Raw genomic sequence first — 207127 nt, forward strand, 5'->3', positions numbered from 1 at the left:
TTCACCAGTTTTTAGCGTTGTTTGCATTATGGTTGAGTAATGTTCTATTTTTTCTTTATATGACAATTTAGTTCAATTATTTATATTTTTATTCATTTTATACCTATCTTTGTCTCAACAATGAATCTTGAATTGTTGCAGCAACTAATTGAATTGATGTGGTTAATAGAACTAAAACTGTCGAAGGCAATAGAACATAACGAGGATATGCAGTGAAAACTTTTGAACCTTCTGAAATTAAATTACCTAGTGTTGGAATATCAATACTTAAACCAATGAATGCTAGTGAAGTTTCTGAAAGAATAACGCCAGGAATATGGAAAACTATTTCTGTAACAAGCAAAGGAATAACAACAGGTAAATAATTTAAAAGAATTTTGTATGTTGGAGTACCCAAAATACTTGAAGCAGCAACTCATTCGAATGATTTTGCTCTTAAAACTTGTGAACGCATTTGGTTTGCGATTCCAGTTCAAGAGGTAAAAGTAAGAGCAAATACCATAACTCAGAATGTTGGTCTTCAAACAATAGTAATAACAATAAGAATAATAATTGAAGGCACATTCGAAATTATTTTGATTATAAAGGTCATTATTTTGTCAAATAATCTAAAATGACCCATCATAATTCCGATCAATAAGCCAACAAAAACTTGAATAATCGCTGTTACCATTGCTAAAGACAATGAATATCTAAGCCCTCATCATAATCTAGCAAATAAATCACGCCCTAGAAAATCAGTACCAAATATTGCCGATGGTGTTTCAAAGAAGTTTTGATATCTATTGTTAATATCCAATTTTTCAGGATTCTTTGTAAAAAATGGAATTATTATTGCGCTAAATACAATTGCAAGTAGTAAAACTAGTCCAAACACACCTGCAAAACTTCTTGAAAATCTGTAGAATAATTCAACTCATTTATTTTGCTGCTTTTTAATATTATTTGATTCATAGTAATCTAATAAATTACCAATTAATTCTCATTTTTTGTAGTTTAATGGTTGTAAAAACCTGTTGGGAGCTAGGTCTTTACCAAATTCATTATTGGGTGATACACGCTTTGTTTTTGGTTTACTAAATGATTTTTTTTCATTCGATTTTTTTACTTTTTCAATTGAAGAATCAATTGAATTGGTTTTTAAAAATTTTCAATCAAACATAGCATCCCCCTATCTTCTTCTAACCCTTGGGTCTATTGCTTTATAAAGTGCATCACGACATGTATATGAAAGAATTGTAATTAATGAGAATAAGGTAACCATAAATAAAATAATGTTGTAGTCTTTAGAGGTAATAGCATTTAATAATAATCCACCACTACCTGTTATAAAGAATATTTGTTCAACGAACATACTACCAATAAAACTACCAAAAATAACTACTGGGAAGAATGTTGCAATTGGGAATAATGAAGGTTTAAGTGCATGTGTTCAAACAAAACGTGATTTTGAAAGACCTTTTAAATAACAGAATTTAGCATGTTGTGAGTTTAACTCTCTGTTTAATTCGGTTCTAATGTATTTTATATAAACAATAATTGAACCTAGCGAGAGTGCAAACCCTGGTAAAACATACGTTGCAATGTCTGTTTCTACATATAAATATGGTATGTTAAGAGTTCTACCAATAAGTAATAGTCATAAAGCAAACACTAATGAAGGAATTGATGAGAATATTGAAACAATAACAGTAGCAATATGATCAGGTAATTTATCTGGATTCATACCAACATAAACACCAACTGGTATTCCTATTAAAAGTGTTAGCATTACTGAGAAAATACCAATTAAAAATGATTTATAAAATCTAATTCAGACAAAATCGTTAATGTTTTGTCCCGGGAAAACTGAATAAGAAATCCCAAAGTCTCCGCGTAGTAGATTTTTTAAATATAATCCAAATCTTTGTACAAGCGGTAGGTCAAGGCCATATTGGGCTTCTACCGCTTGTTTTGAACTTTCATCAAGTCCAGTAGTTAAAGATGTTGAACCAGGAATAGAATTTATTAAAAAGAAGGTAATAGTTATAACTATAAATGCGATACTTAGAAATTCCGCTGCCATAATTAGGAATCTTATTAATGATTTTGCAAAAGGTGATCTAACATTGAAAAAAGATGCAATTTTTGATAATTTTGGCTTTATTTTGCCATTAAAATCAACAAATGAATCATTTTGAATGCTTTTTTTGTCGATTAGTAGCTCATGTTCAGCTACGAATTCACTTACTTTTTTATTCATTTTTTTCCTCTATTTAATAATTGTTGGCAGGGTTGGAATTGGTGGGTTTAAAACATCATAAGCATATTGCAATGAATATGAATATAAACTAGATGCTCCATTAACCCTTGAAATTTCTCAATAAGTATCAACTTCCATTAACGGAATAACTGGTGCAGCTTCCCTAACTATTTTTTCAAAACCAGAAATTACTGCAAAAGCAATAACTTCGGTTCATCCTTCTTGTTTTTCTTCTTCTGTGAATTGACTCGTTAAGAATCTCATATGACGTTTTGTATATTCATTGGTGTCTTCGTTGTTGTGCAATACTGACAAGTCAACAATTTTGTTTCAAACGTCAGGACTATTAGGTTTTGTTCCAAGTATTCTTAAACGTTGTTTTAATTCATTGATTTTCTTTTCATCTTCAGGGTTTTTGATTACTAATTTATTATTTTCATCACGTGAGTAACCTAAAGAAGTAAAGAATTTATGGTATGTTCATGATCCTGAAGGGTTGTTTCTGAAACCAGTTGTTTTTTGTTGTTCGCTAACAATACCATCAGGTTTTAGAAATACTCTAATATATGAATAAATATCACTACCAAAGGCATCAAAGTTACGATAAATTAAGTCGTATTTTCCTGTGGTTCTTCAATCTTCATATACGTTTTCTGGTAAGTTTTTAATGTCAATTTCAATAAAGTTTCCAAATGCTTTTCGCATAAAGTCTTTTAGGGCAATACCCGCATTTTTTTGTTCCTCAGATGAGTTTGAAATCATTTTTAGCGTTACTTTTGTAAGGTTTGGGTGTTGTTTTTTAAACTCTTCCATAAATCCACGAGCAACATCTAAGTGGAATCCTTTATCGGTTCTGTCTACTGTCTCAAATTTCATTGATTTAGCAATATGATCAATGTGTTTATAGTTTTGAATTGGTACTGGGATACCTCAATTATTTTCTTCAGCAGTTTTACGCGCTTCTTTGTAAATATATTCATTTAGGTAATTTTTCTTGTCATTTGTGTCAGTTGGATATGAACCATATTTTGTGTACATAAAATCGTGTTCAAAACCAGCTTCAACAGCATCACCAAAACTCGATGAAGCTTGACCAAATGCCGTTCAAGTAATAACAGGGAACGAACTTGACCAACCAACGATATTTAACATTTCATTTCTATCAATTGCGTAATAGATTGCATTTCGTAAGTTTTGGTCATTTACAATTGAATTTGAGTTAGTTTCATTGTCTAAGTTAAACGCAAAGGCAATTGTTCCATAACCATTAGACTTATTCATATATTTTCTATTTTGTATATTTGTTCAATATTTCCATTGTAAAGCGGGCGGAATTTTAGTAGCAGAAATATAACCGTCCTCAAACATAGCTGAATTAATGTTAGGTTCATTCGAGAAGTAGATTTTAATTTTGTTACTAAATGTTTTAGCAGCTGAATAGTATAGGTTATTTTTTGAAAGTAAAATAAAACCTTGTGGACCTAGAACTAAATCTTGAATATTGAATGGACCATTGGTTAAAAAGTGTTCTCTTTTTAGTCCGAATTCTTTAATTCCACCGATCGACTCGACAAAACGTCTATTAATTGGTGTAATTATTGAGTTTAAGTCTGTATAAGCATTATTGATATCAGTCGGTTGATAGTCGTCATATGCAACACGCAGAGTGTATTCATCCATTGCTAATACAACACTGCTAAAGTAATCTTTTGGTTGCAGATTTTTAACAAAATCATTATCAATTGTTGTTTGGTTATTTGGAAGTAAATTATTGTAAAGTTTGTTTACTTCTTCAGTGTAATTTTCTGGTGAAAATTCATCATAACGCACTGAACCCAGTTTGTATTTTAACTCTCTAGATCTTTGAATTAATTTTTTGAATTCTTCAGAAACGGTTTGTTTTGGATCAAAATATAAATATTTTCTAATCTTTACAGGAATACGTTGTGGAACATCGCTATTTTTTCCCGATCCAATTGATTTTAAGTATTCTGGGTTAGGAAGCATAATAACAGTTGACTCAGCTTCAAAATCAAAATCTGGCGAATAAGGTATTGAAGACAAGATTGTTTTATTGTCATAATTTCAATACATTCTCCCTGAATAAAAACCTAAATCAAGTGCAGTTTTTTTAATTTCAGCAACTTCTGCTTCGTCACCTTCGTTTTGTGAACCTCAAGGTGTATATAATGGGTCAAAAACATCATAAACTCATTGCCCATCTTTATTTTTGATAATTGGCGGATAGGCAAAAGGATTTTTGTATGCTTTTTTGTGTTTACGAATGTATTTATTTTGCGCTTCAATCATCTCACTTGAAGATTTAAATTTTCTTTGTAACATAGTTGTTACTTTTTGAGAACCAGTTTCAAGGTCGAAAATATAGTGCATTGCATCAACATAATCGTCAGCAGTTACTGTGTCGCCATTGCTTCATTTACTTTGACCATCATTTAGAAATACATTACTTGAAAGGAATTTATTACTTGGTGTAACTATTGAATGGACTGCGTGGCGAATTGATTGGTCTGTTGAAATATTGCCGGGTGCTGAACCAAAATCGTCAAGACTATAAAATCTTGGAGAATTTTCAGGATTTGGGTTTTTTTCTAAAAATTTATCAAGATTTCCTTCTTCATCGGTTTGATACAAGCCCATGTGAATTTTAGGCACATTAGCAATTCTTTTGATTGTTTCATTCGGCCCTGATTTTAATGGTGATTCAACTAGTGAAGGCAATAATTTGTTAACAGAAGGATATTTAATGTAATTTAGCGAGTTAATTGGGTCAGAAGAAAGACCTAAGTCATAATCTTTTTTGGCTTTATTTGAACAAGATGCAGCAATAAGGGGAGTGGCTAAAATTGATGTAAATAATGATAATTTAAGATATTTTTTAAAGCTCATAATTCCTCCTATTGTTTTGACCCGTTAAATTGAACACCAACTCTCATAACTGGTACTTTTTCGCCGTTAATTTCCTTAATGTATACTGCTGTTGGTGCTTGTGAGAATGTTTTTCCATTTTCTGAAACACTTTCAAATGAACCTAGATCTACATTAAGTGTTTTTGTTCCTTTTTCATCTGCTGCAAAGTAAATTTTGTATTCGTGATTTGGGGTCAATAATTTGTCTGCATAGTTTGACATAATTGCATAATCAGAAACTCAAGCAGTAAATCCTGTTCCCTTGTGTTCACCATTTGAATCACTGTAACTGTATTTTTCATCTTTTAAGTAGTGTCGTGATTCTGGTTTTTCTTCATTGTGAATATGTTGTGTTTTGTAATAGAACATATTCGATGTGTAATTTTTGTTAATTTTTAGCGTTTTAATTTCTTTAGTTTCAAGATCTTCGAACACTAAATAGTTAACTTTTTGAGCATCTTCATTATTTAAGTAACCAAATAAAGCAACCGCATCTTTTTGAGCATTTCTTCAAATATTAGATAAATTACGTTTACCGACACCTTGTGATTGAATGTAATATTGTCAGTATGCTTGAGGTCGATTTGTTACTTTATTTCCTTCTAAATCTTGAATACGAATTGTGTCGTCTTCAATTGGATTTCCGTTGTCATCGTAAAGTCTAAAGTTTAGCATATCTCTATATCAACGGTCTTTAAATCAACCATTATTGATTGACTTGAATTTGCCAAAGTAGTTTGAATTTTTGTTTTGATCATCTGAGAAAGCATCACGAGTAATAAATGATTCAGGCTTAAATTCAGTTCCTAATTTTTGTGCCCGCAATTTTGTTTCATTATTCAATCTATTTTGTGAATTCATTACACTTTGACGTACTGAAAATCTTGAATCACCGCCAAAATTAATTTGCGCTGAGCTTCATTTTTCAGTTGCTTTGCCATCAATAACATATTCAAGACCCGTGTTTGCTTCATTTACATTTGTTATAAATGATGGTAAGTTAGCAAATTCAGTATTGGCTGGTGAATAAGTTATTTGCAAGTTATCACGGTTGATAACTTCGGCAAATGAGTAAGTATAATCTGAGAAGAATTCATTGAATTTACGCTCAGTTTTTGTTTTAAAGTATTGTTCAACATCGCTTGTTGGACGAGTTTTTTTAGTGAATGCCTTAACAAAAGCAAGTAATAAGTCAACCAAGCCTCATTTGTCTTGTTGGAAACTGTAATGAACTTGAGTTGAATACATTTGAGTTTTATTGTCAAGAATTAAATGGTCGTATAAAGTAAATTGATTTAGTTTTACACTATTTTCTTGTGCAAATTTGTCATAAGTATCAAAAAGTTCTTTAACACTTATTTCTCAATTTTTGCGATCTAATTTTGATTCATCTGCTTGGGCAACAACATCATCTGATTTGTATAGCCCATAACCTAATTCTTTATCAAATATTCAACCGTATCTATACACATTTGAAGGGTTTTGGGCAATTTTATCTTTAATTTCACCTAGTGATAAATCTTTTACAAAGAATGCAAGTTTAGATTTAGTGAATCTTAGCATAATTTCGTTTGCTAATTGTTGTTTGTCTTTTGATTTAACAAGTGCACTTAATCTTTCTTTTTCTTTTGCACTAAAAATTGAATTTAGAAGAGTACTTTCAAGATTTCTTGCAAATCTGTCAATATCAAATTTTGATTCAACATAATCTAGATCTCAATTAACTACACGCTTAACTGGGTCAAGTTGCGCTTTTGTTGTATCAACACTTGCAAACTTAACAAACTCATCATATGTTTTAAAAATTATTTCTGAGCCAAACAATCTTTTTTGATCTCTTGTTATATAAAAACTATTAAATAGGGAATCTTCAACAGTTTTTACAAGCAAATTATTATTGATTTTTATACCAGTCATTTCTCAAAAAGCAGGATAATCTGCTGAACGAGGGTTTGGACTAATTACATCACCATTTGCATTAACCATCAAGTATGTGTGTGAGTCAAGTTTGTGACCAACAATTTGTTTGGTATATGGATTGTATCAATTTTGAATTGGCAACTGGTGCAATTGTTTTAAAGTGCTTTCTGAGAATGAATGGTATAAGAATGAATTTCTAAATGCTTCTTTGTGCATTATGTTAGGCAAGTATTGTTCAGTTGCTGACAATCATAATGATTGTTTTGCACCGGCCGTTGCAGCTGGATAGTTACCACCTTCTGCAAGGTATAATTGAGTTATAAAATCTCTAAAGTCTGTTTTGTCTTTGCCTTTGTTTTTAAATGGATTTAAGTAGTAGTTTTCTTGTTTAATTGTTTGATATTTAGGGTCTTTTAGTTTTTCATCATCGCTTGTCGCATCATAAACAACTTTTCCTGCATTATCATAGTATTTTGCAAATTCAGTTCCTTGATTTAACTCTGCTGTTACAACATTTCTTGATTTGATATAGTCAAGATATGGTTTAAGCATTGTTTGATTGTAATTTTTGTCTGCATTATTAAATAATTCTGCATATGTAGGATACGAAACATATGTCTTTGAGTTAGTTGAAGTATCTGTTGTAGCAAAATCTCAGCCATTTATACTGTAGTCCTTAACAATTAAAGCACTAATTGTGTTAGCAGCTTGTCTAATTCGTTCATTTATGAACTCAACATTAACATTATTACCTTCTGAATCAATTTGGTAAAAACCACTGTTTTTATCAGTAAAATCAACATTTAAAGGAACATTAATAATTGGTGAGCCATCTTTGTTGTAAACAAGAACTTTGGTAATTTTTGTGTATTTACCCGATTCATCTTTAACGCCTTCAACAATTTTAGGTGTAATATTTTCACTATTTTCTTCAAACTGAATAAAGTTGCCTTGTCCATCTTTAATAACATTTTTAAGCATTATTAATGAAGCTTTTTTAAATGATCAATTACCTTGTTCATCTTTAACCATGTATTTTACAGGGTGTTTTTCATCTGAATACTTAGTTGGGTTTAGAGTACCCGAGTTTTGGTCAAGAGTGTTCATTAGCCACAAGTCAAAAATTTCAAGTCATTTTTTGTCTTGTTCTGAATCAATGCCATTTTCTTTTCGTCTTGCTTCGGTTGCTTTTTGTAGACCTTCATATGTTTGTAAGAATCTACGTTTTGCATTTTCCATTGCTGCTTTTAAGTCTTCTTCACCAACTTTGTGACCTCAAACATCAGTAGAATTTTCAACGGTATTTTCGTTTATAACTACTTTTCCATCAACTTTTTTAGGTTGATTGAATAATAAATATTCGCCCTCGTTGTTTTCTGAAACAACATTAGGTTGGTTTAATAACGGAGAAGAGTTTAATTCTAAGTGTGTTCTGGCTTTTAAATATAATCCAATAACTTCTCTTGAATAATAGTTATTAACATTTGGAGTTGTGCCCGGAACAAGTGCAGAACCAAATAGTGGTTTTTGAGCTTTATCACCTAAATCTTGAGCTGAATTAAGTGTCATATGGTGTCCATATTCATGGGCGGCAACGAATTTTAAAAAGTCGATTGACAAGCCTTTGTAATTTTGATTATTCATTGCGATTAATGATCATAAACCAATCCGCGAATCAGGTCTAAACCCCAGATATTTTCCGTTTTCAATTGAAAATTCAATTTCCCCGTTATCATTAATTTTTTTAACAATGTGTTCACCTTCTAATCATTCGCCAGCATAAGGAACAGAAGCAAGTAATTCATCGGTAAATCCATCGTATGCTTCGGTGAATAAACTGTATGTAGAAATTGTCTTTTGTTCACCTTTTTCATTTGTGACAATTCTTGTTCCTTCTTCTTTGATATTTGATGGCTGAATAACAGTTGTATAACCTGCAGCTGAAAGCATATCTTTAAATTGACGCAATGTATGTGGGTGTTGTTTTATGTCTAATTTAGCATCAATAGTGAATTTTGCAAGCTTTCTTGTCAATAGTTTATCAATTTCATTCTGGCTATCATTTGAATTTTGACTTAAAACAAATGATAAGTTTGTACCATGTTTCTCTAAAGAAGTTAAATAAACCTCGAAAATATTGTTTTTTGAAAACTCAGCAAGGTTTGTGCTTGTTTCCTTATTGATAATTCCAAGTGAAGTCAGTTTGTCAATAAGTTCAATTTTGCTTTTTGCTGTAATTAATGATGTGTTTGCTAAATCAATTGGTTTTGCATTGATATTGGCAAATGCCATTGATTTAATTGCTTGATATTTCGCGATATTTTGTGCATGTTTTATTGCATTTTCAAATGATGAATTAAATTCATTGTCAATTGAAATGAATTTATCTGAACTATTATTTACAATATTTGTTTGCTTAATTACTTCATTTTTCAATGAATTTAATCCGGTTTCAAAACGTTTAGAATTTTCAAAATAGTGGTCTAGTGCAGCATTATATGTAGCAATATTTGAAGCATGTTTTTTTTGCAAATCTTCGCTTAAAATACTTGGACGATATTTTAATACAGGAACATCATCTCTATTAAATGCATCTTTAAGCTCTGTAATTTTTCTAATATTGTCTAAATCTTGATTAAATTCATTGTTAGTTTTAGCAATTTCAGCATAATATTTAGAATTATTTATTGCAAAATCGTATTCTTTTTGCAATAAATCTTTTGTAGATTGATCACTCGCAGAATCAATTTGTGCTTTAATTTGCTCTGCTTTTTGTTTATATGAATTAGAGTAATCTTCATTAAATTTATTGATTTTTTCAATGTAAATTAACAATGGATTGAATAATGTACCAATAAATTTAAGGTCTTGGTTATCAGTTTTACCATTAGTATCAACTTCTCTATAAATCGGGTTTTTAATGACATTAAAGTAACTTGTTGCGTACTCTGACATAAATTCAATTGGGTATTTTTCAATCAAATCTTTAACAAATTTTATTGAGTCAGCAAACTTAGATGCTAATTCACTTAATTGATCTTTATTTAAAAGATTTGATTGTTTGAATTCAACAACCCGACGAGATGAAAGTTCAAATATCGCTTGTAAGTCGCTTGTGTATTTTGTGTCTGTAATATCTGAAGATTGAATATTATTAATTAATTCAGACATTTTTTTATTGAATAATTGGTCTTTTTGTTTTAAATATTCTGCGATCTCAGAGTTTAGTGAATCATTGTACTCATTTGAAATTGCTTGTGATATTTTCAACATATTTTCAATGATTTTGGCAACTCTATACTTAAATTCATTGAATTCTTTTTGGGAAATTTCGAATATTTTTTCAATATTATCCATCACTTTTGTAAATGATGCTTCATTAGATTTTAGATGATCATTGTTTTTAATTAGACTAAGAATTTGTTCTCTATAAATGTATTTTTTATCCTCTGTCTGAGCGCTTGCAAAAGCTTTTAAAGTACCACTTTTGACTAATACATTGGCATTTATTTTGTGTTTTTCAACAACCTTATCTAACTCTTTTAATAATACTTGATATTCTAAACGTAATTTCTGAATGTTTGAATTTGATAGTTTATTGCCTATTCTATCGTGCAATGACTTAATATTTGCATCATTAACAAATGAGGAATTTAAATTGTTGAATTTTTCTTCAACTTTTTTAGATTCTGCCTCTAATTCTGCTTTTTGAGCTGTGCTTGAGCTCATTTGATTGATATAAGCAAAAAATTTGTTTGGTTTTACTTTATCGTCAACATTTGAGCGAATAAATCCATCTAGATTTGCATATTCTCTTCAATTGATTTGAGTTTTAAGCGACAGACTAGCTAATTCATCAAGTGCAATAAGTTGTGTTGGTAAATATGCAACATCAAAGCCATATAAATTAAACTCGCTTTTTTGTAGATTTAATTTAGCAAATGTTTCTCCAGATAAATGACGGTTATATAAACTGTAGTAAGATCTTTGAATATCAACAAAGTTTCTAACTTCTCTTATATATTTGGCTTTTGAGTCTAAAGAATCAAAATCTGTTTTAAAGTTTTTGTATTCGCTTTTGTTGAATAAATTATGTAATAAATGCAACTTAATTACATCATCAATAAATTCTTTGTTGATGCCCACTGAGTGTAATAAAGAAGTTATTTGGTCTTTGTTTATTGATTTTTCTAGTTTTGATTTTTCATTAACTGCTTGTGCAAGTTTTGCTCTAGCGTCTTTGATTTGTTCTTCACTAATAAGTTTTGCTTTATTTTCATCAATTAATCTTTGAGCGGTTTTAACAGCATTTTCGTATTCAAAAAGTTGCAACTCAATATCGTTTTTTTCTTTTTCTAATTTAAATAGTTCAAAAGAAATAGAATCTTTGTTTGTTTCATTTAGTTCGTTTTGTTTTTGTTGAATTTTTTGTTGTACTTCTGCAAGTTGTGTTTTTAATTCAGTAACTTTTTGTTTTGATTTTTCTTGATCTTCTTCAAGTTTTGTAATTATTTCATTGTGCTGTTTGTTTGTGTTTGAAATTATTTTATTGAATTCAATTATTTGTTTAGATAGTTCGTCAATCTTTTCAGTAATTTGAGCAAAATTATTGAATTTAGCAAATGAATCTTTTGAAAATAGAATATTTTTTGATATTCATTTTTCATAAAGTGATTCTATATCGGTAAATAAATTGTTGAATTCAATTTTTGCTTGTTCAAGGGCAAAATCAAGACTTTGAACATTGTTGTGTAGTTCGAAGTTGCCTTTAGAGTTTTGGTATTCAACATTATCAATAGCATCAAAAAGAACGAAATTAGTTGCGTCATTAAATGTAAGATTTAAATATTTTTCTTTTTGACCATTGTGTGTGTTGTTTATAAAACTAGAATCAATTATTGTTTTTTCTTCAAAAATATAATCATCAATATTAGTTAGTGATTTATATTTGTCTTTGTTTGAGTAAAAAGAGTGATGTTTGGCAAATTTTGTTTTTGCTTCTTCAATATCTTTAGCAAAAATTAAAGTTTGATAATCTGAATTAATATTTAGTCTGCTTTTTTCAACTTCGCTAAATGCATAGTTAGCAAAATTTTGTTTTGTTTTTGATTTTACGGCAAATATTTTTTTATTGATTAATGATCGATTATCTAAAAGGGTTCTAAATGAATGATTTAATAGAGTGTCACTTGTGATGTTTGCTTGTGAATTAAATAAAACGGTTTTAGATAAAAATCCTTTTAACTCGTCAATTGTTAAAAGCTTTTTATTGATTTTATATAGAAGTGAATCAGGTGCATTACCTTGTCCGCTTAATGTTGAGTGCATTGGAATTGAACCAAAGAATGCATCAGGGAAGAATTTAATTGTAGTTTGCTCTTTATCGATATTTGAGTGTGAACCAAGAGTAAGGTTGTTTCCTCTTAATTCAACCCCTTTTACAATTGAGAATTCTTTAAGTGTAATAATTTCTGGGCCTCAAGAAACATTTTTCATAAATCAATCAGTGAAGACAAAAAAGTCTTTAGCAGTAACTGCTTCAAGATATTCATTATAAAAATCAAACATTCCGTATCTAATGTTTAAAAATGGTAGTGAATGATGTTCTTGGTAATATTCATTCAAAAACGAATTGTAATCTAGATTTTTACCTTTGTATGTTACTGAACCCAATACCCCATCATTTGGATTAAATGTAGCGATATTTTTTTCTTTACTTGCATCAACAAAAGTTAATACTGGTATAGCATTTGGATCTAAAAATTCGTTTTTTAGATTTTTGGCACTTTCATTTTTTGCTAACTTAGGATTTTTTGAATTATATTTAAAAATTCCAAGTGTCGCAGCCACTGCTCCTGCAATAATTCCAAATGATATTAAATATTTTGGCCAAACTAATGTTCTTCAATTTAATTTCGTTTTAGGTTGATTTTTATTTGCCATATAAACCTCTTTATATTAAATATATAAATTAATATGTATATTTTACTCTAAATACTTAAATTTAATATTAATATACACATATTGAACAAAAATAGTGCAAATGCACTATCAATGTTTGACAAACATGTATTATTCTTCGTAGAATTTTTTGTTTGCAAAATTATCTATCATGTCAGATAGAGCATAAGCATCAGCTACAAAACCTAGAAGGGTTGATGAAACAAAACGTTCATCTTGCTCATCCGAATTGTTATATTTATCACCACTAAATCTAACTCAAGTATCAGGAAATATTTTTTTCTCCTTAAATGAATTTATATAGTTATAGTATTTTTCTCTTGACTCAACTAAAGATTTTTTAGCAGACAATTTATCTTGAGAATCAGAATTTATAAATTTAAGTAGATCTTCTGCGTATTTTGTCTCAAGATCTTTGAATTCATTATACACGATCAATGGCGTGCGAGGGTCTTTATTGAAATATTCAGTATCAAAATAGTCTTCATTCCCTTTTATTGAAGTTATTAATTTGTATTTAGAATTATTTGAAAAATCATTAAATAATTTATTTAAGAATGATGATAAAACTTTATCCGGGTGAGTATTTTTATCAGGTAAATTTGACGTTGTTTTGGCAAAGTTATTATTTTTTCAGTATCTTAGTAAAACAAAAACCTCTTGACCTGGTATGTATTTAGCAGTTTTTATTGCTCTTTTTTTTCTATTTTCAATATTTTGAATATTAGACTCTCAACTGTTTAAATCATCAAATATGATAGTCAGCAAACCTTTTTGTGGGGCACCATCACTTGCAGATCCAATTTTGTCCAAGACATTATTGATCTCAATCTTCAATGATTCATTATCATGAGGGTTGTTTTTGATGATTTCAGATACCTTATCTAATGATTGTTTCAGTTCTTCTTGGAATTTAGAACGCACTCCATCTGGAAGAGATAATCAAAATCATGGTTTACCATATTCTGTGACGGTATCTATATTTTTAAGTAATTTTTCTATTGTCGCATTATGATTTTCACTCAATTTAGAAAGTATATTATTTAAAGTGTCACGTATTTCTTCAAATATACTTATAAATCCCTTGTAATCACTATCATCTGCTTGAACAGAATATCCTTCTTTAATCAGGGTTTTATTAAATTTACCAAATATTGATTGTGTTTCATTATCGGTATTAGAAGCGGTACCAACCATTTCATTTCATAATTTTTTGGCTGATTCATTTATTTTTTTAACTTCAGAACTGTCGATAGTTTCTTTATTATTTATGTCATTAACTAATTTGAAGAATTCATGAAATTTAGTCAGCAATTGATTTTTTATTTCATCATTTTCTGCAAAATATTGAATTCAATCACCTTCCGGACTCAATTCTTTTTCTAATTTTGTCTTAAATACTAAAACCTTAGTAAATAAAGTTTTAACTTTTTCTTTATTTGCATTTTCATCAAGTGGATTGAAAATTAAACCATCAGTAATATCACTAATAAACTTTTTAGCTTTGGCATTTGTTTCTTTCTCGTTTTCAATTAGCTTATCAAATTTTTCGCTATTATCTCATTTCAATAATTCTTTTAATGATGAATCATCTATATTTTCGCCAAGATTAGCATATAAATTAATTAAATTAATTGACAGTTTAAATTGTTTTTTAAGTATTAAATACTGAGTATATCTTGCATAAGAATTAGTAAATGTTGATTTAGGCATTTTATTAATATTCTCGATTAATTTATTGTATTTAATATAAAAATCTTTTCATAAATAATCATATATGCCGTTTGTTTCATCATTGTTTTTGTTTGAGTAATTTTTGTAAAATTCAGAAGCAAATGACCCAACTTTACTACGATCAATCTCAAAATCAACAATTTTATCAATTTTATCCTTCTCATTTTTGTAATCAACACTAAATGTTTCAAACAAGGTTAATTTTGCTTCATCGACAAATTTTTTAAGATCATTCCATGTTTCGAATTCATTATAGTAATTTATATTTTCAGGGTCTTTTGCAATTGTTCTAATAGTGTCGGTTACAACTTTTGCCCTTTGATATAAATCATTGAAACGGATAGAATAAATATATCCAACACCCTCATTTTTAAGCCATTTATTGTATGAAGTATTCATTTCTAACAATTCTTTTTTAACTTCAGCTTTAAATTCCTCATCTACGATTTGACTATAAACAGGAAATAGAGAGATTTTAAATGTTGGAAGATTGAATTTAGGAAGCAACGATCTGTATTGAGGAGAAGCAAGGTTTACTATATCTCAAATTGGTCCTTTAGTTTCATCACTACTTTCTCTTTCAAGTTCAAATCATTTAGCAATTTGGTGCGCAAAAAGTGACGATTCATCTTTTGCTTTTTGGTATTTCTCCTTAGCATCTTTAACTTGTGCAATTAATTCATCTTTTTTATCATTTTTATATGAATCATAAGACAACTCTTGAATAATTCTATCTAGATCTTTAATTCTTCAATTGAATAATTCATCCATCAATTGACTTTTTGGAGTTAAAACAGTTACGGGGTTCGAAGGATCATCAATGAATTTAGCAACTAATTGTGCTCTATTTAAGTTATAGAATATAGCACTTTGTCATGCAAAAAGATGTTTAAAGTCTTCGGGTGTAGTTTTGAACTCTTCAGCTGATAATTTAACACTTTCAGATATTTGGTTAAATAAATCTTTGTTTGAATTGAATGCTTCAGGATTCTGATCTTGCATTGTTTTTGGGAAATCTTCTGCTAAAAATTTAACTAATTCACCATATAGTGTTCTAGCAGATAAATTATTCTTTTTAACTTTTTTACCCTCAGCAGTTTCTACTTGCTTTTGCAATTCTTCTAATTGTCTTTGTAAATCAGCTATTGTTGAGTCTTTTTGATCTTTATCAGAAATTTCTACACTTAGTTTTGCTTTTAATGTTTCAAGTTGTTTTTGAAGTTCTGATTTTTCTGTTGCATATTCTGAGTTTAAACGCGAAATTCTTAATTTTAATTCTGCAAGTTCTTTATCAGTTTGATCGTTTTTATTAGTACACGATGCAGCTAGCGCAACTGTTGAAGTTGCAAGTATGGGAGCTAGTATTAATAATTTTCTTTTCATCATCTCTCCTTAAAATAATATTGTTATTGTTAGTTATGTAAAAAAAGTAGATTTTTTGCAAAACCTACTTTATCATTATTACAAAATTGGTAGGCTTTGTCGCCACCTTTTATATATTTAAAAATAGTGGCACGTTATTATGAAATAACCATCATCTTATTAATGATGTTGTAAGATTTCATTGCGCGTTGACAATAATTTTTAAACATAACTATTTAATTATATACAAAAATTTTGTTTTGAATAAAAAATATGCCATGGCTAAGCATATTTATTCAAAGTTTAAATCTATATCTTCAATTGCTTGTAATTCATTCGCATCTAAAAAGTGCATTAAATCAATAAATCCTTCTTCAGTGTGTGAAAAGTATATTTTTTCGTTATTTTCAAGACATTTAGCAAGTACTAAATCATTTCCATTCACATTATCATTAAAAATAACAAATTTTGCATTTAGCCGTTTAGCTTTATCGAAGATTTTTTTACTTTTTGTAACATCCTTTAAAAACTCGATTTTTACACCATAAGCTCTAAGTTCATTTGACATCGCAAATAATGGAATACTTTGTTCATCACTTGTTGAAGCAACCAATATATCAACAACTTCAACATCATCATTCGAAACATCAAGTTCCTCATCAAGCATAAGTTCTAAAGTTCTATCAACCCCAAAACCTCAGCCACTTGATGCTAATTGAGGTCCGCCTAGTTCACTAATAAGTTTTGAATATCTTCCACCGCCAATCAATGTTGATTGAGAACCACTTTTACTTGATGTAGACACAAATTCAAACACTGTGCCATCATAATAATCAAGACCTCTAACAAGTGAGTAATCAACTATATAGTTTATATAACAATTGTCCAATATATTCAATAATGAATTGAATTCGTCTAATTCTTCTTTGCTTAAAAATTTATTAATCTTAGGTGCTTTTTTAACAAAATCTTTTTGTGAATCTACTTTATCATCAAGAATTCGCAAAACATTATTATCTAATCTATTTTGTGAATCAGCACTTAATTGATCTTTAAAGTTTTCTAGGTATTTTTTAAGTTCATTTTGGTATTTTTCTCTTGTTGTTTCACTACCAATAAAATTAATTCTTAGTTGATATTTAATGCCTAAAATATCTAAAATGGTTGAACCCATTGCTATTAATTCAGCATCACTAAAAGGATTTGAAGTGCCAACTGATTCAACACCCGCTTGATAAAATTGTCTTTGACGACCTTTTTGCGGTTGTTCATATCTAAACATTTGACCAAAATAAGCAAATTTAGGAGTTTTTAGTGTTGAATATCATTTATTTTCAACCAATGCTCGCACAAAACCGGCAGTTCCTTCTGGTCTTAGTGCAATTTCGCGGTTTCCTTTATCAACAAATTCATACATTTCTTTTTTAACAATATCGCTACCAGCAACAGAACGTTTATAAAGCTGCGAGTGTTCAATAATTGGTGTATCTATTAAACTGAAATTATAACTTTTAACTATTTTGCAAAATACATCTCGAATGAATTCGTGAACATTCATTTCAATTGGATTTAAGTCTCTTGTGCCTTTAATTTTATTGAACATAATCCTCCTATAACAATATTTATATTATACTCTATAATAAGAATATTAATTTTTTATTATTTTTACCTAAATGAATTAAAAAACATTGAAATTGGTAAAATAATGAGCATCTATTTAAAAATATAAATATGCTATAATTCTTTCTAATAATAAAGGGGTATTATGACAGAGCAAAATAGCCAATCTAATTTCAAAAATGCACCAAAACATAAGAAAATGGGGTTTTTCTCTGCAATGCTTATTGTTATGGGGAGCTCGATTGGGGCTGGTATATTTTTTAAATCCGAAGAAGTTTTAAATAATTCAAGAGGTAATTTAGTTTTGGCAATTATTTGCTGAATAATTGCGTCTTTTTCTGTAATTTCAATGGCAATGGCAATAATTGAAGTAGCTGGAGTTAAAAATGATAATTTATCATTAATTGGTTGAAATAGAATTTTTAACTCGCGTTGAGTTCATCAAGCTTCTAAAAACTTTATGGTTTATTTAACATTGCCACTTACCTTTTTTTATATGCCAGTATACACAATAATGGTTTTGCAAGATGGTCTTGGTGCTTTAGCTAACAAAGAAGCTCTAACATTTGGAACAAATAATGATTGATTAATTTGGTTGGCAATTACAACATTTATTGGCTTGTATTTTTTAACAATACCTACCTTAATTTCGAAAATTGGCAATATTCACAATATTATTGTTCTATGTATTAAATTTTTACCCTTAGTATTCATTATCATAATTGGAATTGTTTTAGCAATAACTGGTAAAGGTGGAACGGATTCTGTAAAAATTCTTGAATTTGAAAAAAATTACAATATAAGAACTGGTTCAAGCATAATTCATTATGGCGGTTTTGGCGGATTCATTGGGATTTTCTTATCAATTGGTGCAATATTTTTTGCTTATGATGGATTTTATATTGCGGCTGGAATGCAAAGCGAAATGAAAAATCCAAAAAAAACTAGTTTAGCTTTGTCATTAGGGCTAATAATAATAACAGTTATTTATTTGATGATAGCTATATCAATGTCGATAAATGGTGGCTCTTTCTCACAAATGCGCCAATTTATTGAAAATATTATGGGTAATAAGGCTGGAAGAATTATTTTTGGTTTAATAAACATTGCAATTGCAATTGGTGTAATTGGCGTAATCAATGGTTTTTCAATGTGAATGCCAAGATACATTGAATCTTTATTAGCGGAAGGTGAATTGCCATTTTGAAGATTAACAATAAAAAAATTAAATCCAAATCGTCCAGTTATCGGTGTTATATACTCACTAATTATTGGCTTGAGTGCTAACATAATTTTTACAATAATTGGAGCAAAATTATATCTGCCAACCAACGACCTTTACCTAAAATACGGAACAGATATGGCTAGTGTTTATTCATTCACTGATTTAATTGCTAACTGAATAACTGTCTTCACATTTGTTTTTATTGCTTTGGCAATCATCGGAGCGCTAAGAAATAGAAAAACTAAAAAAGTTCCTATTTCCAACCCAAAAAAATCATTCAAGTTTTTCGCGTACTGTACAATAATTTTTGTGAGTTTAGCGATGCTAGCACAAATTTTAGTTCCTATATTGGACTTTGCTTTAATTTTTGTTTTTGATGTTAAGCAATACGCGATTGAAAAAAATGTATCTTATGAGCAAGCACAAAACTTTTTCATCTCACTAGCAATAAGTCGCTCGATGCTTGTCGCGGTTTTATTAATTTTTCACTTTTTAGTCTTTTTACCAATACCAATTTTTGACAAATATAATAAGCACAAATACGGTTCTTTAGAAGCATTCGAAAAATATAAAGCCAATTTTATTAAAACGAATCTAAGAAAAAACGATGCATAGAAAACTTGCATCGTTTTATTTTCGAACTGATTTTAATTAATCATTTTCAGTTGATTTTTCAATAATCGCGCGTTCTTCATCACTCAAATTAAGATCAACATTTAAATTAACATGGCAATAACCATTAGGGTTTTTATCCAAGTAGTCTTGATGATATTCTTCGGCATGAATAAAGTGACGAAGTGGCTCAAGTTCAACATAAAAATTTCTATATTTTTTTCTTAATATATTGAAAATTGAATTGATTTGGTCAAATTCTGATTCTTCACTAAAATAAACTCCAGTTCGATATTGAGGACCAATATCATTACCTTGTTTATTGTAAGAATCAGGTTCGATTAAACGAAATAAGTGAATCACCAATTCTTTTAAACTAATAACACTTGGGTTATATTCAACCTCAACAGTTTCGGCATGCATTGTATTTTTTAAATTTTTATATGTTGCATTTGTATCAATACCATTTGCATAACCACTTATTGCATTTACAACGCCTTTAAGTCTTGAAAAATAAGCCTCAACCCCTCAAAAGCATCCGCCAGCTAAATAAATTTTTTTGTTCATGATGTCTCCTAATGCAAATAATTTTACAACGAAGACAAAAAAAGCAACAATGTTGCTTATCTTTTAAACTAGTTGATCAAAAATGTCATCACCAGTTTCTGCCACTGTTGCAACACCTCAGTTTCTTGCAACAATGTTTCCAGAAGTCCCTAAACCTTCTACATCTTTAAGAACTTTTGGATTTTTAAATGATTTAGAGAAGACTGTTAAAGGCAATAATTCTCTTGTGTGGTTAAATCCTGGATATAATGGGTCATTACCGTGGTCAGAAGTCATAATTAATAAGTCATCTTCTTTCATTGCATTGATTAATACTCCAATTTTGCTGTCCAATAAAGCAATATTTGAAGCATAACCATCAACATCACGTCTATGTCCATAGTGCGAGTCAAATTGAACTAAGTTTGTGAAAATAAATTTGTTTGAACCTTCTTTTTTAGCTTCTTCAATTGTTATATCCATTGCATGGGCATCACCATCTGAATGAATTGCTCTTGAAACACCTTGACCAACAAAAATATCATTAATTTTACCAACTGCTACAACTTCAACACCAGCTTTTTGAAGTTCATTTAAAATCATTTCACGAGGTTGGTTTGCATAGTCATGTCTATTGAATGTTCTTTTGTATTTGCCATTTTCATCAGTGATAAATGGTCTAACAATAATTCTACCAACATTTCATTCTGGTTTTGATGAACAAATTTGTCTTGCTGCTTTACCATAACGATATAGATTTTCTAAACCTATTCACTCTTCATGAGCAGCAATTTGCAACACTGAGTCCATTGATGTATAAACAATAATTGCACCAGTTTCTTTTTGCTCTTGGGCGTATTCGTCAATTATATCAGTGCCAGAACCACTTTTGTTACATACAATTTTACGGCCATCAAAAGCTTTTGAAAGTTCATCTAGTAAGTCTTGTGGAAAGCCATTTTCGGTAAATGTTGGGAATGGAACTAGTGTTTTTATCCCCATCATTTCTCAGTGGCCTGCAAGTGTATCTTTAGCATTTGAAACTTCTTGCACTCTAGCCATATAAGCCATTGGTTTTGATACATGGTAATTACCATCAAGAGTAGTTATATTACCAATACCAAGTTTTTTTCAATTATCTAGGAAAAACATAGAGCTTTTTGAAGCAGATAAAATTGTGTTTGCTCCTTTATCTCCAAATGAAGTTTGATCGCGGTCAGGTCCTATACCTAAACCATCTGTAACGATCATAAAAATACGATTAAATTTAGCCATTATTACTCCTTATTTAGCATTCTCCGCTTCTCAGCGTTCAACTTCTACATTGCAATCATCAATAACTTTTTCAACATCATCAAATGTGCTAAGCATCGACCCAGATGCGCGGTCATGACCGCCACCGCCTCATTTTATTGCAACATTACGTACAATTGGACCATTTGAACGATATTCAACACGAATACGCCCGTCCTCTTCTTCATTAAATGATACTCAGAATGGATATCCTTTAATATTCCCGATTAAATTAGGGCGTGCCATATCGCCAGGTTTTTTACCTAATCCAACTGTAGTTTTGTAATCAACTTGAATGTATGCGACTTTGCCTTTTGTTTTTAATGAACTCATTAAAGTTGACTGAACTTTTAGATCTTCAAGACTTGTTTGGGCCAGTCCTAAATAAATTTTTTCAGGATTTAAATTGTTTTTGTATAGAAATGCCGCTAACTCATGAGTTCTTGAAGATGTATCTGAATATTGGAATCTTCCTGAGTCTGTTACCATGCCCAAAAACATAAAGTTTGCAGCTTTTTCATTGATTTTTCAATTCATTTGGTAAGCTAACTCGGTTACCATTTCAGCCGCAGCGGTTCTATTTTCTTCAAGTCAAACAGTACATTTGTCAAGATCATCCTCATTTGGATGATGGTCGATTCTTAGCGTTTCTGCAAATAAGTTTTTATCCAGTACTTCTCTATTAAAAATTCTTTCTTTTTGATTAGCATCAACAACAACTCCTAATGATTTTTTTAGTATTTCATCACTTGGAATTGGGTCGAAATCTAAATCTAAGAAATGTGAAAATAAGCCATTATTGTCCCCGATTGCATAAACTTTTTTGTTTGGATAATTCAATCTAAGCAACTCTCTTAAACCAAATTGACTACCCAAGCAATCCCCATCCGGGCGAATATGATGAAAAATAACTATTGAGTCGTATTGTTCAAGTTTGTTTGCAGCGTCTTTTCAAGTTCCGGTGTCTTGCATTTTCATATTATTTTTCCTCTCATTTTTCAATTGCTTTGTTTAATTGTTCCAAAATTGATGGAATTTGTTCTTTTGATTGCAATTCACAACCCGATGCATTGGCATGGCCACCACCATTGTATAGATTTGCAACTTCGTTAACAAGTGGGCCATTCGAACGTAGTCTACAACGAATTTTTCCGTCTTCTTGCTCAATAAAAAACACTCAACAAGAATTGTTTTCAATATTAGCAAGTTCGTTTACAAACATTGCTGCAGTTAATTCGCTAAAACCAAACTCTTCTTGCACTTCTTTTGTAGCAATAAAATAAAGAACTCTACCCTCTTTTTTAAAATTCGAAAGAATGTGGCCAACATATTTAATGTCTTTTAGAGTTCTTTTTCCAAGTTCTCTATGAATTACACTTGGATCAAATTTGCCCTCTTCTTCTAAAAATGCAACTAATTTGTGAGTTCTAGGTGATGTGTTAGGGTATAAAAATCTGCCACTGTCAGTAATTATTCCTAAAAATGTATGCATAGCTGCTTTTGACGAAAGTTTTCATTTTGCATCGAAAGCAATATGTGCCACCTGTTCAGCTGCAGCAACATAATCTGCATCAACAAACAAGTAATCATATTCAATATCACTTCCGTTTGGATGGTGATCAATTCTTAATTTTGCACTGAATTTATCACTCAATAATAAATCACCATGAACAATTCTATCTGAACTTGACCCATCAACCATAATTCCTAAAGAATCGGTAAAATCAATTGATTCAATTGGATCAAAATGATAGTCCATAAATTCAAAACTGTCTAAACTATCCCCAACTGTATAAACATTTTTTTCAGGAAAATTATCTTTAATCATTTGTGCTAATCCATGTTGAGAACCTAGGCAATCCCCATCAGGACGTGTATGATGAAAAATTACTATATTTTTATGTTTTTTAATAGCATCAATTGCTACTTGTGTGCTACCTATTTTCAATATTACCTCCTTATGTTTCTTTTATGTGTGTTTATTATACTATTTATTAATTTTAAGTTTAATATTAATAGAATTTTAAAACGCAACTAATTGTTTTAAAATTTACCAATTCAATTGAAAAATGAATGTAAAATAAAACTTTTAAATAACTAAAATATATAAATTCCATTTGATCGCAAATGGTCAAGGACTTCTGCAATCAATTTATCAACTATCTCGCCATTAACCATTTTTATAAATTTTTCAAGGTCATAAAACATATAATAAATTGACTTTAATTCCTTATTTCATCTTGTTTTAGCGCTGTGAAGATTGCACAAAAAACCACCCTTGTAAAACTCAAAATCAGCTAGATTTTGAGTATTTTTGCACTCAACACATTTATTTATTATTGGTCCTATACCGAAACTAAACAAACTATTAGCCAGCACAAATAATAAAAGCCTTTTATTTATGCCTTCGCCTAAATATTTAAGGGTTTGGCAATATTTATCAAACATATCAAAACTTTTACCCAAAATCGAGTCTAAAATTTTAACTGCATGAATAACAAAATTTAAATTTGCCGAGCTTGAATAATCAATATTTTGAATTGTAGTTGCTTTTTTAAGTCTGCCCACACTACCATATTTACGCGCAGCAAAATATTCAATTTCAGCAACTGTGCCAACTAATAAATTGGCTTTATTTTTTGAAGCGGCTTTATTAATTCCTTTTGCAAGCAGCCTAAATTTGCCTTTTTTACCAAAAAAGTCTACAAATGAATCATTTTCATTTGTTGATGAATCAATGATTTTAAGCACAATTGCTTTTGAAATTTGCTCTGCCATAATTATTAATATTTTATTCTAATTTTTAATTTATAATTTCAATATCTAACTTATAATATTTATTTATTAGGAGGTATTGTGGAAAAACAACAAGCGGTAAAAATATTCATGGATATTTTAGAGACCACGCCCGGAATTTATAGTATTCAGTGCCCTTATAATTGTGAAAACAGCGACTGTGGTGATTGCATCATAGTTTGCAAAAATGAATCATCTCACTCGTGGGATTTTACAGCTTCAATAACAATTTTAAAAAATAGTAATCTTAAAAACATTGTTAACTCAATAACAACAATCGTTAGGTTTGCTTTAAGAAAACAAAAACAAAAGCTTGGCAAGCTTAATATTTTAGTCGGAGGTTTGAATAATGATTAAACAAATAGATGGGAAGATATTTTATGATTTATGTCTTTCTGGCGCCAATAACTTAATGAATAATAAAAATCGAATTGATGCATTAAATGTTTTCCCTGTCCCTGATGGTGATACAGGTACAAATATGTCTTCAACTGTAAAAGCAGCAATTCAAGGAATAGATAGAAATAATGATAATTTAACTGAAGTTGCAAATAAATTTAGTAAAAGTATGCTTTTTGGTGCTCGCGGTAACTCTGGGGTTATTTTAAGCCAAATTTTTAAAGGATTTGCAATATCATTTGAAGGCAAAAAGTCTGTTGACATCAAAGGTTTATTAGATGGATTTAAAAAAGCAACTGAAAAAGCATATGGTTCTGTTCTTAAACCAGTTGAAGGAACAATGCTAACAGTTATTAGAGAAACTACTGAGCAACTTGAAAAAATAGTCGATAATTCAACAACATTTGAAGTATTTTTTGAACTTGCTGAAAAATTCGCTCGCAAAGCTTGCGATAACACTCCAAATAAATTAAAAATTTTACGCGAAGTTGGAGTTACTGACTCAGGTGGAGAAGGTCTTTACTCAATAATTTTAGGAATGAACTCTTATGTAAAGGGTGAACCAGTTGAAATTAAAGAAGAAACAGCTGCAGACACATTTATTCAAACAAGCGAAGTTTATGATGGTGAATTTGGCTATTGTACCGAATTTATAATCGAATTAGCAAAAGTAAATGATTTCAAAAAAGATTTATTTGAAAAAGCATTAAACAAACAAGCAACAAGTTTAGTTGTTGTTCAAGACAATGAAATTGTTAAAGTTCATGGACACACACTAAAACCAGGTAATTTATTGAACTTTGGTCAAAGATTCGGTGAATTTATCAAGATTAAATCTGAAAATATGAGCTTGCAAGCTGAGGAATCAAGAAATAAAAATGTTGTTATTAATGAAAATAACGAAATTGAAAAAGAATGTGCAATTATTTCTTGCAACCTAGGATCTGGAATCATTGCTAAAATGAAAGAATTAGGTTGCGATGCAATTATTGAAAGTGGACAAACACAAAATCCTTCAGCACAAGATATTGTTGATGCCATTAGTTCAGTAAACTCAAGTAATGTTTTTGTTCTACCAAACAACTCAAATATTTTTCTAGCAGCAGAACAAGCAGCTAAGATAATAAATGATAAAAATGTTTATATTATTCAAACAAGAACGCAAATGCAAGGTATTTCAGCAATGATATTCTTCAACGGGGAATCAAGCGCAGAAGAAAACCTAGACCTGCTTAATGATGCAATTAAAAATGTTACAACCGGTGAAGTTACTACTGCTGTAAGAAACACCAAAATTGATAATGTAAAAATTAATGAAGGCGAATTTATTGGCATAATTAACGGAAAAATTACAACATGTACACCAAATTACATTGAAACAGCTAAAGAAATTGTTAAAAAAACAATTACTAACGACCATGAACTAGTAACAATTTACTATGGAAACGACATTTCTGAAGAAGATGCAAATGAATTGCAAGCATTTATTGAAAGTCGTTACGATGTAGCTGTTGAAATTGTCAATGGGGCCCAACCAAACTATCACTTCTTAATAAGTTTTGAATAAAATGGATAAAAAATTCACAATAGCATTTGACATAAATGGCAATGATAACGGCATATTTGCCGCAGTTTCTGCCTCTTATTCATTTGCAAAACAAAATCCAAATTTTAAGATTATTTTAGTTGGCCCTGAAAAGGAAATCTTAGAAACAAAAGTTGCTGGATTTGTTAAAAAACCAGAAAATATTGAAATAATTAATAATAATCTAATATCACTAAATCCTGAAAATATTCGAGGCTCTTTACACGAACCCACTTCAATGAATATTGCAATTGATTTGGTAAAAAACAAAAAAGCTCAAGCTGTTTTGAGTTCTGGCAATAGCGGACTATATTTAGCAGCAAATACTTTTAAATTAAAACGCTTGCCTAACACTTCAAGAGCTGCTTTTATGCCAATTATGCCAACCATTTTTGGTAATAAATGACTACTTTTAGATGTTGGCGCAAACATCGAAACCAAATCAGAATACCTTGTTGAATGAGCAATTATTGCCAATGTTTTTGCTAAAATCATGCTGAAAATAGAAAATCCAAGAGTTAGTTTAATAAACATTGGAACTGAAGACAATAAAGGTATTGAAACAATAAGATCCGCTCACCAAATTCTTAAATCAACCAAAGACTTAAATTACATTGGTTTTGTTGAACCAAGAGAAGCCTTAAATTCAATTTGCGACGTCGGGGTTATAGATGGTTATGGCGGAAATTTAGTGCTTAAAAGTCTAGAGGGAGCAATTTTAAGTTTTAAGGAATTATTAAAAAACAAAATTTCTAAATCAATTGTTAGAAAAATTGGTTATCTTTTAGCCAAAAATGCATTTAAAGATGTAGCGGAAACCCTTGATTATCGGAATGTTGGTGCTGCTTGAGTAATTGGTGTTGACGGCGTGGCAATTAAATCGCACGGCGGAAGCGACCAAAAAGCCTATATCGGCGCACTAAATCAAATTAAACTGGGTCTTGAAAATGATGTTTTAAACAAATTTAAATTGGCCCTTAACAAGAAAAATGAATAAAAAATACTTTGAACAATTTATTGAATTTTTGAATAAATACTCAATAAGGCCTAAAAAAATATCTGATTATGATGCCGCTTTTACTCACCCTAGTTTTGTAAAATCTAGCAAAGTAAAAAGTTTTATACCCGATTATCAAAGATTAGAATTTTTAGGTGACTCTGTTTTGCAATTTTTAACCTCAAATCATCTTTTTTTGAATAATAAAAATATTGATGCGGGTCAATTAACACTGATGCGGGCAAAATTAGTATCAACTGAAAATTTGTATGCTATTTCAAAGCAATTAAACTTAAGTAAATATCTAAAAACTGGCGATGGCCAAACAGCGTCGCAAGTAATCAATTCAAAAAAAGTAAATGCTGATATTTTTGAATCATTTATTGGTGCATTGTACTTAGATCAAGGATTGCAAAAAGTTAAAACTTTTTTAAGTGAAACACTTTTTAAAACAAAAATCGATCTCAACTCATTGAAAGATCCCAAAACTTCGTTTCAAGAATATATGCAAGCATTCTCAAAAATGTCTGTAATTTATGAAACAATTCAACAAAATTCTTCTTTTATATCAAAAGCCACACATTCTGGCAATGTCTATGGAATGGGAAAAGGCAAAAATAAACAAGAAGCTGAAGAAAACGCTGCAAAAGATGCTCTTGCAAAACTAGCAGCAAATAGAAAGGATGAACATGAAATTAATTAGAGTTCAAGCACACGGATTTAAGTCATTTGCTGATCCAATTTCACTGACTTTTGACGGTGGTGTTGCTGGTATAGTTGGACCAAATGGTTCTGGTAAATCTAATATTAATGATGCCATTCGTTGAGTTCTTGGAGAAAGAAGTGCCAAAGAGCTACGTGGTGATAAAATGGACGATGTTATATTCCAAGGTTCGCAAACCGCAAAACCAATGGATAGAGCCGAAGTCACTTTAACATTTGACAATAAAGACGGTAAAAATTCAATCCCACACGAAACATTCACTATATCTCGTGTTTTGGAAAGAGGTAGCGGAACTAATAAATATTATTTAAATGGTGAAGAGTGTCGTCAAAAAGATATTCTTGAGATAGCTATGGAATCTGGAATTGGTAAATCAAGTTTAGCAATTATTTCGCAAGGTACAGTTTCAGATATAGCACAATCAACACCTGAGCAAAGAAAGAGCATCTTTGAGGAAGCTGCCGGAGTTTCAAAATACAAGTTTAAGAAAAAAGAAGCAATTTCAAAACTAGAAAAAACTCAATCTAATTTAGATATTATTGAAGCAAAAATCAAAGAGATTGAAAGAACACTTATTCCACTTAGAAAACAAGCTGAAAAAGCAAAAATTTACATTGAAAAATCAGAAGAATTGAGAGATGTTGAAGTTGGTCTTCTTGTTGATAATATTCAGAGATTCGGCGACATATATGAAAAATTAAATATTGAACTTGAAGGTGTTGCTGAAAGCAAAAGTGATTTAGAAGAAAGAATCAAACAAACAGATTCAAAAATTGGCCAAAACCATTCATTTAAAATTGAATTGGAAAATGATATTGAGTCATTAAACAATGAATTAAAAGAAGTTGAATCAAGATTAAAAAGCATCGAAATTGCTCTAAGTCAAGAAACAGCACGCGAAAAACTTATTGAGCAAGGTGAAATCGAAGTTAACAAAGAAGAAAGAATCAAGGCATTCAAAAAACTTGCAACAACTTATACAAGCGAAATTAAAAACATAGATAACCAAATTGAAGTGTTAAAAATTAGAATTCATGAAAATGCACAAGGTTTAAAAGAAACTGAGAACGAAATTTTAAAACTTAACACAGCTAAGTCAGCAAAAGAAACCGACTTAATTAAAGTTAAATCGCGTTTAGACATTTTAAAACAACAAAAAGAAAATAACACAATGCTTTATAAAGGTACAAAAACCATTATTGAAAATAAAGCATACTTTGGAAAACCTTTAAAAGGTACTGTTTCTGACTTAATCAAAGTTGAACCTGAATACATTCGTGCTATTGATGCAGTTCTATCATCAGCTACTCAACATCTTGTTGTCGATAAATCAGAAACAGCCGTTAAAGCAGTTAACTTTTTAAAATCAAACGATGGTGGTAGAGCTACATTTATTCCACTAACCTCAATACAACCTAAATCAGTAAGAGATGACCATTTATTAGGTATTCAAGGCCATGTTGGTTTTGTTGCTGTTGCATCAGATTTAGTAAACACCGAGCCTGAATTTGATGTTCTTAAAAGATTTTTACTAGGTAATGTTATCGTTGCAAGCGACATTGACAATGCGAATAAAATTTCAAACATTTTGGAGCGCCGTTATATGATCGTTACCCTTGATGGGGATACAATTAGAGCTGGTGGTATTATTGTCGGGGGTGCTAAAGATAAATCAGAAAGCTTGCTTGGATTTGATGAAAAAATCAAAGAATTCAAAAAAATAATTCCAGGTCTAAATGCTCAAATTCAATTATTATTAACAAAAATAAACGAGGCAAAAAATAAAAGAAGTCAAGCATATGAATTTGATACAAATTTAAAAGCCAAAATTTCTGCGTTAGACAGTTCTCGTGCTGCAAAAAGATCTGACCTAGACCAATTAGAAGTTAAATTAGCTTCACTAAATGCAAAAATCGAAGAATTAGACCAAAATCAAATTGAAAAAGACGAAAAAAGCAGAAATGATTTTGCTTCTTTAAATACAAAGAAAGACACAATTGAAGCTACATTATTTGCCAAAAGACAAAGCTATAAAAAATTAATGTCAGAGATTGACCAATTACAATTAACAAAAGATGATTACTCATCAACCCTTAACAATTTAATTCGCTCATTTGCTGACAAAATCACTGAAAAAGAACGCTCACAAATGAAAGTTGAAACTTCAAGAGAACGTTTAGCGAGCCAATACAAACTAACATTTGATGCAGCTGCTGATTCATACAAACTTGAATTACCTCGCGAAACAGCTGAAGAAATTGTTAGAGAACTAAGAGAAGAAATTAGTAAACTTGGTTCAGTAAACATTGAATCACTTGAAAAACTTGTTGAAGAGGAAACTAGATTTAATGAATTAAGCCATAATTTCAATGAATCAAGTGAAGCAAAACAAATTTTGGTAAAAGCTATTGCTGATATTGATAAAGTTATTATTAATAGACTTGTTAACATTGTAAATGATGTAAATCCTTCATTTAATGAAGTTTTTGCAACAATGATGGGTGGCGGAAAAGCTGAATTATATTGAACTGACCCAAATGATATTCTTGAATCAGGTATTGAAATTAAAGCTCAGCCACCAGGGAAAAACATTGCTAACATTAAATTATTCTCAGGCGGTGAAAAATCACTTATTGCTATTTCATTACTATTCGGTATACTAAAAGCTCGTCCGCTTCCATTGTGTATTCTTGATGAAGTTGAGGCTGCACTTGATGAAGCCAATGTTGTTAGATATGCTGAATATCTACAAGAATTAAAAGCAAAAACACAATTTTTAGTTATAACTCACCGTCACGGTACAATGTCAAGAGTTGATGCTCTTTTTGGGGCGACAATGCAAAATCGTGGTGTAACCACAATGTTTAGCCTTGAACTAGCTGAAGCTAAAAAACTTGTTAAAGATGAGCAAAAAGATGTTTCAGAAGTATTAAGAGAACAATAAAAAGTGCGCAGGCACTTTTTTTGTTTTAAGATTCGTCAACATATTGAGTATTGAATTTACCAATAATTTGGTGGACAGGTTTAACACTAATTCAAACACTTGGGCAAATATTTCGTATATCTTTTATTATGTTACGAGCTTCTAAATAAAGCATTGTTGTTTTGATTTTGATTACCTCTTCATTACTGAAGCCACTTATTGATTTTTCAATTGAAAACGCATGTCAATATTGAATATCCTTAAAGTAATTTAATACAATTTCAGAATTTGAAGAGCAAGATATTTGAATTTCAACTTTTTTGTATTTTGGATACAGTAAACCAACCAACAAGTTGACGACTGCTATGTATAAAAATGATGTAACTTCTCTCATACCAACAATAACTTTAAATTTGGTTGGAGTATAAACCTTGCTGCCTTCTACTATTTGTACTGCTACTGCATTATTATGTGGTTTTGCAAATGCAAATATAAGTAAAAAGGTAATTGAAGTCATTAGTGCAATTGCACTCAATATTGAACCTACACTTTTTTGTTTTTTAGTTGAAAAATAGTAAGCAACAATATCAGTCCCCCCTGTTGAGCCGCCAAATTTTCAAGCTAGCGAGATTGATGCACCAACAAATATTGAGCCAATTGCCCCATTAACCAAAATTGGTCAGGTAGTTGGATTTTCATAAGTTTGTTCACTAATCATTATATCCCTTGACCAACCCGGAGCAACATTAAATACTTTGATTAGTCAATCTGCCGCTGATGAGTTGGATCCATTAAACTCAAAACTCAATGCAAAATTAATTATTATTTGAAAAATCATAAATTCAAGAGTGTGCAAAATAAATGTTTTCTTTATTTTAGTGGCAAAAGCACAAAATAAAGGAATATTTATACCAAGATACATCAAGGCAAAATATGGTTCAGTTTGTTTAAAAACTAAAGTTATCAACATTGGGACTCCTGAAAGTCCAGATGGTATAGTTTCAGACCTTTGCAAGAAAACAATAACACCAAAACTAAATAACAATGCCGAAACAAACATAAAGAATGTTCGTGTCAAATAAGTTAATAAATTTCTTTTTTTGATGCCTTCTTCATTGGGGTTTTGATTGCTATAAACATATGAGCCCATTTTGTAATCTTTAATTTTTTGATTCAACTTTTTAACTGAAGATGATTCAGTTTTCTTTGATGTTGATTTATTAGTATTCATGATTAAAATTGTACTAATTATTTAAAATTTTATAAATAAACTTTTGTACATAAATAACAATTTTAAATTTTAATTGTAATTCATTAAATCTGCTACGTGTGTTATTAAATTTGCGCCATTTTTTAGTAAATAATTATTACCATCCTCTAAATCAACACTTGGATAACAAAACACTTCTTTACCTAATTCAACAAAATAATTAGCTAAATTTATTATGCCCGAGGCATTCTTGGACCCGTAAATAACCAAATTGTCAGCTAAAACAGATATTAGCGCATTTCTTTCCTTAAATCTTATATATTTTGGATTTACATCTGGTGGATATTGTGAAATAAATAAATCTAAATCATTCTCCAATTCTTTTGCTAAATATTTATGCCCGCTTGCTAAAATATGAATTACACCTTTATTGACTAAATTAAACATTTTAGCAATCTTTCGGTCAAATTTAGTGAAGTCACTTGTAACCAAATTAAATTGTTTACTCATTGAATCGAATGAATTGTCCAAATATTTTTCTGTTGCCATATTTTCTACATCACCAGTCATGCAAACTAAAGGGTTATTTAATATATTTAAATCCCCTCGATAATAAATTACATATGGTGCATACTTAAGTTTTTTAAATGCTTCTGGGTATTCTTTGTCAAAGACTGTTATATATTTTAAATTAGCACTTTCTAAAATTTTTTTAATTTGAATTATTTGTGATTCTGTGACTTTTTTCTTTTTGATTAAATCTTTGAATATTTCGTAGTTGTTTCCTTTGTTTATGTATGAAAAGTACAATAATATATCGTTCATTTAGCCTCCTAATAATCAATATGAAAAAATGTAAGATCAATTAAAAAAAGGAAAAAAATATAAAAAAACCGGATTAATTCCGGCTTAAATTAGTTGTTTTTTTGTGTAACAACTCTTTGTTCATATACAGAGGCATATGTACGATTTCTACGTTTTTCAAATTTTACATATCCTGAAATTAAAGCATAAATTGTATCATCTTTACCAATACCTGCGTTTGTGCCTGGGAAAATTTTTGTTCCTCTTTGACGGAAAATAATTGACCCTGCTGTACAGTATTGTCCATCACCTAACTTAATGCCAAGTCTTTGGCCGCGACTATCACGACCGTTTCTGGTAGAACCACCGGCTTTCGTGTGTGCCATTGAATTAACCTACTATTTTTTGAACTTCAACACGTGTGTAAGGTTGACGGTGTCCAAGTTTTCTTTTGTGAGTTGATTTGGCATTGTGACGGTATACAATAATTTTTTTGCTTTTGCCTTGTTTTTGGATTACTCCTTCAACATAAGCTTTTTCAAGATATGGTTTACCAATTTTATCTCCAACTAGTAAAACCTTGTCAAATTTAACTTTTGAGCCTTCTTCACCTTCAATTTTTTCAATGAAAATGGTTTGCCCTTCTTTGACTAAAATTTGTTTGCCTCCAGTTTCAATAATAGCTAACATGTCTATTAATCTCCTGTTTTTGTGGCTCATCTTTAAGGTGGCATTTTATGCGCTTGTTAACCTGTTCAGAATGGTTACAAAAGTAACATTTGAATTATAGACCAAAAGCTTAAAAATCAAAATATATTTAGTAACTTACATAAATTGTTCTAGTTTCAATAACTGGTTTTATTTCAGCTTTAGTTGGGTCATTATTTCATTTTACAGCACTTGTGCCAATTTTATTTTCACCAGACCTGCTAGTAAACATTTTTATAATATGTGCAATCGCTGTAATTCCCGAAATAACAATTGGAGCCAGTGTGCCAATAACAGCTAATGTTGCGGCTCCACCATAAATGTTTGCTTGTTGCTTTTCAGTTAGTTTTTTCAAATTTACCTCCCAGCATAAATTAATCTCTTCAATTTAAATTACGTTGAAAAAGTAAAAAAATATTAAAAACAACGCTTTTTTGCGTTGTTATTTACTAAGTTTTTCGTTAAGTTTTTTAAGTTCTTCCAAAATCAATTCTTCAGTAGTTGGTTCAGGTAATTTTTCGGGTTCGGCTGGTTTTCTTTTGTTTTTTCAAGCAATTATAGAACCTCTAATTAAGAACACAATCATTAAAAATATGTAAATAATTGTTGCAGTTATTAGAAAGGCAATTAAAGCCCCTAAAAACTTGCCAATCAACATGCCCTGTCATTCTCATTTTTCAAAACTTTGAGTACCAATCATTTTTGCAATTGGTGGCATTATAATGTCATTTGCCAATGATTTAACTAATTCGTTAAACGCCGCCCCTAATAAAAGACCAATTGCAAGCATGAACATGTTGCCTCTTTTAACAACATTTCACGCATCTTTGCTTGCTTTTTTAAACATAATTTATTAAATTATTCCCCTTTCTTAGTTAAAACTACTAAAGCATATTTGATTACTCTGCCGTTTAATAAGTATGCATCTGAGTTTATTTTTGCAATTTTACCCGGTTCTGCATCATTATCAATCACAAAATCAATAGCTTTTTGAGTTTTAGGGTCAAAATCATCACCAATGTTTGGTTTTTCAATTACTAAACCATGTTTTGAGAAAACAGATTCAAGCATATTTAGTAACATTGTAAATCCACCTACATATGTTTTTACAGATTGGTCATTGCTTTGCGCGCCGGATTCAACTGCTAATTTAAAAGTAGAATATGGATTTGAAAAATCTTCAAAGAATTTTTGCAAAGCATACAATTTGATTTTATCGATTTCTTCTTGAGGAACAGTTATTCTTTTTCCTTCATTTAATTCATTAGTTAAATTACGAACTTTATCTTTTAATGTTTCATTGATATTTTCAAGTGCATTGAATTTTTGCTTCAATAATATTAATTCTTTTTGTGCTTCAAGATTATTTTTAATTAATTGTGCTTTTAGTTCTTGTTCTCTTAATTTTTTAATGTGATTAAAAGATTTGTTTATAACTTCAAATTTGACCTTTTTGTAATCAGGATTTATAGAAGAAAGATCTAAATGAAAGTTATATTTTTTTAGTAATCCACTTTTAATTATTTCTTGATCAAAGCCAGTAACTATTTTTTCTTCTCCAATTGTAATTTCAATTGATTTGGGAGAAAATTCACCAATAGTTTTATTGTCACAAAACGCATTTATATCTAAACGCATTATATCGCCATTTTTAACTTCTAATTTACTCATAAAACTCCTATTTTTTGTCAATTATTAAGTCTTCTAATAATTTGATAGCTGCCATTGATTTTTGATAGTCCATTCTATTTGAACCAACAAGACTAATTTCTTTAATTTTGCCCTCATCATTAATTTTTTTAGTGATAATTGAACTATGATCAGGGCGAACTGAAATTTTTAAATTTGAATCATCTTCAATGCCATTTTCAATTGTTTGTCATATTGATTGATTCTCAATCAAATAAAGTATTTTACTTAGATCTGGGCGCGATATTTCATCAGCTAAAACAATTTTATCTTTGCCATAAACAACATTTTTATTTTTAAGTTCAAAATCAAATACATTATTAACCATGCTTTCTAAAATGGTTTCATAATTTTTAATTTGTGAAGCCAATATTGGCGCTAAACTATCAGCTGTTTGGCGCAGTTTTAAAATTGGCACATCAATTAAACGTTCTTTAAATATTCTAATAGCGATTCGCAAGTCATTCATATCACATTTACTTGTGTCTAAACTAACAGTTCGATGGCTAACCTCGCCAAAAGAAGTTACCAAAACAATTGTTGCATCATTTTCTGTCAAAGGAACTAATTGAATACTTTTTAGTGTTGCCGATTCGTTGGTTTCACTTGTTACAAGTGTAATACCAACTGTGTCTGAGATAACTTGGCAAGCCTCTCTAACTGTATCTTCAACATTTGCGCGTCTTTTAGCAAAAATATCTTTAATTTTTTCCTTTAATGTTTGAGTATCATGAACAACCAAATTCGATGCATAATATTGATAACCCATAATCGAAGGAACTCTACCGCTTGATGTGTGTATTTTTTCAAGGTAGCCAAGTTGTTCTAATTCTTGCAAAATGTATCTAACTTTAGCACTTGAGCAGTCAATATTGTAGCGTTCGATTAATGTACTTGAACCAACAGGTTGGCCAGTTTCAATATAAAGTTCAATAGCTAATTTAAGAAATTTATTTTTCTCATCATTTAAAGAAAAGTCCAGACTATTTTTCATATTTGAATTATACCATAAATTAGCATTTTAATGCTTTGAGTGCTAAAACAAGTTGTTTTACATATATATTCATTTTTCAATTGAAAAAGAAAAATCCCTAATGGGATTTATTCACAAAAATACAAATTATTTTTGATTTGATTTTGCAAGACGTTGATTGAATTTGTCAATCATACCTGTTGCTTTTGTTTTAGCTCTGTCACCTGTATATGCAACGTGGCAGCCTGAGCAAACGTCAACAGAAATAGCTGTTTTAGTAGTACCAAATGAGAATTCTGTGTTGCATGTAGAGCAAACTACATTAACTCTGTTATGTTGTGGGTGAATATCTTTTTTCATTATTTCTCCTACTTTCTATTTAACTATTTTGAATAGAACTCAACAACTAAGTTTTCTTTAATTTCTGGTAATACTTCTGTTCTTTCAGGTAGACGATCTAATTTAGCAGCAAAATCTTTTAAAGTAATTCATGAAGCAGTTAGTTTTGCTTCTAAATTAGCAAGGATTTGTACATTTTTTTGTGATTTTTCTTTAAGAGCAATAACTTGACCAACTTTAATTGTCATTGATGGAATATTTGCTTTTTTGCCATCAACTGTAAAGTGGTTGTGAGCAACAAGTTGACGAGCTTGTCTTCTTGTATTAGCAAAACCAGCACGGTAAACCAAGTTATCTAAACGTGATTCAAGAAGTTGGATTAAGTTTGTACCTAAGATACCTTTAATTTTTGTAGATCTCTCAAAGAATTTTCTTAATTGTTTTTCGCTCATTCCGTAAACAAATTTAACTTTTTGTTTTTCGTATAAGTGTAGACCATAGTCAGATAATTTAACTCTTTTGTTTCCGTGTTGACCTGGAGCATAAGTTCTCTTTTTACCTTTTGAGAATTCTTTTCCAGTTTCTAATATAGAAAAACCGTAACGACGAGCTTTTTTAAATACAGGACCTGTATATCTCATAATTTTCCTCTCTTTGCATAAACATAAAAAGGGTTGTTTCCTAGTTATTGATCTAAATTTAATGATTTCAACATTCAGCTAGTTTACTATCAAATCAATATGAATATAGATTTTATTCACTATAAACAACTGCTGTAATATGCTTTTCAATTATATTGAATAAATAAAAAAAGCAAAATATTAAATTCTACTTTTATTATTATGTTTTTTAGATAAAAATTTTTTTATTAACTTAAAGATTTTGCTTGTTAAAACTTTAGCTTTGAATGTGTCAAAAAATGCAAATACTGGTTTGAATTTATAAACATAACAAAGGTTTGTGGTAACCTTGATTTTATCAGTGGTAAAATCATAATAAACGATTAATTCGTGATTTTTTGAATTTGATAATTTAAACAGGTAAAACTTACTATCTTCATAACTTAAAATCGCAGAACAATTTTGTATATTTTTCAATGGTTTATTTTTTACGAATTCTTTTGTAAATTCAATCAAATGGTCAATATTTTTAACAACTATTTTATTCTGAAAATTAACTTGTTTATACTGCCCAAAACACTCTATTATTCTATTGTGCTTAAACGACAATAAATTGTTTCGATTTAGATATGAATTTATCATTCAAATTAAACAAGTGATAAAGTAATGATTATTAAATTCATTTGAGTATTTAGGATTAGCTATGAAATTATTTTCATTGTATGCAAAAACATAGTTTGAATTTTTCAACAGATCTTTATATGTTGCTTCATCAAAATATTCTCAACCCACATTGTATTGACTCAATAATTCCTTAATGCCATTGTTGGCTGAGTGTGGAATTAAGACAATAAATTTTGAAATATCAACATGGGCCCTTTTGTATTCTTCTAAGTAAAAATCTAAATATATCATTGCCAATAAATTCGAATTAATTAGTTGGAATTTATTATTGATTCGAAGAAAAATATCTATCTTGTCAATTTCGTTTTGATGAATTATGCTTGATATTTTCTCACGAGTGAAATACGCTTCAAAAAAATATAGTAATGTTTTAATTTTTTTTATTGACAATGATTTATTTTTGGCGATAAAATCACTTGGATAATTTGTTAGTAATGATTTTGATATTTCGAAACTATTTAAATTATTTTGGTGAAACAAATAAGTTTTAGATTTATATCTTTGTCTTATGCCAATAAATGGTTTTAAAATTCCGCTTTTTGAAGTGCTTGAGTTTACAATTGTTTGATATTTTATGTTGTTAAATGACTGAGCAGTGGTGCTGTCGAATTTGAACACCATATTTTCATTGTAAGATTGAATAATTTTTTCAAGTAAATTTTTGTTTATTGATTGGAGATTTTTGTCTAATATTTTAATATAAGCATTTTGATTTTTTGAATCAATAAATATCTTAATAAGGTAATCTAATTCATTCGTTTTAAAGGCTAATTCGTCAATTCATAAAGATGAAGATACGGGTTTATCATAGGTATAAATTTGGTGTTTTTTTGTTTGCAAAAAAGCTGATAATTTGCGTATGTATTGATGTTGAGTTTTTCCTAAAATCGTAACTAAAATTTTGCTATTTTTATTAAGTGCGAGATCAATTGAGTAGGCTAAAAGCGTTAGTGATCCGTATTTAATAGGGGTTTTTTCGGTTACATTTTTGAAATATAATCTATCCGAATAAAGATGTAGCAAATCTTTCATATTTCCTCAATTAAGCTAATAAATCATTTTCATCATCATTTTCGTCAATGAATTCTTCATCATCGATTTCATCAACTTTATATTCTTGTGTTTGTTGTTTAATTAAATCTATTAGTTCAGAAGATTTTTTAGCTGATTCTTCATCTTCTTCCTCGCTCGACTTAATAACTTCAACGGCTTGAATTTTTTCTTTGTTTTTTAGGTTTATTAATTTAACACCTTTACCACTTCTGCCAATAGTTGAAATGTCTTTAATTAGCATTCTAATAGTTAGACCGCTTGTGGTAATAATTAATAATTCATCAGTTGGATTTACAAAACGAGCAAAAACAATGTTACCTGCTGATTTAGCATTAATACCTTTAACACCCTTGCCGCCACGTTTAATTAATCTAAATTCTTCATGGTGTGTTAGTTTACCAAAACCTTGTGAACCAATTGTCAATACTAATTCACCCTCAAGACTTGATGATGCAGAATTAACAATTTGTTCACTTGCTAGACTGATTCCTTTAACACCAGTTGCAACACGAGACATTGGTCTAATATCTTTTGAGTTAAATTTAACAATTCGATCTTCATTATTAGCAATCATAATTAATGATTCATCATTAACAACAAGCGCCCTAACTAATTCATCATTATCACGCAATTTAAAAGCGTATTTTCCATTAGCATTAATTGTTTGATAATTGTCAAGTGAGGTTTTTTTGATAACACCAAATTTTGTGACAGTGAATAAGAATTCTGTTTGTTTATATTCATTTATAGGTAGAATTGAAACAATTATTTCTCCATCTTTTGTGTTTAAATTTGGAACCAAGTTCACAAATGGCACGCCTTTTGATTGTTTTGATAATTCTGGAACTTCGTGAGCTCTAATTCTATAAACACGAGCGTGATTTGAGAATAATAATAAATCAGTATGAGTTGAACAAGTAATTAAAGAAGCAACATCATCGTCGTCATAGGTTTTCATTGTTGTAACACCAACACCGCCTCTTCTTTGAGTTTTATACTCCTCAAGATCAATTCTTTTTACATAACCTTTGGCCGATGTAGTAATCACAACTTCTCTTTTGTTAATTAGATCTTCATCAGTGATTTTATCACCAGCTTCAAAATCAATTTGAGTTCTTCTTGCATCACCGTATTTTTCTTTAACTAGTGTTAGCTCATCAATAATTAATTGAATTAATTTTGCATGATCAGCTAAAATTTCTTCGATTTTTGCAATTTCAGCCATCAATTCATTCATTTCTTGAATCATGTTCTCAATTGCTAAGCCAGTTAAACGTCCAAGACGCATATCAACTATTGCTTTTGTTTGTCTTTCGCTTAAAGAAAATCTTTGTGCTAAACTTTGTTGTGCTTCTGCGTCATTACGAGATTTTTTGATTATTGCAATTACTTCATCAATGTTTTCAACAGCAATTTTAAGACCTTCCAAAACGTGAAGTTTATCTTTAGCTTTTTCAAGATCAAATTTAAGTCTTCTTGTAACAACATCTTCTTGATGTTTTAAATAAACTTCGATTGCTTGTTTAATGTTAAGCAATTTAGGTTCACCGTCAACAAGTGCAACAAAGTTAACATTGTAATTGACTTGTAGGTTTGTTTGACGATAAAGTTTGTTTAATAAAATGTATGGATTAGCATTTCTTTTAACATCAATAACAATTCTAATGCCTTCTCTGTTTGATTCATCTCTTAAGTCAGAAATGCCTTCAATTGTTTTATCTTTTACTAAATCAGCAATTTTTTCAATGATTGCGGTCTTTTTAATTTCATATGGAATTTCAGTAACAATTATTCGGCTTCTACCATTTTTGAATTCTTCTACTTTTGCAACTGAACGAATTGGAATTGAACCCTTACCAGTTTTATATGCTTCTTGAATGCCTTTTGTGCCTAAAATTGTGGCTCCTGTTGGAAAATCGGGGCCAGGTAAATATTGCATTATTTCATCAATTGAAATTTCGGGATTTTTTGCGACAGCAATAGTAGCATCAATTGATTCGGTCAAATTATGAGGTGGAATATTTGTTGCCATACCAACAGCAATACCCGAACCACCTGTAACTAGTAAATTAGGAAAACGGGATGGTAAAACAACTGGTTCAATTTCGCTTGCATCATAGTTATCAACAAAATCAACGGTATTTTTCTTAATACCATCCAACATTTCAGAAGCAACCTTACTCATTCTTGCTTCTGTATAACGCATTGCAGCGGCCCCATCACCATCTATTGAACCAAAGTTACCATGACCATCAACTAAAGGATAACGCATTGAAAAATCTTGTGCCATACGCACCATTGCTTCATAAACAGATGAATCGCCGTGAGGGTGATATTTACCTAAAACATCACCAACAATACGAGCACTTTTTCTGTGTTGAGTTGAATGAGTAATGCCTAATTCACTCATATCATATAAAATACGTCTATGAACTGGTTTTAGTCCGTCTCTCGCGTCAGGAAGCGCACGTGAAACAATAACACTCATTGCGTATTCCAAGAATGAGTTTTTCATCTCTTTATTGATGTCTACTGGGAATAAACCGTCAATTGGTTGATCAATTATTTGACTTTGAACAACATAATCCTCTTTATTTTGTGGTATTTCTTCTTCATCTTCTTCAATTTCAGGGGTTGGTTCTTCTTTAAAGGCTACAAATAATTCTTCGTCAGGAATGTAATCAGGTTCTATTAAATTTTTGTCTAATTCTTTATCTTTTTCCATATGTTCTCCTATTTAATATTAATATTTAAATTATATTAAAAATGATTTTTTTTGAACTTATAATCTATGGATTAATAATGATATAATTTAAAGTGACAAGGGTGCTGTAAAAGGCTGAGATTATACCTATTAGCAGATCATGGTAATTCATGCGTGGCTAAACACTATTTATTCCTTCCCTTGTATTAAGGAGCAAAATGATTAAGAAAAAAATATTTATGCTTGGCGCAAGTTTACTTGCGAGCATTTTTGCATCAAGTTCATGCACTACAACTGCAATTTCAAGTAAAGAAAGCAAAGATGAAATTGCAAAAAAATGAGATTCAAAAATAACAATTGTTAACTCATGAATTAACCCAGGTTTCAAGGATGACAAAAATCCCAATTCAATTGAAAATCAATTCATTAAGTTATTAAAAGCAAGATTTAAAAGTTTCAAAGATTCAGATCCAATTACAAAAAATCTGCCAGATGTTGATTTTAGTTTTGATGTTGACTATGACAAAAATTCATACTTTTCTAAATTAGAAAACAACGATAAAAACAAAGACATTTATATTGCAAACTACACAACATATATTAATAATTTTTGACAAAATAATCAATTTAATAAAGAGTTTGATGTTAAACTAATTGCTCAAACAAGTACTCTAAAATTTAATTGGCAAACAAAGGACTCACTATTTTACGTTGATGGCCAAGATTCTGACCCATTACGCCAACAAGCACAAAGAAATAATATTGAATGAGTACAAAAAACTAATGTAGACTATCCAGATTGACATAAATCAGATAAATTGACTTTTGATGGGTCAAAATATTCTAATTTTTATCAACCAAATCAATTGACTTTTGTTTATAGAGGTGTAATTTTCATTTCTGGTGATAAAGCCAAAAGAAATGAAATTACAAAAGATTGAAATGATAAAAATTGAGAAAAATTTGTAAAGCATGGAATTATATTTAAAGATAAATCAAAATCTGGGTCATATAAATATCAAGTTGCCTTGCTTGCTCGCCATTTTAACAAAACAATAAAAGAAATTAATGAATATTTTGAATCAGGCGCAAAAGAAATTTTCAAGGGCACTAAAGCACAAGACCAAATTGGTAAAGAATCTAATTCATTTACACCTAGAATTGCTTTCGATGATGAGGGTGTATACAACTGAACAAAAAATAAGAAAGATAGCAATCTTTTCAAGACAAGCAAATATCAGGAAAATAAACCCTATGATGATAATAATAATGATGTTGTTAGAGTACTAATCGCAACAAACCCAGCACCATATGATGTTGCTATTGGGCGTAGTGGATTAAGCAATAAACAAGTTGAGTTATTGACCAAAACATTGAATTCTCTAAGTATTGAGGAAAATCTTTACGGAAAATATACAGGATACAATAAGTTTTATGCATTAAATTTAGATAATTTTGAAAAATTCATAAAATTACAAGTTCAAGCTGAGACTAAATTAGATTTAATTAAGGAAATTGAAGAACCGAAAAATGACTAATATTATTGATTTTAAAGATGTATCAACAAAATATTCAAAAAAGAGGCCTATATTAAATAATATAAATTTAACTATCCAAAAAGGTCAAATGGTTGCTATTATCGGGGCTAGCGGCGCAGGAAAAAGTACTTTATTCAAATTAATAGTCAATGCACTAAACTACGATGGCGATATAAAAATTTTTGACCAAGATTTATCAAAACTAAAAAAAACTAAAAAGCAAAAATTAATTCAAAAAATTGGCTTTTTAACACAAAAAGCAAACCTAATTTCATCTGAAAGTGTTTATCAAAACGTTGCTAAATCTCAAACAAATTATAAAAATTGATTTTTTAAAGTGTTTGGTTTGCTTACTAAAATGCAAAAGATTGAAATTTTCGAAAAATTAGACCAATTGGGTATCTTAGATAAGGCATTTTATCGTGTTTCGGACTTAAGTGGTGGACAGCAACAACGAGTAGAACTGGCTAAATTATTAATTAAAAAATGCGAATTAATATTAGCAGATGAACCGACATCAAACCTTGATGAAGAAACAGCAAAACTCGTTTTAAAAATCCTAAGAAATTTAGCAAACAAGGGAAAAACAGTTTTAGTGAATATACACGATTTAGACTCAATAAAGGAAAATTTTGACCGAGTAATAGCAATTAAAAATACAAGAATTTTATTTGATATGCAAACAAAGGAAATTGAAACTTGACAACTAAAACAAGCTGTGAAAATAGAAAAATAAATAAAGAGTCTAATTTTTTTAGATATCGATATATCAATAAAAATGGGGTAGCAACATCTTGAAAAATTAGACCTATTTATTGACATATAATATCAATTTTATTAATATCAATAATTTTTATAGCACTTTACAACAGTTGAAGTTCAATAAGAATTGAAAATATTAAAAATGTTGCTCGAAAATTTCAAAATTTATTTATTTTCAGTAACAAAAGTACAAGATTAACAAATTCATTAACAAATGAGTATACAAATCTATTTCTAGATACTATTAAAAGTTTATGAATAACTATTAAAGTAGCGATTGCAGGAACTTTCATTGGCTTTATTTTTGCTTTAATCACCGCCTATGGTTCATTTTCTAAGCATAATAATAAATATTTTTCGTTCTTTTTAGGTGTGCTAATGCTAGTTTTAAGGGCTTTTCCTGAATTGGTTTTTATTAATGTCATTACAAAAGTTTTTCGAAATGAATTAAGTTTACTGGCTGTTTATATATGATTTACATGACTGTGATTACATAAATATTACTTAGATATGCTTAACTCATTTGATTTAGAACCTTATTACATTGCTATTAACCAAGGACAAAGCAAACATAGAGCATTCATTAATGAAGTAATTCCACGAATCAAAAATCGACTTATTGCATTGTTTTTATATTCATTTGAGTCAAATATTAGATGAGCATCATTATTGAGCGCATTGTCACTACCAGGCATTGGAATATTAATTAATTATGCTGCAAAAACAACAAATTTTTATAGCCAATTAGGTATTCCGATGACTGTGTTAATACTATTTGTTTTATTACTAGAATTATCTAATTATTTGATTAAAAAATATCTACTTGAAACAAATTCTAAACAAATTAAATTTAATAGCAAATACAAGTTCGAAATTTATACAAAATTAGCAAAAACAATCAATATAAGAAAGATCTTTAATAATTTATTAATTTTGTTTTTTGCAATAATGAGTATTTTCACATTAGCAACAACAAAAATATGACTTTTTGACTTATCCGCAACAAAAACATTCATAAAAGTATTATTTAAACCTGATTTTTCTCACTTTAATTTTAGTGTTCTTGACCCAAGACTAAATCCAATATTGCTTGTTTGAAATTCATTGCAATTTACAATAGCTGCCTTGTCAATTTGTATCATTTTTACAATGATATTTATACGAATTCAACCTTTAAATATCAATACAAAACCTGTATCAATAATAAGCAAAAGCATAATTATCATATGCAGACAAATCCCAAGTGTTGTCTTGATATATCTATTTTTACCAATGTTCGCAAACCCAATAACAATAGTTATTTTAGTTATCGGGTTCCATGAAATGTATAGCAAGTCAAAACATTTGACTCAAGCAATTGAAAGTTTGGATAGTGAAGTAATAAATAATTTAAAAATTGCTGGTTATACTAATAATCAAATATTTTGAAAATATGTTCTTCCTTCTATAAAATATGACTTCATTAGTTTAAGTTTGTTTTATTTTGAATTAATTTTTAGAAACTCAATAACATATTCTGTATTCGCAACAGGCGAATTACATATTGGTCAAGCAATTGAAACACATTTAGATTTAAGAGCATATGAGCCAGCAAAAGCAATGTCATATATTTGGATAGCAACTTTTTCAATACTTCTTATCAATATAACTGGTGCCATAATCAATAAAAAAATAAAGAAATAAAGCTATTTATAATGGTTTTATTTTTTTACTAATATGAATATAAAACGAATGTATAAGTAAATTTTTCTGCTTAAAAATAAAGCATAAATAAAATTCTACTTAATTTATATAATTAGTTTAAAATTTAAATTTATATAGGAGGCATCAATATGACAAAAAAAGTTAGAACAAGATATGCGCCAAGTCCAACAGGATATTTACACATTGGAGGGGCTCGAACTGCATTATTTTGCTACTTATATGCAAAACATTTCAATGGTGATTTTGTTTTTAGATTAGAAGATACCGATATAAAAAGAAATGTTCCTGGTGGTGAGGCTAGTCAACTTGATAATTTAGCATGACTAGGAATAATTCCTGATGAAAGCCCTCTTAATCCAAATCCTAAATACAAAAAATATCGTCAAAGCGAAAAACTTGACAGATATCGCGAAATTGCAAATCTTTTAATCGAGAAGGGGTTTGCATATAAGGCATATGACAATGCCGAAGAACTGGAAGCACAACATAGCGAATCAGAAGCTAAGGGAATTCCATCATTTAAATATGACAAAAACTGGTTAAAAATTACAGAAGAAGAAAGAAAAAGAAGAGATGATTCTGGGGAATTTTCAATAAGATTTTCAATGCCAAAAAATCAATCTCTTAGCTGAAATGACTTAGTTAGAGGGAATATAGATTTTAATTCTAGCGACATAGGTGATTGGGTAATTTTTAAATCTGACGGTTATCCTACATATAATTTCGCTGTTGTTATCGATGACTATGATATGGAAATCACGCATGTTTTAAGAGGTGAAGAACATATAACCAACACACCTAAACAATTAGCTATTTACAATGCTTTAGGTTGAAACGCTCCTCAATTTGGACATTTAACAGTTATAACAAATATGGAAGGTAAAAAACTTTCGAAGCGCGACACATCTCTAAAACAATTTATTGAAGATTATAAAAATGAAGGTTATGTTCCTGAAGCGTTATTTAACTTCTTAACCTTGTTGGGTTGAACCGCAGAAGATTCAAGTGAAATAATGTCAAAACAACAAATAATTGAAAAATTTGACCCTTCTAGACTTTCTAAATCGCCTTCTAAATTCGATATTGTTAAAATGAATTGATTTTCAAAACAATATTTCAAAAATATTTCAACTCAAAATCTTATAAGTAAATTAGAAATCGAAAATAATGAATGGTCAACATTGTTCGTTGATACTTTTAAAGAAAGTTGCGCAACAATTGATGAACTTAAACATCATCTAAATAAATATTTAAACAAAGATATTCAACCAAGTTTTGATCTATCAAGTGAAGAAAAAATGGTTGTCTCTTGCTTTTTCAATTTGTTGAATTCAATTGAATTCACTATTGAAAACATCCAATTAGCAATCGAGCAAACTAAATCAAAATTATCAGTTACTGGCAAAAAATTATTCATGCCAATTAGAAAAGCAGCCACATATGCTGAACATGGTCCAGAGTTGGCTAAAGCAATATATTTATTTGGAAAAGATTGTGTAGTTAAGAGATTAAAATCATGAAATTAAAATTCAAATCAATTGCTCAACAAAACGGTGAACAAAATATTGTTGAATTTGAAGCAGAAACCACTGTTGAACAAACAGAATTCAAAGATTTATATGATTCAGAAGTTTATAAATACACTACTTTAACATTCATTGATCCCCAAAACAAAAAAGCAACTAGAATAGAATTTAATCCAAAAAGAATCAACATGCTAAATGATTTTGCAACCTTGGAATTTAGACTTAATGAACTAAGTGAATATTCAAAAATTAATGTTAATGGTAATAATTTCGGATTAAAAACTTTACTAACAAATTATGAATTCAACGAACAAAATCATAATTTTGAATATAAACTATTCTCAATGCATGATGATCCTATGGGGGAATTTAAAATATTCATTGAACTTTTTGAGTAATTTTGCAATAGACACACGTAGCATGTGTGTTTTTATTTTCAAAACAGCAAAATAATTTTCAAAAATTAGCTAATTAGTGTAACATTATTACAGATAATTTAGTGTTTTATTAACAACTAAAATCTACCATTAACATATAAAGATAAGCTGAAATCATAAAATTTGAAAGGATTTATGATGAAAACAACAGCTTTTAATTATTCGCGGTTTGCATTCAACATAATAATGAAGAAAAAGAGCACAATAATTATGCCTTTATTGGTATTAATTAGTTCTTTTGCACTTGGTTTAGTCATTAATTTTGCAATTAATGAAAAATACTTGAGTTTGACTTCATATTTATATGCGTTTGCAATATTAATAATTACAGTAATTTTTGCATCAATAAAAGCCTTGAATATTTTCAAGGATTTTGAGCAAGAGGGACTTGAGTTAATTACCTTATCGAAGCCACTGTCGAGAAGTAATTTAGTGCTTGGTAAATTACTAACACTAACCTATTTTGGCTTAATTTGATCAGGTGTTTTAACAGTTTCAGCATTGTTAACTCTTTATGGTGTTTATTCAATAAATTATTGAATTTTATACTCATTATTGTATCTTTTTGTTGGATTATGCACATATTTATTAATTTCATTGATTACTTCATTGATTGCAAATAAATTGAACCAAAAAATAGCAATTACATTGCCATTAGCATTCTTTATACCCCTTTCATTAGGTGGCGCATTGCTTTCAATAAATTCAACAACAAACATAAACAATGCTGCATATTTTATAAACAAAAAATATCCTTACCACTTAGCCGGTAATGAAGCCAATGTTGAACCATTTTTTATAAACAACAATAAAGATGAATTATTAATTTTACCTAATGGCATAAATAATGAACAATTCTCAAAACAACAACATCAATATCTAAACGATGTAATGAAGCTATCACAAAATTCATCTATAGAATGGCAAGTTTATTCGTGACTATCATTGCCATATCAACTTCTGGATGTATTTAACAAAGACAATAAAAATGTTTTTGAAAGCATTCAACCAAACAGTTATAGTAATTTAAGCGACTATGTTTATTACAATGATCTTGATAGAATAACATACAAATATAAACTTGATACTGAACCAAAATACACAAAATACCAAACAATTCGTCAAGGAAAAGCGACAAACAACTACATAACACCTGGCTTAATAAAATCTAATTCCGTGATAGACAATGTTGCTAATTCTGGAGTAATTTATGCTCGTGAAGGAGCATCGGAAATAAACAATGATTTTCCAGAAGATAATTCACAATTTTCTGCTCAAAACAATTTAGTCGGTAAGCTTCATTGAACAAATGTCAAAGAAGCCTTAAAAGATAAACAGTTCAATAAAATAGCCGCTGAATTTGTTGCAAAAATCAATATAAATAATGACAATTTAAATAATTTACACGATACTTTGATGAGTAAGATTTCTGAGTATGTAAATGATTCTAAAAGCACTATAAATCAATACAAAAATGCAAACATAACAATATTCAATGAATTCGCTGTTAAAGAACAAAAACTTCAATCAGAAATTGAGAGAAAAATTTATTTTGCAGCTAGTTTAATGTATTACATTTACTTCAACCACCAAGACACAAAACTTTTCAAAGCAATGATTAAAAATACCTCAATTAACAATAGTTATGGCAATAACCAAATTAAGTTAACAATTAACGGATTTGTTTATAAAATAGGCGGATTTGACTCAATAAATAAAGAACTTTACATTAAAAAGGGTGAAAATGGGAAAAATGACAAAGTTATAGTTAGATACAACTTAACAGATTCAAGCAATAATTATTTATTCACCGCTTCTCCGCAAATGTATTCAATAACTCGCAACAAATTAGTTGTGAATAAAAATCTATATTTTGCACTTTGAATTGGCACAATAGCAATCCTATTTACCTCAGTTTATTTTGTATATAAAAGAAAGGAATATAAATAATGATTAAAGCAAAAAATATACTAAAAATTGCTAACCTTCAAAAAATATTCCGCAAAACAAATAGAGGCGTAAAAAATGTAAATTTTGAAATTCCTGAAGGTAATTTTCATGCATTTATTGGCGAAAATGGCGCAGGTAAAACAACAACCATTAAAACTATAATTGGCGCTTATGTTGATTATCAAGGAGATATTTTTATCAATGATATAAATATCAAAAATGCTGAAGCTCGTTCAATAATTGGTTATGTTCCAGAGGTTGCCATATTCCCCCGTGAATTGAGTGTATTTGACTATTTATATAACTTTTCAATCTTGTCAGGTATTGATAAAAATATAGCTAAAGAAAGAATTGATTCATTTTTAAAATTATTCGCAATTGATGAATTAAAAAATGAGAAACCTTACACATTTTCATCAGGGCAAAAGAAAAAAATTCTTTTAATTCAGGCATTATTACATAATCCTAAATTATTAATTTTGGATGAACCAGCAGCAAACCTTGACCCAACTGCTCGTTATGAATTATTTACACTATTAAAAAAACTGAACAATGAAAAAATAACAATTTTAATATCATCACATGTTTTGGCAGAAATTGATAAATACGTAAACTCAGTAACATTAATTCACAAAGGCGAAATTTTATACTCTGGTGCCAAAAACCAACCATTAGAAAGCTTGTTTTATGAAAAAGTTATTTCTTCATAGTCTTACGCCAATTTTATTGTCAAGTTTTACAATAAGTTGCACTAAAAACATTGAACAAAAGCAAGAAAAAAACCTAAAAAATGAGTCAAAGTTATACGAAAATGTGCATATTGCAAAAATGTTGAAAAGTTACACTTCAAATAAAAGTGATGTAGCAAACATTTATATTTCCCAACAAGAAAATATTCCTTATTCAAAGTTTTCTGAACTTAAATATGCTTTTGTTTATGATCCAATTTTTATTTCAAAAAGCGTTCATAATGTTGGTGGAGAATATCAGTATTTAGCTAATACTTCAAAAAATGTCATCAAAAACACATTGTCAAAAGATTGGTATTGGACGCTAAATAACATTGATAAATTCAAATTTATATTTAACCCATATGGAGACAGATATCGTGCTTTCAATACAGAAGAAAAATTGTTTAAGCACGTTAAAAATGAACTTGGTTCTCTTATTTATTCAATCAAAAACATAACTCCTACGAAGTTAATATCTATTCCATTTCAAGAAATCAAGCAGGTAGCTAAATACAACAAATTTCAAGAAAAAGAAACATGATACTTGGTTTATAACAATGTTGCACTAAGAATATTTAAATATAAATACAATGGAAATGTTGTTATCCAAATTCACCCAGATTTACTTTATTTCAAAGACTCTAAAAATATCGAAAATGACTTAAAATCAATTGAAAAAGAAATTTATGAGAAACGAAAATCTAAATTTGAAAGCGCTTATAAAGAAGAAAAAGAAAGCGCAATGGCATTTGACGATGAAGAATTCAATGAAGAACAATTTATACAACAATACACTGATGATAAATTTATGGAGTTTCAAGGCATATATCAATACAATGATTATTTTGTTGATGCATTAAATGCACACAATAAAATAAACTCAAATAGCAATGATTTTCACAAAGATCAATTCAATATAATTAGATTTAGTATGAGGTTTGTAAATGAATAAGCTTAACAATTTATTGACAAAATTATCATTGCCATTAATAATTTCAACCCCAATTTTAACCGTATCTTGTGCTTCTTATGACTATTCAAAACTAAAATCTGAACGCCCTTCAGGTTTTGATTATGTGCCTAAAATCATTGACCAAAGTCAAATTAAAACAGATAAAATTATCGAGAGTATCCTAAATCAACAATTCAAAAATGATGAAGTTGGTAAAACAGAGTTTATAAAATCACAAGAGAATAATGAATTACTTTTACAAGAATTAGCTGCTATTTCTAAAGAATATTCTCGCTCTATGAAACAAGAAACTATTGCTAAATTCAATGATTTTTACACAAAAAATTGAATGTTTTTGTTAAAAAACATTGATAAATTGACTTGAAAATACACTAATTGATGAACGCTTGAACCTAAAGGAAATGCTAAGCATTCAGAAAGTTTTATTGAAAATCTTGATAATAAAGAAATTCAAAATGATTTTAAATTCACTAATAATTACCTTGACAAACTTGAAGTAGGTGACGAATCAAGAGAATCACCAGATGATGTTTTTTACTTGAAAAAGGATAAGCTAATTATTAGAATGTTTATAACTCGTCAACAAGGTACAAAAAAAGTTATTTTTGATAAATTCATCTATTTCCCTTGAGCCAGAAACAACAATATTGCTATAAAACTTATCTCCGATATTGTTCATAATGCAATTATTCACCACAACCAAGAAGGATATAATAGCTTTGAACACGATCTTGTTGTTAACTATGGATTGCCTGAACTTGGTGTGTTAATTTTAGGGGATAAAAATGAAATTTAAAAAAATTCTAAAAACACTAATTACTGGTTCATTAATTAGTTCTCCAATCTTAATAACTGCTTGCAATCAGCAAACAACAAAAATGACGCCGCACATTGAAAAAACGAATGAAAAAGAAAAAAAATGGCAACTATTTTTACAATATGAATATATTGATTCACTTCTTAAAATAGTGTTTGGAAATAATGCTGATCAAAAAGCTAAATATATTAATGAACAAAAGGCAATAGATGACAAACACTTCTCAGAAATAAAAGAATATTTAATGTATGCAAACAACGTAACCGCTTTCCAAAGGTCAGAAGATTTAGGTAAAGTACTGCCGCTTTCTAAATTTAGACCAAAATTAAGTGAGTTATTTAAACAAAATTGACTTTGATTTTTGTTTAACCTAGATCGTTTCACCTTTGCACACTACGAAACATTTGACCAATTTAAAGCCGACTTAGAAATTCATAGTCTAGATATTCAAAAAAATTCGCTTGATTTAGGAGCATTCCATCGCCCTAAAACCAATCAAGCGCTTCAACACGTAATGTTTGAAAACATTAATGAACAAAACAAAGAAATTAATTTCTTTATATTAACTGGCGAAGGCGCAATACTTGAAATAAAACTACAAAAATCAATGCTTAATAAAGAACCCAATTCACTAGAAAATAATGAACAAAAAATAAATGTAGAAATATTTACTTATTCGCACATTTATCCTAAACTATTCAAAAATACTGAAGAATTGGAAAAATTTGATCTTTCAAAATATGTTTCTGCATTGGAAATGTATAGAAATGTATCGGGTGGTAGGACTCCTAAAATCTTGTTTGATAATGAATATGGTGGAGAGCCACTTAGATTCACAATTGTTGATGTGGATGATGCACAAAATAAAAAATTGGAAAAGTAAATTCCAATTTTTTTATATTTTTATGAATCAAGAAAAATTTAAGGATTATTAATAATTATTCTGAGGCTTGAGCTCTTTGCGCTCTTCTTAAATCTCTTGCTTGTTCTTTTTGTAGTTTGTGCAATCTTTTTGCTGCACGTTCTTTGTTTTTTTGTCTAACAATTTTTCTCATATTTTCCTCATTTATTTATAAATTATAAGTTTATTTTAACATAAACAAGATATTTAGAAAATTCTTTCTTTAACATATTCTTCTATTTCTTTGACTTTGTTCAATCTCTCTCACGGAAGATCTAAATCATCTCTACCAAAGTGGCCAAAATAACTAGTTTGTTGATAAATTGGATTTCTTAATTCCAATTGTTCAATAATAGCAGCTGGTCTTAGATCAAACAAATTGTTTATAACTTCTTTAATAAGATCTCTTTCAACTTTTTCTGTTCCAAAAGTATAAACACTTACTGAAACTGGTTTAGAAATTCCTATCGCATAAGAAACTTGTATCTCAATTCGTTCCGCAAGTCTTGCGGCTACTAAATTTTTAGCTATTCAACGGCAAGCATATGCAGCAGATCTATCAACTTTTGTACAATCCTTCCCGCTAAATGCTCCGCCGCCATGTCTAGCTGCGCCTCCATATGTATCAACTATAATTTTTCTGCCTGTTAATCCAGTGTCCCCAACTGGCCCGCCAATAACAAATCTGCCGGTAGGATTAATTAAAATTTTGTCACAATTTTTGAATCCATATTTTTCCAAAACAATTGAAATAATATTGTTTTTCACAAATTTTTTGAATTCTTTTTCATCATAATTTTCATCATGTTGTATTGACATTAAAACAGTATCAATTTTTGTTTCTTCATAATCAGTATAATCAACAGTAACTTGACTCTTCATATCAGCTTTCGCTCACTTAAACTTGCCTTCAATTCTCAATTTATCAGCATATTTTACAAGGTCATGTGCAATCGAAATAGCTAGAGGCATATATGTTTTTGTTTCGGTAGTTGCATAGCCAAACATAATACCTTGGTCGCCTGCGCCAATTTCATTATTTTCTAGTGCAACACCTTGGCTAATGTCTGAACTTTGTTTTTTAATGTCTGTAATAATTTTTAATTGCTCTGAATAGTAACCTAATTTAATTAAAATATTTTTAGCAATTTCAACTGCATCTACATTGGCGCTTGCATAAACCTCACCGCCAATTAATAAAACATTACCAGTAGCAACGGTTTCAATTGCTACTCGCGCATATTTATCTTGAAAAATATATGCGTCTAAAATTGCATCAGAAATTTGATCACAAACTTTATCAGGGTGTCCTTGGCCAACACTTTCGGAAGTAAATAATTTTTTATTCATAATATAAAAAAGCTCCTTTTAGTTAAAAACAAAAGAGCTCTTTTCACAATCTTATTAGAACATGTTGGAGAAATCTCCCTAACAATCCACCTTCCTTAGAGGGGTTGGCATGCCTCAATGCTGTCAAGCTAAGCAACTCTTTATGTTTAAATAAATAATAAACTATTATCACTTTTTTGATAGTATTTTTTCGGATTTTAAATTGATTTTTCGGTTAAAAACCACCCTAATTTTTTATTTTCATTTTATCTAATTTATCTTATAATTACATTACGTTATTTAAATATAAATAATTAAGATCTTAACAAAATATTTAAGGAGGAAAATATGGCTATAGTTCCAAAACGTAAAACGTCTAAACAACGTAAACATAAAAGACGTACACACCATGCGTTAATTCCACAAAACCTTGTAGACTGCAAAAATTGTTCAAACAAAATTCAACAACACAAAGTTTGCCAATTCTGTGGCTTTTATAAAGAAAAAATCGTTGAAGGTTACAAAAGTATCAATTCACGTACCCAATAATAATCCAGTGCACTTATAATCTGCTTTGCAGATTTTTTTAATATTAAAATTAATATAATAAAATATAAATAAACTATATTTTAAAGAGGAATTATGTGATACAAATATTTTCTTCCAGTCGTTATTATTGCTTGTTTTATTGCATTAATTGCAGTAGTATTTTTAATTATAAGAAATGGCAAACTACAAAATTACAAAGATAACATAAGCAAAATAAGTGCTCAAATTGTTAAAAATAATTCAAATAACAGAGCAGCAATTGCAAGAATTAAACATCTATCAAAAGATTCAAATAGATACCAAAGTGATTTAAGTAAATTGGGAACTATATCAAAAAATATTGAAAATATCACAATAAAATTACAAGAATCTAAAAATAATTTTTTAGAATCTCTAAAAAAATATAATTTAACTATTTGCAAGAAGAATTATTTAAATTTTATTTCCGCTCATAAAGAATATATAGCCTTAAATTCTGAATTTTCTGCTATTAGCGACACAATAAATAAACACTTAAACGTGATTGAAAATGTTGTACTTAATTCCTTTGAACTTTTAAAGCAACTTGATAAAAAGTTAGATGCGAATAAAAATAATTTATCGGTTTCCCACCCTTTACTAAAAAAAGAATTAGCGGAACTTAAAGGAATAACCATTGAACTTGAAAGTCAAAAAAATTCTCGCAACTTACGCGATGTTTCATCAATTTTAACAGAGCAATCAAAACGTCTAACTGCTTTTGCAGAAAAAATAAGTCATATTGAATCTATAGAATGATTAGTATTTAAATATATGCCTAAAACTATTGAAAAAGTAAAAGAATCAGGAAAAATTAAAGACTCAATTGACAGTATTGAAAATGATCTTTTAACAATGCAATCAAACTTCAAAAATAGATTTTTTCAAGATAATTTAATGGATGCAAAGAAAATGTTAAATCAAATTAATATATTAATTAAGGAAGAAGAATTTGAGGAAGAATTCAAACAATTTGCAATAAAAACAATATCAGATTTAAAACAATCTTTAAATAATGCAAGAGAAAAATTGAGTGAAATTAGCCAAAAAGTTAAAATTGCTAAAAACAAAGATATATCACAATATTATGAGGCATTAAATAATTTTGATACACAGTTGAATGAATCAAAAGACAATGATATTTTGCAATTAACAGTCTTGGTAAGTTCAATTTACAAATTCATACTTGATATTAACAAAATAATATATATCGATACAAAGTTAAATAAAAAATCAGAATATTTACACTATTTATTAAGAATGTTAGAAGTTTGATATATAAAAATAATTTCATTGAAAAATTCAATGGAAAATTCAATGGAAAATCAAGCAAAATTTAACGAATTAATTAATATTTACGAAACATTACAACAAACACAAGTTAAACTAACCAAATTTGATATAAAACAGCTTTCAAACAAACTTATTGAAGTTTATCAAATAGCAATGACAAGCAAAATTTATTACGCAATGTCAATCAACTTAATAAATAAATTATTGCCACTCAGACTAGATAACGAAAATATTGATAAAAAAATTAGATTAGCAAACTCATATTTAAAGGAATTTAAGTATAAACAAGCTTTTAAAATGTTGCATGACACAATAAACAAGGAGAAATTGAATGTACACAAAAATATTAATTAGATATGGTGAATTAACTTTAAAAGGGAAAAATAGACAAAATTTTATAGACATTTTATCAAGAAATGTTTCAAGCACCCTTGGTGAAAAACCACAATCAAAATATGATCGAATGTTTGTTAGTTATTCACTTGATAATCTTGAAAAACTTGGCAACGTCTTTGGAATAAGCTCATTTTCTCCTGTTATTGAAGTTGAAAATAATATTGATGAAATATTCAATGCAGCAAAACAATTAGTTTCTGACGATACACAAACATTTAAAGTATCAGCTCGAAGATCTAATAAAGGTTTTGAGCTTAATTCTTCCCAAATCAATACAAAATTAGGTGGATTCATACTATCAAATTTCCCATCAATAAAGGTTGATGTACACAATCCAGAAAAAAATATCAATGTTGAAGTAAGAGAAAAATCAACATTTATATTCACTGAAACAATCAGAGGTCTAGGCGGACTGCCTGTTGGTGTTTCAGGCAGGGTTTTACACTTGATGAGTGGCGGAATTGACTCACCAGTTGCCGCATTTGAGCTAATGAAGAGAGGGCTTGAAGTAACTTTTCTTTCATTTATTTCTCCACCCCAAACTGATGAACGAACTGTTAATAAAATGAAAAATCTAATAAATGTATTGAGTAAATACCAACAAAAATCAAACTTGATTTTAATTGATTATTCACAAATTCTAAATTACATCTCTCTTGTTTCAAACCCCTCTTTTAAAATAACGTTGCTAAGAAGAAGTTTTTATAGACTTGCGTCAATGTGAGCTGATAAACAAGGTTACACAGCTCTTTCAAATGGTGAAAATTTAGGACAGGTTGCTTCGCAAACTCTAGAGTCATTATCGGTAATAAATGACTCATCAAGCAAATTAGTTTTAAGACCATTACTAACAAAAGATAAGGTTGAAACTATTGATATTGCAAAAAAAATTGGCACTTATGAAATAAGTATCATTCCAGCAAATGAAACATGCGAGTTATTTGCTCCAAAAGAGCCGGTTACTAAACCTAAATTAACTCAAGTTGAGAGACTAGAAAATGAACTTTCTGAATTAAAAAATTTTGAATGTAATATAATTGAAAAAAATGTTGAAATTATCAAAATAAAATAATAAAGGAGCAAATATGTCGAAAATTATTGATATTTATGCAAGAGAAATATTGGATTCAAGAGGCAATCCAACAATAGCTGTTCAAGTTGTAACAGAATTAGATGCAATTGGTGTTGCAATGGTTCCTTCTGGAGCTTCAACTGGCACTAGAGAGGCTTGTGAATTAAGAGACAAAGAATTTCCTGAATTTGCTGATAACTGATTTGGTGGCAAAGGTGTTATGAAAGCCGTTACAAATGTTAACGAAATTATTGCACCAGAAATTATTGGTTTCGAAGTTAGTGACCAAAGAGGCATTGACTTAAGAATGATTGAATTAGATGGCACAAAAAACAAAACAAAATTGGGTGCAAATGCAATTCTTGGTGTTTCACTAGCAGTAGCTCGTGCCGCTGCAAATGAATGTGGTTTACCACTATACAAATACATCGGTGGAACAAATGCAAGAACATTGCCAGTGCCAATGTTAAATGTTATGAATGGTGGCGCTCACTCTTCAAACACTGTTGATATGCAAGAATTTATGATTATGCCAGTTGGTGCAAAATCATTTAGAGAAGCATTGCAAATGGCTAATAAGGTATTCCACAACCTAGGTAAACTTCTTAAAAAAGAACACGGAACAACTGTTGGTGATGAAGGTGGATATGCTCCAAACTTAAAATCACATGAAGAAGTTCTAGATTACATGGTTCAAGCAATTAAAGCTGCTGGACTTGTTCCTGCAACTTCAGGAGACAAAGCTGTTGCTATTGCGATGGATCCTGCCTCAAGTGAATTTTATGATGAAAAATCAAAAAAATATGTATTCAAAAAATTAAAACAAGCTATTGAAGAAAAACGTCCTGGTTTTGAACACCTAAAAGATGTTAAACTTGAATACACAACCGAAGAAATGGTTGATTATTATGAAAAACTAGTTAACCAATACCCTATCATTTCAATTGAAGACGGTTTAGCTGAAAGCGACTGAGATGGTTTCAAATTAATGAAAAAACGTCTAGGTGATAGATTACAAATCGTTGGAGATGACTTAACAGTTACAAACCAAGAAATTTTAAGAGAAGCAATCAAAAAAGATGTTATGAACTCAATTCTTATTAAATTAAACCAAATTGGTTCATTAACTGAAACATTAGACACAATGGAATTAGCTCATAAAGCTGGATTTACCTGTGTTGTATCACACCGTTCAGGTGAAACAGAAGACACAACAATAGCTGATCTTGCAGTTGCCTTAAATACTGGACAAATTAAAACAGGTTCACTATCTAGAACTGACCGTATTGCAAAATACAATAGACTACTTGAAATTGAAGATGAATTAGGTGAAACCTCAAAATTTGATGGGGATAAAACATATTTTAACCTAAAAAGACACGTTTAAACTTTGTTTATAACTTTAAATAAATTACGTATAGACCTTAATTTAGTCTATACGTTTTTTATACAAAAAAAGAAGCCTAGGCTTCTTTGTTATCATCATTAGAAACATTTGTAGTTTCGATATTTTCATTTGTAGAAACATAATTATTTTTCTTTTGCTCTTTGATGTATTCAATAATAATTTCAGTAATAAAGTAAATTATTAATCCAACAGCACCAATCACAAGAAATACGTCAGCAAAGTTAAATGTACCTAGTTCTCTACCACTTCATTTTTCAAGAAAAGCAGCAAAAACTATATCTTTAACGTAGCCTGAAAACATAAATCTGTCAAGCATATTGCCAACATCACCAGCGGCAATGCATGCAAATAAAATTACACTAATTTTTGAATCTACAAAAAATGGCACAAAGCATAAAGCTATAAAAATTAAAACACTAATAATTTGGATTAAAACAATTGTTAGCTTACTTTTATCAGGAATAATTGTAACACCATGATGTGATACTGAGCGAAATCCTAAAATGGCTCCTTGGTAAATTACTGTTGGATCGCCTTCAAATTTTGATTCATCTTTTCACCTAAAAATGAATGTTTTTGTCAATTGGTCAATTAAAATAGCGATTAAACAAACACCAACAAATATTGCATAATTAATCAATATTTTGTTTTTATGATTTTTAAATCTGTCTCTAAATAATTGCACAAAACTTTGAAATTTTGTTTGTTGTTGATTATTCATTTACGTCTCCTAGCGAAGCAATAACCTCATTGCAAAGTTCACATAAATCGTCAACGATTTGTTGTTTAACAAAATGATTTCAACATCTTTGACATTTAACTGAATCAAATGTTTCAACCTTAAATTCCTCACCAAATTCAACAAGTCCAACCATTAATAATTGTTTTAAATCAAGCGACATAATAAACTCAGATTCTGGTTTAATTGTAAGTTTGACTTCATTGCTACGTTTTACAATGCCTTCTTTTATCGCTTTTTCAATCGCTAAGTTAACTTTATCTCTCAAAATAAAGAATTCATTTCATTTTTCGATAACTGCATAATCAACTTCATTTTCTCTTTGAATTTTTTCCAAATGAACTGAAATTTGTTTATTTTTCTTATCAAAGAAATTATATGCGTCTTCAGATGTTGTTGGCATAATAGGTGCCAATATAGTAATTAGAAACTCTAAAATTTCATAATAGTTGGTAAGCGTCATTAATCTGTTTGCGGAATTCGACTGTTCTACATAAATAATGTCTTTTGTAAAGTTTAAATAGAAACTTGAAAGCTCAATAACATAATTGCTAATTAGTTTAATACCATTCATAAATTTATATTCATCAAATGATTTTAAAACTTCTTTACGAACATGCTCTAGATTGTTTTTTATGTATGAATGCACACCTTTTCTTGGATAATTAGCATCATATTCAAAGCCATTTACATTCGCAAGCAAGAACTTAATTGTGTTTCTTATTTTTCTGTATAAATCAGAATTTTGATTGATTATAGTATCTGAAATAGAAACATCATTTGTATATTCACTATTTGCAACTCATAAACGAAGAATGTCGGCACCGTGTTTTTCAATAACTTTTAATGGGTCAACTGTGTTGCCCTTTGATTTTGACATTTTTTCGCCTTTACCATCTAAAACAAAACCGTGTGAAATTAAATTTTTGTATGGAGAATTACCACTAAAAGCAACTGAATTTATCAACGATGAATTGAATCAACCACGGTATTGATCGCTACCTTCTAAATATAAATCAAATGGTGCTTTTATATTTTCAATATCAACTGCTATTGAAGTTGATCCTGAATCAAATCAAACATCCATTATGTCCATTTCTTTTGTAAAATGTTTATTTTGGTAATTTTTAGGAAGTAATTTGTCTGCATCTCATTCTCATCAAATATCTGCTCCATGGTTTTCAATTAATTCAATAACATGGTCAAAAATTTCTTTTTCAAAAACAGGATTTGATTCAGAATCATAGAAAATAATTATTGGCACACCCCATGTTCTTTGGCGAGATATTGTTCAGTCATTATGATTTGTAATCATATTGCTTAAACGTTTTTTAGCTCATTCTGGATAAGCATTTATTGTATTAATTTGCTCTAAAATTTGTGTTTTGATTTTCTCAATTGAAATAAATCATTGAGGAGTTCCTCTGAAAATAATTGGTTTATGTGTTCTTCAATCGTGCGGATACGAGTGATTTATTTTAGAAGCGCTAATTAAATTTTTTGAATTTGTTAAATCTTCAATAATTATATTATCAGCTTTTGAATAGTATTGACCCGCATATTGCAGACCTGATTGATTGATTTTACCATCATCATCAATGTGCATGATTTTATTAAGTGAATATTTATTGCCGATTAAAAAGTCATCTTCACCAAATAATGGAGCTATATGAACTAAACCACTACCAGATTCTAATGTGACATGGTGGCCAAAAACAACTGGGCAAATTTCTTTGTTTAGCGGACTAACATATTTTGTGTCAACTAGGTCACTTGCATTTACGTTTGCAATGATTTCAAAGTTTTCTCAACCGAATATGGTGCTTGTTTTTTCTACTAAGTCACTAGCAATAACATATTTAGTATCGTCTTTTTGGACAATTGAATATTTAAAAGACTCGCCAATGGCTACCCCTGAGTTTGCAATTAAAGTCCAAGGAGTTGTAGTTCAAATAACAAGTTTATCTCCTTTTGATAAAAATTCGCAAGGAGTGCTTTCGATATCAAAGCCAACAAAAATAGATGGACTATCGATATCTTTATATTCAACTTCAGCCTCAGCTAAGGCAGATTGAGAAGATGGTGATCAATAAACTGGTTTTAATCCTTTGTAAACCAACCCATCAAAAACCATTTTTCTAAATAATCTCAATTGTTGTGCAACAAATTTAGGATCCAAGGTTACATAATACTTGCTAAAATCTGTTAAAAGCTGCATTTGTTTAAATTGATTCATTTGTTTTTCAACTTGACTTAAAGCATATTCTTTAGCTTTTTTTCTTAATTCTAGAGGCGTCAACTCATTTTTGGTTAAGTGTGCATCCTCAAGCATTTTATGTTCAATTGGCAAACCATGTGTATCTCAACCAGGAATAAATGGAGCATAAAAACCGTTCATTGATTTATAACGAACAATAATATCTTTTAAAATTTTATTTAATGCATGGCCAATATGCAAGTTTCCATTTGCATATGGTGGGCCATCGTGAAGAATAAAGCTTGGATTATTTTTGTTGTTCTCCAATACTAATTGATAGATTTTGTTATCTAATCATCTTTGTCTGAACTCAGGTTCTTTGCTTACTAAATTAGCACGCATTTCAAACCCGGTGCTTGGCATATTTAATGTATCTTTGTAGTTTTTTGACATAATGCTCCTTAATATTTAATATTTATATTATATATAAAATTAATAATTTAATATTCATAATGTATAACAACAATTTTTGTGACTTTTTTTACCAATTCAATTGAAAAATGAATGAATTAGAAAATAAAAAAGCCGACAGGCGGCGATTTTCATCATATGGTGGCTCCGGCAGGAATCGAACCAGCGACACACGGAGCTTCAATCCGTTGCTCTACCTACTGAGCTACAGAGCCTAATGGCGGTCCAGACGGGAATTGAACCCGCGATCTCCTCCGTGACAGGGAGGCGTATTAAACCACTTTACCACTGGACCATTTGGTGGCGGAGGTTGGACTTGAACCAACGACCTCAGGGTTATGAGCCCTGCGAGATACCGAGCTTCTCCACTCCGCGATATGAGTTGGTGTTAAGGTGCCTATAAAATAGGCGAATGGCGGGTGATGAGGGATTTGAACCCCCGCGGGCCGTGAAGCCCCTGCTAGTTTTCAAGACTAGTCCCTTCAGCCAGACTTGGGTAATCACCCGTGGTGGACCTAACTGGATTCGAACCGGTAACCGACCGGTTATGAGCCGGTTGCTCTAACCGTTGAGCTATAGGTCCATAACAGTTAGAATTTTCCATATAATGGTAGCGTCGAAGAGAGTCGAACTCTTGACCTTCCGGGTATGAACCGGACGCTCTAACCAACTGAGCTACAACGCCATAATGGTGGAGGATATGGGATTCGAACCCACCACCCCCTGCGTGCAAGGCAGGTGCTCTAGCCAAATGAGCTAATCCCCCAAAAATGGTGAAGAAGACAGGATTTGAACCTGCGACCACTTGGTCCCAAACCAAGCGCTCTACCAAGCTGAGCTACTTCTCCGCTTGTCTCTTTTTAACTAAAAAGCATAGTTATTATAACACATAAAAATAATTTCAAAATAAAAACAAATTTTTTTAAAATCAAACACTGCTTAATAAATAACTAATAAATAATGCAATATAATATTAATAAATATTTGCGGAGAGTAAAATGAAAAAACAATTTTTTTTAAATAACCAAGATTTTATTAATTTTAACAAAAATTTAATACTGAGTTTTGACGAATTTAAGTTAAAAACTGGCTTATCCGATTTAAACAATATAAACTTGTTTACTATTTTTAGAATAATAAATCAAGAAAATAATGAATACTTTTTTGCAAAAATATCCAAAATTGACGAAAATGTTCAATTCAAAAAAGTAATTCTGAGTTTAGATGATTTTGATACCTTTGTTTTTGATATGGACGGCACCTTATTAGATAATAATAAAAAAATAGTAGAAAAAAACCTTGTAGCATTAAACAAATTAAGAGAAAAGGGCAAAAATATTTGCATTGCTACTGGAAGAGCAATATTTATGCTTGATAAATATTTAGACCAAATTCCTTATAACTTACCATTTCTTTGTGCAAACGGTTCAATGGTTTATGATCATAAATCATTGAATTTGATTTCTGAATCAAAAATTGATAAAAATGTTGCTTACAAAATAATGGATAAATGTCATGAATTAAATTTAGGCTACTATGTATTTTTGCCAAGCACTCTAATTGGCATGAATGTTGAAAACACTTCTGAGTATAAATTAAGAAGATATGACCAAACACTAAAACCAGGTCAATGAGACTTAAATGTTGATAGAAGTTATTTTGATGATAAAACCATCTGCAAAATATTAATTAGTTTTGAGCCAGAGGAGCAACAACAAGATTTAGATAAAATAGCTGAATTTATCAAAAATTTCAATCAAATAATTGGAGTACAAACTCAAAAAAATTTCTTTGATATAGGTGAACCTTGCTCAAAAGCGTCAGCTCTTGTTTTCATTTCCGATAAATATAATATTAATTTAGAAAAAACTGTAGCATTTGGCGATGCAAATAATGATGCTCCAACATTTGATGTTGTTGCGTTATCTTGCGCGCCATCAAACTCAATGCCTAATGCAATTAACAAAGCCACGTTTGTTTCAAAACAAGATAATAATTCAGCTTGAATAAATGATTTTATTGAGCAAAATTTTCAATAGCAAAAAAACACAAATTTTCCTTATTTGTGTTTTTTTCAATTCATTTTGTAAAATCAAAAACTTCAATTTAATTATTTTTGAATTGCAAACTCAACCAATGTATCAATTAATACACCCATCGGTTTACCTTTAATATCTGCTGTACCCGCAATGTCACAATGAATGAATGGAACATTGTTTGTAAATTCTTTTAAAAACATTGCTGCAGTATTATGGTCTGAAGTTTCGTCATTATTGTAATTATTTAAATCAGCAACTAAGCTTGCAGTATTTGGCTTGTGAAAGTCTTCATGAAGAGGCATTCTTCAAACTTTTTCGTGAGCAATTTTTGCAGATTTATTAAATATATTTCAATTTTCTTCGTCAGTTGAGTAAATTCCAGAATATTCACTACCTAGTGTTCTACTCATTGCGCCGGTTAATGTGGCAATATCAACAAGAGTTGTTGCATTAAGTTTTGTTGCGCCATAATATAAGCCATCTGCCAACACTAAACGACCTTCAGCATCAGTATCAGTAACCTCAACACTAATTCCAGCCATTGATTCATACACATTTTCAGGTAGTGAGGCATCTCCATCTTGTCTATTATCAGTAATGCACATAATTGCTGCTACATTTTTTTTGACTTTTAATTCCGCTACGGCTTTAACTGTGTATGCTGCAATTACAGAGCCAGACATATCATATTTCATGCCTTCCATGTGATAACCTTTGGTATTCATACCACCAGTATCAAATGTTATACCTTTACCTACATAAACAATTTTGTCTTTTGACTCTTTATTTCCATTGTATTCGACAATCACAACTCGAGGAGGATGAGTTGATCCTTTGTTAACAGAAAGAAGCAATCCCATATTCAATTCTTCAATTTGTTTTTTATTTAAAACGGTTATTTCTAAATCGGGATTTGTTGAAAAATCATTTCTTATATACTCAGCAAGCATTTTTGAATTACAATGATTTTCTGGCATTATTTGCAAGTTTCTGATTGAATTTTTATTCAAAGCAATAATTGCATATTTTTGAGCAAGCGCAGTAAATGAATCATTTGGAAGTAGGAATGTGAATTGATTTTTATTTTTTACATCTTTCTTTTTATTAAATAAGTTTGCTCCATAAAAAATAACACGAGAAATAAAAGCTTTTAGAACATCATCCATATTGACTTTTTGCGAAACAAAGCTTTCAAGGTCAATTTGATAATCACGGTTATTATTAACGATTTTGTTGTCAATTAATTTTACCAATTCAAAGTAATCTAATTCTTTTTCGATAAAAATGTAAGCCTCATTTTTATCGATAAACTCAGTTATAAACCCGTCCTTTTGAGCTACATTTGGTATATTATTTTTGTAGCATGCTTTTAAAAGCATTTTATCGTCTCTTATTGTAGTGTAAAACTTAATCATTTGAACCTCCGTTTATTCAATTATAATTAAACTTTTTAATAATAAAGCTATCTTATTTATTATTTTTTCCTTTTTTAAGTTCATTAAAATTTTGTGTTTATTTAATAGTATGAAAATAGATAATAATAATTTCAAAAATATTGTAAAAGACTTTTTTAGGTCATTTTGCAGCATTGAATCATTTAGCTTTATGCATTGAATTAACGAAAGAAAACAACAAATTAAATTGATATTAGTTTGAACAAAACTGTTCTTTTTTCATGCTCTTGGATTATCGAGCATAAAAAAGAAAAAAATGAATAATTGTACAATGAATGAGTTTGTTGCTAAAGTTATCAATGGTGAGTGAACATTTGAATATATTTGGTCTAAATTAAATAAAAATCAAAAGACAAAATTTGTTAAGAAAATTCGTTGTATTGCTATATTTAACAGTTTTGTAAAAAATGAAAAAACTGCGAAAAGTTTTAAGATTAAACAAGTGAATCAAACAAATAATGTATATGGCAAATCAGAGTGTTTAATAAACATTGAAAACAGCGGTCAATATATTCAAATTTTATGCAAAATTGGCAATAAATATGGTTTAGATATCAATACACATAGGTCAATATATTGAAATGATAAGAAAAATATAAGACATATTGTTGCTGTGCCAATCAGCATAAAATTATTCAAAAATTCAAAGCAAAATTTTACCAATTCATTGAAAATTGATTGAATTTTTAAAAATTATAAAAGTAATTTAATAATTAAAAACGAGCCTTAGCTCGTTAATTATTAAGATAATTTTGCAAAATGAATTGTTGTTCTAACTAGTTGTGATACATATGACATTTCATTATCGTATCAAGCAAAAACTTTATAAATTCTTTGTCCATTTGCTTCTTGAATTTTAGTTAGAGTGGCATCAAAAATAGATCCAGCATGTGAGTTTATAATGTCTGATGAAACAATTTCGTCAGTATTATAAATAAATGATTCATTTGCGGCTTTTTTGAATGCAGCGTGTAATTCATCTAAAGTAGGTTGTTTTTCTAATTGAACTGTTAAGTCAATGATTGAGCCTGTGATTGTAGGAACACGAAGTGCTGAACCATCTAATTTTCCTGTTGCTTCAGGAACAACTAGACCAATTGCTCTTGCGGCTCCTGTTGAAGAAGGAACAATATTCATTGCTGCTGAACGCGCTCTTCTTAAATCTCCTTTACGGTGAGGACCGTCTTGAAGCATTTGGTCTCCTGTAAATGAGTGGATTGTTGTCATGTAACCATTGATTAAACCAAAGTTATCAACTAAAACTTTAACCACTGGTGCTAAACCATTAGTTGTACATGATGCCGCTGAAGCAATTTTGTCGTCTTTATTCAATTCTTGGTGGTTTACGTTGTAAACAACTGTTTTAACATCGCTACCTGCTGGCGCTGAAACAAGAACTTTTTTAGCACCTGCGATAATGTGTTTATTTGCTAAATCTTTTTTGGTGAAAAAGCCTGTACATTCAAGAACAACATCGATTTCTAAATCTTTTCAAGGCAAGTTTTCAGGATCTTTTTCCGCAAAAACTTTAATTTCTTTTCCGTCTACAACGATTGCATTTTCTTTTACTTGAACATCGTGATTTAAAACACCAAATGCTGTATCATATTTTAATAAGTGTGCAAGCATACGAGGATCTGTTAAGTCGTTAACTGCAACTACTTCAACATCTTGATTTTTAGTTTCTAATAAGTGACGTAATGTTAAGCGGCCAATACGTCCAAAGCCGTTAATAGCTATTTTTTTCATTATATGCCTCCATATATCTTGTAATAATTTTACTTTTTTTAATACATATTATTTTTTGCAGCATTATAAAAGATGAAAAAAGTTTGTAATTAATTCCATATTAGGCCTAAAAATCGAAAGAAAAAACCCAAACGCAAATTGGGTTTTTAGTTTTATTTAATACCTTCTCATTTTCAATTTTTAACAATGTCAATGTCAGTACCGTGTTCTCTAACATATGCTGTGTGGTATTCAAGTGTTTCATTCATTTTCTTAACAAATGAAGCAGATTTTTGACCATAAACAGCTTCTGCAGCAGTAATTGACATGTGGAATCTATCCATGTGTGAAAGTTGACGAATGTCAAATGAAGTTGTAATATCTCCATTTTCACGGTATCCGTGAGGATGTAGATTTTTGTTTGTTCTTGTAAAGAAGATATCTCTTAATAAACTTTCGTATCCGTGGAATGCAAATACAACTGGTTTGTCTTTTGTAAATACTTTGTCGAATTCAGCATCACTTAAGGCACGTTTATCAATTTTTTGTGATCTTAGTTTTAGAATTTCAACAACATTAACAAATCTAATTTTTAGTTCTGGGTATTCTTTATTTAAAATTGAAATTGCTGCAAGAGATTCAATTGTAGATTCTGTACCACAAGCAGCAAAAACTAAATCAGGTTCTTGGTCAATTGAAACATTTGATGCTCAATCAATTACTTTATAACCTTTATCAGCAAGTTCTTGCGCTTCTTCAACTGTAAAGAATTGTTCTCTTGGTTGTTTTGATGCAACAATTAAGTTAATTACATCTCTTTCTTTGAATGCTTTTTCAGAGATAGCTAACAATGTGTTTGTATCAGCTGGCAAGTATTCTCTTACAATTTCAGGAGTTTTATCAGCTAAGTGGCCTAACATACCTGGGTCTTGGTGTGTATAACCATTATGGTCTTGTTGGAAAGCGTTTGATGTTGCAATCAAGTTTAATGATGGCAATGATTTTCTTCAGTCGTGTTCTTTTGATTTGTTAATTCATTTTAGGTGTTGAGTAACCATTGAGTCAACAACTCTTAAGAATGCTTCATATGATGCGAAAATACCATGACGACCAGTTAATACATAACCTTCTAAGAAACCTTCAGCTTGGTGTTCTGAAAGTTGTGAGTCAATAATTCTACCAGCAGGAGAAACAGATTCATCCAACTCAGTTTCAATTGGATCTAGTCATTGACGATCTGTAACTTTTAGAACTTCAAATAGACGGTTTGACTTGGTTTCATCTGGTCCAAATACTCTAAAGTTATCTGGGTTTAATTTAATAATTTGAGCGTAATATTTTGATAAATTTGCCATATCTTGCTCAATTGCTTGACCTGGTTTACTAAATTTAACTGCAAAATCTGTTCATTTTGGTAAATTTAGTTCTTTTGGATTGATTCCACCGTTTGTAGCTGGATTCATAGCCATTCTTTGATTGCCTTTTGGTGCAATATTGAATTCAGGTCTTAATTTAGCATCTTCTGTAAATAGTTCCTGAGGTCTGTATGACTCTAGTCAATTGATTAGGTCTTGTAAATGTGTATCATCTGCAGCTTTTACAGGAATTGGAACTTGGTGAGCTCTAAAGCTACCTTCGATTTGATTTCCGCCAAATTTGCTTGGTCCAGTTCAACCTTTTGGTGATCTTAAAATAATCATTGGTCATTCTGGTCTAGTTTGTTTTGAAGCATCTAATTTGTTTGCTTCTGCTTTGATTGCTAAAATTTTTTCAATTGCATAGTCTAATTTATCAGCCATTTCTTGGTGATAATCAGCAGCTTTTAATACATTAACAATGATTGGTTCTCAACCAAGTCCTCTGAATAATGATTCAAGTTCAGCATCACTTCTTCTAGCAAAAATAGTTGGGTTAGAGATTTTTCCACCATTAACATGAATAATTGGTAAAACAGCACCATCATTTTTAGGGTTAATAAATGTGTTAGACAATCATCCCGCCATAGATGGTCCTGTTTCAGCTTCACCATCACCAACAACAGCAGCAGCAATTAAATCTGGATTATCTAGAATTGCTCCAGTAGCGTGAGATAGTGAGTAACCTAATTCTCCACCTTCGTGTAATGAACCAGGTGCACATGGTGCAGCATGTGATGCAGTACCACCAGGGAATGAGAATGTTTTAAATAACTCCTTCATTCCTTTTTCATCTTGCCCTACATTTGGAAATAATTCAGTATATGAACCATCAAGATACGAGTTAGCAATCATAACTTGTCCACCGTGACCAGGACCCGAAATATAAAACATATTTAAGTCATATTTGTTGATTACCCTGTTTAGGTGTGCGTAAATAAAGTTTTGTCCAGGAATTGTACCTCAGTGACCAATTGGATAAACTTTAACGTCTTCAATTTTTAAACCACCTTTCATAAGTGGGTTATTTTTTAAATACATTTGACCAACAGCAATATAGTTTGCAGCTCTTCATCAAGCATCAACTTTATTTAAATATTCTCTTGAGTCAAAATCGATATTTTTGTTTTTCATTCTCACTCCTTTTCTTTTGTTATTTTCAACAAAATTATTATTAACTTTATTATTATAATAAATAAATTTATTTAAAACATAACAATGTGTTTAATCTTAAAAAATAATGGAATTAATTACTTATTTTAAAAATAGGAATTAATGTTAAACATTTCCTAAGCAAATAAGCTTTTCATATTAAATTTAATAACTAGAAATTACCAATTCAATAGAAAAAACAAAAGAAAAGGTAAATTAAAAAACAAACCGCAATGGTTTGTTAGTTTGATTTTTATTTGAATGTGTGTTTTACGCCAACTAGACTTAAAACATCATTGTGTACTTTGCAAAATCCTTCAGATGCTTTGTTGAATCTTTCTCATTCAGCGTCTGTTAGAGACATTTTTTCTTTTAAGTATTCGTATCCGTTTTCACCAACAATTACAGGAATTGAGAAGTAAATTCCAGGGTGTTTGAATGTTTCAGGTAATTTAACACCAATAGTCATAATTCTTCTTTTGTTTTCTAGAATTGCGCTTGTGATTTCAAACAATGAAGTTCCAATTCCAAATTGAGTATTTCCTTTACGTGAGAATATTTCAAAAGCTTCTTTTTTACTGTCTTCGTATAATTTTTCTTTAAGTTCTTCTGTAAAATGAGGTAAATCTTTGATAAATGTTTCACCAACTTTTGCAGTTGATCAAACAGCCATTGCTGAAGCACCGTGTTCAGCAATCATGTTTACTGAAACTGAATCTGCATCAATGTCAAAGTGGTATGAAACTAGTTTTCTTAAACGCGCTGAGTCAAGAACTGTTCCAGCTGAAATAACTTTTTCTGCAGGAAGTCCTGAAGCATAGTGGAATACAGCAGCCATAACATCACAAGGGTTGGCAGCAACAATAACAACACCCTTAAATCCAGATTTTTTCAATTTTGAACCAAAATCATTCATCAATTTAGCGTTAGCTTCAGCTAATGCTAAACGGTCTGAGAAGTCTTTATTTGCAGGAATTGATGCACAAACTACAACGATATCTGCATCTTTTCCATCCTCTTCAAGTGTACCAGGTCTAAATTTAGATCCGTTTCTAGGCATGATTGAAACCATGTCTGAAAAGTCTTTAGCATGCGCAATAGCAATATCTTCATTTTTGTCAACTAGAATTCATTCAGCTTCTAGTCCTCTACAAACAGCAATATTTATGTAGGTAAAACCAACATTACCTAAACCAACAACAATAATTTTTTTCATTTTATCCTTTCTCAATAAAAATATAAATTATTAAATTCAAAGCCTTAATAAGCTTATAAATATTATAAGTTTTTTGATTAAAAGCCATCACTTTTTATAAAATAAATTTACTTTTATACACGAAATATGAAATCGTTTCGAATTTTAATATATTAATCTATGTTTCAAATTAAAATTTAAGTTAAAAATTACATTTTTATAAAAAATAAACAAAAATTCCCTATTAAAAAATGAATGAAAAAGCACCTAATAGTTGGTGCTTAAGGATATTTTTATTTTCTAAAATCGATAACTGCTCTACCGATGAAATCACCTTTTTCAAGTTTTTCAAAAATTTCTGCAACTTCGTCAAGTTTCACGATTCTTGTAACTTCTGATTTTACTAGACCTCTTGCAGCATAATCTAGTGCTTCTTTAAGATCTTTACGTGTTCCGACGATTGAACCGGCTAATTCACGTTCTAGTAATACTGTTCAGAAAACTGAAACTGGGAATTCATCTTTACCTAGTTTGTCTTTAGCAGGTAAACCAACTAATACTTGGCGACCGCCACGACGTAACATTTCCATCCCTTGGATGGCTGCAGCAGTTGCAACAGAAGTATTAACGACACCGTGTACGCCGCCTTCAGTTGCTTTAATAACTTCAGCAACGGCATCTACTTTTTTACTGTTGAATGCAAATTCTGCACCTGATTTAATAGCTAAATCACATTTTTCATCTGTTAAATCAATTCCAATTGGGCGATATCCCATTGCTTTTGCATATTGGATTGCAAGTTGTCCTAAACCACCAACACCAATTACAGCAACAAAGTCTCCAGGTTTTAATTTTGCTTGTTTTACAGCTTTATATGTTGTAACACCTGCACAAACTACTGGTGCACCTGTTACTATATCAAGAGTTTTAGGAACGATGCCAACAAAATCTTCGTGGCCAATTGCATATTCTGCAAATGAACCATCTTTTGTATATGCAGACATATTTTGGTTTGGACACAATGTTTCTTTACCACTTAAACAGAATTCACAGTGCCCACAAGCATCGTGAAGTCAAGCTAGACAAACTCTATCTCCAACTTTTAAATGTGTACAACCTGGTCCAAGTTTTTCAACAATACCAATTCCTTCATGACCTGGAATTAATGGATATTTTGGTTCTACTAATCAATCGTAATTAGCAGCGTGTAGGTCAGTGTGGCAAATGCCACTTGTTTCCATTTTAATTAGAACCTCTTTTTCTTTAGGTTCTGGAATATCAACTGTCTCAACACTTCAAGTACGTGGTGAACGTACTACAAAAGCTTTCATTTTAGCCATAAAGCTATCCTTCTTTCATATCTTATAATGTTTTATTTTTTAACGTATGATAACAATTATTCATTATCAACTTAATCATACTCTTTTTTCAGAAATGCAAAGAAAATCCCCTAATTAGTTTCCTAATTAGTCTATTTTTCAGCCAATATCAAAAAAACACCAATAATAATGGTGCTTTAGTGAAAATTTATTTTTTAAATTTTGTTCGAACTTGTTCAGCAACTTTTTTAAGGCGTTTTATTCTATCTTTTTCATAAAATAACTTGATTGTATCAATATATTTTTCAATAGATATATCAATGACTTCGCCTCATTCTTTGGTAAGGCCCATTGCATTTTTACCAACAACTTTTAATCTATGTTTGTTTTTAAAAATCTCTATTATTTTATCTGCCATTTGTTTTTCATGTTGTGTTGTGACATAGCCGTTTTCGCCATCAACAATACCCTCAGAAGAAGGAGAGTTTTTAATAACTAAACTAGGAACCCCTTGTGATGCCGCCTCGTGAACAACCAAACCAAATGTATCTAAAATAGATGGAGATATCAATAAATCGTGTGATAAATATAAACCTTTTAATAAATCTTCATCATTTACTCATCCAGTGAAATTAATATGATTATAAATTTCTAATTCTTTTGCATATTCAATGATTTCGTCAAAATTTCAATCGCCACCCACCATAGTTAAAGAATAATTTTTATCTATTGTTAATAATGTTTTGAAAGCGTCTAAAAGCTGTTTAATATTTTTTTCTCATATAAACTTAGATATAAAAAGCAAATTGTGTTTTGAGGTGTCAATATTGAATTTAGCGATGGCTTTTTTAGCTAAATCACTTGAGTTTTCAGTATATTTAAATTTTGTTCCATCGCCAACAACTGATTGCATAATGTTATCAGAAAAATTATTAAGTTTCATTGATGAATTTGAAACATAAAATATATGGTCAATTTGTCTGGTGAATTGATTCATTAAAAAGCCACTTAAAGTCCCAAAAAGATCACTGTTAGTTGCTAATATTACACTCTGTTTAAAATTTTTATGCATTGTAAAAACAATGGGAATATTGTATCTATTTTTCAATGAAACAGCAATTTTACCAGCAACAAATGGAGAATGCGCATGAATAATATCGGGGTCAAAATCATCAATTAACTGTTGTTCTTCGTTAATTATAGGAAACTTAAAAACTTCATAAGAGCCCCACTTCATTCTTGAGGTTTTTAATCTAATTATTTTACCTTTGTATTTTTCATCAACTGATAAGTCTGCTGATTTATATCTTGGGGCCAATATTCTAAAATCAACATTTTTTTTCTCGAATTGTTCAGCATAATTTTCAATTACTCTTGCAACACCATCAATATAGGGAAGAAAACTATCAGCAATTATAAGAACTCTTAAGGGTCTTGATTTCAAAGAAATTAATTCAGGTTTGTATCTTCTAATGTTCATTTTTACCTACTTTTTTATTATTAAAATTATACATTATTGATTTGAGCAAAATATTTATTAGAAAATTACATTTATGAATGATTTTCAATTGAATTGGTAAATTAAAAAATAGCTTGAAGCTATTTAATAACATTAATTATAAAGTTTCCTGCAAAAACATCAATTTGATATTTTTCTTGATTATTAATTTCGCCATTTATTATTTTATATGCCAACACACTTTCAACTTTGTTTTGAATAAATCTTTTAATAGGGCGAGCACCAAATTGACTATCATAGGCAGATTTTGCGATAAAATCAATTAATTTTTCACTATATGCTAAGTTGATATCTTTTGTTAATTTAACTCTTCTAATTAATTTTTGCATTTCAAGATCAACGATTTCTTTAATCACTGACTCACTTAAAGAATTGAATTTAACAACTTCATCAATTCTGTTTAGAAATTCTGGACTCATAAATTTTAATAGTTCTGCTTTTAATTCGGGAGCGTTCATTTCAATTTGTTTTTTTAGAATTTCATCAGAAGCTATATTTGAGGTCATAATTATAATTAAATTACGACAGTTTATATTTCTCCCTTTAGAGTCAGTTATTGAACCATTATCTAAAATTTGAAGCAGAATATTTAATACTTCTTTATGAGCTTTTTCAATTTCATCAAGTAAAAGAATAGTATATGGATTTTTTCTTATTTGTTCTGTTAATGAATTGTTTTGGTCAAAACCAATATACCCTGGAGGAGCGCCAATTATTTTTGAAACTGAATGTTTTTCCATGTACTCAGACATATCAATTCTAATCATTTGTTTTTCTGAATCAAATAAAGCATAAGCTAATGCTTTTGAAAGCTCAGTTTTACCAACACCTGTAGGTCCTGTAAAAAGAAAACTTGCTAGCGGTCGATTTGGATCATTAATATTTGCTTTAGCTCTTAACACAGCTTGACATACTAAATTTATTGCATTATCTTGACCTTTAATTTTACTTTTCAACTCATTTTCTAGGTTCAAAAGTTTATTTTTGTCAGTTTCAAGCAACTTAGTAACTGGTATTTTTGTTCACTTAGAAACTATTGAGGCAATTTCTTCGCTAGTTACTGTGTCTTTAATTAAAGAACTGCTATTTTGCAAAATTTGCTGTTCCATTTGTGCAATTTCTTTTTCTAAATTCGGTATTTCAATATATAAAACTCTTGAAGCTTTTTCATAGTCAGCTTCTTTTTGATAAATTGTTAAAGCATGCTTTAAATTTTCTAGTCTAGACTTGGCGTTCGAAACTTGTTCAAGACGTTCTTTTTCTAAATCTCATTTATTTTTAAAGTCTTTTATTATTTCGTTTTCATCATTAATTAATTTATCTAATTCAATTAATCTTTCTTTATTTTTGCCTTTTGATTCATTACTTGAACTCAATGCAATTTTTTCCATTTCAAGCATAGCTAATTTTTGCTGAGATTTTTCAAGTTCTTCAGGTTTAAAATTGATTTCCGTTTTGATTGTTGAAGCAGCTTCATCAATCAAATCAATTGCCTTATCTGGTAAAAATCTATCAGAAATATAGCGTGATGATAATTTTGCGGCTGAAACTAAGGCTTCATCAAGAATTTTAACGTTATGAAAATTCTCAAATCTCTCCTTGATTCCTCTCAATATTGCAATTGTACCTTCGGTTGTTGGTTCTAAAACGTCAATTTTTTGCATTCTTCTCTCTAGAGCTGCGTCTTTTTCAATATATTTTCTATATTCGTCGAATGTTGTAGCCCCAATTAAATGCAATTTTCCGCGAGCCATCAATGGTTTAAAAATGTTTGCTGCGTCCATAGCGCCATCTTGATTTTTTCCTGTTCCAATTAGCATGTGTATTTCATCAATGAATAAAATAATATCACCATTACTTTCTTCAATTTTTTTCAACACAGATTTCAATCTTTGCTCAAATTGTCCCTGGTATGATGCACCAGCTATTAATGATGCTAAATCTAACTCAAAAACATCCTTACCTTTTAAATTTTCGGGAACCTGGCCTTCAACAATTTTTCTAGCAAGCCCTTCAACTATAGCAGTTTTTCCAACGCCTGGTTCACCTACTAAAACTGGATTATTTTTTGTTTTTCTACTTAAAATACGAATCATTCGGCGAATTTCGTCATCTCGATTTATTACCGGGTCTAATTCATTTCTTGTTGCTAAATCAGTTAGATTTCTACCATACTTTTTCAATACATCATCTTCATCTTTTGGTTTTGAAATATTCAAATTACCAAATAAATCATCTAAATTAAAGTCCATATCCCTCCTTAATTTATTTATATTTTAGCACTCTTATTGTTAGACTGCTAATATTTAATTATTTTTTTCGATTTTGTAAATTATTGAATTAACTGAATAATATGACTTGTTAAACTAACTTATTATTTAATTATTAAATAAAGAGCTATTGAAAAATATCTACAAAATAATTAATTAAAATATGAATAAAATTCCTAATTAATTCCTTAAATAATTGAATTACACAATAAATTATTTGGTTCGAAATAGAAAAAATATAATTAAAAACTCAATTATTTTATTGTTTTGTTTGCAAGATACTAATGTAGAATTTTTAAATATGAGACTAAGATTTGATAAAACAGCAGAGCAAAAAATAAAAAATTCAAATTATTTTATTAATGAAACTAACTATCCAATTGAACTTAACAACAAATCAATAGTGGAACTAGGAATGGGGAAGGGTGAAATGATAGTTGAATTAGCCCTTAAAAATCAAGATATTATGTTTTATGGATTTGAAAAATATCCAACAGTAGCTGCAAAAGCACTTGCAAAAGCAGAAGAATATAATTTAAAAAATTTTAAAATAATATTAGATGACGCAAGTAACCTAGAAAATATATTTATAGGTACTTTAAATACACTTTGACTGACATTTAGTGACCCATGGCCTAAGGCAAGACATTTTAAACGTAGACTTACATATAAAACATTTTTAGAAAAATATGCAAAAATTATGAATGAAAATTCAATATTAAAGTTGAAAACTGATAATGATAAGTTCTTCGAGTTTTCATTGGAACAATTTAACGAAAACAATTGAAATATTATTGAATTTGGTCAAGATTTACACAATTCAAAATTTGCATTAGATAATGTCATGACTGGTTATGAAAAGAAATGAAGTTCATTAGGTAAAAACATAAATTATTTACATGCAAAATTACCAAGCAAGCAATAATGCTTGTTTTTTGAATAAAAAAATAAGCCTAAGCTTATTCAATGTCATCATCCTCTTCATCTTCGTGAATGTCTTCAATGTCGGAGTTATCACCAAACATTTCAGCTTTGATGTTTTTCAATAATAATTCAGTATTTTTTGAATCACTTTTATCTTTTTTGACGAAATTAAACTTAGAATTTGAAAGAATTTCTTCATTTTTATCATCATTATACAAAATGGTCGGAATTATTATTGGTCTACGACGTTTTTTGTTATAGAAAAAGTTTTCTAATCTATCAATAATTAGTTGTTTTAGTTCCATTACATTAAAATTTTCAGTATTTTTTACATAATAAAGTGCAGCACCATGGGCAATTCTTTTTGCTTCATTAACTAAACTTAATGAAGTTTTAACATAAAATGCGCCGCGAGAGATTAATGAAGGTCTGCCAATTATATTTTTGTTTTTTCTATCAACAGTTATAGCAATATTAGTAAATCCACTTTCTCCTAAATTTTGACGTTCTTTAATTACAGAAGAGTTTAAATTCAATATGCTATGACCATCAATATAAATTGGTCCATAATCAATTTTTTCATTTGTTTCAAACACTTTTTGATTGATTATGTGATAAACCCTACCCTTTTCGGGGATAAATATATTTTCAGGTTTAACGCCACTTTTGATAGCGCTTTGACTATGAGCAATACACATTCTATATTCACCATGATATGGAATAAAGTATTTTGGTTTAGTTAACTGGAAAATCTTGTAGTGTTCATGTTTATAAGCATGACCCGAAGTATGCAAGTAGCCATCAACACCATTTTCTTTAATGTCAGCACCAAGTTTTGCAAGTCTATTAATTAGTAGCTCAATTACCATATGATTCCCAGGAATTGGACTTGATGAGAAAATAATTAAGTCTCCCTTTTTGATTTTAACAGTTGGGTGCTTTCCGTGAGACATTCTCGCAAGAGCCGCAAGTTGCTCGCCCTGTGAACCAGTTGTCAAAATAACCAATTCATTGTCGGGAATATTTGCTACTTGTTTTTTGTCAACTAAAACTTTACTATCAACATTAATGTAACCTAATTTACGTCCGATTTTGACACCATTTACCATTGAGCGGCCAAATGTTGCGACTTTTTTGCCTAATTTTGATGTTAATTCAATAATGGCTTTAACTCTGATTAAGTTCGAAGCAAAGGCAGTTATTATTATTTTACGTTCCGCTTGTCTCATGTATTTTTCAATGTCTTTTAAAATATCATTTTCAGATGGCGAATGAAGTGGCCGCATTGCATTGGTTGAATCTGATAATAAAACAGTTAGACCTTCTTTACCAATTTGATCTAATCTAGCGAAATCTGTGTAGCTTTCGCCAATTGGATTATAATCAAACCTAAAGTCACCAGTACACATTATTGAACCATTAGGAGTATTCACACGCACACCAAATGCATCTGGAATTGAGTGTTGTGCAGTTCAAAAATCAACTGAACATTTACCAAATTTATGAACAGCAGACTTTTCAATTTCAATAAATTGAATTCCCAAAGGTACTTTGTGTTCCTCGAATTTTAGTTTTAAATATTGAATTGCAATTCTTGGTGCAAATATCTTTTTAATTGGCACTTGCTTTACTAAATATACAACTCCACCAATGTGATCTTCATGGCCGTGAGTAATAAATAAACCTTTAATTTTTTTATGATTTTCAGCTAAATATGAATAATCTGGAATAATCCCCTTAATACCAGTCGAAGCAGTATCAGCAAATTTAATTCCGGCATCGATAATAAAAATATTATCGCCATATTCTACAAAAAGTGATGATTTACCAATCTCTTGAACACCACCAATAGCAACTAATTTTGTTGGCTTCATATTCCTCCAAATTTAAATTATTATTAAGAAATTTCACGAATAATTTACTTATGTTTAGTAATTTTATACCATAAAAATTTATAAAACATTAATAAAATAAAAAAATGGCCGGTAGTAAGGGATTTGAACCCTTGAGTCGCTTGCGCGACTATTTGTTTTCGAGACAAACCTCTTCAGCCACTCGAGCAACTACCGGTAATTTTACAAATTCAATTGAAAATATATTGATATTCGTCAAAAAACTAATTTTCAAAATCTTTGTTATGAACTAATTATAAATAATAATTAATTTTTATAGTAAAATTATCTCATAAATATTTTTGGAGGTGCTATGAATACTGATAATAAATACGGTATTGTTGCAGGTGTTCAAGCCAATAGTGGGTCAATTTTATTTTCAATTGGTTCATTTCCTATTAGAACTTATTCAATAACTTTAATGATGGGTTTTTTGGCAGCAATATTTACAATAGCCTTTTTCTGACATAGAGAAAAATATAAATTTGAAATTCTATATACTTTAATTTTCTTAATTGTGCCTTCAACAATTATTGGCGCTCGTTTATGAGATTTAGTTGAGGTTGCATTGCATGACCCAAGTTTTGATTGAAGGTCATGGTGAAAAATATGGGAAGGTGGTTTAAGTATCCAAGGTGGTGTTATTTTGGGTACGATTGTTGGTGTTATTTATGCATATCACAAGCGCCATGAAATCGATTTTCGCAAAGCAGTTGACATTATAATTCCAACAATTTTAATTGGTCAAGTAATTGGTCGTTGAGGAAACTATGCAAACCATGAATTGTATGGTAAAGTTGACTGAGATGGTTCTTCTGTATTAATTTTTGGTAAAACATTTGCTCAAAACATGTTTATAAGCGATTCAATTAGTGCTGAATTAAATCAACCTGGATTATTTAGATATCCATTATTCTTATATGAGTCATTAGCAAACTTAGTAGGTTATTTAATTTTGGTTTGAACAATTAATTTATTTGGCTTAGTAAAACCTGGTATGAATGGTTCTCTATACTTCATCTGATACGGACTTGTTCGTTTAGCACTTGAACCATTACGCCAAAATGCCTATGAAATGTATACAATAGCATCATTAGTATTTATTGTAATTGGTACAATTGGCCTAATATACTTTGGATTTTTCAACCCAGTTCATTACACAAAAATCAAACTGAAATATAGATACACATATAAATATTCTCATCCTCAAAAATATTTAGACCACATTAACAGAACAAGATTTTTTGATATTAAAAAACCTTTATATAGCGAACTTAGTGGCTAATAAATAAAAATTAATTAAAAAATATTTTTATAATATAATAAACATACATTTTTATAAATAATTATTTATCAAATTGAAAGGAGTAAAGATGGCAAGAGTAGATCAATTAACCGGTAAACGCGCGCAAACTGGTAATAGACGTTCACATGCTATGAACGCTACAAAAAGAAAATTTAACCTTAATTTACAAAAAGTAACTATTAATGTTAATGGTAAAAAAACCACTCTAAGAGTTACAGCAAAAACTGCAAAAACACTTAGAAGAAGCGCAATTGCTTAATTAAAAATCCTTTAATAGACTTAAAAAGTCTATTTTTTTATTAATTCAACCTCTAAATATGCTTTAATTATGGAACGTTTCCATAACTTTTAAGATGCTAATTTGCTCTAAAAATGTGTTTTTAGTTAAAACATCTCTGAAAATACACAAAAAATCCCTTTATTTTTTTTTTTTTTTGCAATCTACTAGAAAAAATGTAAATATTTAATATTTTTATTAAATTATTATTAATTTAATTTTGTATTATTTTGTTGTAATAAATAAACCCACCACTTAGAGGGAGTGTAATATGTTCAAAAAAAATAAAATATTAGCTTTATCGTTATCAGGCACTGTTTTAAGTGCAACAGCCATTGGAGTTGTTGTTTATCTAGCTAATAGCGATGATAGAAATAAAACTGATTACAGAACAACAGCTAATGCAAGGAATAATTTAGTTGCTAAGGACAATTTAGATTTAACTAACACAATACCTTCTAATGCTGACACGAATTTAAAAGAAATCCCTAAAAAAGAAGAGCCGCCAAAAGTTGTGCCACCGAAAGAAGAACCGCCTAAAAAACAACCAATAATTAAAGTTGAGCCACCGAAAGAAGAGCCGAAGCCTAAGCCAATTCCTAAGCCCGAACCTAAACCCGAACCTAAGCCTAAGCCAAAAGTGGAAGAACCAAAAAAACAAACTATTACTGTTAATGGTATTAAAGTTTATGGGGACGTAAAACCATTGCAACCAAGACAAATTCCAAGTTATGATCGTGATAAGGGATTATCAAGTGATTATATAAATCATACAGTGCCCGAAGTAATTAGCATCGAGGTTACACCAGAATTAATCAAGAAATCAATTGAAGATACTATAGGAACAGGCAAAAAAGAAGGGTTAAATTCAGATTGATCAAAAAGTATGGTTAATAATGCTTTAAGTATTGATTTATCAAAAGATCCCGATGGTTTAGACAGATTCATAAAGCAAAATCAAGATTATTGAACAAACCAATTCTATAAATGACAAAGATTATTTGATTCGCCTAAAATAAGAGAATTTTTAAAAGATGATAAAAAATCAGAATATGACACAATGATTTCACAAAATAAATTCAAAGGAAAAGAACATAGATACCTATGAATTTATAATAATTTAGACTGATCAAAACTAAATAAACTTTCATCAGCTGCTCAAGAACAATTGAAAAAAGGTTATGTATTAGATCCTAATAATGCATACATCAACGAAAACGGTGAATTAGACTCTCATGCATACTCACCTCCTGAGGGCCATAATGTCGTAATTGGTCGTAGGGTTAATGACAATAAAAATAGACGTACATTTAGTTATGACAGTCCATATGGCAGAACACCTGATGATATTAGATATGGAAGATACCCAGGATGAAAATCTACCGATGTTACTTTAAGTGATGAAAGATTTAAAGACATTATTAAAGCCGAAGATGGGTTTAGACTTATAAAAATGGAAAGAGAAAATAAAGTTAACGATCCAAAACAAATTAATGAAGGTCTTGTAGTTGAAATCGATGCCGCTAATTACTCTGGTTACAATAAAACTCTTCAATTAATTAAAAAAATTAAAAAAGAAAATATTAATGTTACTTCATTTAGAATACAAAACATGGGTGAAAAGGATTCTGCTCAAAAATTCAAGCCTATTCTTGAAGCTTTACCAAATGAAATTCAACAACTTGAACTATATTTCAGTGATAAAGCAACAAATACCGGTTCACTAATTGCTTTAGAACATAAAAAAATTAAAGAATTGTCACTTTACACTCTTGGAAACTCTTTAAAAGAATCATGATCAATAAACCCTTGAGCGGTTTTTAAAACAGAATGAGTGAACACTAATGACTATAACGTAAGTTGAAGCTATCAAAAAGGTGCTCCAATTGCTACAAGAATTACATTCAACGCGTTGGCATTTGAAGAATCTGACTATAAAAAAGATGCTAGTGATCCATTTGAACGTATAAATGATGGATTAAGAATGGCATATTACTCAAGAAACAACTGGCCATTTTTCCAAGGAGGATTTGGTCCAGGTCTTAATCCAGACCACAACGAAGGTAATAACAGTTACCCAACGGATTTAGACTTTAGTAGGGCACCGTCAATCAAAACATTGCGTGGATTGATATTCTATGATAAATACAAACCACAAAATGCTGCCAGAAAGGTTTGAACTGTAAAATTCTTTAATGATAAATCAACATATGAAATAGGTGATGAAGACCTAGCAAATGCTGGTTTTGAAAACTTTGCAAAACCCGCAGGCCAAAAAGCACCAAAAATTGTTTTCTCAAATAATACAACAACAACTGGTTTTAAAATCACAAGCAGTGATTTATCTCCATCGGCAATTAGTAATTTACATAGATTCGTTGAACTTGTAAGAGCTGGAAATTCTGGATTTCCAGGCACAGTCACAGTTGTTAATAACCCATCATTAGCACAAAAATTGAAATCAGCAGGATTTAAAGTTGTTGAAACAAATAATAGTTCTGATGAAGAATTCTACTAGGAGAAATTATGAAAAAAAGAAAATTAACGCTATTTTTAACTAGTTCACTAACCGCATTATCAACGCTATTTTTTGCCGCAGCATGTGCATCAAAATCAGACCCAGGTAGAAAAGAAATTAATAAAAATAATAACCCATCAGGTGGAAATAAAGGTGATGGATCAAATGATAAACAACTAAATGAATTTAAGAGTAAATCATTTGAACAAGCATTTAATCTAAAAATTATTGACGAACTTACAAAAAAACCGAAAGATAAATCCGATGTTACAGCAGATACTATTAAAAATAAATATCGTGAAATAGTTCAAATTCAGGTAAAACCCGAATTTGCAAAAATTTTTGAAGCTAATGTAGAAAATGTATATGGTGAAAATGATAGAAATGCAACCGGAAAAATTAAATTTATAATTTCAATAACTAATAAAACAAATAATAAGGCAATTTATAAAACATATGAAGTTGGCGGATTCAAGACAACTGAAATGGGTATTTTAGATAATGGTCAATTACCTTCGAGAACTGAAAAACAAATCACAAGTTCTGACCTAGATAAATATATTAATTTAAATCAGCAACAAAGATATGATCAAGACAATAAAGCCTATGATGAACTTGTAAAACGCTCTTGAGAAAATAAATCAATAAATGAAATTAGACCAGATTTAAATTATTCTCAAAGTGCCGCAAATAAATTTAATGAATTGGCAAAAAAAGTTAACATCCCAACTTATGAATCAGCGGCATACAAGGGCTATACCTTACCAAAATTAAAAGAAAATGGTGAATTTGATGGTCTTACTTTGTATCCATGAGATAAATATGCCGCTACCCCGAACTTTATGTCTGATATAGATTATCTAGGTGGAAGAGATAGATATAAGTCTACTGGTTTAGCTCGTATGTTACCTAATGAAATGTACAAGAAAATTGCCCTTGAAACATTTAGTGTTGAATTCAATTGAAAAGATGAATTCACAAAAGAAATTGGCGAAATTGATGCTGATATAAAAAATATAAATGAATGAAAAGCATCAAAGAATAAACCAAAATTCGATGAATATATTCAACAATTTGTTGATAAAAAATTAGAAGAAATTAAAGAACTAAATGCTGAAAAAGAGCGAATGGTTCACCGAGCACACAACTTAGATAAACAGGCAACTGGCGAAAAGTATGACCGTCAAATAGCAGAAGTTCAAAAGAAAATAGATGAATTAAAGGCATTAGATTATGATAAAGCCTTAGAAATACTGAATAAAGAAAAAAATAATTATGAAATTGAAAGAAAAAAACCTTGGAATGAAAGAAAAAAATCTAGACGTTCATTTGGAACAATGTGAATAATGGATTATGTTTTACCAGAAAACGGCAAATATCCAACTAAATGATACTTTGGCACAAACTCACACGTTGCTAAATTAATGAAAGAACCTTCGTTAAATGCTATGAGTTTAACATTTATCAATAATAAAAATGTTGGGATAATGTCTAAGTTTAGAATTACAGGTATGGATAATAACTTCACTAGATTTAGTTGAGCTGGTGAACAAATGAAAGAGTCGGTTGACACTGTGTTTGATGCAATTGACTATTTAAAAACATCTCCAACTCAATACTTAAGCGCTGGAGATAAAGCAAAATTTAATGGTGTTGAAGAAATGATTGACTTTGCGGTCATCGAGGTTGATTTTGAAAAGTTAGTTAAATATAATTCTGGCTCATGGAGCAATTCTCAAACACCTGCATTCCCAACAAATGCTGAGGAATTAGCGAAACTTGTAACAAATGATTATTATCATAGAGATGACAAAGATAAAGTTAAATTTTTAGCGAAATCATATTTAAATAACTATCAAGCAATAGATCTAAAACTAAAAGGTTCACAACCAGAAAATATTGATCAATTATTCGCTGTTGGATACCCTTCTTCAAAAGATGATTATTTCCTAAAAAAATACACTGATGATGATCAAATTTCCCAAAAAGAATTATGACAGAGTCTTTGAGTTAACTCTGATTATCGTTTCTATGAAGCAGATCCTGTTCAAGAAGGCGGTAAACCGCCATTCCCTGAAAGTAGATTAAAAAATGGTAATTCCTTATCATACCAAATTGGTTTACGTTCATTCACTGATAAACCGGGAATTAACGATGCTTTTATAGTTGCACCAATTAGAGGACGGGAATTATACGAAACTTATAAAGATGATGAATCATCAAATAATAAAAAGACACTCGCAAAATACTTTAACACAGGGCTACAATACATGTTAAGACACTATACTCCTATTGGTGGATCTAGTGGGTCAAGTGTTAGAAACCAAAAAAACGAAGTAATTGGTGTTCATAGTACAATTTTTCAAAGAGCGGGTGTCGACTTTGTCGCTGCATTGCGTTCGGAAGGATATAACTACCAAGGTGCATTCGGGGCATACAACCTACCTCAATATGACCTAATTTATGGTGGTGGCAAAGATCAAAAAAATTCATACCTAGATTCATTGATTAAAAAATATAAAGATAAGGATATAAAAACTTGACTATTTAAAAATGGAGCAAGCAAGGATAATGTTCCAGTTGAATTCAAATTCAATAATAGTGGTTCAAACAGGAGTTAAATATGACTAATATTGAATTTGAAAATAAAAAAATATATGATGATTATCAAACATTAGTAAATAAACAAAAAAGAAATTGAATTTCAAGAGTTTACCAAATTATTGCTGCTATATGAATTTTTATAGCCGGAATAGTATTACTGCTTTTAGCTGATAAAGTAATATTATTATCTGAAAAAGTAAATATAGCAATATTCTTTAACTTTACAACTGAAAGATTCAAAGAAGTAAACTTTGTCTTAATGCTAAGAATTGCAATTTTATCATTTCTATTTATCTATCCAATAAGCAAAATATTTGCTGACTTATTCATAAATAAAGAAAAAGTCGAATTCTATTTACCTTGATTTATATGGTATTTGCTATCATCAATAACTGCTTTTGTTTTGTTTATGTCATTTAGAAGCATAGATGGAAAACAAGTTATTAATTTACTTTATGCCTTTATTCCATTATATGTTTTCGATTTAACTTATGCAATCTTTGCTTATTATATTAAGAGAAAATCAAACCCATTAACAATGGGTAGTGTGTCAAGTTTAATTATTACTCAAGTAGCAAGAGCATTGCTAGTAAGTGCTATATTGGCTTGTTTCTTTATTTGAACAAAAAGTTCAATAAAAGAAGCTCAATTATTTCTTCATTATAATCAATTTAGCGATTGATTTAGATCATTATTTAAAGTTAAAAAAGCATCTAATTTAGCAATTATTATTGCACTATTTATAGGTTCATCTCTACTCTTATTCTTTTCATTTTGAGATAAAATCATTTTAATTGCTAACAACAATTTAAAAGGTGAATATCTAAAAAATAAACTATCTTTCACATTAATTTTATTGGCATCAATCGCCTTTTGAATATTACGTGTCTTCTTTATTAAAGTTAAACAATCAAGTTATTTTGATGAAAAAGTACATTTTTCACCAAATTATCTATATTTATTATTTACAATAGTTCCGATCCTAGCACTAACTTTATTTTTAGTAATCAATTTAGTTAGAATTTTTAAAACAAAAAATACATTAACTAACTCAATAATTTTTGGTTCACTATTGTCATTAATTTGAATTTCATTCATGATTCTAAGTTTTAATAACAATGATAATGGTATTAATTTAGTTGTATTATTTATCACTGTATTAGCAAGTATTTCAATGATGGGATTATATTTAAAAAACAATTCCACAATTCACAAATTTTCACTAAAAATCTTAAATCTAAATATCTTGGTCTCAATTATCATAATGTCAATATTAGGTTTTGAAAGATTAATGCAAGCTCAAAATAATTATGCATTCAGCTACTTAAATTCAGATCTGAATTTAGTACAAATATTTGCTGTTGTTCAATCCTCATTAACACTAGCGATCTTAATTGGGGCAGCAATAAAATTAATATTTGTGCTATATAAACTTCATAAAACAAGAAAAACAAAAAGGGGTGTAGAAAATGAATAAAGCAATATCAAAAAAAGAACTAAAACAATTGAAATTAACCAATGAATTGCAAATTTTCAATTTGAATTCTCAATATGAAAATGTAAAGTCTAACCCAAAATTTGTCTCATTTAATCAATTGAGTTCATCTGTTTTACTTGCATTAGGCTTAGGTTTTAATTCCGAAGCTTACAAAACTTTTATTGAGTTAGTTAATCAAGCAGTTACGCAAAAACACAATTTGGTTTTTAACAACTTTATTATCTCTTATGCAATTGATCCCAAATTTAGTTTACAAACTATTTCACCAGTATTAGTTACTCAAGAACCCACTACATCTGAATCATTAAATTTACGTATTAGTAGCACAAGTTCACAATTGAGTAGTTTTCTACAACGTTTTAACTATGAACTATCCAAATTAATTGAAATGGGTTCATACGTTGAAGTAATCCCTTCAATTGTTGTTTATATTTCACCTGAAACAAAAACTTATAAGCTATTTTTTAACCATGAAATGTTAGCAAGAATCGAGAAATAAAATGCATTTCAAAAAAATTGAAGAAAAGAAAAAAAGCTTAGATAACATTCATTTACGTGTCAATAATGAAAAAAATATTCTGCTGATTGAAATTATGAAATTAAGTAAAAAATTGCAGTTTTATGTAAAAAACGCTTTAAGCAATAAACATTTAATTTCACAGTTAAAAACAGAATACAGCGTTAAAAATAAATTTATTCAGAACAGAAATATATTAAATAATTCATTTTCTAAAAAAATTAAATCCTTATTCGTTAAACCAAAACAGCTTTGGATATATTTAACAGAGGAGCAAAAACACTCAACAGATTCGTACACTCGTTATGAACAAATGATTTTAAAAAACATAAAGAAAAATGAGTCAGAATTTGTCTTAATTGGTGATAGAGCAATCGAGTTTGGAAAAAACAACAAACTTCAAATTATTCGTCAATACACTAGCGAACAACGTAATCAAAACCTTGAAAACGAATTAGCATTTTTAGTTAAATATCTATATGCCGATGGTAATTATGAAAGTGTGCGTTTTGTTATAAGTTCAAACAAGAACTTTAAAGACGCATTCACGATATTGCCACTTGAAAAGTTTGATGTTTACAAGTTTACAAACACAAATGAATTAATTGAAAATATCAATGTAAAAGATTATTTAATTTTTCCTGACTTACAAACTTTTATTGATAGTGAAATTAATATGTTTTTAACTAATTCAATTCATGCATTAATGATAGAGTCATACTTTTACAATGCCAAAAACAAATTGATCACTACTAATCAAATAATCAAGCAACTAGATGAAGATATATTAAAGTTATCTAAGAAAATAATTAAATTTAAGCGCGAAAAAGAAATTGAAGATATAGTAATGTTTTTTAGAAAAAATAAAAAAACAAGCGAGGATGCATAATGAATAAAAATGGAATTTACATTGAAATAAACTCAATAGCTACAACTCCATTAATCTTCAAGAACGCTAATCTATACTTCAATATAGAAGAATCAGACAGTTGAAAATTGATTAAATCAAAATCATTGGCAAGTTATGAAAAAACGGTGTTAAAAATTGAAAATTTAAACACTGCAAAAACATATTATATTTTACTAAAAAACTCAAATATGAGTTTTGACGGTAAAAAAGCTACATTCAATACATTCTCTAAAATTAAGCTTTTCATTAAAGCTGATAAATCAACAACAAAAAATAAATATAAGTCAGAATTAAAACAAATAAACCAAGAAATTTCTCACTTAAATGCTTTGCAAAATATTGGATTAAAATTAAGTGAAGTCGCTCTTCTTAACAACTTAAAAAATGAAGAATATGAGTTGAAAATGAAAAGCAATCTTTCTTTAATTGAGTATGAAGGAGAATTCAATGAGTAAAAATAAGCTTATTTATTCGCTAGGATTCGTCACTTCAGCTACCGCACCATTGATGGTTATTAGTGCCCAATTAGACGACAAAGCCAAACCGCAATCAGAAACTGCAAATAAAGATAAAAAACCAGAAGAAAAACCTAAAACAAATGACCCAAATTTTTCAACTTTTAAAGAAAAAAATGACAAAAAAATTTCTGAGGCAATTGATAAATCAATTGGATTAATGATCAGTTATTTTAAAGATCAAATCCAAAAAAACAAAGCAGATACAGAAACAGATTACCAAACAAGACTTTCAAAACAAATTTACCTTGAAAAACTTGTTGATTTTTACGAATCCAATAAAAAAGAAATCAAAAAAGATCCCGATAAATTCGGAATGTATATTACTTTTCCATATGTTCTTGCTCGAGAAAAAAAATACATAAATGGTACCGTAGAGTTTAACAACAAGCAATACGAAAACATTATTTATGGTAAGGGCAATGATGAGAAAACAAAATATGATAGAGCTATTGATTCTTCCAAAATAAAGAAGATAACCGAAGAGTTAAACATAGTCGATGAAAAACGCTTTCAAAGTGCTATTGAAAAATATACAAGTTCAATGCTTGAAGAAATTAAATCAATTGCCCTTGATGAATCAGATATTTTAAAAATTGGTAAAGACTATGATTTTGTCTATAAAAAAGGCAAGATAAACGATAAAGACGAGCGTGTATTTACTATTGAAACCCCTAAAGGCTTTAATTCGTGAGATGAATACATTATTAGTAAATTTAAAACTCGTTTTATTGAATTTGATTTAAGACAAAACCAAGAATTTATAGTTGAAGAGCCAACTCCAACCCAGCCTAAAGATATTCCTTATATTCCACCTTTAATTCCAAATAAACCAGTCGAACAGCCACCTGTTGAAATTAACCTTGAATCATTGCCTATTCTAACTCCTTTAATTCGTGCTGAATATTCAACGAATTCAATTGAAAATCTAAACATTTTAGCAAATCAAAAAACAGCAGATGTATTCTTTTTCAATAACCCTATCAACACAAAATACCAATACGAAGTTCAGGAACTGACTGCAACATCAGCTAAGGTAGCAATCTACGATAAAGAAAAACCAAATCTTAAACGTACTTATACAACGGATTTTAATTTAGAATCAAATCAAGACCCATACAAACAAGAAGTTTTATATCAACAAATAAAAGCAATAAATGATATAGCTCTCAAATTCTATGGATCTCTTGGCTTAGATGAACATCTAAAATATGAAAAATTAGCAAACCAAACTTTAATCAATACTGTTTTTGGTCTTGTTGATCAATTTACAAAGACAATTTACTCATTGAATTATGTAATTTATCAGAACGAAAACATAATCAAACTTAGTGAGGCATACAGAAATGGCAAAATTTCTATTGGTGATGCATACAATAATTCTGCCAACACCTTTTTAACAGCCATAGCAGCTTCAAAATTCAATGGAGTTAGCTCATGAAGTGCTGTTCCAAACGCATATGACTTATTAATTGAAACTTATAAAGTTGACGTTTTGAGACATAATAAAGATATCATATTTAAAAACATTGAATTTATGAATTCTCATGCTAATAAATTTAACGTAGATCAATATAATTCCAATACAATTGAGAAATTTGTTGATACCGTTAATAAACAAATTCATAAACTAAAAGCTATTGCAATAGTTAATAACTACACAATTAATGAGTGATTCAATGGCTATATTAGTCAAATAACTAAAATCAAAGAAAACTTTTTAACTTTAAGAACATTAGCTCAAAATAAAGAAGTTTCAGATGACAAATCAGCAAGTGAATTTGCACAAGCTTATAAAAAAGCGCAAGAAGAAATAAACCAGCAAAACAAGAGCGTTCATAAAGTTCAGGAAATCTTTGGTATTTCAATTGCAGTGATTGGCTCACTATTAATTTTATTAACAATAATATTAGCTCTTGTAAACATCAAAAAATCTAAAAAATACAAATTAAAAACCTTATACGCTGTTTTAACTTCATTATCATTATCACTAATCATAATTGGATCTATACTGATCTTTATATAGGAGGAAATTATGAAAAAGACAACTAATAAAATTAGTAAAACCCCAATTGTTTCATCAATATTTGATTATATGATTGAGGTGACTGGAAATTTTAATTATTCGCAAAAACAAATGTTTAGCATAGTTGGCAAGCCTCACATTCAATTAATTCTAATTAGCGCAACTACTGAAAAAGCAATCTTGCTGTCAAACGACCAAAGTGGTAATATCTCAATTGGTGATCGATTAGAATTATTAAACTCAAACTACAATGTTTATACTTCAGACATTTACTTTGGAAAAGTAATTGATGTCTCAGGAAACGTAGTTTTACCAACACCAACTAGAAAACCTGAATTTGCAAAACACCAACAATCAACACAAATATTTAAATTAGCACACGATTTAATGACAGTTAAAACACTAAACGAACAGCTTTATACAGGTATAACTTCAATAGACTTATTAATTCCAATTGGTAAGGGTCAACGTGAATTAATTATTGGCGACCGTCAAACTGGAAAAACTCACATCGCATTAAACACAATTATTAACCAAGCAAAAAATAATGTTAAATGTATTTATGTAGCAATTGGTCAAAAAAGAGAACAAATTGCCAATATTTATTCAACTCTTGAAAAATATGATGCATTAAAAAATACAATTATTATTGATGCATTTGCGACATCAACATACGACCAATACTTAGCTCCATACGTGGGAATGGCTCATGCTGAAAATCTTTCATATGAAAATGATGTTCTTATTGTTTTTGACGATTTAACAAAACACGCAAACATAATTAGAGAAATGGCGCTTCTTTCAGATGCGCCAGTTGGTAAAGAAGCTATGCCAGGCGACATATTCTTTGCTCACTCACAATTTCTTGAGAGAGCAGGTAGCTTTGTCGGACGTAAAACTATTACAGCGTTGCCAATATTACAAACTATCGATGGCGATATTACTTCACTAATTTCATCAAACGTTATTTCAATTACTGATGGTCAAATTGTTACCAGTTCCGATTTATTCTCTGCTGGTAAATTACCTGCTATTAATATTGATTTATCAGTATCAAGAACCGGTTCAAGCGTTCAAAACAGAACAATAACTCAAGTTGCCGGTGAAATTGGAAAAATTTACAGAAAATACAAACGTCATTTAAAGTTAGCAACACTTGATTATGACTTTAACACTGAAACTTCTGCACTATTAAACAAAGGGAAAATGATTGATAAATTATTCTAACAAAGAGGTTATTCATTATATTCACATAGTTTTATAATGCTGAGTTCAAAAATCATTTCATGAAACTTGTTTAAAGGTGTAACTGACCACCAAAAAGCCATGAATTACTTAAATTACATTATCAACACTAATTTTGAAGCGAAAAGTGCTTATGAAAACATTATTAGTGGCAAAGAATATGATGATTCAATCACTAAAAACTTTTTTGCTTTCGCACTACAACAATACTCAAATTATCTAGGTCTTGATTGAAATATTCAAGTAGAAAATAAATTTATAGAGTTTCCAAAAAACTACTTAGAAAAAGTAGCTATTGAGTTAGGAGATAAATAATGACTGGTAAAATTTTGCAATTTAATTCAGATGTTTTAGATATTCAATTTTCGGCATCTAAATTGCCAAAAGTTAATCACTTATTAACCTTACATGACTCAAAAACGTATCTTTTGGTAAAAAGAATAGTATCTGATACTGTAGTTAAAGCAATTGTAATTTATGCTGCGCAGCCTATTGCACTTGATGACAAAGTAACCAACACAAATAAAAGTTTTATGGTTCCTGTTGGTGTTAATTCAAAGAATAATATTTATAGTTTTGAAGGAAAACCGCTACTTAAATCAACAATTACTCCAAAATATGTTGAGATGAACTCTACAATTAATCACAACAAATTTATTAATACAAATACTGAGATAATTCAAACCGGTATTAAAGCTATTGACTTTTTCATTCCAATTGTTAAGGGTTATAAAATCGGTATTTTTGGTGGTGCTGGGGTTGGTAAAACCGTTTTAATGAAAGAAATCATTTTCAACGTAAATAACAACAGTAAGCAAACAAGTAACATTTTCATCGGTTCAGGTGAACGTTCACGTGAAGGTATTGAACTTTACAATGAATTAAAAGAATCAAATTTATTACAAAATTCAATTATGTTTATTTCTAAAATGAACGAATCACCTGGAGCTAGAATGTCAATTGTACCAATTGGTATTACAGCTGCTGAATACTTAAGAGACCAAGATAAAGAAGATGTCTTATTATTTATTGACAATATTTATCGTTTTGTTCAAGCAGAAAATGAAGTTAGTTCATCATTAGGTAAAAAACCTTCTGTTGGTGGTTATCAATCAACTCTTGAAAGTGATGTCGCTAATGTTCAACACCGTTTATTCAAAAATGAAAATGGGGCTATTACTTCGTTCCAAACAATGTTCTTGCCTATGGATGATTTATCAGACCCATCAGCAGTTGCAGTTTTCAATCACTTAGATGGCAATTTAGTACTTTCTCGTGCACAAACAGCTAAAAATATTTTCCCTGCCTTTGACCCACTTGCTAGTCAATCAAACTCGGTGAATGAAAATATTATTGGTAAACGTCACTTTGATGCAATAATTGAAACCAAAAAAATTCTTAAAACATATAAAGATCTTGAAGATGTTATTCTAATCTTAGGATTTGACGAACTTGATGATGAAAGTAAAACAATAGTTAAAAAAGCATTACAATTGGAAAACTTCTTTACTCAAAACTTCTTCATGACTGAACACTTTACAAAGTCTCCTGGTCAATTTGTTAAAATTGAAGACACAGTTGAAAGTGTTTGAAAAATTCTTAATGGCGAATACATTAAACAAAGTCCAGAAATCTTTTCATATGTTGGATCAGCATTAGATATTCCAACTGATAAAGAATTAGGCCTATAATTTACCAATATATTCATTTTACAATTCAAAAAGACAAAAAAATCAAGCCAGAATTATGATAATACGGCTTGATTTTTAAATTATTTTTTCAAAAAAGAAAATAAAAAAAAGCAGCTCCCTATTTTCCCATCTCTGGTATCGTCGGCACTACAAGGCTTAACTACTGAGTTCGGAATGGATTCAGGTGATCCCTTGCGCTATAACCACTAGTAATATCTTACCATTAATTCAAAAAATGCAAAATATTTTTTAAATTTTTTTTATGTCGTTTTTATCGATTTCTTTTCACTGGCCAATTTTCAAATTTTCAGGTAATACTAAATTGCCAAATTCAATTCGTTTTAGGTATATTACATTCAAATTAAAATGTTTCATCATTCTTTTAACTTGGTGAAATTTACCTTCATAGATGGTTAAAAAACATTTGTTTTCATCAATATATTCAAATAAATATTTTTCAACTACAAAATCACCAATGTTTATTGGCATATTATATTTTTCAATATCAAAATCAATATTTTTATCAACTTCAATATAGTATTTCTTAGCTACGTGTTTTGAAGGCTTCAAAACACTGTTACTAAATTCACCATCATTTGTAATAATTAATAAACCCTCAGTATCTTTATCTAATCTACCAACACTAAAATATTTATTAGGATTTAAATCTAGTAAATCAAAAATAGTTTTATGCTTGGGATCATAATTCGCACAAATATAACCTGCGGGTTTATTTAGTAAAAAGTATCTATGTTCTTGAAATTCAACAATTTTTCCATCATAAAAAACCTGATCCTTTTCAGTGTCAACATTGATACTTTTAAAAATTAAAGTTCCATTCACACTAATTTTGCCATCTTTAATGTCTTTTTTTATTTCGCTTCGCGATTTATTAATAATGCTTGATAAATATTTCTCTATCCTCATATTTAACTCGAATAAATCTTATTTACAAAGTCTTTAAATGCTTGTGTATGTTTTTTGTTTATAGCAATGTAAAAACCCTTAACAGATGAATGAATATAGTTAATGTGTTTTGGATTGAATTCAAATTCGCGAACTTTTTCAATATTTTTTTCTATGATATTGGCTTGATTATCATATACAAATTTCCCATTTTCAATTTTAATAGGGAAAAATATTTTAGCATTTTCAACATTATTAATATTGGGGGTTAGTAAATTTGGAATTTCACTAGTGTAAATTAAAATGTTTTCTTTAAAAAAATCTTTGTTAAAAAAGCTAGAAATTTTAAAGATGTGCACATTATTCTTAGTTATTTCTAAATCAGCATCCTCATCAAACCCTGTATCATCAACAGTTTTATATTCTTCGTAAAAAATATAACCATTTAAAATATTAGAGGCTTGCAAGTCATTATCAATAAAAATTTGCTTGTTATTAATTTTGCTACTATTATAAAAATCAATAAAATGATAAATTTTTAACTCAGATTGTTTATTATTTGTTTCTACTTCTTTATTTTCTATTTTGTTTTCTTCTTCAATAGGTTTTTGATTATTTTTGCATGAAATAGCAATGAAAGGAATCGACAATAATGGAATTAAGTTTAATTTAAATTTCAAAATAGCCTCCATAACATAGTTATTGAATGATTATAATACAAAAAAGAAAATAAAAAAAGCAGCTCCCTATTTTCCCATCTCTGGTATCGTCGGCACTACAAGGCTTAACTACTGAGTTCGGAATGGATTCAGGTGATCCCTTGCGCTATAACCACTAGAAATATAATACACTAAATTTAAATTAATAAAAGAAAAAAAATAAATTTATTTTATTCCTTCTTAAAGTATATTGCACAAGTGATAAAGTCAGCGCATTTCAGCAACTATTTTGATAATCATGCGAAATAATAAACAAAAATTTCAATGAACTTTTGAATTGTTTTTTAGCTCTTATTAATATTGTGTGTAAATTAAAATCCGCCAATCTATAGCTTGGTGGATATATTTATTATTTTATGGATTAAGTTTAACTGTTTTGACATTATCACTTACTAATTTTTTAACAAAATCAGTTCTAATGTTGCCATTAAAGCCGTTTTTATAATCACCATGTCCTTCCATTAAGGCAACTGCGTTAGAGAATGTGTCAGTATAAGTAGCATCCCTAGTAAAAAGATAATTTATACCAATCAAATTAAAACTCGAATCAATTACTATTGAACCAGAAGAACCCGGACCTAAAATATTATGTCTTTGTTCATATGGAGCATATGTGTAAAGTTGTGAATGTTGAGTCAAAATGGTTTTAGCCATTCCGTGTTCACCTTGAATAAATGGTGAGTTATATTTCTTGTAATTATCTAAATGAGAATTCCAATCTTTGTTTTCATTTTCGTCATATTTAACTCATAACGATTGAAATACGTCTTTATTCACTACACGATTTTGTGTATTAATTACACCACCTGTTGACTTATTATATTTGAATGAGAAAGATGAAGGGCCAGTATAGTTTTGATTAAAGTTTTCATCAACATTTATTGGATAACCGCCATAGAATTGAGTTTTAATTGGGTGAAATAATTCATTTTTTCCAAGACCAATATATCAATCTTTTTCTTTTTCTGGTTCATAATCTAAAATGTATTGTAACTTAGGTAAGATATTTTTTAATGCGGATTTATGAATTTTTAAACGTAAAATAACAAAATCTGCTCCAGCATTTTTTGTGCCACCAATTCTTGAAGTTTGATCGTAAACTTCAAGATGTTTTTTACCTGTTTCAGCATCAATATCTCAAAAACCATCTGCATAATAACGAGGAGTGTAATATGGAGCAATTAAGTATTGTTCATAGGCTTTTGCGATTGGATAGTATTGGCCATTTTCAGAATTAACAAAGTTATTACCTTTTAAACTTCTAGTTTGATTACCACGGGTACCATAGAAGTAACCGCCTTCTCTAGGGGTTTTATCTTGATTAATTGGCCTAAACCCACCATTTCATTGACTGGCATTTGGTTTATTTGAATCAGCACTAAAGTATAGTGATTTGTCAAAAATTCTTCGCAAACTAAATACGTGAATATTTGTAGCCACTAAAAATTCGTAATAGCCTTCCTTTTCTGCTTCAGGGTTGATAACTCTATCAACAACCCACATAGTGCCGCTTTCATTTTTATATTGAATGCCTTTATCTTTTTCAAAGAAGTCTCTTTCTCAGCCCATTGCATATCAACTAAACATAAATGATCTATCATAAATATAATTGTAAAAATCATCATTATTTTTAAGATTATTCGCATTCTCTTTATTTATGTTAATTAAAAATTTTTCACCTGTAGAATTTTCAATTAATAAATCAATTGTTCCTTTTTCATCATCAAAATTTGCTCTAATGTTCTTTATATTATCTATTTGCAAATGTTTAGAAATTGATTCTAAACTTGCATAATAAAGAAATTGACTTAAATTTGAAGGTAAAAATCCAAAAGTATTTTTAGCAATTAAATCATTAATTATTTGTGATTTATCAATATTTTTTGCCGATAATTTGTCATTATCAGCAAATGTAGGTAGATAAACTTGTTTTACCATACCATTTATAGATAAAGATCTATTATAAAATTCTACCTTTTGGCGTTCATTTTCGCCATAATTGCCATAAACACCAATTTTATTTGTATAGTCTCAAAATTTATCTGACACATTTTTATCAAAAGCGTTGGTAAAATCTACAGGATTACCATGGTTGCCAGATTTTAGAAAATTATTTATCCCCAAAATTGCATCATTATAACTTTTAGTCATTTTATAAACTTGATTTGGTGAATTTTTTTGCAAATCTTCAACAGAAAGAAAATGACTATCTTCGCTTGAAATTAAAACACGAGGATTTTCTTTTTTAATTGGTTGTGTGGTGTCATTTGAATTATTGGGAGAAACAGGTTTGCTTGAATTATTTGAACCAGTATTTGGATTTGTTTTTTCTGGCTCATTAGGATTCTGAGGAGTATTATTTTTTCCTTGATCTAATTTTCCTGAACTGCCTTGATTTCTATTGATATCATTAGTTGGAGAAGTGCCTTCTTGAGGAGTTTTTCCAGGAGTGGTTGGTTTTACGGTACCGATTGAACTATCGCCTTTGCCTGCACCTGTAGTGGGCGGAGTAGGGTGTATAGTACTAGTTTTTGGATTTGTTTCTTTAACTTTAAATCCAGAAATTTGTAAAACTTTTGTATGCTTTATGTTTGGATTTGTTTTAGATAACAATTCAATAGAAATGTTGGCTAAATTTTTTGAATTATCACGCGAAATAATTAATATTTTTCCAACCTGAACACCATCATTATTTAATTCATGTGTAATGTCTTGTTCCTTCAGATCTTCTAAATAAATGTTTTGTTTATCTTTAACATCAACCTTTATATCAATATTCGATCAAACAATGTTGTTGTCTGACTGATTTTTTGTGCAAGATGTAGCAATAATTGCTGGTGAAATAATTGAAAACGCAAATAAAGGTAGTTTTAATTTCATATCCCCTCCAAATTTATATTTAATATAGCACTTTTTAGAAAATAAAAAAATGACTTACGTCATTTCGGTCAAATAAATGAAATGGTACGTCCTAGAGGATTCGAACCTCTGACCCAATGGTTAAAAGCCATTTGCTCTACCTGCTGAGCTAAGGACGCATTTTTCGTGGCATAAGCCATATGGTACCCAGAACTGGACTTGAACCAGCACGGTGTTACCACCGAGGGATTTTAAGTCCCTTGCGTCTACCTATTCCGCCACCTGGGCAACTTTAAAATTGCTACTTAATTATAAGGTATTTTAATTTTATGTAAAACATTTTTTTATTTTTTTTATATTGATTATTTTTTTGTAAAAATGGAAAAATAAATTGATTTTTGCTAGCAAATAATTGTTTTTTTAATTTATTAAAATTTTAAAGAAATAAAATGTTTTTTCTTTGTAGTATTTGTTTTAATGCTATTATTAATAAGTATCTTTTTCAACAAGATACACAGTGTTATCCTTTTTTAATATCTTAATTTATTTTTTATACGTGTAACAGCCTATTTTAGGTTGTTTTTTATTATTTTGATAAAACTATTCATTAATTCCATTGAATAATTTGGGATTTTTTTTAATAAAAAAATATGCCTGCGCAGGCATATTTTTAGTCTTCATCATTATTTTGGATATTACGTGTTTTAATAACTTGATCAGCAATATTTTTTGGAGTTTTTTCATAGTGGTCAAACTGCATTTGGTAGTTACCACGACCAGCAGTCATACTACGTAAATCAGTTGCATAACCAAACATTTCTTTTAATGGCACGTGTGCTCTAATAATGTGTGCACCATCGTTTCTTGTTTCGTTATTAACGATTTGTCCTCTTCTACGAGTTAAATCACCCATAACATCACCAAAGTAATCTTCAGGAATAACACAAGCTACATCCATGATTGGTTCAAGTAAAACTGTTCCGAGTTGGTCTTTTGCTTTTGTCAATGCTTTAGATGCTGCAATTTTGTAAGCCATTTCTGAAGAGTCAACATCGTGGTATGAACCATCAAATAAGGTAGCTTTAATATCAATCATTGGATATCCAGCTAAAATACCACTTGCCATTTTGTCTTCAAGACCTTTTTGAATAGATTTAATGTATTCTTTTGGAATTTTACCACCAACAATTTTGTCAACGAATTCAAAACCTTTGTCTTTGTTTGGTTCGAATTTGATTCATACGTGACCATATTGACCTTTACCACCAGATTGTTTAATGTGTTTACCTTCAACCTCAGCTTCTTTTGTAATAGTTTCACGGTATGAAACTTGAGGGGCACCAACTTTTGCTTTAACACCATGTTCACGTTTTAAACGGTCAACAATAATGTCTAGGTGTAGCTCACCCATACCAGCAATAATTGTTTGTCCAGTTTCTTCATCAGTGTAGGTTCTAAATGTAGGGTCTTCAGCAGCTAGTTTTTGTAAACCTAACGCTAATTTTTCCATTGCATCTTTTGATTCCGGTTCAAGTGCTTGCGAAATAACTGGTTCTGGGAAAACCATTCTTTCTAGAATAATTTTTGGTGCTTTTTCAGCAACAAGTGTATCACCAGTTGTTGTTCCTTTAAGACCAACTAATGCACCAATATCACCTGCGTAACATTCATCAATTTCTTCACGTGAGTTAGCGTGCATTTTAATAATACGACCAATACGTTCTTTTACATCTTTTGTTGTGTTGTAAACGTATGTACCTTTTTTAAGCACACCTGCATAAGTACGGAAGAATGTTAATGAACCAACAAATGGGTCAGTCATAACTTTGAAAGCTAACGCAACAAAGTCATGGTCGTCAGTTGCTGGAACAGAAACTTCTTGTTCACCTAAATACCCTTTAATTGCAGGGATATCAAGTGGTGAAGGTAGATAATCAACCGCAGCTTGAATCATTTTTTTAACACCTTTGTTTTTGAAACTAGTTCCACAAACACAAGGGAAAAATGTTGAAGTTAGAGTAGCTTTACGAATCATTGATTTTAGTTCTTCTTCTGTTGGTTCAACACCTTCAAGAAGCTTCATCATAAATTCATCATCGTAAGTTGAAACAGCATCAATTAGCATTGCTCTTCTTTCTTTAGCAACTTCTAAGTATTCTGCTGGAATATCAGTAATTTCTGGGTTTTCTTCTGGTTTACCATCGTAAATGTATGCTTTCATTTCTACTAGGTCAATAATACCAGTAAAGTTTGATTCAGCACCAATTGGAACTTGAATAGCAACTGCATTACCATTTAATCTTGATTTAACAGAGTCGACAGACATAAAGAAGTCTGCACCCATTTTATCCATTTTGTTTACATAAACAATTCTTGGAACTTTGTAGTTTGTAGCTTGTCTTCAAACTGTTTCAGTTTGAGGTTCAACACCACTTTGTGCGTCAAGTACTGTAACAGCACCATCTAAAACACGAAGTGAACGCTCAACCTCAACAGTAAAGTCAACGTGACCAGGGGTGTCAATAATATTAATTCTTGTACCTTTTCAGAATGCTGTTGTAGCAGCTGAAGTAATGGTAATTCCACGTTCTTGTTCTTGGGCCATTCAGTCCATTTGTGAAGCACCATCGTGTGTTTCACCTAATTTGTGAATTTTACCTGTGTGAAGAAGGATTCTTTCAGTTGTGGTAGTTTTACCTGCATCAATGTGAGCCATAATACCGATGTTACGGTAATTTTTTAAATCATATTCTCTTGCCATTTTAAATTCCTATTATCATCTAAAGTGAGCAAAAGCACGGTTGGCTTCAGCCATTTTGTGAGTATCCTCACGTTTTTTGATTGCTCCACCTGTTTTGTTTGATGCATCAATAATTTCGTTTGCTAAACGAACGTCCATTGTTTTTTCGTTTCTTAGGCGTGAATATTGTACTAATCATCTTAGTGATAGTGTTTGTTTTCTACGAGCAGAAACTTCTGTAGGAACTTGGTAGTTTGTACCACCAATTCTTCTTGTTCTAATTTCTAGTTGAGGAGTAATGTTTTCAATGGCTGCTTGGAAAACTTCCATTGGGTCTTTGTTTGTTTTTTCTTTTACAATGTTAAAGGCTGAATAAAGAATGTCTTGTGCTAGAGATTTTTTACCATCTAGCATAATTGAGTTAATCAATTTAGTAACTAGAACAGAGTTAAAAATTGGGTCAGCTAGAACTTCTCTAACAGGAGCTTTGTGTTTTCTTGACATAATATTTCTCTCTTTCCTTATTTATTAGTTACTTGATTTCTCTTTTTTAGTTCCGTATAGACTTCTTCCTTGTTTACGGTTGTTTACACCGGCCAAGTCTTGTGTACCTCTAACGATGTGGTATCTAACACCAGGTAGGTCTTTAACTCTACCTCCTCTGATTAGAACAACTGAGTGTTCTTGTAGGTTGTGGCCTTCACCACCGATGTAGGCAGTAACTTCCATACCATTTGATAATTTAACACGAGCATATTTACGCATAGCTGAGTTAGGTTTTTTAGGAGTCATAGTTGCAACACGTGTACAAACACCACGTTTAAAAGGAGCTGATTCTTTACGGCTTGCCTTTGTAAGTGTGTTGTAGCTTGAGTTCAACGCAGGAGCGTTTTGTTTACGAACTTTTTGCACTCTACCACTGCTAACTAATTGGTTTGTTGTTGGCATTTTATTTTCCTTTCTAATGTTTTTTGCAAAATATTGCTTTTAAAATACTTGCTTATTATATAACAACTCACCCGTGTGTTTATAATTTTTTTAAAAAATTTTTTTGACTAATAAACTTATAAAAAAGTCGTTTTAGTAAATAAAGAATAAAAAGTCAAAAAAATTTTTATTGTTTTAAATAAAAATAAATATTAATTTATTAATCGATTGTAAAAAATTACTTAAAAAATGGCTGCTAAAATTAAAAAATAAGCTTTCATAAAATTCTAATTTACTTTATTTTATTTTTATTAAAATCACATAATTAAAGAACTTAGCAAATAAAATTTAGGTTTTTATATAAAGCTTTATTTAACACAAATTACTTATAGAATTAATAAATTAAATATAATATAAATAAATTTATTTGAAAGGTTAGGCAAAATGATTAAATTCACAAGAGAAATATTAACACTAGATATCAGTAGAGAACAATTCAAAAAAGAAAAAAATGATGCTTTAATGTTTGCGATTAAATCAGGACAAGTTATAAAACCTGAAGAATTGAACCAAATGGCAACATCAAAATTAATTAATGAAAAAGTTAGTGAATTTGCTAACCATTTAAGAGAAAATCAAATAAATATCTTGCCAATTGGAAGACCATATGTAAGTATTTTAGAAAACAATGAAAATTTGAAGGCAAATATTCATTTGATTCGCTACGATCTAGAAGAAATCCTAAAATTTGATCTTAAAAGTGTAAAAATTGACTTCAAAGAGAATTTCCCAACAGCTCAATTATTGAATGATGTTTGAGAAGATTTTAGAAAAAAACGTCCTGTTTATAAAGATGTTTTAGACAGAGACATTATTGAGCAAGATATTGTTTTAGTCGATTTAGTTGCAACTAAAGATGGACAAACCATCCATAAACAAGATCACATTAAATTGCAAGCTAAAAAAAGCAAAAATTTTTCAATAAATAATGAGTTAATAGGTCAAAAAATAGGCCATGAATTTAGTTTTAATGATCCTGAAAATGTGTTTTGAACTGTTAAAATAATTTCAGCACAAATAGTCGAAGTTGAAGAATTAACAGAAGCAAATTTTGAACCAATGATTGAAGAAAATATAAACACAATACAAGAACTAAGAAATGAATTTGAGTCTAATATTAAAAAAGAATTTGCCGGCAGAGAACTATTGAGATTTTTTGACGAATATGTATATAAATTAATTGAAGAAAATCAAATTGATGTCGCTCAAGAGGTAATTGATGAAACAATTAATAATTTGGCTCAAAGAGAAATGAATCCTAATGGATTACTAGCAAACATTGATTCACTAAAAAATATAGATATGCAAAACCCTATGCATGTTGAATTTATCCAAAGTGCCACATTTTATGCTAAAAGATCGGTTGTAACTGAATTTGTTTTTAAAGCAATTAAAGAAGCCGTTGAAATAATTCCTACCCAAGAGATATTGGAAAATGAATTGAAATTTATAAACAAAACAATCAATAATCGTTCTGAAAATGAGATTAAATTTACCCCTGATAAGGTCATGGATATTCTAACCAAACATATGTATGTTATTGAATTAGTAAGAATGTTTAATCCTAATTTAGCGCAACAGTTTGAAACTTTATTAAGATTTAAACAGTAAACCCGGACAAAAATACCAACACCTCAGTGTTGACTTTTTGCACTGGTTTAAAGTGCGCATGTTGCACTTGAACTTACTATTTAGTAATGCATCTAGATTTTATCTAGGTGCATTTTACTTTTGGAATTTACAGAATTTTTTGTGTGCGTGAAAACGTATTTTAGGACATTTCCTTTTTCCATGTTTTATAAATAGTATATTTATAAAGTATGATATAAGTATATATAAAAATAAAAATAAGAAATAAGTAAGAAATGAGGCTTTTAATTATATTAGATAAACTTTTTTTGGGGGTAATGGATGATATTAAAAGAAAAATTAGATGCTCTGCAAAGTTCCAAACTAATTAAAAAAACATTAGTGTATCAATATTTGTTCCTAATAATTTCGCTTTTATTCTCTATTTTTATTTTAATGCTAGTTATTTTATTCTGTATTAGTCCTTCTAAATATGTAAGTTTTTTCTTTAGTAATGTTGAAAACAGTAAAAATAAAATTTCTGTATATGAATTCGTAATTATTTCCACTATATTACTTTTTTGAGCCTGTGTTTTTGGAATTGTTAAGTCAATTTCTATAATTATGATAAATACTTATTATAAATTTAATATTTTCCGAGCTTTGAAATGATTTAATGTTTATCTCATTGTTAGGATGAAATATAACATGTTCAAAAAAATCAATTTAATAAACCGTAATGCTATGCAAGATATTGAACTAATTAATTATATAAATAGCAAAAATCTTATATTACATGGTAGCGCTTCTATTAATTTTGCTTACAACGATTATTGAAGATTGTCCAATGATTATGATTTTGCTTCAAAATCATTAGCGCCACAGTATGTTAAACCCAATGAAGTGGAAATTTAAAATTATTATTTAATGATTTTGTTGCCAGCAAATATGAATATAAAAACATTAATGTTGAAATATTATATGGAAAATATATACCAGCTAGATTTCTTAGAAAAAACATAATATTGATATACCTAATATTCATTTAATGATTGGCATGAAAATACACCAACTTTTACATTTATATCTAGCTTCGCAAAATAAAATTGATTCTATTGAGTTATTTAACCAAAAGGCAAAAAATACGTTTATTGACTTATGTTTTTTATTAAATAAAAGTAAATATTGGAATTTTAATAAATTAAAGAATACATTTAATTTCTTATATTTATCTAATTATTTAGTTCAGTTTTTCCTAAATAGACAAGTTTTTGAATTTACTGATAATGATGAAATAAATAAGTTCATTTTGTTTGTAAAAGAAATTAGTTTAATAAATGAATACTATGCTGAAGGCTATCAATTTATAAAATTATTTATTGAATCAGTTGAAAAAGATATTTTCATTAAGCATATTGGCAAAGAAATAAATAGTAATATAAAGAATAGAAGTCAATTTTACAATAGGCTTATTGAAAATTCAAAATCAAGTAATAGAAACGTTCAATCATTTCAATGAACATTTATAACACAAAGCGAAAAAGAGATTTTTTTACATAAGTTTTATGAAAAATTAAATAATGAAAACAAGCGCCTTCTTAATGAAATGATTAGTGATTTTCAAGAAGGCGAACAAGAAAAATCAATTGATATAAGATTGTTGCTTTTATATGAATTAAGTAAAAATATGGAGAAGTATTATGCAAAAGCAAAACAAGATGAATGTAATTAAACTATCAATAATTTGCTCATTATTAACTCTTGTCGCATTGTTTTATTTGATGCCATTTCTTGTTAAAGAATATACAGATTTTGCCTTTTCAATAGTTAATGGTATTCTGTTAATTTTTGTTTTAACATTATCAATTTTATTTTCATTCAGTTTTGCAATCTACCCTTTAATGCATAAATATCGCATTTCATTTATATGCTTTATTATTATTTTATGTTTTTTATGAACCGCTTCTTTCTTAGTGATAGTTCTTTATGGGCATTTTAATAAATTGCCTCTATTAGTATTTACCTTACCATTAAATCTATTTATTATTTTCTGGATTACTTGCATTATATTTATTTCCATAAAAATGATTTTATTTATTAAAAAATGTCTAACCATTTAATGAAAAATATTGCATCTTTTTATTATTAATCAAAGCCTTATATAAATAATTTGTTTTACTGGCTTAATATACCCTTTAAATTTAAAAAAATCAATGCTCTATTCATTCTTAAAGTAAAATGCACCAAGCAATAAATCTTGGTGCATTTTAAATAGTAAGTTCAACAAATGCACTTGAACTTATTATTTAGGATAGCATACGCTATTTTTATTATATAATGCGAATAATTGAACCAATAATATTGAAAAAACTATTGAATAAGTAAAATTTGGATATATATTTAAGGAGTAAAGTGAAAATAGAATTAGGAATTTCAACATTCGGAGAGACAACCATTTTAGAAAAATCAAAAGAAACATTTACTCATCAGCAAAGAATTCAACAAATGATCGAAGAAATCAAACTTGCTGATAAAGTTGGTTTAGATATTTATGCTGTTGGTGAGCACCATAGAGAAGATTTTGCGGTTTCGAGTCCGGAAATGATACTTGCGGCGGGGGCTGCGGTGAGCAAAAATATCAAACTTTCAAGCGCAGTAACTGTTCTTTCGTCAAATGACCCTGTTAGGGTTTATCAAAATTTTGCTCACGTAGATGCTATTTCAAATGGTAGAGCAGAAATAATGGTTGGAAGAGGTTCTTTTACAGAATCATTCCCACTTTTTGGTTATGATTTGAATGATTACGATGAACTTTTCAATGAAAAACTTGAAATGCTAATCGAAATTAAGAAAAATGAGATTTTAAATTGAAAAGGCAAATTTACGCAAAGTATTGACAATAAGGGTATATATCCAAGAGCATTAGATATGCCAATTTGAGTTGCAACTGGCGGAAACATTGAATCTTCTATTGAAACTGCAAAAAAAGGATTGCCAATAGCTTATGCAATTATAGGCGGCAATCCGCTTGCTTTCAAAAAAATAATTGAATTTTACAGAGCCGTTGGTCAACAATTTGGGCATAAAATTGATGATTTAAAGGTTGGTGCTCATTTTTGAGGATATGTAAACGAAAACAAACAAAAAGCACAAGATGATTACTTTTTTCCAACAAAACAATTAGTTGACAATGTTGCTAAAACCAGAAAATCTTGAAAAGAACTAGATAGAGATGCTTACAATAACATGATTTCAGACCAAGGAGCAATGATTGTTGGCGATGTTGAACTAGTGGCGGAAAAAATTATTAAAATAATTGAAGAATTACAATTAAATCGTTTTTTGCTTCACTTGCCAACTGGTTCAATGCCGCACGAGGATATAATGAACGCTATTAAAATATATGGTGAGCAGGTTGCGCCAATAGTTAGAAATCACTTTTTGAATAAGAAATAAACTGATTTGGTAATTTTTAATTCTGTATATATAGCTTATCAATTTAAATAAATAATGTATTATTTATAAAAATCTAAACAGGGGAGATTTATGGATAATCTAGTTTTAATCACTAAAATATTTTTTTGAATAACATTTTCAGTTGGGATTTGCTTCTTTATTTTATACTCATTTGATTGATTAAATTTCTTCAATTCTTTAAGAAAGAAACAAAATTTATCAAATTATTCTCCTAAGAAATTAAGATCTTTTGCGATTGTTATTCCTGCTAGAGATGAAAGTAATGTCGTTAAAGACCTTATTACTTCAATTCAAAGACAAAAATATGATGGTTTAATCGATATTTTTCTTGTTGCAGATAATTGCACAGATAATAGAGCTACATACAATGTTGGCAAACAACTTGGAGTTAATGTTCTTGAAAGATTCAATAATATAAACAGGGGGGAACTTTGCAATTCAACACGCGCTTAGATATATTAGGGATAATAACCTATTAGATAAGTATGATTGCTATTGTTCGTTTGATGCAGATAATTTACTTGATGAAAACTGAGTATCTGAAGTCAACAAAACCTACGATTACTGCCAATGTAGCGTAGTTACCTCATATCGAAATTCAATTAATTTTAAAGATAATTGAATTTCGAGTTCATATGCTATTCAATTTATTAAGGAATCTGACATAAATAATAAATCACGTTCACTTTTCAATGCACCACAATATATAAATGGCACCGGGTTTTCATTCACAAGAGAAATTTTGCAACAAACTAATTTCTGAGATTTTAATAGTTTAAGCCACGACATAGAATTTTCGCAATGATTATTAATCAATAATATAAAAACAAATTACGCAGAAAATGCAATCTTTTATGATGAGCAGCCAATTGTTTATAAAGACTCAATTAAACAAAGAACACGATGATCTGTCGGCTTTAATCAAGTCTTTAAAATGTATGGCAGCAGTGTATTTAGTTCATTATTTAAACCAAAACGCAGTAAATTTTCTGCATATAGCAATTATTTAATGATTTTTCCTGCAATAATAACATTCTTAACTAACATCTTACTTTATCTTATAACATCAGGTTTATATTTAGCTAGCTTTTTGTTAATCGAAAACAATGGTCTAGAGCATGTATATTCTGAATTTAACTTAGCAAATACATTGATATATATTTTATCAACGCCATTAATTATTTTATTCACAATTTGAATCAACTTATTTTTACAAGGGATCTTTGTTGTTGTCAAAAATAAAAAGAGAATAAAAGCAAACAAATGGCAAAAATTTATTTCGATATTAGCTTACCCAACTTTTATGCTAACTTATATACCAATTTCACTAAAAGCATTATTCATTAAAAAAATTTCAACAAAGCCTATCCAAAGAAAAGCGCGATAGTAGCAAATTGTGCAAAATAAACCAGGAATGCCTGGCTTATTTTTACATATTTCAATATAAATTCAATTGAATTGGTTATTTTGAATAAACTAAGAAGTAAACACAATAATATCTTCATTAGAGTTAGTTTGCTTATTGTGTTGCTCAAGTAATTTTCCTATGTTTATAATATTAAAACCATCAATTGCATGAAGTAGTCTTGCATCTGTTGCATAAACATAAAATCATTTTTTGTGATTTGGATACATATTAGTAATGCCGTAACCTAAATTAAACGAAAATTTTTTTGTTGTAGCATTTTCAACCCTATTATTTGCCAACATTTCAATGAATTTATCATATGTCATTGGTTTAATGTTTTTAACAATTTTTAATTCATAACCGATCCTATTCCTAAAACCAAATTGAGATTTATTAACATATAATTGATATTCAGTAAATTCATTAAATACATCGGTTATTTCTAAATTAAGTTGCTTATACTCGGTTCCATCGCCAATGTGAATATTTTTAACTTTATAAGGTTATCTACTTTCCTTAAATGATTGTTCAACAAATTTTGGTGTCTGTATTTGTTTAGGATCGTTTTTAGGTTTATTTGGAATTTTTCAAGTGCCAAAAGGTCTTAAATATTCGATTAATAGTTCTGAGTATGACTTAGCAAAATAGTTATTAATATGTTTAAGGTACCTATGAAAATGATCAGTTGGTGGAAAATATTCACCTGTAATATTTTTTTGGTTATAAGGGTGTTCTTTTCGTCAATAATAAGGTGAATAATATAGCTTTGCTTTTTCATGAACACTAACCGCTTTTATCGGGTTAGTTATTTGGCCGTGGTTTTTGCTATTTGCAGTTATCCTAAAAAGATTGTTTTTTGTGATTTAAAATAATTCTCAGGATAATATGAATTATGTTGGTCATAGTACATATCTCCGAAAAAATGCAAATCAATACGCGGGTTATTGATTGTATACAAAAATGATAAGTAATCTAAATCTACTTTAGAAGTGTTTTTAACAGTATTAATAAAATAATCTCGAACATAGTTTTCCACTGATAAATTAATGTTATTAAACAACAAATTTTGGATTAATAATTGCGTGAAATCGGGATGTTTTGCAGAATTAAATTCAATATTAAATTGTTCTTTTAAAGCATTCTCAAGAAATGTATTTTTTGTATACTGATTGGTTTTATTTTGTGTACAGCTAAGAGGTAATAGTGGTAATAAAATTGTGGGGAAAATAAATTTTGCAACTGGCTTCACTTAAAACTCCATATTATTAATATCTATATTTTAATTTTTGCATAAATAACAAACATAATTTAAAAATGATGTTTATCAAACCAATAAAAATACTTTATCACAAAATATTCCACTTTTTTATCGTAAATTTTTTAGTGTAATTAAAGCTTTAGAAATATTTAGTAATTGAATTTATCCAAAAAATGATTTTTTTAATTTTCGCTATGATAATCTATATTGTAAATTAAAAAAACTAGGAATAAATACCTAGTTAATTTTTACTAATTTCAATATAAATTCAATTGAATTGGTTATTTTTAACCTAGAATCGAATCAATTCTTGCTTTTGTTGGTTCTTTAATTAAAAATGTACCAGCAACGCACGCATCCGCACCCGCTTTAAAGCATTGAGGCCCAGTTGTTTCATTTATACCGCCATCAACTTGAATTAAATATGTATATTGTTTATTTGTTCTTAAGTCTTTTAAAAGTTTTATTTTGTCTAAAGCATTAGGCAAGAATTTTTGCCCGCCCGCTCCAGGTTCAACAGACATAACAAGAACTAAAGCTAAATATGGTAAGAATTTTTCAATTTCTTTAACCTCGGTATTCGGTTTAATTGCTAAACCTATTTTATAATCATGGTGTTTTAATTTAAGAAAATCCAATAGTTCTTTTTTATTAATAGCTTCAAAATGAATTGTAATAACATCAACAACATCTTTGTAATCTTCTATATAAGTTAGTGGATTTTCAACCATTAAGTGAGCATCCATAAAGTGTTTTGTTGTCGATTGCTTTATTTGTTTTATTTCTTCAAGTTCGATGGCTAAATTTGGTACAAATTTACCATCCATAACATCGTAATGAATTCATTTAATCCCTTCATTAATCAATGTTTGTGCCATTTGTGCTCTTTTCCCATACTCAACATTTAATAAAGAAGGAGTAACATTTTTTCTATTCATTTTTTGCCTCTTTCATCATTTTTAAATAATTTTTGTATCTAAATTCAGGAATAGTTCCGTCTTTAAGATGCAATTTTACATTACACCAAGATTCGGGCTCATCAACATGTAAACATGACTTAAATTTACACATTTTTGACAATTCTTTAAACTGTTTGAATGAATTTGCAAGCTTAATTGGTTCTAAATTTATGTCAAGTGAGCTAAAACCTGGAGTATCAATTAATTCTCCACCTAATGTTTCAATAATTTGAACTATTCGTGTTGTATGTTTACCACGGTTTGCAAATTTTGAAATCTCTTGAGTTTCAAAATTTGTGCCAGCAACAGCATTTATAAATGTTGTTTTGCCAACACCACTTTGCCCCATTAAAGATATAACTTTTCCCTCAAAAATACAACGCAAATCTTGTTTTAAATTCCCGTTTTTATAATCAATTTCATAAACAGGATAGCCCATTGATTTATAAATATCTTTTCAATTCGAAAGTGCTAGGTCAATTTTGGTTATAAATAATAACGGTTCTATATCATGTGATTCAACAAATGCTAGATATTTATCAACCAAGTAAGGTTGAAAATCTGGTTCAACAACGGACATAACTACAATAATTGTGTCAATATTAGCAACTTTAGGTCTAATAAAAGAATTTTTTCGCTCGTATATTTCGCTAATAAATTTTTGTGGTTCAAATTCAACAATATCTCCCACAATTGGTGTTATATTTTTGTGTCTAAAAATTCCAGCAGCGGGCAAAAAATGCATATTGCCTTGCGAATCTTTAATATGGTATTTACCGCCAGTTAAAGAATAAATTTTTCCTCTCACATTACTCCTAAATCAATGCAACTAGTAAAATTACACCAATAATCAACAATAATAATAAAAATATTAAACAAGAATATAAGAATGTTTTTGAATTTATAACATCTTGAATATTTTTCTTAGCCGTTGCTTTTTTTGCATTATATGGCTTTTCATAATAACGCTCAGGCGAACCTGATGTTTTGATGTCTTCTCTAAATTCTCACATTGATTGGTGTCTGTATTCTGGTTTTTTATTGGTTGCTTTATAAATAACATTGGCTAGTGCTTGCAAATCAATGTATCTCATGATATCAGGCATTTGAGCAAATTTTTGTTTGCGAATTGTTTCCTCAGGATTTGCACCCTTAAAAGGATATTGCCCAGTTAGCATCTCATAAACCATTATTCCAAGTGCATAAATATCAGATTGGATTGTGGGCGTATTACCTGATTCGCACAATTCGGGCGCTAAATAGTATAAAGAACCTATTATTTTGGCATCTTGGGTTAGTCTTTGTGAGTCGTCTCCCAAGGATAAGCCAAAGTCAATTAATTTTATGTTTCTATCTTTTGTAACAATAATGTTGCTACTTTTAACATCTCTATGAATAATTTTACTATTGTGTAATTCACCCAAACCTTCTGCAATTTGCATTGCATATTTTATAGCCGTTCTTGGTATTAATTTCCCGTTTTTAGCAATATGTTGAGTTAAATTATCGCCTTCAACATATTCCATGACTAAAAATTGCTCTTCGTCGTCTGTATATGCATCAATAAATTTAGCCACCATATTTGAATTAATTTTCTTGTAAATTTCAATCTCTTGTTTGAATCTTTTTATTGTATTTTCTTTGTCGCTATTTTCTTTTATTTGAAAATATTTCAACGCAAATATTTCATGAGGCGGGTTTATTTCTTGGACTTTAAAAACTACACTAAACCCACCATTTCCTAAGGTGCTTAAAATTTTGTATTTTTCATATACTTTACTTGTGCTTGCTGGTAACATTATTTACTCCATTTTGGTGAATTTATTATTGAATAGGCAACAGAGGCATTATCTGTTGAGCGATTTTCTAGGGCTAATTTAACAAGTTCTTCTGCAGTTTTTTGCGCATTTTTTTCTCTTTTTAGGGTTAATTCAATTGAAGGTTTATCAACAAAGCCATGAACTCCGTCACTAGTGCATAAAACACTATAAATTTTGTCAATATCATTACTGATATCAAAAACTTCAATTTTTGTTTTCTTTTGAGGGCCTAGTGCAGAAGTTAAAGCTGTATTATGCTTTATTTTTTTTGCCTTAGCTTCAGGCATTCCCTCTTCTCTTATCAATCGATTTAGCAAGTTATGGTCAATACTTATTTGAACTAAATCACCATTTACTGTCAAAATATAAGTACGTGAATCACCAATATTAAAAACATAAAAGAATTTTTTCTCTGTGTCAAATATTGCAGCAGCGACAGTTGTTCCCATATCAAGTTGTGCTTCATCGTGCTCACCTAATTTTTTCATTTCGGCACGCGCTTTATCAATATTTTGCTTAAACCAATTAGCATATTCCTCAATTGAATCATTTTTCAACGGAATTTGCGAATTGAATGCATTTTTCAATGTATTCACTGTTATTGAAGAAGCATAAGAACCACCATAATGCCCACCCATACCATCGCAAATTATAAGCATTGATGTTGTATTTTTATTTAATGCAGCTGCACGATCTTCATTTTCCATTCGAACATTGCCAACTACACTTAATTCCGCAAGATTATTCATATAACTCTTTCATTAATAATTCAGTAATTTCAGTTGCCGCACGATGAGGTTCATCATTAATAACTTTATATTTAAAAATATCTTGCTCTGCAAGTTCTTCATTAGCTTTAATCATTCGCTTAGTGATTGACTCTTCGGTTTCAGTGTTTCTGCCAATAATTCTTTGTTCTAGTTCCTCGAATGTTGGCGGCAGAATAAACACTGTAATTATGTTGTATTTCTTTGAAATTGAGCTATTTTCAAGAATTTTTTTCGCACCTTTTGTTTCAATTTCTAAAAATGGCACATAACCCTCATTGTGAATACGATCAATTTCAGTGAATAATGTTCCATAGTAATTATCAAAATGGAAATTGTATTCAATAAGTTCATTATTATTAATTTTTGAAGTAAATTCCTCTTTTGAAATGAAAAAATAATGCTGACCATTTACTTCGCCAGAACGTGGTTGTCTTGTAGTTGCTGATATTGAGAGCTTAAGTTTTAAAAGTTCATTTTTGAATAGTATTTGTTCAATAGTCCCTTTCCCTACTCCACTAGGTCCAACAAAAATAATAATAGCATTTTTAGCATTCTTTTTCATATTCATAGTTGTTATATTATAAATTAAAGTAAATATTTATATAATTAATTTTAATATTAATATAATCAAAAAAAATTACATTTTTTATGTAGATTATTTTATTTTATTTTTTGACTTTTTCTTTTGATTTTTAAATTCAAAAAGTAAAAAAATAAAGAGTGAAAATATTATTTAGTATAGAAATTATTTATCTAATATATAATATAGAATATTAATATTAAGGAGTAGCATGCTAACACTAATTGTTTCTATAATAATCCTTGTGGTCGCAGTAATAATTATTATTGTGTCATTAATAATGTCTCCTGATTCAAATGGTTTTTCGGGAGCACTTGTAGGGTCAAGTGACTTACAACTTTTTAAAACTTCAAAGGAAAGGGGCACAAAAAAATTCTTAAAACGAGCAATGTTATCTCTTGGTGTGGGATTGATAATTCTTGCTCTTTTACTGAAAATATTTGTTAAATAATATATGACACTAATTGAAAAAATTCACGACTATGTTAAAGCCAAACCAAATTGTAATTTTTTGTCAATAGCAAAAGGATTACAAATACCTTTCAATAAAAATCATGAATTAACTTCATCAATTAATAAAATGTTAGATGAAAACTTACTTGTCAAAACTAGAGATCAAACATTTGTTGCAGTCGTTTTTGAATGCGAAATTGAGGGGCAAATTCGCTTTGCACAAGATGGCAAATTCGGATTTATAAACATTCAAACAGAGGATGAAGAAGAAAAAATATCATATTTTGTTCCTTCAAATAATTTTAATAATTCACTTTCTGGAGATATTGTCAAAGCTGCAGTTTATAAACAATTAGATGGTTCTGAAAAGACATTTGCCTCAGTTTTGGCAGTTACAGAAAGAAATGCTACTAAAATTTCAGGTGTTTTAGAGTTGCATAACTCATATTTATCATTTAAACCCCTTAAAAAAGAATTTGCTGGACATAAATTTATTATTAATGAATTCAAACAAGACGCAAGAATTAATGATGTAGTAATAGCCAAAATAAAATCAATAAAAGACAAAATTATTGAAATTGATATTATTGAAAAAGTGTCAAATGTTGAAGATCCACTTTGTTATGTTAAAACATTACTTTCTGAACGTGAATTACCAAAAGGCTTTGAAAAAAATGTTTTAGATGAAGCAAATAAAATTCCTGACAAAGTCCAAACTAAAGATTTAAAAAATAGAGTAGATTTTAGAAATGATTTAGTTGTTACCATCGATGGTGAATATACCAAGGATTTTGATGATGCAATTAACGTCAAAAAAATAGACAATAAATTTTATGAACTTGCTGTTCACATTGCAGATGTTAGTTACTACGTTCAAGAAAATAGTGAAATTGATAAAGAGGCTTTAAAAAGAGGGACTTCAACATACCTAGCAAACCAAGTTATCCCAATGCTACCCGAAAAACTTTCAAATGGAATATGTTCTCTAAACCCAAATGAAGATCGATTAACAATGAGTATAATTATAAAAATTGATAATTACGGACAAACTGTTGATGCAAAATTAGTTCCTGGAATTATCAATTCAAAATACCGCTTAACTTATAACAGAGTTAACGAATTCATTCAAAATAATAAGAAATTCGACAATAATGAATTAAATAAAATGCTTTCTTTATGTTACGAATTAACTCAAAAATTACGTAAAGTAAAAAATGAAGAAGGCTATATTGATTTTGAAATTGAAGAACCAAAAATAATATTTGACAAAGACAATAATATCGTTGATGTTGTCTGTGATAAATCTGGTGAAAGTGAAAAAATGATCGAAGATTTCATGGTCAGAGCCAATGAAGAAACAGCTAAAATTTTATCAAAACACAAAATACCAATTTTGTATCGTGTTCATGAATCACCTAGTGAAGAGAAATTAAATTATTTTAAAAATGTAATGAATGTTTTAAATATAAAAGTTGACATAGATTCAAACAATATTTCGCCAAAATCATTTCAAAATACAATTGAAAAAATAAAACAACAACGTTTTGATAGCTTTCTACAAATAATGTTTTTAAGAGCAATGTCGAAAGCAATTTATGACCCAAACAATATTGGTCACTTTGGTTTAGCCTCGGAATTTTATTGCCATTTTACAAGCCCTATACGTAGATATCCTGACTTAATGGTACACAGAGCAATAAGAGACGTTTTATTCAATAATGATCGCACAAAGATTGAACATTTAAATAAAATTCTTCCTGTTATTGCTAAACAAAATAGCGACTCAGAAACAAGTGCTATGCAGGTGGAACGAGACACAAATGATTTGCTTTACGCATCATATTTTAGAGATAAAATTGGCCAAAGTTTCAATTGTCAAATAGTTAGTGTTGTTAAATTTGGTGTTTTTGTTGAATTTGACAACAAAACCAATGCCCTAGTTCATGTTTCAACAATGAGTGATGACAATTATCAAGCCAACTTTGAGTTAACTGAATTAGTTGGTGAAAAAACCAAAAATAAATATCGTTTAGGCGATAAAGTATCAGTTGTAATCACTAAGACTGACCCAATAAATGGTAAAGTTGATGCATGTTTCGTTAAAAACTACGCTGATTATTATTCAAATATTAAAAAGAGATTTAATAATGACAAAAAAGGCAGATTTTTCAAATAGAAATATTGTTAAAAATTCTTTAGGATTTGATTCAAATTTATATATTTATCAAGACAAAGATATGTTTAACTATTCTGTTGACACTATTTTGCTTGGCAATTTTGTGTTTTTAAATAAAAAAATTACACACATATTAGAAATTGGCACTAATAATGGGGCGTTGTCTATATTCATTGCTGACAGAAACCCGAAAATTAACATAGATGCAATAGAAATTCAACAAAAAGCAGCAACACTAGCACGGCATAATGTTGAAATAAATAGTAAAGAAAAACAGATAAATGTAATTTGCGAGGATTTCAATAATTTTTATGTAAATCACGCTAAGCAATCTTTAAAAAAATATCAAAGTATTGTTGTTAATCCCCCTTTTTACACGGTTGAAAGTACAAAAATTGGTAAAAAAATTACCGAGGAAATGAAGATTGCAACTTTTGAAGTTACCCTAAATTTAGAGCAAATATTTATTGGTTGTTCTAAAATCATTGAACAAAAGGGTTATTTGACAATGGTTGTGCCAGTTGAGCGAATGGTTGATTGTTTTGAATACTCACGTAAATACAATTTTGAGCCAAAAAGAATTCAATTTATAATACCAAGAGTAAATGACAAGCCTAAACTTGTCTTAATTGAATATAGATATCAAGCAGGTTGAGGAGTTCACTTTTTACCAAATCTATATTTACACTCTCTTGAAGATAAAAATAATCACGATTATTTGCCAGAAATTAAAGAATTATATAAGCCAATAAAAGTTTAGGAGTAATTATGAAAAAAACTTTTTATATAACAACACCTATTTATTATGCATCCGGGCCTTTGCACATTGGCCACTTATATTCAACAATTATGGCAAGAACCATAGCTAACTATAAAGAAATTATGGGTTACGATGTTAAATTTTTGACCGGTTCAGATGAACATGGTCAAAAAATTGAAAACAAAGCAAAAAAAATAAATAAAAATCCAAAAGAATTTGTTGATTCTCTTGTTGAAGAATATATTGCAACATGAAAAAAATGATTTATTAAAGTTGATTATTTTTCAAGAACCACTTCAAAAAATCATGAAAAAGCAGTTAAAAACATTTTTAGTTGATTTCTTGAAAAGGGCTTCATTTATAAAGGCCAATACGAAGGATTATATTCAGTTGAAGATGAAGAATTCTTAACAAAATCGCAAGCAAATTTAGTTGATGGCGAATATTTTCACCCTACATCAGGACACAAATTGGTTTCAATGGCTGAAGAAAGTTATTTCTTTGAAATTTCAGCATTTGAAAAATGGTGAATTGAATATGTAAAAAATAATCCTGAATTTTTATTACCAGACAAAACTTTATTTGAAATCAAAAATAATTTTGTGAATATAGGTCTTGAAGACCTATCAGTTACACGAACCAATGTTAATTGAGCTATTCCAATTAACGAGGATACTAAACATACTTTATATGTATGGTTAGACGCTTTATTTAATTACGTTACTGCCTTAGGTTTCGATGTTGAAAATCAAGGTGAAGATTTTAAAAAATATTGAGAGAATGGCGATGAAATAGTACACGTTTTAGGTAAAGAAATAACAAGATTCCACTTTATTTATTGACCTATATTTTTAAAAGCAATCAATATAAAACAGCCTACACACATATTAAGCCATGGATTATTAAGAGATAAAGATGGTAGAAAAATGTCTAAATCTTTAGGAAATGCAATTGATCCGGAATATTTATATGAAAATTATCACCATGAAATGATTAAATATTATTTTGCAAGTCAAATTATTTTTGGCGAAGATGGCAATTTTAGTGAAGAAAAATTGCGCGAAACAATAAATTCTGACCTTGTAAATAACTTTGGAAACTTAATATCAAGAACACTAAAGATGATTTCAAATTCATTTACAAATGGGGTGAAATATGTTGTGTCAAATGATAATTTACATCAAGAAATAGAAAATGCAATTTTGACCTTTATCAATGAATTTACAATTCAAATGGATAAATTCAAAATTGATAAAGGTATAAGAAAAATAATGGACTTATGTTCAAGATTAAATAAATATATTGATGAAACTATGCCTTGAAAATTAACGGAAAATAAAGAAGAATTGAATTTAATCTTGAATAGATTATTAAATGGTATTTATGCAGCTGCTTGAGCTTTGCAAGTTTCAATGCCAGAAAAAATAAAAGAAGTTGCTAAAGCACTAAATATCGATGGGTTTAAACTTGACAAAATAAATGATTTTAGTAAATTTGACAATGTAATTCCAACTGAAAAATTCGCATTTTTTGCAAGACTTAAATAGGAGAAATATGATTTACTTAGTTTTAAAAGAATTAAAAATCAAAAAAGAAAACAAAGAAGAGTTTTCTAAATATATTGAAGATTGAATTTACAGAAATAAACAACAAGAGTTGAATTTATCAATTGATGGTTACTGAATAGCAAATAAATTTTTCATTTTTGAACGTTGAAGTTCAGAAGAAAGTTTTAATAAGTTCACTAGATTGGATGAATACATTAATTTTATCAAAAAGGTTGAATCTTATTCACTTGAACCCCTTAAAATCAAAAAAGTAAAAACTGTTAACTAATTAGTTAACTTTTTATTTACCCTTAAATTTAACTGAATGTAAATTTACCTAATCAATAGTAAAATGAATTAATAAGTGAAATTTTTGGCCCAAATTTTGTACAAAAAAAATGCACAAATGTACATTATTTTAACCAAGGTTGAAATATTACTAAGGCAACCAAAACATTTGCAAGAATAAGGCCCAACATTGGCATTTTTTTATTGTATAAATATAAACTAATTGCAATACCACTTGGAACATAACATCATAATGCATACAATCTTCAACATGAAAAGAATATAGATTTATGCGAAGAGTTTGTTGTAGAAATATATTCCTGAGCAGATTTATTAAACACTAAATTTGGAGCAATAAGTCCAATAAATAGTTGAATTACTAAAGCAAAAATAATTGCTGTAACAACTGGGTTCATTATTCTAATTAAATTTTTGAAATATTTAGCATCATGAAACTTATCTGAATATTTTAGAGCTAACTTCATCATCAAAATAGCAGGAAGCACAAATGCTAAATATGTTATAAACATTGCTATGAATCCTCATCATTGACCCTCAGCAACCATATAACCAGTAATTGTCGCGAACTTTGGACTCAAAATTCCGGGCGTTGAATTAGAAATAGCAAAAACATTATTGATTAATTCTTCTGGTATTTTAATACCAAATCATGAGCCAAGGGATGTTCATAATCAATTAAAAATTGGCATGAATATTTGGCCACCACCAAAAACAGAAAGAGAAACAAATGCAATCAATGGGATGCAAACTAATAAAGCTACAAAATGCATTATTTTTCCTCCTCTTTTTCAATTGGAGTTGCTTTTAATTTTCTTTCTTGTTTACGTTTTACAAGAAATATTATTGAATAAATCGCAATTATTAAAAACATTATTGCAACTGGTATGTTGTAGGGAGTTGGTACAAATACTGAAAAAGCAAGGGTTATCAAGAATAATATTATTCACAAACTAACTTTTGTTTCTTTTATTCCTTTTTTAAAGTAGTTTCAAGCAAAGCCAATCAAACTTCCTGTAATAGCAACTAAAACTCCAGTTTGAATAACAATTAAGTAATCACGCGGTACTAAGTTTGCTACGAAAATCAATGAAATTGTCAATGCAACGTGTGGCATTGAAGCAAAAACAACAGCTAAAATACCTTTAAAAGTCCCCAATGCCCTTATCGCAATATATGTCAGCGATTGAATGGCAATAGGTCCTGGCAACATATTTGTAACAACTACATTTCGGTCAAATTCATCATTATCTAATCACTGATATTTGTCAACTACATAACGTTTGATAACTGGCATCATAGCATTTCCACCACCAAAACCAATAAAAGTTACCATTATGATAAGCAGACAAACATTTCAGAATGTTGGTTTTTTTGTATAGTTATTCATATTCTCCTTTTTGAATTTAAAATAAGCGCATTTGGTCAGTTTCATCAAGTTCTTTAAAAGCACCAATATCTTGTAATTTTTCAACTAATGTTTTGTTAACTTTGCCTCTTAATGCAAAATCTTGTATTGAGCTAAATGGTTTTATTGACCTTGCATAAACAATAGATTCAGCAACAGCATCACCTAAGCCATCTAGTGATTTAAATGGCGGAATTAAGCATTTTCTTTGTTCATCAATTAATCATTCATGAGCTAGTGAACGTTGTAAATTAATGTTGTCAATGTATAATCCGCGCGCATAAAGCTCACGAGTTATTTCAAGAGTTGGAATTAAATCAGTTTCTTTAGTACTCAATTCATTTTTAGGGGTTGATTGAATTTTTACTAATTTGTTAGCTGAACGATTACCAAATTGAACATCAACCATGCTTTCAATATCAACTGCTTTAGCATGGGTTGCATAATACGAGGCATAAAACGCAAGTGGTTTGTGTATTTTGTATCAAGCAATTCATCAAGCCATTAAAACATACGCAACAGCATGAGCTTTAGGAAACATGTATTTGATTTTTTTCATTGATTCAATTTGCCAATCTTTAACATTATATTTAATCAACTCTTCCTCTTCTTGCTTAGAAACTCCTTTTCCTTTTCTGACTTTTTCCATAATGTCAAAAGCAAATTTATTTGGCACACCTTGTTCAACTAATTTTGACAAAATATCATCACGGCAACTAAATATTTCAGGGAGGGTCAAACCGTGATCCATTATTAAATCTTGGTTATTTTGAAGTCAAACGTCAGTTCCATGACTTAATCCGGATACAGAAACTAAATCTTGAAAAGTTTTGGGCTGTGTTTGCTGCAACATTTGGCGAACAAAGCTAGTTCCAAATTCGGGAAGTCCAATTGCACCAGTAGTTTCGCCGCCAATATCACTAGGTTTAATCCCCATTGGCTCTGTTGATGAAAATATTTTTATAACATCTGCATCATTTTTTGGTAATTCACTTATTTTGATACCAGTATATTGTTCAAGCATTTTAATGATTGTTGGATTATCATGACCAAGTAAATCAAGTTTTAAAACATTGTCATGGATTGCTTTATATTCAAAATGAGTAGTGAATCAAGTAGAATCAGTATCATCAGCAGGGTAATTAATAGGAGTGAAATCTAAAACATCATATTCTTTAGGAATTATAATAACCCCACCAGCGTGCTGGCCAGTTGTTCTTTTAACTCCATCCAGTTGTCTTGATAAATAATCCATAAAGTTTGTTGAATATTCTGTTTTTGTTTCCTCACAGAAGCTTTTTACATAACCATAACCAGTTTTAGGTTTTACAGTTAATATTGTTCCAGCTCTAAAGGTGTGAGTATCACCGAATATTTTTTTGGCTTCATTATGAACAACAGATTGAAATTCTCCCGAAAAGTTTAAATCAATATCAGGAACTTTATCAGCATTAAATCCTAAGAATGTTTCAAACGCAATTGAATGTCCATCTCTATCCATTTCGATGTCACAATTTTCACATTTTTTTGAAGGCAAATCGTAACAAGATTTTACACCATCGATATTTGCTAGTTCAAATTTTTTACATTTATTACACAAATAATGAGGATCTAATGGGTTAACCTCGGAAATACTTGATAGAGTAGCTACAAGCGAAGAACCTACCGACCCTCTTGAACCAACTACATATCCTTCATCAAGAGATTTTTTTACCAATTTGTGTGAAATTCAATAGATTACGTCAAATCCATACTTGATAATTGGAGTTAGTTCAGCTTCAATTCTATTTTCAATGTATTTAGGTAAATTATCACCATATTTTAGCTTCGCATTATTATAAACTAAATCTTTAAGTTTTGTTGAGGAATCATCAAAATTAGGTGTGTAAAGATCTTTTTTAATAACCTCAACATCTTCACACATGTTGGCTATTTTATGAGTGTTATTTATGACAACATCTTCTAATAATTTTTTATCTTTTAAAAAACTAAATTGTTCCAACATTTGATCAGTAGTTAATAAAGTTAGATTAGGAATTGAATCTCATTGGTCTCTTAATTTGTCAAATTTATGTAAATAGTGCCGAGTTCCGCCAATGCCTTTTGCGCTTACTAATATTTCATACACTTTCTTTTGATGGTTATCTAAATATTTAGCATCAGATATTGCAACAGGTATTTTTCCGTATTCAATTGAAGTTTCAATAATATCGGTCAAAGCAAATTCTAATTGTTCTCTAGTTATAAAATCATTTTTTATCCAATGTTCTAAACATTGTGGAGCTGGTATTTCAATATAATCATATCTTTGAATTTCTTCTATAAAACTCTCACGTGTTGAATAAAAATAATTATCCAAAAGTTTTGACCTTAATGACCCAGAACCAAGCAAAATATCTGGATCACTTTTTAAATCTTCAAAATAGGTTTTTGGTCCATAATTAAAATTTTTCGTTAAGCAATTGCTGATCATTGCAAATTGTTTTTTTAGACCATTTTGATTTTTTACAAGTGTACTAACAGTATAAGCAAAACGTTCTTTATATTTAATATCAGGTTCATATGATTCTAAGTCTTCAAACGTTTTTATGCCTTTGATGTTCATTTGATGCATTAACTCAACTCAAATTGAACCTAAAACAGCAGCATCATAGTCTGCCCGGTGAGCTACATTTGTATCATAATTAACACCTAAATTAGCAGCTAAATCACCTAATGAATGTTTTTTTCGCTCAGGAAAAATTAATCTCGAAAGAACCAATGTATCAATAACTGTAACATTTGGAAATTCCATATTATTTAATCTAAATTGTTCTTTTATAAAATTAAAGTCAAATTTAGCATTGTGAGCAATGGCAATTTTATTATTTAAATCATCATAAATTTTTGAAAGAGCAACTCTATAATCTAGACCTTTTGAATCAATGCCAAATTGTCCAATGCCAGTTAATCTAGTTGTTGAAGGTTTAATTTTTTCAGTTGGCTTGATTAAAAATTGAACTTGATTTGAATCAATTGAGCTGGGCTTAACAGTGTGTGAACCATACTCAATTAACTCATGGAAACGAGGACTTAATCCAGTTGTTTCAATGTCAAATGCCACAACTTCTGAATCAGAAATTTTACCAGTTGCCTTTTTTCCTAAAAACAAATTAGGTTTTTTTGAAAATGTTGAAAAACTAGCACCAAAAAGGGCTTTTACACTTGATTTTTGTGCAGTTTGATAAAACTTAGGGAATCCTTGAACAGCATCTAAGTCGCTTATAGCGATTGCAGGCATACCATACTTTTCAGCTCTTTTAATCAAGTCTTCTGGATCAATTAAACCATCCATTGTACTTAATTTTGAGCTCGCATGAAGCTCAATTCGTTTTTTTTCTGCAGGGCTTTTATCAATTGTTTCTTCAACTAGTGGAGAAATTGGACTTATTGAATCAGCAAATATAAATGCTTCAGCATTGTTAAACATTGACTTAGAAATTGAACCTGAAACACTAATTCAAGAGCCTATTTTCAAAGTTTGAAGAGCATTTTCATCTAAAATTTCATCTCTATATCATTTAACATTGGTTGCATCGTTATAGTCAGTCAAACTAATTAAATAAATATGTTTATTTTTTGATAAAGAATATTCATAATTGTATATTTTTCCTTGAATTACAACTTTGTCTTTATTCTCTTTATTTTTTAATTCAGCAATTAAACACTTCATGTAATTTCTTTGTGATCAATTACTTTTGGGAGCAAATTTTTGTGTTGTGTTTGTTGGGTTTGATTTATTGGCTTTATGCTTATTCAAAAGTTCTTGAAATTTTAGTTGATTTTGTTTTAATTGCTCTTCATTTTCGAAACTCAATTCAGCATATTCAACCTTATTAAGTACGGCCTTAATTTCAATTTTTTTAAAACCATATTCATGTAAATCATTGACAAGATTATTAACACAATTTTCAAGATCTAAAAAAGAGTTTTGATCTTGAAAAATTATTTCATTTTGAAAATCATTTACTGTTTTTAACTCTTTTGCTCAATTAATTTTTTGTAGCTTAATGTACTTATTTTTTGTCATTAAATATGATATAAAATTTACCAAATTATTCTTTTTATATTGAAGTAGGTCAAAAGTGTAAGTTGCTTTAATGTTATATAATTTTTCATTTAATATAGCATTGTAAAGAGCAAAATATGAAGTTACGGAAACTTCATCTTTAAAAATAATATCAATGTCCATTAAGTCAGTTTTCTTATCAATTGAATTGATAATTAACTCAGTTTGTTGCAAATCTTTTGGAATAGGAAAATTAATTGATTGACAAAATACTTTAAAACGCTTATTACAAATATCCATAATCCTCCAACACCAAAATTGCTACATTTAAAATAATACTAAATTTATTAATAATTTATTGTTAATAATAGAAATTGCCAATTACGAATTAAAATGGCCGCTTTTCAGCGGCTGTTTTTAGTCAAAATAATAAAAAATAAATTCATTTATCATTTGTGTTCTGCGTTTGTAATAAGTGGTTTTCGAACAGATATCTTCTCATCATTCTTTGTCTGAATCGGGTTTAAGAATATCTTTTTCCAAAATTTCCTTATTAGCATCACTCATACAAGTTAAAACTCTTTGCAAGTTTTCTGACACATAATCATAAAGATGTTTATTATTTAATTTTTCTTTAAAATTTTGAGATATTTTTTTATTGAAAGCTAGTTGCTTTTTGCGCTTTGCACGCGCAATTTCTATTAAACACAATTCCCTGATAGCTTTATATTTAGCCAACGGAGAAAGTGACGGACAAGTTAAATCGAATGCAAACATATTTTACTCCCATAAAAAAACCTAGCGAACTAGGTGGTTAATATGCTCTTGCAAAAACAACAAATCTTTTCGTAACTCTATTACATGTAATGCAAGGAGCATTTTTTGTTGGTTTAATAACTGTTTTAGGAATACAACGAGTTGTTGCTCCTGTTTGTTCCTTGATTAATTCTTCTTGTTCATCATGACAACAAAATGGTGCAAGAACGAATTTTTGTTGCTTAATTTGATTTTTAAACTCGTCGTAATTTAAAACTACAACTGTGTTTTCATTCAAACGATATTTTGCTTGCGTGTATAAGTTGTTGTGTATATCAACCAACAATTGTTTTACCGTTTGTTTAACTTTGTCAACTGGTAAAACAATTTTTTCAAGGGTGTCTCTTCTTACAATTGTTACTTGATTGTTTTCAAGATCTCTTGGGCCAACCTCTATTCTTAGTGGGGTACCTTGAATTTCAGAATTTGAAGCTTTAAAACCTGGATTTTTGTCAGTATCATCAAGACGAACTCTAAATGTTCTAGATAGTTGCTTTTTAAGATCTTTTGCAACTTTTTTGACTTTTTCGTTTTTATTGCCAAATAATTCTAAAATATCAATTTGAACAGGAGCAACACGAGGCGGAATAATTATCCCTCTATTATCACCATGAGTCATTATAATTGCACCTAACAAACGAGTTGAAACACCCCACGATGTTTGGTAGACAAATTCGCGATCATTATTTTCATTTTTAAACGAAATATCAAATGTTTTTGAAAAATTCTGTGCTAAATAATGACTAGTTCCAGATTGAAGTGCTCGCCCATCCTTCATCATAGCTTCAACAGTATAAGTTGTACATGCACCCGCAAACTTTTCTTTTGGAGTCTTTTTGCCAATAATAACAGGAATAGCTAAGAAGTTTTTCATAAATTTAGCATATAACGAAATCATACTTCTTGTGTATTGTCTAGCTTCCATTGCATTGTTGTGACAGGTGTGACCTTCTTGCCATAGAAATTCTCTACTTCTTAAAAATGGGTTAGTGGTTTTTTCTCATCTAACAACATTTGCTCATTGATTATAAATAATTGGTAGGTCTTTGTATGATTCAATTGAATTTTTGAATAAATCAGCAAATAAAACTTCTGAGGTTGGGCGAATAAATACTTTTTCATCAAGATCTGCATCTCCAACCTTAGTTATAGTTGCCAATTCTGGGTTAAAACCTTCAATGTGCTCTTTTTCTTTATTGAATAATCTTTCAGGAATCAAAAGTGGTAAGTAAACATTTTGAACACCATATTCTTTAAAATATTCATTTAACTCTTTTTGAATCATTTCTCATATTCCATAAGCATTTGGTTTGAATACCAATGTGCCTTTTAATGGTCCATAAGCAATTAAATTTCCTTGCTTAACAACGTCTGTATATCATTTACTAAAATCTTTTTCTAAAGGAGTAATTTTATCTAATTCTTTCATAAGTTTTATTATATACATTTTTTTAAAAATGGTACATAGTACAACAAAAAATCAATTTTTTAACCATTTTTTAGCTTTTTGAAAATAAAAAAGCCTTTTGTAAAAAGGCTAAAATTGATTTTTTTATTCGTCTGGGTTTGAAAATACAAAACGTCCTGTTTCAGTAACTAAAACGTCATCTTCGTTTCTAGCTCCACCAAGCCCTTCAATATAAATACCTGGTTCAACAGTAATAACCATTCCTGGTTCAAGAACATAATCTCTAGCTTTTGAACTAACTGAAGGAAGCTCATGTACATCAATACCCAAACCATGGCCTGTACCATGAGTGAAATACTGTCCATACCCTGCTTTTTCAATATAATCACGGCATATTTTGTCAATTTCACTTGCTTTAATTCCGGGGCGAACTGCATCTCTACCTGCTTTAGCAGCGGCGTGAACAATGTCTAAAATTTCTTTCATTTTAGGGTCATTAGGTGTGTCGTTACCTCTTTCATCTCACAAGATGAATGTTCTAGTTATATCGGCTGAATAACCTTGGTATAAAGAACCGAAGTCAATTTTTAATAAATCGCCAGCTTTTAATGGTTTATCTGTAGGGTGGTGGTGAGGTTCAGCAGAAGAACTTCCAGTAGCAACAATTTCATCAAAACTTTCTTTATCAGAACCATTCAGTTTTAATAAATAGTTAAGTTTTGCAGCAACTTGTTTTTCAGTAAATCCTGGTGTAATTCATCTTTTTAACTGTCATAAAGTTTTAAGCGAAATATCAACTGCTTTTTGAATTTTTTGAATTTCTTCTTCTGATTTTAAAATACGCAATTCTTGACCTAAAATGAATACTTCATTCTCGCTTTTTACAATCGATCTTAAAAATTCAAGTGTTTGAATATTCAAGTAATCTTTTTCGTATGCTACTGTTTTATATTGTTTTTGGGCAAAAAATTCTTTTAATGTACCACCTTGAAGTAATTTAACTTCAACATTTTTAGCATTATTTGTTGCGTACTCAATATATCTGCCATCAACAAATAAATAAGCTTTGTCTTTTTCAATTATTAAATAACCATCTGTTGTTTTAACTCCTGAGTATCAAAGTCTAGTTTGAAAAGCCTCAGAAACAATTGCATCAACTTTATGTTCTGCAAAAACTTTATCTAAATACTTTCTATTCATAACTCCTCCTTAGTAACCAAATTTTTTCAAAAATTTAGCATCATTTATTCATTTATTTGCAACTTTGACTTTTATTTTTAAGTCAACCTTGATATCAAACAAATTCATTAGTTGTTTACGTGCATTAATTCCAATTTGCTTAATCATATTAGCGTCTTTGCCAATAACCATACCTTTTTGCGAGTTCTTTTTAACAAAAATTATTGAATCTATCGTAATTTTTTCATCTTCTTCAATAAATTCGTTAACCTCAACTGCAATTGAGTGAGGCAATTCATCTCTTAGCAATTTCATCGCAGAAACCCTAATCACTTCTTTAGCAATAAAACGCATTGATTTATCAGTTATATAATCTTCATCATAGTAAGGTTCGCCAACTTCTGTGTATTTTTTTAATTCAGAAATTAACATACTTATTGAATCTGACGAAGATGTAGAAACAGATAAAATTTTTGTAAAACCAAGTTCTTTTAATTCCTCAATTTTTGCTGCTAAAATCGCTGGATCTTTAGCAAGATCGATTTTAGAAATAATGGCAATTTTATTGTCAAAATTAGCTATTTTTTCAATGATTGCCCGGTCTCCACCACCAATTGGTTCATTAATTGGTGTTAAAAATAAAACACAATCAACTTCTTGTAAAGCTTCATAAGCATTTTTGTTTAACGACTCACCCAACTTATTCAATGGTTTATGAATGCCAGGGGTATCAACAAAAACAATTTGGTAGCCTGGTTCATTATAAATTCCACTAATTTGGTCTCTTGTTGTTTGTGGGATATTTGAAACAATTGCTAAATCATATTTCAAGATTTGATTTAGCAATGACGATTTACCAACATTGGGTCTGCCAATAATTGTTACAATTCCAACTTTCATTATTTAATTTGTTCGCTTCTAATTGGTAAAGGTACCAATTCAACAAGTTTGTATGTTTTAAGAACATCACCTTTGCCATTATATAAGTGTACAAGTGCATCGTCAGCCATAAATTCAGTCATAACTTGTCTGCAGCCTGCGCAAGGTGAGATTACTGCTTCACCAGATGATATAACATAAATTTCTTTAAATGTGCCAACTTTTGCACCGTGCGCAACAGAGCCAAATAACGCTGATCTTTCCGCACATAGCCCTGATGGAAAAGCCGCATTTTCAAAATTAACACCTGGTCACTCTTTGCCATTTTCATCAATAGCTATTGCAGCAACCTTAAAATTTGATCAAGGACTATATGAATATTGCAATAATGATTTTAGTTTTTCTACAAACATTTTATTCCTCTCTTTTGATACCTAAAGGATCAAAAATTTTATCCACTATTTTATTCATTTTAATTCTTTCATTTTCTTCCTCATGGTCATACCCCATTAAATGAACTAGGCCATGAGCAAACAAATAACAATATTCTCTTCTTAGTGAATGGTTAAATTCAACAGCTTGCTGCTCAACCTTTTCATGACTTATAACCAGTTCACCAATTGGTAAAAAAGGCAAACTGTCATAAAGACTTGAATCACCAAAATCGAACGAAAGAATATCGGTTGGATAATTTTTTCCTCTATGTTCCTTATTTAGTTTTTGTATTTTTTTGTTATTTACAATTGAAACATCTAAAATTATTTGCTTTTTAATATCAAAATAGATTGCTAAATTTTCAAGAATTTGTTTAAATTCTTTTTCATATTTGAAGCTATTTCCATTTTCAATATTAATATTAATTTCAATCATAGTTTTATTATATTATTAAATTAAATATTCATATTAATTTATGGTAGGATTAACGACAATATTTTTGTTTGACCATAATAAAGAACTGCATCTAAATTAGTATTTTTTACAAGTTTTAAATTTTTTGGTATTGAACCAAAATTTATTGTCAAAGTTCCATTAATATTAGCAAAATCTTTGATGACTAAATCATAAAACTTTTGGTCATGCTTTATTGTTATTTTTTTACCTTTTTCAATATAAAATGAATACTTTTCGGGCGCTAACAATATCATTTTTTTATTTTCATCAACATGTAAATTTATATTAAAAGTTTTTTCAATTTCATAGTTTAAAACAAAATACAATAACCCAACGGTGCCTATAATCAATAAACAGCACACAACTCAAATTCAAGGGCTTATACTAGTTAGTTTTTTCAATTTTAACCTCCGCTGCATTTGAAATTATTTTTGCATTATGACTTATCTCAATAAATAATGCTGAATCTTGATAATTATTAATTGCTTTTTTTAATTTTTTATAAACGCTATTTTCAAGATTTTCAAACGCCTCATCCAGCATTATAAGATGAAATTTTTGTGTAAATAGTTTGAGCAAAATAACAAATTGCCTTTGACCTGACGATAAATTAGAAGCATTATTCGTCATGGTTGTAGAAAGGTTTAAATTTAAATTTTCAAGTATTTCATTTAGTTTAAACTTTTCTAAATTTTCATATAAAGTTTTTGTTTTTTCTATGTTTTGACTAGTTAGAAAATTATTAATTGTATCATTTGGCATATATATCTGATTGTTTAAAAGAATGGAGTTATTTAACAAGTAATTTTTATCAATTATTTCACAGGCGTTATTGTTAAAAAATAGCTTTCCTGAGAAATTGTAAAATCGCAAGTTTAATAATTTCAAAAGAGTACTCTTTCCTGAACCATTTTCCCCAACTAAACGAGTGTTTTTATCAATAAGCATGTTTAATTTTTTAAATATTGGTTTACTATGTTCGTAACCAAATTCAATATTATTTAATTGAATTGAGTCAATTTTACTTAATTTTATCCCTTGATTATCAAATTCTTTATGGTCAATGTTTAGCAAGAAATTAATCATATTAACATGTTTATCAATGATGTTTTTTGTCATTATTATTGCACTCAATGAAAGTGTTGGACTCACAAAAAAGTTTGATATAGTTAAAATCATTACAATTGTTCCAATGCTTATTTCATTTTTATAAAACAATAATGTACCTGTAAATACAATTATTTGAGTTAAATTTGCTAAAATGCAATCAACAACAAAATCGTTTAAATATTTGTTCTTTTTTAGAGAAAAATCTTGTTTTCTAAAATTTACAAATGAATTATTTCTAACAAGCTCTAAATAGTTTTTATCCAATGAATTATTGAATGATTCAAGGCAGTAAATACTATCGAATTCTTTTTGTGCATAATCGTGGCTTGACTCAATTTGTTTAGTGTAACTTTTCTCAAAATATAATTTGAATAATAAGTTTAGGCCACTCGCAATTAAACAAATTGTTGATATTATTAAAAATAACTTTAAACTAATTCATATTAACATTGAGCAGCTTAAAATGATTGTTATCAAGTCAGTAGAAAATGAGTAAATAAAATTGGCCTTATATTCAGAAATTAATCTTATATACCCTATTCTTTTTAAAATTTCAATGTTTGTTAGTTTTGATTTTTGGTCACTTTGAAGTTTAAGTAATTTTTCGAAAACAATTGATTTTAAATTGAATTCGATTTTATTTGCAATCTTTTCAACGATTATGTTTTTAATTAGGCTACTAATAAATCTAATTATGTTGAGCCATATAAAAGCAACAAAAGTTATAACTAATGCTTTGTGCATTTTATTGGGCAAAATATTGTCAAAAACAATTTTGACAAAAAATGACGTAGAGAAACATAAAATAATTGAAATTAGTGAAATCAATATAAGTCAAATATCATTTTTTGTCGGTACAAAATATGACTTAATTTTGTTTTCGATTTTTTCTAACTTTGAGTTAATTTTACGAGTTGATTTATACACAAAACTGCAAATTCCGGCGTAAATTTGTTTAAATTTTTCAAAGGATAATTTGGATTTTTTACCTGTTGAAGAATCCTGCACATATATTGATGAGTTTGTTATTTTTTCAACAACTAGATAGTGAGCAGACCCTTTATTATCAACAAGAGCAACAAATGGTAATTCATCGTTTTTAAATGTTATTATTTTTTCAAATTCAACTTCATATGAATCTAATTTAAGGCCAAACCTATCACCAATATTGGCCAAATTAGCTAAACTTATTCCTTGTTCCCCATATTGTGCCATCAATTTCAAGTTTTCTATTTCTACATATTCATTGTTAATTTTTTGTATTAAATATTGCAAGACATGTAGTCCGCAATCCTTTGTGTCATATTGCTTTGTTATTTTCATACAAATAAATAATGTGTTTTTAAAGTTTTGCCAATAAAAGGAAAAAATTATGAATTTTATACGTTTTTTACAAATATAATTTAAACAAATATTTCAATGAAAAGGAGAAACATGACAAAAAAAATAGTTGCATTTGCAAGCGACCACGCCGCAGTTGAGTTAAAAAATAAACTTGTTGAATATATAGAATCATTAGGCTATCAAGCAGTTGATTTTGGACCAAAAGACGAAACACAAAAAGAATCTTATTCTCTACAAGGCCACAAATTAGCAAACTATGTTAAAAATAATGAAGTTGAATTTGGAATTGGATTGTGTGGAACTGGTTTAGGTATTTCATATGCATTGAATCGTCACCACGGAATAAGAGCCGCAAGAATTGCAAGTGTAGAAGATGCAATGTTAGCAAAACAACATAACAATGCTAATGTTTTGGTATTAGGCGGAAGACAAGTTTCATTTGAATTAGCTAAACAAATGGTTGATGAATATATAAAAACTCAATTTGAAGGCGGAAGACACCAACAAAGAATAGAAGATATTGAATTATCTGAAGAAAACTGTGAATGTTAATTTACTAAATGAATTGTTTTTTCAATTAATTTAGTAAAAAATAATAATATAAATTAGCATTAGTAAAATTAATTTACTAACGCTTTTTTTATAAACTTTTATAATTCTATTAATAATGAAGAATACAAATAATGAAAAAATTTATACGGGTTTAGAGCTCAAAAAACTTAAAAAAGCCTATCGAAAAAGTAATAAAAAATCATTAATTTCAAAAAATATAATACCAAACGAGTCAAAAGGTTGGGTTATTGTAGAAACAATAATTAAATGATTTATAAAAATAATATTGCTTGTTTCTACACCAAAAGACAGTTGAAAAAACAAAAATAAAAGTCGAGAACTCATAGATAGAACTTATTCAAAATTCATTTCTTCAGATTCAGTATTTATTCCTATTTCCTTATCGTTTTATTTCTTGGTATCATTTGTGCCAATTTTAACTGTTTTAGTGTTGCTGCTTTCATTTATTTCTGATTATTCAACTGTATTTATTGATGTTATTTTAGATAGAATAATTCCTGGCTTAAAACAAGTTATAAAAATGCCGCAAGTAGGCCCTAGCACTGGTTTCCAATATACAACAATAACATTGTTGCTACTAACATCGACCTGAATTGGTTCAAACGGATGAGGAAGATTTATATATCTACAAAATTACATTTATGGACATGAATCATTAGGTAACTTTTTTATAAACAGAATTAAAGGTTTCTTAATTGTTCTTTCAATAACACTTTACCTTTTTATTATGTCTGTAATTTACATTTATTTTTATAAACTTTTTAGCCTTGAATTTGATTCAACATCAGAAAAAACATTTTTCTATATCACATTTTATATCTATTTAATTTTTGTTGTATACATTGGTTTTACACTATTATTCAAATTTTCTCCTTCGTTTAAACTTACTTGAAATTCAGTATTACCAGGCGTGCTTATTGCTGCTATACCCAACATTTTATTTATCTCATCTTTTGGATTTTTATCCACTCAAATTGATTATAAAAAATATGGCACGATTGGCACTTTTATGTATATTGCATTGTTTGTTTCTTCGGTTGCATATTTCTTATTTTTAGGCTTAATTGTGAATGAATCATATTATAAAACTTACTATTCATCATTCACTATTGCAAAGAATCAATTATTTAGAAAGAGGGTTTAACTCTTTTTTAATTTAATTTAGCACTCTTACATTCTTTGTGCTAAAATAATAAACATGAGTAAAAAAGACTATTATAAAATATTAGGTGTTTCGAAAAATGCGACTGACAAAGAAATAAAAACAGCATATCGAAAACTGGCAATGATGTATCACCCCGACAAACTTAAAGATGGTACAAGTGATGCTAAAATGCAAGAACTTAACGAAGCATACGAAGTTTTAAGCGATAAACAAAAACGCGAAAATTACGACCGTTATGGAAGCGAAGATGGGCCACAAGGTTTCGAAGGTTTTGGTGGATTTGGTGGATTTGGTGATATTTTTTCAAGTTTTTTTGGAGGCGGATTTGGCTCACAAAGAAATACTGGCCCAATCAGAGGTGATGATCAATTAGCATCATTAACAATAAGTTTCAATGATGCAATTAAAGGTATTGAAATAACACAACTTCTTTACAAATGAGAACAATGTTCAATTTGCCATGGAAAAGGTTCACAAAATCCAAGCGATATTATTACTTGTTCAATGTGTAATGGATCAGGGCATAGACAAATTCAACAAAGAACACCTTTTGGAATAATTAATTCAACAACAACTTGCAGCAGTTGTGGCGGACAGGGCAAAATAAACAAAAACCCTTGTTCTGGTTGCAAGGGCAATCTTACAAACAAGGTTCAAAAACAAGTTAAATTTAATATAGCTCCTGGAACTGATAATGGTGAAAGAATTAAAATTACAGGCTACGGAAGCAGAGGGGAAAATGGCGGCCCTAATGGTGATTTATACATTGAAATTAAGGTTCAAAAACATAAACACTTTGAAAGAGATGGTTTAAATCTATACTTAGAATATCCAGTTTCATTCATTGACATAATAAAGGAAAATAATGTACTAGTACCAACCCCATATGGAAATGAAACCATTAAACTTAAAAAATCATATCAAAACGGAAAAACTCTAATTTTAAATGGCAAGGGTGTTAGAAAATCTAATCGTGCAGGTGACTTAAAAATATTATTAAAGGTAGTAATTCCAGACCTATCCAATAGTGAAATGAATAAATTGGCAAAATCATTAGAAGAATTTAATGATACAACAAACACAGATTACATAAAGTCTTTTAACTAATAGCGCAAGCTATTTTTTTTATTAATATTAACATCTAATTATTAAATTGCTAAAATAATTGTATGAAAACCAAAAATGCCAATAAAAACAATGAATGATTAAAGGTTGAAAAAGGTAATGAATATTCACAAAAGTCAATGTTAAAAAGCCTTTTAAAGTTGGATCCCGAATTAAACAAAAATGTTAATTGATATTTAGAAAAAACTGGGAATTTTCAAATTATTAAAGAATTGGACGATTCTTTTGTTGAAAAATTTGAATCAAAATACCAATCTGAAGTTTCACCAATTGATACTGCAAAATTACTTGAGTTGCAATCAGAATTGTTCATATTTGAAACAAAACAACAATCTTCGCCAATTAACATTTTTAAATCAGTATCATTCCAAGACAAAGAAATTGAGGAATTAATTAATACACATATTGAACAAATTCAAGTTGATTCTGACTATGATATTGGCTTAGATTCAAGATTCAACAATAAAGACACATTGGTAATAGATGAATCCTCAGAAATTGTTATCAATAAAATTCAACTTTAGTATATTATTAAATAATATAAATATTTAGGAGTCGTTATGAGGAAGATTAATATAGCAATCGATGGACCGTCTGGTGCTGGCAAGTCAACAGTTTCGCAAGAAGTAGCAAGAAGATTAGGTTACACTTTTTTAAGTTCAGGTAGTGTTTATAGAGCTATCGCTTTTGTTATCCACGAGTTAAAAATTGATCACAAAAATGAGCAAGAAGTTAATAAATGTTTAGACGATAAAATTTTAAATATCCATTTAGCGGAAGGACAAAGAATTTTTGCAGGCTCAAAAGATATAACTCAACTAATTAGAGCTGATCACATTTCAAAAATTTCGTCTGATATTGCTATATACAAAGATGTTCGTAAATATGTTGTTGACTACATACAAAGAATAACAAAAGCAAGCAAGGGTTACATTATGGATGGCAGGGATACTACTTACAGAATTATGCCTTATGCTGAAATTAAAATCTTTTTAACCGCTACTCCCGAAGAAAGAGCTAATCGAAGAATTCTTCAAAATAAGGAATTAGGATACGAAACAAATTTCGATGACGTGCTAAAAGCAGTCATCGAGCGAGACTACCAAGATACAACCAGAAAAAATGACCCCTTAATGAAAGTTGAAGATGCAAAATTAATCGATTGTACCGACATGAGCTTTGAAAAAGTTGTTTTAACAATTATTGAAATGATTAAGGAAGCAGTAAATGAGAAATAATGTAATTGCAATAATTGGCAAACCAAATGTTGGTAAAAGTACTTTATTTAATCGTTTAATTGGCAAACGTAGTTCTATTACTTATGATGAACCCGGCGTTACTCGTGACCGCTTATATGAAACTTTTGATTGAAATGGCAAAGAAATTAAAATAATTGACACAGGCGGAATTGAAATTGAAAATAGACCTTTTCAAGAGCAAATCAGAGTTCAAGCCCAAATTGCTATTGATGAAGCTAATGTAATAATTTTTATGGTTGATGGATCAAGTGAAATTACAAATGATGACCAAATGATATTAAGCATTCTAAGAAAAAGCGGCAAACCAATAATTGTTGTTGCTAATAAACTAGACAATATTGACATGTTTAATTGATCATGGTATTCACTTGGTGTTGAGAATATTTTTAGAATTAGTGCACAACATGGTCATGGGATTGGTGATGTACTTGATGAGTGTTTGAAAAATTTAAATTTAGATGATTTAAAAACTGAGAAAAATTTCAAACTATCCATCATTGGTCGACCAAACTCAGGGAAAAGTTCTCTATTAAATTTATTAGCTGGTGAAGAACGCTCAATTGTTAGTGATATCGCCGGAACAACTCGTGATGCAGTTAAAACTTTTATAACAATAAAAAATCAAAATTTTGAAGTTGTTGACACTGCGGGAATTACTAAAAAAAGCAAAATCGTCGATATGATTGATAAATATGCATTAATGCGTGCAATCAGCGCTCTTGATGAATCGGATTTATCAATCATAATGATTGATTCTACAAAAGAATTGAGTCATTTTGACTCAAGAATTATTGGTTATGCTCTTGAAAATTCCAAGCCAATAATTATTGTTGTAAACAAGTGAGATTTAATTGAAAAAGAAACAAACACAATGGCAAATTTTGAAAAAAATATGCGCAATAAATTTCATTTTGTTCCTTGAGTTCCATTTTGCTTCGTCTCAGTATTGCATAATAAAAGAATAGACAAACTTTTAGACACAATAATTAAAGTTAAAGAAAATCTTGAACGCGATATTAAACCTTCATTGCTTTCTAACCTAATTAGAGAAACTCAACTTATTCAACCCGCAGCACCTTATAATGGCGGACGTTTAAATATTTATTTTGCACGTAAATTCATTGATTCAAGAATTCCTACATTTGTTTTTTATGTTAATAACAAAAAATTCTTGCATTGAAGCTACGAAAGATATCTTGAAAAACAAATACGCCAAATGATTGATTTTACTGGATGTCCAATAAAGTTAATATTTAAAAATAAATCAGGTTTAGAATAAATATGGAATAATGGCCATATTTTTTCTTTTCACATTGAAAATTCAATCTTTATAAAAATTAATGAATATTTTTTAAAAAATTAAATAAAATTAAATAAATACATAATGAAAGGAAAATATGACAAAAAAAGAATTCATAATTGAAGTTGCGGAAAAAATGGACGTGCCAGTTAGAATTGTAAATGAGTTTTTTGATAAATTTGTTTTAGTTCTTAAAGACCGCTTAGTTGAAGGAGAAAAAGTTCAACTAAGTGCTCTAGGTACTTTTGAAACAACTGAAAGAGCCGGCAGAACTTCAATAAACCCATTCACAAAAGAAACAGTTAAAATCGAACCTAAAAAAGTTATTAAATTCAAACCTTCTAAATTCCTTAAGGAAACAGTTAAATAATTCTTAATAAAACATCCGAAGCGATGTTTTATTTTTTTACCAAACATACTACAAAAACTATTCAAAAAGTTAAATTGAATGAAGATATGGTAAAAAATCAATAATACCAGGAAAAGTTAATTCAATATAGAATCCAGCTTGCTTTATTTCCTCATATGACCAAGATTTTTTTCAATGTTCCGCAAAATACCTTGCAGGTATTAAATAAAACTCATCGACATTTGAAAAAAGAACTATAAAAAACGCAATACCATTCATTTCATTAACTTTTTTAAGATACTCTATTTGGTGTTTTAATATATTTGATGCTGGGAGTCTATTTTCGTTAGTTGTTTTTGCTTCAAAAGCAATAAAACTACCTTTGTAACAACCTATATAATCGACTGTACTCTTTTTAAATACATATGCGCCTGTAAGTTTATTATTTTCATTTACTTTAGCAAATTTAATTGGTAAAGTCTTTTTCTCAATAAGAGCCTCATTATGTTGTTCATAATGATTTATTGTTTGATTGATAATTTTTTCTAGTAGCATTCCTCTGTTTTTGTTCATAAAATACAATTAATTATTTTTTGGAAAAAGCAATAAAAAGGAATTTTTTATTAAAATTATTCAAAAATTACAATCAATTAACAAAAATTATCAAACTTAATTAATATTAATATATATCTAAATATTAAAATTTAATTATAATTACAATATGAAAATTGGAGTTGATATTACCAGTATTTCTAGGTTTAAACAGTTAACACCTGGATTTGAAAAACGATTTTGTCATATTGATGAATTAAAGAGGTTAGAAACACAAGTTGATAAGGCTCATTATCTAGCAAGTTTATGAGCAATTAAAGAAGCGCTTTTTAAAGCTGATAATTCATTGTGTTTTTTTGACCAAATAAATATCCAAAAAAATAATGGCGTGTGAGTATATAAAGATTGAAAAATATTAACTTCTAATGAACAAGATTTAGTTGTTGCATTTGTAGCAACAGATAAGGAGTAACAATGAGCTTTAATTTAAAGATGATATTTCTATGATGACATTTTTTATGATGTATGTGAAGTCTTAAATCTCTTGCAAACAGATACAAAAGAATGCCCGAAGACACACCTCCACAGCTTCGCAATGATCAAGTATTAAAAAGAGCTAAACAATTATTGTGATATTTCAATGTGAATATTGAAGTAAAAGGTTACGAAAACTTGCCAAAAGGACCTTCATTGTTATTACCAAATCATAAATCAAGTTTTGACCCTTTCATTGTTTTAGCAGCACTTGAACATAAAGATAAGAAATTAATGGGTAAAAATAGAATTCCTACATTTATTGCCAAAATTGAATTAAAAAGAAGAAAAATTATCAAATCAATCCTTGAAATATTAGATACTTTTTTCATTAATCGTAGCAATATTCGCCAGTCAATAAAAACATTAGATGAATTTGGCGAATTTGTAAAAACCAATAAAACATCAGGAGTTATTTTCCCGGAAGGCACAAGAATTAACGAAGAGTCATTAGGTGAATTCAAAGCTGGTGCACTAAGAGTTGCTAAAAAATATTATTTACCTATAGTTCCAGTAGCAATAAGCGACACAAGACAAGTTTTAAACAAAAACAGATGTAAAAAAATAAAAGTTAAAATCGAATTTTTAAAACCTATTAAGCAAAACGAATTTATAACAATGGATAACCATGTTGTTTTAAATAAAGTTAAAAAACAAATTGAAGAGAGATTATTAAATGGATAATTTATACATTAATGACAACAAAAAATTCGACATAAAAATTGAAAACTTTGATGGGCCCCTTGATTTGCTTTTAAGTCTTGTTCAAGATAAGCACAAAGATATCATGGACATCGATGTTGCTCAGTTGGCTAGCGCATATTTATCAATTATTCAAGATTTGCAAGATCACGAAATTGATTTAGCAAGCGAATATTTGGTTATGGCAGCAACCTTACTTGCTTTAAAAACCAAAATGATTCTTTATACCCCTGATGAAAAACCAGAAATTGAAGAAGACAAAAGGGAAATTTTAAGAAGACTTTACGAATATCAACAATTTAAAGAAGTTTCTAAAGCTTTGCGTGAACGCGAAGAATCCAGAAAAGAAATTTTCATTAAATCTCCGAGCGATATTGAAGAATTTTTAATTGATGATGACAAAACACAACTTGACGGTCATTCAAATCCATTAAAATTAATAACAATTTTAAGAAAAATGTTTGAGCGAACTTATGCTCAAAAGTTAAGAAAAACCAAATTAGACCACTTTCAATTAACACCACAAGATCAAATACCTTTTATACTTGATCTATTCAAAAAATACAATGAAGTTACATTCGAAATGATTTTTTCACAACCTTCAATGGATCACTTTGTAATTACTTTTATCGCAATTTTAGTACTAGTTAAATCTCAAAAAATTGTTCTAGAACAAAAAGAACAATTTGGCACAATAACATTCAAAAAAGGACCTGATTATGAAAAATAATATTTTAGAAGCTCTACTTTATGTTCAAGGTGATGAAGGATTAAATCTTGAACAAGTTAAAGAAATTTTCAATCTAAATACAGTTCAAGAAGCAAAAAAAGTTATGAATGACTTCACAAAAGACTACAATAATCGAGATGGTGCTTTAAAAGTTGTAATTTTCAATGAAGTTTACAAGCTAGCAACAAGAGAAACATACAAAGACTACATAACAAAACTAGTTCAAGTTGTCAAAAAACATCGTTTATCTAACGCCGCTATTGAGGTGGCTGGTATTGTTGCATACAAACAACCAGTTACTCGTTCAATGGTTAATAACATTCGTGGTGTTGCAAGTGAACAAGTTATGAACACTTTGCTTGCAAAAGGAGTTATTGAGGAAGTTGGAATTAGCCCCACTCCAGGGAACCCCGTTTTATACGGAATAACAAACAAATTTTATGATTATTTCAGAATTAGAACAATGGGCGATTTACCAAAATTGACAGAGTTTAACTATATTGATGGTGTAGAATCAGAAAACGAAGACGAATTTAACTTCTTTGACTCACAAAGATCAGATAATTAATAGTGGTTTTTACCACTATTTTGCATTATTATGACCAAAAATACATATATTGCATCAGAAAATGATGAGGGTCGCAAGCTAATTAAATTCATAACTTCGATCTATAAAAAAACACCAAACTCAATCATTTACAAAACATTTCGCAAAGGCAACATAAAAATAAACTCTAAAAAAACCAAGGATCCAAACTATCTTATAAAAAATGGAGACGTTATTGATGTATATGGCATTGACCAAAATGACATATTTTTAATTGAAAAAGTAAAAAACACTCACTCATTCGACATTGTTTATGAGGATGAAAATGTACTTTTAATCAATAAAGAAGAAGGTGTGCAGGTTCACTCTTCCCATAACTCATTAGATAGCCAAGTTTATTCATATTTGAATTTTAGCCAAATAAACTCTTTTAAACCTAGCCATGTTGGCAGATTAGACAAGTTAACAAGCGGTTTAATTATTTATGCTAAAAACTACAAGACATTAAAAATGCTGAATGAAAAGCAAAAATATTTAACCAAAATATATAAGTTCATTCCCCAAAATTTCATCGCAGATAATTTATACCAATTCAATTTAAAAAAAAATGAATACGATAAAAAAATGTTTGTTTCAAAAGACGTTGATTCTAAAATATCATCAACAAAAATATGATCAGAAAATAACGAATATTTTGCCCAAATTTTAACTGGAAGAAAGCACCAAATTCGCGTTACTTGTGCTGCATTAAATGCGCCAATATTGGGCGATACTAAATATGGTGGCAAACCCGCAAAAAGAATGTATCTACATTCATTTAAACTTGTCTTTAATAACTTAACCAACCACCTTGAATACTTAAATAAAAAAGAATTTATAGCACTGCCAAAAAATTGAAAGGATAGCCATGAAGTCAATAGATAAAGAAAAATTATTCAGCATAGTTAAACGTCTAATGATTGAACCTAGCGAACAAGTAATAGACCAAATATTGCTTGAATGAGAACAAATTCAACAACAAATGAAAATTATGAATAAAATTGATACATCAAATATTGAGCCTCTTACTCACATTAATGAAACTCCATTAATTGATTTTTTGCGCGAAGATGTTGAAGATAATTCATTTTCAATTTCCAAACAACAAATACTTGAAAATGCTCCTGAAAAAGATGATAATTACATAATTACAACAAGGGTGGTTAAATAATGAATCTAATTGTTAAAGGAAATTTTGAAAACGCAAAAAATGAATTAAAAAATGATAAAAATAATTCAGTTGCTTTTGTTTATGAACAGGCAAAAAAAGTTGGCGATGGATTGTTAAATAATGCTGTTTTTACAATAAAAGACATTTTTGCAACAAACGACGCAGCAACAACTGCATCTAGCTTAATTTTAGAGGGATTTAAGCCAGGTTATAATGCAACTTGTGTTCAAAAATTAATTGATGCAGGGGCATTGCCAGTGGCAAAAGTTTATAATGATGAACTTGCTCTCGGGGGAACAGGTACTTTTAGTGCTTTTGGATTAATAAGAAATGTTAACGATAATGAAAGATTGGCCGGGGGTTCATCTTCAGGTTCAACAACAACACTAACTAAAAATATTTCTTTTGCTTTGGCATCTGATACAGGTGATTCAGTAAGGCTACCTGCTTCATACAATTCGCAAGTTGGCTTTAAACCTAGTTATGGAGCAATTAGTAGATATGGAATGTTTGCGTATGCATCAAGTTTGGATACTGTAAGTTATTTCGCTCATAATGTTAATGATATCGCTGTAATTTCGCAAGTGCTTTATGGGAAGGATTCAAAAGATTTTACATCTCTAGATATTGAAATAAGCAATATTAACAAAGTGAAACCAAGCAAAATAGCTTTCTTAGATATTGACAGTAATTTATTAGAAAAACAAGTTAGTGAGAAGTATAACGAGTTAATTAAAAACATCCAAAATACTGATATTACAATTGAAAAAGTAAAAGTTAATGAAGATTTACTGATGGCTGTAAAACCAGTATATGACATTATTTCTTATTCAGAAGCATCCTCAAATCTAGCTAATTTAAATGGAATTGCATTTGGTCAACGAAAACAAGGTGACAATTGAGAACAAATAATGACAAACACTCGCAGTCAAGGATTTGGAACAATGGTTCAACGTCGTTTAACATTAGGTAGTTTCTTTCTTTTTTCAGAAAATCAAAAAGAGCTATTTATTAAGGCTCAAAAAGTAAGAAGAGTAATCAAGCAATATTGAGATGAATTAAACTCAAAATATGATTTAGTTATTTATCCAGCAAGCGCAAATATTGCGCCGTTTATTGACTCAACCAAAAATAATTCATATGGATATATGGACTATATTTTGACTGCTTCAAACCTAGCAGGAAATCCGTCAATAACAATGCCTTGAATTAAAATAAAAGAAAATTTGGGTGTAAATATTGCTCTTCAATCATCAATTTATCAGGACCAAAAACTCCTTTCACATGCCCTATGACTTGAAGAATTTTTAGGGGGTAATCATGAATAATTATGAAACAATAATTGGAATTGAAATACACCTAGAATTGAATACAAAAACAAAAATGTTTTCACCTGCAAAAATAGATTTTAATGCAGAACCAAACACAACTGCTAATCAAATTGACTTAGGTTATCCCGGAACTTTGCCATTATTGAATAAAGAAGCCGTTATTAGTGGTATTAAATTGGCTAGAGCACTAAAAATGGATATTGATACAGAACTTCATTTTGATAGAAAAAATTACTTTTATTCAGATTTACCAAAAGGATTTCAAATTACACAATTTTTTAGACCAATTGGCTCAAATGGTAAATTATTAATTGACCAAAACACTGGTTTTAATGTTGAAATAGAAAGAATTCACCTTGAAGAGGATACAGCTCGTCAACATCATGGAGAGGTAACACAACTTGATTATAATAGAGCTGGAATTCCATTAATTGAAATAGTTACTACTCCTTGCATTAGAAATGCTCAGCAAGCAGTTGCATATGTTTCACAAATTAGACAAATCGCATTAGCACTTGGTATTTCCGATGCGAAAATGGAAGAAGGTTCATTAAGAGCCGATATAAATATATCAATTAGACCAAAAGGCATTGAAAAATACGGGACAAAAGTCGAGATAAAAAACATTAATACTTTCAGAGGTATTGCAAAAGCAATTGAAAACGAAATTTCTGAGCAAATAAAAAAATTAAGAACTGGAGAAGTTATCCTTCAACAAACCAAACGTTTTGACCCGGAAAATCAAACAAATATTACAATGAGAACTAAAACAGGTGAAGTTGATTATAAATACTTTCCAGAGCCAAATATCCCAATAATCAAATTAAGTAATGAATTTATTAATTCAATAAAATTAAATGAGTTGCCTTGGGAAAAAACTTCTAGATACGAATCTTATGGAATTCAAAAAATATATATTGATTCACTTGTTAATGATTTAGAACTTGCTCAATATTTTGATTCAATAAACTATGAAGACAAAGAGAAGTTGTCTAAATTATTTTTTGCCGAGCTAGTTTCACTAGCTAATTCTAAGCAATGTCATGTTATTGACCTAAAAATCCAAACAAAATTATTGGAACAAGCCATTGATTTAATGGATAAAGAAATCATTAGCGGTCGCTCATTCAAAAAATTAATACCACTTTTTGTGAATTTTGAAGGTGATATAAATACACTAGTTAAAGAGCATTCATTGGAACAAATTTCTGATACCAATACAATTGAAAAATGAGTAAATCAGATAATTTTAGAGAATGAAAAAGTTATTAATGAATACCCTGAAAGACCTGAAAGAGTTCTAAAAATGGTTCAAGGTTCATTAATGAAAATATCAGGTGGCCAAGTAAACCCGACTAAAGCAATTAAAATTGTTGAGGAACTTTTAAACAAAAAGTTCAACAATTAAATTGCTTTTTTTATTAAAAAAGTTTTTTTCTTAAAACAAAATCATAATGAATCATATGAAAAGTATGAACAAAATATTTAAACTATTATCAATTGTGATTATCCCCCTAGTTACAAATTCATGTGTAATTTCGTTTGCTAAAAAATCTAACCAATTAACAATTGAAAATTACACAATAATTGACGGAGATACAATTAGATTTTTTGACAAAAAGAATAGTAAATTCAATTCAATAAGAATACTCGGGATAGATACTCCAGAAACTTTAAAAAAATATAATAAGGTTGCGAAACTTGAAAACATTTATGCTAATAAAGCAAAAGACTTTCTATATTCAATTTGTTCGAAAAAGCCAATTCATATAGAAATACACTCTAAGGATAAATACAATAGATTAGTTGCAATTGTCAAAAATTTTAGGAATAAAGATGTTGCTAAAGAACTAATTTCTGAGGGTTTAGCAAGGGTCAAATATATTTCTAAAACAAGAAATAAATTAACATATTGAAATAATAAAAATGAAATAATGAATTATTATGATGAATTAATTGCCATACAGTCAATAGCTAAAAAGTCCAAAAAAGGATTTTGACAATTCAACGAAAATTTAGTTTTTGCAAAAAAATAATTTTAAAATCAAAAATATTTCAATTTGCTTTTTTACGAATTTATTCATTTTGGAGTTCAAATAGCAAAATCAATTGGATAAAATTATTTTTTTTGCTCAATTTAATTTATATATATAATTAAAAAGCAATTTATATTAAGTTGCCTCTAAACTAGTGGGAGATTTATATCGCTAGAACCACAATTATCGAAAGGATAAATATTATGGCAAAATCAAAAGCTGATATTGTTCGTGTTCGTAAATTACAATTTAAAGCCGGACAAGCAAAACCAGGTCCAGCACTAGCTGGTGTTGGTATCAACATGCCTGATTTTACACGTGCATTTAACGATGCTACACGTGATAGAGGGGATGAACCAGTTCCTGTACAAATTACTGTTTACAATGACAAGTCATTTGAGTTTAAAGTTTTCACAGCTCCTGCAAGTTACAAACTAATTCAAGCTGCTAAATTACCAAAAGGTAGTTCAAATGCTAAAACCACAAAAGTTGGTTCAATCACTGTTGATCAATTAAGAGAAATAGCTCAATACAAATTAGTTGACTTAAACACAGACGACATTGAAGCTGCAATGAGAACAATTGCTGGTACAGCAAGAAATATGGGCATTTCAATTGAAGGTTATGAAGAAGCTTCTAAAGGAGACAAATAATGGCTAAAGTTGGTAAAAAAATTAGAGCAGCTAGAGAATCATTTGATAGAACAGTTGCATATGATTTAACAGAAGCTATTGAATTAGCAAAAAGAACTTCATACACAAAATTTGACGGATCAATTGAATTAGTATTCAAATTAAACCTAGACGTTCGTAAAGCTGACCAACAATTGCGTGGTGCAGTTTTACTACCAAATGGTACTGGTAAAACTGTTAGAGTTTTAGTTGTAACCAATAATGCAGAAAAACAAAAATTAGCTAAGGCTGCTGGCGCTGACCAAGTAGTTGACGCATCAGCATTAGAACAAAAAATTAAAGAAGACGATTTCGACTTTGATGTTATGGTTGCTGACCCAACAATGATGCCTGTTTTAGGTAAATATGGTAAAAAACTTGGACCTAAAGGTCTAATGCCAAACCCAAAAACTGGAACAGTTACCCCAACTCCTGAAAAAGCGGTTGAAGAACTTAAAAAAGGTAAAGCAAACTATAGAACTGACAAAGCTGGTATTGTTCATACACAAATTGGTAAAGTTTCAATGGAAACAACCAAACTTGTTGAAAACGCACAAACAGTAATTTCATTAATCAAAAAACTTAAACCATCAGCCGTTAAGGGTGCTTACATGCAAAACTTAGTTGTTTCACCTACAATGGGCCCTGGAATTAAAGTTAAAATTGAGAAATAATAATATCAAGCAATTTTTTTGCTTGATTTTTTATAAGGATTAATATACATTTAAGGAGCTTTATGCATTTTTTAAATATTTTATCAAATTCAAATTCAATAGATATTCCCAATAATATTCCAAGTAGGCAAATGCCTTCATCAATTATTTGGCTTGATTGCGCGTTTTTGATATTGCTTTATGTATTATTGATTTTTAAAAAGAGATATTTCACCGCACTATTTAGTTTATTTGGCGGAATTCTTTACTTTATAGTTGATTGAGGAATTTTCTATAAATTATTGGGATCGAGAGTTGTGTTAAACGCAAATCCAGAAGCATTCTTATTTTGACTATCTATGAGTTATGGAACAACCAACTTTTTATTCATTTGACTAGCAATTAAAAAAGACAAATATTTATTGCATTTTTCTCTTTTAATATTAATTTGATGAATTTGTTCTGCAATGATTGCAAAAGGCTTGCCACATAAAGAAATCATAATTTGAAGAACAACAGGTAAGTATCACTGAGTAATGGCAATAATGCTAATAGTTGGTTACTTTGCAATCATTATTTATAATATTTTTACAAAAAAATCTCAATTGCCAATATTAAGAATGCTTTTCATTGGCATTATTGTTCAATTTGCTTGGGAATTTGCACTTTTAATTAATGGAATTAGAAAACCGCAATGAGGTCCAATTTTAATAGATTCACTAATTGAAACTAATCTTGGTATTCCATATATTTACCTAATTTACAAGTTTATCTCTTCAAAAATAAATGATGATTTAACAAGGGTTAAAAAAGTTTAAAATCAGCCATAAAGACTGATTTTTTATTGATTTTGGGAAAAATCACTAATGTTTAAAAAAAATATAGTTTCAATGGTCTATAGTTTATAATTTAAAACTATGGAACAAACAATGTATAAATCACTTGTCGGAATTAAGTCAAAATATGATGAATTCGCAGCAAAACTTAATGATGAAGCAGTTATAAACAACATAAAAGAATATACAAAAATCAATAGAGAAATGGGTAAAATTAAGGATATTGCAAGTACTTTTGCAACCTATTTAAACCTTGAAAAAGACCTATTATCAGCAAAAGATATGCTTTCTTCAAAAGATGAAGAAGAAATTTTATTCGCCAAATCAATAATTGAGGAAAACGAATCAAAATTAATTGAACTTGAAGCTGAATTGAAAATATTAATTTTACCTAAAGATGAAAATGATGACCGCAATGTTATTATTGAAATTCGAGGAGCAGCTGGCGGTGACGAAGCCAATATTTTTGCTGGCGATTTGTTCAGAATGTATACAAAATATGCTGACGAACTAGGCTTTAAATATAAAACAATTTCTTCATCTGTTGCGAGTGCGGGCGGATTTAGCCAAATTGTTTTCATGGTAAAAGGTGAAAAAGCATATTCAAAATTAAAGTTTGAAACTGGCGTACACAGAGTTCAAAGAATACCCGCAACAGAAAGTTCAGGGAGAGTTCACACTTCAACTGCCACAGTGACAGTTATGCCCGAGTTAGATGATAGTATCGAGATAGAAATTAAAGCCTCAGATATTACTGTTGATACATTCCGTTCATCAGGAGCAGGTGGGCAAAGTGTTAATACAACCGACTCTGCAGTTAGAATTACACATATTCCAACAGGTATAGTCGTAACTTCTCAAGATGAGAGAAGTCAAATTGCCAACCGTGAAGCAGCAATGAATGTTTTAAGATCTAAAATTTACGATTTAGAAATACAAAAGAAACAAGATGAAGAGGCTGGTTATAGAAAATTAGCGGGCCATGGTGATAGAAGTGAAAAAATCAGAACCTATAACTATCCACAAGATAGGGTTACTGACCATAGAATTGGTTTTTCTACTTCTTTAAAACAAGTTATCGAAGGAAAACTTGAGCCAATTACTCAAAGTTTACTGACAGAAGAGCAAAATCAAAAAATTGCTGCAAGCGGTCTTAAATAATGCCAACAATTGAAGATTTATTACAAGAAAAACGAAGATATGGACTTGAATTATCTGTCAATGAACAAGAAAAAAAATTATTAAAAAGTGGTATGCCAATTCAATATATTATGGGATTTATTGAGTTTTCAAATACTAAAATTTTACTTAATAAAAATGTTCTAATTCCTCGCTATGAAACAGAGGAATTAGTTTGAATTGTTTTGAATAAATTTGTCCAAAACAATTCAAATTTCAATGTTTTGGACTTATGTTGCGGCTCTGGATTTATTGGTTTGTCAATCAAAAAAAATGCCAATAATATTAAACTAACAATGGCTGATATAGATATAAATGCTATTGAACAAACCAAAGAAAATTTAAAAATAAACAATATTAACGCAAATGATGTTGAAATCGTCCAAAGTGACTTATTTACGAATGTAAAAGGAAAATTTGATCTCATTATCTGCAATCCACCATACTTAGATAAAGATGTTTTATTAGAAAATCATAATCAATTATTGTTTGAGCCTCAAAATGCTCTATATGCTCCAGAAAAAGGTTTTTATTTTTACCGTAAAATACTTGAAGAATATAAAAAATATTTAAAAGATAATGGTAAATTAATTTTTGAAATTAACCCATTACACGAAAACATTTGAAAAAATATCGAGGGAGTTTCAATGATAAAAGATATTAATAATAAGTATCGTTTTGTTATTGTATAATAATCTTATGAATATTAAAGATTTAGTAATTTCTAGAATTCAAAAGTACACAAAAACACAAGTGAACATGGATTCATTATTGAAAGAATTAAAAATTGATTCATTAACTTTGGCGGAACTAGTTTTCGAACTTGAAGAAGAGTTAAAAATTAGAGTAAGCGACGATGAATTAATTAATTTACAATCAATTGGCGATGTAGTAGCATTGATTGAAAAAACAATGAAGTAATCTGGATTTTTCGGATTTTTTATTTGTAAAACATTAATTAAAACTGGCTTTTTTTAAGCCAGCATTTTTTTAATTTTTTGATTTACTTTTTCATCTCATTTTCTTAGTGCAAAATATTTTAATGAACTAAAGAAAGCGACTAATATTATCATAACAGTGCAACATTCGTATGAAGTTAAAAGAGTTCCAGGTTCCTTACTCAAAAATGCTTGCATCATTCTTGTTGTTAGCGTCATCTCTGAATAAAACAGAGAAAATCTATCACTATTGTGTGTACCAGTTGTTATTAATAGAGCCGAAGTCTCAGCTAAAAACATCATAAATACTGTAACAATTGAAGTTATTATCATAACAATGATGTACTTAATTTTGATTTCCTTGCGAATTAATTGGTAATCTATCCCTTTATTAAAAGCAACTTTTACATATTTTTTATCAAGTTTCTTCAATTGAGTTGCAAAAAACGAATAAATAACAGGCATAAACATAATTGAAACACTAATTACACCAGCTAAAAGTGAAGCTTTTTCTGTTGCATCAAGAGTTAAGTTTAAAACATCAATTATGAAGAAATAAGAAAATAAACCATAAGCAACAGAAGGAATGCCGCGAGTAAATTTAAGTAGTGAATTTACAAAATTTGAAATAAAACTATTTTTATGTTTTTTATTAAAATAAATAGCCGCAAAATAACAAAGCGGAATAACAAGAATTGATACAAAAATTGATGCGTAAAGAGTTGTTGCGGCGCTTCAAATTGTAGAATCTGGCCTAAATGTTCAAATTGTTTGGTGCTTAAATAATGTAATTAAACCTTTGATAAATAGAGCCAATATCATAATTATTAGTATAGAAGTTAGAAATACAAATGTTACCAATTCAATTGAAAAATGAATCTTTTCATATGTTTTAAGTTTATTATTAACTTCATATTTGTTAACTAATTTATCTGCTGTGATTTCGCGGCGAATTGGTTTATTTAAAAGATGGAATATAACATTTACAATTGTAATAAACAATAATAAAAGCAGTGTAAGCGCATATGAAAAGTCCTTAATGTTGGCAATATCTTTGTTCGCAACAAAACTTGTAGTTATAAGTGTTGCTGCGGGTCTAGGATTTGAAGTTAAAAAACCTCAAAAACCATTAGCAAAACCACTGAAACTATTGTTACTTTGTAAAATGAATCCTGCGGCTGATGCTTCGGCAACAACCTTGAAAAAGGCAATAAAGGCTATGTCAATTATTTCTTTTCGATAGTTTTTAAAAATAATTTTATGAACTATGAAACTAGTTTTAAAACCATGAGTGTTTAAATATCTTAAATTATGGACTTTTACCCCTTGGAATAATTTATTAAGCAAATTGGTAACAGCGGCAGAATTAAGAAGTATAAACATAAGAACTGCAGTAATAATGTTAAAGCCGTTTTCTAGTCTAAAAACTATTTTTGTAAACTCAGAAATGAATTGATGAGCAAAAAGAGCAAAAATTAATGATGAAAGTCCACCAATAATTTTATAAAAGAACCTTGTATACATTTTAAGAGTTGATGGTAATCGAAAATTAATAAATACAGCACAATTAATTGAAATAAATAAGCTAAAAGGCAATGTAAAAAATGCTAAAACAAGAGAAATAAATAAACTTCCAAAAAGTCCACCTTTTACACTAAAAACACTATTATCTAAGTTAATATTATCTACAAATAACGCTCTTGTGAATTTATCTCATCCTATGAATGCACAAACACCAATTAAAATAACAAAAATTATCAAAAATATATAACCTGCAATTTTATAGGTTATATTTAACGGTTTTTTTTGTATAAAATTTCCAGTTTACATTATTTTTCACTATATTAAGTATAATGGATTATTATGAGTATTCGAGAAATTTTAGACATTTATGATGATAATCGCCAAATAACAGGCAAAACAAATATTAGAGGCGAAAAACTAAATGATAATGAAAATAATTTATACGTTTTTCTTTGCATTTTCAATTCAAAAGGTAAATTATTAATTCAAAAACGTTCTAAAAATAAGAAGTATTATCCCGATATTTGAGACTTAACTGTAGGTGGAGCTGTAATCAGTAAAGAATCTCCTTATCAAGCTATAATTCGTGAAACCAAAGAAGAATTGAATATTGATTTAGTTTTGGAAAATCAAAAGCCTTTTTTCTCAATAAACGTAAGGAATTTTATTTGCGAGTACTATGTATGTAATCTAGATATTGACATTGAAAAGATAGAAATAAATGAAGAAATTGAGCAAATAAAATTTGTGGACAAACAAGAATTATTTTCAATGATTGATAGCAATGAATTTCTACCTTATCATAAATCTTTAATTAATTTTATTTTTGATACACACAAAACACCAAACACAAGAATGTCTGATACAAACATTATTTAGTTATAATTAAAAATATGAATAAATATTTAGATTTATTGAACAATAAAGTTGATAAAGATATTTTGCAAGATTTAAGTGATATTGAATTCAAATATGAGGGTTTTCACAATGTTACATTTAAAGCAAAATATAAAAATATTTTTTGCCAACTACGAGTTCCAACGTCCAATTTAGTCAATCATGAATTTGAGTCAGATTTCTTAACAAATTTACCCAATGTTTATTATTATAAAAAAGGTGTATTAATTAGAAAATGATTCGAAGGAAACACAATCGAAAATATTGAGTTAAATAACGAATTACAAAGAAAAATAATTCAAAAAGTTAAAGAGTTTCATTGCCAAAATATTAAATTACCGGCTATTGATTTATTTTATTATGGAAGATATTCTTGCAAATATAAAAGATTAGTAGAAAAATATTCAGACCCTAAATATTTTGTAACTGCGCATTGCGATTTAAATTTAAAAAACATATTAGTTGATAATAAAGCCAATGTTGAATTAATAGACTTTGAATGAGTTAGAAAAGCTCACCCCCTTTTTGATGTAATCAGTCTGTCTAAAATTGGTTTTGATAAACAATTATTAAAAGAATTGTTTATCATTACAGATGAAGAATTTGACGAATTTCAATATATTTGCAATTCGTTTGATAAAATGGCTTATGCAAAAAAATACAAAAAAATGCTATTGAACAATGATTTAGAGCAAATATCAAAAGGATATACGAATAAGTCATATAAATTAAATAATTTATTTATTCAACATAAACGCAACAATAGTTTTAATCATTTAAATAAACTTGAAATCTTTAATCATCTAGATATAGTTGAAAAAGTTATTTATGAAGATAAAGATGTAATTATCCGTAATTTTATTAAGAATAAACATATTGATTGAGGTTTAAAAAAGAATAGATTAATGCTTGCTGAGGCAATCGCAAAACTTCACACATCAAAAATTAAGTTAAAAAATAATCAAATTCACAATAGAATAAAATTTTATGTTGAAGAGTTAAAAGAACACAAAAAATTCAATGAAGTTTTTGACCAAAACACTCAAAAATTAATTCAGGAAGCGTCAAAATTTCTTAAAAATGAAGTACCTAGTCACAATGATTTGAACAGAGAAAATATATTGTTGACAATTAACAATAAAATTAAATTAATTGACCTAGAATACTCATCAATGAATTCTAAATATTTTGACTTAGCATACCATTGTTCAGATATCGATTATGACGAACAAACGGAAAAAGAATTCATTTTGAACTATGCAAAAAATACTAATTTTTCAATAGATTTTGATGAGTATTTTGCAATAAAAGCGATTGTGAATTTTTATGGAATAGCATGGTCGCTAACTTTTAACAAAGACTTCAATTTTGATTGACTAACAAAACACGTATTCAACAATCTTGGCAAACTTAAAAACTTTTATGAAAAAAATCTTAAAAATTCATAGACTTTTAATTGCTACATATAAATAAAATATAATTTTCTTATAAGGAGTTGCAAATGGATTTTATAAATAAATTAAAACAAAGATATTCTGTTAGAGAATATGACACTGAAAACAGTATAACCGACGAACAATATAAACAAATAATTGAAGCAATTAACTCAGCACCAACTTCATCAAATTGACATGCATCAAGTGTTATTGTAGTGAGAGACAAAAAAATATTAGCTCAACTTGGCGAAGTAAACAAATACACAGGAGCAATTAAAAGTTGCGATATATTCTTGGTATTTTTAGCTGATTATAACCGCGTAAATATAGCAAAAAACACATATACTGAATATCAATACAATAACCATTCTTCAGAAACATATACTGTTGCAGTTGGTGATGCATTTATTCAAGCAACAACCGCTCAAGATGCAGCTATTTCTTTAGGATTGGGAACATGTTTTTTAGGACTAACAAGAACGATGGTCAAAGATTTAAACGAAATCCTGAATATAAAAGGTCAAGCTGTTCCTATTATTGGATTGACAATAGGTAATATTAAAAACAATGGTCTAGTTAAACCAAAAATGAATCGTGTTTTTGAAAATAAATATGATTTTGACCGATTGAATTCAGATATCAATGAATATGACAAATCTCTAATTGCTCATTTCCAAAAAATAAACCCTGATAAAAAGGCTTGAAGTTATAAAGAAGCAACAATTAAATCAGCTTCAAGTTACAGAATGGATACAAAATTAATTGAAGAAATTTGAGAATTAGAACTATCTAACTAATGCAGTAAAACTGCATTTTTTATTGAAAAATTTACTCAAAATTTCAACTATTCTAGAATAAATATCAATTTTTGATATTAAGATTTAATATATAATTTTAAATATGCTTAAATTAGATGTAAATTATAAGGAAAGAATTGATAAATATATTTCTGATAATTCTGAAATATCTCGTAATGATGCTAAGCAACTTATTTTACAAGGTGCTGTGTTTTTAAACAACAATTCAATCCCAGTTAATAAACCTAATTATATTGTCCAAGAGGGTTGAAATATTACAATTACAAAGTTGATTGAAAAAGAAACAAATATTGTTCCAACCAAAATGGATTTAAACATTATTTATGAAGATGAAGATATTGTAATTTTAGATAAACCAACAAATCTAGTGGTTCACCCTGCGCCCGGCCACTATGAAGATACATTAGTCAATGGTTTGTTGCATCATTTTAAAGCGCTTTCTAACGAAAATGGTTTATTAAGACCAGGTATTGTTCATCGAATTGATAAGGACACAAGCGGGCTTTTAATAATTGCTAAAAATAATGAAACTCATATAAAACTAGCTGAAATGCTTAAAAAACATGAAATTAAGCGCAGTTATATTGCCATTTGTGATGGATTAGTTGAAAATAAAATAACAAAAATCAATTTACCAATTAATCGACACGTCAATGACCGCAAAAAAATGACAGTTAACAAAGACGGCAAGGAATCAATAACAACGGTTTACCTATTGAAACATTTTTATATTGATAAACAACCAAAATCACTTGTTAAATGTGAGTTGCAAACAGGTAGAACTCACCAAATAAGAGTACACTTAAAATACATTGGACACCCCGTTTATGGAGATAGTGTTTATAACAAAAAAGTTGATGAATTTAATCAACGTTTGCATGCTTATAAACTAGAATTTATTCACCCAAACACACAACAAAACATTAAAGTTTTTGCGGCTATACCAAGCGAATTTAATGTAGCAGACTTTGATTTTGAACTTATTAAGGATTAGGAGAATTAATGAAATTAAATGATTTTTTTAAAATACATGACGAAAGTAAACTTTGAGGTTATGAAAAATCGAAGTTTAGAAACTTTATCATTGGTTCATGTTCAGTTATAGCTCTATTACTTTGCTTAATATTGGTTCAAAAAGGTATTGAATTATATTCATATCTTAAAAAACCTGATAGTAGAGCTCTTATTAGTTGAATTCCGTTTTCTCTTTTAATAATTGGTCTTCATACTTATGTATCAGTAACATTTTATTTAGGTGTTGCAAAAAGTTATAAGCATAAATCATTTGCAAATCTTAGTGGCGGCTCAATGCTGTTTTATGGATTTATGGCATTTATTTGTGCTATTGAATTAATTTTTACCTTATCATCTAGATTAAATAAATCAAACACAGAACTTTCAGCAATGGATATTACAACCTTAGTATTAAATATTGTTATAAATCTTTCATTTTTTGTTTCATATTGAGCTGTAATTAGACCAACTCGTACAATATATTCAATTTTTGTGAATGCTAAAAAAATGACCGAACTAAACCAACTATTAACTAACAACACAGAAATGTCAAATATGTTCAATATGATGGGGATGAATATTCAGCCTAAAGAAGAAAACTCAACAAATACAAACGAAGAAAAAGCCCAGATAATTGACACAAAAAATGAAGCTCGCAAAGCTAATGTTGATAAATTATTAAATTTACCAAACAACCAATTATTTAAAATCGCACAACATCTTTCAATTAGTGGTTATGACAAAATGTCAAAAGAAGAATTAGCAAACTTAATTGTTGATATAACTGAAAAATCAAAATAATTGTGGTCCTCCACAATTTTTTATAAGGAAAATATGTTCAAATTAAATATTGAAAATACACTTACACAATATAACAAGATTTTAGGCATCGATGAAGCAGGTCGAGGCTGCTGCGCTGGACCACTTGTTGTTGCTGGCGTAGTTTTGCCGAAAAACTTTAAAAGTGATTTAATAAATGATTCTAAAAAACTTACAGAAGCAAAAAGAAAAATAACTTATCAAATAATAATTGATAATGCTATTGAATACAAAATTGAATTTGCTAATGCAAAATATGTTGATAAATTTAACCCAAAACAAGCCACACGCAATTTAATGAATAAAATTGTTGAAAGTTTAAACAATATTGATTTGATAATTACTGACTTTGAACCAGTTACTGATACGAGTATCAAACAATTAAATTTAATCAAAGGCGATTCTCAATCATTAAATGTTGCCGCTGCCTCAATATTAGCTAAAGTAGCAAGAGATGAATATATGCTTGCAATTGATAAACTATATCCGCAATATCAATTTGCAAAACATAAGGGATATTGCACTAAATTGCATCAAAATGCAATTGTCAAATATGGGACTTGTCCTGAACATAGATTAAGTTATAAAAATATTAAATCATTGAATAATTAGTTAGAAATCTTACTTAAACATAGTATTCTGAGCTATACATACAATTGGTTGCCTATAGGGTTTTTCGCGAATAAAAAATCTCAAGCTGCCTTGAGATTTTTTTACTATTAATTATTCTTTGATATCTTCAAATTCAAATTCTTCAATACCCGAGGTGTAAAGATACATTAATTCTGCACCATTTTTTGACATTTGACTATTATTACTATTGCCTTGTCAAATATATGCTTCCATATAACGAGCATTTTTGATTATGAATTTATCGTTAACTTCTTTCCCTTTATGTGTGTTACTTTGGGCTGAATTTGTTATAACACTGTGTTTTAAAGGAGAATTATCTTGGTTACCATCAGGTGATTTTCAGTCCGAATTATTCTTGATTAATCATTTTGCAAAATCATCTGCTGTTCATACGGTGGCAGTGAATTTATTGCCTCCATTTCCTTGTGGAGATTGATATGTAGTAACTGGAGTAATACTATTATCGGTTAATTTTTTGTGTTTTGTTACATGATATGTTTCATATTTTGCAATATGCATTTCAATATCTTTTTTACTATTATCTCAATCAAATTCAAATTTTAATGTGGTTAATAACGCAGAAGGCATTGTGTATTCAGGTTTAGGAGCGCCATTAACTAATTCAATGGTATCGCCATTAGTATCATAGTTTAGCGCACCGACAACAAGTTGAGCAGGTGATGCAACCTCTACAACTAATCGTTCATTATTTTCAAATCTTAATCTAATAAATTGTTTACTTGTATCACCTTTAACTTGAGTTGATTGTTGATAAATGAATGATTCAGGAAGAATGAATTTCAAATTAAATTTCTTGGTCAACTCATGCTCAGTGATGTTATTACCATTCACTCTATACAATTTATTATTTACTGTATCTAAAATAACTTCTTGAGCATTTTCAAAACCAGCTGCTTTTTTAATTTTCTCAAACAATTTCTTGATTGCTTCATCTTTAGAGTTTACACTTCAACCTAATCTATCAGTATTAGCAATAACTTGTTTAGAATTTATACCAAATTGATTTGCTTCATAATTTTTATAGAAAATATCTCTTGATTTTTTTGGTAAACCTATCATTTTATCGGTAGAAAATACTACATTTGCATCAATTTCTTTAGTAAATCCTTTGTAGTTAGTGAATTTTAATAAGCTGTTAGGTTTATATTCATAACGTAATTTAAGTTTAATTGTTTTTTGTGTTTCGTTAGAGCTGACATCAGAGTAAAAATTATTTGTGTGTGTGTCTTTTACAATATAAACACGTACATAAACAGGGTTAAATTTATTTGCTAAATCGATTTGCGTATTGCCAAATTGTTCAAATAATGGTAGTAACTTAACATTATTTGTAACATCAATTTTGTCTTCACCATTTGCTGTTTTAGCAATTTCCTCAATTTCTTTTTTGAAGTCTTCTAGTGTGTATTTATCATGTGGTTTTGGTGGAACTGTTCCCGCAAAGTCTTTAAAGAATTTATTAAATTCATCTTGATTTATATAATCAAAGAATGTATCAATATTAGTTAATAATTCTGTGGTGTGTGCTTTATCACTATTCATAAAGCGCTCGGCTAAAAATCCATTTGGTTTAGATTTTTGCAATCTATCATATAGATTTTTTGCTTAATTATATTTCTCTTGATATTTAGCGACAATAACATTTTTATCGTCACCATTAGGATTTGCTAAAACAATATTTAGTATTTCGCTAATGTCTTTACGTTCTTCAAGTAATGTTTTGATATTGTCTTTTAATTTAATAATAAAGTTGTCAAAATCAACAATGTGTTTGTAAACTTTATTGATATTTTCAGAAACTTTTACTGACTTTTTACTTTCATCTTTATCTAGTGACTCTAATATTTTGTTGGCTTCAGTATTTGAATTTTGAAGTGCTTCAAAAATACCTTTAAGTTCAGAGAACTGTAGTTTTTCAAATAGGTTATTTGGGTCTGAAGCGCCACTTGCTTGTTTTTCGACAACATTTTTAATTGCTTTTAGAGTTGCTGTAACTGTTCCGCTGTTTGTGTCTAACACTGCTTTAATATCACTTGAAATCGAAGCAATAAACGTATCTCTTGCATTTGTTGCTTTTGATTCAAGTGCTTGAGCAGGTTTTAAGTATTCAGTTGAATAATTTTTATCGCGAGAAACATCTGCGAATTTTGAAAAATCATCTTCAAAGTAAGTGTGAGATTTTTTGAATTCTTCAATTTCTTTAATTACTGAATTTATAGCTTCAAAATCTTGGATTGATTTTGTTGTTCAAATATTAGCTTTAACAATATTTAAAGCAAAATCATTTAATTCATTTAGTATTTTGTCTAAATTTTCAGATTGTTTTTCATGAACTTTTTTAATAGTTTCAAGGTGTTTATCTCTTGCAGCAACTATTAATTTATCAATGTTTTCAATAATCTCTGTTTTGTGTTCTAAAATAGGTAAAACGTGTTCATTTAAATCTGTAATTGCTGTCTTTTTAAAGTCTGCATAATCAGTTTGTCTTTCAGCAGGAATCAATCCGTAAAGTTCGTTTGCTTTGATTTTCAAGTCATTCATTGCTTGTTTTTTAGCAGTAATGATTTGAGCGCCATGAGTTTCAAAGTTTTGAATTAATTCTTGACGTTTTTGAATTGTTGCATTTGCTGCATTTTGAATTAATGATTCAGCATCAGAAATATCTTTTGCAAGTAAGTTATATGCATTAGCAATCTCATCAGAAGTAACAATTTTACCATCTGCTGGCGAAGAAGTTAGTCTTACAGTTTTTGCCTTATTCAATTCATTTTGGAATGTTTGTGCCAATTTTAATAAGTAAGGAATTGAATTTTCACTTTCGCCTTTTAATCATTTATCGGCAATTGTGTTGAATTGCTGAGCAGTTGTTTGGTCATTGATTGCAACACCATTAAGCTCATTAGCAAATGTATCCATTTTGGCATTTAATGCTTCTTTTTCTTTTAACTGAATAGTAGCATCATTATCAATATTTTGTTTTAATTCAGTTCATTGTTTTAAAACATCTAAACGAGCTTTATGTAGGTCTAATTTAGTAATTTCTTTGTCAATCTCTGATTTTCTAGCGTCTAATTCATTAGATTTTGGAGTAGGTTTACTTAATTGACTATTAGCTTGTTCAATTTCAGCAATAAACTCATTTTTCTTAGCTGTAATGTTTTCGTTAAGCGGTGTAAGTTGGTTAGCATATTCTTTTGCTTGTTTGATTTTTTCTGCTAATTCAATTTCTTTTGGTAAAAGAGCAATTAATGAATCTACTTCTGAGCCCACTTCATTGATTTTAGCAATCTCGGTAGCTTGTTCAACGTTTCTTTGTAGATTTCTAATTCTACTATTTACTATATTTAATAAAGTAGGGTTTTGTTCAAGTGATTTATATTCAGCGGTTTTATTGATTCCATCAATTTTGTTTAGAGTTTCAACTCTTTTGTTTCTGATTTGCGCAATATCTTTAAATTTGGCATCTAAATCCGAAACTTTTTTCAATATTGCTTGAGCATCTGAGGCATCATTTGTTGTAGGAACAAATGACCACATCGCATTTGTTAATAGTTCTTCGTCTTTTTCTGTTAACGCTAATAATGTTGAATTTAGATTACGCTCAGATTTTCATTTAGTAACTTCATTAGATACTTCTTTTAATTTTTCAACTAATTGTTTAGCAACATCAATACGTTTTTTGGCATTATCAAGTGATTGTTCAGTATTTGTAGCATTATCAACACCAAAAATGGCTGACGAAGCTATTGAATCTAGTCATTTGTCAACTTTATCTTTGTTCGCTTCACCAGAAACGCCACTTACAGAGTGATAATTAATGTCAGCATTAATTTGTTTTGTTTCGACTAAAGTTTGTTTAATATCTTTAGCTTTTTGAACATTTTGTTTTGCTTTTTCAATGCGAACAATTTGTTGTTTAATTTCTTCTTTTGTTTTTGAAGCGATTTGTTCAGTGTTTTGCCCATCTTCGGCTTTGATGTAAAGTTCGCGGGCTTTAACAACTAAACCTTCTAATTCTTTATCAATAAATGAGCGAATTAGTGGGTCTTGGTCAGATTTATTGTTATTAATAATTTTTAGTGCAGAACCAACTTCAAGAGCTAAAGCATTGATATATGGCTTAATTTGGTTAATTGCCTCAAGTTTTTCACCAATTTTAGTAGCTTCTTCAAGTGTAGCCGCTACTTTGTTTTTCTCTTTAACAGCATCAAGATTATCTTGAATTACTTTTGTTAATTGAGGGTCAATTGAGTCACCAAGAGCAACTTTTTTGCCTAGTACTTCTTCAAGTGCTTTATCAGCCTCAACACGAGCTTGGTTTTGACCATCCATTAATTCAGGTTGAGCTCTAAAGTTGTCAAAACCATCAAAAAGTTCGTTTGCTAAAATTTTATTTTCAGTTCTTTTGGCTTCTTTAGCTTCAACTTTGCTAAATTCTTCAAGTAAAGTTTTTCTCTTATTATCAATATCAGCCTTATTAAATGGTTTAATTGGCATAAATTGTTGTTCAAATAATTTTTCAGCTTCTTTTACAGCTCTTTGGGCTTCTACACTATCAGGAGTAGATTTATGTGCATCTTTAAGCTTTTTAATGAAATCTGCAATGTCTTTTTGAAGATCATTGTAATTTTTCATTGATTGAGTAAGTTCAATGAATTCACTTGTTTGTTTTGAATTAAAAGGAGTTTTTAAGCGCTCTTCAATTTGTGCTTTAAAATCATTAGCTAAATCTTTAATTGCTTTATAGTCAGAATTTGTTGATTCTTGAGATGTAATTTCGCTCTCAACATATTTATTATATTTAGCGGCAGCATTTGAAGCTAAATCCTTATGGTATGCATCTTTTAAAGCTTGTTGTTTTGCTCTAAGAGTTTCAATAGTTGAGTTTGCTGAATCCTTAAGTTAATTTTCATATTCTTTTTTAGCTTTTTCAAAGTTTTCAAACTTGTCTTCTGCGTTTTGTTGTTTAGCGGTTGCCACTTTAGTTTCTAAGTCAGCAAGAATCTCATCGGTTTGATTTTTAACTTCGTTATATTCATTGATTAATTTTTGTTTTTTCTCTTTTAATTTTTCAATGGCTTGTTTAAGTTCTTCTTGCGCTGCTTTAATTTGTTCAGCAGAATAAGTACTAGGAGCGGCTTTAACTATTGCTTCATTTTTCTGAATTGCGGCATCAAGTTCATTTTTAACTGATTCAAGAGCTTTGTTTGTTTTTTCTTCATCAGAAAGAACCTTTTTCAATTCATTTTCAATGATTTTCGACAATTCATGTTTTTCTTTTGCCTCAGCAACAGCCTTGTTGACTTTAGCAATTTTACTTGCAATTAACTCCGTTGTATCAATTGGTTCGCTAGTTAAGTTTGGCATATTGTCGGCAATAACTTTATCAAGTGCTGCGACATTTTCACCGCTTACTTTTTTGTCTAATGAAGAATCTTTTTCGATTTGTTCTTTTTCATTGATTGCTTTTCTAAGAGCATCAATTAATTCATTTTCTTTTAGAGCTAAGTTTTTTGCTTCTAATAAATCATTTAAGGAATCTGAATCAAGTTTTTTATTAACAAATTCTTGAATTTTATCAATTGCACTGTTGAATTTAGCTTTTGTTCCATCAGCTGCGTCAGCATCAATAGGGAATTTTTTCGGAGTCAATCTATCTGAAATTGCTTCAAGTTTATCTTTATTGAATGAAATATCAAGATGTTGCTCTCTTTGTTCTAATTCTTTTAATTTGTTATGTAAGTCGGCAGCAGTTGGTAGTTCTTCCGAAATTGCAATATCATTAACAAGAGCAGTCAATGAATCAATAGTTTTGTTTGTTTCACTAATTGAATCAGGAACTCTTTTTCTAATATCGGGGTCTTTTGATAACTCAGCAGATTTATCTTTAAAGCTTGCAATTTTTTGGTCAACTTCAATAACTTTTTCAATCAATGAGTCAAACCCCGCAGCTTGGTCAGTTAAAATTAACTTTCTATCTTTAGTTAATTTAGGATTTTGAGCTTCTTTTTTAAGTTTATCTAAACGACTACGTAATTGAGTTTCACCGTTTGTTTTATTTTCACCAGAATTTTTGAATAATTCATCAAGTTTTTGCTCAATATTTTTAATTTTAAGGTTTAGTGAACCCTCTTTTCTTTTCTCAGCAACTGTTTTTAAAATGTCATTTGCTTTTTGAGTAAGTTGAGCTATTTTTTCAGGGTCAGCATTGTCAGCTAATTCGTCTTTAATTGCTTGTTTGATTTTTTCAAATTCTGCAGTTTCTAGCTCAAAGTTTTTTAAATCGCCGTATTCGTTTTTAACATCATTAAATAGTTTATCTAAATTATTAATTGAAGAATCGGCACTAGCAATAGCTTGAGTGATTTTTTGGTTGCTTTTAACAAGTTCATTTGCTTTGTTGAAAATATTTAAACTTTGATCACTATTTAATGATTGTGAGTTAGCTATTTTTTCTTTATCAGCATCAGAAATAGAGCTTGGATTTAGTGCTAAATTCAATAAATTATTAATATTTTGAGCATTATTCGTCAATTCATTTTGACTTTGAGTAATTTTATTTAAATGTGCAAGTGCATTTTCACTGTATTTCGGTGGTTGCTCATTAGTTGGATTAAATGCAGTTTCTGCATATTGTTTTGATTTAGCAAGAGCTAAAATTGATTCATTGTGTTTTTGAGCAGCGCTTAATACATTAACTACAAATTTATATTTCTTAATTTGTTCAATTAATTCTTTTGAAGTAATTGGGTTGAATTTTATTGAAGTTATTGAGTTAGTTTCTTTGTTTAAATCATTAACAATTTTGCTTAGAGCTTCAATATTTATGTATTTATTTTGTAGTTCATTGCGAACATTTTCTGGCAATGATAAAAACTCAATATTGTGGGCAATATTTAATTTTTCTAATTCTGAATTTGATGTTTTTTCTAAGTGTTCTAGAACTTGTTTTTCAATTACACGTAGTTTTTCATTGAATAAATGTTTGTTTTCAACAATGTTTTTGATTTCGAATTTATCTTTGCTGCTAAATATTGAAACTTCGTTTAATAAATCAGTCGCAAGCTGTTGAGCATTTTTGCTTAAATAACGCTCTAAAATTGGTTTATTGTAATCATTTAATTCAAGAATTTCGTGTTCTAGTTCATTAATTGTATCTTTAAGTTCAATTCTTGCACCAATAATTGATTCAAGAGCGTTTTGTTTACCTTTTAATATTTCAACAAGTTGACTTACGTCTTTTGAATCATTAAATATTTCGTGAATTTGGTCTTCGAATTGTTTTTCTTCAGGTAATGAAATTAATTTTGTAACTTTGTGAGCTTTTTGTGCTTCATTTATTAAGTTTTGTGCGTTTTTATCCGCTGTTTTAAGTGTATTAATCTCATTTCTAAATTTAATTATGTTAGCAATTAGTGTTGATTTATTTAATTTATCAGGTTCATTGGCATTAACTATTGCATTGAAGTCTTTGTTATTTTTAATTTTGTCAAATATATTTTGCGCAAAATTAAGTTCTTTTTGTGAATCAACAAATGATTTAAATTCATTAATAATGTCGGCATTGGTTTTAGTTCTATCTTGCAACATTTTCTTAAATGTTTTAAGGTTAGCTAAAACATTATCAAAATCTTCAAGGGTTTGTGAAACATCTAATTTATAAGCAATAATTGTTAAATAGTATTCAGATAATTTATTGTAAACTTGAATTTCATGTTTTGCAAGGATTCTATCAAATTCTTTGTTAGCAACAATTTGGTTATCCAATGTAAATTTAATTAGATTGTCAAATACATTTCGATTGTAGCTAACTGATTGTTCTAAGTCAATTGATTTTTTAAATTCTTTTAAATCATTAACATAAATTGAATTTGCACCAATATTATTTAATAATTCATTCACAATTTTGTTAACAACGTTTTGAACATCAGCATTAACAATTTCATTCATTTCATGCGAAACTGCTTTAAATTTAGCAAGAATTTGTGAGTTATCTGTTGATTTAGCACCTGCAATAACTCCTTCAATGAATTCTTTTGTTCTTGCAATATCATTAATTCTAAATGAAGGCTCAAAAAGCATTAATTCAATTTGATGAGCATTCGAATCAAAACTATTTCTTAATGCTTTGGTTGGCATTAATTCTCTTGCTTGTTCAATATTATCATCTAGAGAATTATTAACTTGCATTAAGTATTTTTCAACAAGTTTATATTGAGCATTGATTTTTTGTTCAAAAAATTCTTTATATGACTTAATAAATTCTTGTTGTTTTTGTTTTGGAATATCTAAGAAGTTACCAAGTGCTAATTTAAGGTCAGAAATTTTATTATGACTAAATTGAGAAGCAAGGTCTTTTTCTTGTAGACGTTTTGCTTGAGGTTCTAATAGTTCTTTTAATTTCTTAACTTCGCTTACACTTAACCCATCGTTAGCAATTAAAGCATTAACTCAATTAAAGATAACGTCTTTTTGTATGTTACCAATTTGATTAAGTGTTTTTCATTTTTCTAAATAAGAAGTAGAAGGAGCAAACAAAATATGCTCTAAACTTTGCAGTTGTTTTTTTATAACATTATTTTCAGGTGAATCTGGCAATAATGAGTTAGAGTATTTTTTAAATGAATCATTAAAATCTTGATATCTATTAATAACTTGATTTTTGCTTCTTTTTTGGAATGACGAAACAACTGCTAATGTAGCAGCAGTACTTGCAATGCTTGCTAGTGCTAAAAATCCAGCTATTGTACCTGCGGTTTTAGTCATTATTCTACCTCCTTATTGTCTTCTCTTATTCTAATAAACATCCCAAACTTATCAACTTGATTTCAGAAATTAGTGTCTGGACGTCCTTTGCCATCGCTATTTTCACTACGTCTAACTTTTCATTCTTTTTCTTTATCTCTCTCATTCAAATATTCTTTATTAGTATAATAAATAGCCATTTGTTGAGCATATATATGAGCTTTTATATGGTTTAATTGTTCCCCATTTAGCTGTGTTACTTTTGAAACTTCAGCATCGGCTGCTTTTTTAACTTTATCAACTATTTTGCCTATTTTAACAAGTGACCAAACAGGGTCTTTCATTTTAATTTTGTATTTATATGAACTATCATTTCAAGGAATATCTAGTATTTCCTCATAATTTAAGTGCAAAATAGTAAATTGATTTTCGTCTTCCGAAACCAATGGAATATAAATAAAGTAAGGAATTCACATTTTAATAATATTTCCTTGAACAACCATGTCCGTGTCTGCTTGAGCTCAGTACATAAATTGCTTTCCGCCAAATTTTGCCACCTTGTATTTTTTACCGGCAAAAGTTAATACACCGTCTTTTAATTTAAATTTGTATTTCATTATTGGTGCACTAGTAGATAGGTCCATTTTTGATAATTCATCATTGTTATTTGTTATTTGTTGAAGTAATTGTTTATTGTCTCAACTAAATAAATCATCAGGTTGTTTAATTTTACTATTTAAGGCATTGTTTCACTCATCATCAGTGCTAAAAGTAATGTCTTCTCTAAAGAATTGTAATTTTTTCTCTTTTTTATAATCTGCAGCGGCGGCAAAAGTACTTAAAAATCCAGAAGCAAATGTTTTATTGTTTCAACCCGCTTTATAAGCATCGAATACATCAGTACTTTCCAATATATTAAAAGTATTTTTTCCAACTTTTTCTTGTTTTAAGTTTACATTAACGTGATCTTTAGTAGCAATAAATGTAGTTTGCGTATTAAATGTTACTCATACGTCTTTAAATTCCAATTCATATGATTCAACATCTTTATAGTTTGAATCATCTGCTTTTTTGTTGTACTTAATTTTGAAATTCAATTTAGTTTTCTTAATTGAAGTATCAGCTTGCACAAATTCAGGCGCAAATTTATCTGATGCAGAATTTCTAGTTAAATAAACGCTAACATTTGATGTATTAAATGGCATATTTGTATTTTTCAAGAATGTAAATCTCTTGAATAAATTCATTATTTCAGGTTTGTTTGTTATATCAAGTTCTAAAGCATTGCTGCTTGAATCATTATTCACCAATTGAGCAAAATCTTCATAAAGAGTTTTATGCAATGGCACAATATCTTTCATATTTTTATTATCATCAGCGTATAAATAATCAAATACTAGTTGTTTATTTTCTTGTTTATTAAATCATTCTAATAATGACACAGCAGGTTTATATACACCATTTAGAACTTCAAGTTTTGTATCAATATCACTTGCAACATTATTTAAAACATTATCAGCAGCAACTTTACTTGATTGATTTAATGAATCATATAATGGTTTATATGCACTAATGAAAGTAGCAAAAGCTTTATTTTGTTTTGCATCATCAGATCTAAAGTTTTCTGATGCAACTATATTAAGGAAGTTAGTAATAGTTCTATTTTGAATAAATCTAGTATAAATACCTTTTAGACTATCTTCATCATCTTGAGAATTATTATCACCTTTAATTAATGTATTAATACTTTGTAAGCCTTTTAGTAATTTATCAATAGTTGAGTGATATGTAGTGAATTCAGCTTTAGCACTTGAATCAGCACTTGTTGCGTTATCTTTGTAATTTTGATTGTTAAAGTCAAATGAAGAAGAGTTATTACTACTTGCAACAGAAGATAAATCAGTTGTTTTTGTGTTTACATCATTAATTCTAGTTAGTAGAGTTGATGATTCAATGTTATCAACGCCCTTATTTATTTTGTATATTTTTTCAATTAAGCTATATAACCTATCACCATTACCATCTTTTTTAACTTGTTCATTAAATTTAGTAATACTATCTTTAATTAGTTTAAATGCAGTTGCAGATTTTTCTTTTAGTTCTTTGTATTTAGCTTCAACATTTTTAAAGTGAAGATTCATATTTCTTGCATCTTGAATATATGATCCTTCTTTAAATGAACTTGAATTTAGATATTGATTAACTTTTTCAATTTCTGCTTTATAAGCATTAATTTCTGAAGAAATACCTATGTAACTTAATAAACTTGTACTGTCATTTTTGTTGATTTTTTGTAATGAATCAACACTAAATTCTTGTGCTGTAAGTAATTTAACATATTTATCAAATCAACTATTCATAGCAGTTAGACGGTTTTTATTAAAGTTGTAAATAGCTTGTTTTTGCTCTTTAATTTTGTCTTTAGCAGTGTTAATCAACTCAGTTACTGATTTAATTGTTGCCAAGTCAGCAAATTCTTCATTATCTTTTTTTCTTACTTCTAGAGTATCAAAACCATCAATTGTTGGTTTATTAGTATTGTAATTAGTTTTAATATATTCATCTATATCTTTAAGTTCTCTAATAATTGCATTGGTTTCACGTTTTTTCTCGGCTTTAAGTTTGCTGATTACGCCATATGAATTATTTTCAATACCCTCGATTAGAGTAGATCTTTTTGAACGTAGATCCGCATCGCTTGATAGATTTTCAGTATTTAATAATTTTTCTGCTTCTTTTATTTTTTCATCTAATTCATCATAAAGTTTTTTCATTAAAGCTGATTCTTTATTGTAGTAATCTGTTTGACTTGATTTAGCATCAAATTCTTTTGCTTTTTTGATAGTTTCTTGAAGTGTTTTAGATGATTCTAATACTTGCTCGAATGCTAATACACCACCATTTAAATATTGAGACTCAATGTCTTTAATTTTTTGCTCTGCAGAACTATCTAATTGTTTAATAGCAGTAGCAAAACGCGCCAGTATAGCAGCTGGGATTTTTCTTGCATTTTCTTCTAAACCAGAAGTTTTTAGTTTATTATCAGCTTCAGCATGTTTAATTAATAATTCTAATTTAGCTTTATGAACTTTAACTTTTTCTAATTGCTCCTGTAGTTTAAATTCATTAAAGTCAGTAAAGTAAACATTTTTGTTTAGTTCTGTTTCAGCTACATGTTCAATAGCTGAAACTATTTCATCGGTTTTGCTTATTGCATTTGTTAGTTCAGTTGTTTTTGGATTTTTACCATTTGCTTCAGTTTTTTTATCTTTTAATAATTTAACGTTTTCCGCTAAAGTAATAAATTTGTCAGTTAATGAGTGTGCTAAATCAATTTTTGCTTCATGCTCATCAATTTCAGATAGTTTGTTAAAATCATTAACATTTTGCAATTTAGTAAGAATGTCTTTGTAAAATGCAAGTTGATCTTTTTTAAGTTCTGTAAATGTATCAGTGTTATTTTTAGCATTAATACGTTTTATTTCATCATCAAAATTAGTTTTTGCTTTTTCAAAAACTTTTTTACGCGAATTATAAAGAACTTCAGCTTTAGAAATTTTATCCAAGGCAGAATCTCTTAGAGTTTTAAGATTTGATGTTAAATTAACTGGCTCAAAGTTTTGAGGGACTTCTGGAACAGTTGATAAAACACTCTCGCCAAAGTTCTTCTTATCTCATTCATAGCCATACTGTACACTTTGGAACTCGAATTTATCTAATTCATATTTTGCAAGAATTTGTTTATGTGTCTCAAGTAATGATTTTGTGGTTACAATAACACTACTTAGGAGTTGAATTCTATTTAAATCTTTTTTAACACTATCATCATTTGCAAAATCTTTTAATTTACCAATAAATTGTTTAAATTGATTATGTTTTGTTTGCGATTCATCTGTTGAATTTAAGCCAGGTTTATATTGAATTGCTTCTAAAGTTTTGTCCAAATCACTAAATTGATCATTTACTTTTTTGGCTTCATTTATTCTAGCGCTTATAGCTTTAATTTTCTCTTTAATTTCTTCATATTTATCAAAGTTTTTGTAATTTTCTTGCGCATTTTGAATTTCTTTAGCTAATTCATCTTTTAATGATTTTAAAGTTTCATTAATTGGACCGTCTTCAGTGCTTTTTGTTAAATCATCTGCTATTTTAACGACTTTTGCAAACTCGGTAATGTTTTCGATATTGGCTTTAATAATATCTGCTTGCTCTTCCAATTTAGCTGCTTTATCTTTAGCTGGTTTTGGATTCTTGATATCTGGTTTTATAGCATCTAGTTCACTATTATATGAATCCAATAGTTTTGCAATCTCATCTTTAGCTTTTGGATCGATTTCAGGTCTATTTAAGCTGTCTTCAACAGATTTTTTAACTGAATTAATTTTTTCCTTAGCGCTTTCCGAAATTTCATTAAATTGTTGCGCATCATTAAATTTCTCAGTTATATCGTGTGTTTTGTTAATAATATCAAGGTTTGTTGGAGTACCAGAGTGGGGTTTGTCTGTGAAAGGTGTAGAGTTTTTTAATATATCAGTTAATGTTTTTTTAACTTCAGGATTAACACCATCTTTAGCTGCTTTAGACATTATTTTCTCTTGTTTTTCAAGAAGATTTTCAAGTGAACCTAGTTTTTCATATTGTTTGATAATGTCTGATGTTTGTGTTGGGTTATCTTTTGAATCAACATCTGCTTTAAGTACATTTAATAATTCAGATAGTTTGTCAAATGGAGTTTTTCCATCATCGCCTGTGATTTCAAGATTTGCAGATTTTGCTTTTTCTTTAAGTTCTTCAATTTTCTTTTGAACTTCTTGTTGTTTGTGAGCAAATTTATCTTTATTAAATGCTAAATCTAGTTTGTTTCTTAGCTCTTTAATTTGAGTAGGCGTTGTAGTATCAAGTTTAATAATTCTGTCAAATTCTGCTTTTAATTTTTGAACTTCAGAACCCTCCGCATCATTGCCATCTTTATATCCAACAAATTTGCCATCTTTTTCAGTAGCAATTAATTCCTTAGATTTGTCTTCAAAATCTTTTTTAGCAGCTTCAAATTCTTTGTTAATTAAATCTTTAGCAAGTTTATATCTACTAATAGCACTTTCGATTTTAGCTTTTGCAGTATTAATTTGTGCTAATGTAGAATTTGGATTAGAAATAACTTTTGATTCAGAATCAATAACTTCTTGAATTTGTTTATCAACTTCTTCAAAAATCTTTCTTGGTGCAGTGTTATTGTTTTCTTTATATTGATTGGTTTTTACTTTTTGAAGTTCATTTAAGCTATCTTTAGCGCTCTTAGATGATTCAATTTTTGCAATTGCTTCATCTAATTTTCTTAGTTTTTCATTAACTCTACCTGCGTCATCAGCAGCATTTAATCTATTTGCTTCAATAATTTCTTGAAGGTTTTTTGCTAATTCAGGGTATTTCTGTGCATCAATACCTTTTAATGCTTTTGCAGCTTCATTAACTTTTTTAGCTAAATCTTGTAATTTATCAAAGTTTGTTAGTTGAGTTTCAACTCTTGTTTTAGCTTCACTTAATTTGTGTTGTAAATCTTTATTTACCTCAGCAATTTGTTTTTCAAGTTCATGAATCTCTTCTTCATTTTTTGGTAATTGAGATTTATCAGTTATATTAATTCTTTGTTTTCATAATTCTTGAATTTTTTTGTCTAATTCTTCTTTTCTATTTTTTAGTTCTTTAGCTTGTTGTTCAAGGGTTTCTGCTTCTTTAATTGCAGCGGTTTTTGCTTTTTGAAGAACTTCAAAATCAGATTTAACTAAATCATAAGGGTGTTTAGTTAAAACATCCTTGAATTCATTTGAATCAAGATCACTTTGACCCATTATTAAGCTTTCTTTTTCAAGTTGAGCTTTAATAACGTTTGTGGCCATTTGTTTTCTTAATGAGTCGATTTCGCTATTGATATTGTCAATATGTGATTTATTATGTTTGTCTGGTTTGAATAAATCTTCAAGTAATTTATCGTACTCTTGAATTTTTTGAGTAATTTTTGCATTTTCTTGTTCAAGTTTATCGGTAATTTTTGTAAACTCAGTTTTACTTTTTTCATTTAGTCCTTGAACTTCTTCTTTTAACTCAGCAGTAGCTTTTTTAGCTTGCTCAAATTCTTGTTTAGCGGCATCTAAATCAGTTTCAAAGTCACTTAAAGATGGAATTGCTCTACGTAAAACATCCATTTTGTTTTGAGTAATTCTGTTTTTATTTGCTTTTTCAACTTCATTAGTAATTTTTTTGTTTGCATCTGCTTCGTCTTTAAGTTCACTTAAGCCAACAAGCAATGTTCTTTCAACTGGAGTAAATTGTTGGTTTGCTTTACGTTGTCCGGCAAAAGTATCTTTAATTTGCGATTCAATTTTGTTAGCAATACTTGCTCCATCAACTGATTCAACATTTTCAACTAGTTGGTCTAGTGCTTCTTTTAAGTTTTTTTGTAATGTGTGTAAATCAATAGTGTTATTGGTTGGATTATTAAGTGCTTTTTCAATTAATTCTTTGTATTCATTAATCTTTTTAATGTCATCTGCAAAGTAAATTTTAGCATTATCATTGTCTTTATAGCCATCAAGAATTTTAATTGCTGAGTGTTTGGTTTTAGCAGATTGCACTAAAATATCAAGATCTTTTTCAAGTTGTTCTTGTGTTTGTTTGATTTTGTTTAGTTTTTGAATTTTTTCTTCGTGTGAAAGTTTTTTATCACTGTAAATAAGTTGAGATTCAGCCTCAAGCTCTTTTACTTTTTCTAAAATAACTTGTTTTTCAGCAGAAATTTCACTGTCAGTAAATTTTTCATTGATAAGTTTGTTTAAATCTTGATTTTTTGAATTAATTGTATTAACGATATTAGCCAATCTAGCATCAGCTAATAATTTAATTGCGTTAGTTACATCACTATTATTTGGTTTAATTTGAGCATTAAGTTCTTGTCTAGTTGCTGTTGAAAATTCGCTAGTGTAAGCGACTAACACTGGTTTTAAGTCAGCTCAAATTTTAATTAATTGAGCAGAAGGTTTAATTGATTCTTTAGCGAATTCTTCTTCTAGTGAACTTGTGATGTGTTTTAGTTCTGATTTATTGACTAAACGTTCTTCATTAATAAGTCTTTCGAATTCGGAAACAAATTCTTCTAGTGGGACATTGTTTTGTTTTAAATTATTGATTTTTTTGATACTTTGTTGTATTTTTTGAATTTGTTCTTGAGTTAGAGAAGTGTTTTGGGCATTTGCTTGCGAAAACTCAAATTGAGTTTTAAGGTTATCTAATCTTTCAAAAATGAATTGTTTAATTAGGTTTTGTGATTCAGCTTCCGACATTATCGCATTAGACTTTTCAAAGTAGACTAGTGCATTTGAGTATGGTTGTTTGTTTAATTCGGTAGCAAAATGAACCTTAGTGTCTTGATCTAAGGTTGTTTCGTTAATTCTTTTAACGTTTTCTTTAAGTAGTGTTTGGGCAACACTAATTAGTGATGTTTGTCTAATGAAATTTGAATATAATTCATGAATTTTTGTTGGTTCACTGCTTGATGTAATTGCTGATTTTGTTGAATTAATGATGTTTTGTAGTTCAATTCTAAATTGAGGGTCAAGAGAATTTATTGATTTTTCTTTTTCGCTAATTTGATTTTGTAAATCTTGTTTAACTTCTTGTTGAGTTTTAAAATACTGAGCTGTTTTATCAAAGAATGTTGATATGTAATCTGTGATGATTTTTTTAGCAGAAACACTTTCTGAACTTGGACTAATAACTTTAAAACTTAAATTGCCTTTAATTGTTTGAACAAAGTTTTTTAATCCACTTAACTCAGCAACAAGTTGTTCTCTAACATGGTTTTCAATTTGTAATTCACCAATTTTCAAGATTGCTTGGTCAATTTGTGCATAAATTTCTTTAACTTCTGCTGTGTTGTTTTGTGACTCGATGTTGTATAGCTCATTTGAAGCTTTTTCAAAGAAAATTTGATATTCATTTATTGCATCACGTGATGAATAACGAGATAATCTAGTTTCAATAAAGTCAACAACTTTGTTTAAAGCGCTTGCTTTTGCCACAATATTCAAGTCGTCAATTTTGTTTAAGATTGTGAATCTAAAAATATTAATGTCGCGCTCAACATTATTTGTAATTTCTCTTTGTTTATTGTTTAGTTCAACAACTTTAGCAACAAATGCGTTTTTATCAATTGTTTTGTTTTTGAAATTTTGAACGCTATTGTTAAAATCAGCTAATAAATCGTGTGCAAAAATATTCTCTTTTGATTTAGCAATCGCATCATTGAATAGTGCTTCATTTTGTTCATTAGTTTCTTTTAGTAAAACAGTTGCTAAAAGTAAATTTAGTTTATGTTTTGCATCCAACATGCTTTCAACAACAGATTTAGCATCCCTCGAATTTGAATTTAATTTAATACTACCAACTTGTTTTGCATACTTAATTGCATTTTCAATTTCTAGTCTATTGTCAGATTTAATATTTGAGTGTGTATTTAAAAAATCAGTAGCTTTATCAGTTGAATCTTTAAGTTTATTAAATACACCTAATTTTTCCTTTGTGCTTAACTCAGATTTTGAATGCAGAAATGGTAATGTAATAGCAAGCGCGGCTGCTGGAATACCCGTTATCAGCAGCGCAGCTGTTAATTTAGATTTTTTTGACATATATTTCTCCTATACAATTATTTTTTTCAAAAATTAAACAACCCGTGTTCTCTTTGAGAAGCCGTTCATAACAAACCATCTTCAGTAGAACCGTTATATCTAATAAAGTCAGCTAGATAGGCAATCGACACTGCTAAAATAGCTAAAAACAAAATAACAAATAATATTGCAAAGAATGTCGATGTCTTTGACATATTGTCAAATTTATTTTCTTTATTACTTACTTTTTTCATATTTAGTCCCTTATTTTAATTATTAGTATACATTTAATAATTATTAATATTATAATAATTTCAAAAAAACGATACAATATTTTTTTTGACTTTTACATTAACAAAATCAATTTAAAAAGTAAATCTTCTTCAAAATTTTTATTAAGAAGCACCAGCATTTTTATTTTTTTAAAAGCGAAATTATTTCAATAAGCAATATTTAAAATTACTCATTTTAAGAGAATTTTATTTAAGAAAAATCTTTAAGTATGGAATTTTAATTTGCGTATTTTATTGAAAAAATACACAAAATTTTCATTGCAAAAATCAGTAATTTTTTAAATTTTAAAATGGAATTTTCCATAAATATTGCTATTAAATAATGAAAATATTTAGTATATAATACTAACACAATGAACAAATTAACATATTTTATTGACCTTGATGGGACACTATTTGATACTAATGGAGTTAACAAAGTTTCTCTAAAAAATCAGTATGCAATTTTGATCATGAAAAACTTTGCAAATGTTGTTTTATCAACTGGAAGAAGTTATCAAGATTTAAGAGTAAAACAAGTCATGAATCAATTAGCAATAAATGACGTAATTTGTTCTTCAGGTGCTGAATTATACATTGATAATAAACTAGTTTTTTCAACTAAAATTGAACTAGAAACAGTCTTAAAAATCATAGAATTTGCCAATAAAAATAAAATAAGTTTTATGGTCTATGATGAAAATGGCGACCACTTGTTTTTAAACAATAATTTTGTTTGGTGATTGGCTAACAAATTTTTACGTAAATGAATAAAAACAATTGATATTAGTAAAAATTTTGATATCAATAATTTTACGAATATCAATAAATTTTCTTTTGGTTTTTTATCTGTTTTTAAAACAAAAAAAATGCTGAAAAAATTACAAGCTTTTCTTGGAGATAAAATTAATGCATACATTTCAACTCGTGGCCATGTAATTGAAATAACAGATAAAAAAGCTAATAAAGCTCTAGCTACTGAACAATATCTATCAATAAAACAAATTGAATTGCAAAATACAATTCACATTGGTGATTCAATGACCGATGCTTGCTTAAAAGGTTATGTTGGAAAATTGGTTGCTATGGGCAACTCACCGGCTGGATTTAAAAGAATTGCCGATGAAGTTGCGCCCAAAAACAAAAGAGCCGGCATTCACAAATATTTAATCAAAAAGTAAATTAAAAAACGTAATTAGCATATTTGCTAATTTTTAGTTTAATTTGGATATATTTGCAAATACAAAAAGTAAATTTAATGGCCATTATTGGTATTTATTTGTTAAATTTGATTATTTATATAAAATTGATAAATAAATTTAAATAATAAACTAAGTGTTTATTAGGAGAAAAAATGAACGAGTCAAAACTGTGTACAATTTTAATCCCAACATATAACATGGAAAAATATATTGATAGAACATTAAATTCTGTGTTCAAGAATAAAGAATGATTTAAATATGCCAATATTCTAGTTATAGATGACGGATCTACTGATAATACAGTTGAATTGGTAAAAAAATATCTAAAAGAATACCCAAATAATATTGAATTATTCCAAAAACCAAATGGCAATTGAGGGTCAGTTATAAACTATGCAAAAAATAACAAATTGATTAAAACTAAATATATGTCAATTTTAGATGCTGACGATTTAATAGCACCAAAATTCATTAAATACTTAAATTATTATGCAGATAAAGAAGATTTTGATATCGGATTTTACAAAACTAAAGTAATTTGAAAACGTAATTTTTCAGTAGTTATCCACCCAAAAATGTTTTTAAAAAATTTAAATGATGATTTTTACCCTGTTTTAATTCCCTGTTCAACAGTATTTAAAACAGAAGTCTTTTATCAAATTGATGACCTAGCGGAAAAAGTTTCATATCAAGATTATGCAATGTTTTATAAAATTATTACTAAATCTAAAAAGCACTTATTAATCCCTAAATTAGGTGCCACCTATTGATATTCACGTCCAAATAACACAATGACTAGCTCATGAGATGATAAACGTTTTAATGGCGAAAAAGTTTTACTTAATGAATTAAAAAAACTTGGCAAAGAATATCTTTTTGCTGCCAGAGTAATCCTTCCAGGTTATGTTGCAGGGATTTCTTCAATTAATGGATGTATTAATGTTAATAAAGACCATTATAATATGATAATGAATCAATCTTCAAAATTCTTTAAATGATTGTTAAAATTAAATATAAAAAGAGCGCAAGCACACAATTCAATTAATATCACAGACGGCAATACTGAATTAGTTCTTTTATAATTTGCGTAAATATGAATAATTTTTTCAATAAAAAACGTGTTTGCTTAACTGTGGACACGTTTTTTATTGAAAAAAGAAAAGGCATTTGAATTAAATATGCTCTTATCAAAAATTGTAATTAAAAAATAACACAAAAATAACGAAAAGCAATATGAATAAGGCTTATTCGTTATTTTAATTATTTGAAACTGGGAAACTCGAAAATGAATTATTTTGCAATATTGATCGTGAAATAAACAAAATTCCACGCCTTAAGCATGGAATTTAATATTATCTAAATTTTTTTCAATTTTTGACTTATTTTGACTAATGTGCAAAAATTAAAGCAATTGTTAAAATAACTAAAACTATATAGAAAAGAGAAAGTGAAATTTTGTAGTAATTTGTTGATAATTTTACATTTTTAGTTGTGACATTACTTGATAATAATCTATGATTTTTAGCTTTTTTTCTATAAAAATCAACTCTTCGCTCACCAATATAAACGATCATTAGTAAGATTGCAGAAATGGTAGATGCCATTAAAACTGAACCTAATGTTGTCATAGCTGTTATTAATGACGCATTTGATTCAATATTTTGAGCATCATAGATTGTGTCTTGTAATGAACCGTGAACTATTGATTTATATAAAACATCGCTAGTTCCAGTTCCACCAGGGGTAAGTGACACCGAATTTGCTACTCTAGTAATTGCTGCTTGCACTGTCATATTTATGTAATAGCCATATTTAATATCTGGTTTTACCATGTCTAATGATTTAGCAAGCAAAGCATTTGGCAACACAAATATTGGAACCATTTTAATTATTACTAATTCAATGAAATTTCACGGATTTTTAAATATTTTTTTCATACATTGTCGGATGTTAAAAAACTCATATTTAAATTTGGCTTTAACCGCGAATGAATCATAAATGTTTATAAACGGAAATCATTCAATAAGTGCCATCACTAATTTAATTATGAAATTTTGTACTTTAATACTTATAGTCATAATTAAAGAAATAATTGCTAAACCTGTATCGAATATTAAACCTAAAGCTAGCATAAGAATAAAGAATTTTACTGCTGGATTATCTGATTTAAAGAAATCTCCAAAGGCAACAATACCCATAGGCACGAATATAATTGTAGAAATAATATTAGTCAATTGCCATATGCAAGTATTGATAATAATAGAAGACATCATTATAGGTCTAGCAACGTCTCTTCTCCGAAGAAATCAATATGTTGCTAAGTCGCCCCCAATTGATTTAGGAGTCAATGTTTGAACAATTAAACCAATTACTGTCCCAGTATATACGTCATTTCATTTAACGTAGCCACCTTGTAATTTTATTAATTTTTTAAATACCCATGCATGAATAATTGACGTTGCCAGAAAACTTAAACACATAAATGCAAAAGCACTTCTAACTAAATACCCTTGACTCTCGGGCCGCGCGCTGCCCGCTATATCAAAACGAGTGTAAAGTTTTTTGATAATAGCCGAAATAACCGCTATTGGTCCGCTATCACTTCCATCATCAATGTTATAAACTGTATAAAATAAGAAGCAAATTATGGCTGCAAAAACAGCAAAATACAACCCAAATTTAATAACAGATTTTTTTGAAATTTTACTTTCTTGGTTATCTTCTTTTAAATCAATAAGCCCATTCAAAATCTCATGATTGCGCACAACCATTGTTAATTCTTGGTCATTTTCTGATTTATTTTCAAGTGTTTCACAATATATTTTTAATAAATTATTGCTTTGCTCATACTTGATATATGTCGATTCCTTGTTTTGAAATGACAATTGATAAAGGTTTTCTAAATCATTTGAATTTGTCAATTCTTGGAACCTAACAATTTTATATTTATCACCAATTTTCTCTGATTGCTTCAATCTTTCAATAAATCTAGCCGCGCTTTCAGCATTTAAATCATAAGATTTTGTAGTTAGTTGATGGCGACCATATGTTTTATAAATTTCTTCAAGAATTTCAAATAAATTTTTATTCTTTTGTGTGCTATAAAAATTAACCATTCTTAAAATCTCAAATAAAAATTGGTATGCATCAAAATCATTTGTTATTGAATTATGCGGTAAAAATTCATAGCTTGAAGTGAACGCAAAAAGAAGTTTTTTATCTGTTTTTTCAACCGTTTTATAAACCGATGATTTATTAATAAAATCTATTGTTTGAATGCCATTTATTTCAGCAATTTTTTTAGTTAAAGTTCCAACATGGTTATTTTTAGCAATAACAAACTTGTTTAATTCTTCTTTTGTTATATTTTTATCTTCAGTTAGTAAAAAATGTAAATATATTGCAGCCAATTCATCAGGTTTAAAAAATTTAAACAACGACTTATGTTTTATACATAAATTAATTGCGCTGGAATCATCATTAATAACAAAATTCGCTTTTGCACCATTAAATAAGCCTTTTCAGTAAATTTGTTTTAAATATTTTTGATTTTCTAAATTAAAATATTTAGCGTCTTTTTTTCTAGTTTTATAAAAAACATTAAATTTAAATTTTTCTAATCCTTCCTTAAAGAAGTTAGAGGTTGAAGAATTTGAAAAATCGAGTCCAAATTTCAATGATTTTTTACCTAAATATTCATAATTTTTGTATAGATTAGCAATTTCATTTAGATAATCTTTGTAAGATTCCACATATTCAATTTTAGATATTGCTTCTTGATAGTTTTGTTTTTCAAAATTACCATGATACATTTCACTTATAATTTGCTGTATTTTTGAATTTTCAAGCAAAAAACCTGCGGCATTATAAAACGTGATGTGTATTTTATTATTGTGTGTTTTAAAAAATATTGTATTTTCACAGTTATTTTTGATTGCTGAATATTTTTGAATTTGTAAAGGGGTAGATTGAGGATTTGCTATTGAGATAACCTTATAGTTGTTTTGGGTTAAAACATTTGCGAAAGTATTAAAACAATTTTGTGAATTAATTTTTGCATCTGATGCTAAAAATATTTTATTATTGCTATTTTTACCAATACTATTGATTTTACAAAACGATTGGGATAAATTATAAGAAAATTGCTCTAACGAATTTATGCTTTCGTTAGTGTCAAAAACAATTTCACTTTTTGCAAGATCTAGATAATATTTCTCAAATTGTTTTGCCACTAAAGAGCTATTAATCTCACCCATTTTTGTATCTTTTTGGTCATTATTTGGATCAAGCTTATTGAATAATGATCTTTTAGACATCTTTTACACTCCACAATAAATAATATATAAAATTATATCAAAGAATTATTGTATATATTCCTATGTAAAATGAGGCTCAATTCAACTTTTAATTGAATAATATGTTATAAAATTTGTTTGAATTTGGCTTTATATTAAAAATATTAAGCGCAAAACTTAATACTTTTAATATGAGATACAAAAATGAATTATCAATATTCAATGTTTATATTTTTTTTCTTTTCAACCTATTTTTATTGAAATCAGGCAATAAAGTTATTAATTGAGCGCAAAAAACAGTGACAACTAGAATATAAATATATCATGGATAAAATTTAGGTATCATTAGCTCAAATAATATTATCCATACAACATAACAAATATTTAATCCTGAAGCGACTCCAACTCCTGTTTTGTTAATTGATATATAAAATAAAACAAAACTAACTATAGCAATAAATGATGCTCCTAAAATTCATAAAACATCAATATTAGTTACCACTAATTTAATAGTTTTAAAAGCGTTAAATGAAATAACAAAAACTATTCCAATAAATAAAACCGAAATACATTGACGAATGAATATGGAAACAATAGGGTCAATATTCGAATTCATTGCTTTTGATCCCATAAATGATTCAATGGCTCATCCAATTGCAGCAAATAAAGCAAATAAAAATCCTCAACAGTTCCTTAAATCTCCAGAACTAAATTGTAATATACCTAGTGTTAAGATAGCTAAAAGTGAAATTGCCCCGCCAATCATTGAATTAATATTCATTTTTTGTTTTAAAAATAGATAAGCAAGCATTGCCGCAAGAACAGGATAAGCAACCGTGATAGAACTAACTAGGCCAGGACCGATATATTGAATGCCTAAAATATAAGTTACTGACCCAAAGGGTCCGCCAAATATTGAGCCAAAAATTAGCCACAAAACATTTTTGTTTGTAAATGTTTTTTTAATTAAATTTACTTTTTTAAATGAAATTACAGCAAAAAATACTCAAATACAAGCCATTGATTCAGAAACAAATGAAATTGATACTCCAATCCTTAATGAATCAATAATTGTGGATAAACCATCAACTCGCCTCCTAAATGATTGATCGTGTAATAGCAAAAAAATTGATACAAGCGCTCAAGAAATACCAGCGAGAAATCCAAAGATTTTTCCAATGTTAGCAGAAGAAAAAGATTTTTTCCCTTGAATTATTTGTTGACTATTCATACTTAAACCTTTTTAAATATTTATTAGCCATCACAATCAATTCCTCTTCATAATCACTGAAAAAATCTTGATATTGCTTTTTGTATTCACATCAAAATACCCACAAAATTGCTTGCATAATTATTTGAGCATATAACCTATTTAATTCAGATTTTGTTGGTTTGCGGCCAAGGTATATGTTTAGAGATTCGGCAACTTGTTTTTCATTATATACACAAGATAAACAATATCCCGCTATATCTGTAAAGCCATCACTTGCCCCCGCATATTCTCAATCAATAAGTTTTACACGTCCATCTTTTAGAATTAAGACATTTTCATAAAATCCATCCACCAAACACAGATGTGTTGGATATTTTTTAGACTTATATCAATCGTAGATTTTATTGAATTCAACTTCTAATTTTCTAATTTGTGAACTTATTTTGCTGTGATGTTCGCCAATTTCTTTAGTATAGTAATTCTTTCTTTCTAAAAGGTCAAATTCATGATTTATTTGAATATTTTTAGTGTGTAAATCTTTAAAAGCCAGCATTGCTTTCTTCATATTTTGATAATATTGTCCATTTGCAACTAATGCATTTTTATAAAACTTTGCAATTTTAAAACCATGCAATGGACTGTCAATAAAATCATCAGTACTAAAATGGATAACTTCTTCACATATTCCAAAATCACTGATTTTTTGATAGACTTCTTTTTCTTGATATCTATTTATTAACTCGCGAGATGATTTTTTGGGTATACGCGCAATATAAGTTTTATTTTTTATATCAAAAGTAAATGAATCATTTGTCATGCCTTGTTTAACAGGTTTAATATTCGAAATTTGGTCAAATTCTATTGAAAAAACATTCATTATTTCCCTTAAATGAATATCTTGCTTAAAACAAGGGGCATCCGGATTATATGTCAATAAATCATTAAAATTGTCAATTTCGAATGCATAATTATCGCATGGCAAAGTTTTTAAATTTATCTTATCTAAAATATTTCATAAAGCTTGTTCCCAATAAGAATTTGTTCTTAACTCATCATTAATAATACACTTTGCAACTTCTTCAATAAATAAATCTAAATCCTTGTCATGTATGTATGAACATCCAGTCATAAAATCAAAAATGTTTGATTCATATTTTTGATTAATATCTCTAATTCTAAAATTTTTGACTACTTTAGAATCTTTAATAACTTCTCATTCCGCCTTGTTAACCTTGCTTTTTTGAGTATTAATTCAGGAGTTATTATATTTTTTGTTAAAAATATCCTTATTAAAAATCACGTCACTTGTTAATATGTAAACGCCCCCACCTGTATAAACTTTTTTTAGTTGCTTGAGAGCTAAATATAAACTATATAAAGAATTTGTATCTTTAAAATCCTTGTTGTAAACTTCAAATAAATTGTAGTACTGAACAATTCCTGTAAATTTTTTTCGCTTGTAACCTGTAACAATAATTTTATTGTCAAAATTTTCTAAATATTTTAAATTTTCAGTCAAAATTCGCGTATTTTCTTTTATTTCTAGCGAGCCTTTAGGGACCTTTAAAGTTAGCGGAGTTAATCTTGAGCCTAATCCAGCGGCTAGAATAATTACATTCTTCATATAAATCCTTTTTTAGTTAGTTTATTGAAAAATTTCAATAAAAAAACAAGTGAAAAAACAATAATTTGTACTAAATCACATATAAATTGGTAAGCACAGCTATTTATATGTTGTTACAACAAAATATTCAATTTATTGTTTCTTTTTAAACATAAACATTTGTAAATCATACAGGCCAAAATGTTCGCAATTTTTATATTTAACAGGTATTCTTCAATTTTCACCATATGTTTGAACAAGAATTTCTTCTCAATTGCTTGGAATTTTAACATTTAAGTCATGGAATTTGGCTTCAATACATGAATCATAATCAAGGCGCGAATAAGTGTTTTTATATGTTTCTTTATTAAAAAGTGTGTATAAAACTAACGCTTTATCGCCGTTTTCAACATATAAATCATCATATGCGTTATTAATTTTAAGTTTTTTAAACATTCATGTTCATATACAAAAAAACTTAAGTAAATTCATTCCTCATAAACGCTTAAAAATTTTACGATGGGTAAAAGTATGTAAAAATCTAATTTTGTTTTTAAGACTTAAAAACTTTTTAACTTTTTTCAAAGTTGTTGGTATTGAAAGAAAAAGATCTAAAAAAACTGCATCTTCATTGTCTGGGCTATCATTTGTAAACTTTGGAATCAATAATGGGCTATTGCCATTTTCAGGTGTGTATACTTTAGATGGATAATGTTCAATAAGAAAATCTAAGGTTTCTTTCGGGATAACTAAGTCTATATCGTCATCTCAAGGAATAAAACCATTGTGTCTTTTAATCCCAATCAATGATCCATACATCATCATATATTTTAAGTTGTGTTTCTCAGCAATATTGATAAATTCTTTTAATAATTCATATACTCGCGCTTGTTTTTCGTTCATAATAAACCTCAATAACGGTATTAAAATAATAACATATTAAGGTAAAATGCCAAATTAGAGTATTATTAATGTATTTTGTGTGCTTTCTCGTGTTATAAAAAATGCAATAAATTAAAATATTCGAACTCAGCAAATATGATTTACTAAAAGCAAAAATTAAGCATAAATGCCTTGAACTTTTTAAATACTTTTTCAATAATTTGCAACAGTGAACTAATTAATTTACAATCATATATGACCTTCTAAATTTTACTAATGTACACAAAAATAGATTGAAAACAAAAATACCCAACACTATCTAATGGGTATTTTTGTTAATTGTTTTTCTTAATTTAAATGATTTTAATTCTATAAACTGCTTTTCAGAAATAAACCAGGCCAATAGGTAATGCAAAAGCAATAATAATAATTGTTGTATTCAATAACAATACAATTAAAGGGTTTCCAGCTTTATAAAATAAAGGATATGCAAAATCAAGAAATGAATAAATAACAATTCCGCGATATTCAACAAAGCGTGAATATGTTGATAAATAAACAATAAAGGCAAAAATTAAATAACAAATTACGATAATTATGGCCTTTTAATTGTTTTACTTGAAATTGAAACCTCTTTTCTGATCAATCCAAGAATAATAAAGCCAATAATTGGGTGAATTGCGTGTGTTAATATTGATTTAATCGCTTCATAATAAGGTTTTTCTCATGTTGATTGTTTGTAAGAAATTAATGCTCAGTAAACAATAAATGTTACAGTGATTAATGCTACCGATAAAAAGAACAATCTTTTAACAGTCATTGATTGTCTTTTTACCCCAAGAACTATTAGCATTATCCCAAGAAAAATATTTGATAAATATGTAAAGTAAAATACACTTGTAAATTGTTTGAAAATGGCCTGTAATTGTGGTACATTATTGTATATTGAGTCATTTTCTTTGTAAAAGTAAGTACCATTTAGAACAATGAATAGAAATGTTATTAATAAAACAATAATTCCCATTGTAATTGGAACACTGTTATGTAATTTATATTTTGATTTATATTCCATAAGGAAGATTATAGACAATTTTAAAGTTTTTACTTTTATAATTTGTTGAATCTATTGAAAATTCAATTCAATAAGCAAAACACGATACATTTTTATAACTTGCACTACGTTTAGGGGAAAAAATTTAATATTAAGTATGCATATAAAACTAAAAATATAAATTAATATTATTTTGGCGACTTTAAAAGCAATTTTATCTATTTAAACATATTTAGTTATTTGTATTAGTGTTAATTACTCGAATGTAACACAAAAAATCAAACTAAAGTTTAAAAATTAATTTTAAAATTGTAATTAAGATTCACAATGAAATTTACCCATAGGCATATAAATAAATCGTTTTGGTAATTTTTATATATACAAACTGGGAAAAATAAACGATTATTTTATTGCTTTTCTTATTATACTTTCCCACTTAAGTATAAAAATATGAGCCGGTTGTAGATAATAAATTTGTTTTATTGAAATACAAATTTTAACTTTTTAGCTATGCATATCAAACCAAAGCTTATTTTAAATTTCAAGATTATTTATAATTGTTATATTTGAAAATGTAATTAATACGAAATGGGAAATTGACTAAAATTACTATAAATAAGGATTATTAGTGATTTTTGCTGCTTAAAAGCGGGAAACTTTATATATAAATATTTCATTTAGTTTTATCCCGCCTTTCCCACTTAAGTATAAAAATTTCGATTATGATAAACATTAATATTTATTCAAAAAATGTAATTAATTTTAGTACCAAAAAATTTGTAAACAGCTATAAATAAGAGTAATTGGTAAATTCCTTATTTTGAAACTGGGAAACGAATCTATAGAAAAACTATATAAAATATAAATTTTATTTTAGTATACATGTGTTAGTTTCCCACTTAAGTATAAAATTTTGCTAAATTTATAAGACAAAATATATGTTTACCGACCAACACATTTTTAATTGGTTAATATGGTTAAAATGTTCGTCTTACAAAATAAATAATTTGCAAAATATAGTTCAAAAATTGTAATTAAGATTCACAATGAAATTTACCAATATGCGTATAAATAAATCGTTTTGGTAATTTTTATATATACAAACTGGGAAAAATAAATGATTATTTTATTACCTTTCTTATTCTACTTTCCCACTTAAGTATAAAAATATAAGCAAAATTAATTCTCAAGTGAGTGGTCAAATCTAGAGTAAAAAAGCTCATTGTTTATTATTAATCAACTTTATATTCGCCATTATTTATTTTATATGACGCTGGACGCAAATTACAAATAGTTTACTTTGTGGAATTTTTATTTTTTTATATCACAAATTGGCTTGATTGGCAAAATAAACAATGCATATTTGTATATAATAGCAATCATGAAGATAAGCGTATTAGAGCATGGTGTTTTAACCGAAAAAAACGGATACAAAAAAGCCTATAAAAATCTAGAAAATTTGTGTAAATTTGCAGAAGATTTAGGTTTCTATTCATTTTGAATTAGTGAACAGCATGACGTAAATTCACTGGTGATTACTAATCCGCTTATTCTTCTAAATCATTTAGCAAATAAAACTAAAAAAATTCACATTGGTTGCGGTGGAATAATGTTAAAACATTATCAACCATTTTCTATTGCAGAGCAAATAAACACATTGAATTTATTGCATGAAAATAGGTTTATTTTTGGTTTTGGAAGCAACGCTTCAACACCAAAAATAACAAAATTATTGAAAAGTAATCAATCAAATTCAAGTTTTTACCAAAAAATGATTGAAACAATCGATTTTGTCAATAACACAAAAAACCTTAATGTTAAAGTAAACCCGCATATTGAACAAAAAATAAATCCAGTTATGTTGATAACTAGTGAACAAAGTGCAATATTCGCCGCTGAAAATAAGTTCAAAATTATTTATGGTTGATTTTTACAACCAATAAAAACCTATGCAAAGACAGTTATTCAAACATACATTGATGTATATCAAAAAAAATGGGGATTTATGCCTCAAGATATAGGTATCAGTGTAAATGTTGTTGCTGGGAAAATAACAAAGTTATTGAAGACAATAGAAAAGCTTTAGCTCTCTTTAGAATGGGGCAAAATGATTGAAATGAATTTGAGATTTTTCCATCAGGCAATGAGTTAAATAATTACTCATTTAAACCCGAGCAAAAATCAATTTTTGAAAGATTTTATTCAAACATTTTTACAATCAAAAATGAGTTAGATGTTAAAAAAATTGATCAATTATGCGAAGAATTAAAAATTCAACATTTAATCATTATGCCGACTATGGCCAATGTGCAAGACCGCAAAATTGCTTTAAAAAATGTAGCAAATTACTACAAATTGGGAGATAAACATGAAAAAAATAGTTAAATATTTAATTGTTGAAAAATTAGAAAACAAAAACCAATACTATTTAAGAATGACACCTGAAATGCAAGATGACATTGGTACAGTTGGCCATATTCAATTTAGAAACACTGATAAATCAATGCTTAAGGAAAATGACGAATTCATGGCTTTTGAGGCATCAAAAGCTATACTAACATTAAAAATGCCTTTTGATGCCAAAGTTGTTGAATGAAACAATGCAGCACTTGCAAAACCTTCTTTAGTTTCTTCACATAAAGATTCAGAAAACTGAATTATGATTATTAGCGATATTGACCCAGAAATTTTAGCTAATCTTGAAGATTTTTAATTATGAATAAAGAATTTAACGCAAAGAAACTAAATAATTTAATATCACAAGCAGATGCTATAGTACTTGGAATTGGTTCGGGAATGACGGCTGCTGATGGTATAGGTTATACTGGCAAGCGTTTTCAAGAAAACTTTAGTGATTTTATAAAAGCTTTTGGCTTTTTAGATATGCTTCAAGCTAGTGTTTATCATTTTGACGATATTCAAAATTATTGAGCATTTCATTCTAGATTTATGAAACTTAATTACTTTGACCAACAGCCTAGTCAAAGTTTCATAAATCTAAAACAATATTTAGCAGACAAAAATTATTTTATTATTACCACTAATTCAGATAATGCTTTAGAGGCGGCGGAATTTGACGAACAAAAAATATTTTATATTCAAGGCAAATATAATTTATTACAGTGCGAAAAAATGTGTCATAACCAACGTTATTCAAATGATGCTGCAGTTTATCAAATGATTGAAAAACAAACTAACATGAAAGTTCCTTTAGATTTAATTCCGCGTTGTCCTAAGTGCAATTCTTTTCTTGAAGTTAATAAAAGACTTAAAGAAAAAGGTATGGTTGAAGACCAACAATTTTTTGATGAAAAAGCCCGTTATGAAGCATTTATTAAAAAATATAAAGATAAAAAAATCTTGTTTTGAGAAATTGGTGTTGGTTATTCAACGCCAATGTTAATCAAGCATCCATTCTGATTAATGACTGAACAAATCCCAAAAGCTCAATATTTAGCAATGAATAATAGAGTTTACCGCCTGCCACAACAAATCAGATCAAAAACAATAGTTGAAACTAATGATATTAAAGACTCAATAGCTTCATTATTGGAGGTTAAAAATGATATTAATAGAACCAATTAGAAATGGAAAATACGTCAAAGACGGCGCATATTGATTAGCAATTCAAGTATGAGCATTAAATCATTTACGTGTTGATGAAACAATAGTTTTTCCAACAGTTGCTGACCCTCATATTCAAATTGGATACTTCCAAAACCCTGAAGTTGAAATCAACTTCAATTATTTGAAGGAAAAAAACTTACAAGTTGTTCGTAGAGACACTGGTGGTGGTGCAATTTATATTGACTCAAATTCAGTTAATGTTTGTTATTTAATGCCTTATAAAGATAATGAAAGTATTATTGGCAATTTTGCTAAGTTTTATGAACCAATTATCAAAATATTAAAAGATTTGGGAGCTAAAAATATTGCACAAACTGGCAAAAATGACTTAACAATAGATGGGCGTAAAGTTTCAGGCGCCGCCATGATGCTAATCAATAATGTAATTTATGGTGGAAATTCAATTCTTTATAATGTTGATTACGATGCCATGTCACAAGTTTTAAATCCAAATCAAAAAAAAATTCAATCACAAGGCATTAAATCAGTACGCCAAAGAGTTGCTGGATTAAGCGAATATTTTGACGAACCATACAGAAATTTAGATATTTTTGAATTCAAAGATTTAATCATAAAACGTTTATTTAATACTGACGATTTAAACTCAATTAAACGTTATGTTATGAGTGAAGAAGATTGACTACAAGTTGATGAATTGATTGAGACAAAATACAAAAATTGAGATTGAACATATGGAAAAAGCCCTCGTTATGAATACAATCGCGATGCGCGATTGTCAATTGGTACAATCAACTTTTCATTGTCAATTAATAATCAACGCATTGAAAAAATAAAAATAAGTGGCGACTTTTTCCCACGTAACAATATTGAGACACTTGAAAAAGATTTAATTGGTACAAAAATGACTTATAACGATTTGCTAAATACACTTAAAAATGCTGATTTGCAATCTTATTTCTTTACAGTAGTTAGTCCCGAAGAAGTTGCAAAAATAATTCTTGATGAGGAATAATGAATAAATATAAACCATTATTTGAACCTTTCAAATTAGGTAAACACACTCTTTCAAATCGCTTTGTTTTGTCTCCGATGACTCTTTCATTAACAACTATTGATGGCAAAATGACTTCACAAGAAGCAAATTATGCATTAAGAAGGGCCAACAGTGCGCCAATAGCAATTACAGGAGCAGCATATATTGATGAATTTGGCCAACTTTTTGAATATGGTTATAGCGCTAAAGACGACAATGATATTGAGTCACTAAAAGTTTTGGCGAATGCTATGAAGGCTAATGGTAATCTTGCAATTTTGCAACTTGGCCATGCTGGCAAATTTTCACAAGCTAGTCTAAAAAAATATGGCCATTTATATGGTCCAAGTTATGAAAAAAATCATTTCCCATTTGAACATGAAGTTTTTGAACTCACTTATAAACAAATCAAAGAAATCATTGAATCTTATGCAAATGCAACATTAAGAGCAATCAAAGCAGGTTTTGATGGTGTTGAAATTTCAATGGCTCAAAGACTCCTTATTCAAACATTTTTCAGTAAAATTGTCAATAAAAGACATGATTTATACGGAATTGATACATTTGAAAATCGTTCTCGTTTATGTATTGAAGTTGTTGAATCAATAAGAAATGTAATTGAAATTCATGCTCCAGAAGGATTTATTTTTGGCTTTAGAGCTACACCCGAAGAAACTTATGGAGCTGAATTAGGTTATTCAATTGAAGAATTTTGCCAATTGATTGATTTAACAATTGAAAAAGGAAAAATTAATTACCTAGCAATTGCTAGTTGAGGACACGATATTTATCTAAATAAAGTTCGTTCTGAATGCAAATTTAAAGGCCAATTAATAAATAAAGTTGTTTATGATCATTTTAAAAATAGATTGCCAATAATTTCTTCGGGTGGAATCAATACGCCTGATAAATGTCTACAAGCTCTTGAGAATTGTGATTTAGTAGGCTTAAGTTCAGTGTTTGTAGCGGACCCTGATTTTGTTCATAAAATCAAAGCGGGAGAAATTGAAAAAATTAATTTAGCAATTAAGCCTGAACAACTAGATGATTTAGCTATCCCAAAAGATTCATTTAAAGGAATTGTTAATATGTTTAGTTACTGCGAAACAATCCCTGATAAAGCAATGAAGACGCTAACTGATAACTCTTTGCAAAATAAAAGTTAATAATAATTTAAACGAATAGGCAATAAACAAGTCTATTCGTTTTTTTACCAAAACTATTCAAATATCAATAGTATATACATCAAATATGCATGCTTATTAAATGATTTTTTTATGATTTTGTGAATAAAAAACTAAGCAACGCTTAGTATTTGTCCAAATTAATTATTGTCTAATATTTTCTTGAATTTACCTAAACCATTTTGCTCAAGTTCAACATAAGGTATAAATTTCAAAGAAGCTGAATTAATACAGTATCTCAATCCCCCTTTTGATTTAGGCCCATCGTGAAACACATGTCTTAAATGAGAATCTGCATTTGAACTTTTAACCTCTGTTCTTAGCATATTGTGCGATGTGTCTTCTTTTTCGATAATTAAACTATCGTCAATAGGTTTACTAAATGCTGGTCAACCGCAACCTGAATCAAATTTTTCTGTTGATAAAAATAGCGGTGTGCCATCAACAATGTCAACATAAACACCTTTTTCAAAGTGTTCATCGTATTCATTATCAAATGGTCTTTCCGTATAACCTTCTTGAGTGACCTTGTATTGCAACTCAGTTAAATGACTTAAATCTCTTTTATTTTTCATAGGTGTATTATACAACCATAACACTATAATTACCAAAGTAAAAACAAATAAAAATAATTAAAATTTTTGACCAAAATCAATATTAAAACAATTGAAGAAATCAAATTTATAAAATTAATTTCACATTCAGTAAATCAAATATGAAAAAGTTTATTCAAAGTAGAAATTTTGCTACATATTTTCTCAAAAGTTAATATTAATACATTTTAAAAGTAAAATTTAATTACTAGGAAGTATTTATGAAAAGAAAATTGTTAATTACAGGTATTGCACTAATGTCGCCAATATTTGCGGTTTCATGCAACAAAAACCAACCTCAATATGAGAAAGATGAAGTTTTAAATCATAAATTAATAGATAGAATAGATAGATATATATCTTTACCAACTAATACAGCATGATTTTCACCCGAAAATAAAAAATTACTATATGAGTTTTCAAATGTAATGGATGAATTTAAAATCGCTGAAGATAGTCTGTCAAGTAATCAAACAGGACATTTTCAAGAGGATAAATTAGGACTTATTAAAGAAACTCGCGAAAAGGTTTCATCAATAATACGAAAACAAACTTATGATTTTAAAGATTTAATTAAACCTAAAAATGAAGAATTTAATATTAACCAAGAAAAATTTGCTGAATATTTACAATATTTAATTGCAACCTACAAAGAATATATACAAATTATAAAAAATAATGCCGTTTTCTTAACTGAGCATTCATTTGAAAAAGAATTGCCATCAAATGTAAAGAAAATGCAGAATTTTGACATAATCGCGCCAGTCAACAAAAAATACAAAGAATTGAAGGCAAAAAAAGCACATTTATCTAGGGAATATGGCTTTTCACTAGAAATTTTAAATATTTTAAAGGCTAACGACAATTCACAGCAAAGTTTTAACAATTGAAAAAACACTTATAATGCTTTTGTAAATGTAAAAAAATTAAATTATAAATTTGGTTCCACACATTTAAGTTCATACGCACCAATTTATATAGGGGAAAATCCAAATCCCGACACTTTTAAGGTTGATAATGTTGAACTCTATCAAAATGAAAATACATATTTACAATTTGATATGGAAGAATTCAACAAAGATTTTAATTATTTTATCTATACAACAAAAAGCGATGATGGAAATGCTCAAAATATAATAATTGCAAAAGTTCCTAAATTAATTCGCTATGGTTCTTTTGAATACAGGGATTGATTTATTTTAAAAAATTCAAGCACCAAAAACAAAAAGATATTAAATTTAAATAAATTTTTTAAGGATGTAAATAACCAGTTTTGGATAATTAATAGTTATGACTTGCAAAATAAATATCATAAAGTAAACACATTTGAATCTGTTTATCAAGTTATTTTCGATCGGTTTAAATCAAATGATGTTAAAGGCTTCTTCTTTGATATTGACAATATTCAAATAAAACATTTAGATAAAGAACTTATTGAGTGATACAGAGATACTCCAAAGAGAGAATATTATCCAACAAAAATAGTCGACGAGGGTAAATAATAAAAAAATACTAAAATTAGCTGTAATGACATTACCAATAATGGTGGTTTCTGCACACGTAAGAGTTGATAATGATATTGTTGCTAAGGATGGTGTATCTGACAATATAATTAGTTCGCCATTAGATTTGCCGGATAAAGATTATGAATATTTACAAAATATGTATGATTTTTATTATCGCAAATTAAACATTCATGGCAGAGATTCTGATTCAAAAAATGAAGTTTATAACCGGGTTGGGATAGTAGAAACAAAAAGTTTGGAAACAAATTACTTATTCTTAAAGGATAAGACAAAAATCAATATTAACCAGGTTACTGAAAAAACCAAATATGGTAACCATGGCTACGCGGTAACATCTATCATTGGAACTGATACGGGAATTAACAAAAATGCTTATTTGTATTATGAGGATTTAAGTTCAACCAAGGAAAATGGAAATGATATCTTAGAAAAGATTAAAAAGTTGCATGAAAATCACGGAATTAAGTTAATTAATTTAAGCTTAGGGTGAGGTTATAACCCATTAGGAATTCTAATACCTAATGAATTACCTTCTATAAACAAAGAGAGCAATTTAGAAGAAATAGGAAGGTGAGATACCTACATGTTTTTAACTGTTGGCAAGCTTATGTCTTTTTATCATTATTTAAATAACAAGGAATATAAAAAAAGATGTAGATGGCATATTTGAAAAAACATTTGATGAAGTTGGCCAATATGCATTGAAGAATGATATTAAGATAGTAAAGTCAGGTGGAAATTTTAATAGTGCTAATTTATTTAAATTAATTAAACAGTTTGAAGAATATTGGAATAATATTGAAGGATCGAAGTGAACTTATTTTAAAGATAATCTATCTAATTTTCAAAAAATTATTAACGAAGATCCAATATTCAAGGATGATGAATATATATTCGAATTTCTTAATTCATACTTTAACAACAAAACATCTATAACTGTATCATCAGAAGATTCATTTGAAAATATGATTAATAAAATTTTAGCCGATAAAAATGAATTTATTAGTGTTGCGAACCAATGAACCGATATGGCTGCGAATAAAAATTTCATAAATGTTGCCGCAATAGAAGTAAATAGAACACCAACTTATTTTTCATCATTTTCAGATATAAAAGCTGATCACAACCCATTAGTTTCAAACTATGGAGAAAGCCTTATAAAAGAAAATAAAGATTTCAGCTACAAAAATCCATTTCTCACAAAAGAATTTAAGGAAAAAATAGATTACTTGGCGGATTTTAGCGGAACAAGTAAAGCGGCGCCACTAGTAACAGGCATGCTTTCTTTACTGCAAAATAAATTAAAAAGAAATTTATCAATAGCCGAAGCCAAAACTCTGTTATCAGCAGAATCAGTGTACTCAAGCGTTAAAATAGAAAAATACCATATTACCCTAAGAATTTAACTGTTGAAGATTACGAAGTGTGGCGTCAAAATAAATCAAAATCGAAAACTGGTTTTGGTATTCCTGATTTGTATTATATGAATCTTGGTGCAAAAAGAGGCAAATTGCGTAATATACGCTTTAATAGATCTAGTTCTTCGATTACTAGTGGAGATGATCCATTAGAAAAATTTATTTTAAAAGAACCAGAGACAATAGATATTGATAAAAATTTTAACCATTTAACACACACAATAACAATAACAACAAAGATTTCGTTCTTTGAATATTTGAAATTACACCACTATAAATTTGTTGAAGATACTGAATTATTTGATCCAGAAATCAATGATAAATACAACATTAATTCGTGGTTAACATATACTATGCCAGGACACTCAGGTCTTATAACAAGAAGAAGAAAAAGTTATTCAAAAACTTCTGATGTGGAAAAAGTTTATTATAAAAAACAAGATTATTTCGGAAAAGGAAAACTAACATTTAATATTTTGCTTAATGAACTAGTTTGGTACAATGATTGACTAACAAATAATCCAAATTATCAGGAATACAAAAAGTTTATTATAAAAGAATATGAAAAATATGTTAAAGAATACTTTGATGTTGCAACTTATGTAGATATTGATTAGTTAAAATGTCTGCACAATAAATAAACGTTTACAAAAAAAGTTAACACCCACTTGTTAACTTTTTTGTTTACCTAATTTACAACGTAATACATATATTTTTTATGTTATAATAGTTTCGCGCCGTCATAGCTCAGTCGGTAGAGCACATCCATGGTAAGGATGGGGTCGCAGGTTCAAGTCCTGTTGTCGGCACCATATGTTTATTCACCACTGCTTAGGCAGTTTTTTTATTGTAAAATTACACGTTTTTTACTATCAAATTGGTAATCAATTAAATATAAATCACCATCAATTAATCGAATTTTTGGCGCATTTTTAACTTGGTTTATTGTTGCAAAGTTAATTTTAACTCGTTTTTCATTTATAAATGCGAATGCTGATGGATTAGGGTTATAAGCTTTAATTATTCTTAATGCTTGCTCACAGGTCATATCATTGGTGATATGACCATTATTTTTGTCTAATTTAGGACTAAATGTTGCTTGTGAAGAATCTTGAACTTGTCTTGAAAGTTCATTATTATCTAATTGTTTGATTCAAGAAACAATGTTTTGTTTCGCAATATTACTCATTTTTGTAAAAAGTGAGCCCGATGTCTCGTTTTTGTCAATTTCAATTTTTGCAGTAGCAAAAACATCTCCAGCATCCATTTCTTTGACCATTTCCATAAGGCTAATTCCCGTAAAAGAATCACCATTTAAAATTGAGTATTGAATCGGTGCGGCACCTCTATATTTTGGAAGCAATGAACCATGGACATTTAGGTTTAACTTTTTGGCTAAATTCAATATTTTTGTAGGTATATATTGGCCAAAAGCAGCAGTAACTAAGTAGTCGAATTCTAGTTTAGAAAGTTCATTATATATGTCGGCAATTTTTTCGGGTTGAAAGCACTTGATATTGTATTTTTGCGCCAAAATTTTAGTTGGCGTGAAAACAATTCTTCTACCCCTAATTGATGGGCGATCAGGTTGAGAAACTATCCCTACAACGTCAAAATTATTGATTAATTCCTCAAAAATAGGTACTGAAAATTCAGGTGTTCCGGCAAGTAATAATTTAATCATAGTAGAATTATACAAAATAAGGGTTAATATAAGTTCAGAAACTTGTTTAAAGTGTCCAAAAAAGTAAATATAGAATTTACCAATTCAATTGTAAATGCAATTCAAAAAGAAAAATAGCGAAAGCTTCGCTATTTAGTATTAATAGTTGTATTTATTTAGTTTGCATCTTTGCTTGTTCATTTGTTTGTGTGCTTGGTTCTTTAAGTAAGAACGCACCTAAAATGGCTGAAAGCGAAACTACAATAAGAACAATAAATGTAATAGTTGAATAAATGTAGTTGTTTCCACCAAGTTTAGCTCCCGCAATAGGAATAATTGAAATTCCAATTAAAATGATTGTAAAGAATATATATCCCATACCTCAAATTAAACTAAACATTCAACCAATTGTTTTAGGGTCTGAATCTTTGTATTCATGAGGCATATTCAGCATAACTCCTTGAATACCTCATAAACATAAACCACTTAAAAAACCAAAAATGTAGAATAGAGCACTTACAAATACATTCTTTTTAGCAACACCATAAATAAATGTTACCGCAGACAATGCATATAGCATAATACCAATAAATAATATTAAACCAATGAATCAACGTCTTTTGAAGTTAGTTTTTGATCACAAACCAATTGTTATTGGCGCAATAAACACAGCTGCTAAAAAGCAAACTGATCAAATACGAATTTCGTGATCAAATGTATTACGTTTAATGCTTGCTAAATCATGGAACACATTAAATGAAACACTAGTTGGGAAAACTACTGCACATAATCATGCACCATATAATAGAACTCACGCATAAGTTGCTTTTGATTTTAGGTATTTGCCTAAAATTTTAAAGCCTTCTTGTTTTGGTTGGTTTTCTGTAGTTGTTCTATCGAAATGTGAACCAAAAATGATAATTATGATTAATGGAATAACATTTAAGGCAGCTAGAATTGTAAAAATTAATTGTCAATTTTCTCTAACCACTGATGATTTACCCGCAAAAACAAACGGTAATATAGAAATTATAGTTCCTAATGGGTAGAATCAAATACCAAATTGAGAAACAATTGATTTTTGCTTTTTACCAAAGAAAGCTGAAACGACTGGTTGAGTTAAAATAACTAGCATTGTGCCACCAATAGCCATAAAGGTTATTAGTATCAAGAATAATACATATCCATATGGCGCAGCTGGCATAAATTGTGCTGGAATACCAATCAAGGTTAATGAAATAGCAATTATTGTGCTATATTTGTGTGCAAATTTAGCCAATAACAATGCAACAGCAACAGAACCTATACCTCTACCTAATGTAATTGCTCAGTTAGCGGCATTGTTTGTTAAGTCAAATGTTGCATTTTTAACAATTTTAAAATAACTTAAAAATCCTGCATCAGCTGCGCCATTTGCATCAATACCATTACCGGCTAAACCAACTACAAAACCTCAGTTGGCAACAAATAATAAATAACCAATTGAAATAAATGACCATAGTAAAAATCCATACGCCACTTTATTTTTTGGATTATTCATTTTATTAATAATCTTTTGCATTTTTCTCCTTTCTTTACTATATTTAGCAACAGATAGCTAATAAATAAAGTTTATGTATTATACTTATAAAATAGTAATTTTTGGCAAAAAATTATTTTAAAAATAACAACATTTCCGCAATAACTTATACAATTAAATTTTTAGAATAATTATTGGATTTTGGCCGGATTTTTTCAATAAATAAAAATTATTACCTAGAAGTTTCAACTAAATTAACATGCGTTTTATAAAGTATATTTATGTATGCCATATCTTTTAATTAAAAATTAATAATTCACGATTCGTAATTTAATATTTAATACTGTTTTTACATTAAATCTGTTCTCAGATTTATTATTTACATCAGTCGCATAATTTAAGTTGAAATTATATTTACAGTTTGACTTATATTTAAATCTATAAATTTAAAATAAACTCAATTTGTACTATAGATGTTAATTCATTAATTTTACCAATAACAATATATTTAAATTTAATTGGTAATTTAAAACAAAAAAACCTTGCTTATAAAACAAGATTTTAATCAGAAATTTCTTTTTTTCTATATATTTTAATACTTTCACCGTCAATGTTTTTTCATCAATCCCAGCCATTAGTGCTTTTTCCAACTACAATCAAGCTTGCGGCACTAGGTGATTTACATATAATATCCTCTTGCAGAAAATTGTTTTTAAATTTTGCGTTTTTTCTTAGTTGTGAAGGATATTTATCATTATAATCTGCACAATAACTACCTTTTAGTAACGTGAAAACTCCATCGCGAACCCTTGCATGACCTTCAACTCTCCCAAACCCTTTAACATTGCGCTCCAAAAAATACTCTCCATTAGGAATACATTTAGTATGAATTATTTCTGTTGAATCTTTGAAAACTTCTTCTTTAGTTTTATTTTGAGGGTAAATTTCTTTACCTTCAAATGAAGAAAGTAATAATTTTATTGTTTCAATATCAAGAGCAAATAATTCAGTGTTTGCAATTCTACTTTTGCTAAATATATTGTGAATTAACTTTTCTTTTTCATCATAACTGTCTACTTCAATTGCAAATTCTCTTTTTAAACCCACAATGTTTGCGTATCCATTTCCCTCTAAAATGCGCATTCGATTTTCAAATTGATCGCTACTAGTTTTACCGATTTTGACAACGCCAGAAACAACAGTAGACATTAAATAAATTATTCCTTTGCTCATTTTTCTCCTTATTTATTTTTATTAATTATTTTTCTATATTCATTTTAAAAGTTAATTTGCAAACTTCTTGTGGTTCAATATCAGTACGTTGTTTAAATAAATTAGATGCAAACTCTTTCACTTGATTTGATGCACCAAATGGAAAAATTTCATTGAATTTTTGATTCATTTTTTCCATTTCGTATAGGAAGCGCTCTCTAGCAAGTATTGATGCACAGGCAACTTCAATTGAAATAGATTCTGCTTTGTTCGCTAACAAAACATTATTGTCAAAATGTTTAAATTTCGCAAAAAATTCCGTGTTTGTGAATTTTTTGTAGTATTTTTCAATGCTATTAGTGGTGCTATATTTATCAATTAAAACAAAATCAATAATTTTATCTAATTTAAGATTACTAAACGCGCCTAAATGAGCAAACATTTTTAATTCGTTTCCGTTATTAAAACGCGATAGTGAGTTAAAAGTACTAGGCTTTAAACAATATGTTGAATGTTTTGTTAATTTCTTTATTTTGGGTGCCAAAAATTTAATTTTTGAATCTGTAATCTTTTTTGAGTCAGTAACACCAAGCTCTTTAAGTGTATTTTTATTTTCTAGTGGAACAAAAACTGCAGAAGCAACAAGAGGGCCGAAGTAATCTCCGACCCCAACCTCGTCAATGCCAACAATGTTTTTGTTGTCAATATTAATTAATTCTTGATTAAATTCAATAAATTTCATCTTAGTCTAAATCAGCAGTTACATAAGTATCTGTCTTCATTTCTTTACGTTTTTGAATACTTTTAGCTATTTCTTGTTCTGGATTATCTAAAAATTTATTAATGTAGTGGCCAACCCCACCCTCGACGTTTGAGTATTCAAGTCTTACTGTTGCATGTCTTTTAACTGGTTCTTTTGAGTTTTTCATTGCAACTGAAGTTGTCGCCACGTGAAACATTGGAACGTCATTTAATCCATCACCAAAAGCAACGACATTTTCCAATGGAATGCCATAGTAATGACTTAAAAGAGATATTGCACGACCTTTATTTACTGATACATTTGTAATATCAAATACGGGTGTTAAACCTTCACCTTTTGATCAATATGAGAATTCTCCTAAGTCACCATATTTGGCCCTTAAATAGTCTCTTAATTCATCTGGGTCTGTTGTTTCTTTAACATCAAAAATAATTCCAGTTGGTTGCAATGGTATTCTGTTTAAGTCTAATCCAACTATAAATTTAGGGTTTTCGGCAAAACCGAAAACTTGCTCTAAATCTGGATCTCTATGATCGATTTGCACTCAGCCAGGTCCTTCGATTGCTAAGTTACTAATTTCACTTTTGACTTTTGGGTCACCTAAAACATAAAGCATTTCATTTAGGTTTAGATATTTAATTAATGGAATAAAGTTTTCATCGCTTGGGTTGTGAATTTGTGAACCATTGTAGTTTGTTACTACAGTATTTAATCCCAACATTTTGTAGATAGGTCTTGTTGAACGTCAAGGTCTTCCAGTTATAATGCAAACAACATGACCTTCTTTTTGGGCTCTCTCGATAGCTTTAACAGCAACTTCATGAACGGTTCCTTTTGCACTTGATGAAAGAAGGGTTCCATCAAGGTCAAGAGCAAACATATATCTTTGTTTTGCTTCCATATACGCCTCCTGTATAGGTTAATTTGATATTCAAATTATAAAGTAATATTTGATTTTTAAAATTTTATAGTTTACCAGCACGCTAAAACATACAAATAACAATTGATTTGGAAAAAATGAATAAAAAAGTGAGCGTTAGCTCACTGATTATTCGTTAGTTGATTGAATAAGTTCATCAATATTTAATGATTTATTAGTTTCCTGAATATTGGTTGATTGTTCAGCCTCTGGTAACTTCATATTTGTTGCGATGTATTCAATTTCTTCAGCAACAATTGTTTCTTTTTCAATAAGTGCTTCTTTAATTAATTCAAGTAGTTCTCTGTTTTCTTGAATAATTTTATGCGCTCTTGCTTGAGCTTCAACAATAATTTTACGAACCTCAAGATCAATTTCATGTCCAACTTTTGTAGAAAATCCTGACGATTTTAAATAGTCGCGGCCTAAGAATGGAGAACCTTCATCAGCTTCGTATTGAATTGGTCCTAATTCAGACATACCTCACTCGGTCACCATTTTTCTGGCTAATTTTGTTGCTTTTTGAATATCGTCACTTGCGCCAGTTGAAATATTGTTTGAGCCATAAATAATTTCCTCAGCGGCACGGCCACCCATATATGAAGTTATCATAGCAATTAAGTCTTGTTTGGTTAGATTGTATTTTTCTTCTTCAGGCATCATTAAGTTGTATCCGCCAGCGTTACCTCTTGGAATAATTGTAATTTTTTGAACTTTATTTCCGCCAGGAATTTTAATTCCGACTACCGCATGTCCAGCTTCATGATAAGCAACCATTGTTAATTCTTTTTTCGAAATAACTCTGTTTTTCTTAGCAGGACCAGCCATTACACGGTCAATTGCTTCATCAATATCTTCAAGAGTAATAACATCATGATTTGCGCGAACAGCTAATAAACTAGCTTCGTTAATTACATTTTCAAGTTGCGCCCCTGAATATCCAGGAGTTCTACGAGCAACTTTTTGCATATTGACATTGCTTGAAACTCTTTTTCCTTTTGCATGAAGTTCAAGAATTTCTTGACGTTCTTTAACATCTGGCAGCCCTACAATAATTTGTCTATCAAAACGGCCTGGTCTGATTAATGCAGGGTCAAGAACATCAGTTCTGTTTGTTGCTGCAAAGAATAAAATACCATTATTTTCTTCCATACCGTCCATTTCGACAAGCAGTTGGTTAAGGGTTTGTTCACGCTCATCGTGTCCACCACCTAAACCAGCGCCACGTGTACGTCCGATAGCATCGAGCTCATCAATAAATATAATTGCTGGCGCATTTTTTCTTGCTTCAGCTACTACATTTCTAACTCTTTTTGCTCCTAAACCAACATACATTTCAACAAAATTAGATGCAGAAATAAAGTAGAAAGGAACATTAGCTTCACCGGCCGTTGCTTTTGCTAAAAGAGTTTTACCAGTTCCGGGAGGGCCTCCTAATAAAATACCATGTGGCATTCTAGCTCCTGCGGTTGCATATTTTTTAGGATTTTTTAGGTAATCAACAATTTCTCTAATTTCTTCGATCGCTTCTTTATTACCGGCAATATCGTCAAATTTTTTCTTACTGTTGATTTTTTGAGCAGGGTTTCTATTTTCACCAACCATGCCAACCATATTTCCGCCTCTTGAAATACTTCTAAATAATCATCAACCAATAACTATTCATATAAGAAGTGGAAGCAATGATAATAATAATGATTCTCAGAATGGTGTTTTATTTGATGGAATGCCTAAAGCATCAATTGATATTTGAGATTTAACAGTGCCATTTACAATCGTTTGGCCAGATTTTTGAAGTAAATCAAGCAATGTTGTGTGATTATCACTTGCATCTATACTAAATTTTGTTTTTAGTGCTTGATTTAAGATAAATGACTGGTCAAATCATTGTTGAGCATTTTCGCGGCCCACTCTTGCAACAAAGTGATGATCTATGCCGCCTTCTGATAATACATAGTAGATTTGTCCATTAAATCAATCCTGTTTAGCAGACTTTATAAATATTCCATCATCACTAGCTCTCAAAGCTTTAATCACATGCTCTTGGAAAACATTAATACCAACTTGCTGTGCTTCAGGTTTTAATCTTTCATAAAGCATATAACCAATTGCGAATACCGCAAGAGAAATTATGATGAACAATATGAATATTCAAATTATTCTACCTTTGTTTACGGGTTTTTTATCGTTCATGATGTCCTTTCTAAAATAATGTAATTATTATATATTAATTTTCAATATCAAACTATGCAACTAATAATCCGCGTTTTTTTATTAGATAAACATCGTCTTTAAGTTTAAATTTTGAAGTTCGATTTTGTGATAATACTCATTTTACTATTGAATTAATCTTTCGCGAACTTAATTTAATGTTTGAGTAGAACTCAATAATATATTTAAAAATTAAGTGTTCTTTATGTTCTAAATTCAAAAATTTGTCTTGACTAAATTTGGATTCTCTTCAAAATGAAAAAGTTTGATTGATTTTGAATGATAGCTCTTGCAATTTCTCATTTAAAGATTTAAATCTTGCAAAAATTAATTCTTTTTCACCATTTGAAAAGTTTGAAAGACTTTTTCTAATTTTATTTCTAGTAAAGTTTGTATTTAAATTCGATGAATCTTCAAAATATTTAATATTACAATTGTGTAGATTTTGATAAATTTCAGATTTCCAATATTGTAGAACAAAAGGTCTGTATATTTGCATTTCAAGTAACGAGTTATGCTCTTTTATTCCATAAAAAAGCGGTTCACGCCCACTTTCTTCTTGCATTAGTGCTGTTTCAATAAAGTCGTCTTTGTGGTGTCCTGTTAATAAAGTTTTGCAATCATATTTCAAGTAAATTTCATTGAAAAATTCGTATCTTTTTTCTCTTGCTCAAGATTCAAAATTACCATATGTTTTCTCATATATAAACGTTTTACACTCAAATGTGACATTTTTACTTTCACATAATGACCTTACATATTCGACTTCTAAATCACTTTCTGGTCTAGTTTTATAGTTTATTGTTGCAACAACAATATTTTTTGGCCCATAAATGTTAAGAGCTCAATGAAAAAGAAAAACTGAGTCAGGACCTCCGCTAACTGCTAAAAGAACTTTATTTTTTGTTGGCTGCATTAAATTTCTCAATCACTATATTTATATCATTGTAAACAAATGAGATTGCCGCGTCGGCGGCGGCAGTAATTACTCGTTCCAAAATTTGCATTTCTTCAAGTTTAAAATTACTTAAAACTCAATCTTTTAGTTCATAATTAGGATTTTTTCCAATACCAATTCGAAGTCTTTTAAAATCATTGTTTGGTAAATTGTTCATCACACTCGTCACACCGTTATGGCCTGCTGACGAACCCCCAATTTTAATTGAGGCTTGACCCAAATTAAAGTCTTTTTCATCGTAAATTATCATCACATCCGAAGAATTTATTTTATAGAAACGACAAATTTCACGAATAAAATCGCCTGATTTATTCATATAAGTTGAAGGTTTTGCCAATATAAATCCATCGCCGATTCCAAAATGGCCATTAAATTTGTCTTTATTTAATTGAATGCCCGTTTTTTCAATAAGTTTATCAATAGTTAAAAAGCCGGCGTTGTGTCTTGTAAATCTGTATTCATTGCCAATATTACCTAATCCAACAATTAATTTCATTTAAACCTCCATATTTAGAAAGTTGCTAAAAGATGTAATAAACTCAGTCGTGTTATTTTTAAATGTAATTGAACTTATATAATAATTTATATCACCGACTATTGATAAATCATCTTTCGCGCGAGATACAGCAGTATAAATCAATTTAGTATTGATAGCTCAATTATATTCTTTTAAAACGCAAAATATAACACTAGGTGATTCTGATCCTTGGAATTTATGAACAGATATTGCATAACCTAAGGTTATATATTCTAAAAATTCACTATGGGTGTATTCGATAATTTTATAACCAAAATCGACTTTAATTATTTTGTTTTTGCTGTCATATGATTTAATAAATCCTATCTCACCATTGTAAACATCTAAAACATAGTCATTTACGTTTTGAATAACCTTATCACCAATATAATATTTTTTATCTGATCCAATTGTAAAATATTCAATTTGGTCATTTTTTGTTGACCGATAATCAAGGTAAAATTTTTGTAAAAGTTGATTGATGTTTGCTATTCCATGAGGCGTTTTATGCATAGGTATAAGCACGGCTACATCCTCTATTCCATAATCGTTTATTTTGTCCGCGAATATTTCAATTAATTTTTCATTAAAATAATCTTCTGTTGAATTTATTCAATGAATATATTCAGTATTCATTTGTGGTTTCTTGTTTTCTTTGATATTTAAAAAATGGTTTGGGATTTCTTCTCTATCAGTCCGAAAAATTTCAACTAGTTTAGTTGTTTTAAACTTATTTGATTTTATTAAATCATCAAGTAAATTTCCAGGCCCTATGCACGGCAATTGATCTACATCGCCAACAAAAACTATTTTTTCTAAATCAATTGAATTTTCAAGCACGCAATGCAAAATATCAATATTCACCATTGAAAACTCATCAATTATTAACACTTTTGGCTGTATGTCATTATTATTTGAAATAAGTTTGTTTTTATGGTTTTGCTGTGTAATTTTAAAGTAACTGTGAATAGTTTTCGCTTCAATATCTTGTTTAATTTTGATATTAACCGCTGCTCTGCCAGTTGGGGCTAGAACCGCGATTTCGTTTTTTTTGTATGTTTTATTATTTAATCAAAAAGAAATTAAATGTTTAATAATGTAAGACTTGCCCGTTCCCGGAAAACCAGAAATAATTGAAACATTATCAAGAACCGCATTATTAAAAGCTTGTTGTTGAAGCTCTGAAAGGTCGTTTATTGCATGAGGGGACTCATATTTTTTAGCATTAGAACTTTTTAAACTTAGTAATTTAGAAGCTATAAACATTTCTTTTTCTAGCATTTCTTGGGTTGATAGCAAATGTTTTTGATTATCAAAATATAATATTCCTTGATGAATAAGAGATTGAATATCTTCAATAATTTGTTCAGGCTTGTAAAAGTATGAATCTTTCGAAATCAATTGTAAAACGTTTTGAACGGGAACAAGTGTTGAGTTAAAATTATTAATTAATGAATTCACAGAATGATGAATTAAAGCTTGCGATCTCAGCGGGCTTTCTTGCATCGTTAACAAATGAGCTAATTTGTCAATGACTTCAAAATCATAATTATTTTTAAGGACTAGTGTGTAAGGATTTTTTGTTTTTAGTAATTCAACCAAATCTTCTTTATCACCAAAATCTTCAACTAATTGTGTGTGTAATTTTTGCAAAGAATTGCTTAAGAAAAAATTATAGCTTTTATCAGTATATGTTTTAAAAAATGTTACAAGTCGTTCATAAATATTAGATGAAAGAGTTAAAGCAAAAGGTTGTGGATCATTTTTGAAATTATCGATTCAATTTTCCCCGAATTTATCTCTCATTTTTTCAATCGTTGCCTTGCCAATTCCGGAATTCGTTGCTAGCATTACTTTTTCTAGCTCTGAGGAATTTTTTGGTTCACTAACAGAGATAGATTTCAGCAATTTTGATTTATGGCGCAGGTTTGGATTTTCATTATAAGTAATATCATAGTGAGTCATTAATTTAAATGAAACATTAGTGCAGTAAATTGAAAAATTTTCACCTTCATCGGCAACAAAAATTGCAAGAGTATAATTTCAATTAGCGTTGGGACCACCCGATAATATTTTTTTAAAAACACCTCTTGATGTTTTTTCTTTTGATTTTAACTCATAATTCATAGTATGAATTATATGCATAAATATTTTTCATTAGTTATAAAAATAAATTATTAAATTTAAATTTTGGCTAAAAATCTTATTTTGCACATAATTATCCACAATAAAATTTTAGTATGTAAATAACTTTAAATTGGTTCAAAAATACCTATAATTAAGCACTTTTAGCCAAAAATAATTATGTGGATAACTTTTCAAAAAGTACTTTAATAAGTTAATAATTTTAAAATTAATAAAAATTAATTAATATTTTAATTATAAAAGGAGGTTTT

At 28.9% G+C, this 207127-nt stretch carries 164 protein-coding genes, 12 tRNA genes, 2 rRNA genes and 2 pseudogenes (1 of these 180 running past the window's edge); 86 read left to right on the plus strand and 94 right to left on the minus strand.

Going from position 1 to position 207127, the window contains the following annotated elements:
- The 7 genes from EXC34_RS02780 to hisS form a co-directional block, all read right to left on the minus strand.
- A protein-coding gene (locus EXC34_RS02780) for an ABC transporter ATP-binding protein (RefSeq protein ID WP_129687957.1) crosses the window boundary here: on the minus strand, positions 1–27 show its 5' end (the start). 1431 nt of this gene lie to the left of the window's left edge; only the first 27 of its 1458 coding nucleotides appear in the window; the start codon lies at positions 25–27; the stop codon falls past the left edge of the window.
- A gap of 76 nt (positions 28–103) precedes the next feature.
- Entirely contained in the window at positions 104–1162 is a 1059-nt protein-coding gene (locus EXC34_RS02785) for an ABC transporter permease (protein ID WP_246003952.1), read from the minus strand.
- Between the two features lie 9 nt (positions 1163–1171).
- Positions 1172–2242 (minus strand): ABC transporter permease, encoded by a 1071-nt coding sequence (locus EXC34_RS02790; protein WP_129687813.1) that lies wholly within the window; start codon positions 2240–2242, stop codon positions 1172–1174.
- A 9-nt stretch (positions 2243–2251) separates the two neighbouring features.
- Positions 2252–5149: an ABC transporter substrate-binding protein gene (locus EXC34_RS02795; protein ID WP_129687814.1), complete on the minus strand. Its 2898-nt coding sequence runs from the start codon at positions 5147–5149 to the stop codon at positions 2252–2254.
- A gap of 8 nt (positions 5150–5157) precedes the next feature.
- Entirely contained in the window at positions 5158–13032 is a 7875-nt protein-coding gene (locus EXC34_RS02800) for a PDxFFG protein (RefSeq protein WP_129687815.1), read from the minus strand.
- Positions 13033–13161: 129 nt separating this feature from the next.
- Positions 13162–16167 carry a hypothetical protein gene (locus EXC34_RS02805; RefSeq protein WP_129687816.1) on the minus strand — a complete coding sequence of 1002 codons (3006 nt, stop codon included), beginning with the start codon at positions 16165–16167 and terminating at the stop codon, positions 13162–13164.
- Positions 16168–16438: 271 nt separating this feature from the next.
- Complete coding sequence (hisS, locus tag EXC34_RS02810) at positions 16439–17749, minus strand: histidine--tRNA ligase (protein ID WP_129687817.1); 1311 nt, start codon at positions 17747–17749, stop codon at positions 16439–16441.
- Between the two features lie 162 nt (positions 17750–17911).
- Between hisS and EXC34_RS02815 the strand changes: the two genes are divergently transcribed.
- Complete coding sequence (locus tag EXC34_RS02815) at positions 17912–19606, plus strand: APC family permease (protein WP_129687818.1); 1695 nt, start codon at positions 17912–17914, stop codon at positions 19604–19606.
- Positions 19607–19642: 36 nt separating this feature from the next.
- On the opposite strand, the gene msrA is transcribed toward EXC34_RS02815, so the two are convergent.
- The 5 genes from msrA to recO form a co-directional block, all read right to left on the minus strand.
- Positions 19643–20170 (minus strand): peptide-methionine (S)-S-oxide reductase MsrA, encoded by a 528-nt coding sequence (gene msrA, locus EXC34_RS02820; RefSeq protein ID WP_129687819.1) that lies wholly within the window; start codon positions 20168–20170, stop codon positions 19643–19645.
- 63 nt (positions 20171–20233) lie between these two features.
- Positions 20234–21424 (minus strand): phosphopentomutase, encoded by a 1191-nt coding sequence (locus EXC34_RS02825; protein ID WP_129687820.1) that lies wholly within the window; start codon positions 21422–21424, stop codon positions 20234–20236.
- 9 nt (positions 21425–21433) lie between these two features.
- On the minus strand, positions 21434–22420 hold the full coding sequence (locus tag EXC34_RS02830) for a DHH family phosphoesterase (RefSeq protein WP_129687821.1): 987 nt from the start codon (positions 22418–22420) through the stop codon (positions 21434–21436).
- Between the two features lies 1 nt (position 22421).
- Positions 22422–23390: a DHH family phosphoesterase gene (locus tag EXC34_RS02835; RefSeq protein WP_129687822.1), complete on the minus strand. Its 969-nt coding sequence runs from the start codon at positions 23388–23390 to the stop codon at positions 22422–22424.
- A gap of 149 nt (positions 23391–23539) precedes the next feature.
- Positions 23540–24220 (minus strand): DNA repair protein RecO, encoded by a 681-nt coding sequence (gene recO, locus EXC34_RS02840; RefSeq protein ID WP_129687823.1) that lies wholly within the window; start codon positions 24218–24220, stop codon positions 23540–23542.
- 78 nt (positions 24221–24298) lie between these two features.
- Between recO and EXC34_RS02845 the strand changes: the two genes are divergently transcribed.
- The 5 genes from EXC34_RS02845 to EXC34_RS02865 are packed head-to-tail and all read left to right on the plus strand — an operon-like array spanning position 24299 to position 30887.
- The gene (locus EXC34_RS02845) at positions 24299–24595 is read left to right on the plus strand and encodes a hypothetical protein (RefSeq protein WP_129687824.1); all 297 of its coding nucleotides are present in this window, start codon (positions 24299–24301) and stop codon (positions 24593–24595) included.
- Complete coding sequence (locus EXC34_RS02850) at positions 24588–26204, plus strand: DAK2 domain-containing protein (RefSeq protein ID WP_129687825.1); 1617 nt, start codon at positions 24588–24590, stop codon at positions 26202–26204. The genes EXC34_RS02845 and EXC34_RS02850 overlap by 8 nt, the downstream gene beginning before the upstream one ends.
- 1 nt (position 26205) lies before the next feature.
- Positions 26206–27219 carry a phosphate acyltransferase PlsX gene (gene plsX / locus EXC34_RS02855; RefSeq protein ID WP_129687826.1) on the plus strand — a complete coding sequence of 338 codons (1014 nt, stop codon included), beginning with the start codon at positions 26206–26208 and terminating at the stop codon, positions 27217–27219.
- Positions 27212–27922: a ribonuclease III gene (rnc, locus tag EXC34_RS02860; protein WP_004421518.1), complete on the plus strand. Its 711-nt coding sequence runs from the start codon at positions 27212–27214 to the stop codon at positions 27920–27922. Before plsX ends, rnc begins: the two co-directional genes overlap by 8 nt.
- Positions 27909–30887 (plus strand): AAA family ATPase, encoded by a 2979-nt coding sequence (locus EXC34_RS02865; RefSeq protein WP_129687827.1) that lies wholly within the window; start codon positions 27909–27911, stop codon positions 30885–30887. The genes rnc and EXC34_RS02865 overlap by 14 nt, the downstream gene beginning before the upstream one ends.
- A 25-nt stretch (positions 30888–30912) precedes the next feature.
- On the opposite strand, the gene EXC34_RS02870 is transcribed toward EXC34_RS02865, so the two are convergent.
- From EXC34_RS02870 to gyrA, 12 genes are all read right to left on the minus strand, one after another.
- Positions 30913–32097: a YitT family protein gene (locus tag EXC34_RS02870; RefSeq protein WP_129687828.1), complete on the minus strand. Its 1185-nt coding sequence runs from the start codon at positions 32095–32097 to the stop codon at positions 30913–30915.
- 69 nt (positions 32098–32166) lie between these two features.
- Entirely contained in the window at positions 32167–32901 is a 735-nt protein-coding gene (locus EXC34_RS02875) for a DNA-processing protein DprA (protein WP_129687829.1), read from the minus strand.
- 89 nt (positions 32902–32990) lie between these two features.
- Positions 32991–33266, minus strand: a complete 276-nt coding sequence (rpmA, locus tag EXC34_RS02880) for a 50S ribosomal protein L27 (RefSeq protein WP_004421514.1) — start codon at positions 33264–33266, stop codon at positions 32991–32993.
- Between the two features lie 4 nt (positions 33267–33270).
- Entirely contained in the window at positions 33271–33570 is a 300-nt protein-coding gene (gene rplU, locus EXC34_RS02885) for a 50S ribosomal protein L21 (protein ID WP_004421513.1), read from the minus strand.
- Between the two features lie 127 nt (positions 33571–33697).
- Entirely contained in the window at positions 33698–33943 is a 246-nt protein-coding gene (locus EXC34_RS02890; RefSeq protein WP_004421512.1) for a hypothetical protein, read from the minus strand.
- An 87-nt stretch (positions 33944–34030) separates the two neighbouring features.
- Entirely contained in the window at positions 34031–34435 is a 405-nt protein-coding gene (locus EXC34_RS02895; protein ID WP_129687830.1) for a large conductance mechanosensitive channel protein MscL, read from the minus strand.
- Between the two features lie 11 nt (positions 34436–34446).
- Positions 34447–35259 (minus strand): nucleotide exchange factor GrpE, encoded by an 813-nt coding sequence (locus tag EXC34_RS02900; protein ID WP_129687831.1) that lies wholly within the window; start codon positions 35257–35259, stop codon positions 34447–34449.
- Between the two features lie 7 nt (positions 35260–35266).
- Positions 35267–36271, minus strand: coding sequence for a heat-inducible transcriptional repressor HrcA (gene hrcA / locus EXC34_RS02905; protein WP_129687832.1), 1005 nt, complete (start codon positions 36269–36271; stop codon positions 35267–35269).
- A 126-nt stretch (positions 36272–36397) separates the two neighbouring features.
- On the minus strand, positions 36398–36610 hold the full coding sequence (rpmE, locus tag EXC34_RS02910; protein ID WP_096387019.1) for a 50S ribosomal protein L31: 213 nt from the start codon (positions 36608–36610) through the stop codon (positions 36398–36400).
- Positions 36611–36633: 23 nt separating this feature from the next.
- Complete coding sequence (gene rpsD / locus EXC34_RS02915; protein ID WP_129687833.1) at positions 36634–37233, minus strand: 30S ribosomal protein S4; 600 nt, start codon at positions 37231–37233, stop codon at positions 36634–36636.
- Between the two features lie 177 nt (positions 37234–37410).
- Positions 37411–38925: an MAG5620 family putative phospho-sugar mutase gene (locus EXC34_RS02920; RefSeq protein ID WP_129687834.1), complete on the minus strand. Its 1515-nt coding sequence runs from the start codon at positions 38923–38925 to the stop codon at positions 37411–37413.
- Between the two features lie 10 nt (positions 38926–38935).
- Entirely contained in the window at positions 38936–41671 is a 2736-nt protein-coding gene (gene gyrA, locus EXC34_RS02925; protein ID WP_129687835.1) for a DNA gyrase subunit A, read from the minus strand.
- Positions 41672–41868: 197 nt separating this feature from the next.
- Between gyrA and cypl the strand changes: the two genes are divergently transcribed.
- From cypl to EXC34_RS02975, 10 genes are all read left to right on the plus strand, one after another.
- On the plus strand, positions 41869–43188 hold the full coding sequence (gene cypl, locus EXC34_RS02930) for an ABC transporter thiamine pyrophosphate-binding lipoprotein p37/Cypl (RefSeq protein WP_129687836.1): 1320 nt from the start codon (positions 41869–41871) through the stop codon (positions 43186–43188).
- The gene (locus EXC34_RS02935; RefSeq protein WP_004421503.1) at positions 43181–43924 is read left to right on the plus strand and encodes a phosphonate ABC transporter ATP-binding protein; all 744 of its coding nucleotides are present in this window, start codon (positions 43181–43183) and stop codon (positions 43922–43924) included. The genes cypl and EXC34_RS02935 overlap by 8 nt, the downstream gene beginning before the upstream one ends.
- The gene (locus EXC34_RS02940; protein WP_129687837.1) at positions 43888–45633 is read left to right on the plus strand and encodes an ABC transporter permease subunit; all 1746 of its coding nucleotides are present in this window, start codon (positions 43888–43890) and stop codon (positions 45631–45633) included. Before EXC34_RS02935 ends, EXC34_RS02940 begins: the two co-directional genes overlap by 37 nt.
- Positions 45634–45782: 149 nt before the next feature.
- Positions 45783–47180, plus strand: a complete 1398-nt coding sequence (gltX, locus tag EXC34_RS02945; RefSeq protein WP_129687838.1) for a glutamate--tRNA ligase — start codon at positions 45783–45785, stop codon at positions 47178–47180.
- The gene (locus tag EXC34_RS02950; protein WP_129687839.1) at positions 47171–47578 is read left to right on the plus strand and encodes a hypothetical protein; all 408 of its coding nucleotides are present in this window, start codon (positions 47171–47173) and stop codon (positions 47576–47578) included. Before gltX ends, EXC34_RS02950 begins: the two co-directional genes overlap by 10 nt.
- Positions 47579–47803: 225 nt before the next feature.
- Positions 47804–49567, plus strand: a complete 1764-nt coding sequence (locus EXC34_RS02955) for an ABC transporter permease (RefSeq protein WP_318025052.1) — start codon at positions 47804–47806, stop codon at positions 49565–49567.
- A complete protein-coding gene (locus tag EXC34_RS02960) occupies positions 49567–50277 on the plus strand; it encodes an ABC transporter ATP-binding protein (protein WP_129687841.1) in 711 nt (236 codons plus the stop codon). The genes EXC34_RS02955 and EXC34_RS02960 overlap by 1 nt, the downstream gene beginning before the upstream one ends.
- Positions 50255–51250: an aromatic motif membrane protein gene (locus EXC34_RS02965; RefSeq protein WP_129687842.1), complete on the plus strand. Its 996-nt coding sequence runs from the start codon at positions 50255–50257 to the stop codon at positions 51248–51250. Before EXC34_RS02960 ends, EXC34_RS02965 begins: the two co-directional genes overlap by 23 nt.
- Positions 51243–52067 (plus strand): aromatic motif membrane protein, encoded by an 825-nt coding sequence (locus EXC34_RS02970; RefSeq protein WP_129687843.1) that lies wholly within the window; start codon positions 51243–51245, stop codon positions 52065–52067. The genes EXC34_RS02965 and EXC34_RS02970 overlap by 8 nt, the downstream gene beginning before the upstream one ends.
- The gene (locus EXC34_RS02975; RefSeq protein ID WP_129687844.1) at positions 52057–52971 is read left to right on the plus strand and encodes an aromatic motif membrane protein; all 915 of its coding nucleotides are present in this window, start codon (positions 52057–52059) and stop codon (positions 52969–52971) included. The genes EXC34_RS02970 and EXC34_RS02975 overlap by 11 nt, the downstream gene beginning before the upstream one ends.
- A 225-nt stretch (positions 52972–53196) precedes the next feature.
- On the opposite strand, the gene metK is transcribed toward EXC34_RS02975, so the two are convergent.
- Positions 53197–54339, minus strand: a complete 1143-nt coding sequence (metK, locus tag EXC34_RS02980) for a methionine adenosyltransferase (protein ID WP_129687845.1) — start codon at positions 54337–54339, stop codon at positions 53197–53199.
- A gap of 327 nt (positions 54340–54666) precedes the next feature.
- Between metK and rpmF the strand changes: the two genes are divergently transcribed.
- From rpmF to eno, 4 genes are all read left to right on the plus strand, one after another.
- Entirely contained in the window at positions 54667–54867 is a 201-nt protein-coding gene (rpmF, locus tag EXC34_RS02985; RefSeq protein ID WP_004421481.1) for a 50S ribosomal protein L32, read from the plus strand.
- 93 nt (positions 54868–54960) lie between these two features.
- Positions 54961–56532: a hypothetical protein gene (locus EXC34_RS02990; protein WP_129687846.1), complete on the plus strand. Its 1572-nt coding sequence runs from the start codon at positions 54961–54963 to the stop codon at positions 56530–56532.
- Entirely contained in the window at positions 56510–57646 is a 1137-nt protein-coding gene (gene thiI / locus EXC34_RS02995; protein WP_129687847.1) for a tRNA uracil 4-sulfurtransferase ThiI, read from the plus strand. The genes EXC34_RS02990 and thiI overlap by 23 nt, the downstream gene beginning before the upstream one ends.
- Before the next feature lie 13 nt (positions 57647–57659).
- Positions 57660–59033 carry a phosphopyruvate hydratase gene (gene eno, locus EXC34_RS03000; RefSeq protein ID WP_129687848.1) on the plus strand — a complete coding sequence of 458 codons (1374 nt, stop codon included), beginning with the start codon at positions 57660–57662 and terminating at the stop codon, positions 59031–59033.
- Positions 59034–59109: 76 nt separating this feature from the next.
- Here the strand turns inward: eno and EXC34_RS03005 are convergent, their stop codons facing one another.
- From EXC34_RS03005 to EXC34_RS03050, 10 genes are all read right to left on the minus strand, one after another.
- On the minus strand, positions 59110–59775 hold the full coding sequence (locus EXC34_RS03005; protein WP_129687849.1) for a signal peptidase II: 666 nt from the start codon (positions 59773–59775) through the stop codon (positions 59110–59112).
- A complete protein-coding gene (gene ileS, locus EXC34_RS03010; RefSeq protein ID WP_129687850.1) occupies positions 59768–62443 on the minus strand; it encodes an isoleucine--tRNA ligase in 2676 nt (891 codons plus the stop codon). Before ileS ends, EXC34_RS03005 begins: the two co-directional genes overlap by 8 nt.
- 157 nt (positions 62444–62600) lie before the next feature.
- Positions 62601–62676: transfer RNA gene (locus EXC34_RS03015), tRNA-Phe, on the minus strand.
- Between the two features lie 3 nt (positions 62677–62679).
- Positions 62680–62756: transfer RNA gene (locus EXC34_RS03020), tRNA-Asp, on the minus strand.
- A 3-nt stretch (positions 62757–62759) separates the two neighbouring features.
- A tRNA-Met gene (locus EXC34_RS03025) sits at positions 62760–62836 on the minus strand.
- A 38-nt stretch (positions 62837–62874) separates the two neighbouring features.
- Positions 62875–62967 (minus strand) — tRNA-Ser (locus EXC34_RS03030).
- Position 62968: 1 nt separating this feature from the next.
- A tRNA-Ile gene (locus tag EXC34_RS03035) sits at positions 62969–63044 on the minus strand.
- A 25-nt stretch (positions 63045–63069) separates the two neighbouring features.
- Positions 63070–63146: transfer RNA gene (locus EXC34_RS03040), tRNA-Met, on the minus strand.
- A gap of 4 nt (positions 63147–63150) precedes the next feature.
- Positions 63151–63227: transfer RNA gene (locus tag EXC34_RS03045), tRNA-Ala, on the minus strand.
- A gap of 5 nt (positions 63228–63232) precedes the next feature.
- Positions 63233–63309, minus strand: a tRNA-Pro gene (locus EXC34_RS03050).
- A 150-nt stretch (positions 63310–63459) separates the two neighbouring features.
- Between EXC34_RS03050 and EXC34_RS03055 the strand changes: the two genes are divergently transcribed.
- On the plus strand, positions 63460–64500 hold the full coding sequence (locus tag EXC34_RS03055) for an HAD family hydrolase (RefSeq protein WP_129687851.1): 1041 nt from the start codon (positions 63460–63462) through the stop codon (positions 64498–64500).
- Between the two features lie 71 nt (positions 64501–64571).
- Here the strand turns inward: EXC34_RS03055 and EXC34_RS03060 are convergent, their stop codons facing one another.
- On the minus strand, positions 64572–65915 hold the full coding sequence (locus tag EXC34_RS03060) for a M17 family metallopeptidase (protein ID WP_129687852.1): 1344 nt from the start codon (positions 65913–65915) through the stop codon (positions 64572–64574).
- Between the two features lie 109 nt (positions 65916–66024).
- Here EXC34_RS03060 and EXC34_RS03065 point away from each other — a divergent pair, with 109 nt between their 5' ends.
- Complete coding sequence (locus EXC34_RS03065) at positions 66025–66684, plus strand: hypothetical protein (protein WP_129687853.1); 660 nt, start codon at positions 66025–66027, stop codon at positions 66682–66684.
- An 11-nt stretch (positions 66685–66695) separates the two neighbouring features.
- On the opposite strand, the gene gap is transcribed toward EXC34_RS03065, so the two are convergent.
- From gap to EXC34_RS03095, 6 genes are all read right to left on the minus strand, one after another.
- Positions 66696–67703, minus strand: a complete 1008-nt coding sequence (gap, locus tag EXC34_RS03070) for a type I glyceraldehyde-3-phosphate dehydrogenase (protein ID WP_004421463.1) — start codon at positions 67701–67703, stop codon at positions 66696–66698.
- Positions 67704–67855: 152 nt separating this feature from the next.
- On the minus strand, positions 67856–70231 hold the full coding sequence (locus tag EXC34_RS03075) for a phosphoketolase family protein (RefSeq protein ID WP_129687854.1): 2376 nt from the start codon (positions 70229–70231) through the stop codon (positions 67856–67858).
- A gap of 271 nt (positions 70232–70502) precedes the next feature.
- Positions 70503–71465: a lactate/malate family dehydrogenase gene (locus EXC34_RS03080; protein WP_129687855.1), complete on the minus strand. Its 963-nt coding sequence runs from the start codon at positions 71463–71465 to the stop codon at positions 70503–70505.
- Positions 71466–71737: 272 nt separating this feature from the next.
- Complete coding sequence (locus EXC34_RS03085) at positions 71738–72775, minus strand: zinc-dependent alcohol dehydrogenase (protein ID WP_004421456.1); 1038 nt, start codon at positions 72773–72775, stop codon at positions 71738–71740.
- A gap of 196 nt (positions 72776–72971) precedes the next feature.
- Entirely contained in the window at positions 72972–74243 is a 1272-nt protein-coding gene (locus tag EXC34_RS03090) for a glycosyltransferase (RefSeq protein WP_129687856.1), read from the minus strand.
- Between the two features lie 119 nt (positions 74244–74362).
- On the minus strand, positions 74363–76534 hold the full coding sequence (locus EXC34_RS03095) for an ATP-dependent Clp protease ATP-binding subunit (protein ID WP_129687857.1): 2172 nt from the start codon (positions 76532–76534) through the stop codon (positions 74363–74365).
- Between the two features lie 319 nt (positions 76535–76853).
- On the opposite strand from EXC34_RS03095, the gene trmB reads away from it, so the two are divergent.
- Entirely contained in the window at positions 76854–77477 is a 624-nt protein-coding gene (gene trmB, locus EXC34_RS03100; RefSeq protein WP_129687858.1) for a tRNA (guanosine(46)-N7)-methyltransferase TrmB, read from the plus strand.
- 34 nt (positions 77478–77511) lie between these two features.
- Here the strand turns inward: trmB and EXC34_RS03105 are convergent, their stop codons facing one another.
- The gene (locus EXC34_RS03105) at positions 77512–79350 is read right to left on the minus strand and encodes a ribonuclease J (protein WP_129687859.1); all 1839 of its coding nucleotides are present in this window, start codon (positions 79348–79350) and stop codon (positions 77512–77514) included.
- A gap of 105 nt (positions 79351–79455) precedes the next feature.
- Positions 79456–79545: transfer RNA gene (locus EXC34_RS03110), tRNA-Ser, on the minus strand.
- 136 nt (positions 79546–79681) lie between these two features.
- Here EXC34_RS03110 and lgt point away from each other — a divergent pair.
- The 11 genes and pseudogenes from lgt to EXC34_RS03165 all read left to right on the plus strand — a co-directional run bounded on the left by lgt (position 79682) and on the right by EXC34_RS03165 (position 94475).
- Entirely contained in the window at positions 79682–80653 is a 972-nt protein-coding gene (gene lgt / locus EXC34_RS03115) for a prolipoprotein diacylglyceryl transferase (RefSeq protein ID WP_129687860.1), read from the plus strand.
- A gap of 88 nt (positions 80654–80741) precedes the next feature.
- Positions 80742–80933, plus strand: a complete 192-nt coding sequence (gene rpmB / locus EXC34_RS03120; protein ID WP_004421448.1) for a 50S ribosomal protein L28 — start codon at positions 80742–80744, stop codon at positions 80931–80933.
- Positions 80934–81222: 289 nt separating this feature from the next.
- A complete protein-coding gene (locus EXC34_RS03125; RefSeq protein WP_129687861.1) occupies positions 81223–83469 on the plus strand; it encodes a putative immunoglobulin-blocking virulence protein in 2247 nt (748 codons plus the stop codon).
- An 8-nt stretch (positions 83470–83477) separates the two neighbouring features.
- Positions 83478–86090, plus strand: a complete 2613-nt coding sequence (gene mip, locus EXC34_RS03130; RefSeq protein WP_129687862.1) for an Ig-specific serine endopeptidase MIP — start codon at positions 83478–83480, stop codon at positions 86088–86090.
- A 2-nt stretch (positions 86091–86092) separates the two neighbouring features.
- Complete coding sequence (locus EXC34_RS03135) at positions 86093–87550, plus strand: MSC_0624 family F1-like ATPase-associated membrane protein (protein ID WP_129687863.1); 1458 nt, start codon at positions 86093–86095, stop codon at positions 87548–87550.
- Positions 87543–88070 (plus strand): MSC_0623 family F1-like ATPase-associated protein, encoded by a 528-nt coding sequence (locus tag EXC34_RS03140; RefSeq protein WP_129687864.1) that lies wholly within the window; start codon positions 87543–87545, stop codon positions 88068–88070. The genes EXC34_RS03135 and EXC34_RS03140 overlap by 8 nt, the downstream gene beginning before the upstream one ends.
- Before the next feature lies 1 nt (position 88071).
- Positions 88072–88977 (plus strand): MSC_0622 family F1-like ATPase gamma subunit, encoded by a 906-nt coding sequence (locus EXC34_RS03145; RefSeq protein ID WP_129687865.1) that lies wholly within the window; start codon positions 88072–88074, stop codon positions 88975–88977.
- On the plus strand, positions 88977–89453 hold the full coding sequence (locus EXC34_RS03150) for an MSC_0621 family F1-like ATPase epsilon subunit (RefSeq protein ID WP_129687866.1): 477 nt from the start codon (positions 88977–88979) through the stop codon (positions 89451–89453). The genes EXC34_RS03145 and EXC34_RS03150 overlap by 1 nt, the downstream gene beginning before the upstream one ends.
- Positions 89446–91539, plus strand: coding sequence for an MSC_0620 family F1-like ATPase-associated subunit (locus EXC34_RS03155; RefSeq protein ID WP_129687867.1), 2094 nt, complete (start codon positions 89446–89448; stop codon positions 91537–91539). Before EXC34_RS03150 ends, EXC34_RS03155 begins: the two co-directional genes overlap by 8 nt.
- A gap of 9 nt (positions 91540–91548) precedes the next feature.
- Positions 91549–93099: pseudogene (locus tag EXC34_RS03160) on the plus strand (MSC_0619 family F1-like ATPase alpha subunit).
- Positions 93099–94475 (plus strand): MSC_0618 family F1-like ATPase beta subunit, encoded by a 1377-nt coding sequence (locus EXC34_RS03165; RefSeq protein WP_129687868.1) that lies wholly within the window; start codon positions 93099–93101, stop codon positions 94473–94475. Before EXC34_RS03160 ends, EXC34_RS03165 begins: the two are co-directional and overlap by 1 nt.
- Before the next feature lie 105 nt (positions 94476–94580).
- On the opposite strand, the gene rrf (EXC34_RS03170) is transcribed toward EXC34_RS03165, so the two are convergent.
- The 10 genes from rrf (EXC34_RS03170) to rpsL form a co-directional block, all read right to left on the minus strand.
- Positions 94581–94686: ribosomal RNA gene (rrf, locus tag EXC34_RS03170) — 5S ribosomal RNA — on the minus strand.
- A gap of 38 nt (positions 94687–94724) precedes the next feature.
- On the minus strand, positions 94725–95402 hold the full coding sequence (locus EXC34_RS03175; protein WP_129687869.1) for a pseudouridine synthase: 678 nt from the start codon (positions 95400–95402) through the stop codon (positions 94725–94727).
- Positions 95403–95404: 2 nt separating this feature from the next.
- Positions 95405–96061 (minus strand): hypothetical protein, encoded by a 657-nt coding sequence (locus tag EXC34_RS03180; RefSeq protein WP_129687870.1) that lies wholly within the window; start codon positions 96059–96061, stop codon positions 95405–95407.
- A 53-nt stretch (positions 96062–96114) separates the two neighbouring features.
- Positions 96115–96220: ribosomal RNA gene (gene rrf / locus EXC34_RS03185) — 5S ribosomal RNA — on the minus strand.
- 234 nt (positions 96221–96454) lie between these two features.
- Positions 96455–98980 (minus strand): MAG2960 family serine endopeptidase lipoprotein, encoded by a 2526-nt coding sequence (locus EXC34_RS03190; RefSeq protein ID WP_129687871.1) that lies wholly within the window; start codon positions 98978–98980, stop codon positions 96455–96457.
- An 82-nt stretch (positions 98981–99062) separates the two neighbouring features.
- Positions 99063–99138: transfer RNA gene (locus tag EXC34_RS03195), tRNA-Lys, on the minus strand.
- Between the two features lie 22 nt (positions 99139–99160).
- Positions 99161–99247, minus strand: a tRNA-Leu gene (locus EXC34_RS03200).
- Positions 99248–99629: 382 nt separating this feature from the next.
- Entirely contained in the window at positions 99630–101720 is a 2091-nt protein-coding gene (gene fusA, locus EXC34_RS03205; RefSeq protein WP_129687872.1) for an elongation factor G, read from the minus strand.
- Positions 101721–101732: 12 nt separating this feature from the next.
- Positions 101733–102203, minus strand: coding sequence for a 30S ribosomal protein S7 (rpsG, locus tag EXC34_RS03210; protein ID WP_129687873.1), 471 nt, complete (start codon positions 102201–102203; stop codon positions 101733–101735).
- Between the two features lie 24 nt (positions 102204–102227).
- A complete protein-coding gene (rpsL, locus tag EXC34_RS03215; RefSeq protein ID WP_129687874.1) occupies positions 102228–102647 on the minus strand; it encodes a 30S ribosomal protein S12 in 420 nt (139 codons plus the stop codon).
- Positions 102648–103070: 423 nt separating this feature from the next.
- Between rpsL and EXC34_RS03220 the strand changes: the two genes are divergently transcribed.
- The 6 genes from EXC34_RS03220 (at position 103071) to EXC34_RS03765 (ending at position 109119) form a co-directional block, all read left to right on the plus strand.
- Entirely contained in the window at positions 103071–104297 is a 1227-nt protein-coding gene (locus tag EXC34_RS03220) for a trigger factor-related chaperone (RefSeq protein ID WP_129687875.1), read from the plus strand.
- Positions 104298–104597: 300 nt separating this feature from the next.
- Complete coding sequence (locus EXC34_RS03785; protein ID WP_408634013.1) at positions 104598–105170, plus strand: MAG4530 family protein; 573 nt, start codon at positions 104598–104600, stop codon at positions 105168–105170.
- A gap of 109 nt (positions 105171–105279) precedes the next feature.
- Positions 105280–105987, plus strand: a complete 708-nt coding sequence (locus EXC34_RS03230) for an MAG4530 family protein (protein ID WP_408634016.1) — start codon at positions 105280–105282, stop codon at positions 105985–105987.
- Between the two features lie 680 nt (positions 105988–106667).
- A complete protein-coding gene (locus tag EXC34_RS03235) occupies positions 106668–107711 on the plus strand; it encodes an LLM class flavin-dependent oxidoreductase (protein ID WP_129687878.1) in 1044 nt (347 codons plus the stop codon).
- A gap of 90 nt (positions 107712–107801) precedes the next feature.
- Positions 107802–108185 carry a glycosyltransferase family protein gene (locus EXC34_RS03760; RefSeq protein ID WP_318025055.1) on the plus strand — a complete coding sequence of 128 codons (384 nt, stop codon included), beginning with the start codon at positions 107802–107804 and terminating at the stop codon, positions 108183–108185.
- A 289-nt stretch (positions 108186–108474) separates the two neighbouring features.
- Positions 108475–109119 carry a glycosyltransferase gene (locus tag EXC34_RS03765; RefSeq protein ID WP_318025056.1) on the plus strand — a complete coding sequence of 215 codons (645 nt, stop codon included), beginning with the start codon at positions 108475–108477 and terminating at the stop codon, positions 109117–109119.
- Between the two features lie 89 nt (positions 109120–109208).
- On the opposite strand, the gene EXC34_RS03245 is transcribed toward EXC34_RS03765, so the two are convergent.
- The 7 genes from EXC34_RS03245 to gmk all read right to left on the minus strand — a co-directional run bounded on the left by EXC34_RS03245 (position 109209) and on the right by gmk (position 114509).
- Positions 109209–109466, minus strand: coding sequence for a hypothetical protein (locus EXC34_RS03245; RefSeq protein ID WP_129687879.1), 258 nt, complete (start codon positions 109464–109466; stop codon positions 109209–109211).
- A gap of 509 nt (positions 109467–109975) precedes the next feature.
- Complete coding sequence (locus tag EXC34_RS03250) at positions 109976–110389, minus strand: hypothetical protein (RefSeq protein ID WP_129687880.1); 414 nt, start codon at positions 110387–110389, stop codon at positions 109976–109978.
- A 296-nt stretch (positions 110390–110685) separates the two neighbouring features.
- Entirely contained in the window at positions 110686–111336 is a 651-nt protein-coding gene (locus EXC34_RS03255; RefSeq protein WP_129687881.1) for a ribulose-phosphate 3-epimerase, read from the minus strand.
- Positions 111329–112165, minus strand: coding sequence for a ribosome small subunit-dependent GTPase A (gene rsgA, locus EXC34_RS03260; RefSeq protein ID WP_129687882.1), 837 nt, complete (start codon positions 112163–112165; stop codon positions 111329–111331). Before rsgA ends, EXC34_RS03255 begins: the two co-directional genes overlap by 8 nt.
- Before the next feature lie 7 nt (positions 112166–112172).
- The gene (locus EXC34_RS03265; protein ID WP_129687883.1) at positions 112173–113156 is read right to left on the minus strand and encodes a serine/threonine-protein kinase; all 984 of its coding nucleotides are present in this window, start codon (positions 113154–113156) and stop codon (positions 112173–112175) included.
- Complete coding sequence (locus EXC34_RS03270) at positions 113156–113926, minus strand: PP2C family protein-serine/threonine phosphatase (protein WP_129687884.1); 771 nt, start codon at positions 113924–113926, stop codon at positions 113156–113158. Before EXC34_RS03270 ends, EXC34_RS03265 begins: the two co-directional genes overlap by 1 nt.
- A complete protein-coding gene (gmk, locus tag EXC34_RS03275) occupies positions 113919–114509 on the minus strand; it encodes a guanylate kinase (RefSeq protein WP_129687959.1) in 591 nt (196 codons plus the stop codon). Before gmk ends, EXC34_RS03270 begins: the two co-directional genes overlap by 8 nt.
- A gap of 229 nt (positions 114510–114738) precedes the next feature.
- On the opposite strand from gmk, the gene secG reads away from it, so the two are divergent.
- The 5 genes from secG to EXC34_RS03300 are packed head-to-tail and all read left to right on the plus strand — an operon-like array spanning position 114739 to position 119752.
- Complete coding sequence (secG, locus tag EXC34_RS03280) at positions 114739–114978, plus strand: preprotein translocase subunit SecG (RefSeq protein WP_129687885.1); 240 nt, start codon at positions 114739–114741, stop codon at positions 114976–114978.
- A 3-nt stretch (positions 114979–114981) separates the two neighbouring features.
- A complete protein-coding gene (gene rnr, locus EXC34_RS03285) occupies positions 114982–117156 on the plus strand; it encodes a ribonuclease R (protein WP_129687886.1) in 2175 nt (724 codons plus the stop codon).
- Entirely contained in the window at positions 117128–117916 is a 789-nt protein-coding gene (locus EXC34_RS03290; protein ID WP_129687887.1) for a tRNA1(Val) (adenine(37)-N6)-methyltransferase, read from the plus strand. The genes rnr and EXC34_RS03290 overlap by 29 nt, the downstream gene beginning before the upstream one ends.
- Before the next feature lie 8 nt (positions 117917–117924).
- Positions 117925–119463 carry a methionine--tRNA ligase gene (metG, locus tag EXC34_RS03295; protein WP_129687888.1) on the plus strand — a complete coding sequence of 513 codons (1539 nt, stop codon included), beginning with the start codon at positions 117925–117927 and terminating at the stop codon, positions 119461–119463.
- Positions 119464–119470: 7 nt separating this feature from the next.
- On the plus strand, positions 119471–119752 hold the full coding sequence (locus EXC34_RS03300) for an antibiotic biosynthesis monooxygenase (RefSeq protein WP_096386828.1): 282 nt from the start codon (positions 119471–119473) through the stop codon (positions 119750–119752).
- A 124-nt stretch (positions 119753–119876) separates the two neighbouring features.
- On the opposite strand, the gene EXC34_RS03305 is transcribed toward EXC34_RS03300, so the two are convergent.
- The 11 genes from EXC34_RS03305 to EXC34_RS03355 form a co-directional block, all read right to left on the minus strand.
- Complete coding sequence (locus tag EXC34_RS03305; RefSeq protein WP_318025059.1) at positions 119877–120542, minus strand: chromate transporter; 666 nt, start codon at positions 120540–120542, stop codon at positions 119877–119879.
- Positions 120542–121159 (minus strand): chromate transporter, encoded by a 618-nt coding sequence (locus tag EXC34_RS03310; RefSeq protein ID WP_129687890.1) that lies wholly within the window; start codon positions 121157–121159, stop codon positions 120542–120544. The genes EXC34_RS03305 and EXC34_RS03310 overlap by 1 nt, the downstream gene beginning before the upstream one ends.
- 16 nt (positions 121160–121175) lie before the next feature.
- Entirely contained in the window at positions 121176–125525 is a 4350-nt protein-coding gene (locus EXC34_RS03315; protein WP_129687891.1) for a PolC-type DNA polymerase III, read from the minus strand.
- Positions 125526–125642: 117 nt separating this feature from the next.
- Positions 125643–126002 (minus strand): MG284/MPN403 family protein, encoded by a 360-nt coding sequence (locus tag EXC34_RS03320; RefSeq protein WP_129687892.1) that lies wholly within the window; start codon positions 126000–126002, stop codon positions 125643–125645.
- Between the two features lie 37 nt (positions 126003–126039).
- Positions 126040–127470: a proline--tRNA ligase gene (gene proS, locus EXC34_RS03325; RefSeq protein ID WP_129687893.1), complete on the minus strand. Its 1431-nt coding sequence runs from the start codon at positions 127468–127470 to the stop codon at positions 126040–126042.
- A 123-nt stretch (positions 127471–127593) separates the two neighbouring features.
- On the minus strand, positions 127594–128649 hold the full coding sequence (locus EXC34_RS03330) for an aminopeptidase P family protein (RefSeq protein ID WP_129687894.1): 1056 nt from the start codon (positions 128647–128649) through the stop codon (positions 127594–127596).
- 9 nt (positions 128650–128658) lie between these two features.
- On the minus strand, positions 128659–129528 hold the full coding sequence (gene era, locus EXC34_RS03335; RefSeq protein ID WP_129687895.1) for a GTPase Era: 870 nt from the start codon (positions 129526–129528) through the stop codon (positions 128659–128661).
- Positions 129528–129920 (minus strand): cytidine deaminase, encoded by a 393-nt coding sequence (gene cdd, locus EXC34_RS03340; RefSeq protein ID WP_129687896.1) that lies wholly within the window; start codon positions 129918–129920, stop codon positions 129528–129530. The genes era and cdd overlap by 1 nt, the downstream gene beginning before the upstream one ends.
- A gap of 1 nt (position 129921) precedes the next feature.
- Positions 129922–130377, minus strand: a complete 456-nt coding sequence (gene ybeY / locus EXC34_RS03345; RefSeq protein ID WP_004421128.1) for an rRNA maturation RNase YbeY — start codon at positions 130375–130377, stop codon at positions 129922–129924.
- Between the two features lie 38 nt (positions 130378–130415).
- The gene (locus tag EXC34_RS03720) at positions 130416–130799 is read right to left on the minus strand and encodes an MAG1140 family protein (protein ID WP_129687897.1); all 384 of its coding nucleotides are present in this window, start codon (positions 130797–130799) and stop codon (positions 130416–130418) included.
- The gene (locus EXC34_RS03355; RefSeq protein ID WP_129687898.1) at positions 130783–132831 is read right to left on the minus strand and encodes an Mbov_0121 family peptidase domain-containing ABC transporter; all 2049 of its coding nucleotides are present in this window, start codon (positions 132829–132831) and stop codon (positions 130783–130785) included. Before EXC34_RS03355 ends, EXC34_RS03720 begins: the two co-directional genes overlap by 17 nt.
- 111 nt (positions 132832–132942) lie before the next feature.
- Here EXC34_RS03355 and EXC34_RS03360 point away from each other — a divergent pair, with 111 nt between their 5' ends.
- From EXC34_RS03360 to EXC34_RS03390, 7 genes are all read left to right on the plus strand, one after another.
- Positions 132943–133404, plus strand: coding sequence for an RpiB/LacA/LacB family sugar-phosphate isomerase (locus tag EXC34_RS03360; RefSeq protein WP_004421117.1), 462 nt, complete (start codon positions 132943–132945; stop codon positions 133402–133404).
- Positions 133405–133519: 115 nt separating this feature from the next.
- Positions 133520–134569 (plus strand): YihY/virulence factor BrkB family protein, encoded by a 1050-nt coding sequence (locus EXC34_RS03365; RefSeq protein ID WP_129687899.1) that lies wholly within the window; start codon positions 133520–133522, stop codon positions 134567–134569.
- Positions 134570–134623: 54 nt separating this feature from the next.
- On the plus strand, positions 134624–135697 hold the full coding sequence (locus EXC34_RS03370; protein ID WP_129687900.1) for a DnaJ C-terminal domain-containing protein: 1074 nt from the start codon (positions 134624–134626) through the stop codon (positions 135695–135697).
- 62 nt (positions 135698–135759) lie between these two features.
- Entirely contained in the window at positions 135760–136239 is a 480-nt protein-coding gene (locus EXC34_RS03375; RefSeq protein ID WP_129687901.1) for a hypothetical protein, read from the plus strand.
- A 36-nt stretch (positions 136240–136275) separates the two neighbouring features.
- On the plus strand, positions 136276–136953 hold the full coding sequence (gene cmk / locus EXC34_RS03380) for a (d)CMP kinase (protein WP_004421043.1): 678 nt from the start codon (positions 136276–136278) through the stop codon (positions 136951–136953).
- On the plus strand, positions 136943–138253 hold the full coding sequence (gene der, locus EXC34_RS03385) for a ribosome biogenesis GTPase Der (RefSeq protein WP_004421039.1): 1311 nt from the start codon (positions 136943–136945) through the stop codon (positions 138251–138253). The genes cmk and der overlap by 11 nt, the downstream gene beginning before the upstream one ends.
- A 118-nt stretch (positions 138254–138371) precedes the next feature.
- The gene (locus EXC34_RS03390) at positions 138372–138644 is read left to right on the plus strand and encodes an HU family DNA-binding protein (RefSeq protein WP_129687902.1); all 273 of its coding nucleotides are present in this window, start codon (positions 138372–138374) and stop codon (positions 138642–138644) included.
- Positions 138645–138713: 69 nt separating this feature from the next.
- Here EXC34_RS03390 and recU read toward each other — a convergent pair whose 3' ends face one another.
- Complete coding sequence (gene recU / locus EXC34_RS03395) at positions 138714–139196, minus strand: Holliday junction resolvase RecU (protein WP_096386777.1); 483 nt, start codon at positions 139194–139196, stop codon at positions 138714–138716.
- A gap of 148 nt (positions 139197–139344) precedes the next feature.
- Between recU and EXC34_RS03400 the strand changes: the two genes are divergently transcribed.
- The 15 genes and pseudogenes from EXC34_RS03400 to EXC34_RS03470 all read left to right on the plus strand — a co-directional run bounded on the left by EXC34_RS03400 (position 139345) and on the right by EXC34_RS03470 (position 150525).
- The gene (locus EXC34_RS03400) at positions 139345–139647 is read left to right on the plus strand and encodes a 4'-phosphopantetheinyl transferase superfamily protein (RefSeq protein ID WP_129687903.1); all 303 of its coding nucleotides are present in this window, start codon (positions 139345–139347) and stop codon (positions 139645–139647) included.
- Positions 139648–139649: 2 nt separating this feature from the next.
- The gene (locus tag EXC34_RS03405; RefSeq protein ID WP_129687904.1) at positions 139650–140393 is read left to right on the plus strand and encodes a lysophospholipid acyltransferase family protein; all 744 of its coding nucleotides are present in this window, start codon (positions 139650–139652) and stop codon (positions 140391–140393) included.
- Complete coding sequence (locus EXC34_RS03410; protein WP_004421018.1) at positions 140386–141141, plus strand: segregation/condensation protein A; 756 nt, start codon at positions 140386–140388, stop codon at positions 141139–141141. Before EXC34_RS03405 ends, EXC34_RS03410 begins: the two co-directional genes overlap by 8 nt.
- Positions 141131–141709, plus strand: a complete 579-nt coding sequence (scpB, locus tag EXC34_RS03415; protein ID WP_004421017.1) for an SMC-Scp complex subunit ScpB — start codon at positions 141131–141133, stop codon at positions 141707–141709. The genes EXC34_RS03410 and scpB overlap by 11 nt, the downstream gene beginning before the upstream one ends.
- A 30-nt stretch (positions 141710–141739) precedes the next feature.
- Positions 141740–142612: a pseudouridine synthase gene (locus tag EXC34_RS03420; protein ID WP_129687905.1), complete on the plus strand. Its 873-nt coding sequence runs from the start codon at positions 141740–141742 to the stop codon at positions 142610–142612.
- On the plus strand, positions 142596–142898 hold the full coding sequence (locus EXC34_RS03425) for an Asp-tRNA(Asn)/Glu-tRNA(Gln) amidotransferase subunit GatC (protein ID WP_096386757.1): 303 nt from the start codon (positions 142596–142598) through the stop codon (positions 142896–142898). The genes EXC34_RS03420 and EXC34_RS03425 overlap by 17 nt, the downstream gene beginning before the upstream one ends.
- Positions 142898–144226 (plus strand): amidase family protein, encoded by a 1329-nt coding sequence (locus EXC34_RS03430; protein WP_129687906.1) that lies wholly within the window; start codon positions 142898–142900, stop codon positions 144224–144226. Before EXC34_RS03425 ends, EXC34_RS03430 begins: the two co-directional genes overlap by 1 nt.
- Positions 144219–145637, plus strand: coding sequence for an Asp-tRNA(Asn)/Glu-tRNA(Gln) amidotransferase subunit GatB (gene gatB / locus EXC34_RS03435; protein WP_129687907.1), 1419 nt, complete (start codon positions 144219–144221; stop codon positions 145635–145637). Before EXC34_RS03430 ends, gatB begins: the two co-directional genes overlap by 8 nt.
- A 64-nt stretch (positions 145638–145701) precedes the next feature.
- Complete coding sequence (locus tag EXC34_RS03440; protein ID WP_165001220.1) at positions 145702–146265, plus strand: thermonuclease family protein; 564 nt, start codon at positions 145702–145704, stop codon at positions 146263–146265.
- A 203-nt stretch (positions 146266–146468) separates the two neighbouring features.
- Positions 146469–146906, plus strand: a pseudogene (gene rplK / locus EXC34_RS03445) (50S ribosomal protein L11); the annotation flags it as partial.
- Between the two features lie 11 nt (positions 146907–146917).
- The gene (gene rplA / locus EXC34_RS03450; RefSeq protein ID WP_004420999.1) at positions 146918–147610 is read left to right on the plus strand and encodes a 50S ribosomal protein L1; all 693 of its coding nucleotides are present in this window, start codon (positions 146918–146920) and stop codon (positions 147608–147610) included.
- 62 nt (positions 147611–147672) lie between these two features.
- Positions 147673–148407: a hypothetical protein gene (locus tag EXC34_RS03455; RefSeq protein ID WP_129687909.1), complete on the plus strand. Its 735-nt coding sequence runs from the start codon at positions 147673–147675 to the stop codon at positions 148405–148407.
- Between the two features lie 99 nt (positions 148408–148506).
- Positions 148507–149586 carry a peptide chain release factor 1 gene (gene prfA / locus EXC34_RS03460; RefSeq protein ID WP_129687910.1) on the plus strand — a complete coding sequence of 360 codons (1080 nt, stop codon included), beginning with the start codon at positions 148507–148509 and terminating at the stop codon, positions 149584–149586.
- A complete protein-coding gene (gene prmC, locus EXC34_RS03465) occupies positions 149586–150296 on the plus strand; it encodes a peptide chain release factor N(5)-glutamine methyltransferase (RefSeq protein ID WP_129687911.1) in 711 nt (236 codons plus the stop codon). The genes prfA and prmC overlap by 1 nt, the downstream gene beginning before the upstream one ends.
- A 7-nt stretch (positions 150297–150303) precedes the next feature.
- Entirely contained in the window at positions 150304–150525 is a 222-nt protein-coding gene (locus tag EXC34_RS03470) for a phosphopantetheine-binding protein (protein WP_129687912.1), read from the plus strand.
- Between the two features lie 53 nt (positions 150526–150578).
- Here the strand turns inward: EXC34_RS03470 and EXC34_RS03475 are convergent, their stop codons facing one another.
- Positions 150579–152303: an ABC transporter permease subunit gene (locus EXC34_RS03475; RefSeq protein ID WP_129687913.1), complete on the minus strand. Its 1725-nt coding sequence runs from the start codon at positions 152301–152303 to the stop codon at positions 150579–150581.
- A 102-nt stretch (positions 152304–152405) separates the two neighbouring features.
- Here EXC34_RS03475 and EXC34_RS03480 point away from each other — a divergent pair, with 102 nt between their 5' ends.
- The 6 genes from EXC34_RS03480 (at position 152406) to EXC34_RS03505 (ending at position 157662) form a co-directional block, all read left to right on the plus strand.
- Positions 152406–152945: an NUDIX hydrolase gene (locus EXC34_RS03480; RefSeq protein ID WP_129687914.1), complete on the plus strand. Its 540-nt coding sequence runs from the start codon at positions 152406–152408 to the stop codon at positions 152943–152945.
- Positions 152946–152959: 14 nt separating this feature from the next.
- A complete protein-coding gene (locus EXC34_RS03485) occupies positions 152960–154411 on the plus strand; it encodes a phosphotransferase (protein ID WP_129687915.1) in 1452 nt (483 codons plus the stop codon).
- Between the two features lie 53 nt (positions 154412–154464).
- On the plus strand, positions 154465–155196 hold the full coding sequence (locus EXC34_RS03490) for a nitroreductase family protein (protein ID WP_129687916.1): 732 nt from the start codon (positions 154465–154467) through the stop codon (positions 155194–155196).
- A gap of 103 nt (positions 155197–155299) precedes the next feature.
- A complete protein-coding gene (locus EXC34_RS03495; protein ID WP_129687917.1) occupies positions 155300–156211 on the plus strand; it encodes an RluA family pseudouridine synthase in 912 nt (303 codons plus the stop codon).
- 8 nt (positions 156212–156219) lie between these two features.
- The gene (locus EXC34_RS03500) at positions 156220–157032 is read left to right on the plus strand and encodes a hypothetical protein (protein WP_129687918.1); all 813 of its coding nucleotides are present in this window, start codon (positions 156220–156222) and stop codon (positions 157030–157032) included.
- A 33-nt stretch (positions 157033–157065) separates the two neighbouring features.
- A complete protein-coding gene (locus tag EXC34_RS03505; protein ID WP_129687919.1) occupies positions 157066–157662 on the plus strand; it encodes a ribonuclease HII in 597 nt (198 codons plus the stop codon).
- Between the two features lie 111 nt (positions 157663–157773).
- Here the strand turns inward: EXC34_RS03505 and EXC34_RS03510 are convergent, their stop codons facing one another.
- From EXC34_RS03510 to EXC34_RS03530, 5 genes are all read right to left on the minus strand, one after another.
- A complete protein-coding gene (locus EXC34_RS03510) occupies positions 157774–159288 on the minus strand; it encodes a hypothetical protein (RefSeq protein ID WP_129687920.1) in 1515 nt (504 codons plus the stop codon).
- Positions 159289–159309: 21 nt separating this feature from the next.
- Positions 159310–162339 carry a hypothetical protein gene (locus EXC34_RS03515; protein WP_129687921.1) on the minus strand — a complete coding sequence of 1010 codons (3030 nt, stop codon included), beginning with the start codon at positions 162337–162339 and terminating at the stop codon, positions 159310–159312.
- A 267-nt stretch (positions 162340–162606) separates the two neighbouring features.
- A complete protein-coding gene (locus EXC34_RS03520) occupies positions 162607–166470 on the minus strand; it encodes a hypothetical protein (RefSeq protein ID WP_129687922.1) in 3864 nt (1287 codons plus the stop codon).
- Positions 166470–175130, minus strand: a complete 8661-nt coding sequence (locus tag EXC34_RS03525; protein ID WP_129687923.1) for a hypothetical protein — start codon at positions 175128–175130, stop codon at positions 166470–166472. The genes EXC34_RS03520 and EXC34_RS03525 overlap by 1 nt, the downstream gene beginning before the upstream one ends.
- 17 nt (positions 175131–175147) lie before the next feature.
- Positions 175148–175363: a hypothetical protein gene (locus tag EXC34_RS03530; RefSeq protein WP_004420942.1), complete on the minus strand. Its 216-nt coding sequence runs from the start codon at positions 175361–175363 to the stop codon at positions 175148–175150.
- A gap of 392 nt (positions 175364–175755) precedes the next feature.
- Between EXC34_RS03530 and EXC34_RS03535 the strand changes: the two genes are divergently transcribed.
- A complete protein-coding gene (locus EXC34_RS03535; RefSeq protein ID WP_129687924.1) occupies positions 175756–176562 on the plus strand; it encodes an HAD-IIB family hydrolase in 807 nt (268 codons plus the stop codon).
- Between the two features lie 173 nt (positions 176563–176735).
- On the plus strand, positions 176736–177665 hold the full coding sequence (locus EXC34_RS03540; RefSeq protein WP_129687925.1) for a glycosyltransferase family A protein: 930 nt from the start codon (positions 176736–176738) through the stop codon (positions 177663–177665).
- 306 nt (positions 177666–177971) lie between these two features.
- On the opposite strand, the gene EXC34_RS03545 is transcribed toward EXC34_RS03540, so the two are convergent.
- The 5 genes from EXC34_RS03545 to EXC34_RS03565 form a co-directional block, all read right to left on the minus strand.
- Positions 177972–180899, minus strand: coding sequence for a lysylphosphatidylglycerol synthase transmembrane domain-containing protein (locus EXC34_RS03545; RefSeq protein WP_129687926.1), 2928 nt, complete (start codon positions 180897–180899; stop codon positions 177972–177974).
- 205 nt (positions 180900–181104) lie between these two features.
- Positions 181105–182109 carry a DMT family transporter gene (locus tag EXC34_RS03550; protein ID WP_129687927.1) on the minus strand — a complete coding sequence of 335 codons (1005 nt, stop codon included), beginning with the start codon at positions 182107–182109 and terminating at the stop codon, positions 181105–181107.
- Positions 182102–183715 (minus strand): sugar phosphate nucleotidyltransferase, encoded by a 1614-nt coding sequence (locus tag EXC34_RS03555; RefSeq protein WP_129687928.1) that lies wholly within the window; start codon positions 183713–183715, stop codon positions 182102–182104. The genes EXC34_RS03550 and EXC34_RS03555 overlap by 8 nt, the downstream gene beginning before the upstream one ends.
- 132 nt (positions 183716–183847) lie before the next feature.
- On the minus strand, positions 183848–184597 hold the full coding sequence (mf1, locus tag EXC34_RS03560) for a diacylglycerol cholinephosphotransferase Mf1 (RefSeq protein WP_129687929.1): 750 nt from the start codon (positions 184595–184597) through the stop codon (positions 183848–183850).
- A 574-nt stretch (positions 184598–185171) separates the two neighbouring features.
- Complete coding sequence (locus tag EXC34_RS03565; protein ID WP_129687930.1) at positions 185172–185648, minus strand: MAGa3780 family membrane protein; 477 nt, start codon at positions 185646–185648, stop codon at positions 185172–185174.
- A gap of 1360 nt (positions 185649–187008) precedes the next feature.
- Between EXC34_RS03565 and EXC34_RS03570 the strand changes: the two genes are divergently transcribed.
- Genes EXC34_RS03570 through EXC34_RS03590 form a run of 6 tightly spaced genes read left to right on the plus strand, consistent with a single transcriptional unit; the run spans position 187009 to position 191414 of the window.
- Positions 187009–187713, plus strand: a complete 705-nt coding sequence (locus EXC34_RS03570; protein ID WP_246003953.1) for an LLM class flavin-dependent oxidoreductase — start codon at positions 187009–187011, stop codon at positions 187711–187713.
- Between the two features lie 11 nt (positions 187714–187724).
- Positions 187725–188012, plus strand: coding sequence for a hypothetical protein (locus EXC34_RS03745; protein ID WP_246003954.1), 288 nt, complete (start codon positions 187725–187727; stop codon positions 188010–188012).
- Positions 187996–188340: a glycine cleavage system protein H gene (locus EXC34_RS03575; protein WP_129687931.1), complete on the plus strand. Its 345-nt coding sequence runs from the start codon at positions 187996–187998 to the stop codon at positions 188338–188340. Before EXC34_RS03745 ends, EXC34_RS03575 begins: the two co-directional genes overlap by 17 nt.
- A gap of 2 nt (positions 188341–188342) precedes the next feature.
- Positions 188343–189212 carry an SIR2 family NAD-dependent protein deacylase gene (locus tag EXC34_RS03580; protein WP_129687932.1) on the plus strand — a complete coding sequence of 290 codons (870 nt, stop codon included), beginning with the start codon at positions 188343–188345 and terminating at the stop codon, positions 189210–189212.
- On the plus strand, positions 189190–190227 hold the full coding sequence (locus EXC34_RS03585; RefSeq protein ID WP_129687933.1) for a lipoate--protein ligase: 1038 nt from the start codon (positions 189190–189192) through the stop codon (positions 190225–190227). The genes EXC34_RS03580 and EXC34_RS03585 overlap by 23 nt, the downstream gene beginning before the upstream one ends.
- Complete coding sequence (locus EXC34_RS03590) at positions 190227–191414, plus strand: NADH-dependent flavin oxidoreductase (protein WP_129687934.1); 1188 nt, start codon at positions 190227–190229, stop codon at positions 191412–191414. Before EXC34_RS03585 ends, EXC34_RS03590 begins: the two co-directional genes overlap by 1 nt.
- 158 nt (positions 191415–191572) lie before the next feature.
- On the opposite strand, the gene msrB is transcribed toward EXC34_RS03590, so the two are convergent.
- Positions 191573–192007 carry a peptide-methionine (R)-S-oxide reductase MsrB gene (msrB, locus tag EXC34_RS03595; protein WP_129687935.1) on the minus strand — a complete coding sequence of 145 codons (435 nt, stop codon included), beginning with the start codon at positions 192005–192007 and terminating at the stop codon, positions 191573–191575.
- Positions 192008–192246: 239 nt separating this feature from the next.
- On the opposite strand from msrB, the gene EXC34_RS03600 reads away from it, so the two are divergent.
- From EXC34_RS03600 to EXC34_RS03620, 5 genes are all read left to right on the plus strand, one after another.
- A complete protein-coding gene (locus EXC34_RS03600; RefSeq protein ID WP_129687936.1) occupies positions 192247–193527 on the plus strand; it encodes a hypothetical protein in 1281 nt (426 codons plus the stop codon).
- Positions 193528–193552: 25 nt separating this feature from the next.
- Complete coding sequence (locus tag EXC34_RS03605) at positions 193553–194269, plus strand: S8/S53 family peptidase (RefSeq protein ID WP_129687937.1); 717 nt, start codon at positions 193553–193555, stop codon at positions 194267–194269.
- Positions 194253–194957, plus strand: coding sequence for a S8 family serine peptidase (locus tag EXC34_RS03610; RefSeq protein ID WP_129687938.1), 705 nt, complete (start codon positions 194253–194255; stop codon positions 194955–194957). Before EXC34_RS03605 ends, EXC34_RS03610 begins: the two co-directional genes overlap by 17 nt.
- Before the next feature lie 17 nt (positions 194958–194974).
- Positions 194975–195586, plus strand: a complete 612-nt coding sequence (locus EXC34_RS03615) for a hypothetical protein (protein ID WP_129687939.1) — start codon at positions 194975–194977, stop codon at positions 195584–195586.
- Positions 195587–195705: 119 nt separating this feature from the next.
- Positions 195706–195781, plus strand: a tRNA-Thr gene (locus tag EXC34_RS03620).
- 32 nt (positions 195782–195813) lie between these two features.
- Here the strand turns inward: EXC34_RS03620 and fmt are convergent.
- From fmt to EXC34_RS03665, 9 genes are all read right to left on the minus strand, one after another.
- Entirely contained in the window at positions 195814–196653 is an 840-nt protein-coding gene (fmt, locus tag EXC34_RS03625) for a methionyl-tRNA formyltransferase (protein ID WP_197722244.1), read from the minus strand.
- A 151-nt stretch (positions 196654–196804) separates the two neighbouring features.
- The gene (locus EXC34_RS03630; RefSeq protein WP_129687940.1) at positions 196805–198193 is read right to left on the minus strand and encodes a hexose phosphate transporter; all 1389 of its coding nucleotides are present in this window, start codon (positions 198191–198193) and stop codon (positions 196805–196807) included.
- 519 nt (positions 198194–198712) lie between these two features.
- Entirely contained in the window at positions 198713–199384 is a 672-nt protein-coding gene (locus EXC34_RS03635; protein ID WP_129687941.1) for a DUF4357 domain-containing protein, read from the minus strand.
- 25 nt (positions 199385–199409) lie between these two features.
- Positions 199410–200105: a ribonuclease HIII gene (locus EXC34_RS03640; protein ID WP_129687942.1), complete on the minus strand. Its 696-nt coding sequence runs from the start codon at positions 200103–200105 to the stop codon at positions 199410–199412.
- Position 200106: 1 nt separating this feature from the next.
- Entirely contained in the window at positions 200107–201027 is a 921-nt protein-coding gene (locus EXC34_RS03645; RefSeq protein ID WP_129687943.1) for a Cof-type HAD-IIB family hydrolase, read from the minus strand.
- 147 nt (positions 201028–201174) lie between these two features.
- Positions 201175–203238: an ATP-dependent zinc metalloprotease FtsH gene (ftsH, locus tag EXC34_RS03650; protein ID WP_129687944.1), complete on the minus strand. Its 2064-nt coding sequence runs from the start codon at positions 203236–203238 to the stop codon at positions 201175–201177.
- Positions 203239–203290: 52 nt separating this feature from the next.
- Complete coding sequence (tilS, locus tag EXC34_RS03655; RefSeq protein ID WP_129687945.1) at positions 203291–204172, minus strand: tRNA lysidine(34) synthetase TilS; 882 nt, start codon at positions 204170–204172, stop codon at positions 203291–203293.
- Positions 204153–204710: an aminoacyl-tRNA hydrolase gene (pth, locus tag EXC34_RS03660; RefSeq protein ID WP_129687946.1), complete on the minus strand. Its 558-nt coding sequence runs from the start codon at positions 204708–204710 to the stop codon at positions 204153–204155. The genes tilS and pth overlap by 20 nt, the downstream gene beginning before the upstream one ends.
- The gene (locus EXC34_RS03665; RefSeq protein WP_165001221.1) at positions 204711–206858 is read right to left on the minus strand and encodes an ATP-dependent DNA helicase; all 2148 of its coding nucleotides are present in this window, start codon (positions 206856–206858) and stop codon (positions 204711–204713) included.
- Between the last annotated feature and the right edge of the window lie 269 nt (positions 206859–207127).

The sequence above is a fragment of the Mycoplasmopsis bovigenitalium genome (genome assembly GCF_900660525.1).
In the GTDB taxonomy this organism is placed as follows: Bacteria; Bacillota_I; Bacilli_A; order Mycoplasmatales; family Metamycoplasmataceae; genus Mycoplasmopsis; species Mycoplasmopsis bovigenitalium.